Raw genomic sequence first — 230,686 nt, forward strand, 5'->3', positions numbered from 1 at the left:
GCGAAGTGCACACACTAAAAATCAACACAAAGTTGCGCGCAAAAAGGGGAGGAGTCAACTCCAAGTTCAAGCATGGTCCGGGCTTCAGCGGCTTAACGCGAGCTCGAAGTATCGGCTCGCTTGCCGCAAGGACGCTTGACAAGCAAGCGTAAAGCGACGCCATGGTTATCCGCATGTCACGAGTTGGCGACCCGCATTAGGTAGCCAAATGATGCCGAGATGGTAGCGTAAGATGCGACACACGACAGCAGAATCATGGCAACCGATGATTTCCATTTCCCTCTCTTTGCCCTGAATCCGAGCCAGCATGAAAGGGTGGCGCAAACTAACAGGACCAAGCCGATAATTGAGTATGCAGCAACCACAATGCGGAATGCACGTTCGCCTTCAAACGCCCACGGCATCTGGATCGAAGCCCAGGCATGCACACAAAAGAGCGTTAAATACGCCAGTGAGGCAAGCCAGCAGAAACCCGCAGGTAGGTAAAGGGCTCCGGAGAATCTGCCGCTACCGGAATGGCGTGTAGTGCTTGGGGCGTAAGGATTCACCCGTTGAGCGTTCGGTTGTGTACGGCGGTGAGTGATGCGAGAAATGTTTTCAGTCGGATAACGATACGGATCACGTGGTCGCCGCGAACGACTCACCACTTCAAAAAACTTAACTCGGCGACTCACGTGCATCCGCTGGTTCGCCGGATTCTTACAGGTCCAAATCATCCAGCAATTTTAGCATTGCGTCGGTGTGTCGATTGACTGCAATCTCGGGTACGACGCCGTCCATCAACACCGGAATACGAAGGTCACGCGGAATCAAGTATGGATTTGATCCGGAGCTCAGCCGCCCGCGACCATCTGGTGGATCAGGGACAAATTTGCTGCGGAACGTTGTAATGTAGAACCAGCCGGTATTGCCCTTGCGTTTAAGAGTGACGCGATGCAACACCCATTGTACCGGTTCAGAATTGGCTGGCAAAGTTTTGAGTTTTGCAGTCGCAGCGCGTACGGCAGCAACCATTGAAAGTGGCGGCTCACGAGTTTGGTCATGCCATTGCGGCGCGTCGACAATCGCATCATCGCTAACGTCGGCGATGTAGACGCCGCGAGCTAGATCAGACCGCACTTCATCGGCAAGCAAATGCGGCGATAAAAGTAGCAGGAGTACAAGCGTTGGGAATGTCTTGCGATTCATGATTTCAGTCGGCGAACGATTGCGATGACCGCGGTCGCCGCGAGCGATCATCCATTGATAAAACGGCCGGTCGGCGACTCCGGTCCATCGCTTGGTTCTGCACTTTCTACTCTTTTGATCACGACTCGCCAATGACACGATCCCGATACGCATGCCACCCTTCAAGTCCTGCCGTCGGATCGTCTGCAGCCTCGAGCAGGTCACCGGTGCTGCAGTCGAGCGCATTCCATCCCTCTTCGAGACATAAGTTGATAATCGGGGCAACGATTTCGTTTGACGCACGGACGTGAAGCATCATGCTGGTTGCCGGATCATCTTTGCCTAGATTGAATTCAATCGACCCAAATGGAGAATCGAATATTCCCCACGCAGCATCACTCCAGTTGGTGCCCGGAAAGTGTTTGGTGACTGCACTATGGACGTGCTGTTGTGAGCCAAGCGGGAGCGGAGCTTCATCATCGGGAATATCCTCAACCGCTGCGTACGGCTGAGAGAACTTCAAGATGGAAACATCCCAGCTCATGGCTGATTCCTGTAGTGCAGAACGCCGACGATAACCGCGTCGGCCAGACTAACGCTGACCACAGAGTAAACGCTCGTGGCCGACTGCGGTTCATCGGATGGTTCCGCATCCGTCCGTTCGGAAGCGGCGATCAATAGCGTAGAGCCATCGAGGTTCCGACCAACATTGTATCGGTATACAGGCGACCAAGCAATATTGCCATACGATCAGTCGGGTGTGCCTTCAGCGTTTGACCAACGGAACCAAGCGGAACATCACCGGCGTGAGAACCAGACAAAGCGACAACGTCACCACGAGATGGATCCAAAGTGGATATTGGAGCACCGCATGAGTAACGAACACGAAGCTTAAGATAGGCAACGCGACCAAGAACGTTCGGCCGTAGGGAACGCCGATGAGCTTTCCGCAGTTCTTGCACTTCGCAGGTAGGGCGGGGCCCAAAAACGCCCTTCGAATACTTGAAATCCCCGGCTTCCCACAGTGTGGGCAAGCGTTCCTCCCAGACTCGTGACGATCATGGCCCAGCTTCGCAGATGGCGGTTCGTACGGATTCATATATTGCGGAACGGTACGGTTCAGCGGGGCCGCGCGAACGACTTACCGCTTCGAAAACGTTAATTCGCGGCCTTATGGTCACCCGCATTCATTCTAATGGTTTGACCACGCCGGAGCCAGTCGCGCAGCTCAAGGCAATGGGAAAGCCAAGCAAAACAGATGCGGACGCAAAATTTTTTGCTTTGATTAACCTGAAACCACTCGTCAATGTGAATGACGAGTGAATACCGCTTGGCTGATCGTGGACGAATACTCGCGGCCTGCCGTTCCGCTAATCAATTATGCGGAGACGACTAAACGGAGACCTTCGCCACGATCAGTTGCGGGAGATGCCTAACGACTACTCAGATGACGCCTTCAACCAAAAGACCATCCATAAGGACGCCGCCGTGCAACTCTCAGCATCAAGCGAAATTCGTTTCCACACACCTGTTGCAACCAAATCAATTTAGCTCATGAATCAAAAAAACAGCATCATCATCGGCATCGACTGGGCCGATGCTAAACACGACTTCCATCTCATTGAGCCCAGTGGAGAAATCCAGGCCGATGACTTCGAGCAGTCTCCAAATGCAATTGCAGAGCAACTCCAACTATGGCGAAAGGATTTTCCTGGAGCCACGTTCTTGATCGCCATTGAGGCCTCCAAGGGTGCTTTGATCAACGCACTGATTGACCACGAGGACATCGTTATTTATCCCGTCAATCCAGCTGCCTTGTCATTCCATCGAAAGTCGTACGCCCACGGAGGAGGCAAGAACGATCCGCTCGATGCTAAACGGCTCGCTGGCTTTCTCAAGCAACGTCTTCCCGAACTCAGGCCGCTCAGGCGAGACCAGCCGATCACCCGCGAACTGGGAACGCTCAGCGAAGATCGCCGGCGTACGGTCGATGCGCGAGCCGACTTGGCAAACGAACTGACAGCACTACTCAAACAGTATTTTCCGGCTGTTTTAAGCTTCAAAGCGGCTAAACCCTATGCAACGTTCTTACTGTCTTTCTTGATCGAGTACCCCACGCTACAAGCTGCACAGGCCGCTGGCGAGACGAAGCTTCGCAGCTACTTCCACGGGCTTGGGATGAAACGTAAGGCGGCCGAGTTCGCCAAAATGATTGTTGACGCGATGCCACTGACCGTCGATGAAGTCACGCTTCGTAGTAGCCAACGAAGAGCGGTCATGCTCGCCGAGCAGCTCAAAATTCTTAACAAGCACATTCGAAAGTATGAAGCGTCAATCAAAGAACTGCTTCCAAAGCATCCGGCCTATGCGATCGCCAAGTCGCTACCTGGACCAGCCGACAACACTCAAGCTCGACTGATCGCGGCGATGGGCGATGACCACAATCGATATAGTTCCGCCCAGAGTCTACAGTGTGCCAGTGGAATCGCTCCGCTCACCGAGCAAAGCGGTAAACGGAAATTCGCCGTGGCACGCTGGGCATACACGAAGTTCCTTAGGCAAACATTTCACGAGATGGCAGGACTCTCGATTAACAAAAGCAAATGGGCGAAGGCGTATTACAATCAACAAATTGCGAAAGGCAAATCGGCCAATACGGCCAAACGAGCTCTTGCCTACAAGTGGCAACGGATCATTTATCGCTGCTGGCAATCGGGACAGCCTTACGACGAAGAGCGATACATCGCCCGCCTGAAAGCGACCAATGCGCCACTCTACCAACTCTTGTGAGACACCATCAAACGCTGTTGAAAACCTGTTAGAAACCACCACTTTATCGGTGCATAAAATGTCAAAAAAAATCCATCACGCGCTAGAACCGCCCTAGACAACGTGCCTCAGATGTCTCCGTTGCAACCCATGGTTCCCCGCTCTTCTGGGCATGCTCCATCGCGTCACTGCGAGACCTAGGCAAAATTATACAAGAATATTGCCGTCGTCAAATGTAGAAATCGGCTCAAGCCCAGCGCTGTCGCCAGCTAGGTGATTCCATCCGCCAAGGCTCACCTGCCTTGTACAGCTCGTCGCAAAACCGAATGTCATTTTTTTCATCGTCAGTAGTGGCTAATGGAAGCGCCTTTTGTAGAATCGCGATGGCAGAAGGGAAGTCGCCTCGTTCAGCGTACGCGGCAGCAAGATAGATGAGATGTTCCGCGTTTTTGTAGTCCGTGATTTCACACGCTTCAGTCATGAGCTGCACCGCTCGAGTCCCGTCGCGGCAGCGACGCTGCGGGCAGACCGCGAGATAGGCGGCGAGAACGCGACGCCGGTCCGCCGAGTGAGGTTCAAGCTCAAGTGCTTGCTCGAGGTCGGCGAGAGCTTTGCCCCATCTTCCCTTGCGACGCCATGCGCTTCCGCGACTGTTGTAGGAGGTTGCGCTTTTGGGATCGAGCCGGATCGCCTGAGTGAAATCAGCGATCGCTTTGCGAAGCTTGCCGCGATATACCCAGGCGTTGCCACGGTTGTGATAGGCGTCCGCTGACTCGGGGTCGTTACGAATCGCGAGATTGTAGTCGGCGATTGCTTTGCAATAGTCACCAATGTTTTGCCAAGCGAGGCCGCGCATCCCATAGGCGTCAGCGTGCTGAGGGTCGAGACGAATCGCTTCGGTAAAGTCTTGGATCGCGCTGTCGTGCGCTCCCTTAAAGTTAAGGCTGCGACCGCGGTTGTAGTACAACTTGGGCAGACCTTCCTCCGAGGGTCCGCAGAGGATCGCTTGGGTGAAATCCGTGATGGCGAGGTCCTGTTCACCCTTGTCGCTGAATGCCAGCCCGCGGGCGTTGAGGATCCTTGGGACTTCGACGCGGTCGGCGTTCACACCTAGTGCGTCGTCGAAGTCGGCGATCGCATTGCCGTAGCCTCTCTTCTCATGCCAAGCCCGACCACGTTTGAGCAAGGCCATGACATCGTCAGGAGCAGCCTCGAGTGTCTCAGTGCATTCCGCGATGATGCGATCATGTTCTTGTTCGCCATTAGTCATCAGGTAGCACTCCGAGGCTATCGAGCATTTCACGCGCGGCGCCGTGGGCAGATTGGTTGGATTGCACGCTAGTGCCTCGAGAAGACGATCGTCGGGGAACGTTTGGGTTAACGTGGTCGGCCCAAAAAACCGTTTAGATTGCCGAAAGTCGTCGTGGCCGACTCCCGTTCAACCCATGGTTATTGGCCGATCATTGGGTAACCGCAGCGTGCCAAATCGCTCCTGAAGTGCGTACGACGGATTCGAGCACGGTCATTGCGGTCTTCGACCCCGTCGGTGACATGATTGTCCCGATTGGTCGTGTCGTTCATTGTCAGGTCTAGCGGAGCCAATGTCAATCAATCCATTGAATCGCGATCGATTTACCAGTGAGTTTCGAGTATCCGTATCGACCGAGCAACATTCGTCCGAGCAATGACAGCGCCGCGTCCAATAACGTTACCGATCACGGGGCGGCGACGAGAGGTTTTCAATTGCCAAAACGCTTGACTTCGCCGCTCCCGTGCATCGGATTGTTCTGCTCTTTTCCACGCCACTAAGTGCGAGGTGGCGTGTAGGGATTTGGGCTCCTAGTCTCCAGCACAATCGAGCCTGACGGATCGGCACTATCAGTGATTGTAACAGGCGGTCGCATCGCGGCAAGCAATCGTTTGCGATCAAGAAACAGGCACAGATATATCAGCAATCCCGGCAGCACAAACATGATGGCGTTGATCGCGACGATGAAGATTGTCGCTGGTGAATCCTGGTATAGCTCGTGTCCCGTAAAGAACATCCAAAAGTTTATTACGACCATCGGTGTCCAACGAAGCAGAGGCAAGATCGGAACGGCGAGTGCGACGATCCAGCCGAGTCTTGAGTTGGCCAAACAGGCCAGCGTCGCGACAAGATAAACGACCGAGACTACACCGAACGAGACACCGAGCAGACTGCCAGAAGCAATAGCTCGAAGCCCAATCGTCAGCACGAAAAATGCGGCCCAAAGTAGTTGTACGAATTTGGCTACGGCCAATGGCTTTGATCCTCAGTAGCAGAACGCCGCCCGTCACCGGGACGGCGGGAAAAGTTATTCATTGTCAAAAACGCTAGTTTGCCGTCTCCGGTGCACGGGATGGTTCTGCAATTTGCTCAGTCTACTTTTTGGTTTGTTGCTCGTAAGCTATTTCGCGAACCAACCTGATGATTTCAGTGGCTCCTGCGAAGACGTCTGACTCGTTTTTGGCGTAGAAGTAGTGTATCCCGTCGACGGATACAACAGCAGGGTTCTTTCCGCCCTCTCTGACCAGTATCCGTGTTCGCGTTTCGTCTGGATGGGTAACAATCGCTTCGGCGACAATCGGCGGGCTTCGATCGTTAGCGTCTCCGTAGTACGTCTCGGGAACAAGTCGTCGGAAGACATCGTCTTGACTTTTAGCGGGAATAGTCACTGCTTTTGTCGTTTCCGCCATGTATCCGCTCCACGGAGGATGGAGGATCACAGTAATCGTGGCGGGCGGTTTGAGGTGCGGTGTTGGCGGTGTGTATAGAGAAGCCAATATCGTGAGGAGTAGTAGCAATGCAGCAGCACCAAATACGAATCCGCATATGAAGATACCTGCATTTTTCATGTCGCGAGTTTGACGCTCATAAACGCGTTTGGCTCATTCGCAGAACGTCGGTGGTAACGGGGCCGCCTCCAAAAGACTCTCATTTCAAAACCCGCATGATCGGCGGCTCCCGTTCACCGCTTTGTTCTGCCACGTTGGGCGTAAATTGTATCGCATCTGAAAACGTCCGACGATCATTCTTTGGGTGTGCCATCTGGATTTCGCATCGGGTAAAGCGTTACCGCGATTGAGCAGTTGGCGTCGGCAATCGCACGAACAATCGCGTTTGGCAATGTGTGGATGTACGCCCAAGTATCCCAGCAATGAAAGCCAATATTGAATTCGCGTAGGTAGCACGCGTGGAGTTCAGCCTTTGCAACCGGAGACAAACGATTGACCGCTTCGAGGATTGCAGCGATGTCGAGCTCCGCATTGCGATTGTCGCTTTCATCTTCGTGTGAGGATTCGACGATCGAGTGCCAGTGGCCGTCACCGCCGTGTGTGTAATGCAGAACACAGCATGACTCGTCGAGCTCGCGTTGGAGAGTGTCGAAGGGCGTAGCTGATTTGAGGTCGAAGTCAGTGTTGGCGTACTCGGTTTCGGATGGCATCGATTGTGCGCAGCGGATTTTGTGGCAGAACGGTACGATTCACCGGGTCGGCCCGATTGATTTTGGTATTCCGTTTGGCGTCGTAGCCGACTCCGGTGCAATCGATGGTTCTGCCATTGCGTTCCTCGTCAAAATCGCTGAGGCAAGACTTGTCGCTTGCGCTTCAGGATGCCCCTTGGACATTTGTTTGATGATTCTCATCGCATCGGGCGTCCCGAAATGCTCAAGAAGGCAAATCGCCCGAACGATCCGAGTCCATTCGGCTTTCGGTTCTCCTTTACCGCCGAGAAGGCCAATCTCGCGCTCGCCCCAATAGTTTGCACCGCAGGTGTCAGGATTGTTGCTGCAACAGATATTGAAGTTTCCATCACCAATGGGGTTTAATCGAATGTACTTCCAGTCGGCGGTATTGTTAATTCCGCAACCTATCAAAATCGCAGCCAGCCGATTGCGGCCAGGCGAATGTTTCATTGTGTCAAGTTCGAATAGTTCGTCGATTCTCAGAGCGAGCCTTGGGTCGAAGTATTGGAGTTCTTGATAAGCGGACCGCCAAACGACGTCTTGGGATGACTGCAGGTCTTCAAGTAGCTTGTGCAGCCGATCACCGGTCAGAGTAAGCGGCTTCAGTCGTTCCGCGAGAAACGCGATTGTATCGGCTGGCGTTTCGGCAAGCTTTAGTATTGCGCGCGTCGATTCGGGCTCACGCCCGAGAAGTGAATTCCAAGCGGCTTCAGTCGACCTTTTCGTGTTCTCTGGTGTACTCGACTCGTCCGCAGAAACCCGCAATCCGCCCAAGGAAAGAACGGCAACAAGTGCGGTGAGCACTAACGTAACTGTAACATTGGCTGGCTTCATTGATGTTTCGAACCTAACCTAAAGGAGTAAAGATTGGCAGAACGGCCGGGATCACCGGGGACGAGCGGAAAGGCAACCACTGCCAAAACGCGTTTTCGAGTCCTCCGTGTGCATCCCATGGTTCTGGCTTTTATGGTAGCGTCAACGTTGTGCTTCGTGGTCCACGACCGGCTGGAATCGCAAGTGTCTTGCGTGCGAACTCGTCCTCCTCTGAATCCACGTAGCGGTATTGCACGACGAGGAAGTTGGGTTGGTGGTATGTGTCGTAGAGTCCGTATCCGCCAGAATCACCGGAACACGTGATGATCACGGAATGCTTGTCCGGGGTCGATGTAGTCGGAGGTTTAAATCCGGCGAGATATCCAGATCGATCGTTAGATAGCCAATCTGCCTCCTCGCCGTTGCGACATTCGACGTAGGTGATTGTAGACATGTCGATCTCGGACGCGATGTTGAGGTCGACAGTCAACGTAAAATGTCCGATCCATTTCGCGACAGAAAGAAATGGCGCACCGGCAATAGCAATCACCAAGAGTGCGGCGGCGATGCAGATGTTGCGAAACACAGGAGTCTGTACTCAGCAGCCAGAACGCCGACGATAACCGCGTCGGCCAGATTAACGCTGACCACAGAGTAAACGCTCGTGGCCGACTGCGGTTCATCGGGTGGTTCGCCAATCGTCTAAATTGGCAGGTCCGCTCGCTCGTTCCGGTCGGAAGTTGATGGCGGCTGGGACACGCCGATTCGTGAATTGTACCAAGCAACCGAAATGACGATGACCAGTCCGATTGCGAGTCCTCCTGCTAGACCTTGGGTTACGCCAAGTCCTAAACCGGCTTGGGCTGGGTCAATCGACACAGCAGGTGGTATTCGAAAAACGGTTCGGTAATAGTCTGGAGCGACGGAACCAAGGAAGTATCCAGCTCCAGCTCCGAACATAGCGAAGGCAATGCCGCTAGCGATCGTAATTGCAAATCCGCGTAGAACGGTCATCTTTCGATTTTCTTTCGGCGAACGGCAGTCGTAACCGGGCGATCGCTAAGGACTTTCCATTTGTAAACGCGCTACCGGTCGCTCCGGTTCACGACTTGGTTACCCGCCACGATGCCGTTCAGTTGGATTGGCTCTCGTCTTGTTCGCATGCCCTCAATCGCGATTCAAGTACCTCAATACGTTTTTTGAGTTTTTGGTTTTGGCGGGAGAGCTCATTGAAAGCGTTTACGATTTTTTTGATCTGTAGCTGTGGGTCACGTTTCGTCGGTGTTGAGCGAAATCTAGAAAGGTCCCGCGACGTGCCTTCGAGCAAGATGCGAGAGTCGGCAGGGATCACGTTTGGAGAAGACTCCCCAAGTGCATCGGACATCTGGTCGCGCTGCATCTGCAATAGGCGATTGCCCATTTGCGGAGGCGTCGCACCCACAGAGCAACAACAGCCAAGCACAACAAAGAATCCGAATAGCAGAATGTGTTTGTGCATGCTCGAAGCCTTGAATATTCAGTATAGAATGAGGGTAAGAGTCGGTTCAGTCGGGTAACGTTACCCGTCACCGCGGACGGACGGTTGAGTTTCTATCTACGTAAACGCGCTAGCCGTCCTGCAGTGCACGGGATGGTTCGTCGGCTGTCTGAAGTGTCTCCCGATGAACGCGATATGCGGAAGGAACAGAAGATACGAAGTATAAAACGATTGGAACCGATGCAGCGAGCCAGAGCAAATGATCGATAGCAATCCATCCAGCGAGTGCAGATCCGCCGGATCTCCCTAGGGTGAGGAACCAGACAAACATCGACAATAAGACAAGTGGCAACAGAGCAACTGGCAGTAAAATGCGTCCGACACGTGCTTTGTGTCGTTCAACGCGGATCGCAAACAACCAAGCAACTGTCAGATAAAGAGGTGGTGCGACCGCGAGAATCCAATAAGTAAGATGCCATCCTCTGACAGAACTCGTGAACCCCTCCATGACACGGGTGAAAATGATCGCAGCAGGAAGGAGACCGAAGCATATCAGAGCTTTAAATCTCGCAGTTGTAGCTGGCGACCCGTTTGCGAGCGTTTCATCGAGCCTAGGAGAACGGTATGGATTGTTCACAACATCTTTATCCGACGAACGTTACGGTTCACGTCGCACGGGGGAACGATGTTGTGATGGCCTATTCTCTATCCACCCGTGCTGTCGTGCAACCGATGGTTCCCCGCAGTGCTGTACGGGTCATTGATTGTAATACGCGGAGATCGCGACAAGTAGCGGAAGCACGCCACCACACATCACAGCACCAAGTTGCATGCCACGGCGTCCGCCAAAGAGTGCAGCCCAAGCAAACGCAAGCAAGCCAAACCCAGCGGTCCAGAATGCGACAAATGCAGCAGCCTGAGAGAATTGTTGTGCTCGTGTAGCCGGCCAGTTCTCAGAACTAAGGGTGGCGAAAGAATAGGTAACGGCGAGCCCGCATCCGATTGGAATGATGGCAAGCACGATCAACGCAATGGCAAGCAGTCGAGCACGGTATGCGCGTTGGTCTTGTGAGGGGACGACCGTCCCGTCAGTTGGTCGGTAGGGGTTCAAATTGTCGATCGACACGAACTCAGTCGGGGAACGCCAGCGATAACCGCGTCGGCCAGAGCAAACGCTTAGATGACCGCAAACCGTCGTGGCCGACTGCGGTTCATCGGATTGTTATCGCGTTCTTTACGCGCGCCGCGATCCGCGGAACAGCGTTCGTTAGGGAAACCGTGACCATGCCGTCCATTGTACGATAGAGAGCACGATCACGATTGGAATGTTAAGCAATAGCCAGCCGCGCCGACGTGGCCAGAAAAGCAATAGCCCAGCCGCGACGAGGGAAAGCGTGGTAGTGACCAATTTCATGGGAAGAAACGCGCCGGCGGGAGGCGGCCGCAATCGCACTCCCGGAATTGCCGGTAGAAGCAAGATGAGAAACAACACCCAGCCTGCGGCGACCCACATCGGCCACGACGAACGACGAGTATGTTCTTCCTGCGTTGGACTGCTCGGAGTTCGTGTCGGTTCGTATGGATTTACGGCAATTGGTGCAAGTAATTCGAATGCGATAACGCCGACGATCACGTGGCGGCGACGAGAAATGTTCTAATCTCAAAAAACGTGACCTCGCCGCTCACGTGCATCGGGTTGGTTCTGGCTCGTCTGCGTCGTCGTGCTCGTGCTCGTGCTCGTGCTCAGCGAAGCGGTGCTCGTAATCGTAATCGATGTCAGCATGGTACTCCACGCCGGACTCCGCGACACCATCGAATTTCATCGCCATTCGGGTCAGCATCGCGACGATCCGATAGAGCATCCCTTTCATCGCGACATCGTCTTGAACTTTGATTCCGTTGGTCCTCAGCAGCACGTCTTGGATGGCGGCACACTCCAAGGCGGACCCGCGTGCGATGTCGAGAAACCGGGCACGATCCTTCAGGCTTCGTTTGCCGTTGCCCTCAGCGATGTTTAGCGGAATCGATTGGGCGGCACGCAGCCATTGGTCGCGAGCGTGACGATACAAACCGCTCAGCGATTGTGATGTCTCGAAAGACCGAGCAACGTAGTCGATCGAGAGTCGGTAAACGTCGAGTCGTTCGTGGTCAAATGTTTGCGAGGACATAAGGGCTGGTTTCGATCACGAGTACGAGCACCGTCGCTGGCGCGACTGAGCACGAGCACGAGTTTTTGGATGCCAGAACGACCAAGTTCACGCGGCGGGCGCGTTAGACGTTGACTTCAAAACCGACGTTGCCGCCCGCTCGCGTGCAACGTTTTGTTCGCCATCATTTCGCGGCACGCTTGCGAGCGTAGGCAAGACGTGCCGTCTGCAATAGTGTTCGATTGTCACCCAGACCATCGAGGAGTTCAACGGCGTGTTGCCAATCATTCCGCTTGAAAGCCAATTCAGCCGATCGGGATTTTTCCTCATATTCGTGTTGTTGGATTCTGGATTTCCTGAGTTGCTGAACGGAATCCCAGAGTGATTCATCATTTGCAAAGAACCGCCCACCATGGTTCCGCAGGACGCTGGCGAGCGACTCGTATTGTTCCGACATCTTCTGAACGTCACCAAACGCGTTGTAGACACCAGACGTGAATTCCAGTCGTTGTTCGGGTGCTTCGATCGCAAGGAGTTCGAATGCGTTTATCGTATTGTGGTATTCCGGAGGCCAACCGCGTCCGAATTCAAGGTCTTGTTCTAATCGGACTGGCGCTGTCGCAAGACAGACGAATAGCTCTGGAGAACGCGACGACTTCTTGCGGTACGTCACCTTGTAGAACGAGAGATTGCTGCTCAGTTGGGGCGGCGCTATGGTCTCTGTGAGTGTGAAGCCGCGATCGTCTTCGAGGAACGACAGGGCGTTGCGGGCAGCAAGCATGAATGCGTCGGCAGTGTTGGTCATCTTTTCACGTAACGACTGCCTTGATGGCGAACGCCAGCGATAACCGCGTCGGCCAGAGCAAACGCTTAGATGACCGCAAACCGTCGTGGCCGACTGCGGTTCATCGGATTGTTATCGCGTTCTTTACGCGCGCCGCGATCCGCGGAACAGCGTTCGTTAGGGAAACCGTGACCATGCCGTCCATTGTACGATAGAGAGCACGATCACGATTGGAATGTTAAGCAATAGCCAGCCGCGCCGACGTGGCCAGAAAAGCAATAGCCCAGCCGCGACGAGGGAAAGCGTGGTAGTGACCAATTTCATGGGAAGAAACGCGCCGGCGGGAGGCGGCCGCAATCGCACTCCCGGAATTGCCGGTAGAAGCAAGATGAGAAACAACACCCAGCCTGCGGCGACCCACATCGGCCACGACGAACGACGAGTATGTTCTTCCTGCGTTGGACTGCTCGGAGTTCGTGTCGGTTCGTATGGATTTACGGCAATTGGTGCAAGTAATTCGAATGCGATAACGCCGACGATAACCGCGTCGGCCCGTTTGAGCTTACCACAGAGCAAACGCTCGTGGCCGACTGCGGTTCATCGGATGGTTATCCGCCGTCTTGGGTATTCGTAAAACGGTCAAGAGCGACCTCAGAGACAAGCCAAACTAGAGTAGCGTAAATCGCGACGTAGACCGCACCGACAAGGAGCCATATCTGCGCGGAAAGTAGCCCGTAGCGTAGCGGTCGTTCAACGCCAAGAGTATTCCGCTCGAAGAAGTCGTGGGGAGTGCGAATCCAGTGCAGTGAATAGGTCACGCCGCCGACAAAACCCCATGCAATCGTAATCGCGTAAAGAATCGCACATGCAGCAAGTAGTGAAAGTTGAAACCGCCTATGCAGCAAGGCGACGATGATAGCTGGCATGAGTATTGCGACCCAGCCTAACCAGGTTGGCGAACCGTCGACCTGTGCTTTCCACATTGCTAAGCATACCGAGGCCAGAAGCACGCCGAACATTGCGTCGCGTATCCCAATCGGTTGTACTTCGCGATTTTGCAAGCGACACAATCTCAGTCGGATAACTACTAAGTTATCCCTTGATAGTTAAGGGATATTGGGGAAATCGTACTCTTATCCCCCTGCTAGACAAGTTGTTTTACCAATATCCCCCTGTCAGTCAAGCTGTTTGAGTATTATCCCCCTGTCAGTCACGTCGTTTGGCTAATATCCCGTGACTGGATAAAAAGGGGGGAATCAGGTGTTCAGCCGGTGACTGTTTTCGCTTTTGAAGGAGTGTGTCGTCATGAGTATCGCTCCGTTTGAACGCGAGGTTTTGGGGGACCGACTGGGGGAGAACGATCAGGTTTGGTTCCCACGCTGGCTGAGGCGGTATGCGATGGGCGTTCGCAACGGCATGGTGGACGACTTGCCTGTGAACAAGGATTTGGTTCTAAAGTTCTCGAGATCTTTGCTAGCCAACGGTGCTCCTGCCTGGCAGCGTTATCAGGCGGTGCGTGCTGTAGAATGCTATCGTAATTTGGTTTTGCATCGCAGCGAGCCGGATTTGTCGTCCATCGTGACTCTGGAGGATCGAACGTTAGAAAACTGAAACGGAGTCCAGCGGTCCAAGTCTCGTTCACGCCTGCGCCCGGCACCGTCCAGAATTGACCGTGACCAGCCCTGTCCATTACTTAGCTTTCCAAGCTGAATCAGCAGCGATCAAAAGTCGATTACCACGGGTAAAAATGGCAACGTCCGCCTGCACTTCGTGCTCTTGGGTGACAACAGCAGCCTGTCAGCTCCGGCGAGTTAAGTGGAATCGTGTTCCCGATAAGTTCATGTTATGACGCGGGCGGTAGGAATGCAACTAAGAACAACCGCATAGGGTTGCGAAAGGGGAAAAAACGGATTCAATGTTTTTGCTCGAGGAAACCGTGGAGCTCACCGAACCGCAGCAACCGCTGCTAGTCGATCTTGTACATTCGTCTGCACTTACGACAGATCCTCGACTTAGGACCGCGACCGCCAATTGTTTCCTCCGTCGAGACAAGTTCGAATGGAAGCCAATCGATACCGGCGGCTAGCCCGGATGATTCATTAGCCGTTTTGCCGATAGCGGCCTGCTGATTAAATCGTTTAACGCTTAGCCGAAGGCGTCAGCTTTTCTATAAGCGGTCGCCTATGGCTTGGCGTTAAACAATCAGTCGAGTCAAACCGATTAAATCGACAGGCCGCTAACGCCAAAACGGCTAATACGCAGACTGTTTTTCGAGCAATGAACGTAAACGCTTGAAGGCGTAGACGTTAGCAAAACAATTTGCAAGCCCATGAATCATCCGGGCTAAAGCGATGGGGGAGCCTGTCGCGGTTCCAGCGTTGGCCGTGCGCTATACTCTCACATTCAATGTTGGGCGAAAAATGCAGATCTGCTGTCGGTCGCAGCCGCAGTGGACGTCGACCCGCCAAATAGCGTCTCATTGAGCTTTCATCAGAAGGCAGGATTCGTACAAATCGGGACGCGGACGCTAGACAGCGGTAAACTTGTTTCTGCGAATCCTCCTATGAAGTCTTATCATCCTTGTGAAACTTCAATCGTTCCGAGCCGATGACATGGTCGAAAATCTGGCTCGAAATGTCAGGCGTTTCTCGGTCGCTGTGGATGACGGACACATCGCCAGTGGTTTCCAAGATGACCGCGATGACTTGATCGAAATGAAATGCATTCGCTTCACGAAGTTTGCCAAACAGATCACCTTCGGTCATGTTGGCTCGCTTCAAATTTCCATGCAGAATCTGGGATCGCGTCATCAGCAGTAAAGGTTGATTGTCGACCAGCTTGCTGAGCACTGTCGATTTGCGGCGCAATTTGGCCAGCAGCCATTGACCGCCGAACACGCACAGCATAGCGAACAAGCCCATCAGTAGCGTGGGGTTCGGACTCGAAATGGTCGCACCGAATAGCGATCCAACCGCGATGGTCATCGCAAAGTCACCAGCGGACATTTTTGAAAAGCTGCGGAGGCCAACGATTCGAGTGTAGAGCAGTATGGCGGCATAAACAACGAAGCTGGAAATCAGAATCATTCCCAGTTGGTCGAGCGATATGGCGATCCATTTATCGAACATGTGACTTCCGCTATGAGGTCGTCTCAGGCGTTTTGCACGGGTGGTGCGGTGACTTTCTCAAGCGGCTCACCACAGCATTTCAACACGGTCGTGCATTCTTTGCAGTCGCAACCTTTGGTCACATGAATTTCAAACTCACATTTCTTGCAGCGGTACATGTCGCCAATTTTCGGAGCGTCCATTGGTTCTTCCTTGGTTTGGGGAGAGGATTCGAGCCCGTACTAAAAACGGTGAACAGTCGGGCGAATGAAACTCATGAATCTCACCCGCAAATTGCGTTCCAACCCTTCGCGTTGTCACTCCATGTTTTTGCGACGAATTGCGAAGGTACGCGAACAACCGGACGACCATTGTATTGTTAGCTTTTTCGGCATGGTGAAGGACGATCGGCCCGAGTGCTTCAACAAACTTTCTTCAACAAACTTTATCGGGCCTTGCCAGAGCTTCGCAGTCGAACAGACCGTACGCACTGGATCATGGTTGACGAAACTCATCGATTCTTTGGCACGCGGATTGCTTCGTCCATCGCATTGCTTCGTCCATCGCGTTGCCCCGAAAAAACAAAAGGGCACTCCACTAACTTGAACAGGTAGGAACACTTTGATGAAAACTCTAGCCGCTTGTACTTTCGCTCTTAGCACGTTCGCCATGATTGGCTGCAATGATTCTCCGACTGACCGCGAAGCGGATGCCGTCCGCGACCGAACGCAGCAGCAAGCCGAAAACATCCGCGATTCGTCGCAGAATGCAGCAGAGAATCTTCGTGACCGCACCGACAACGCGAGTGACGCGGTGGAAGAGGCCGCGGAAGCAAAAGCGGATGCGATTGAAGAACGTGGCGAAATGGAGGCGGATCGCAAAGAAGCATTAGGCGAACGCAAAGCCGATGCCTTGGAAGAAGTCGATAACTAAGCAATCCGTAGCGGCTCTTCGAGAAGTCGTATTTCTTACGGACGGGTTTGAACCTGAATTGTAAGACAGTTATCCCAAAGGGATTTCAGCGATTAGCCGGCGGTCGAACGCAGCGAACATTGCCGGATCACGAACTGCCGGATCACGAACCGCCGGATCACGAACCGCCGGATCACGAACCGCCGGATCACGAACCGCCGGATCACGAACCACAGAGACCATCGAACCACGGAGACCATCGACCCCGAAGCACGTCGCAGAGAGCATAGGAAGATCTACGACACCCTTCGGGGGCGAAAAGGTGATTTCCATCGCCAACCCCGGATGCGCTCGCGCGATCCGGGGCTAATTGCTAAAACGCCTTCGGCATGATCATTGGCCGCGATCTTGCCGGAATACAATCGATGTTTCGGAGAGATGCGGCTACGGATTTGTCGCTGATAGGTATTGGGATGATATGAAAAACAAGATCGTTATTGCAGCGGTTGCTGCGGGCGTTTTCGGTTGCGTCGCTGTCGCGGCGTGGGTGTTCTCGCGCGTTGATCACCTAGCGTCGGGCTACCAGACTCGCCAATTCACGATCGCTTGCGATTTTGATAAGTTTCGCCAAATTTTGGTTCGAAAAAATGCGACCGATGCGATCGTGGCTCGCTCGGGAATGACTCTACTCAATGAGAAAGTCGTCGATGTGTCGATCGATACGAGCGAAGATGATCGCCCGCTACTCAATGCGATTCGGGGGCGGTCGAAAAGCAGCTTGGCCGCCGTCAAGGAGATCACGGTGAGTTTAGCAGACCCAGCGTTGGATACCAACGAGCTTGTGCTTTGGCAATATGCGGACGTCGAATCGGACAAGATGAACATTGTCACGGAGTCCAAACAACCCGCTGGCAACTTGCAACACTACGAAACGACGCTGGAAGCACGCGGAGAGGATGGGAAAACCTCGGTAAATTTGAGCGTGGGATTGCAGGTGCAAGTTCGAGTGCCGAGGTTGTTCACGAGCCGAGCCGATGCAAAGGTGCAGCGTGCGGCGGACGATGCGATCGAGGAACAGGCGTCATCGATCGAATCGTTTGTTCTTGAACATGCTGGCGAACGATTGATCCTGCCGAAACTTTGACATAACAAGTGTTGGCTGTGGGATGTGGCATCCCGATCGATCAGCGACGATCTGAGATCAATATGCAAGCTTTCTTTGAAAAGTTGACTGAGCCGTTGCGGTACGCGGACGTGCTGGACGTTGCGATTGTCTCAGTGCTTTTGTATGTCACGTTTGTATGGTTGCGCGATCGGGCCTCACGGTCGCTTCGGATCGTCACGGTGGGTTTGACTGCGACGTTCCTCACAGCTCGCTGGCTTGAACTTTATCTTACGACCATGCTGTTTCATTACGGCATGTTGGCGATTGTTATCGCCCTGGTGATTGTTTTTCAAAACGACATTCGGTACGGCTTCGAGCGATTGACGACGTTTAGGTGGTTCCATTATTCGTCGAATCCCGAAGTGAATTCGCTTCACATCGACATGATAAGCGAGGCGGTGACCGTGATGGCTAGGGATCGGATCGGAGCACTGATTGTCTTTCCTGGTCGTGAACCGCTTGATCGCCATTTGCGCGGCGGTGTGACGGTGGATGCCGAGGTTAGCCTTCCGCTTCTGCTGAGCATTTTTCATCCGAAATCACCGGGGCATGACGGTGCCGTCGTGATCGCGAGCGGTCGGATCGCAACCCTCGGCTTGCATCTGCCATTGAGCCAACGAGTCGACCAAATTCATGGCAGCGGCACACGCCACGCTGCTGCGTTGGGGTTATCCGAATGTAGTGACGCATTGGTCTTAGTCGTTTCCGAGGAGCGAGGTACCGTCACGCTTTGCCGAAACGGCGAACTGCAAGTCGTCGACCAAGCAAGCGTAGCCGAGCAGTTGCATAATCATTTTCTTGAGCAATCGTCCAGTGCAGATGGCCGACCACAAATACAAGTTGCAAATTGGCTTACAAAGCTGGTCGCTGTCGCTGTGGCAATCTTGCTCTGGTTTCAACTGGCATATCATACCGACACGATCCAACGAACATACATCATCCCGATCGAATATCGCAATTTGCCGGCCGACTTGGAAATCGTTGAACCGAAACCGACTCACGTTCAAGTCACGTTATCCGGTGTCCAGCCAGCCTTCGGCATGCTCGACCCTGCCGCATCGACTGTTTCACTCGATGCGAACCAGATTAGCGGTCAGCAAACCCTTCGCTGGACGACGGGCGACCACCTAAAAAACGTTCCGTCGGAATTAGCGGTGGAGAGTGTTGAACCGCAGTCGATTGTCGTTTCAGTACGCAAGAAACGTTTGCAGTCCGTCGACTCGAATCGCGATCAGAAATGAAGGTGCTTTGAATCGTTGTTTGGCTCGTTGTCGTTGTTGTATCGGCTGCGCTAATTGTCGGTGCTCTTTGCTGGCTAGCCCGAAGCTTGCCTGAATCGTTGAAGGGTTTACCGTCGATGTGGACGAGTAACGTACAACCGGCTGACGAGCGATCAACGAATTAGGTAGCGCAAGGGCTAAGACTTTCGGCTCCGTGACGCACGGGCCAAAACTCTCGAAGTGTTCCGCACGTTTTGGCCCGCGAATTGCGTTAGCTTCCGATGGGTTCTCCAACGGGAGAGCATTCTTTTTGAAGTACAAGTCTGAAACATAAGGAACAATGCAATGAACTGGGACCAAATCCAGGGCAAGTGGAAACAAGCCAAAGGCCAAGCCCAACAAAAATGGGGCGACTTGACCGAAGACGACCTCGATGTCGTTGACGGAAAACGTCAAGAACTCGTCGGCAAAGTGCAGGAGCGATATGGCATCGCCAAAGAAGAAGCCGAGAAGCAGGTCAAGGAGTTCGAAAGCTCTTGCAACTGCTGAAACGAAACCGAGCTTCAGCGAATTTTCCATTACCACCAACAATTAACCTTTCTGTCCCTCTAACAAAAGAGTAACACTCATGAATCGCGCATTCCAAATCGCCATCGCTACCATAGCGATCGGCGGACTAACCTTTTCCACCGCCAATGCTCAAACTACCGCGACAAATCCCCGAACAGGTGCGGATGCAGGTAAGCTTGACAGCGTAACTCGCGGTGCAAATATCCGTGTTAGCCAATTGATGGGCTACAACATTCAAAACGCTCAAGGCGAAAGCGTTGGCGAGATCAAAGATATCGTGATGGATTCGCGTACTGGCAAAGTCAGCTATGTCGCGGTCACGTACGGCGGCTTCCTAGGTATGGGTAACAAGTTGTTCGCCGTTCCTTTTGAAGCATTCAAAGTGCAAGTGGATCCAGATGAAGTGGCCGACGATGATATCGACGAAGACGACTATGTGTTGGTCTTGAATGTCACCCAGCAACAGCTCGAAGGCCAAACAGGGTTCGACGAAGATCATTGGCCCAATATGGCAGACCAGCAATGGCGCGCCGATTTAGACAAACGATATGGTGTTCAGCGAAACATGAACGCCAAAGATCGCCTGATGCGAGAGAATCGCAATCAGTAGACGCTATGACAATGTAACTCTCGAAGTTACGTTCGTTTCAGGGCAGGACCGCACCGAGCATAGGGTGCGGACTGCCTTTTTTAGGCCTCTTCAGAAGAATCCGTGGGTTGATTCATTCATCCCAAGTACCGAAGGGTAGGGTTTTCAGGCACCGCAGGGCAAAAAGAATGTTTTCGGTGCATCAGCAATCTGACGTTCAAAAAGAAACCTCGGCAAAACAAGCCGTTATATCAAGGCCTAGATCAATATTTTTTATATCGGTGACAATTAAAGTAAATTTGAAAACCGCGAAGGAACGCGGTTTTCAACGCTGCGCTGGCTGCTGTTTCCGATCTCGGAAAATCCTCAAAAACACTGTGACAACGCCATTCGTACCGGACACTTTTTCTTCCGATGGTTGCTGTGTCTCCCTTCGGTCGGCTACAATCGTGTTTTAACGTTCGCCGATTTAGAATACCTTTTCGGCGTTTCCCATACTGATCCGATTACCAATCGATCAACCGCAGTCGGCCACGACCGTTTACTCTGTGGTCAGCGTTACTTTGGGCGACGCGGTTATCGTTGGCGTTGATCCGTGCGAGTAACATTTCTTCTACCGATGGAACATTTTGCATGTTGTTTCCAGATAGTTTCCTTCAGCAATCGTTTGGGTTGATTTTGGCCACCGCGTTGGTGATTTCGGGTTCGACTGTGCTTGCGTGTACACGTATTCTATGGAACACGAACGGATTGGTGACGGTCGCCGGACGCACGATGGATTGGGCTGAATCCACCGAACCAAGACTCTACGTCTTTCCAAGGGGACTCACTCGAGATGGCGGACGTGTTGGAGCAAATGATATCGGGGACGAGAATCCGCTCACATGGACGTCACGTTATGGTTCGGTCATCGTCTCTGCTTATGGGCTCGCTTCTGTCGACGGCCTGAATGAGAAGGGATTCGCAATGCACTTACTGTTCTTAACTGCCACCGACTATGGACCGCGCGATCCTGAGAAGACTGGGGTCCATGCGGGCGTTTGGGGACAGTACTTACTCGATAACGCTGCAACGGTAGAAGAGGCGTTGAAACTTATGGAAGACATTCAGCCTATTATGGTTGAGCACGCCGGTTTCAAATCGTCTCTGCACTTGGCAGTCGAAGATGTGACGGGAGATTCGGCCATCATTGAATATGTCGATGGGCGGCCTGAGATCTATCACGGGCCCGAACACCGAGTGGTGACCAATGACCCGCCGTACAATGAACAGTTGGTCGAGTTGGAAAAGTGGGATTTTACGGATGCGACGCGCCAAACGCCGCTTCCGGGAAACGTAAATCCGACAGATCGCTTTGTGCGAGCCAACTATTTCTTGAAGACATTGCGCAATCCCAGGAATGAACGAGAAGCGATCGCAACGAGCTTTTCGCTCGCACGCAATGCCTCTGTGCCGTCCAACGCTCCCTACAAGACAGTGGGAACGATCTACGACACAGAGTACCGGACAGTCTGCAACCTTGATGCGAAACGGTATTTCTTCGAACTGACGACCAGCCCTAATGTTATTTGGGTGAACCTTGTTGAATTAAGTTTATCGCCTGATTCTCCCGTGCTTGTTCTCAATCCAGACAACATTCACTTGTCGGGAAGCGTAAATCAGCAATTCGAGATAGCAGCGGAACGTCCATTTTAGTCCGTGCAAAAGCGAACAATCGCGTGCACCCGATTAGGCGAGTCGGGCTTTTTTGAAGTGGTGAGTCGTTCGCGGCGACGTCGTGATCCGTATCGTTCGTCGGAGGAACCAAGTATCGCTGACCCCATTTGGAGAAAGTTGAGCTCATTTGGCGAAATGCGAATGCATCGAAACATCCTACCCACCATGATCTTGCTTCTGTTGAATCTAGGCAATGCAAATATCTCGAATTCCCAGGAGGAGGAAATCGGGAAGAAGGGCATTGTTGACTCGAAAGACTCCGTTCTACTCGCCTGCAGTCGGCCAATAGCGTTTACTCTGTGGTCAACGTTAATCGGGGCGACGCGGTTAGCCCCAATTTTTCGCCCAATAACAAGAGAGAATCACATGCGTTTCACCGTTTTGTTTTGTGTGTCATGGCTGATGGTAACGTTCTGCGGGGCATCGTTGAGGGCGGCGGAGCCCAAGGCCGTCGCATTGAGTGCCATCGCAAGCCTGTTCATTGAGCATGACATCGCCGCGTTCAAGTCCTTTGTGAATGATGACGCAATTCAAGGTGATTTTGATCCTGGGTCGGCAATCGCTAAGATCGACAAACAACGCCCCGAAAAAATGAAGGTGATCGACCTATCCCAGGTAATTTTCTTTCGCGCACTTGACATCGATCGCTTGGCCAAGCTCTATCCAGATGACCTTTGGGCACGCGTTGAGAAGCACATCGGCGAGAAACAAGGTGTGCTCGTAAAACTCTCGCTCACTGGTGAAATGGCGAATCGCGCTAGGGCAGCCGGGAAGGATCCCAACGACATTGCCATGATGACGTTCGTCTTAAACTCTCAGCCGGAACCGAAAATTGTCCACATTGACGACAACTAGAGCATTTTGATTTTTGACGTGGCTGGGGCTTCCAGCCCCAGTTGAGAAGAACGCTGCGGCTGGAAGCCACAGCCACTAAACACGCAGCCTACGGCTTTTTGCAAAATGCTCTAGCTTGGGTTTAATGTGGTCCTAGGCTTTGCGGACAAGTTGCAGCACGGTTGAATGGCGTTCAGAAATCGCGGACGTCCTTTCGTATCGCACATTCATCGCCTGGGTTGGCGGACACCCGACTTGCACTTTCAAGTCTATCACGGCGCCATAGACTTGTCAGTCTGACGATTCGGTTGGCCAATCCGGTAGCAGAAACTTTTTCTTGACGTTAGCGGTGTGCTCGTCGTAATGCTTCTCCATTTGCCGCAGCAAGGATCCAAGCGAACTCCAAGAAGTTGCGGGAGGCTTCTGGTCCAGCTGAATGTCTGCTAGCAAGTAGGCGTAGCGACGACAGAAGTCATCCACTCGCTGCATGGCCCGTGCTTCGTCCTTTCCGCTCCAACGAGGATTGCGAGCTTCGTAGTTCGCGGGCATTTGCTGCGGATTCCAATCCACGACTGGAATACTCGAATCAAGTGCGTGGTAGATCTGTGAGAAGAATCGCAGCTGCCTTCCGGCCATGTGTTCGGCGTTCCATCGCGGAGTGTGAGTGCCATCGGACGGCTTGAAGTTCATTTGCTCGACCGACAACTGCCGAAAGACATCTTGTGAACGACGATTGGCTGCCTCCATTCGATCGAACGCCTGTCGCAGATGCTCCGGCACAGGAGGCGGCGCGTTGAGCAGCGGGGATACGTTGGCGGTTGAATGACCGTTGCCGCCGTCGCTCGACTGGCCGAGGGCGTGCCCAGACAGAAAGGTCAGTAACGATACGAACAGGATTGAGAACGGATTTGACATGGGTGTCTCTCTCGTGTGTCAAGTTGGGAAGTGGTGTGATATGACGCTCGCGGCGTGTACAGCATCATGTGATTCCGACCGGGAAAATCGCATGTTGCGTTTGGCTTACCAGCGTACCAAGCTAGATCGAATGACAAATGATAACAGCTTTCCGAATCAACGTTCCAAAGTTTGACGCGATTTTGCCCTTAGCGTCGTTGGGATCCAGGTTCCGAAACGATGTCTTAGCCAGTAGGATGTGCTTGATCCTCTGGCACTCACCGAGCGACCACGCTTGAAGGGTGCATCTCGGATGCATCCATTTCGCGATCATCGCCATCCAGCCTGTCTGCTGCAAAGGAGGTAGCCTAGGGTTTTGTCACCGCTTGATTTTGGGCTTGCCAGAATCGTGACTCATTCTTCGTTGTGACAAAGCACTGGGCTACGGCCAAATCAGCGCAGAACAACATTCATCGCTAAGATAACTGAGATAGCAGTCACTTACTTCAGCGGTCTCCGTATGAACTCTCCTTTTGAAACTTTTCAACAATCATTCATTCAAATTTGAAAGCGGTATGTCGATGGCATCCGAACTTGTGCAGCTTCAACCAGACGACGAACACAATCAGCGGCTCGAAGCGAACGTGCATCCTCCCCAGTGGACCAATCCAACACCGAGTCGCCCCTACCATTTGGTTGTGATTGGCGGCGGAACCGCTGGTCTTGTGACGGCTGCCGGGGCGGCGGGGCTGGGCGCACGCGTCGCGCTGGTCGAACGGGAGTTGATGGGCGGCGATTGCCTGAACGTGGGCTGCGTCCCATCGAAAGGAATCATTAGTGCCGCTCGTGTTGCGGCGATCGCAAGAGACTGCAGCGAATTCGGCATTGGCGTGCCAGAGGTCAACGTCGATTTCGCCGCGGTAATGCAGCGGATGAGAAAGCTGCGTGCTGGGATCAGTCACAACGACTCCGCTAGTCGGTTCCGCGATCTCGGCGTCGATGTATTCTTTGGCCATGCCGGTTTTCTCGATTCCAACACGATCGACGTGGGTGGCACCGAACTCCGTTTCAAACGAGCGGTCATCGCCAGCGGTGCTCGCGCGGCCGCGCCGCCCATTGCTGGCCTGAATGACGTTGAATACCTGACCAACGAGTCGGTCTTCTCGCTAACCGAATTGCCACGCCGGTTTGGCATCATCGGAGCGGGGCCAATCGGCTGTGAAATGGCGCAATCGTTCGCCCAACTCGGCTCGGAAGTTTTTCTGGTGGAATCGGAGCATGGCATCATGCCACGCGAGGATCGAGAAGCCGCCGCAATTGTCCAAAAGCAGATGGAACGAAACGGAGTGAAATTTCTCTGCTGCGGACGTAACCTCGTTATCAAGAACGAAGCTGGAATTCGACTGACCGTCGAATCCCATGGACAACGCTACGACGAACCCGTAGACCAACTACTGGTTGCCGTCGGACGAGCACCCAACGTTGAAAATTTGAATTTGGAGGCAGTGGGTGTGGATTTCGACAAGCAGGGCATCAAGGTCAACGACAACTTGCAGACCACGAATCCACGCATCTATGCTGCCGGCGACGTTTGCTCGAAATACCAATTCACGCATGCGGCTGACTTCATGGCCCGCATCGTGATCCAGAACGCTCTATTTGCGGTCGGACCGTTTGGCAAGAAGAAGGCCAGCGATTTGGTGATCCCATGGGCAACCTATACGTCACCCGAGATCGCCCATGTTGGCGTGTACGAAAACGAAGCGAAGGAAGCAGGCGTGGAAATTGACACCTACGTCCAGCCCTTCCGCGACATCGACCGGGCGATTCTAGAAGGCCAAGACGACGGGTTTGTGAAAGTTCACACGAAAAAAGGGACGGATCAGATCGTCGGCGCGACGATCGTTGCAGAGAACGCTGGTGACATGATTTCTGAAATCACGGTTGCCATGACGTGTAGGCTTGGACTGGGCAAGATCGGCAGTGCCATTCACCCCTATCCAACCCAAGCCGAAGCGATCCGCAAACTGGGCGATCAGTTCAGCCGCACGAAGCTAACGCCGCTGAGCAAGAAAGTTCTCGGACTGCTTCAACGGCTCAATGTCGGAAAGTAATGCGTCGCCTCAATCGCCTGTCGGCCGACTCGGGCGTCCAAGTTGGTTGAACGAGGGCGTCGTGCCAGTCTCGTCACGGCGTAGGTGAAGGTTCGCGGGCGGCGTGTTTATTGGCACTGAAATGGCTCGCTCGATCTCGACTGGAGCCGACTTGGTTCCGCTTTGAATACTAGGCATGGATGATTCATGGGCTTGCAAATTGTTTTGCTAACGTCTACGCCTTCAAGCGTTTACGTTCATTGCTCGAAAAACAGTCTGCGTATTAGCCGTTTTGGCGTTAGCGGGCTGTCGATTTAATCGGTTTGACTCGACTTATCGTTTAACGCCAAGCCGTAGGCGACCGCTTATGGAAAAGCTGACGCCTTCGGCTAAGCGTTAAACGATTAAATCAGCAGGGCGTTAGTGGGCTGTCGATTTAATCGGTTTGACTCGACTTATCGTTTAACGTCAAGCCGTAGGCGACCGCTTATGGAAAAGCTGACGCCTTCGGCTAAGCGTTAAACGATTAAATCGACATGCGCTATCGCCAAAACGGCTAATGAATCATCCGGGCTAGGCATGGAATTCATGACCATTACGTGCAACGCCTAGGTCGTTGGCCGGCCTATTGGCTCAATGGTCCGACGGAGATCACGGTGGACCCATCGGGCAACACCATTCCTGGCCTCAGGTCCGCCGTCGCCGGATCCACTGGTTCTGTGGAAACAGCAGGGCCGTTGGTAGCGTCGTACGGGTAAGTCGATGGGTAAGTCGATGGGTAAGTCAACGGGTAGGGGATGCGATAACGGTCGTAGCTTCGATAGCCACGGTCGTAGCCTCGATAGCCAGACGAGTACGCGGAGGAATACGGATAGCCGTAGCCCAAACCGCCGTAGCTATAACTCATTCCGTATCCGATTCCGAATCCACCGAGCCCATAGCTACGGTAGCCATACGGATAGCTTCCGATCGACAGGCGAAGACTTGGGCTAGAACGATAAAAACTCGATCCACGATTGGAATCGTTATGCCCGCTACCGCCATGGAAGCTACCGCCACCAGCCGTCGGTCTACCGCTGCCACCCGTCGGTCTACCGCTGCCACCCGTCGGTCTACCGCCGCCAGCCGTCGGTCTACCGCCACCACCAATGTTCCCAGCGCCGCCGCCAATGTGTCCGCCGCCGCCTCCCCCGGGACCGCCGCGATGCTGGGCCATTGCTTCGGATGTCGCGAGACTCACCGACACTGCAATCAATGTGAACAAGCCATAGCGAATCGATTTTAACAACATTGAAAACTCCTTTGAAGTTTTACCAGCATTAATGGAAGGGGTGGGCGTAGCCGAAGTCACCTGCATTGGTACGCACGTTTGAACTCGCATTGCGTGCCCTAGATATATCGTAGCACGAAATCGTGAGGGCGACCGAGATTGCGACGTGAAATCAATGAATCGCGATGGAAACTTAGCGACGTGGGACACCAGGCAGCGGCAGGTTTCATGCACGGCGACAAGAAACGGCCTACGATGGTTCAGGTAGGTGGTGACGGTACGATGATATGTCGGGCTCTGGCCTGAAAACCATGCGACGTCGGTCGAGAAGTGATGGATGATGTTCACGAATCAGCCCGTCGTCGGCACCGAGCAAAGAGAAAGAAGGAGGAGTCCAGTATCGCGTACAGTCGCTGCCGTCATTTCGGCGAAACACCGATTGCGGTCATCAAGGTGATGTTCGATCTGCCTCGCTTCTTGCTCCGAGGCATCGAGGGAGTCGAGCAAGAGTGGCAATGGGTATCGCGACGGCCATGCCCCCAAAAAAACTTTCGCAACTTCCTTTTCACCCACTAAATATTCTGAAGAGCCATATTTTAAGTGGTGGACCGTTTCCCATCGGACGGCATTCCCATCGGACGGCATTCTCGTCGGACGGCACAGAAACTGTCCGTATTTGCACACATGCTTCTTCTGATTGCGTATCTCTTCTGGTTGGCACTGAATGTGCTCTGCAGATTTTGCACCCGTACCGTTCCCGACTTGATACAGACAACACAATGACTACCAAGATCCAGTCCTTATACAACCTTTCACCGACGGACGTCAAAGGATTCGATTCCCTAGCGGATTTAGCACTTGACCTTCGTTCGTCTTGGAATCATGCAACGGATGAAGTGTGGCGTCAACTCGATCCTGAGCTTTGGGAGATCACGCAAAACCCGTGGGTGGTTCTGCAGACGGTGTCTCGCCAGCGGATCGAACAGGTTCTTAACGATGCCGACTTCCGAAAAAAGATTGATCAATTGGCTCAGTTAAGACACGAAACAGCCGAACAACCCGCTTGGTTTCAACAGAATTACGGGGTGGCCGACCGTGGCCGAAGTCGCCAAGAGATGGGCGGCGAAAAGGGGGAGCTCCAAACTCAAGTGAGTACAGGAGCTTGTCCGTTGACCTGTGCGGCCTACTTTAGCATGGAGTTCATGCTTAGCGAAGCGTTGCCGATCTACTCGGGAGGACTTGGCAACGTAGCAGGTGACCAACTCAAAGCGGCCAGTGATTTAGGGGTTCCGGTCGTCGCCGTGGGATTGCTTTATCAACAAGGCTACTTTCGACAGACCATCGACAAAGACGGTCGGCAGCAAGCGCTGTATCCATACAATGACCCTGGCCAATTGCCAATCACACCGCTGCGAGATGCCAATGGGCAATGGTTGCGATTGAATATCGATCTGCCCGGTTATTCGGTTTGGTTGCGAGCGTGGCAGGTTCAGGTTGGTCGCGTGAAGTTGTACCTGTTGGACAGTAACGACGCGGCCAACTTTCCTGAACACCGTGGAATCACGAGCGAATTGTATGGAGGTGGTCCGGAACTGCGACTGAAGCAAGAATTGATTCTCGGCATTGGCGGCTGGCGATTGCTCACTGCGCTAGGCATTGAACCGGAGGTTTGTCACTTGAACGAGGGTCATGCGGCGTTTGCAGTGCTGGAACGCGCTCGCGGATTTATGGAGAAATCGGGGCAACCGTTCGAGATTGCACTGGAGGTCACGCGAGCAGGAAACCTGTTCACGACTCATACCGCTGTCGCAGCAGGTTTTGATCGCTTCTCCCCAAATCTGATTGAGCAGTACCTTGCTCGTTACGCCCAGAAAAATCTAGGGCTCTCCGTTCATGATTTGATGGCTCTGGGCAGGTTGAATCCAAATGATGCATCAGAGAGTTTCAACATGGCCTACTTGGCGATACGTGGCAGTAGCAGTGTCAACGGCGTCAGTCGCTTGCACGGTAAGGTGAGTCGCCGGATCTTCGAGCCACTGTTTCCTCGTTGGCCCGAGGAGGAGGTGCCGGTTGGCTATGTTACCAATGGAGTTCATATGCCGAGTTGGGATTCGCAGCCAGCGGATGAGCTTTGGACACATCGTTGCGGAAAGAGTCGCTGGCTGGGCGTCAATGAAACGCTAGCCTGTGATATTCGCAGTGTTTCGGATGAGCAGCTTTGGCAATTTCGCATCGATGCCACTCATTCATTGGTCGATTACGCACGCCAACGTCTATCGCGACAATTGGCCGCTTCCGGTTCACCGCCGGAGGAAGTCGAAGCGGCGAATCATTTGTTCGACCCAAACACATTGACCCTTGGGTTTGCCCGCCGTTTTGCAACGTACAAACGACCGAACTTGTTGCTTCATGATCCCGAACGGTTACTGCGCCTGTTGAGCGACGCCGAACGTCCCGTGCAACTGATTATCGCTGGCAAGGCACATCCAGCAGACTTAGCGGGGCAAGAGCTGATTCGCCAGTGGATCGAGTTCATCCGCAGGCCGGTGGCACGGAAGCACGTGATTTTCTTGAGCGATTATGACATGCTACTCACCGAGCATTTGGTGCAAGGCACGGACGTGTGGGTGAACACGCCGCGTCGACCTTGGGAGGCGAGTGGAACCAGTGGTATGAAGGTGTTGGTCAATGGCGGGATCAATCTTTCGGAGCTTGACGGGTGGTGGGCCGAAGCCTACACGCCCGAGGTTGGTTGGGCGATCGGCGACGGGCAGGAGCATGGTGACGATCCAGCCTGGGATGCTGTTGAGGCAGAGCAACTTTATGACTTGTTAGAGCATGAAGTCATTCCTGAATTCTACAATCGCAACGAGCATGGCATTCCGACCGCATGGCTGGCGAGAATGAGGGCAAGTATGTCACAGCTGACGCCGCAGTTCTCAGCCGTTCGTACCGTGCGAGAGTACACCGAGCAGCATTACCTTCCCGCCGCAGCCGCTTACCAAGACCGAATCGCTTACAATGGGGCGATGGCGACGAGCATCGTCAACTGGAAACGGTCACTGCGTGAAAAGTGGGGCTCGTTGAGGTTTGGCAATCAGCGAGTGCAATCGACGGACACGGACTCGATGGTTGAAGTCGAAGTCTACCTCGATGGTCTCGATCCAAATTTTGTACGAGTGGAGTTGTATGCGGATGGATTGGAAAGTGACGCTCCGACGATTCTCCAAATGAAACGTGTCGAATCACAAGACAGTGAACAATCACATTGGATGAACTACCAAGTTGTGGTGCCTGCCGGTCGACCTGTCACGGATTATACTCCTCGCATCGTGCCGCATCACGCAGGTGTCTCGGTGCCACTGGAACTCGACTTAATCCGATGGCGAGATCGATGAGTCCCCAATCCGCCAAAGCGGAGCTCGCCAGGAATGGCGTGGACACAAGGAATTCTGAAACGTGGAGCATCCTTCCGTCGAGCTTGTCTCGGCGGAGCAACAAGGTAGCTGCCACTTGTTGCTCCGTCCGGACAAGCCGGACGGAAGCAGGAAAAGCACCCACATGAAACTCACTTCGTTTTTTAAGTCCACGCCATTCGAGTTCGCCCGTGTTTGGAGCTATCCGTTAAATTGCCCCCAATGTCTGCCGATTTGGGCGATCGGATAGGAAATTTACAAGCAATTAGCGATGGGATCGTCGATAAAGGTCTTGATGCTCGCCAGGGTGACACGCGATCGAATTGACTGCTAGCCCGTCTAATCACAGGAATCATCCGGGCTAGACTGGATCGACGCGGGTAGCAGTTGTATGATTTTGTGCGTCTACCGCCGGGACAAACCGACGACGGAATGATCGATGGTGTGCATGTTCTTGGGCGTTCAATTAGACTGATACGTTCAAGTCGCCCATAAACAGATGCCAAATCTATCCATGATCGTGGATGACGGTTACGAATATTTGAGGTTGCGCGCAACGTTGTGTGCGAAGCACGAACTTCGATTCGAGAACTTCTCAGGCGGTTTTCGAACGATGGGCGAGTTATTCGAGGCCTGACGCTGAATCAAACCCACAATCTTAGCCTCCTATCAAACTTGGCAATCGAGCAATGATTGAAGACGAGTTCTTGAAATGAAAGTTGCGATACGAATTGTCATCTTGTTTGTGTTGATTGGTGGCGTGATTGCGGGCTATTGGTGCTGGCAATCAAGCAGAGCGGTATCCGACGCCAACGAATTAACTTTGTATGGCAACATCGATATCCGCCAGGTTGAATTGGCAATCAACGGGAGCGAGCGGATTGCGGAGCTATTGGTCGAAGAAGGCGATGTCGTGAAGAAAGGTCAATTGCTGGCCAAACTGGAAACATCGCGGCTGAAGTTTTCTGTCGATCGTGCGGAAGCGCAAGTTGAAATGCAACAACAAGTCGTCGCACGTCTTGAAGCGGGTTCGCGTCCTGAGGAGATCGCCAAAGCACGCGCGGATGTCCAGGCGGCGAAGGCGACTGAAAACGATGCGCGGCGAACTCATCAGCGAATCGCCAAGCTTGCCCGTTCCAACGCTAGTTCGCAACGAGAAGCCGATGACGCGCTTGCCGCTTATGAGTCGGCTGTCGCTCGGAGGCAAGCGCTGCAAGCCACACTCGACTTGGCGATGCTTGGTCCGCGAAAAGAAGAGATCGCGGAAGCGAGAGCAGCGCTTAAGGGATATAAGGCAGAGTTGGATCAGAAGCTGCACGATTTGCAGGACGCTTCCTTGTACGCACCAAGCGATGGCGTTATTCAGAATCGCATATTGGAAGTCGGCGACATGGCGTCACCTCAGAAAACGGTCTACACCATGGCGCTGACCGACCCCGTCTGGGTACGTGCTTATGTCGCTGAGCCCGACTTGGGCAAGGTCTTTGAAGGTATGAAGGCGGACGTCATGACCGATAGCTTTCCAGGCAAAGTTTACAAAGGCTGGGTTGGCTTCATCTCACCCACTGCCGAATTCACACCCAAACCGGTGGAGACTCGCGAGCTTCGCACGAAACTGGTCTATCCGATTCGAGTTTTCGTTAAAAACCCAAGCAACGAACTTCGTTTGGGCATGCCGGCGACCGTTAAAATCCGACTCGACCAAGTTCGCAGCGACAAGCCAAACGCAATCGCGGAGCCCTTGCAACGCACTGAAGTCGGTATGTCCAAACCAGCGACATTGAACGGGTCAAAATGAACTTGTCCGATACTTCCAATGACGTGGCCTTGCATTTGGATCGCGTTATCAAACGCTTTCATGCGGGCAAACGGACAGTCCTTGCGCTCGATGATGTCAGTCTTCACATTGCGACGGGAAAAATCACCGGGCTGATTGGACCCGATGGAGCTGGTAAGACGACGCTGATGCGGTTGGCTGCGGGATTGTTGAAGGCGGATAGCGGGACCGTGGACGTGTTGGGGCTAGACGCGACTCGACAAGCTCTTCAGGTCCAAGCGACGGTGGGCTACATGCCGCAACGATTTGGTTTGTATGAGGATTTGACGGTTCAAGAGAATCTCGACTTGTACTCCGATCTTCAAGGGGTCCCCGTTCGTGCTCGGGCTGCGCGTTATGATGAGTTGATGCGCATGACGGGGTTGGAACCGTTTACGAAACGTCTCGCTGGGAAACTCTCTGGCGGCATGAAGCAAAAATTAGGATTGGCTTGTACTCTGATCCATCCGCCTCGTTTGTTGTTGCTTGACGAACCGACGGTTGGGGTCGACCCTGTCTCTCGCCGAGAGCTGTGGTCGATCGTCAACCGGTTTGTGCAGGAAGAGGGAACCACTGTGTTGATGAGCACAGCGTACCTGGACGAGGCCGAACGATGTCACGAAGTGATCATACTTAATGAGGGGAAACTGATTGGACACGGACCGCCGAATCAGTTTAGTGTTCCCATGGCCGGTCGCGTCTTCAAGGTCCGGGTTGCTGGCCGTAAAAACCGAGATATTCAAGAGCTGCTGTCGCCGCAAACCGATGTGACCGATGCGGTGATCCAAGGTGATGCCGTCAGGCTCGTTCTGGCCCCTGGAATAGAGCCAACGGCGGCGTCGCTGTTGCCTGGCGAGAACGAGGTTTCCATTGACGCTGTGCCAAGCAGGTTTGAAGATGGCTTCATTTCCATGCTCCGCCAACAGCGCAGCGAAAACCGTCAGTCGCGAACGCGAACGATCGACGAAGTTGGTTTGGTCACAGCGTTTCATCCGCAAGAACGGGTCATCGAAGTTCACGATGTCGAGCGTCGATTTGGTAACTTTTTTGCGGTCAAGAACGTGTCGTTCGACGTCAAGCGTGGTGAGGTGTTTGGCTTGCTGGGCGCCAATGGTGCGGGCAAGACAACGATGTTCCGCATGCTCTGCGGATTGCTTCCCGCCAGTGGCGGAAGCATGCGAGTTGCTGGTGTGGATGTGCGGAAAACGGCTGCGGCGGCGCGAGCACGGATCGGCTACATGTCGCAGAAATTCTCGCTCTATGGCAAACTCAGTGTTAACGACAACTTGCAATTCTTCAGCAGCGCTTATGGTCTGAGCGGCCGTCGTCGTCGCGACCGAATTGATTGGGCGACTGCAGAATTTGATCTCGGGGAAGTTGCCGACGACAACAGTGGTGAGTTGCCGCTCGGGTTCAAGCAGCGGCTAGCACTTGCTTGTGCGCTGATGCACGGACCGGAAATCGTGTTTCTCGACGAGCCGACATCAGGCGTTGATCCGTTGGCGCGTCGCGAATTCTGGCACCGCATCAACACACTGGCTGCCCGAGGCATCACGATCATGGTAACCACGCACTTCATGGAAGAAGCGGAATACTGTGACCGCATAGCCATTTTGTTGGCGGGCGAAGTTCTTTCCCTTGATACTCCCAACGAAATCAAGCGACAAGCTCGTTCGAAAGAGCATCCGGAACCGACGATGGAAGACGCCTTCGTCAAATTGATTGACCTTCGTTCGCCTTCACCGGAGTAGCGGTCATGCATGTGCCCACCCGTTCGAACATTCCCAGTCGCGGCGGTTCGCTGATGCGTTTGCGAGGATTGGTTCGGAAGGAGTTTTTGCAGGTCATCCGTGACCCGAGTTCGTTGGCGATCGCGTTTGTGTTGCCCGTCATCCTGCTATTAATGTTTGGATACGGTGTCTCCCTGGACTCCGAGCATGTGCCTATCGCGATTGTGGTTGAGAAGCCCACCGCCGATACAGCCAGCCTATGTGCTGAACTAGAGCATTCGTTGTACTTCGATTCGATTTACAGCTCTGGAATGCCGGCAGCGAAGCAAGCCATGATGGAACGCCGCGTTGACGCCATCTTGCATTTGCGTGAGAACTTCTCCGAGCAACTCAGACGTCCGGAAGGAGCGTCGGTGCAATTGATCGTCAACGGGGTCGATGCCAACACCGCTCGGATCGTCCAAGGATACGTCGCTGGAGCTTTCGGGAAATGGCTTGTGCATTATTCCACCGACAAAGGCCAAACTTCAGTCACCCCCGTCAATCTGGAGCAGCGAATCTGGTTCAATGCCAATGTGCAGAGTCGAAACTATCTTGTCCCCGGTGTGGTAGCGGTGGTCATGACTTTGATCGGTGCCCTGTTGACCGCATTGTTGATGGCTCGCGAATGGGAACGCGGAACGATGGAAGCATTGATGGTCACGCCCGTATCGATGCAGGAAATACTGGTCGGAAAAATCCTTCCCTACTTCATTCTGGGAATGGGTGGATTGGCGCTTTCGGTCTTGATGGGGGTGTGGTTGTTTGGTGTTCCGCTACGCGGTTCGATCGCGGTGTTGATCGCGGGGTCATCGTTGTTTTTGTTAACCGCACTGGGGATGGGGTTGCTGATTTCCACGGTAACGCGCGTGCAGTTCGTTGCCGCACAGGTTGCCATCATTACCACCTATCTACCCGCATTCATACTGTCAGGCTTCATCTTTGATATTGGCAGCATGCCCTGGCCGATTCAATGGCTCACGCACTTGATTCCCGCGCGATATTACGTTGCCATTCTGAAGACTTCTTTTTTGGCAGGAGACGTATGGTCCGTTCTCTTGCCTAATTCAGCAGCGTTGGCGGTCATGGCGACCGTTTTTCTCGGACTGACTCGGCTGCTTTCACGCAAATGTTTGGATTAGGGGCAAATTGTGTTTCGACTCATCGCACTCATTCGAAAAGAGTTTCTTGCCTTGCTCAAGGATCCAAAGAGTCGGTTTGTCGTCATTGGTCCGCCGATTATTCAATTGCTGGTCTTCGGCTACGCGGCGACGTTTGATGTGACGGATGTTCCCTTGGCTGTCTACAACGAGAGCTCCGGTGAAGCGTCGCGAGATTTAGTGGCACGATTTGAGGGCTCACCCAACTTCCGCAAGGTGGCAACGATCACTAGCGACAATCAAATCGCGCCGTTGGTCGACAGTCGCCAAGCGTTGATTGTCCTGCATATCGGCAGAACCTTTGCGCGTGATTTGCATCGGAGCGGGAAGGCGACGGTTCAGGTGATCCTGGATGGCCGGGATTCCAACACCGCCCTGATTACGCTGGGTTACTCCCGTGAAATCATCAACGACTTCAATGTCCAGTGGATGAAGGACCGGGGCTTGCAGGGGGCTCCGGCGCAACTGGAAGTACGCTCCTGGTTCAATCCCAATCAGGAAAGTCGGTGGTTTATTGTGCCCGGCATCGTTGGGCTACTGACGTTGGTAGTGGCAATGCTCGTGACAGCGTTGTCGGTGGCGCGCGAGCGAGAAGAGGGCACGTTCGATCAATTGCTCGTGACGCCGTATCAGCCTTGGGAGATTCTGGTCGGCAAAGCGATGCCTGGGTTGGTCATCGGTGTGACCGAGGCTACATTCATTGTAGGAGCCGCCGTCTTATGGTTTCAGGTACCATTGGTCGGCAGTCTGGTCACGCTTTATGTCGGGATCGTGCTGTTCGTGTTGGCTGCGATCGGTGTTGGACTTATGATTTCAGCGATTTCGGTCACGCAACAGCAGGCGTTGCTTGGCGCATTCTTGTTTTTGGTACCGGCCATCATTCTTTCTGGTTTCTCGACTCCGATCGCCAACATGCCCGCCTTTATCCAAGTAATCACCCTGTTCAACCCACTGCGATATTTTCTAGTCGTGCTCCGCTCTACCTTTTTGGAAGGAACACCGATCCACTTGCTGTTAGACCAGTTTTGGCCGATGGCGGCGATCGCCGCGTTTACCTTGACCTCAGCCGCGTGGTTGTTTCGACGCCGGATGTACTGATGCACCACGATCGTCGCGATTCTTATTCGCAACCCATCGTCTCTTTGCTCGCATCGGAAAATAGGGTTGCTCCCCGTGTGGGCGACGTGGTGTCAAAACGCTTGATTCAAGTTATATTCTCGACCAGGCTTCTCATGTTGTGATTGGCTCAAACGATTCGTACCGATCAGGAATGCCGTGACGACACACCATCCTCGTAGGCGAAAGAAACCCAGGTTTCACCGACACAGCAAACCGGGCGCTTCGCCCGGAACGCTGCACGCCGCCCCCGAAACGTTGCAGCCTGACATTCAAGTGATTGCCTTCAATGTAGATCGCATGGTCGAGGCGCCGATGGAGAATCTCGATCGGTTGAACGACGTCCTGGATGAATCGATGGTGACCTGGATCAACGTGGATGGCCTCGGCGATGCGAATACGATCAAGAAAATCGGTGACCGTTTTGGACTGCACGCTTTGGCGCTTGAAGATGTGATCAACGTTCACCAGCGCGCCAAAGTCGAACCGTATAGCGACCATCTTTTCGTCGTGACCCGGCAGATTGTGATAACGTCCGACGAACATCTGGAGTCGGAACAGATTAGTCTGTTTCTGGGAAAGAATTTTGTACTCACGTTCCAGCAGCATCCGGGTGACTGTTTCGACCCGGTGCGCGATCGAATCCGAACAAGCCGAGGCCGGATTCGCGGCGCTGGGTCGGATTATTTGGCTTACGCATTGATCGACGCGGTCATTGACTCTTATTTTCCGATCGTTGAAAAGTTTGCCGACCACCTAGAGGATTTGGAAGACCAGATCGTAACTCGCCAGAGTCCCGATGTCATTGACCGCATCCACGAGGTGCGAAACGATTTATTGTTGCTGCGACGAAGTGTTCGGCCGCATCGGGACGCGCTGAACGAACTGGTGCGAGATGAGCATCCGCTGATCTGCAGCGAAACCCACGTCTTTCTCCGGGATTGCTACGACCATACGATTCAGTTGATTGACTTGCTCGACGTGTATCGGGAAATGTGCTCGGACCTTCGCGATTATTACTTATCCATCGTCAGCAACCACATGAATGAAGTCATGAAAGTGTTGACGATCATTGCCACAATCTTTATCCCGCTCGGTTTTATCGCTGGATTGTACGGCATGAATTTTAATACGAACTTGCCCGGCAACATGCCTGAACTGAACATCCCGTACGGGTACGTGGGAGCGGTCACGTTGATGTCGCTGGTGGCCGTCGGGATGCTCGCATTCTTTTGGCGGAGCGGTTGGCTTGGATCATCAAGGCGGCGGTAGCAGTCCGGTAGGCAAGCCGAGGGAGCGATCGTGAAAGGCGTATGCGTCGCGGTTGTAGGTTTCCGGGTAGCCGATCTCGCCAGAGATTGGATCGGTAATCATTTCAGGTCCAAAGTCTGGCGACGACAGCTTCCTTTTGTCGGCTACGAGGCGACTGGCATATCGGCTTGAATCCACTCACGTGCCTTCGTGACCTCACCAATGTCAAAGTATTGGATCGAGGCGGAGGTGAACGGCTTGCAGAAGATAGACATTCCCTTTTCCCATTTTTTTTCGCCAACGATCGCCAGTCGTTCGATGTGTGCGTGATGCTTTAAATCGAACTTGATATCCTCCCACAGAGCTCCGGCGTCCCAACCGTGGAAATCTTTCAGGATGACCAGCATTCGGACTTTGCCAAACTCCTTGATTTTGGCTTCGGTTGCGGGCAGAAACGCCTCATAAGCTTCCTTGGACAGTTTTCCGCTGACTTGAATCTCGATGATCTTGCCGTCGGCGTGTTCCGTGATATTGAACGACATTTGCAGGTTCCTTCTGTTGGGGTGGTTTGTAGGCGAATACGCTAGAGTTTGGACGATTCATCCAAACTTTGGCGGCTTCGACTACGACTAGATTGCACGTGAAATAACACAGCACATTCGATGCCAAACGACGGTTGCTATTCGATTTCGCTTATGCCCAAACAAAATCGAAAACGGATAGCCGACACGATCGATCTCTGCCGAATGAACGGAGCAGCGAGCGGGGAAAATCAAATGTTTTTCGATTAAATTTGCTTTGGTCCGATAGTGCGTTAAACGCTAGTATAGCACTTTTGGTACAATCCGTTTAACGATATCGTTTACATGAGATCGATCCAAATTCGGGTGCCTTTGGCAACAAGTAAAGAGAGACAATGACTCCAACTGAAACTGCAATTAAAGAATTAGCCTCAAAAGATGGTGTCGTCCGTGAACGTGCACGGAAGGCCTTGGTGGCCACCAAAGGACATGAAGTGGTCCACGCGTTGATTGGTGAATTGGTTGATCCCCAACGGCAAGTGCGTTGGGAAGCGGCCAAGACATTATCGGAAATCGCAGACCCTGTTGCAGCGATCCCGCTGGTTCACGCGATGCACGACGGAGAAAGCGACGTGGCCTGGGTTGCTGCTGAGGGCGTCGCCCGCATGGGGATGCCCGGACTGATGGCGGTTTTGAGTGGATTGACCCGCGCCAGTTTTTCGTTGGAGTACTGCAAGGCTGCTCATCATTCACTCAAACGAATGAAGAAAAGCGGAAAGCAGGTTGAGGAAATCGACAAGGTGTTGGCTGCGTTGGAGGGAGCAGAACCAAAACTGACGGCACCGATTGCCGCACACCACGCCCTTCAAGCAATCCGTGCAAGGTAGCGGAAGGGGGCTTTAATGTCGGGGCTTTAACGTTCTCGCCTCGCCGATCGAAGGCGTGCAGACCACCGTGCTATGCGGCGACATTCCGAAACGGCAGGACGTGTCCGGCCAGCAAACGCTCCACCGTTTGTGATCCCAGTCCCGACTTGACGGCGCGGCGCAGGTCGCATTTGCGAACGATCGCGACCGTCATTCCGTGACTCGAAACAAAGAACTCGTCCACCGAGTCACTTGACAGCCACCCCAGCACATTGCTGGCGTTCCACTGAGCACTCACGACCGGCATCGGCCGGGATGGGATTTCGGCAATCTCGTTTCCTTGCGAGTCCAGTAGCATCGCCTTCGGGTTGACCGCCGTTGTGGAGTCTGCAAGCTGTTGATCAGCTAGCATCACTTCACTCTGGGCAGCTAGGAAGACGAATCCTGCTAAGAGCATCAGCAACAAGTTGCCGGTCATTAGGCCGACGATTGCCAAGCCGATTGCAACGACTTGCCCCACACCGACTGCCACGCGAGTTGCCGTGCGGTACGGCAACGTCAGTGCAAGAGTGGCCCGCAGCACTCGTCCACCGTCCATCGGAAACGCGGGCAACATGTTGAAGACGACGAGGGCTACATTCACCCAAGCCAACTTGCTTAGCAACGCGATGGCAAAGACAGGTAGCGCCGATGAAGCGGCCAGGATCGGCAGCCCGACCAAGAAGCTTGCTGCAATGGCGACATTCACTGCCGGCCCCGCAATCGCAATCGCCAGTTCTTGCCAAGGACTGCGAGGCATCCGTTCCAGACTGGCGACACCTCCAATCGGTAGTAACGTGATGTCGCTTGTTTGGATGCCGAATTGGCGAGCCGTCAGCGCGTGGCCAAGTTCGTGTAAGACGATACAGCCAAAGACGGACAATACAAAAGCGACGGAAACGGAGGCGGCGACCGCACCGCTGCCCGCAGCCAAGCTTGAAAAATAGACCCAGACCGGCAGTAGTAAAAACGTCCAGTGAATCCGTACGTCAATGCCAGCGAGTCGCCCTAAAGGCCACGAATGGTTCATGATGAAAAGTCCTCGAAAAGTGGTTGCATGGATTGCAAAAGCACTTGCTGTGCCAATCGGCTGTGAAGGCAATATCACGGTATTTCGCTGCTGTTTCGCGTCAAGCTGACCGAACCAGGCTGGGGCAAATCTGGGCGCTGGGGCAGAATGCCCCGGTGGAATGTCGCGGGTGGATTCCGCCGAGAACGCATCCCTCACGGTGGTCCTTAGGAAGTTCAATAGCTTGGCGGTGGTTAAGCGGTGGTTAAGCGGTGGTTAAGCGGTGGTTAAGTCGTCGACTTTACCCGGAATCGGTAAAATCTTTGGATGGATACCAAGAAACGGAGTCAACCTCCGAAGACCGTTTATAGAGCAAAATCTATAGAGCAAAATTGCCAAGCAAAACCGATGCTGGTATTTGATTGACGTGATTCACTGAAACCATTGAGGAGAAATAGAGTGGGCCGAAAGACAAAGACATTGTTTCTGGCGTCGTTATCCGTTGTCGCCGTACTGCTGAGCTTGGCAAAGCCCGTGTTCGCATTAGAGACGGAAGCCGTCAAGCATCTCGACTTGGAACCTCAGGACACAAATCGCGATCGTACGGTCCCTGTGCGGGTATACCTTAGCGAACAAGCATCGGCGGGTCCCATTGTCCTGTTTTCACATGGTCTTGGTGGCTCGCGAACAAACAATGCTTATCTGGGTGAGTATTGGGCCGCCGCCGGATATGTTTGCGTCTTCATGCAACACGCCGGAAGCGATCAGGAAGTCTGGCAGACTGCGCGCCTACGCGACCGCATGACGGCCCTCAAGCAGGCCGCTAGTGCAAAGAACGCGGCCGATCGAGTCAAAGACGTATCATTCGTTATTGATCAGTTGGAAAAGTGGAATCAAGAAGTGGGTCACCCGCTGTGCGGCAAATTAGATCTCGAGCACATTGGAATGAGCGGTCACAGTTTTGGTGCGGTGACGACGCTTGCCGTCGCTGGCCGCAAGTCTCTATTGGGCAGAAGTTTTGCGGAGGAGCGGATTGACGCGTTCTTTGCCATGAGTCCCCAGCCCGGCGAAGGGTTGTCTGCCGAACGCGCCCTGGGTCACATCCGTGCCCCGATGTTGTGTATGACCGGAACCGAGGACGACAACCCGCTCAACAATCGTGTGACGCCCCAGTTTCGGCGCGAAGTCTACGAGGCTCTCCCTGAAGGTGATAAGTACGAGTTGGTTTTTGACGGCGGTCATCATTTCGCCTTTGGTGACTCAGAGGGTTTTCGCACTCGCGGTCGCGATCCCAACCATCACCCCGCAATTCAGAAGATCAGCCTCGAATTCTGGGACGCCTATTTACGAGCTAACTCATCGAGCCGTCAATGGTTACAATCCAAACAACCGACGATCGATTGCAAGCTGAAGACTACCGACATTTGGCAATGGAAGTAGCAACGGTCTCTTCCCTTTGCAGCGAGGTGCAATACACCGGGGACCAACGTCCAAGCGGTCGCTTCACCATAGTCATTGCGAATCGTCAACGTTTCCAAAGGATCCGTTCGCTACACACTCGGTAGTGATCTTGCCGCCATCAAGCACGAAGAGACGATCCGCCAACGACGCAGCCTCATCGCTGCTGTGGGTAACATGTAGAGTCGTTACCCCTGCGGCGTCTTTGACCCGCCGCAGTAATTTGCGCATTTCAAGTCGCGTCGACTCGTCCAGAGCACTCAGCGGTTCATCGAGCAGCAGGACATTGGGGTGAAACGACAACGCTCTGCCGAGCGCCACTCGCTGAGCTTCGCCACCACTGAGCCCATCTATTTTGCGATTCAACAACGACGCGATGCCCAGCATCTCGCTCAATTCTTCACAGCGGCGATTCATCGCCTCGCGCGTATGTCCACGCAGTTTCAGGGCGAACGTCAGATGTTCGGCGACGCTCAAGGTAGGAAACAACGCAAGGTCTTGCGGTACATATCCGATTTGCCGGTCGCCGGGCATCCAATCGGTGACGTCCGTCTCGTCGATAAAGATTTTGCCATGCTCGATTCGGCGGAGCCCGCAGAGTGCTTCGAGGATGGTTGTTTTGCCACGACCGGTGCGTCCCATTAGCACCGCGTATTCGCCCTTTTGCACTTGAAGCGATAGATCGGTCAGACGGAATTCGCCCGCGCCGGTGGTGACATCACGTAGTTCAATCATGCCGTTAGTCCTGTTCCCAAAACTCGCAAGACCAACAGCACGAAAACCGCCATCGCAACCATCAGCAGCGAGACTGCGACCGCGGCATCAAGCTGTCCGATACTGAGTTCTAAAAACACGGTCGTTGAAAGCACCTCGGTACGCATTCGCGTTGCGCCAGCGAAGACCAAGATCGGTCCGAATTCTCCCAACGCCCGCGCCCAAGCAATCGTGGTCGCCGCGATCATGCCTCGCCATGCCTGGGGGATCGCGATTTGCAAGAACGCTTGGGCACGGGTACACCCGAGTGTGCGTGCGACGTCTTCCGCGCGTGGGTCGATTTGGTCGAACGTCACTCGCATCGTCCGCACAGCGAACGCGCAGGCCACCGAAAACTGAGCCAGCACGACGGCAGGCCAGCGATAGGTAACGGGGAAACCGACACGATCACGGAGCCAAGCTTCGAGTTCCCAGCCTCCGATCGAAAGGTGAAACAGGATCAGCAAGCTAAGGCCTAGCACCAACGGTGGCAGCACAATTGGGATGTCCACCAGGGTGTCGATGAACCATCGTCCAGGGAAACGATAACGAGATAGTAGGTAGCCTAGCGGCGTGGCAACCCAAATCGAAAGGATCGCGGCAGCGGTACAGGTCAGCAGGGTCAGACGAAACGCCACTTGGATTTCCGGCTTGGCCAACGCCTCGGCAAAGTCAGAGAATGAAGTGAACAGGATATCGGCAACCAACAGTAGAACGATCAGCAGCACGAACAGAGCCGAGATGGCGCTCATGACGAAAAAGAATGGTCTATCGCTTCGTCGGCGACGGTCGGCAAAACGTTTCGTTGGAGTTGCCGTTAGGACGGGTTCGGCTTCGTTCATCGTTGAGTGGGAGCTGACGTTTCAATTTGCCACTGGAAACCTTCGGCAGCGAATGTGTCCTGCGAGGACTGCGAACAAATTTGCTGGAACAAACGGCCTGCCAGTTCCGGGTACTTAGACTCTTCCGCCACCGCCCAAGGTTGTATCGCGATACTGCAGGGGATGCCTTGGATTCGGATCGCATCCAAGGACTCCGCAGCACCCGCTGCGTTACTCAAATAGGCAACGGCAGTGTCAAGCGAACCGGCTAGCAATTGATTCACCAGCATGTCCCCCGTTGGTGATTGGACCGTCACGTTTGACATGACTTCTTTTTGGATACCACCTTCACGAAACGTGTTTTGGGTGATCCAGCCCATGGCGCATTGTTTCTCGTGTCCAATCCCAACTCGCAAGTCGCTACGAGCTAAGTCTTTCAGTGTTTTGATCTTTTTGGGATTGCCCTTTTGCACAAGAATCACCAGTTCATTTTGTGAGACCGGAACCGGTTCGAGAAACAAATCTTGAACCTGGTTCATGAACTCCGAATCGCACGCGAAATAGGCATCGGGGTGTTGACCCGCCTTCATTTGAGCAACCAAGATTCCGCATCCGTTGTAAACTCGGTTGACTTTGACGCCTTCGCGTTGTTCAAACGTCTCGATCGTTTCCTCGATCGCGGGGCGTAACATCGAGCCCGCAAAAATGACCAACTCCGGCACGTCGCTCCAAACGTCTCCGCGTTGGGTGCGGAAACCAAATTCAGCGTATCGTTTCAGTCCACGATCTTGTGCCGAAACGTAGCGAGCGAAATGAAGTGCAGCTTGGGGTTGGTCTGTCGTTGCGATGACGCCGATGGAGATTTGAGAAGCGGCATCAGCCAGTTCAGGCAGTTCAACGTACTGTAGGTCGTCGTAGGTATGCAGTACCGCGTCGTAAACGATTCCGGCATCTGCCGCGCCGATCGTAACATCGTTGGCAACCTCGTTGACCGTTGTTCGCAGCGCGGTCGCCGTGGACGTGATCGATTCCCACTGGTCATCACCGCTCATTGTCTGTTGGACGACTTTGCCAATCGCGGCCGTATCGGGACTCGCTAGTACCACTCGGACATCATCGCGGAGCAGGTCCTTCAGCTGTTCGATCGACTTCGGATTGTTTCGTTTGACAGCGACAACAGCCTGCATCTGGGCAATCGGCAGCTCCTCAGCGATCAATCGCTTCTGGCTCGCCATCTCGAGATAGCTGTCGTCGGCTGGCAAGAATAAATCGCCCGATCCTGTAACCTCCATCGACGACAAAAGGGTTTGTGATGGTCCGTACTGAATATCAATCTTGCGACCAAACTCGTTTTCGTAATCCGCGGCAATCGACTCCATCACCGCACGATTACTCGCGGCGCAGTAGAGCATCAATGACCGTTGCCCATCGTCCGGCGTCGATGGACTGTCTATGTCGAGATTTAGGATGGCAAAGATCCCCGCCAGTGAAGCGGCCGACCCAATGATGAGAAGGAAGATGCGATTTTTTGGTAACATTCTTTTAAAATCCACGTTGTCTAACTAATTGGGAACCAGGCGAGTATAGCATGATCGATTTCCTGAACAGGCACCCTTAGATGAATTGCTGGGTTTTGCGGCAGTTTCGTTCGCTCGAATGGGGCAACGGGCACGGAAATCTTACCGCCTAGCGAAACGGAATCGATAAACATCCACTGCCAATATTCCACTGCCGAGTTGTCGAACGCTTTGTCACCGCTTGATTTTAGGCTTGGCAAAAGAGTGGTTGGGGCATCTTGCCCTCGGAAGTTGCGTCTGGAAGCGACTGCCAAAAAAGATCTTTACCCTCATTCCTAGGTGTGACGAAGCACGCATGGTGGGTCAAGGTTTCGTTTTCGGGTAGTGGACGAGGTAACGAGTCCTTTTGGACCGCTGTGCCGTATGGGATCTGTGCCGTATGGGACTCGTAACCTCGTCCACGACGGCACTCTGATTATTGATGTTGATGCAGGGCTAGCCCTGTATTTTCGTGTTTTTTACGGAACCACTTCAAGTCGCTGAAGTGTCACAGGTATTCAGTCAGCGGCCCGGTGTGCTAAAGTATTCTTTCTCTTGTGTTTCCTGCGTCATGATTCAGCTATACTGGAAGCGAATGTCGCGACAATCGTAGAGAAGCATACCTGGGAGGAGAAAAATACCTGGAACAAAGCGGAGTGTCCCTTTTCAGGACAGGTCAAGTTTTGAGCACCTCTGCGAGGGACGTTGATTTAATATCTGAGACGATCGAATGACGGTACACGATCAAACAGCCCAAAGAGGCTGCGAGTTTTTGTAGCGAAACCAGGCAATCGTTTCGGCAACGGTCAAGGATATGTCTGCAAGCCGAACGGTTTGGCGACTTTCGCGACGGTTGAAGCCACGATATCGCCCCGCTTCTAAAATTCACGTTTGAATCGGGAAGCAATGCTTGAGTCAATGAACGAAGGAATGATGCCTAGCCTATGTACCTAAACTCTCTCTCCGTTCGTAGCTGCATCCAATTGCTGCTGACGATCGCGATGGTTCCCGCTTCCTTTGTCGCTTCCGCCTCGGATGACTGGCCCATGTGGCGCAGCGATGCGCAGCGATCGGCGGCAAGTACCAACCGAGTGTCCGATGCATTCCGTCTGCTGTGGCAGCGAGAATTCACCCAACGCGTGCCTGCGTGGGATGATCCGCTCAACCTGGACTTAATGACTTACGATCGCATTTTTGAGCCCATCGTTATGGATGGGCGAATGTTCGTCGGATTCAATGACCAAGACAAATTGCTGGCGCTCGATGCTAGCACCGGGCGCGAACTGTGGTCGTTCGTAACGGAAGCTCCGGTGCGATTGCCTCCGGTGGGATGGCAGGGCAAGGTCTACTTTTGCAGCGATGATGGTTTTCTGTACTGTGTTGACGCTGCCGCTGGAACGCTTGAGTGGAAGTTCAGCGGTGCCCCCAATACTCAGCATGTTATCGGCAATCAACGGCTATCGTCCGCTTGGCCTGCTCGCGGCGGTCCGGTGGTGCGCGATGGTCGAGTCTACTTCGCAGCCAGTATTTGGCCCTTCATGGGCACGTTCATATATGCACTCGATGCGGAGTCCGGCGAGATCCAGTGGCTCAATGATCGCACGGGAGCTCAGTATATTAAGCAACCGCACAACGCGCCTTCCTTCGCAGGGGTGGCGCCGCAAGGTGCCCTGGTGGCAACCGAGAGCGAATTGATTGTGCCCGGAGGTCGTTCGGTTCCCGCCGTCTTTGACCGGGCCACAGGCGAATTGCGTTATTTTGAGTTAAACGCAGGCGGCAAGGGAACGGGCGGATCGTTCGTCGCTGCGACTGGCGATCGTTTCTATGTGCATACCCGTGAAAAAGGAACACGGGCCTTTCAAATATCGACCGGCAAGAAAACGGCCTTCATGCCGAACGAGCCGGTGTTGAACGCCGGCATCGTTTATTCGGCAGAGTTGGCGGACGACCAACCGATGGTCCGCGCCTTTGGATCAGACGACAAGTTGATCTGGGAAATCGCTGCTGATGGAAGCGGCGATTTGATTCTGGCCGGGGATAAGCTGATCGCTGCGGGGAACAACCAGATCACCGCGATTCGCTTGCCCGCACAAGGCGAACCTGCGAAAATCGTCTTTCAATTGCCTTGTGAAGAGCCGATTGAGCGATTATTGGTCGCGTCCGAGAAACTCTTCGCAGTCACACTCGACGGCAAATTGCTCGCCTTTGGTGAGAACGCTCGTTCTTCGCTGCCACCGGTTGTGCTACCAGCCGAGTTGCCTGCCGAGTTGCCTGCCAACAAGAATGCGGTAGCGATAGCGGACGAAACGGACCGTCAAGTGGTTCAGCAAATGCTTGGTAGCTCGGCGGCCGAAGGTTATGCTTTTTGGTACGGCTCAACCGATTCGCGTATCGCTCGCAGTTTGGCTAGCGAATCACCGTTCAAACAATTGGCGATGGTCGATTCTGATTTGCGCCGCGTTCACCAGATGCGAGAACAGCTTGAATCGCAAGGGATTCAAGGCGTCACCGTCCATCATGCCAATGCGGCCGACTTTCGTGCCCCGCAGTACGTGGGACACATGGTGTTCATCGCGCCCGATTGTGTGGCGGAGATCTTGCATGAGATGACTGCCGGGGCCGCGTCTGCAAAAATGCGGGCAGTGGACAATGCTCCCCAGACTATCCGTCAATCTGAAACACTGGCTGGTTTGTATCAAACGGTGCGTCCCTATGGCGGCACGATGCATCTATTGTTCTCTGATCGAAATGGAGAAGAAGGTGTCGCTGAGATTAAGGTCGAAGACCTCGTAGAGCTTGTCGATGCGCAGGGGCTCGAAAAGGCGAAGGTGGAAATTCACGATTATGGGGTCTGTATCCGCCGCGTCGGCGCGCTGCCAGGTTCCTCCAATTGGACGCATCAATATGGTGACGTGGCCAATACGCTCAAATCCAACGATAGCCGAGTCAAGCTTCCATTGGGCGTGTTGTGGTTTGGCGGCAACAGCAATATGGACGTTCTGCCGCGGCATGGTCACGGGCCACCAGAACAAGTGGTTGATGGGCGGCTGTATATTCAAGGTATGAATAGCCTTAGCTGCCGTGATGTCTACACGGGCCGTGTCGTCTGGAAGCGAGACTTTGGCGATCTAGGAACCTTCGATGTCTATTTTGATACGACTTACGAAGATAGTCCGCTAGATCCCAAATACAATCAGGTTCACATCCCCGGTGCGAATGCTCGAGGTACGAACTATGTCGTGACTGAAGATCGAGTTTACATGCTGGTCGGCAACGCCTGTTTGGCCCTCGACCCGCTGACCGGACAAACGCTCCATCAAATCGAACTGCCCCGCGATGACAACGGGGATCAACCCGAGTGGGGCTATATTGGTGTGTACGAGGACGTACTGATTGGCGGTTTGGGGTTTGCCAAGTATCGCGAGCGTCATGAATTGGAGTTCGAGTCGGACAAGAGTCTAAAACTCAATAAGGCGGGCTTCGGTTCGAAGAGCTTCGACCGTGCGGCGAGTATTGGACTGATCGGTTTTGATCGGCATACGGGCGAACAAAAATGGCAAGTCATGGCCAGGCATAGCTTCTGGCACAACGGCATCGTCGCGGGGGCCGGCAAACTCTATTGCCTCGACAAAAACCCAAGTCAAGTCGAACAAGCTTTGTTACGCCGCGGCCAACCGGAGCCTGACGACTACCGCATCCTTGCCCTCGATTATCGAACCGGTCAGACCGTATGGGAAATTGAGGAGGGCGTTTTTGGAACATGGCTGGGCTATTCGCCCCAGTTCGATATGCTCCTTCATGCGGGCGCTGAAGCTAGAGATCGCTTGGTTGCGGAGACCGGCCATGGTATGACCGTCTACCACGCGACCGATGGCACGATCCAGTGGCAGAACCCGGACCTAGAATACTCGGGGCCCTGCATCCTGCACAATGATTGGATTATCACCAACGCAAACTCTTACACGGAATCGGCAGGAGCCTTTCACCTGCTGAGCGGCAAGCAGAAGATGGTTAAGAACCCGCTGACGGGAGAGCTACAGCCATGGAGAATCACACGTGCTTACGGTTGTAACAGCATCATTGCCAGTGAGAACATGCTGACGTTCCGTTCGGGCGCTGCCGGATTTTACGATTTGTTGACCGAGGGTGGGACGGGCAATTTGGGTGGCTTTAAATCGGGATGCACCTCCAATCTTGTTGTGGCCAATGGTGTGCTCAACGCGCCTGACTACACACGAACGTGCAGTTGCGCGTACCAGAATCAAACCTCGTTGGCTCTGGTTCACATGCCTGACATCGATGTATGGACGATTGATCTGATTGCAAACAGCGCAACACCTAATCAATTACTCGAGCGATTGTCACTCAACTTCGGTGCTCCTGGCCATCGCCGCCAACCCGACGGTCAATTGTGGATGGAGTACCCGGTTATGGCTGGCGATTCCATTCCTATCGACATCGAAACCAATGCCGAGGCCAAGCCATTCCAGCATCACTCGTCGCTGGTCAAAGGGGTGGATCGGCCATGGGTGCTAGCGTCGGGGTTGGAGGATCTGACCGAATTGCGGATTGGCATGCGAATCAAATCACCGCCTGTAGAGGCGGGCGCGAACAAGTCGAAATCAAAAAAGACCGACACGACATCGAAAGCCAAAGCTGCGGTGAGCCAACGCGATGAGCCACGGGCAGAAACTACGGCGGCCGAGGTCGACGCCCCCGTTCACTCCTACGATGTGCGTTTGCATTTCTCTTGCTCACCAATTGCCAGCCAGGGGCGACGAGTCTTTGACGTTTATGCACAAGACCAGTTAGTGCTTAGCGACGTGGCGATCGATCCAGCCGGCGACGTGGGGCAGCAGACGGCGGAGCATTTGCTAGAAAAAATCCCCATCGCGGGCGATCTACGATTGCGTTTCGTTCCCAAGCAGGGAACCGCCGTCCTATCAGGCATCGAGATCGAAAAGAGATAGTTCCATCTTTTTGTGAGCCGACGCCGCGAGCCGCGGGTACCGCAACAACGATCGGATCGGCGACCGCGGATAACGCCGTCGGTTCCGTTTCCGGTCACATGCGACCGGACGGAACTTGCGGTTTCTAACGCAAACGCCAAAACGGTAGACCAAATTATGTCAATCAATACGCGAACGAGTGGCCCGTTGATATGAAAAAGCCTTTACTCATTTTTCTAATGGCCGCCGCAGCGGTTGCTGCTTCGACCGCCGCTTTGATGGCCTGCCAAGTCCCCGTGTTTCGGTATGCACTTGAACGTTGGTTGGCCGACAAGTACCAAGTGATCGTACTATCGGCTGGCCCACTCGACGCGACTTCACAGTCGAGCCTACAGCGTTTGCAAACGGCAGAGGCGGAACGGGGTGCCAATTTTGATGTGATAACGGCCGACGTGGCAGCGATTCACGATGAACGTCTGCTCGAAATGTGGAAGCAGCATCAGCCTAACGGCTCGCCGCTCATGATCGTGCTCTATCCCCGTTCGGCGGAGCAGGTACCCGATCGCGTGATCGAAGTCGTCGAGTTCAACAGCGACGCCATCGATCGGCTGTTGCATTCGCCCGTGCGCAAGGAAGTTGCCCAGCGGCTCGGCAGTGGGCAAACAGCCGTCTGGGTTTTTGTTCCTTGTGGTGATGCAGATAAAGACAGCTTGGCTATCCGCACACTTGAACAACGTTTAGCCGCGGGACAACAAAAATTGACAGTACCCACCGCAGAAGATTTAGACATTGACCCGCTGCGATTGGAAAGGAACCAGATTCCTCTTCGAATCGAATTCTCAGTCGTGACGCTTGACCGTCAAGATCCGCAGGAAGGATTTTTGTTGGCCGCATTGACGCAGAGCGAGCCTGACTTGTCGCAGACCGAGCCGCAGGCATTTCCTGTTTTTGGGCGTGGCCGAGTGTTGTATGGGTTGGTTGGTCGAGGGATTCAGCAAGCTACGATCGATACAGCTTGCACCTTCGTGGCTGGCCCCTGCTCATGTCAAGTCAAGAATATGAATCCGGGTTTTGATTTGCTTTTGTTCTATAATTGGGATGACGCGGTAGCGGGATCAATGATTTCGGATGCCTTGCCCGATGAATCCTCGGAACCGATCATGCTCACCATTCCTCCCGGTCGGTAAGAACAGCGCTGTGGTGCGTTTTTTCTATTCAGAAATGGAATGGATCAGTGGTCCGTTTTCTGGGAGGGCGGTTGTTTGGCGAGATAGGTTTCTTTGGTTGGCTTGCAGCACGACGGTGTGTAGGGAGATTTTTAAAATCGTTCAGCTGTCTGCTCAGGCGGTAGTGAGATGGATTCGCTGCTTTGCCGTTTTGCTGCTTTTCTCGGTGTTTTCGTCGATTTCTGTGTGATGTATCTCATCCTCTTGCCCTGGTGTTGGCGAGAACGCTTTACCAAACCGGTGACAACAATCGCTGTGCCACCGAGCATAATGCAGATGCAATCGGAAAACCATCGGGCGTGCTCGAGTCGCCGAGGTTCGCTTTTAGACAATGGAGCATTTCTCGCATCTTGACATTATTTTGTTTCCTCGCTCCTGCCTGCTTGGTACGATGGAGGGTGCCGAGCGGCGTAATCCCACCTTTTTATTTGGATACGGAACATGCCCATCATTTTGTTAGTCGAGGATTCCGATGTCGATCGCGCTATGATAACCGGGCTCTTAAACGCTGATGTCGATTGGTTGATGTCGTATGCCAAAAACGGTGCGGAGGCAATGCGGATGCTAGCCGACGCAACGCCCGATGTTGTCGTGACCGATTTGGTGATGCCTGAAATGGATGGCATGGAACTTGTGTCTCAAATGGCGGTTTCGTATCCCGAAGTACCCGTTGTTTTGGTAACAAGTCATGACGATGTCAAAATGGCGTTCAAGGCGCTGAGGGCTGGAGCATCTAGTTACGTGCCCAAGGCCCAATTGAATGACCGGTTGCTTGATACGGTCGAACAGGTGTTGTCCGTTCGCAACATGGACCACCATGACAAACGAATCGCTCAGATCACGACCAACACTCGCTATCGATTTATCTTGGAGAACGATCCACTGCTAATCGCACCGCTGGTGGATCGCATTCAACAAGGAATGATTGGCATGCAACTCTGTTCGCCAACACAACGTATGCATGTTGGTATCGCGCTGGAAGAAGCGTTGACCAATGCCATCTTCCATGGCAATCTTGAGTTGCCCGCATACCGGTTGCCTGAAATTCGTCATCTCATTCATGAAGGAAGGCCGTCTCCGTTGGTTCAGGAGCGTCGCGAGGAATCTCCCTACAAAGAACGCCGCGTTCATGTGGCGGTCGACTTTACACGTGACCGAGTTCAATTGGTGGTCTCGGATGAAGGCAATGGATTCGACGTGGATGTGATTCATCCTAAATCGATCAATGACATCATCGATGGTCAGTGTGGCCGCGGCTTGTTGTTGATTCGAACCTTTATGAGTGACGTGTTGTTCAACAAAACCGGTAGCGAGGTAAGAATGATTCTTAACAATCCTCTCGCCGCAATGCGGCCCAAAATGAAAGTAGCCGATATTCGAGATTGATCGCTGCGTTACCAAGCGATGAAACGAAGCGACGATTCACTTGATCGGCCCCCCCCAACGTCGGTTTTGATCGAGACAAGGCAAATCAATTCGTGAGACTTCACGAATGCGTCCGTGCTGCCGTTCAGGCGATCGAAGGCCATCGATTCGTCCAATTTTGGTGTGACGGCATCGTCCCTCGGTCGAACCGATGCGGAAACGAAAGTCCATCTGGTGGCGATCGGCGGCGACGACAAACACACCATCAAGCTGCGCTGAGTGTTTGGGGGGTGTGTCCCAGATACAGTCCTGTCCATTGAGGATGTGATTGCCACCTACAACAGAAACGAGAAAAATTGTAAAACCAAGGACCCGTCCGAGCAAGAACGCAAGGATCTCGTGTTGTGTATCCTGTCGCTCTGGATTGATATTGGAGAACAAGACGATGCGCATTAAGTATTTTTCATTGACACTTCTGATCATGTCTGCGAATGTATTCGTCTTCGCAGCCCCCCCCCCTACGGTTGCACATAATTCAGATCGTGGCCCCTGCCCCGTGACGCACCGCTTTATAAAAGGCGGGTGGGCCTCTAAGGGGGTGGGGATTATTGGTGAAGACTTGAAAGTTGAATGGGCTGAGCCGAGCGAAGACGAGATCAGTGATGTATGGTCTCTAGACGATGGCGGTGTGGTACACAGCTTTTCGATACGCAAGCAAAAGAGTGCAGGCATCAAACGATATGATGCTGACAGGACCCTAAAGTGGGTTTATACGGTGGCAACAGGTCGCGACAACCATTCTTGCCAACCGCTCCCCAGCGGCCACTTCCTGGCGGGCGAATCCACTGCGGGTGCCGCCTTTATGGTTGAAATTGACGATACCGGCAAAAAGATCAAAGAGGTCCAACTGGTCCTCCCCGAGGCGATAAAAGAACGATCACTTAAGGATATTCACCATGTTTTCCGGAATGTGCGCAAAACCCAGGGTGGAACCTATTTGGCCGCCTGCATGCATTACGAACACGCTGTTGAGTGGGACAAAGATGGGAACCTGTTACGAGAGTTTCCGGACTGCCACTATGCAGCCATTCGTCTAGCCAACGGTGACACGCTCGTGTCCGGGAAAAAGGGAGTCCTCCAATACGATGCAAACCAAAATCTAGTGTGGGCGGTGACGGCCGAGGACTTTGCCCGTTTGAATCTGAAGATCGGCATGATCTGCGGTCTGCAACGTCTGCCCAACGGAAACACAATCATCAGCAATGTGAAGCACGGAAATTTGACGACAACCGGTGACACGTACAAAGTGATTGAGCTCACCCCTGCCAAGGAACTCGTATGGTGGGTCGATGATCCCCTCTTTGCCGATATGAACCTGGGAAGTGTCCAGGTACTGGATGTTAATGGAAATGCAACACAGTTTGAGGTGTGGAAGTAGGTTGCAAGATAAATTGCGAAGGAACTCCAGCGAGATAATAATCGTGATGATCGGGAAATATGCGATCTCTAAGCCGAATGGTGAAGCCGTTCACATGGGCTTGGGAATGTAACGCCGTTGGCGTAGTGAAAAAATACCGCAACGCGGTTACATTCCGTAGCCCAGGGTCGCGTAAGCGCACCCTGGGTTGCCGATGCCGCGGCAAGCATGAACCCCAACGGGGTTCGACAATTCGTGTGTTGGTGACGGTCGTCAAACCCCGTTGGGGTTTTTGATGTTCGTTGGGGACGGCTTTGGAATGTAGCGCCGTTGGCGTAGATGTGTGCGATACCACAACGTTCAATGGTTTTACCGTGTTCAAAACCGGATGCGGTTGGCGTAATGGTGTGAAAAAAATACCGCAACGCGGTTACATTCCGTAGCCCAGGGTCGCGCAAGCGCACCCTGGGTTGCCGATGCCGCGGCAAGCATGAACCCCAACGGGGTTCGACAATTCGTGTGCTGGTGACGGTCGTCAAACCCCGTTGGGGTTTTTCGTGTTCTTTGGGGACGGCGACCCAGGGTGCGCCGGGGCGGCGACCCTGGGCTTTGGAATGTAACGCCGTTGGCGTAGATGTGTGCGATACCGCAACGTTCAATGGTTTTACCGTGTTCAAAACCGGATGCGGTTGGCGTAATGGTGTGAAAAAATACCGCAACGCGGTTACATTCCGTAGCCCAGGGTCGCGTAATCGCACCCTGGGTTGCCGATGCCGCGGCAAGCATGAACCCCAACGGGGTTCGACAATTCGTGTGCCGGTGACGGTTGTCAAACCCCGTTGGGGTTTTTCGTGTTCGTTGGGGGCGGCGACCCTGGGCTTTGGAATGTAACGCCGTTGGCGTAGATGTGTGCGATACCACAACGTTCAATGGTTTTACCGTGTTCAAAACCGGATGCCGTTGGCGTAGTGAAAAAATACCGCAACGCGGTTACATTCCGTAGCCCAGGGTCGCGTAAGCGCACCCTGGGTTGCCGATGCCGCGGCAAGCATGAACCCCAACGGGGTTCGACAATTCGTGTGTTGGTGACGGTTGTCAAACCCCGTTGGGGTTTTTGATGTTCGTTGGGGACGGCTTTGGAATGTAGCGCCGTTGGCGTAGATGTGTGCGATACCACAACGTTCAATGGTTTTATCATGTTCAAAACCGGATGCGGTTGGCGTAACGGTGTGAAAAAATACCGCAACGCGGTTACATTCCGTAGCCCAGGGTCGCGTAAACGCACCCTGGGTTGCCGATGCCGCGGCAAGCATGAACCCCAACGGGGTTCGACAATTCGTGTGTTGGTGACGGTTGTCAAACCCCGTTGGGGTTTTTCGTGTTCTTTGGGGACGGTGACCCAGGGTGCGCCGGGGCGGCGACCCTGGGCTTTGGAATGTAACGCCGTTGGCGTAGATATGTGCGATACCATAACTTTCAATGGTTTTATCGTGTTCAAAACCGGATGCGGTTGGCGTAACGGTGTGAAAAAATACCGCAACGCGGTTACATTCCGTAGCCCAGGGTCGCGCAAGCGCACCCTGGGTTGCCGATGCCGCGGCAAGCATGAACCCCAACGGGGTTCGACAATTCGTGTGCCGGTGACGGTTGTCAAACCCCGTTGGGGTTTTTCGTGTTCGTTGGGGACGGCGACCCAGGGTGCGCCGGGGCGGCGACCCTGGGCTTTGGAATGTAACGCCGTTGGCGTAGTGAAAAAATACCGCAACGCGGTTACATTCCGTAGCCCAGGGTCGCGTAAGCGCACCCTGGGTTGCCGATGCCGCGGCAAGCATGAACCCCAACGGGGTTCGACAATTCGTGTGTTGGTGACGGTTGTCAAACCCCGTTGGGGTTTTTCGTGTTCTTTGGGGACGGTGACCCAGGGTGCGCCGGGGCGGCGACCCTGGGCTTTGGAATGTAACGCCGTTGGCGTAGTGAAAAAATACCGCAACGCGGTTACATTCCGTAGCCCAGGGTCGCGCAAGCGCACCCTGGGTTGCCGATGCCGCGGCAAGCATGAACCCCAACGGGGTTCGACAATTCGTGTGTTGGTGACGGTTGTCAAACCCCGTTGGGTTTTTTCGTGTTCTTTGGGGACGGCGACCCAGGGTGCGCCGGTGCGGCGACCCTGGGCTTTGGAATGTAACGCCGTTGGCGTAGATGTGTGCGATACCACAACGTTCAATGGTTTTACCGTGTTCAAAACCGGATGCGGTTGGCGTAACGGTGTGAAAAAATACCGCAACGCGGTTGCATTCCGTAGCCCAGGGTCGCGCAATCGCACCCTGGGTCGCCTAGCGTTTTGTAAACGGCAGTCTCGAAAAAAGGGACGCTTTCTCGACTTCGATACTAGCGGCGGCGGTACTGCGTATCGGCAGCGATCGCGTTTGCGTGCCGATTTTTACTCGCACTTGATAATAGGTCTCACTTGACCGGTTCGGCGATGCAATCTTTGAATCGATGATCCCTCGGGTGACGAGCTCGTCAGGTAGTTTCTCGATCGGGGAAGATGCAATTTCGATGACCGATCCCTGGACGGAATGCAGGGGACGATCATGAAACCGTGCGATAACATTTTGTCCAATGGCGATCTTCTCAATTTGGTGCTGCGGAATAAGAACGCTTGCCTCGTAGTGCTGTGGATCACCGATGATGCAAAGCGTTGTTCCCGTTTCAAGCCAAGCGTTTCGGTTCTTGGCTGCCAACGGCGTGCCGCTCCAAAAACCAATCTCGCGGACCGCTGTGGTCGCTTGATTTCGGGTTGGCGCTGCAAACACTTTCCCTGATCGAGGCGAACGGATCGTCAACCGCTGATGTTCAAATTCCAGCAGTTCCTGTTGCCTCTCATAGCCTTCGATCAATTCCGTCAACACCATTTTGATTGTGGAGTCTTCGGACGACGTATGACTGGCTAAGCGACGACGACTTTCCAATCCAGCCAGCTCAGCGCGCTTAGCCTCTAGCATCGTCGCGACGGTTAGCCGTTCGTATTCCAGTTCGGGATTCGATAGTTTTGCCAGCACATCGCCAGCTTTCGTCGTCGCCCCTTCCGAAACCGCAGAGACGACTTGACCTGGAACCGTCACGAACACCTCTTGTGAGTGCAGTGGCATGACAATCAAGTAACCGCTTACGGTTTGTTTCCTAGGGATTAGCATGAAAGCTCCCATGGCGAACAGAGCGATCATTGTCATGATTACGGGACGCTGGTAGATCGTCCTACGACGACTACGAATCGCAGTAGGTTTCGCATAGATGCGTGCAAGCCAGCGGAACGCAACCAGAATCACTATTGCTCCGATGCAAACGGCAGCTATTGGTCCAAGATCTTTTGATTCCGCGGCACGGTAAGCCAGCCAACCGAGGAAAAGATAGATAGAAGCTCGGTACAATGCGGAAGCGATCGAGTAGACAATCAGAAGAAAATCCGAATAGAACCAATCGTGGGTCCGATTGGAAAGGGGCGAGTGCCTGCTATCGATGTCACCCCATAGAATTCGGCGAATCCATTTTGTGGTAACGGCGTTTGCTTGGGTGGATAGGTTTGGAATACCGATCAGGTCGGAAAGTATGTAGTAGCCATCGTATCGGAGCAGAGGATTGCCGTTGACCAAAATCGTACTGATTGAGCATACGACCATCACCGTAACCAAGATATCTCGGAGCATCGAAGCGTCCGTCCAAAGCCAAAGAAACGTCGCCACGGCAGCGAGCAATAATTCAGCCGCCATCCCAGCGGCTGAAACGGTTATCCGTTGCCAACGCTTTTTCAACAGCCAGGCGTCGGAAACATCGCAATACAAGACGGGAAAGCCAAATAACAACAGGATACCGATCTGCCGACAATCAGCACCAAAGTATCGGCACGCAATGGCATGAGCCAATTCATGCGTCAGTTTTGTAAACGACAAAACCAATAACAATCCAACGGTCGTACCGACCAACGGCTGTGACGAGACCAGCGTAACGTGATCGTGGATCGCCGAGCGTTGAAAGAAGGCGAGCAAAGCCGCAGAGAGTAGAAGCAAAGCCGCGAGCGTCAAGAAAACAGGCTCAGCCCCTCTTTTGATAAAAGAAGCAAAGAAAGCGAAAAGCCGATCAAGCGTCTCACCGACGGGGACCCCGGGTAGCCGAACCGCCATCGGATTTTGCCACCATCGCGGTCGATTGCGAAGTCGTTGGTCGCTACCGGTAGGCCTATTTGATGACTGGACCAACATTCCGGCTCGATTGGCGTCCGCCAAAAAGTGGACGACATGCGGAGCGGACACGACGTCTGGCGCAAAGACTTGGTTACAATGATCCACAATTTGGTCAATGGATCGAGTTCCGTCAGCTAGAGCAAGAATCGTTCGGTCGCGTTGGTTTAAGTAAAAGTAGTCGCACGAAAGTGGATCGCGGAGCACCCACAAGCATTGGTTCCGGGTCTCGATATTTTTCCAAGTCAAATCGCTGCGCAACTTCAATGGTTTCATTGATCGCCCGCGAGAATCATTTGCATTTCCATTCGCATTCCGGGTAGGACATCATGCTTCGGGTTCGCGAACTCGACCCAAAAGCGAACCTGATGATTGACCGGATCAATTTCGGGACTGACGAATACCTTCAATCCATCGCGTTGAATTTCTCGCTCCGATTCGCCGACAAGTCTGAGTCTTGTCTTCGCGTTGCTTAGCAGTGCATCACGAAAGTCAGCATCGACGTATCCTTCCGCTCGAAGTTCGCTGAGTCGGATGAGTCTCATCAGTGGTTCACCCGCTCGCACCCATTCTCCTTTTTGCCGCAGAAGTTCAACGACGGTCGCGTCAAAGGGGGCAACCACTTGGTATTGATCGACCGTCAAGCGGGCAAGATCACTTTGAAATGCGGCAAGTTCGGCCTCGAGCGACTGTACCTCTTTGTCGTGTTTGGCACGCTCGATTCCGATGCGTGCTTCTTCGACTGCAATTTTCTGTGCCGAAGCGGAAATGGTTTCGGCTTGCGCTGACAACTCGTCAACCTTTGATTGAAAAACCGCTTGTTGAGTTTCAAGTTTTGAGCGTTCGAACGCTAAACGCAGTGCATCTATCTCGCTTTGCGAGACACTGTCGACGTAGCGTTTGCGGGCATCGACGGCTCGATTGAGTTCGTTTTCGGCGGCAGCTTCCGACTTTTCAGACGCCAGCACTTGCAGCTGATTGTTTGCTTGGATCGATGCGATCTGCACATCAATTTCGCCTTGCTTAGCGTGATGCTCCTGACGAGCGAGTTTTTTTTTCGCTAGCGAACTCTCGGTTGCATCCATTTGTTTTCGTTCGGCGATCGCCGAGTTCACCGATGCAATTTGTTGTTCTAGCCGAGCATGTCGATCATCGAGTTGAGCCAAAATGGTTCCTGCCGCGACCGATGCTCCTTCATGAACTCTTATGTCGAGAATCGCTCCCGTCTGCATCGCAGGGACGTCTGCTTGGTCGATCGCTCGGACGATTAAGTCCTCAATAACGATCACAGCATCGTCAGCACATACCGATTTTGTCAGCGACATGATGGAGATCAGAACGAAGCAGGAATGCGTAAATCGTATCATTCTATTGATTAAACCTTTGTGCGAAACCATTCGATCAGACCTCGAAACCAGACGAATCCGATTGAGCGAGTTCCGGCGAGGATTTTGACATCGGCGGTTGCTCCACTGCGGACACTCGATTGATGGCTAAACGCATCCATTGGTAGATCCGCTCGTGCCCTAACCACCCATTTCCCTGATTCATTTTGCTGTACGGTATCATCGATTTGGTCCAAGATTGCGTCAAAGTTCTTGCCGGGCTGCGATCGCAGTGCGAAATTGACTTTGAAGGGAGTTTCCGGCATCATCGGTGTCATGTAGCCACTATGACGATCATCCAATTCGATTTGCAAAACCCAGCCGCCCTCTTCGTTAACCACATCCGCTAAGAATTGTCCGCGTGCCACTGGACGGCTCGACAAGTTTTGCTCCATGTTCCAATGATCGATCTGCCCACGGATCGGACTCCTCACGGTGAGTTCCTGTTGTTGACGATTCAAGAATTCGGCTTGCTGGGCCAATCCTTCGAGTCGAGCTTTTAGCACCTGTTCGGTAGAGGACGCGGAGGAGTCGAGTCGATCCGAGCTACTGCCACGCGATCGGACGAGCGAATCAAGGTTGGCACGAACGGCGGCAATCTCATTTTCTATTTGTTGTGTTTTCAAATCCAAGTCACGACTGCGGATAATCGCGATCGTGTCGCCTTGATCAACAGAGGACCCGTTACCGACAGGCAATTCCAACACTGTCCCGTCAGCTGGAGCGAAGATCGAACGTCGAATCGAGGGGACGAGTTGCCCCTCCGCCGGCACCCAAAACTCGATGGGAACCAATAGGAGCAGAGCGAAGAGCATAACCAGCGTTGCCGCTGCAAACGCAATCCGCTTCCTAAAGCTTGCACGACGAATCCGGTCGAAGAACGGTTCCGTCCAAGCCACTTTTCGGTTGACAGCGTTGACGAGTGACGCCTCAACCAGTGACTGAATCTCATTGATTTCCGAACAGACGCCAACTCGATCCGCTTTGGCCTGATCCGCTTTGGCCTGATCCATTTTGGCCTGATCTATTTTGGCCTGATCTATTTTGGCCTGATCTATTTTGGCCTGATCCCTGGCATCGAAACGCTCCAACAAGATCACGATTGAATGTGGCAGGCTTGCATTCGAATCCTGTTCAATGGATTCGGCCGGGTCAAAGCGTATGATCGCAACCTGGCGTGATCCCGATTCGATCAAAAAGCGATGAAAGGATTCGGAAATCGGGGCGGGAATTGGTTCCCCCGAGCCGACTGTATAGCAAAACGGTGTGTCGCTCGTCAGAGTTTCAACGTCGACGGCGTTCGTGACAAATGCTTGCATCGAACGGGAGAGTCGGGTTCTTCGGTCGATCGATTTCCCGTTGCTGGTGGCCGCCAGATAAAACCATTTTCCATTCTTTTCCAAAAGGCAAACGCGGTCAACGTTTGCATATTCGGCAAGAGTTTGACAGATCGATTGAAAGGATTCCGATTTCGAGCTGCCACGATTCAGCTTGATGACAAGTTGGTCTCGGACGCATGCCATTGACTAGTTTCCAAACGGGTCGGCACCGAAGGGATCGGCACCACCGCCACCGAAGGGATCAGCACCGCCGCCACCGAATGGATCGGCCGCAGCCCCGCCATCGTCGGGATTGCCGAATGGGTCGGCTCCGCCACCGCCGAACGGGTCCGCTGGCGTACCAAAACCGGGAGCGTCCAAGCCGGGCGTATTCTGTTCTGGCTTCTTCTCGTCCTCCTTTTGCGCTTCTTCTTGTTCTTCGGATTTTGTTTGGTAAGCCTCTTGGAATGTGGGCATGACAGCACCTTCGGCGTGCAAACATTGGACATAGCCACTCCTACCGATCAAGTACAACCGGTTGGTCATCGTGTTTATCAAAATGCGACTGGGTTGCAACCCGGCCATGGTGGCGATTCGCTGGCCCGTTTCAAGATCGATAACAACCAAAGATCCGGTTAACGAAGATGCAAACACTTTGCCATTGATCATGCCGATCAATTTATCGACACTGGTTGCCGGATGTTCCCATTTGGAATCTCCCGTTTCCATATCGAGGGACAAAAGGTTCCCAAACGCAGAGTGAATCAAAACTTGTTTGCCCGCGATGATTGGTGTCTCGTAGAATGGTTCTCCGTAGGGTTTGCTCCACATGACCTCGCCGCTACGAGTGCCGCGTACCCCATAGATTTGGCCAGCTTCCGATCCGAAATAGAATCGATCACCGCTTGCGGCCGCGACTCGTCCGCTTACGATGCCATCGGTTTTTAGGCGAAATAGAAGGGATGGGTTTCCCGACGCTTCCATACAATAGAAATACTCGCGATCGGTCGTCCATGCTAACTTGTTGGATTGAGGAGCCCGTGTAGGGATGGCCAAAGCTTGGCCAATGACGGTTTCGCGGAATGGAACTCGATCGGGTTCCGACAACGAATAAGCTTCGATCCCATTTTGGATCGTGGCAAAGATCGAATAATCTCCCACTTGAAGAGCGCCGTAAATCGGCATATTGGCGACGGGAACCGATGCGATCGTTTCGCCATTGGCGGCGTCCAATTCGATGACGTTGCCACCATTGATGACCGTTGCATACTTGTCTCCCACGCCCATTCCGAGGTACTTGTAACGGCGTTCGCCAACGCGAACCATCCAAACGACTTCGCCCGTTTCTGCGTCTCGAGATTCAACCGTTCCATCGTCGGCAAGCGTATAAAGCCGAATGATGGGAACTTGGCTTGAAGCGATCTTCGCTTCGATACCACGTCGTTTGAATCGCCGAACCTCGTTTCTTGCCAGTCGCTCGGCTTCCTCTTTACCAATCTCGTTTCCGCTTGAATCCACGCGGTCGGTCGGAATTCGCAACAAGACGTTTTCTTCATCGTCGGCACGAACGACTTCAATGTACTCGCGGACCAAGTTATTGTGAACGTACAGCTTTTGATCCACGATCGATGACGCGCCGGCAGGCAAAGTGATTTGTCGCTGCCAAGCTTCGACCAATCCTAGTCGCGACGCTTGGTGGACCGTCAAGAAGTCGATCGCTCCGACCGTATTCAAAGAAAAAACGGAGCAAAAAACTGCCATCCCTAGAAGGAGCGACAAACGATAGGATGAAAACGCAAGGTGACGATCGGGAAATGGTCGCACAACAAACACCCAAAGATGAAAAAACGAGAAAAGGGGAACATTGGAGCCGGAAAACGCTCGACGGCTATTCTAATCAACAATCGGAGCAAACGCGAATCCCGAAAAACAGCTTCTTTGAAAACTCAATTGGATGATTCCGGTTGCAACGGTAACACGCGGTTTTTGATCGTTTCGAGTGCCCTGTAAGAGCTCATTTGGGGTATTGGACGATGAACTTGTGCTTCCACCACATCAAAACGTGGGGGTAGGCATCCTGCCTGCCAATCCGTAATTGTCGCAAATCGCAGGCTGGAAACCTAATGCCACGAATAGAACGAACCCCAACTTAAATGTGTTTGAAGCACTAGCCCGGATGCGGCGGGAGTAACGCGGTTGCGACGAGGAATCGGTCGCATCCGCAACATCGCAGCGTTTCGACATCCTCGGTATTGCGAATCCCGCCGCCAGCGGTGATGCAAAAATCGGGAAAAGCTTCCGAAATACGCCTGCAAATCTCACCCAGTGTCGGTCCGCCCGACGTGCCCACGCGATAGGTGTCGATGATCACGATTTGCCGGATGCCGATTCGCTGGGCCGCCGCGAGCCAATCGCTCTCTCGGGTGTCCGTGTCAACGGTTCTAAACCGCTCCGCATGATAGTCGAGACCCAGTGCGACTCGCTCTGGCCCGATGCGTTCGGCGAGTACTTCGAACGCCCGCAAATCTCGGACGCTCTCGCTGGCCAGAACGATCGTGCTCTTTGAGAACCGGTTGGCCAGTTGGATCGCATCACAAACTCGCGACACATCAAGTTGGTCCATCAAATCGATCCCCCTCAAGCCAGGATCCATTAGAATACTCTCCAAGTCTTCGAAAGGCGAAAGTGCTTCTTCCATCGCTTGAAACTGGACCGGTTTGCCGCCGAGCGAATCGAGATCGGCAATGTAAATCGAACGCAGGCCTAGTTGATGATAGTGTTCGACAAGGCGTTGGGGGGTACCTATTTCACGATCACCATCACGACTCGGCCAGCGGAGTGGTTGATAGTTAGCCCGGTCTCCTTTGATCGCATGGACACATTGGCTCGCCTTCAGATCCACGACGCCGGTCAAACGGGGCAGAGTCGACTCGGAAAAGGGGTTCATCATGACGGCATCACGGGTAGCGAAATTCTTCAATCGTTTCGTTGACCTAAGATGCGAAGCGAAACTCTTGGCGAGTTTCGCGACGATGGGAGATGGCAAAGAAACTAACGATGAGCGCTTTTGGCTGACAATCCAACTTGCTCAACGCCACTGCTGCGAACCGCGTGCAATACCTCGGCGACCTTTTGGAACGAGCTTGCTCCATCGCCTCGTACCGCCACTCGCAAACTTGGATAGTTTGCATGTTGTTCGCTCAACGTTTGCGTCAACTGATCGATCGTGACAACGGAATTGTCCAATGTAACCTCACCTTTGTTATCAACGACCACGATACGTTCATCGGGTGCACGAGTAATCGAACGCAGTTCTCCGACGGACGGAACGTTAACATTGATCCGACTTTCGGCTTCGCTGAACTTGCTGCCGACCATAAAGAAGATCACAAGCAGAAACACGACGTCAATCATCGGCGTCAAATTGATCGTTGCGTCCTCGGTTTTTTCACGACGGATCGACATTAGGCTGCTCGCTTCCTCTTGGCGTTCGTTTTCGGCGAGTTGTTGTTTTCAAGACCTTCAGCCGAAATGCAATCGATAACACGTTGGCACAGTTTGTCAATTTCGCCCAGGTAGCGATCCGATTTGCTGCTGAAGTACATGTAGGCCAAGTAAGCAGGAATGGCGACACTTAGCCCACCCGCCGTTGTCATCAAGGCAACGCTGATCCCCGACGCAAGCATTTCAGGGCGTCCGATGGAGGCTTGCGAACTGATCGTCTCGAATGCTTCGATCATCCCCAGGACGGTTCCCAGTAGCCCCATCAGAGGAGCGACATTGCTGATTGCATGGAACACTCGCACAAACCGTCTCAAGCCATCGGCAACTCGATCGCCCGCATCCATCACCGCTTGCTCGATTTCGAACATAGGGCGCCCCCAACGGCGGACGGCAGCTTGAAAGACCTCGGCAACGGGGCAATCAAATTCTTCGCATAACTCGGTTGCCTCTTCATAGCTCAATTGACCATCCTCGACACATTCGGTGAACCGGCGAACGAAAGGACGCGGGATCACTCGGCTGCGACGCAGGGCAATCATTCGCTCTAGCGACAAAGAGAAAACGATGAGCGAGCAAACCGCTAGCGGCAACATCAACCATCCCCCCTCGGCCGCTTTGGACACGACCGTTGGCCATTGCCAAGACGATTCCGATTCGGCGTCCTCGGTGGCCGCTTCGGCATTCGATTCTTGAGGTCCTTTTGCCGACGCTGTCATCGCTTCAACGGGAATCGTCGGAATACCGCTGTCGTAAGACGGCCGATTCTGCGGGTAACCGTCTGTCTGAGCGGAAATATTCTGATTGCGGCTGGGGAATTGAGCGGACGCGTTTTCCAGATGCATCATCAGCCAGATCGCTCCGATTGCCAGCACCACGGCGGGCATGACGCGAGACATCAAACCAGCGGTTTGTGGAGACAGCGACCCGTATCGTCGCGAGTTCGGTTGTTTTTTGGAAAATTTCGGTATTAAATCGCTCATCGTCGTAACGTTTTGTTTGAATCCGATGAAGTAGCATTCGATAAAGCGGCCAAGCGGCGGCTCGCCAATTCGGCATATTGGCTATCACGATGCCGAGCCATAAGTGTCGAATAGCAAACGGCGGCGTCCCGTGTCCTCCCCAATTGTTCAAAACATTTTCCTGCCTGAACCAAAGCGGCGGCGACCCAGACACCGTCGGGGTCCATTCCTGCAACCGATCGGTACGCTTCGATCGCATCGGTAAAGCGTTCTTGTAGATAAAACGTCTCGCCAATCATCCACTGAGCACGCCCCCGTAAGCTGGCGTCGACCGTGCTGCTACGGACAACCGCCTCGAGTTCCCCGCGGGCCTCATCGAACCGCAGTCGACGGACAGCCAGCTCGGCGGCCAACATCGAAACCAGACATCCGCGAAGTTGATCGTCACCCGCTGCCTGTTTGGCCGCATCGACGCGCCGCGATGCCACACCAACCTCGCCCAGCGAACTCTCCGTTTCAGCACACCGCAGCAACGTCGCAAAATCATCGACTTTTCGCATATCCACCAAGTGGACCCACCAAGCATGTGCGGCGGCTTTGTGTCCCGTTTGCATCAACGATTCGGCAAAAAGACGCTCCATCGCTACGGTGCGAGTCGGATCGTTTGTTTCAGGAGACGTTGAAGACGCTGCCATTGCTAGCATCGACCAATTCTGATTTCGTCCGGCCCAACGACAGGCCGCCTCGCGTGCCATCGGGCAAATGGCCCTCTTCGGACCGGAAACGGAATCGGCGGCGCTAGCTGGCTCGAATCGATCCTTCGTGTTACCCATTTCGGACGAAGACGTTAGCAAATAGATCACGAATTGCTCGGCATCGGATTTCGAAGCCAAGCGATCGAGCAGATCGGACGTCCATTGTCCCGTTTGGTCGATTTCCCCCAGCTTGGCTTTGCAGCGATCCCAACAGGTCGAATCGGAATGGGTCGCTGCGATTTGCAGAGCGAGGACAATCATTGGAGGGTCAAGGGCGTCGATTTGATCCGTTTTCGCTTGGCTAACAATCCAATTCTGCACCGACATCGGAATCTGGTCCGCTCTCCTTCCGACGTAGTTCGCTGTGATCTCTTTCGCCTCAATCAAGTCAGGCCACCGAGTTAGCAAGTCCGTAAGGATGCGGTTTTCTTGTTCGCTTTTATCTAAAGGAGCCGCCGCGAAATCGCCCTTTTCTGCATTTCCCTTATCTGTGTTCGCCTTATCTGTGTTTGCAGAGTACTGCTTCAAACAAGCTACCGCTGCGCGTAGAGCGCGCGGTGCATCGGGATGTTTCGGAAAAGCGTTCACGAAATCGGTCATTCGGTTTGCCGCTTCGATGGGTTGCTTGCCCAACATTGCCATCGCCCAAGCGTCGCCCAGCATTGCCAGTGACCGCTGTTGATCCGAAGCATGTTTGACCGCGAGCGGGTAGACAACGCTGGCGATCTCGGGCAAACCGCTTTGCAGAGAATCAGCACCAAGGGTCAAGCAGAGATCGACGGCGATTTTGCGTTGCAGTTCCGAGAATGCGTCGGCGCGCTCAAAGGCGCGCTCAAGTGAGACAGCGGCTATTGAACGTTCTTCGGTTTGAACGAACCATGTCGCTGCCATGAGCCGCATACTGATGACAGTCTCGGCAGCCAAATTCGCGGACGCAGGACGCGTCAGTGCATCGCAAGTTCGAGTGTAAAACTCACTCGCGCCAGCGGTTTCTCCGGACGCTTGCAGCGATCGAGCGAGTTGGACGAGCGACAGGGACAAATCGATCTCGGTCGGCTTTTGATCGTCCAGTCGCCGGGCTAACGCTATCGCTTTCTCGTGTTGCCCCGCCGCAATCGCTTGATTCAGCTGTTCAAAAGCGGTGGAAAACTCAGCGGATATTGGTGATTGCTCAGGATTTTGGGCGGATTGTGCAGAGGCGAAGGAACTGATCGAAGCGGCAATCAGCAGACAGAGTGTGGCGAGACAAGATCGCAGCCACCACCCGGTCGCATGCATGGGTCTTGCGTGCAATCGTTGGGCAAAACCGGTCAAATTCCGCCTCCTGCGTTGCATAGCCTGTTCCGTTTGGGGGTCTTCTTGTACGTCGCGGATAAACAGCCAACCAGATGGGTCAGCTCCACTGCAATCAATAAATAGCCCATTTTGTTGATTCGTTGCAATCCCGTCTCGAAATGCCCTACCTTGCCCAAATAACCTGAAAAAACGGCAAAAACAGAAACAGAGCTAGGCTTAGAGCAAGCTTTCATTTACTCTGTAGGAAGACATTTCCCGCACCCCACTTGTTCCCGAGCAAATAAACTCTTCGCATGCTAAAAGCACTCGAACTGGCCGGGTTCAAAAGTTTCGCTGACCGAACCCGCTTCGACTTCCCGGACGGCATTACAGTCGTTGTCGGCCCAAACGGCTCCGGCAAATCGAACATTGTCGACGCTATCAAATGGGTTCTCGGCTCGCAAAGTGCGAAAAGTTTGCGAGGCAAGGACATGTCGGATGTCATCTTCAAAGGCTCACAAACTCGCGGTCCCGCTTCGTCCGCCGAGGCGACGATCATTTTCGATAATGAAAACGGCTCGCTTCCGGTTGACGCTCCCGAGGTTCACGTCACCCGCCGAGTGTTTCGTAGTGGTGAGACCGAGTATCTGATCAATAACCAAGCGGTCCGGTTAAAGGACGTCAAAAGTCTGATCCAAGGGACGGGCATCGGTATCGATGCATACAGCTTGATTGAGCAGGGCAAAGTAGATCGGATGCTGCAGGCGAACGCCAAGGACCGTCGGGCGATTTTTGAAGAGGCTGCGGGGATTAGCCGCTTCAAGACGAAGAAGGTCGAAGCGGAGCGGCGACTCGCCCGTGTCCAAACCAACCTGACTCGCCTCGGCGATATCGTCGACGAGGTGGCGGGTCGACTAAGGAGTCTTCGCAGCCAGGCGAGCAAGGCGGAACGCTATCGGATCGCAACGGAGCGGTTAAAAGAACTTCGCACACAAATCGCTTGGACCGATTGGAGACTTCTTAGTGATGAACTCGATGCATCGGAGCTCGATCTAACCTCGGCGATTGCAAAACAACAGGAATTGGAATCACTTCGCGAGCAGATGACCGAGCAGCGGCAAGCGGCTGATATGAAGCTGCAGCAGATTGCGGACGAAGCTCGCATGATCGAAGAGCAGCGATCGCAAAGTCTGCAACGGATTGCCGAACTGAGTGGCCGCCGTGACGCCGACGAGTCGACGATCGCTGACCTGCGTTTGTCGGTCTCCAAATCACTCCGACGCGTCCGTTTGCTACAAACACAGGCAGGCTCGGCAGCCGCCGAACTTCGCAGTTCCAATGAGCGGCTGGCTCAATACGAGGCGGAACTAGCGCAGGTTCAACGTCGCAGTCGTGAATCGGAGGCCGAACGTGACAAGATTCAAGCCGAAGTCGACGAGGTTCGTCAGCGTCGCGACCAGGTCCAACAGAAGCATTTAGCCGCCGTCCGCCGCGTTGCCGATTTGGAGGCGAAACGTCAACGCTCCGAGCAGCAAATCGCCGAAGTCCTGCGTTTGCTAGCCGGTTTAGAGAGACGCCTCGATTCATCAAAATCGCTGCGACTCGAGGCCGAAAAGGAAGCGAAAATTGCGGAAGAGCGTGTTGCATCGTTAGAGGAGAAAATCGAACAAGCAGCCAAGGAGGCCGAATTAGCGGAAGCTAAACTTAGCGATAGCCGCCGCACGCTCGAACGCCGACGCGAAGAGGTCTCGGCATTGAAGGTGAGGCTGCAAGGGGTCAGCGAACGGTTGAGCATGCTACAGGATTTGCATCGCCGCCAAGAGGGTGTTTCAGGCGGGGTGCGAAGCATTCTCGAATCACTCCGCAATGAGAATCATCCCTTGGCCAAGTCGATGTTCGGTATCGTTGCCGAATGTTTCGAAGTCGATATGCATGTCGCTCCGCTGATTGATGCAGCCCTTGGATCGCGATCCCAATACTTGATCGTGGAAGGCGGCCAACTGCAAGAAGCGATTTTAAGCGGCAGCTTGTCGATCGAAAGCCGCGTCGGATTGATTCGCATCGACGAACTGCCTCGACGCCGACCGGGGGACCGCATACGGCTCGACGGCTTGAAGGGTGTCATCGGACGCGGCGACAGGATGATCAAATGCGAGGCTCGGTTCGAAGCGCTAACCCGACATCTGCTCAGCAGCACTTGGCTGGTCGATTCACTCGCTACCGCTCTCGGGCTGCGAAAACTGAGCGGCGCGGGATTGCGATTTGTGACCGCATCAGGCGAGTTGCTCGAAACCGACGGTACGATGGTTGTCGGACCGGCGAGTACTTCAACGGGATTGGTCAGTCGCCGTAGTCAAATCACGGCCGCTGAGCAAGAGATCAAGCACTATCAATTTCAATTGAATGAAACGGAGAAAGAGTCTCAACGGTTGGCATCCTTGGTCGATGACCAAGCAGCGGAACTAGGGCGAATCGAACAGCGTCATCGCGGGATGATCACCGATCGGGCTGCCGCGAAGGCAGAACTTCGGCATGCTCAGGAACGCCGAAAAACGATTCAAGAATCGTATGAAGAAATCGATGCTGAAATCGTAGAGACCCGCCGCGCACGTTCGACGTCCGAATCCGATTTCACAGCGTTAGGAACTCGAATCGCCGAAGGCCGTCACGATATCGAAACACTCGAACTCGAAGCGGCTGAGGTCGACGAGATGCTATCGGGCGCTCAGTCGGCACTCCAATCGGCGACCAGTGGCGTGATGGCGATTAGCGTCGATGTGGCACGTGCCGAACAGAAATTCGAAGCACTTTCCGCAGCCCTGCTTCAACAACGACGCGACCAAGGACAACGCGAAGCCGCCGTAGCCGAGGTTCGCACGCAGGCGGAACAAGGACGCACGCGGATCAATGAATTGACCCTGCGGACACTCGAAGCGACGAGTCGTTTGGCGTCCCTCCAATGGGAATCGGATCGAGGAGCTCGAGAACTTACGCGACTAGCCACCGCAGCAGCAAAGGTTCGTAGCGAAAATCGAGAAATCGTGAAGGCGAGCGAAGCAGCTATCAAGCAAACCAGTCGAGCGAGTGAAGCGGTTCATGCAATCACGGCCAAACGAGACAATGCCAAACTGAGACGCGAAACGTTGGCGGATCGGTTACTGGAGGATTACCAAATCGATCTTCGCGGTAGTGAACCGCCCGAGGATTTGGAGGAACCGGAGGATCGCCAAGCCATTGAGAAGGAAATCACGGATCTGCGCAGCCAATTGCAGAAAACAACATCCGTCAATATGGAGGCTCTCGACGAACTCGAAGGTCTGCAAACTCGCTATGACGAATTGCATGGGCAGTACCAAGATTTGACGGCGGCCAAAGATTCGCTGCAGCGCATCATTGGTCGCATCAATGCGGATAGCCGTCGCTTGTTCCTCGATACACTCGAGGCGATCCGCCAGAACTTCCAAAAGTTGTACCGAAAATCATTCGGCGGCGGGACGGCTGACTTGGTCCTAGAAGAGAACGAAGATCCGCTCGAAGCAGGCGTGGAGATCGTTGCCACGCCGCCTGGAAAACCAAGCTTTAACAATTCACTACTGTCAGGCGGCGAGAAAGCATTGACAGCCGTCGCACTACTGATGTCGATCTTCCAGTATCGGCCTAGCCCGTTCTGTGTGCTCGATGAAGTGGATGCCCCTTTCGACGAAGCCAACATCGGACGGTTTGTTACCGTACTGAGTGAATTCTTGGATCATTCCAAATTCGTTGTCGTTACTCATAGCAAGAAAACAATGACGGCAGCGACAACCTTGTATGGGGTGACGATGCAAGAATCGGGCGTCAGTAAACAGGTATCGATTCGCTTCGAAGACGTCAGCGAGGATGGGGAAATTTCGGAAGGCGAAGCGGCTTAGGGGAACGAAACATGTCATCGGTCAAACAAAACAAACCGGCAAAGATTGTTGTGTTGTCCGGTGGAACGGGGCGGACAGCCGACAGTTTGATCCGCGCTGCACTCGAACAGTTTCCCGATTGTGAAGTCGACATCTCTATCATTGCCGGGATTCGCAAAGCAGACAAAGCGATCGAGATCATTCAAAATGCGGCCAAAGAAGGTGCTGCGGTTTGCTATTCAATCGTCGAAAAAGAGGTTCGCAAAGCGGTCCACACGGAAGCACGCCGCTTAGCGGTCCCTTGTATCGATGTCCTCGGTCCTGCCGTTTCCGTTCTAAGCGATCATCTGCGCTTGGCACCAAAGGCCCGGGCGGGATTGCTGTACGACGTTCATCAAGCTCAGTTCGACCGCATCGATGCGATGGATTTCATGCTCGCACATGATGATGGCCAAAAAATCGATGACCTAAAACAAGCGGATGTCGTTTTGGTGGGGGCTTCACGAACGAGTAAGAGTGTCACCTGTTGCTACTTGGCATTTCGTGGCATCCGGGCAGCCAATGTTCCATTGATTCCCAACATGCCATTGCCAAAACCTCTTTTAAAGCTGAATGCGAAGCGAGTGATCGGATTGACCATGAGTGCGGCACATTTGGAATCGGTGCGGCAAACGCGAATTGAGCAAATGAGTCATTTAGCCGTGCCGAAATACGCGAACTTGCCCGACATCCGATCGGAACTCAAGCAGATTCGTCGACTCATCAACGAACAAGATTGGGAATGTCTAGATGTGTCCTACAAAGCAACCGAAGAGGTCGCGGCGCAAATCATCGAAATGTTGCCACGCCGCCGCGTCCGTCGTAAAGGCGATGGAAGGCTCTCACCCTAGGCTGCGTTGTGTGACGCCGTTGGCGTAGAGAACAAAACGAAGCACGGTAGAATGGCGTGGACGGAAGGAATTCTGAAACGTGAAATATCCTTCCGGCGAGCTTGTCTCGGCGGAGGAAACAAGTGGCGGCTACCTTGTCCTGGCTTTTGCCGCCCAGTCTCTGCAGGTCCAAGGCAGAAAATTGGCATCAAATCGATGCTCCCCATGGAGGCGACTATTCGTTTTCTAGCTCATCGGCCCATTGCCCGTCCACCCACCGACTTCGTCCAGGCACTCTCCAGTTCGCCACGATCGCGGGAGTCAATCGACGGTCGACTTCCGCCATCGCCGCCGTTGCAGCGGCATGGGGGATTTGAGTGACGATGATTTCACCGGTCGGACGTCGCGTCAAAAATCCGATCGTTTGCTTTCCGACGGGCCCGACTTCGGTACCCACCAATTCGTATCGCCAAACGGGCACGCCTCGAAAGAGGCTCAGTAGAACCCCACTCGACGACAAGACCAAATCGTTATCAATCCAAACCGGTTTAGATTTTCCCAAACTCCGCCGTGACGCCACCTCTCCGCGGATCGAGGCCGTCGACAATTCCCAAACGCGAAGTCGATTCGTTGTCGTAATCGCCAGCGAATCGCCATGCGGTGAAAAGGCAACTTGAGCGTAACGATTCGATTCAATCGGCAGCCGACCCAAGAATTTTCCGTCTTGAGTTCGATACAAGCAAACGCCTCCGGCATCGGGGACGGCCACATAGTGGCGGCCAGCAGAGATCGCGGGTACCGACTGGGAATCGATCGAACAAATCAAGTGGCGTAGCTCACCTGAAACGATATTCCAAACCGCCAACTTTGAGTTGATTGCTGCGATAATATGTTCGTCATCAAGCCATTTAGCCCAGTACACCTGAGTGGGGCGAAACGAATTGCGAGCGTCATCATCGTCCTTTGGGGGAAGTGACCGCTGTAATTGAATGGAAATCGATTCCTCGTCCCAGCCGCGAACGACCGCCAATTGGCCACCCGATCCTCGGTTGCTATGGCCCGTGAGAACCAGCGTCTGTTTTGACGGTCGATGGTGGTCCAACAACGTCAGGGTCCGTTTTGATTTCCAGACGATTCTCGATTCACCTGATTTGGGGTCAAAGCGAATGACGCGATTCGCCTCGTCGGGACTTACCGTCACACCCGTGCTAACCGAAACGGCAACAAAGGCGTTGGCGTCGGTGATGATCGGCATTGGTGGTGAACAATGATCATAAGCATGCAAGGGCCCGATCGTCACATTTCCGAATCCGACCGAGATCGGGTCTGCTTGGGGATCCGCTGGAATGGAGCCTGGAATTGCCCCCTGCCTCGATTGGTTGCCTGCTCTGTCAACATGGCTTGAGGCTTCCGCCTTTGCCGCAAGAGGTTGTCCGTCCTCAAGTTGAGTGGTGGCTTTTGGATAGGTCCATTTTGGAAGCAGCGGCATTTCCGGCAACTCGGGAGCCGCAAAACGAAGCGTATTTTCAGAAACCGGAGGACGACTTCGCCATTGCTCCAAATAATCGTGGTCGGAAAATCCAAGCTGATCTTCAGCAATCCGCACACGCGAACCATTGGGACGAACCAGGATGACCGTGCCATTTTCGATCGCTTCCAAACGGGCCTCAATCGTAAATTGGCCTGAGGCATCCACCCAAACGCGAACCGGTTCGCTAGCAATGCAAAGGTTTGAAATCAGCAAGCAACAAGCAAGGGTCGTCGCGCCAAAGCTCCGCTTGGGGATTGCTGAAGGAATTCCCAATCGGAGTGGTTTGGGCAATAGATTATCGGGTCGGTATTTGAACATGTTTTTTACGAGTGCTATATCACCGCGCAACGATGGGAATTGCCGTTTGGAAGTTAGCGGCATCTTGATTCAATCCGTTTCCGCAAAGTCGAGCCGCCTTATCGCATCAAAGTTGTCGAGGCATTGGGCTCTGTATCGACGTCCTTGTTAAGTTCCGCAATCCAAACATCGGGATCATCGCCAAGTTGTTTACCGGTAACGCTCCGGAGCGACTGCATCGTCAAATCTCGGGTTGCCGGGTTGTGATCGGAAAGCGCCAATCGCAGCGAGTTGGTAGAAACGGGGTTCTTGTGACCGGCCAGCGATGCGATTGCAGCATGGCGAACGTCTTGGTTGGTTTCGCTGCCCACCATCGTTGCAAGCATTCGCGAGGAGGCTTCGTCATCGATCCGTCCGAGTGCGCGGCAAGCCTCCATCCGTACTTTCATGCTATCATCGTCAAGTCCTTTTTCAATCAGCGGGATTGCATCTTCGGAAGATGCGATTTTTCCACTCGCCAAGACCGCCAATCGCCTCATTTCCGCGCTGGGGTCATTTTCGACAATCTGTTTTAGATGATTCGCCCAATACAGTTGCCGCTCCGCGGGTAAATCCTCTATGGAATTGGCCAGCGATGTCAGTTGTTTTCGCCGCTCGTGATCGGTGACGCCGAACGCTTCATCGTTACGCCATTCACGCATGGTGAACCACGGATTTACCGTTTTAAGTGCATAAAGCGGTCCGTCTTGGCATCCACCAACGTAAAAACACGAGGAAGCGAACAGAAACGCCAATCCAAGCGACAGCGCTTTGCGGGGGTGGCAAGGCGACATACAGGTTCCTTCGAACGGATTTGAACAGATGATTGTTTGCGAATCTAACCGGTGTAACAAACAACAACGCCTCAAACCAACCCCAATTGTTCGCCGGTTCGATTGCCTCATTGCCCCCGAATCGAATGGCGAGTCCTGAAAAAGGATCGATCGCATGAACCGTCCTTCTGTCGTGCTTGTCTCGGCGGCGGAAGCGATCGGCAGCAACCAAGGCATCCCCATGAACTTCGTCCCGCCCCCCCGTCCCGCCCCCCCACCAGCGCCGGAGAAGATTTGTGGGAGGCGATTTGTGGGAGGGGGGCTGAGCAAGAGTTTTCCGATTCCTGCAGCTGACAATTCCGATTGCGAGTCCGAACCGGCCCGGTGGATGCAAATTCCGCCATCCGTGAAACGACCACATTCCGCTTACCATTTGACGCCATTCGGCACGGGGTTGGTGGAGCGTCGCATTACGGGGATTGACTAGATTTTCAAACCGGCCCGAGTCCCATCGCACGTCGCCATGCACTTGTTTGTCCCATGTGCATCATAAAGTGACCACCGACGTAGAACCCGAGCATGGCACCGTTGGTTGGGAAGCGTTCTCGCATCGCCTCGTTCACGTTGGGGCTACGAAAAAGATCATCTTCCGCTTCCGCGAGTGCTTGAGCAACCGCTTTGTAGCCCGTTACCAGTGCTTCGACGATTGCGTCCATCGGTGGATAAATCGTCCCATCGGCGTCGTCCACACAGTTTGTATCTCTGGAAAACACCTTGGTAAACTCGGCGGAAGGTAGGTAGGGGGTCGGATCTCCACCGACCGTCTCGATGATCCGGCAAGCATACAAACTGAGGTGCCCATAATTGAATGCGGCGTGATTCGATTCGATCACCGTATCGCCGATCCTAGCAAAGCGAGCGAATTGTTCGGGAGAAACATCCGTTGTCAAACGCTCGGCGTAAGACAGTCCGGCGTGAACGGATGCGGTAAGCATCTGTCCTATCGAGTGGGTTGATTGGTTCGTTGGCATTTATCGTAACCTTTAAGAGTGGCCTAAAAAGTTGAAAGTAATCGCTGGCAGCGACTCCGCTGTATGGTTGATCCGCTCTGCGATTGGGTAGCGTCTACCGAATGACTCGCCCCAACGATCATGTTTCAGACCGAAAACGCAATTCGCTCGCAGAGCATCGCGACGATCGCTGCGAATGGACAACCGATGAAACAGGCTATCCTAGTGCCATGCCGCGCCGATCGTCTAGTCGTTAGTAGTCACAAACAAAAAAGGCGAAAAATAATTTTCCAATTTTGTGCATCTGCCACTCTGCAGAAATGGAAAATCTAACTAACATTCGCTCTAGCTTTGATTCACGTGTGTCGATGAAAAGCTAGCTCTGTTTCTACTAGCTCTGTTTCTATGCTAGCTCTGTTTCTATGCTAGCTCTGTTTCTATGCTAGCTCTGTTTCTGTACGGGCCGATCGAACCGACCTTCCGGCGATCGGCACCATTCTTTAGTGAAGGCCGATTCACAATCGATTGTGAGGTGTAATCCAACTATATGCGAACCGATATCCTGATACCGCAGCGGATGCGGAATGCTCAAAGTGTGCTCTCGTTTGAAACAGCACATGAACTGGGCGAACGACTTTCTACCCCTTTATTGGTGGTCTCAAAGTCAAAACTGGTGGAAACGTATTGCACGATGCACGAACATTTACCAGGAGTCGAGTTGTATTATGCAGCAAAAGCGAATCCAAACCCGTATGTACTCGAGACGCTCAACGAGCTGGGTTGTTCCGTCGACGTCTGCTCACACGGAGAGCTTCTCGCCGCGAAGGGAGCTGGATTCAGCCCAAGTCAAATGTTGCACACGCATCCTTGCAAGACGCGTCAAAATTTGTTGGATTGCTACAACGAGGGTGTACGATGGTTTGTCTACGACAACGAATCGGAGTTAGACAAGATTGCTGGCCACACGCCTGACATCAAGCTGTTGCTTCGTTTGGCGACGAGTGGCGGTAGCAGTTTGATCAATCTGTCCGCCAAGTTTGGTGCCGATCCGTCGGAAGTCATCGAAATGCTCATCGCGGCGAGAGAGCGAGGACTTGACGTTCGCGGGTTCTCGTTCCATGTCGGATCGCAGTGCGTCAACCCATCGGACTACCGCACCGTTTTGCATTCAATCCGCAAGTGTTGGGACGAAGCTGCGGCAAACGGCTTCCTCTTAGAAGTCCTCGATATTGGCGGTGGCTTCCCGGCGCCTTATCGGGATAACGAAATGATTCCGTTGGCCGATTACTGTGACTCGGTCTCGGTGAGTCTGCAGGACGTCTTTGGCGATATTTCAGTTCGCTTTATCGCCGAGCCAGGGCGTGGAATGGTCGCAGAATGCATGACGTTGGTCACCCGAGTGTTAGGGAAAAGCATGCGTGGTGGCAAACGATGGTACATCATTGACGATGGTTTGTACGGATCGTTTTCAGGCAAGGTTTTCGACCACGTTGATTACAACGTGATCGCCGACAACCCGCTCGGCTTCCCAACCTATCCATGCGTGCTGGCAGGCCCGACTTGTGACAGTAGTGATGTGGTCGCCCATGACCAATGGTTGCCAGATTTGGAGATTGGCGACTTGCTATTGGTTCCGACAATGGGAGCCTATGCCGGAGCGAGTGCTTGCCCGTTCAACGGGTTACCTGTGGCTGGATCGACAATGATCGACTAGCCACCGTGTTGCATATAAACTTCCTCGAACGGCTGAACGACAACAAAGCCGTTGCCTTGGAAGCGTAATTGCACCGATTCGCCCGACCCGCGGCCGAGGAATGTTTTGAACTGTAAATCCGTTTTCAGTTCGGGCTCGATGTTGCCCGACCAAAGCACGGTCGCGTTCGGGTCGGTGATGACCGGTTGCGACGGAGTGACTGGCAACGTCAATGGGTCATAGTGAGTCGTGACGGCGACCATCCCAGAGCCTTCGAGCCGGATGTTGAACAAACCGCCTGCGATCATGGCGGTCATTTTCTTCATCATTTTAATGTTGTAGGTCAGCGAAGTCTCGAAAGCGAGCAAATCATTCCCGTTCACACAAATCGCCTCGTTTTGCAGATTCAAAATCGTAATCTTCTTTCCTGAATCAGCACAGAAAACCGAACCATTGCCGGTAATCTTCGTTAGCTTGGTACCTTCGCCGGAGATCGATTTTTTGAGCAGGTTCGAGAAGCCCTGCGACATAATCCCTTCTCGCTCAAACTTGACTTGCCCGGTGTAAGCGATCATCGCTCCCATCTTAATCCATGCTTCACCATTGAGGTTAATGTCAAGCATCCGCTCCGACTCGAGTTCGAACAACCCTTGGTCTAAGTCGCGGTCCTTGGTTTTTTCTAGAAACGCTTGTAGCGAATACCGGTTGTCATTCATGGTCATTCTTTCGAGTTAGGGAGAAAACGCGTTTACGTAGCCCAGGCTTCTAGCCTGGGTTTTTGTTGTTGTGGCCCCAGGCTTCTAGCCTGGGTTTTGTTGTGCCCCCAGGCTTCCAGCCTAGGTTTTTTGTTGTGGCCCAGGCTTCTAGCCTGGGTTTTGTTGTGCCCCCAGGCTTCCAGCCTGGGTTTCTTGTTGTGGCCCAGGCTTCTAGCCTGGGTTTTGTTGTGCCCCCCAGGCTTCCAGTCCTAGGTTTTTTGTTGTGGCCCAGGCTTCTAGCCTGGGTTTTGTTGTGCCCTCAGGCTTCCAGCCTAGGTTTTCTGTTGTGCCCTCAGGCTTCCAGTCCTGGGTTTCTTGTTGTGGCCTCAGGCTTCCAGCCTAGGTTTTTTGTTGTGGCCCCAGGCTTCTAGCCTGGGTTTCTTGTTGTGGCCTCAGGCTTCCAGCCTAGGTTTTCTGTTGTGCCCTCAGGCTTCTAGCCTAGGTTTTGTTGTGGTCCCAGGCTGGAAGCCTGGGCTACGTATCATACGAAATTCCAGCCGTGCCGATACTACCAGAGGGGAAGGATGATTGGTAAACTGCACAACGACGCTTTCGCGGATGATCGAAGGGTCCGCCAAGCTGAATCATTTAATATAAACTCTTCGCATACGCTATTGCCCAATTGATCCTATGACAAACGGCGAAACTCCCCAAACCGACTCCACCACGGCTGGTCCTCATCCTTCATCGGAACCACAAAACTCGGTGGAAAAACCTCTGCAAGAGCCTGTGCAAAGCGAGGGTTCTCCGGCATCCCAACCGGCAGCGGACGTTCCCGTTTCCCCACCGCCGGAAAGTGCCGCTGGCGAAACGCCTTCGCACCCAAGTGGACCTTTGGCGGCAGTCGCTCGAAGTGGCGCGGGGCCGTTGGCTGCGCGTGGTTTGGGAGTCGCCAAGCCAGCTTCACCGAGTGTTTCGACGGCGAAATTGTCGGATCCCACAAAGTCGGATTCCAAGGACAAAAAAACAGCGAAGAAGAAGAAAGGACCGCCACGGCCTCGCTTGAAAGGTGAAGCCGACTCGACGGGTCAGCCGAAGCCGAAGCCAGCCCAACCTTCCAAAGTCGCGGTACCGAATTTACGCGATTCGCTCTCCGATGATCTGCAAGCCGAACTCGATGCCGAGTTGGCTGCAGCGGATGTCGATGCCATGCTTGGCGGGATGGCCGGTATGTCGGCTCGGAAAGAACCGCTCGCTGAAGGCGCTCGTGTCCAAGCCAAAGTGCTCAAAATTAACGAGGATTCCGTTTTCGTCGCTCTCGGAGGACCCGATGAAGGCGTCATTCCTTTTGAACAGTTTACCGAGGCCGAGCCAAAGCCAGGTGACGATGTCGAGGTTCTCGTTCGCGGGCTCAACAAAGCAGACGGGTTGTACGTCCTAACGCTTCCTGGTTCGGCAATCGAAGTCAGCGATTGGGATGATATCGAAGAAGGCTCTATCGTCGAAGCAACCGTTACAGGCCATAACACGGGAGGGTTGGAGTGTACCGTTGGAAGCGTCCGTGCATTTATGCCAATCAGCCAAGTGACTGAGTACCGGGTCGAAGACCTTTCCGAATTTGTTGACCAGAAAATGGTCTGCTTGGTGACCGAAGCAAACGAGCGACGAGGCAACTTGGTGCTCAGTCGTCGTGCGATTTTGGAACGCGAGCGGGAAACTCGGCGCAAAGAACAGATGGAGCAGATCGAGGTTGGAGACACGCTTGAAGGGGTCGTTCGTACCGTGAAAGATTTCGGCGCATTCGTCGATCTCGGTGGTGTCGAAGGCCTGATTCACATCAGCAAGTTGAGCTGGGATCGAGTCAAACATCCGAGCGAGGTGATGGAAGAGGGGCAGCGCGTCCGAGTCAAAATCGATAAGATTGACAAAGACAGCGGCAAGATCAGTTTGTCGTACCGTGATCTTCTAGAAAATCCCTGGGATGCTGCCGAATCGAGCTTTGCAGTTGGTACCGTCCAAAAAGGGACAATCACTCGAATTGCGCCATTTGGTTGCTTCGTCCGCCTCGGTGCGGGCATCGAAGGCCTCGTTCATATCAGTGAATTGGCTAACCATCGAGTCTCGAAAGTCGATGCGTTTGTAAGCGAAGGCGAAGAGGTCGAAGTGAAAGTTCTGTCGTTTGACCGCGACACCCAAAAGATCGGTCTCTCGATCAAGGCGGCACAGACGTTGGCCGCCGCGGCATCCGCAGGCGAGGCATCAAAAGAAGCCGACGAGGCAGACGAACCACCTCGTGAGTTGGCGGTCAAGGCATCGCATCAAGGTCCGCTCAAAGGTGGCAACAACACCGACACCGGCGGCGAACGCTTTGGTCTGCGTTGGTAGTTCTGTTTTCGTGGCGATGCCACGGTAGGCTTTTCCCCCAGACGCAAGTCCGGGGTCGCGAAATCCGTTGCGATCGAAGTCCCGAAGGGACGGCAGGAGAATCGGTTTTGCTGGGTATTTTCGGGGGGCCTTGGGGATAGCGATGTTTTTCTGGCGTTGCTTCGTGACGTGTCGGACGCTCAGGGTGGCATGAACCCCGGACTCGCGTCCGGGGCGATCACAATGCGTCCCAATCGGGACGCAATCCACCCGCTCGTAAATCCGTGAAGATCAATTATTCCTTATGCTCGAACGAATCGAAATCCCCGACCTTCGTTGGCCGCTCGAACAACACGTTGAATTGATCGAAGAGGGGAACCGCCGAGCCGACCTGTTTACCGAAAAACGCAAATCGACAAAGCGAGATACGATCCACAACTTTGTCGTTTGCGATTTTGGTATGGTCGGCGCAACCATTGATTTCATCGCCCGCAATCATTTAGCAAGTGGCGATACGTTCTGCGAATGGGGCAGCGGGATGGGGGTGGTGACGATGATGGCCCAAATGGCAGGGTTTCGTGCCAGCGGAATCGAAGTCGAAGGAGAGTTGGTTCAACAATCACTCGGACTCGCGGCAGACTTCGGTATCGATGCGACCTTCTTTGAAGGCAGCTTTCTGCCCGACGAGATCGACGAAGCGAGATCGAATGGCTTGTCCGAAGATCCCTATTGGGAGAGCATCACAGACGTCGACAATGTCGATCTCGATGCACCGAGTGCCTATCCCGATTTGGGCCAATCGATGGACGACTTTGACTTGGTTTTCGCTTTCCCATGGCCTGGCGAGCACTTCTTTTTTGAAGAGATCTTCGATCGCTATGCGGCTCATGGCGCTCTCCTGTTGACCTACGATGGTCGCAACGGATTGAATCTCCAGAGGCGATTGTAAAAATGATTTATCTCGACAACCATGCGACAACGCCGTGTGACCCGCGAGTCGTTGAAGCGATGATTCCTTGGTTAACCGATTATTTTGCTAATCCGCACAGTGAGTCACACGAAGCGGGCCGCACGGCAGCCGATGCAATAGAACGTTCCATTGCCGATATGGCTGATTCGATCGGTGCTCCAGCGAACTCTTTGATCGTCACCAGTGGCGCGACCGAAAGCAACAATTTGGCCATCCGTGGTATCTGTATGCACCCGAGGCAAAAGAAACGGCATTTGGTCACCGTTGCGACCGAACATCCAGCGGTGTTGGATGTCGTCGCCGATTTGGAGCGAGAGGGCTTTCGGATCAGCCGTGTTGATGTGCACCCGAGCGGTCACCCGATGGCAGGAGCCGTCGATCTGCAAAAACTAGCCGACGCAATCGACGATGACACCGCATTGGTTTCCGTGATGTGGGCGAACAATGAAATTGGAACGATCACACCCATGCGGGAAGTGACCCAGCTATGCCATCGTCGAGGTGTGCTGGTGCACTGTGATGCATCGCAGGCAGTCGGACGAACGCCGATCGACGTAAAACAAGTGGATGTCGATTTGCTGAGCGGATCGGCCCACAAATTCTACGGACCGAAAGGGATCGGCTTTCTTGTTGCCGGAAACGGCCAACGCCGGGTGCGGCTAAAACCACAAATCGTCGGTGGCGGTCAACAGCGAGGCATCCGCAGCGGAACAATGAATCCCGCAGCGATCGTGGCGATGAGCAAAGCAATGTCGTTGGCGATGGAAGAAATGGAGCAGTCCAATCAACGAATTCGCACTTTTCGCGATGAACTGTATCGCCAATTGAGCGATCGGATCGGAGGTATCGAACTGAACGGGCCTCCACTCGACAGCATGTATCGGTTGCCAGGAAACTTGAATATCCTTTTGGATCGCATCGAAGGGGAAGCATGGATGTCGGCAACCCCCGATGTGGCCTTCAGTAGTGGTTCGGCCTGTTCAAGCGTCGATCCACAAGCGAGCCATGTCATCCGCGCGATTGGCCGCAGTGAATCGGAAGCGCGGCGCAGCGTCCGCTTTGGCATCGGGCGATTGAACACCAAGCAAGAGATGACCGCCGCGGCGGACCAATTGGCCGAAGCCTATGAAAAGCTGGTCTAGCACCGCAGCGTTTCTTTCGGCGGAGTTTGCCCAGCCGTCGTAGCTCCGTCTTGAAGCGTGGGTAGCAAGATTACGATCCAGCTCAGGACCGTTTCTGGAGTCATCGGTTCGAGATGGGGTGAGATGGAAGGTGAGTTCGAGGAACCGTGGCGACGGTATCTGAGCAAAACGACTCGCAAATTCTCGGCCCGTCTAGCTCCGCTCCTAGCCGGTCTCTTCGAAACCGTTTGCAACCAAATGAGCAGAAAATGAAAGATATTGAGCAGCACCGCTTAGCAGGCGGCTTCTCAATCGGTTATACTCGCTAGTGCTTTGTCGCCGTTTGATTTTTCGGCTTGGCAAAAGAGTGGCTGGGGCCATCTTGCTCCAGGAAGCTGCGACTGGAAGCCGCAGCCACGAAAGATTCTTACCCTAATTCTTCGTTGTGACAAAGCACTAGCATTCTTCTGCTCATAACGATTGGCGATCCCTATGGCTGTTGCACTATTCATCCCCTGTTATCTTGACCAATTCTATCCCAATGTTGCGATTGCGACGTTGGAGTTGTTGGAGAGTTTAGGACTAGATGTCGTTTTCCCGACTGACCAAACCTGTTGCGGCCAACCGATGGCGAATACTGGTTGCAACAATGATTGTGCTCCGGTCGCTCGTCGTTTTGTCGAGATATTTTCACCCTATGAAACGATCGTATGTCCCTCGGGTTCTTGCACTTCGATGGTCCGAAACCACTACGACGACTATTTTGAAAAGGGTGACGAAAAGTTCCAGCACGTCAAGAATCGGACTTTCGATTTGTGTGAGTTTCTTTACGACGAGCTAAAGATCAAAGAGTTGAAGAGCGACGGAAAGCCCGTTCGCTTTCCGCACAAAGTATCGCTACATCAAAGTTGCCATGGGCTTCGTGAATTGCGACTCAGTTCATGCAGCGAGAACATGACCAAACGAGAAAACAAGGTTCGAGGTCTGTTGGATTTGGTCGAAGGTATCGAGTGGTGCACGCTCAGCCGGGTTGACGAATGCTGTGGTTTTGGTGGAACCTTTGCGGTGAACGAACCGGACGTATCGGCGTCGATGGGGCGTGACCGCATTGCCGATCATGTGGCATCGGGCAGCGAGGTGATGGTATCGGCCGATATGAGCTGTCTGATGCACCTTCAAGGCCTGATTCGCCGCGAAAAAACGCCAATCCAAGTGATGCATGTTGCCGAGATTTTGGCCGGCCGCCCCCTTCCAAGCTAGGCGCTACCGAGCCTGACGGTGAGTTCTCTTTTTCGATTCCTTTGGGAAGCAAGTTAATGACTCAAGTAGCATTGCCGATTGTTGATCGACCGGCTGAAAAAAAGATTAAACTCGATCATACCAACGCCGCGCGAGCGTTTGTAACCAATCCCGATCGTGCTCCTTGGCACGACGAGTCGCTGTGGTTTGTTCGCAGTAAACGAGATAAGCAAGCTTCGATTATTCCCGAATGGGAGTACCTTCGCTCGTTAGCATCACAGGTTAAAACGGCAACCATCGCCAATCTAGGCGATTACCTGGTCGAGTTCGAACGCAATGCCACCGACGCGGGGGCGGTCGTCCACTGGGCCGCGGATGCGAAAGAGCATAACCGTATCGTGCTGGGTATCCTGCGAGACCACGAAACCACGAAAATTGTCAAAAGCAAGTCGATGCTGACGGAGGAGTGCGGATTAAATCACTTCTTGGAAGACAACGGGATCGATGTCGTCGATACCGACTTGGGTGAACGAATTGTTCAACTACGTCACGAAACGCCGAGTCATATCGTGTTGCCGGCGATCCATCTTAAAAAGGAAGAGGTCGGGGAAACGTTTCACGAGCATTTGGGTACCGAAAAAGGCGCAAAGGATCCAAAATACTTAGCCGAAGCCGCTCGCGGTCACCTGCGTGACAAATTCCTGGCTGGCGAAGTCGGAATCACGGGAGTCAACTTTGGAATTGCCGAAACAGGCGGAGTGGTCGTTTGCACGAACGAAGGAAACGCAGATTTAGGAGCATCCTTGCCACGAGTCCACATTGCCTGCATGGGGATTGAAAAACTAGTGCCTCGGTTGCATGATTTGGGGATTTTTACTCGCCTATTGGGCCGATCGGCCACCGGGCAACCGATCACAGCATACACCTCGCACTTTCATGGCCCGCGTGACGAGAACAGTGAGCTACACATTGTCTTGGTCGACAATGGGCGTAGCAAATTGCGGCAAAGCGATGAATTCCGGGCCGCAATGCACTGCATCCGCTGCGGTGCCTGCATGAATACTTGCCCGGTATATCGTCGCAGTGGTGGACATAGCTATCAGGCGACCGTTCCAGGCCCGATCGGATCGGTGTTGTCGCCGACGCGTGACCTGAAGGAGCATAAAAGTTTACCTTATGCGTGTAGCCTCTGCGGTTCCTGTACGGACGTATGCCCGGTAAAAATCCCGCTGCATCACCAACTATTGGCGTGGCGAAAAGAGATTGGCTTCATGAATTTGCTTTCTTATGACAAGCGAATAAGCATGAAGGCAGCGTCGATTTTGTTTCGTAGTGCCAAGTTGTTTTCATTTGCAGGCTGGGTCGGGCGGAAGGCGTTAAAGGTGTTGCCGCATTGGGTCACCCATCAGCGATTCAACACGTGGACGATCGCTCGAGAGTTACCGAAGCCACCCAAGGAAAGCTTCCGCAGTTGGTACGCAAAAAACCGAAATTCTGAAACACCCAAAGGCTAATCCCCATGATCCAACCGATTGAGCCCATCCAAACGGCGACGACGAAGAGTCGTCAAACGATCCTCGACCGCTTGATGGCCAAAGAGGTCGAGTCGCCCGGTTTGCCGACCCCCGATCCATCCAAACTAACTCGCTTTGATGACCCACTAGCGAAGTTCTCGGAGATCTTAGAAGGGGTGGGTGGTCAAGTGCACTTGATCGATGATCCGCGGCAGGTTGCCGAGATCCTTGGCAAAACCGAGGTCTTTTCAAATGCGGAACGGATTGTTTCCCTTGTTCCCGAAGCGGTGGACAATTCGTTCGACATTTCATCGATCGATGATCCGCACGACCTGGCGGCTGTCGATTGGACGATCGCCCGAGGGGAGTTCTTTGTCGCGGAAAACGGTTCGATTTGGATCGAAGGCCAATCGCTGCCGCATCGCGTGCTGCTTTTCATCGCTCAGTATCTAGCGATCGTCGTATCTCGTCGTGAGTTCGTGCACCATATGCACGATGCCTACGCTCGTATTGAGGCTCCCAAATCACCTTTTGGCGTGTTCGTTTCTGGACCGAGCAAGACGGCTGATATCGAGCAGTCGCTGGTACTCGGGGCTCACGGATGCCGTGCATTGCAGGTGTTTTTGACACCCTAGTGCTTCAACAGTGCTTCAACCAGATTGAAAATTAGGGTTGGTCGTAGTGGACGAGGTTGCGAGTCCCTGACTGCTCCCTTACTGCACAGCGGTCCAAAAGGACTCGTTAGGGCATCTTACCCCCGTAAGCTGTGGCTGGAAGTCACCGCCAGGAAAGATGATTCCCCTCATTCTTTATCCCTAAAGTGTTGACGAAGGCGATCGCGGCGGTTCATCAAGAAGAACGACACTTCTCGCTAATTGCTACCATGATTAGCAAAAGAATCGCACTCGCACTCCAGCTCAATGAAATGTTACTCCTACTCGGACGCCCACGACACTTCGAGTACGAGTGCCGCCGAGGGATAGACGAGTGTTCGTAAGTGCAGTTTTCGGTTTTTTGGCGTCACGGGCTGTCGATTTAATCGGTTTGACTCGACTTATTGTTTAACGACAAGCCATAGGCGACCGCTTATGGAAAAGCTGGCGCCTTCGGCTAAGCGTTAAACGATTAAATCGACAGCCCCGTCAAGCGGCGGTGGCGATCAGCGAGAAGTATCCTAAATTCCTGCAAAAAAAGCGTTCCAGCGGTATCGTTTGGCCTAAATTCAGGAACTTTCGGAATTATCCGCAAGATCCTCCTAAATTGACACGATACTACAAGCAAGCAGAATGCGGTTTCCCGGTTTCAATAACCTCGCGTGCTGCGAGTGGAACCCGGAAGAACCGCGAACGATAACGAAACCACGGAAGGTTGCTCGGATGAAGACTCCTGTTTTAACTAGAACACACAGCACGCTTGTCGGTCAATTGGCATTGTGTACTCTCGCGATCATGGCGATTGGATCGAGCGGTTGCTATGGCATTGGAGCCGCAAATTCCTTTAACCTTGGTTTTTTAGGTTGGCCGATTCCAGTTAGTCCTTATTACCAACACAAGCAAGAAGAGAAGTTCTGGATGCAGGAACGCTATGATCGTGTTCCAATTCTCGGTCCAACCACTTCAGGTGGTCCTGTGGTCGCACTCGATCCACCGAGCGATGATGAAGTCATTCATGCTCTCGAATCGGCTCGTCCGGTTGAAGGCGGAATTCCACTGCTTTGGGAGACTCAACGCAATGACGTTCGAATCATTAAGGAAAAGATCGCCGATTACGTCGATCCACCACGCTTCTATCCACTGATTGGGCCTGCTCAGTTGCACCACGCACATTACAAGTGCACGATCTACTTCGACGAACGGACAACGGTTGGGTATCCGGTTCCGTATACACTGCATGACCGCGAAGCGATCGAGGTGGTGTACATCGACCACAACCACTTCCACATGGTTGGCGACGTTGATCCGTACACGACGCCAAACCTGTAAAAAACAGAACTGCCGATTGGTTAAAAGGCTCGTGCTTAGGCACCGCTTGATACTCGGCTAGGCAAAAGAGTGGCTGGGGCATCTTGCCCCAGTAAGCTGCGGCTAGAAGCCGCAGTCACGAAAAATTCTAACCCTCACTCTTGTATCTTGCCCCAGTAAGCTGCGGCTAGAAGCCGCAGCCACGAAAAATTCTTATGCTCTCTCTTGCATCTTGCCGCAGTAAGCTGCGGCTAGAAGCCGCAGTCACGAAAAATTCTTATGCTCTCTCTTGCATCTTGCCCCAGTAAGCTGCGGCTAGAAGCCGCAGCCACGAAAAATTCTTATGCTCTCTCTTGCATCTTGCCCCAGTAAGCTGCGGCTAGAAGCCGCAGCCACGAAAAATTCTTATGCTCTCTCTTGCATCTTGCCCCAGTAAGCTGCGGCTAGAAGCCGCAGTCACGAAAAATTCTTATGCTCTCTCTTGCATCTTGCCCCAGTAAGCTGCGGCTAGAAGCCGCAGTCACGAAAAATTCTTATCCTCTCTCTTGTATCTTGCCCCAGTAAGCTGCGGCTAGAAGCCGCAGTCACTCCGAAACGTGTAGGGTGGGTCGACCCAGGAGAGGCCCGGCATCGCGCTGCTCGCCTACATGCACAAGCGACTTGACCTTGTCGAAGCGTCGGTGAAAACTAGCCCAATCGGTCGGTCGCGACGTGGTAATGGGGGTCTTCCGACACGTTGACTTCGACCAAGTCTCCTGCTCGATCGAGAAGCAGTTTGCACTCTTCGCTGAGATGGGTCAAATGCAGTCGTTTCCCAAGCGTTTGGTACTTTTCGGCAAGCACGTTGATCGCCTCGAGAGCGGATTGGTCGTAGACCCGTGTGTAATAAAAATCAATGACCACGTCGTTTGGATCTTTGGACGGATCGAACAATTCTTTGAACGAGGACACAGAAGCAAAAAACAACGGTCCATGTAACTGGTAAATTTTGCTACCGAATTCGTTGATTTGGATATCGGCTCCCAGATGCAAAGCATGTTTCCATGAAAAGACAAGCGCTGAGACGATCACGCCGAGTATCACAGCGGCGGCTAAGTTGTGCATAACGATCGTATACCCAGCCACCAACACCATAACCGCCATGTCGCTAAACGGCATGCGATGGAACATTTTGAGCGATGCCCACTCGAATGTCCCGATCACGACCATGAACATCACCCCGACCAGTGCGGCCATCGGTATTCGTTCAATGACAGGTGCGAGAAACAAGATAAAGAGCAGCAAACAGACGGCGGCCGTGATTCCTGACAAACGCCCGCGGCCACCTGAGTTGACGTTGATCAGTGATTGGCCAATCATCGCACACCCACCCATACCGCCGAACAAACCACAAACGATATTTGCCGTCCCTTGGCCAATACATTCTTGGTTTCCGCGACCACGTGTCTCCGTAATTTCGTCTACCAACGTCAACGTCATCAGTGATTCGATCAAACCGACGCCTGCAAGCATCAGGGCGATGGGAAAAATGATCTCGAGTGTTTCCATGTTGAGTGGCGGCATGGTGTACTCGAGAAAAAACAACGTTGGCAAATCGCCTTTGATCGAAACGGCTTCAACCGTAGACGGATCGACTGCAGCAGCCTTCGAGTTGCTCGTCAACATGTCGCCAACGGTTGCGACCCTATTGGTTGAAGAGGTCGAATTGATCGCCAAAGAGATCAGGGTAATCGATAAGATGGCGGCCAAGGATGCAGGAATCGCTTTGGTAAATCGCGGCAACAACCAAATGATCGCCATCGTCGCCAAGGCGAGCAAAAGCATGATCACCAAAGGCAAACCGCTAAGGTAACTGAGTTCGCCGGTCGACGCATTAAAGGTCTTGAAGGAATCGAGTTGAGCCATTCCGATGACGATCGCCAAGCCATTCACAAATCCCAACATGACGGGATGGGGGACCAAACGGATCAATTTCCCTAATTTGGCAGTGCCAATGACGATTTGGATCACACCACATAGCACAATCGTGGGAAACAAGTATTCGATACCATGATCCTTCACCAAAATGGTCACTAAAACGGCCATCGCTGCGGTTGCGCCCGAAATCATTCCAGGCCGCCCACCGAAGATCGCGGTAATGAGTCCGATGAAAAACGCGGAATAAAGGCCGATGATCGGTGATACGTGAGCAACAAATGCGAACGCAATCGCCTCGGGAACCAATGCGAGCGAGACAGTTAAACCGGATAGGATGTCGTTCTTAGCCGTCGCGGACTGCGACCGGAAAAAGTTGAGCATGAACGTCTTTGGTAGATGGCTGACAAACGGAATAGGTCTACGACGGACCCTCAAAACAAGTCCCGGACTATAGTTTCACTCTCGGGTGTGTCAATAATGCACATGGGTTAAAGTAGTACGTGAGGCAAAGGGTCTGTTTGCTTCGGACGCCACGAAAGTAAAGATACGCCCCGTTAATCACAGGCCGAGTGGAAATTCACGACGAGACCGACAAAAGACGTTGCACCCGAGTCGAAAAAGGTTTTGGAAAAAGTTATTGAATTGCTCATGGTCGTGGCTGAGACGGAAACAAACTCCGCAACGGTTCTTCTAAAACAACACTTTGATCGCGAACGATATGCCGCTACAAATTCACGCTTACAGCACGTTACGGATGCCCATCGCCCCGGACTTCCCCTGCCGATCGCTTCACCAGGAACATCGTTTGGATGCGCATCTGCCCCCCTCTCTTCAAGAATTGATGAATCGGGTGATGGAGGGTGGCAACCGAGAAATGACGCAGTCGCTGTATGCTGTGATGAGACATATTGAACGAGTCCATCATCATTACAGGTTCGAGATTGCCGAAGCGGAATTGCAGCAAATATCCAAGTGGGCATGGGAAAGCAATTCGATTCTGGTTTACCCTGATCGGTCGGTACGTGATCCCGCGGGGCACCGATTGGTGGATACGGAAACAGGTTTGCCCGACGAACATGCCAAGATCCCTTTTCCGGTCGATGCTCGCGAGCGGAAATTGGTCAGCGAGCAAACGCTACGCAATCGCTTAATCGATACCCCTGAATCGTTGCCTCCGGTGATCAGTGAGCTGGAGGTTGAGTTTCGTGATGCGGATGAAGTGGCGTGGCGTTGCTTAGCACTTTTCATGGTTGCGGTGCGAGCAGAATCGTTGTCCGCCGGAAAGCCGATTCCGATTGGCAAACTACGTGAAAAATCGCCGATGGCCTTTGAAGCCCTCACCCCCAACGAAATCGAATTTTTAAACACGGACCATCCCGACCAGCAAAGCGTCGTCAACTTTCTATGGCGTTATGAAGCGTTGTTTACTCTTCAATGGGCACTTGGAATGCACGCACACATGCCGTTCCCCGACGAGATTTGTGATGTACCCAAAGTTGCCGAGTTACAAATCGCCCAGCCAAACCGATTGCAGGTCGCCGAGGCGGAGCTGCGTCAAGGATCAAGCCATGCAAGCCGAGAGCTTTTAGATGCCGTGGACATGAACTATCGGATGCTATGGGCGGCTCGCAATGCGAAAGTTCACGATCAAACGCCGCCATCCGGGATCGATGGGGGCGTGATTAGCGAACGGCAACATGCTCTTAATTGGATCATCCAATTCGAGAATGCCGATTGGGATGATGTCGATATCCCGTCCTAAGAGCTTCAAAATTCAAGGCGGCTTCGTCGCAATGTCGCTGCGAAAAACATCAAACGCAGCGATGATGGATGAAGAACGGAATTCATTTCGTTCTACTCGGCTAAATACTTTCACCCAAATAGACGTTCACAGGTAAGCGTTCGTATTGGCAAAACCCGAAACGAGGGTTGAGGACAGGGTTCAATTCATCGGTTTGAAACATCTCGACAATCTCGTCGATCGATTTCGGTTTGCTGTACAAATATCCTTGGCCGTGATCGCAATCCAAGTCTCGTAGTTGTTTTAATTGGCGAGTTGTTTCAATGCCTTCCGCGATCACTCGGGTACCCAGATTATGTGCCAATGTGATGATGGCATGGATAATCGACTCGTAGTCGTCGCCTGGTTCCATCGTGGAAACAAACGAACGATCAATTTTCAGAACGTCAATGGGAAAACGATGCAAACAACTTAGCGACGAGTGCCCTGTGCCGAAATCGTCCATATGAATCTGCACGCCCAGTTGGCTGATTTTGTATAGTTTGTCTGCGATTTCTTCAGGGCTTTCCATGATCAACGACTCGGTGATTTCCAGGTTCAGTTGACTTGCTGGAATTCGTTCGGTTTCGAGCACATCGACGAGAATGTCTACGAAATCAGAATCCGCGATCTGCCGTTTCGAAACATTGACACTGATTGGAATGGGTAGGCCAAAGCATTTCGATCCATTCATTTGGCGGATCGTACGGCAGGCTTCTTCGAGGATCCAACGTCCGATTGGAACAATCAAACCGGTTTCTTCCGCAACGGGAATGAAGTCGACTGGACTAATGAGTCCTTTGACGGGATGTTCCCACCGCACCAGTGATTCGAGTGCACGCAGGTTTCCGGTGCGAAGATCGAAGATCGGTTGATAGACGAGCCGAAGTCCTCCTTCGGCGAGAACGCTCCGCAATGACTCTTCCAATTCCAATCGTTTGGACATCGACGCGTGCATGGCATGGTCAAAGACGGCAATGCAGTGCTTGCCGCTAGCCTTCGCTCGGTACATCGCCAAATCGGCATTCCGCATCAACTCTTCAGGGGTCGATGCGACCTCGCTACAATAGGCGATCCCGATACTCGCCCCGAGCGACAATTCATGTTCGAGAACGTGATAGACTTGGCAAAGTGCGAATCTTATCTCTTCCGCAAAAAGCAGGATGTCGTTTTCGCTGTTTTGGTTGACCAGGTAGACAACAAACTCATCCCCCCCAAGACGGGCAACGACGCTTTCAAGCGAGGCGATTGTGCTTGGATTGTTTGATGACAAAGAATCCAAGCAGCTTTGGACCGAAGCGTCCTGGTTGATCCGATCGACCGCTGCCTGCAATCGCTGTGCAACTTGAACTAACAATGCATCTCCAACCGCGTGCCCCAAGCTATCGTTGATGACTTTGAAATTATCAAGATCCAAGAACACGAGTGCGGCTACCGAATCCGCTTTACTGTGTTCTAAATGGAAGCACTCGGTAAGCTTCTGTTTCAAGAAGTCCCGGTTGGGAAGTTTGGTCAATTGGTCGTGAGTCGCGGCATGCTGCAGTTCCGTTTCTATCGACACACGGTTGCCGATTTCAATTTGCAATTGGTCGTTGGCGTCGCGAAGCCGTTCGATTTGAATGCGACTTTCCATGAGGGCGCGACGTTTCTGAGTCATCGCCACCGTGAGTTGTAAAACATCCTCGTCAACAAACGGTTTCTTCAAGAGGAGTAGGTTATCGACAAATCCAAAACGTTCAATCACGTCGGACCAGGAATACTCGCCATCTACAGGACACAAGATCACCTGCAACGTCGGATCGATTTCCCAAAGTCGTTCGACCGTTTCGATACCGCTGATCCCAGGTGGCATTTCCGAATCAACAAAAGCCACTTCAAAGGGGTCGCCTGCTAAGAGAGCTTGCTTGGCGAGAGCGATAGCTTGCTCACCTTGTAGTGCGTGGCAAAGTTCAAAGCGTTGTTGTGGTGAGGCAGTGATATAATCCACTTCTGAATCATGGACAATGTCATCGGTCAACGAATTTGCCGCCTTTAACACGGTCAAGATGTTTTGATACGAATCGAGAACGATCTGTTGGTCATCGACCAACAGAACTCGGCACGGTTCGAACGAATCAAGACAACGCATCTAAATCACCCTTTTTTTCGGTTTGACCTAAACGACAGGCAACACAACCCGCTAATACGCAGGCGGATGTTGGCTGTGACAAATCGATCAAACACACTATATTTACCCCGTTTCAGTCAACTGCCCCATGACACATTGGTCGAATGAATTGAAAAAACGATGTGGTTGACTCAAGAAGACTAGGTTGTGCAAAAGCATCGGCGCACTGATTTGCACACCCGGACGCTCACAATTTGTTATTTCCAGCCGGTGCAATTGGTACATTCATTCGGACGGCCCCGATAGATAGCTATCCGGGGGGGAATTCGACGTTTCTCGGAAACGATGCCCAGCCTTTCACCTATTCTTCTATCCTCGTTCTTCTACTCTCGCAGAGACAAAAGCCCAGCGGATGAGTCATTTCCAGTACAACATTCATCATCAAGACCCGGCGACCGCGGCTCGCCGAGGCGTTTTTACAACCCCCCACGGCCGCGTCCAAACGCCAGGGTTTATGCCGGTCGGCACACAAGCCACGGTGAAGGGATTGACGATTGATCAGGTTGCTGCGACCGGAGCGGAGATGATCTTGGGCAACACCTATCACTTAGCACTCCGTCCGGGGCATGAAACCGTGCGACGGCTTGGCGGGCTACATGGGATGACCCTTTGGCAAGGCCCGATTTTGACCGACAGTGGTGGGTTTCAGATTTTCAGTTTAGAAGGGATCCGAGAAGTTAGTGAACAACAGGCAACGTTTCGCAGCCATATCGATGGGGCTATCATTCAACTAACGCCTGAACATAGCATTGAAATTCAAGAGTCACTCGGTAGCGATGTCGCAATGGTTTTGGATCATGTGGTCGCCTTGCCTGCCGAACCGGATGCGGTCGTTGATGCCATGGAACGCTCGATTCGCTGGGCCAAGCGATGTTTGAATGCGGCGACACGCGACGACCAAGCTCGCTTTGCGATCGTGCAAGGCGGTTTGGACGCCAAACTTCGTGCCGAGTGTGCAACCGAACTTTCAAGCCTGGCTTTTGAAGGCTTTGCAATTGGTGGATTGAGTGTCGGTGAGCCGCCCGAGGAAATGTACCGGATCACTGCTGCAACCTGCCCTCATTTGCCAACCGACAAGCCCCGCTACCTTATGGGCGTTGGCACCCCGATCGATTTGCTCGAAAATATTGCCCGCGGTATCGATTTGTTTGATTGCGTGATGCCGACGAGGAATGGACGAAATGCGATGGCCTTTACCGATCGTGGGCAGATAAAGATCCGAAATGCGGTTCATCGCGAGGACACGCGTCCGCTCGACCCCGATTGCCACTGTGTGGCCTGCCGACATAGCCGAGGCTATCTACGTCATTTGTTTATCGCCAAGGAAATGCTCGGGCCGATTTTGTTGTCAATCCACAACTTGACCTATTATCAACGGATCATGGCCGAAGCGCGGGCCGCGATCGAGCTGGGGCGTTTTTCGGAGTATGTTGCAAAGAAGAAAAAAGGTTGGCTGTCTCAACCCACCACAAACGCGGAAACTCGCGGATAACTTGGATCACATTCCTCCATAATCTTTCCGTGATACGTTGCCCCGGTTTCATCGCAAGGCTTCCCGACCCGACGCTGTAGGCAACTTGATGTTCCAATCGACCGATTCGATCCACTCGCTTAGCTATTGAGAACAATCGACTTCCAACACTTTCGTATCGGTGGGTCGAATGCAAGTCCGCATTCTCGTTCTTGAATCTCTAATGCTTTTAGACACGTCATGGGTTGGCGATCGGGACGATGGCTAGTGAGTGCTTCAAGGACATCGGCAACCGTAATCACGGTCATTCACCAAGCAGAGAGCGAATCCTATCGGCCTACCAAATCGGTTTGAATCGTCCATTCGCCGAGCTCCGCCATGATCGAGTCAACATGCTCCCATTCCGATGGCTGGTTCGTATCGTGTTGTCCTTGATATATCGCATCCAAAGAAGCCTGCTCGATTTCGTCGATGTTCGCCTGCGATCGAAGGTTGGATTCAACCGTATTTTCTCCTTCTCCGGTTCCTTCTCTGGTTCCTTCTCTGGCACGATCGTACAAAGTTGAGCTTAATTGCAATCCAGGTGATTCTGTGGAGAGGTCGTCGCTCTGAACCGCTTCGTTTTGCCCCCAATCGTTTGACGCCGCGGCAACCTCGCTCAATTGATTGATAACCAACAATGCATCGAACGGCGTAATCGATCCGTCACCGTTGACGTCGTAAGCACGGGTTGAATCCGCAGCCAATTCTCCGTCTGCGACGCTCGCGTCTCGGTCACGGTTTAAATGGTTCACGATAAGTAGCGCATCAAGCGGTGTCGTTTCTCCATTGCCATCAACATCGGTTGGGAACGCAACGGTGCGAAGTCCCGTATCAGGTTCGACTTGTGCTTGCGAAACACCTTCTTCGATCGGCAGGGTGTCGGTAATCGTGATCGTGGTTGACGGTGTCTCGCCAGCGGTCGCGTCGATCGATTCTGCGATCGAGATAACAACGGATTCGCTTGACTCGGTCATCGAGTCGTCGTTTGCCAGCAGCACGATTTGGCCCGTGGTTTCGCCTGGCATAAAGACGATTTCCGAGGGCATGGTGAAATAATCACGTCCGTTGATCGCGCCGCCACTTTCGGGAACTCCGTTTACCCCTGGGATGCTTAGCGAGTACGGAACGCGAACCACATAGTCTCTTGGGTAAGCTAGCGTCGCTGCAATGACAATTTCATTTGCCCGCTGAGTAAACTGGTTGCCAAGCTCGGGCATGAGAATTACCTCTTCGGAAATCGAATCGGTTGGATGATGGAAGGTGATCACCGGTGGTGGATCATCGTTGTCTTCGATCGTAACGGTTTGCGACGTCACATCTCCCAAATCGGCACCGTTTGGAATCCCCAAGGAAACGGTCAACTGTTCGTCCATTTCATGCTCTCGATCATCCGCGATATACACTCGAAAATACCGCTCGGTTTCACCATATTCAAAGCGAACTTGGTTCATCAAGCTGGCATAATCCAAGTCGTAGGTCATCGTTCCTGAGATTGAAAACGGGACCGTAATGATCTCGCTACGCGGTTCAGACAATTCGGCCTTAAACACAACGAACCGAGCATCTTCGCCAACTCGGTCGGTGACCGTTGACAACGTCATCTTAGGAGGTGGAAGAACGTCATTGTTTCGAATGGTAATCGTTTCCGTTGAAATGGCTCCCAGTGTCGCTCCTGACGGAAGCCCCAGTGCGATCGATACCGTCTCGTCATTCTCAACGAACTCATCATCGACAACATTGATCACAATGTTTGCCGACGTCGTGCCAGGTTCAAAGGTCAATGGCGATGCAGAAATCGTGTAGTCGGATCCACTCGAAGCCGTTCCACCGATCGTATACGGAACGGTAATCGTTTTGTCGCTCTGAGATGACAGGACGACTCGAATCGAGAGAGACCCGGCGGACTCGTCAATGGTCCATTCGGGGACCGTAAAGCCAACCTCCGGTGCCGGTGTTTGATCATCGTCAATGATCGCCACCACTTCTCGAATCGCTGTGCCTAATTCAGCACCCGTCGGTGCATCGAGACGCACGATGATCGTTTCGTTTGTTTCAAGAATCAAATCATCGACACTCGCTAGGGAAATCTCTGCGGTTGTCGCACCCGCAGGAATGACGACAAGCGAAAGGGGATCTATCGAATAATCCACGCCGTCACCCGTTGCCGAACCCGCAATGGAGTAGGGAACGGAAACATCGACTTCGGCAACTCTTGACAAGGACACGATGAGAGTTGTCGCACCACCATCTTCCGCAATACTCTCATCAAGCGTGCTGAGCGAAACAAGTGGCAAATCGCTATCGTCGTCAACGATCGTGGTCGTACTAACACTTTCGGCACCGACGGAGGCGTTCGCTGGATTGCCAAGCGCAACAACGACGGTTTCATCTTCCTCTACGACAAAATCGTTCGTGATGGTAATCACAATCTCGGCTGACGTTTCGCCCGCTGGAATGACCAAAGGGCTTGCTGGGACGACAAAGTCACTGGTTAAAGTTGCCGTACCGCCGATCGAGTAGGGGACGACGATCGCTTCATCCGAAGACTTCGACAAAGAGACATTGACGATAAACGACCCGTCCGCTTCGGTAACACTTTGCTCAACGGGCGATGCGGTCACGATCGCTTGATCAGGATCGACCACCCTCAAAACGATGGTTCCGTAGTCAGTGATCGGCAAACGAGCACCGTTAGAATCGACCAACTGGGTTGCTCGAGGATCCAAGGCATTGAAGTCAAGTGTTAAACGATAATCGCCTGCGACCGCAGGCACGGTCACGTCAAACGTGCCAACGGAGGTCGCAGAGCCGATTGCAACGCCACTATCGGACTCGCTGTCGGGGACAGACTCGACACCCCCGCCAACCACATAATCGCCTTGAGTCGATTCGAGGACCCCATCAAAAACATCCGTAAAAACTTCAGACCCGGAGTAGTTGGCCAAAATCAGGTCATTGGAACTATTGCCAAAATTCAAAACAAATGCGCGAATAGGATTCTCGGCGTTCTCGATCGAGGCGACAAAGCGGACGGTCGATTCCGCCGCAACCGAGACGACGTTCAGGCCATTTTCTTGGAACGATGCCCCCGTCGATGGCAATAGGCTCATCGCGGCCAAGAGTCTGCGATCTTCGAGTTGCTCGAATCGAGGCCGAGTCACTTGGGGTTGGGTGCGACGGCGACTGGAACGACGGGGGCGTTGGAAACGTTTCGTCAGGCGGGGCATAAAGAAGATCCTCGGCAAACAAGCAAAACAAGGCAAATAGGAGAAACAGACAAAAGGGAGAGAATGTGCTGATTCTAACTCGCTGAAGGGGCAGAATCTAGGCTCTGTGTGAAAACGCGACGATGTTCGTTGCTGTCGTCGCGGAACTTATCAAGAAAAGAAGTTATCAAGAAAGAAGTTATCAAGAAATTCGGTTCTCGCCAGCAAAGGCTCTCAGCGGGCGAAAGTCTTGGCGACTTTCGCTACGTTTTGGGCGAAAGCGTTGAACCGAATCAGTGTCATCGAATGTTCTGTCTGATTACAGTAGACTTCGGCCATGAATTTTTTATGCCATGCAATACCGTATTTGGACTTGGAAGACCCTTTTGTCATTGCGGGCACAGCAGTCCCCGATTGGCTAAGCGTGGTGGACCGCAAAATTCGTGCTCGCCGCCGGCGTGCCGAGCTGTTTCTGCGCGACGACGACCCGAAAGTAGGCGGGGTCGCGAGAGGGATTGTGGCACACGTTCACGATGATCAATGGTTTCATTCGACCAGGGCGTTCGCGGAAACCAATATGATGTTTGCAGTCCAATTGCGTGATTTGCTGCCAGGTGACGCCGGTTTTCGGCCGACGTTTGTTGGCCATATTGTGACCGAAATGCTGCTCGATGGACTATGGATCGAAGATGATCCCGCGATTGCCGACCGCTACTATCAAATGCTTGGCGACGTTCCCTCGGAACAGATCCAACACGCTTTGAACCTGATTACAGGCAAACCGACTGAGAATTTAGCGAAGGTGGTCGATCGGTTCATTGAAATTCGGTTTCTCGATGACTATCTCGACAATACAAAATTACTTCATCGATTGAATCAGGTCATGAACCGGGTCAAGTTAGCACCGCTTCCCGACTCGCTCCTTGAATGGCTGGTGGACGCCAGAGCTTTCGTACGGCAGCGGCGACCAGAGCTGCTAACCCCAACCGATGGGGTATCCCCGTTTCGATTTTAGGCATGTTCGTTTTGAATGTGTTCTCAGCGACGATTTACAATGGAAAGACATGACCGAAGCCAATTCACCTAGCGTTGTTTTTTTGTCAGGCGACTTAATGTTTGCGTCGCGGGTTCGCGGCGCGGCCGAACAGTCCGGTTACCAATTCCGGTTTGGGGCTTCTTTACCCGAGGGAGATCTTTCTTCGGTAAAATTCGTGATTGTCGACCTGGCAACCCGTAGCAAATTGATTCCTACAATCGTCTCGGAGGTTGTCAACCGGTGCGGAGGAGCAAGACTGATCGCCTACGCGCCTCACGTCCAAATGGACCGAATAAAAGCAGCTCGCGAAGCTGGCGTCCCGGTCGTGTTAACGCGTGGCCAATTGGATGGATCGCTTGGAACACTTTTTAGCGATTTGCCCAAATAGATTTGCCCAAATAACCGAGTGGTGCGTCAAGATCTCGTTTTAGGTTCGTGGATCTTGTTTAAGATCCTGACGCGGAGGCGGTTTCGCAAGAACCACAACCGAACGACTTGGCATGCCATGGAAACATTGACTACAATTTTGATTGTTAATCCTCGCCGTTTCTCGATCCCCCTCCCTCCCCTCCATGCAAGACTAGGATTCCAAAAACCGTGAACCGTCTAATTCTTTGCGTCGCCAATAGTTTATTTTCGCTCATCCTGCTGACGCCATCACTCCATGCCGAAAACTGGAGTCAATGGCGTGGGGAAGATCGAGCAAATCGATCGAGTGAAACCGGTTTGTTTGAAAATTGGGATGCCGACGGTCCGCCGTTGGAGTGGATGGCTGAGGGGCTCGGCAGTGGCTATGCAAATGTTTCTGTGGTTGGCGATCGGATTTACACGTCGGGTGATTTTGAGGATAGCCAAGCGATCATTGCCATCGATGTTGCCGACGGTAGCCTGGTTTGGAAGACACCGATCACCGACAAAAAGCCCAAGCATGGCTATGACGGCAGCCGAACGACTCCGACGGTCGACGGAAATCGCCTCTACGCGGTCTCCAGTGATGGTCGAATCGCTTGCCTAAACGCAAGTGACGGAAATCTAGTATGGGCTCGCGATTTCAGTGACTGGAATGGAAAAATGATGAGCAGCTGGGGGTTTAGCGAATCGCCGCTTGTTGATGGGGACAAAGTGATTTGCACTCCTGGCGGCGTCGACGGCATGGTTGTCGCGCTCGACAAGATGTCGGGGAAACAGATTTGGGCTTGCATCGTCCCTGAACCGACACCGGAAAACGATAGGGAGGCATTGAAGGAAGGGGCAGGTTACTCGTCGCCGATATTGTCGAATGGTGGGGGCGTGAAGCAGTATGTCCAATTGGTCGGAAGAGGGCTGATCGGCATCCGTGCCGAGGACGGAAAAATGCTTTGGCAATACAACCGTGTCGCCAATACGGTCGCAAACATTCCAACCGCAATCATTGATGGCGATTTCGTATTCACCAGTACGGGATACAACACCGGATCGGCACTTTTGAAGCTTTCAGCGGACGGAAATGGTGGCGTGAACGCCGAAGAAATCTATTGGCTCAAGGGACGTACGCTGCAAAACAAACATGGCGGCATTACGTTAGTCGATGGATACCTTTACTGCGGCCACGGAAATGGAAACGGGTTGCCAATCTGTGTCGAGATGGCGACGGGTGAAATCAAGTGGGGGCCAGAACGGACGGAGGGGAAGGGGGAAACCAGCCTTATCTATGCTGACGGACATATCATCTATCGCCGAGAAGATGGCACCATTATGCTGACGAAGGCAGACCCGAGCACTTTCAAAGTGCTCAGTTTTTTCAAGCCACCGTTCCAAGAGGGCAAAAGTTGGGCCCACCCGGTTATTGCCAACGGAAAGCTGTACTTGAGAGAACAAGATAAATTGATCTGTTACCGTCTCAAGGATGGTTAAATACCTTTGTGCCGAGCGGGCGAATGTGCCGAGCGGGCGAAATCGATGGCGATCGGCGAGAAGTGCCTGATTTTTTTAAGAAAATCATTTAGTTTGGCTTTTTTCATTTGCCAAACTCGCGTAGTCTTAAAGCACCTATCTTGTTGCCGTCCGTCTCCCATTCTCTAAAACCGTCGACCGATTTTGACCAACCGAATCGCTCCTATCGCCCTGATCGCCTACATTTTGGGGGGGTGGTTATTACCAGCCGCTCATTATCATGGGCATCCTGCGAACGTTGCTGGGATTGGCGCTGTTCCAGTGCTGCATCAGCATGGCGGTCATTGTGGTCATTCGCCGCGTACGGCAACCGAGGCATCCGAGGCGCCCGAGACATGCGAGACACCCGAGGCATGCGAGACACATCGTGCAGACCGTTGCTCGTCCGGCTTGGCAGGTTGTGGTGGCGACTTAGGTTGTGGTGAATCCACCGATTCCCTTACGCCTGCCCCGGTCGACACCGAGCAGCCCCCACCGACTCAATTGGAAGCGGCGACATACAATGATTGTTGCATAGGGCTTTGCGCTCTTTGCTCAGCAAGAACTCTCTCGAGTGAGCCTGCCGCATTTGGAGCCAATACGGCTCGATGCTCGTTATCGGGCGAACGCATCTCAATAGCAAGTCAGAACGTTCACGTTGGGCGATTGCTCGGCAGCATTTCTTCACGAGGACCACCGATCATTCTTTGAGTTGAATTGTCGGAATGATTTAGTCTTATTGTCCTTTCTATGAAGAGAATTATGATGCAAAAGAGTACGAATGTGCGCGTGCGCGCTACGAAATTGGGTTTTACCTTGGTCGAGTTGTTGGTCGTGATTGCGATCATTGGTGTACTGGTCGGCCTCCTCTTACCGGCCGTGCAAGCCGCCCGAGAAGCGGCCCGACGAATGAGTTGTAGCAACAACCTGAAACAACTTGGTCTATCGGTTCACAACTACCATTCCGCTTACAATCAATTGCCAATGCATGGCGGGGGAACTTGGGTAGATGGAACGCCGATCGGCAGCAACTTGACCAACCGCATGGACCTTTCGATCTGGGTTGGCCTGACACCGTTTTTCGAACAACAGGCGTTGTGGGAACAGATCAGCAACCCGATGAACAATGCCACAGGAACTCCCAACCCATGGCCTACGATGGGTCCTGAAACGGATGAAACCGGTTATGGTCCCTGGGTGACTGATTTGCCGACGTTGCGTTGCCCTAGTGATCCGGGGAGTGGTTTACCAGCGATGGGACGAACGAACTATGCAGCTTGTTTAGGCGATTCGATTCACTACATGGACCAAGGGCCGTTGGGGATCGTTCAGGATACAACCCTGACGCTCGCCAATTTAGCCACGCATGCTCAGCAAGCACGAGCGGCATGTCGCGGTGCGTTTATCTCACATGATCGAACGCGTTTTCGTGACATACTCGATGGGCTTTCCAGTACAATCATCCTGGGCGAGATTGCGACCGACTTGGGGGATCGAGACATTCGCACGATGCCAGCGTTGAACAATGCGGCGGGTGGTGAGTCGGTCATGGAGGAGCCTGATTTGTGTCAGCATGAAGGTTTCGTCGATCCAACACGTCCTCAATTTTGGATCACCGGGACGCCGCCTAACTTGGCCGCCAGCGATGAAGGCCGTGGTTTCCGCTGGGCAGCAAGTGGAACTGCGTTCAACGCCATCACCACAATACTCCCACCCAATCGAGAATTGTGTTTTGATGGTGCATCGCCTAGCAGCACCGGATCCGTAACGGTCAGCAGTCGCCACCAAGGGGGGGCTCATGTCGTGATGGGCGACGGTGCTGTCAAGTTTCTTACCGACTCGATCGAGGCCGGGGACGTCCATCATGGCAACGTCTGGTTGTCGGGCACTGGCGAGAGTGCTCCAGGATCGATAAGTCCCTACGGTTTGTGGGGAGCTCTTGGGACGCGTGCGTCGAAGGAAGTCATCGACTCCGACTTCTAGCCTCCCCCATCGCGGGGAGTCTCAATGGCGATTGTTTTTTGTTTAACCACGTGGGTATCGTCCCGCTCGGTTGGAGGGGGCTCAGTGCGCAGCCAAATGGGCACGCGGTTTGGCCAGGAAAAAGCTTCGCGGTGTTGGCGAACGGGACAAAAACTTCTGTGTCTTGTGCGGAGTCGATTTCTTCGCAAGAATCATACTTTGAGTTTGCTGCCCCCAACAAACCTCCCTCCCCCCTCTCTCGCCAAAAAGTCAATCACCAGAAGTAGATTAACTCATGAACGCTTCAAAGAAGGTCTTTCTCTCCGACGCTGAAATGCCCCGCCAATGGTACAACTTGGCCGCGGATGTTCCGATGCAGCCTCATCTGGGGCCGGATTCTCAACCGATTACACCCGAGATGCTTGCTCCGGTCTTTCCGATGAATATCATCGACCAGGAAATGAGCACCGAACGCTGGATCGATATCCCTGACGAGATTATGGGAATGCTGGCCCGATGGCGGCCAACGCCGCTCGTCCGGGCAACGGCACTTGAAGCTGCAATCGATACACCAGCAAAGATCTACTACAAGAACGAAAGTGTTTCGCCTGCCGGCAGTCATAAGCCGAATACCGCCGTCGCTCAAGCTTGGTACAACAAGCAATTCGGTATCAAGCGGATCACCACGGAAACGGGAGCTGGGCAATGGGGGAGTGCTTTGTCGTTTGCCTGTTCCCTTTTGGGTTTGGAATGCAAAGTGTTCATGGTCCGAGTCAGTTTCGACCAGAAACCATTTCGCAAGATGATGATGCAAACATGGGGAGGAACCTGTGTTCCAAGTCCGAGTCCCGAGACAAACGCGGGGCGTCAAATCTTACAAGAGTTCCCCGACACACCTGGATCTCTCGGCATCGCCATCTCCGAAGCGATCGAACAAGCGGTCACGGACCCGAAAGGCGAAACCCGATACGCTCTCGGCAGCGTGCTAAACCACGTCATGTTGCACCAATCCATAATCGGTTTGGAAACCAAGGAACAACTAAAGAAGTTTGGCGAGCGGCAACCGGATGTGGTTATCGGTTGTGCCGGCGGTGGCAGCAATTTTGCTGGGTTGGCTTTCCCTTTTATTCACGATGTCATCAACGGCGACAAAATCAAAGTCGTTGCGGCCGAGCCAACGTCATGCCCGACCCTTACCAAAGCTCCGTTCACATACGATCATGGTGACGTGGCGAAAATGACACCGCTAATGCCGATGCACAGCCTCGGCCATACGTTCATTCCCGCGCCAATTCACTCGGGGGGTTTGCGTTATCACGGCATGGCGCCCCTTGTGAGTGCCGCCGTGCAGGCTGGTTTTATCGATGCGGTCGCTTTGCACCAAAAAGAATGCTTCGAATCAGGCATCTTGTTTGCTAGAACCGAAGGGATCATTCCAGCACCTGAAACCAACCATGCAATCGCTGCGACGATTCGCGAAGCAAAGCTGGCGAAGGAAGAGGGCAAAGAAAAGGTGATCGTCTTCAATTTAAGTGGGCACGGGATGATGGACCTACTCGGCTACGAAAAGTATCTCTCGGGAAACCTAGAAGACTACGAACTACCCATGGAAGTGATCGAGCGATACCAAAACGTCATCAAAAATCATCCACAACCAACCCAGTAGCAGCGTCTCTCCGAGACGCTAACCCCAGTAGCAGCGTCTCTCCGAGGCGCTAACCCAGTAGCAGCGTCTCTCCGAGACGCTAAACCCAGTAGCAGCGTCTCTCCGAGACGCTAACCCAGTAGCAGCGTCTCTCCGAGGCGCTGACCCTAGTAGCAGCGTCTCTCCGAGACGCTGAGTGTCCAAAAACCACAACCGCCAATACGAAGAACTCCAAAGGTATCCCCATCGTGCTTCGTCCAGATTTAGCTTTAGGGTGCGGTGTAACGTGGCTGGGGCTTCCAGCCGCAGTTCTGCGGAATGTGTCAATGACTGTGAGACAGCTTAAAATCACGATTAGGGTAAAAGTATAGGCTGGTCAGAGGCCAGCCCCCGAACCCTCGAGATTTTATTTGGCATGTCTCGGGTGTTCAAAGTGTTGTGTTCGTTTCTCTTTCGGCCGTGCGGTTTGTAGCCGCCACTTGTTTCCTCCGCCGAGACAAGCTCGACGGAAGGATGTTACACGTTTCAGAATTCCTTCAGTCCACGCCATTCCGGCATGTCCGGGCGGGAAGCACGTCTCGCTTGGCCTCGATAAAACGGCTTATTTTGCCGAGGTTTGTATTGGAACTTCAGATTGCCGATGCACCTAAAACATTCTTTTTGCCCTGCGATGCCTGAAAAATCTATCATTCTGTACTTGGGATTGATGAATCACCCCACAGATTCTTCGGTGGAGCTTTTTTTTCACGCTCTCGTTGGGTGCGTTGATTCAAGCTGATATTGGAATATTTTTGGGCTTCGGTATGCCGTCCACGAAACGCTCGGGGTTGTTTTTCGATGCGTCATGAAGCGTTAATTTTCTTGCAGCAATGATTTCGTCGGCTTAGCCGTCTTGCAAGGGTGTCGCTATTTCATTGTTTTGAAATGGCTAGCCGAGAACGGATTATCGTTGGAAACATGCGGTCGACTGTGTGACGTTGTACCCGCCAACAAGCCGAGTAGCTGGGCTACCGAATGGGATGCCTTGCCGGGCATCCCAACCGATCCACCCAAACGATTCATGTTGACAAAGCACGAGATACAAAGCACGAGATTACGAGTCTCGGAGAGACTCGCCTACGATTAGTACGATTAGTACGATTAGCGTTCTCGAAACAGTTCGCTAATCGATTGGTCGTGGTGAATTCGCTTAATCGCCTCAGCCAACAGCGGAGCGACGCTGAGTTGCACCATATTGGGCAATTGTTTTTCAGGTGGGACCGGGATTGAATCGGTGAAAACAATGGAGTCGATCGGAGCTTCGCGAATTCGTTCAATCGCCGGGCCGCACAAAATTCCATGTGTGCAAGCGATGTGGATTTCTCGTGCTCCCGCTTGGTGGACCAAGCGAGCTGCACCGCAAATCGATCCAGCGGTACTGATCATATCGTCAAACATGAGAGCCACTTTTCCATCGACGGGACCGCCGATGATCGTGCTTTGCCGCACTTCGGTAGCGCTGGTTCGGCGTTTGTCGACAATTGCCAAAGAACCACCAAGTCGTTTTCCATGGCCAACGGCTCGTTTGATACTTCCCTCATCCGGACTGACGACGACGATTTCGTCATCCGCATACCCTTTCGCTAGAAAATGGTCGTTGAGGACGGGAGCGGCATAGAGGTGGTCGACCGGAACGTCAAAGAAGCCTTGGATTTGGGCAGCATGCAGATCCATTGTCAGAACGCGATCGGCGCCAGCTCGGGTGATAATATTTGCCGCCAATTTAGCGGTAATCGGCACACGCCCTTCATCCTTGCGATCTTGCCTAGCGTAGCCAAAGTAGGGAATGACCGCCGTGATTCGTTCTGCACTGGCACGCTTGCAGCAGTCAATCATGATTAACAACTCTAATAGGTTGTCGTTCACAGGCGGACAGGTTGGTTGGACCAAAAAGACATCGCGTCCGCGAACGTCCTCATCCAACTTGCAGAAATTTTCGCCATCGGGAAACTTGCCGAGCGTAATTTTTGCTCGTTCCAAATGCAGATGCTGACACATTTTATCGGTCAGATCTTGATTGGCTCGCCCGCTAAAGATTTTTAGTTCACGCATATCGGTTTAGGTGTACCCCATCGATCGCATCTTTTGGTCGACTAATTGTAGTTCTTCGGGATTGTTGATCGAAAGCGATTCACAGGGTTGCAAAGCAACAATCGCCTCCACCGCTCGTCCCGCTTCCCGCAGCCAGCGTGGGCAATCGGTCAGATAGTATTCTTTTTGACTGTTCTGGTTACGCAAGTTGGACAACGCATCGAGTAGGTCGGGCGTATTGAACAGATAGGTGCTCATGTTCACTTCGCGGATCTTGCGTTGGTCCTCTGTGGCGTCCTTCTCTTCGACGATCTCCAGAAACTGGCCCGATTCGTCTCGAACGATTCGCCCCAACCCGGTCGGGTCCTCTTTTTCAAGTGTTGCCAGTAACAGAGCGGGCTTGGTGTCGTTGAAGCGATCGACCACCTTTTTAACGCTGGTGGGTTGAATCAGTGGCGAATCTCCGGCAACCACCATCGTCGGGCCTGTTTGCAGCTGCAGGGCATCTCGGCACATTTGGACGGCGTGTCCGGTGCCGAGTTGTTCATTTTGCATGACAAATTCGATCTGGCCCTCGCGATTGGCTAACTCCTGCTTGACCGCTTCCGCCTCGTAGCCAACAACGACGATTTGGCGTTTGATTCCCGCTTTTTCAAGTGAATCGAGAACAAAGTGGATCATCGCTCGGCCGACGACGGGGCATAAAACCTTCGGCAAATCGCTCTTCATCCGCGTGCCTTTACCGGCCGCCAGAATAACGGCACACGGTTCGTCGTAGGATTGCATTGATTTGTCAGACATAAGCACAGAAGGGAGATCGAATGAGAATGCAGAACCGAAAACACCGATTGGTTTCCGACGTTAAGCCCTATCGTCGCAATTGGACGGCCAGCCGACAAGCCCGCACCCGCGGCAACAGCCCACGAAAACATCGGACTTCTATTGGGAGGGGTCGTTTTGGTAGGATTAGGTGAATGACACCCTCGATTAGCCGCGTTCCTAACCGCGTCCGTTGGTTAAACGAAAAATGCCTTGTGCTTCGTCACCGCTTGATTTTAGGCTTGGCAGAATCGTGGCTGGGCATCTTGCCCGAGTAAACTGCGGCTGGAAGCCACCGCCACGAAAGATTCTTCGGCGTGACAAAGCACTCGCCTCTGCGGCCTAGTGAAAACTGGATTTTGGAACATGGATGCAATAAAAAACACCAGCAAACGCTATTTTGCTCTAGGTATCGATTTTTTTGCCTACGTGATCGTACGTCTGCTCGTTTCCGTCATCCAAACGTTGCCGCTCGACATGGGCAAATCGATGGCAGATGGTATCGCTTGGGCTGCTGCGGGACCACTGAAAATCCGCCGTTCGGCAACGGACAAGAATCTGGGGCGGGTTTTTCCAAACGCGACGGAAACGTCACGAGAAAATTTGTCGCTCGAAATGTGGCGGCATCTGCTTTTGATGGTCTGTGAAATCGCTTGGGCCCAGCGGCGGTTGCATCTCACCAATTGGAGCGACTACATGTCGTTCCGTGACAATCGACAAATCCTCGGCTATCTACTAAGCGATCGCCCCACGGTTCATGTTACCGGCCACTTCGGAAACTTTGAACTTGGTGGATACGTGCTTGGACTAATGGGCTTCAGCACAACGACCATCGCTCGAAAACTAGACAATGTCTTTTTGCATCGTTGGGTGGAGAGGTTTCGAGAAGCAAAAGGACAAAAGATGGTCGATAAGGAGGGCTGTGCACCCCTGATCGATCGCCATCTTCAAAACGGAGGAGCGCTCTCACTGTTGGCCGACCAACACGCTGGACCCAAAGGATGTTGGGTCCATTTTCTTGGCGTCCCCGCATCGAGCCATAAAGCACTCGCGCTGTTTACCCTCACCTCAGGTGCTCCGATGATGGTCAGCTATACGATTCGCGTCGCTGGAAAACCGATGAAGTTCGAAGCGGGCTGTGTTGCGGTCGCCGATCCACTCGATGATGAGCTTGGCGTCTGTGCATCGGTGACGACACTGACCCAGTGGTACAATGACAACCTAGCGATCGCAATCGATAAAGCAATCGAACAATATTGGTGGCTGCATCGTCGTTGGCGCGAACCCCCACCGCGAGTCCTCAAGCAACTCGCACGACGTGCCGCCTGAATATCGAGATACGATGAAACCGACACAGCAAACGATTGCTGAACTAATCGAATCGATGCCGCCAAGCCCAAAATTGGTAGAACGAATACGAAAGCAATTCGGAACCCAGTTGGCTGATGAGTGTTTGGCGGCCGCTAACCTGCAAATCAAAGCGAGACGCAAATTCGGCGACGGCATTTGGTGGGTCACCGAAAAATCGCTTCAGCAAGCGACTCCATGGCAGGTGGCCAAACTAAAGGCGACTTGGCTCGGCAACGGAACGATTTACGACCTTTGCTGTGGGGTCGGTGGCGACTCAATCGGCTTCGCTCGACAGACGCTCGATCGACCAGAAAATGCTCAAACCAATATCGTCGCTGTCGACGTCGATCCTGTCCTGATCCGATTTGCACAAGCCAATCTCGATTGGACTTTTTCTCAGATGCAAGCAACGGCAACCGCAAGTGTCGTTGGTGCGGATGTGACGCAGATGACATTACCGAATCGAGTCTCGGTTCACATCGACCCCGATCGAAGAGCGATGGACAGGTCAAAGAATCGATCGGTGAACGGCCGCAGCATTCGTCCGGAGGATTACAAGCCGACGCTCGATCAGACGATGCGATTATTGGAAAACACCGATGCCGCTCTCATCAAAATGGCCCCAGCGGCGGCGTTACCCGAATCGATAGTCAACGTCAGCCACCGGTCCTGGATTTCCCTTAGCGGAAGCGTTCGCGAACAAACGGTTTTGCTCGGCAATGCCATGGAACGTGCAGGACAGCTTGCCAATCGTGTTTCCGCTGTTGCGGTCGACTTCGAAGGAAATGCTCAATCGTTCTCAATCGGTTCGGATCAACCGCCGAGTGGACCGTCGTTGAAAACCGAACCCGCATCGGCACCGGGGCAAATCATGGTCGATCCCGATGCCGCGATTCGCGCGGCCGGTTTAACGGAGGCCTTCGCTCAGCAGTATCAACTTCAAACACTTGGAGGGCCAGCTGGATTCTTGACGGGCGATGGCTTGGGTGCATCCGCAAAAGACATCCCGATGGCAATCGTAGGGCAAGTTGCCTACAGCGGCAGTTGCGACAATCGGAAACTGCGTCGCGAGCTACGGAGTCGCAATTATTCAGTGCAACGGGTGAAGGTTCGCGGTACCGATCATGATCCCGCCACATGGTCTCGTCAGCTCCGCGATTGTGGTGAAATTCCGGTGACTCTATGGATCGGACGAACTCGCAAAAGGGTCTATGCTGCGATCACGGAGATCTAGTCGGCTAGGCTTGTTGCTTGGCGGATTGTTGATGGAGGGGCTTGAGCAAACGCATGCGTCCCGTGTCTACACCCCACTCTTTCGCCGGTTCACGCATTGCCAACCGCAACCGGAGAGCCAGGCCAAAGTGACCCAAACGGTACCGAACAATATCGCGGCTCCGTAGAGTGCCAAAAGAGCGATTTGAATAACATTATTCCTAATGCTATCCCATCCAAATTCCGCAACCGCAAAAAATCCGTTGAACGCAAATGCCAGAAAATAGGCCACAAGCATTGCCAATACGATTGCCCGTCGATCGCACTTTTCTTTGCTAAGAAAAACAATCATCGCTCGCGTACAAGCGGATGTCCCCAAAACACCGACGACTGCAAAAAAAATCAGTCCTTCATACAAATCGATCACATCAATCAACTTGAATAGAGTGAAACTTACTGCAGCGATTGCCGTCAGCTCAATCATCGATTGAATTCCCGTTGACGGCAAAGGTGAATCGGCATCACGAAGATGGGTTAAGGTCCACGGAGTCCAAAACTGGATCAAAATGGCGACAGTGGCTCCGGCGAGCAGTTGTGCAAGCAGCACCGAAGACATCGTAGATGGTATGTCGGACACATTTTGAAACAATGACATGGAGAATAAGAACGTCAAAAAACCAGGCACAACCATCAGCAAAGCCATACCGAATCGCATTGTCAACGAACCATACCAAAACATCGCGGCTGTTGTCGCTAAACAAAGCAAGATGAACACTGGCAAACCAAGACTCTGAGCGACGAGCATTTGCACGACGTAAGTCAGACGAGTGCCATATATGCTTTCGACAATTTCCATCAAAATCGGCAGCATGCCACCGACGAAAAACAGAGCGAACGCGATCCCCAAAAGCCCCGACATAAAACTGGTTCTTGAAACCAACGCGTGCTTCGGCAAATCGAAGAGGTGCAGCACCCATGCCGAAATGGGGGTTTCAAGATTTGCAGGAAACGATTTCGAGTCCCGCAATGGGCTCGAATCCGCCAAATAGTGACTCGCTTCTCTCTTGCGCCGTTCCTCAGGTGTTAGACAATAGGCACCGACCGGATACTCGTCGATCGCTAATTCTCTACGGCAAATGAATTGCCATCCGCATGCCTTCAGCCATTTCGTACCAAACCATAAAGTGAAGAGCAGCAAAACGCAACCAAGCACTGCGTAGGAAAACGCGGCCATCGATTTTTCTTCAAACGAGGGGCGGGTGAACCGGTTTGAATTGGAATCCGAAAACGCCATCAACGCATTGCCTAGAAATGTGACAATAAAAGATAGCGTGACCAAGGCAGCGATGTACGATCTTTTGACGCGGCGACGCTGGAGCAAAACATGCGACGTCATAATCGCAATGGCACCGAGCATCACCCCAGCGACGGAGCTGATCAAGAAAATCGTTGCGATCTCTTCAGACCTATTCGTTCCGACGATCACACACCCGATGGCAACGACAAACGTCAGTTCGATTATCGCGCGAATCCCCATCGGTCGAATCGGATCCAGATGGCTGCAAAAAGGAGATAGCGACCATGGTGTCCACCATTGATAGAAAATCGCCACGGCAGCGCATGCAAAGAAAAAGATCCCGGCACCGGCCAGCAACGCATCGGATAACACCTGGTAACTGGTTTGATCGTAGAATTCAATCAGGATCAGGCAAGGGATCGCGATGGCGGCGATGGCAGCCGCAAAACGAATCATCACGGAACCATGCCACAAAACCGGCGCTACCGTACAAAGAGCAAACATTGCCAATAGCGGCCCCGCGACGAATTGATTGACCAGCAGACGACTACCCAGTTGGTCATCAAAGTCCCAGTCAGAAAGCAAAAATGAACCAACCAACGGTAGGATGAAGGCCATCAAAAACAGCCCACTCGCCAAACCGCCAACGCCAAAAATAAAGCTCTTTACGGAAATACGATCGTTTGCCGGCGGGTCCGTGATGCGCAGCATCCATGCTTCACGTGGTACATGGTTTTCCGGGAGCAAGAAGTTTTCGGGGGGCATGTTCGAATTCGCCGTCCTTTGAGTTTTTCACATCTTATCATGTTTTCACTCAAGACGCCGTCGCTAGGTCGCTCTGCTCGCTGAGCGGAAAGTGTCGATCATTCGTGTCCCATTCGTGTACCCGCGTGCCCAACGACCCACACTTCGTATAGGATCAATTGCCTTAGCAAGTGTTTCCATCTTCGTTGTGACAAAGCACTCGCTTAACGTGATCCTCCTGAACGAAAACGATTTTACGACCAACCAACACATGACAAAAACCCCGCCCACAAATCCCAGGTTCCTATCGCGTTGGGCCATTGATATCTCGGCGAATGAGCGAGCGTCGGTGGCGTGGGCGTTCGCATGGTTCTTCTGTATTCTCTTGAGCTACTTTATGCTTCGTCCGATTCGCGATGCGATGGGAATTGAAGGTGGCACGAAGCAACTTCCGCATCTATTCTTGATGACGTTCTTGGCGATGTTAGTCGCTGTACCAATCTATTCGGCATTGGTTAGTCGTTTGCCGCGCCGGTGGCTTGTGCGCACCGTCTATCACTTCTTTGCCATCTGTCTGCTGATGTTTTGGGGGATGATGCAATTTGAATCCGATTGGCTGATCATTTGGACGGCTCGAGTCGTCTTTATTTGGATCAACGTTTTTGCGTTGTTCGCCACCAGTGTCTTTTGGAGTGTCCTAGCCGATCTGTTCGCGAGCCAACAAGGCAAACGCTTGTTCGGATTGATTGCCGCTGGAGGGACCAGTGGAGCGATTACCGGATCGCTACTGACAACGTTTGCAGCGCCCTATCTAGAGACCCGTTCGCTTCTACTCGTTTCTGCTGTTCTAATAGAGATTGGACTCGCCTGCGCGTGGAGATTGGAAAAAAATGCGCCAAGGTTAGCCGCTGCGAACCCGATTCAATGGGAAGATCCGTTGCCCGGTAAACCGAGTGGAACAAGAGGTGGCATACTGAGCGGCATTGCGGAAGTCGGTAAATCATCCTACCTAGCCATGATCTGCTTGTTCTTGCTTTTCGTTCAGCTATTGGGAACGCAACTCTATTTCCAACAAGCTCACATCGTGGAAGGCTCGATCGATTCGACCGCAGATCGAATCCAGCTATTTGCCTCACTCGATTTAGGATCGCAACTCTTCACGTTGGTAATGCAGACCGTGGTAGCGGGCATCGTCCTACGCAAACTTGGGACCCAGTTTGCCTTGGTTTTGCTACCGATTGTCTACATCGTCGGATTCCTACTGCTTGCACGCGATCCATCACTGGGCGTTTTGGTGGTGCTCGTGGTCGTCTCGCGAGGTTGTGGTTATGGAATTACCGTGCCAGCGCGTGAGGTCCTGTTTACGGTCGTTAGCAAGGAACAGAAATACAAATCAAAGAACTTTATCGACACGGTCGTCCTGCGCGGTGGCGATGCGATTGCAGGCCAAGTTTTCCGCGGTCTGCAAGGGATAGGCGTAAGCTTGTCGGCTCTCAACTACTATGCAATTCCCGTTGCCGCCATTTGGGGATTGGTAGCATGGCGTCTTGGCAAACGTCAGGAGAAACTTGCTAGGAGACGACGTACGTCAAGCTGAGCTGGTGCGCAGCAACTCGTTACAAGGTTCCCACCTTGTCTCGGGATGTTTGAGGGATCCTGCCCCCGCACGCTGTACTCAGGAGGCGGGGAGCCTCCCACCATCGTGTCCCAGTCGGGAACCAGGAACCAGGAGCCAGGAACCAGGAGCCAGGAACCAGGAACCAGGAACCAGGAACCAGGAGCCAGGAGCCAGGAGCCAGGAGCCAGGAGCCAGGAGCCAGGGGCCAGGAGCCAGGAGCCAGGAGCCAGGAGCCAGGAGCCAGGAGCCAGGAGCCAGGAGCCAGGAGCCAGGAGCCAGGAGCCAGGGTAAGCTGTCTGAAGCGGCAAAAGCCTGGGCTCCAACCTTACTGTATGTTTCGCGAGACTTCCGAGACGATTAGATGCGGCGTGTTGAGGCCTCGTAGATAGGTTTGCACACCGCGAACTTGGATCTCGCTATTTAGATGCATCCTCAGATTGACGCCTGGCGAGGGACTGGCATAAGCGATGGTCCGTCCTTGGTTGTCTGTCAATGCGAAAGGAGGGCTGTCTTTGCGTGCCGAGTACACTTGAACCAAGAATCCTGTTTGGACCGCCAAGTTTGGTGGCGTTGGAATCTCACGGGGTTGAGCGGGTGACGGTATTGTGGGCGGTTGATACTCCGTCGCAGCGGCTTGCACCACTCCAGACCCCTCTCGGCGATCGGCGATGCTGCGATACTGTTCGATGCGATCGGCCAGCAATCGTGCGCGGCCAGCGACAACTTGATCCCCTTGGGAAGAAACGAGTTGGCGAGCACGATTGGCAAGCGGAGCCAATTCCGCCGACGAGGCACTGGCGGCCATCATTCGAGAAAATGTCAGATTTAGTTGCTCCACTGTCTGGTTCTGTACTTCCGATTCGATCCTCGCAACCGCCAGTGTCGGATGAGCAACCGGCGCGATTCCACTGACTTGTGCGACGGGATACTGGCCGCGATCTCGTTTTGAACCAATCACCCAATTGCTGTCGTTGGCTTGTGCCAAATCACTCGGTGCTGCCGAGGCATTGCCAACAGTGGAATCGAGCAGTGAATCACTCATTTGCCGAACGTCCTCATCAATATCCTTGATCCGTGGGCGACCAATGAATTCTGCCGACGCGAGGGACGGTTGAGCAAGAGTCGTTTCCTGGGCACTGGATGAGTGAGTTACCGGAGCCGAGGGGCGTAGGCCGCTACCGATCGGTTGGTTCAAATTCGGGTGCGTTTGACCGGCAGGCAGCGGTGCACTTTTTAGTCTCGGAATATCATCGTATGCGATTGGTTCCAGTTCGGTATTGCGTTCACGCCGCCGGGACGACTCTTTTGTTTGGTTGTTGGAAGCCGTGCGGATCTTATCGAAGTCGTCGATGGGTTCGGTATCGGCCACGCGATCGGCCATGCGGGGGCGGTTCGGTTTTGCGATCGTTTTCTCGCCAGGCAAAAACTCGATTTCATTGGTTGTCTGTTCTCGAACGGCGGCAACCAGGGCCTCGGCATTCGGGACAACTTGGTTGCTGTGGACCCAGCGAAATTCGCCTGACGGTGGGACCGTTCGGAACCACAAACGTGGGCCATCAGGGCCTTCACGCTCGCTGCGTCCAATGATCGTGATCGGTTCGCCCTTGGCCAATTGGACTTGCCAGCGGTATTGGCGGGCGCGTCCCAGATGCGTGCCGATCCAGGAAACGGTTCCGTCCTCGATAACGACCGCCGTCTCGCCATCGGACGACAATTCAACATCATCGGCGGGAATCCAACAAAAACTGTTCTCAGGTGGCCGAACGCCGAGCCAGCCGTCAACCGTTTCGACATAAACTTCTAATTCTTGGCCGTAGCGCAGTGGGTCCGTTCGGTAAAACTCGTTCGACGGTCCACAGCGTGTGTACGCTTCCTCTTGAGCTACAAAAACCACAAACGGCTCACTCGCAACACTGCCGTCATCGGTTTGGGGAGAATCGGCAAGAATCACAGTTTCACTAGGGGATAAAACCAGTAAAAACGCGGTAAACAGGAGAAATCGACGAGTTCTCGGTTGCGATCTCATGGTGCCAACTCTTTGTTCAAAAAAGACGTTCAAAAAAGACGTTCGGTAGCGAAAGACTAGGTCATAATGTTTTTCGCGACTTCGTCACAAGGTCGAAAAGTTTCGCTGTCATTTCGTATTTCCGGGGGGTAGGCCCCGGTCGGGCGATTGCAAAATCGATTTGCCTCTCGAACAGAATGAGCGGGTATCACACTTAGATCGCCGCGATCGGACAGAATCAATTTGCAATGGATTTAGCTTCCCGATAATGTTGACGAGTGCTATTGTCCTCGCAGCGATTCTAATAGCGGCATGCGAACGACCTGGCGTACGGCAATCAATCCCGATAGCATTCCGAAAAACATGATGCCGAGGACAATGATGAGTGGCCCAGCCCATGGCGGGTTCATGCCGCTGACGATCCCGTATGGCAATACCGCCAAGATTGCACAGAGAGAACCACAGCCAATCCCGATCATCAGTAGGACCGCTGTTTCTCGCATCACCATGTTGGCAAGCCGCCTGCGTGTAAACCCGACCGCTCGCATCACAGCCAACTCGCCACGGCGGTCGAGGACGCTCCGCAATTGGGCGATTGCCAAACCGATTGTTCCGAGCAACAACCCCAGAGCACCGAGACTTTGAAACGTCCTCAAATACGTATTTTGAACGGCCAGCAATCCAGCCAACACGTCGCGGGTCTGTGATGCATCCATGCCAACATCCCCTAGTTTTCGCTCGAGTAGCGAAGCGATCGGATCAGCATTCGTTTCTCCCGAATCGATCAGAAACAATCGGTAACCACTAATCTCGGGAAAAACGGTTTCAAAGTTCTGTTCGCCAATCATCAAACGGCCTTGCAGTAGCGAATTGGAGAGCAAACCTACCACTTGAAAATAGATCGGTTTGCCTGGCTCGAACTCGAACGATGTGACTTCGCCGACACCACCTCGTAACTGCAAACTCCACATCGCGGTACCCAGATCGATCACCACGGGAAGCGGATCGTCGGCTGTGCCAGTTGCAGTCGTTTGCAGCAATTGCCAGTGACATTCCGATTGGTCATTGGCGTCCGATTGATAGCTGGCCCACTCAAAATCAGGCAATCGGTCCGGATGCTCGATCATGGTTTGCGAGAAGGATTCAGGAATCCCGACCACCGTCGGGGCCGTCGCTTGATACAAGTTATTGCAGCTAGCGTCTTGCCCAAGACGCAGCCGAAGTGGGCAAACGATTGCCGAAGAAAGCAACTCCCCATCGGTTCCGAGTAACTCGGTTTGAATTTGCCGGTTTGCCAAATCACGATAGATTGGCTGAGCCGTCTGGGCGATTAAATCAAATCCCCCCGTCCCCTTTTCCGTCGGCTGTAGTTGAAATGCATTCATAGCGATAATCAAAAACGCCGCCGTCGCCATCAAGCCAATCGTCAGCGTGCTGCGCAGTGGATGCCGCGACGCGTTACGGGCAGCCAATGAAGAGAGCGAAAACGATTGTTTGCTCGGGCTTTTCTTGTTTGCAGCCCCGATTCGGCGCGGTCGACTGAGCCAGCCGTAGACGACAGTCATTGCGGCAATCAGAAGCATCATCCCGCCTCCGACAAACCCGCCTGCTGCTGCCTGGCCTCCCTTGACCGCACCCATCGCCGCAGCGGCGCATGCGGTGATGGACAAACCGATCGCGATAAGATTGAACTTGGAAAGTTGGCCCGATTGACCCCCCTTGCGATTTTTCTTGTCTGATCCAGACTCGTCGTCTCGTCCTGCTAACAATCGCTGGGCATCAACTCGGACGATGGATCGCACGGTAAACCAAATCGTTACGAACGAAACGCCCCAACTCACGAGTCCTCCCACCAGAATACTGGTGGCTGTCCAATGAAACGTCAAAAACGGTACGGTGACCGCACCGACCCACCATGAACGCAGGCTCCACAAAACAAACATTGCATAGCCAATCCCTCCAAAAATACCGACGATGACACCAAACGCGGCGACGATACCGCCCTCGCCAAGCACGAGCCGCCCGACTCGCGACGGATTCCAACCAATCGCCAACAACGTTCCCAGCTCGCGAAGTCTGGAGGTCAATCCGAGACGAAACAGCATGGCAATCAACATGATCGCCGATAAGATGACAAAGAAACTGAGTGACAAGAACAATGCGTCGAAGGGAGTCGTTCCTTTTGACGCAGCGAGTTGTTCGCTGCGGATCGGACGCACGATCCATCCCAATTCCGCAAGCGATGGTCGTACAGCCTCGAGAATCAATTTGCTGAGCTCTGCTTCGCTTTCCCCCTCGAGCCTCTCAATGCGAAGCCCCGTCGCCTTGCCAAACCGGCTGCCGAACAAACGTTGCCCATCGGCAAGGGGCAAGAACGCCTTGGGCGTCAAGCGGTAATGGTTCCAATATGCGTCGTCATCCGGTGTGATCTTGCGCACAAGCTGGAACGGCAGGTCCCAATCGTTGATCGAATCTTGGTCCGTGACACCAGGAACCGTGGGTGTCAATCCAGGATCGTTGTAGACGGTGGGTGATTTATCGAAAACCGCTTCACGGTTCCGCCGGTAGGGGCGCGCCGGTTCGGTGATCGGTACGATATCGGTAACGACCGCCGAGAAGGTGCGTTCAACCTCCACACCCTTTTCAACTTCAGGTTCGTAATAGGAGAAACGTAGCCGTGTGCCGACTTTTGCTTCCAGTCGTCTTGCCGTCCAGTCGTTCAGCACGACAGGAACGAGCGACTCCGACGGGGGCGACTCCGACGGGGGCTGGTAGTCGAGCGGCAGCGTGGACGAGGAATCGATCGCTGTAATGATGCTATACGGCACCGTTTGAAGGACGCGTCCCGACTCATCAAGCCGCTCGATCGCGTTGGCCAAATACGTGTTTGAAACGGTCACCCGGCCATTATCGAGTCCGCTGGTGACCTTTTCGACGACCGCTTCAGGGAGCAGCAATTGTTCGGAAGTCAGTGAGTAGTAGTCAAACACAAACTCCGTATTCGGGTCGGCGTCGTCCGCTGTTGCTTCGGTTATCGCCGCTTGGCGATTCCGTTTTAGCTTCAGCCCCAGCGTGCTCAGCTTTAGATTCAAGTCGGACAACTCGACGGGAGTGGGAAACAGCACCATGTTGGCTTGCCCGCTGCGATCGAGGACGTCGCATACGGTACTCCGGCTAAGATAGACGTTCATCGGTGCCACTTGACTGGGGGTGACCGAAAACCGACCGAGTCCTCGATCGGGAATGATGTCGAGCACGCTCATCCGGGGCAAGCCTTCGCTTTCGAGTTCGCGCCGTCCCAGCGGACTGTCGGCTGGCACCGCCCCCTCGACTGGCAATCGGATCGTCACCAAATCGCCTTGGCGAACCCCTAGTTCCGAAGCCGCCGACTGGTTTAGTACCACGCCCTCCTCATCAGGAAACGCCGCTGGCAGATTCGAACCGTTTCCAAGCTCCCAAAACCGTTCGTCACAGCCGATAAGTTGGACGTTGCCAGCCCGATGGACCGTATCGGGGTCGGGAGAATACTCGGCCACGCCGGTAGGAAAGAACGCCAATGCGGCCGCGTCGGGTCGACGGCTTAGCAGGTCATCAAGTTCAAAAAACGACCCCGGCGCGAGCATGAAATCGGTTTTTCCAAGTCGCTCGAGCGTCAACTCCCGCAAACTGCCGCGCATCGAATCGCCTACCAGAAGCGCACCGACGATCACCGCCGTCGCCGTAGCAACGCCCAAACCGACCGCCAGTGAGATGGGGAGGCGAAAACGCAGCCCCGACCGGATCATCGACCCGAGGCTAAATGTTGAAACCGATTGCGGCATGGCTGATTTGTTCCTGGCGGGATGTGGCCCAGGCTTCTAGCCTGGGAGTCGTCACAACGAAGAATGAGGTTGAAGAACCTTTCGTGGCTGTGGCTTCCAGCCGCAGGTTACGGGGGCCAGATGCCCCAGCCACCCTTTTGCCAAGCCAAAAATCAAGCGGTGACAAAGCGTTAGGCCACGTTCAAGTAACTCGTCAACGAGATGGAAACCAACGGCGTGATACTCGCCCTTACTCTGCTGTGGTTTGGGTCGTGACGACCTGCTTGCGAGGGCCTTGTGGACCAGGTCGACGACCGCGCCGGCGGCCTTGTTGCAGCGGCACGAAACGACTCGCAATCGGTTGAATCAGCTTGCTGATACAAAGCTTGTTGATGCTCAAATCGGTCTCGTCCGACTCTGCTTTCAAAACCTCATGCAAACTCATCGGCAGCCGGATCGTAATCATTCGCTCTGGTTCTGCCGAATCGCTCTTCGAGGGATCTTGACCACGGACTGCCGCCACCATCTCTTGTAGCTCCATGAACTCTTCGCTCATCTCGAATTCGCGAAGCGAATCGGTATCAGGAAATAGTCGGCGGACGACGCCATCCACACCTAACATCTCGCGATAGAAAACCACCCAACTGCCGGTCTTGGCGAACGCCTCTTCGGCCAACCGCAATACCTCACGACCTCGACGCTCGACAGGGATCGCACGATCCTCCGCAGGAGCGATTCCTAAGCGGGGGGCAATGCTGCCAACTTCATCGGGGGCGGGGTCGCTAGCATAGCGGAGGTTTTCTACGGATGCAGATTGCTTGCTCGACGGATTCGAGACGTCGTGGGAGTTTGCAGCAGCATGGGTAGAAGGGGTCGAATTCATCATCAAAAGAGATTCCTTTTCTCGGTGGAAAGGTGCCATCGAAAGCACCGTGGGCGGTTGTTTGCGGCCATCCTCACCCGCCGTCAAACCGAAAATCGGAAACGTTGCTTGCAAAACAACTTAGAGCAATTGCTAGCGGGCTGCGCAGTCTTTAAGCAGGGCTGACAGAGAGCGGGCAGTCGGCGTGTGCGTAAAAATTGCGCACCCGATCAGTGTGCATTCACCAAGTGTCCACCTCGGGCTTGTTCTGGCAGGCATTCGGCTATCCCTTCAAAAGACAAGCAAAACGCAGTGCAAAACGAAAAGGAAAAGATTTGCGAAAAATGAAAGCAATCTATTTGGCATCAAGGCTTGATTGCGAGCCAGGGCTTTCGGTGAACCGCGAAAAGCAAGGCAGAGGGGCGATGGTCAGGAAATTGCCACTAGAGGGGGTGTCGCGACGGAGTCGCTCGAACCAGAGTTTCGGGGCGGAGGTCAAGGGTTCGTCAAGCTAGAAAATGCGGGAGTCCAGACTTTAGGCGTAGCATCTTGGTAGTGGATCTTGTCAAAGATCCCTGATGTAGTGGATCTTGTCAAAGATCCCTGATGTAGTGGATCTTGTCAAAGTTCCCTGACGTAGTGGATCTTGTCAAAGTTCCCTGATGTAGTGGATCTTGTCAAAGTTCCCTGATGTAGTGGATCTTGTCAAAGATCCCTGACGTGATGGATCTTTAACAAGATCCACTACGCCAGCAATGCAGTCGGGCGGCCCAATGGATCAACGAGATTGCTAGCGCACCCATGTAGAGGACTCGTGCCTGGGAGCGAAATGTCCTTCCCGAAAGCTAGGCCAAGCCAATCGAATCGGCGGACGCTTTCCGGTCGGAGCGCAGAGCGACAGTCAGGGCAAGATGCCGTCGCAAGCTTCGGCTAACAAGCTGGCTGCCCGCTGGACCTCGTCTCGACTGGTGGTCCAGCCGAGTGAGATACGGATGGTTCGGCGGATCTGCGCCTCGCTACATCCGATCGCTTGTAACGACCGAGTCATCTCGTCAGCCGGCTCGATCGATTGAGCGGTGGCGAAGACAAGTTGGCGAGCCGCTTTTTGGATTCGCGATGCTTCACACGGCATCTCAATCGCGAGTGTGTTGGCGATCCTCACCGAGTCTTCGGCAAGCAAAACGCACTCTTTCCTTAGGGACGAATTTAGCCCATTGAGAAAGAGAGCGGTCTGCTCATAAAAGTTGTCGGCGACCTCGCTCGAACAGCGACTTGCCAAGTTGGCGGCAGCTCCCAAACCGATGCACCCGGGAACGTTCTCGGCTCCCGCACGCAGTCCCATTTCACGCGGTTCCCCGAAGCGTATCGGGGACAGTCGCAGGCCGCGGCGGACGTAGATCGCTCCACTGCCTTTGGGGCCATAGAACTTGTGCCCGCTCACCGACATCGTATCGACCCGCAGACGCGTCACCTCGACGGGAAGTTTCCCAAACACCTGGCTCGCGTCGCAGTGAACACGCACCCCACGATTGTGGCAGATGTCCGCGACCTCCCGTACCGGTTGGAGCGTCCCCAGAACAGGATTGGCCAATTGCAGGCATACCAAGCGGGTGTTGTCACGCAACATCGACTTGACACGCTCCGGATCGACGACACCATCGACCTCACAGGGAAACGTTTCGATCTCGTAACCCATCGATTCGGCTTGGCGAGCCGCGGCGATGACCGAATCGTGCTCGAGGCTACTGATCAGAACATGCCCTAGCCCAACCCCTTTTTGCTGGGGGGATGCCAGTTGGCCGAAGACCGCCAGGTTATTCGCCTCGGTCCCCCCATCCGTAAATACGATTTCGAACGATTCACAACCAACCATGGTTGCAACCGACTCGCGAGCCTGCTCGAGCGACTCACCCACCGCTTGTGCTTGAGCATGCTCTTGGCCTGGCAGCATGAAATGGGTCATCCAAAAAGGCTGCATCGCTTCAAGGACCGAAGGAGCAAGCGGCGTCGTGCGGTTATAGTCGAGGTAGATCAACGGGAGTTGGGAGTTGGGAGTTGGGAGTTGGGAGTTGGGAGTTGGGAGTTGGGAGTTGGGAGTTGGGAGTTGGGAGTTGGGGGTTGGGAGTTGGAGGCGCGGTAGCCTATAGGCACCCATTCGCAAAACAAGCCCCGGTAGAGACTGCTGAAATAGCAGCATTGTTTCAGGCCGGAGGCCGACATATCCTTGCCGGTGGCGTGAGCCACCGGATCAAAGGCGATTAAGCCGATTAAGCCGCCGCAGGCCGGAGGCCGACACTTGATCACAATGTGTCGCCCTCGGGGCTAGCGGTTCGGTTGCCATCCGGTCTTTAGCCCAGGATTGCTTGTAGCCCGAATGAATCAAAACCCGATGCTTAAGCGAGGCAACTCTCCCCCCCCGCTTACGCTTTGGGTTGCGAAAAACAGGCGGATCGTTTCTCTGCAAACCAATAGGATAGTTGCGCGGCGATAGAAAACCAGATCCTTACTTAAGGTGGCTTCGCTGCAATGCTAATCGAGGTAATAGGAAATAAACGGCTGCAAAAGGTCCCGCTCGGTCCGAAAAGAAAAACGCCTGGCGGGAAAGTTGGATGGATCACGCGTAATAAAGAGGCGGAAACACTCAAAAAAACGAGTGTTTCCTATGGTTTTGTAATGAACGGGTTTGCAAGACATCGCTATCATGGTGATAATGATCTAGTCGAGCACCTTACAAACATCTTTTCTCTCGGAGTGTGTCATGAAGCGTCAAAATATCGGTTTTACTCTCGTCGAGCTATTGGTGGTCATTACCATCATTGGCATCTTGATGGGGCTATTGCTGCCTGCGATTAATGCGGCGCGAGAAACCGCGCGTCGAAACCAATGCAATACCCAGCTAAAAAACTTGGCTGTGGCAGCCATCCAGTACGAAAACACGAAAAAGGAATTGCCTGGGTACATCCAAAGTTTTGGGAACTACGCAGGCGGAACTGGGGCGTTGGACCCTGCGGATCCAGACAATTCGCTCGTGCCAGCTCACACAAAGCTAGGCACTTGGGTCGTTGCACTGTTGCCATGGCTTGATGCCCAGCCGACCTACGAACGCTGGACCGAAGATCGGTATCCACTCCTTGAAAACGGCACAACCCCAAATGGCGGAGACAATGGATATCATCAACTGTCCACGCCGAACTTGGCAATTATGCAATGTGGTAGTAACCCCGTTTCGGTAGGTGCGTTCGCTAAGAACAGCTATATCGCAAACAATGGTATGGTCGGTGCGTTGGCCGCCCCGGTTTCCGGTCCCGGTACCGGCGTTTCGTTTTTGGATTCTCAAAAACGGGCGAATGGAGCTTTCAATAATAAGTTCCCCCGGACCGATCGTCCGGCGGGACCTGCGGTTCGTCTTGACGACTTCAAGGATGGATTTGGCAATACCTTGTTGTTCTCAGAAAACGTTCAAGCGCTTCCCTGGAATCGCGTCGGATTCAGTGAGTCGGCAACGCTTCAAGATCCGACTGCAACAGCTGCCTTGAACACCCTTGCTAATGCTCCATACGGTCAAGGTATGGTTTGGCACTACGAAGACATTGACCCTGCCGCCAGTATCTCCTGGAATCACGAGGGCTATGTGCCAGGCGATATCAATGATTTTCCCCTGCACCGGATCAATGGTGGAGACGGCACGAATGATCGGTTCACTCTTACGATGAGTGCAGCAAACGCTGCCGACTTGGCTCGTCCGTCCTCGGCACACGTTGATGGCGTGAACGTTTCGATGGCGGATGGAGGATCGCGGTTTATCGCGGATTCGATCGATTACCGAGTTTACCAAGCGCTTTTGACACCTCGCGGTAAGAGCAGCGATGTGCCTTGGCCAGAGTATGTTTTGCAAGGCGAAGAGCTCTAAGCGATTCAAACCTGCAAACAAGTTTGCTTGACAATGCTTCATGACCCAGAGGGCGTTCTTCGATTTCGGAGAACGCCTTTTTTTTGTTGGCTGGGTCTCGGGATCTGCAAATTCTAAAGCAGGATTATGTTTTCCGACGCATTTCTCCCAATCGCATGAGCCACCGGACTCAAGCCCCCAATACCCCCCCCAAGGCCAGAGGCCGACACATCCTTGCCGGTGGTGTAAACCACCGGACTCAAGCTCCCATACCCCCAAGGCCAGAGGCCGACACATCGTTGCCGGTGGTGTAAACCACCGGACTCAAACTCCCGTACCCCCAAGGCCGGAGGCCGACACATCCTTGCCGGTGGTGTAAACCACCGGACTCAAGCTCCCATACCCCCCAAGGCCAGAGGCCGACACATCCTTGCCGGTGGTGTAAACCACCGGACTCAAGCTCCCATACCCCCAAGGCCGGAGGCCGACACATCCTTGCCGGTGGTGTAAACCACCGGACTCAAGCTCCCATACCCCCAAGGCCAGAGGCCGACACATCCTTGCCGGTGGTGTAAACCACCGGACTCAAGGTCCCAATACCCCCCAAGGCCGGAGGCCGACACATATTTCCCAATGAACTCCGTTATGGCTTCGCATCAACAGCTTCGTCGCGATCAAGATGTCAGTGGGTTCCGCACGATCTCTTGTAGAATTGAAGATGGAAATGTGTCGCCCTCTGGGCTAGGGAAAAAAACTAGCAAGTTTCCGGGGCCTGACGACCCCGGCAGTTTATGTGTCGCCCTCTGGGCTGAAACAACAACGACTCTCGAACAAATCGATAAGAACTTGGCCATGGAGCTGACATATCGCTTCCGCCCGCATAGAGGGCAGGCCACCAAGTAGAACACCCAGGTCACCAAGGCCAGAGGCCGACACATCCTTGCCGGTGGTGTAAACCACCGGACTCAAACTCCCGTACCCCCAAGGCCGGAGGCCGACACATCGTTGCCGGTGGTGTAAACCACCGACTCAAACTCCCATGCCCTAAGGCCGGAGGCCGACACATCCTTGCCGGTGGTGTAAACCACCGGACTCAAGCTCCCAATACCCCCCAAGGCCGGAGGCCGACACATCCTTGTCGGTGGTGTAAACCACCGGACTCAAACTCCCGTACCCCCAAGGCCAGAGGCCGACACATCCTTGCCGGTGGTGTAAACCACCGGACTCAAGCTCCCATACCCCCAAGGCCGGAGGCCGACACATCCTTGCCGGTGGTGTAAACCACCGGACTCAAGCTCCCAATACCCCCTAAGGCCAGAGGCCGACACATTTTTGCCGGTGGTGTAAACCACCGGACTCAAGCTCCCATACCCCTAAGGCCAGAGGCCGACACATCCTTGCCGGTGGTGTAAACCACCGGACTCAAGGTCCCAATACCCCTAAGGCCAGAGGCCGACACATTTTTGCCGGTGGTGTAAACCACCGGACTCAAGCTCCCATACCTCCAAGGCCAGAGGCCGACACATATTACCCAATGAACTCCGTTATGGCTTCGCCTCAACAGCTTCTCCGCGATCAAGATGTCAGTGGGTTCCGCACGATCTCTGGTAGAATTGAAGATGGAAATGTGTCGCCCTCTGGGCTAGGGAAAAAAACTAGCAAGTTTCCGGGGCCTGACGACCCCGGCAGTTTATGTGTCGCCCTCTGGGCTGAAACAACAACGACTCTCGAACAAATCGATAAGAACTTGGCCATGGAGCTGACATATCGCTTCCGCCCGCATAGAGGGCAGGCCACCAAGTAGAACACCCAGGTCACCAAGGCCAGAGGCCGACACATCGTTGCCGGTGGTGTAAACCACCGGACTCAAACTCCCGTATCCCCAAGGCCGGAGGCCGACACATCCTTGCCGGTGGTGTAAACCACCGGACTCAAGCTCCCATACCCCCAAGGCCGGAGGCCGACACATCGTTGCCAGTGGTGTAAACCACCGACTCAAACTCCCATACCCCCCCAAGGCCGGAGGCCGACACATCCTTGCCGGTGGTGTAAACCACCGGACTCAAGCTCCCATACCCCTAAGGCCAGAGGCCGACACATCCTTGCCGGTGGTGTAAACCACCGGACTCAAGCTCGCGTACGCGTACCCCCAAGGCCGGAGGCCGACACATCATTCCCCAAGGGACTCCGTTATGGCTTCACATCAACAGCTTCTCTATCACATCGTCTTCAGCACGAAAGAACGCCGGCTGCTGTTGCAAGACAATCTTTTTCGTGATCATGTATGGACCTACATGGCAGGCGTCTGTACGAACTTGGAGGGACACGCTTTGCGGATCGGTGGTTACTTCGATCATGCACATTTATTGGTACGTATCCCAGCCAAAATTGCCGTTGCCGATTTTGTCGGTAGGCTGAAAGCCAACACCAGTAAACATATCAACGAAAGTCGCGATGCGATTTTGAAGTTTCGTTGGCAGGACGGGTATGGTGCGTTCACGGTAAGTCCCTCAAAGGCCGCTGATGTCATCGGTTACATTGATCGCCAATTGGAGCATCATCGAAAGCGGACCTACAAAGAGGAGTTTCTCAAGATGTTGCAGGATCATGAAGTCGAGTTTGATCCGCAGTATCTTTGGGAGTAGGGAAGATTGAATGTGTCGCCCTCTGGGCTTGAAGATCGCTAATGCAAGCTTCCGGGGCCCTGACGGCCCCGGTCGTTCATGTATCGGCCTCTGGCCTAGTCGATCCGTGTTCTTGTGGACGAGCGACTTCTTGAAGACCGTCTACAAGACTACCCTTTTTTGACTGTCCCTTTTTTTACAACGCCTTTCTTTTTGGTGGTTTTTTTCTTGGCCGCTTTCTTTTTCGTCGCTTTCTTTGCCGTCTTCTTTTTCGCTGCCTTCTTTTTCTTCTTTTTCTTGGTTGGCCCCTTCGCAGCTCGTTCGGCTAGCAGGTCGAGTGCCGCTTCGAACGTCATCTCTTTCGGTTCCATTCCTTTGCGCAACGACGCATTTGTTTCGCCATCGGTGACATACGGCCCGAAGCGTCCGTCCAAGATTTTGACCTCTTGTTCGGTGATTGGAGACGGCTTTTCGAACATCCGCAGCGGCTCTTTCGGTGCTCCGCGGCGACCTCTTGTTTTCGGTTGCTTCAGCAGTGCGATCGCTTCGTCAAAGGTGACTTCGAGTGGCGATACTCCGGCGGGTAAGGAGCGCGTTTCCTTTTCGCATTTCACGTAGGGTCCATAGCGGCCATCGAACGCTTGTACGGGCTCGTTGTTCTCCGGATTCACACCCAACGTGCGTGGTAGCTCCAACAACTTACAGGCCATTTCCAGCGTCAAATCGGCGACTTCCATGCCTTGCAACAGCGATTGATTTCGTTTTTCCTCGTCGTCATTTTCGCCGAGTTGGATATAGGGTCCGAAGCGTCCGACTTTGACGTAGATCGGCTTTTGTGTTTCGGGGTGGATGCCGATTGGTTCGTCTTCGACTTGGCTTTGCTCGATCAATTCGAGTGCCTTTTCCATGTTCATTTCGTCGGGGGCTAAGCCATCGGGGATCGAACCGCGTCGCTCGCCTTGTTCGATAAATGGGCCATACTTTCCGACGCGTACAAACACCTCTTCGCGATGCTCGCCTTCGGTGGGTGTGCCGAGCGAAAACTTCGCCGTCGTCCGTGGATCAATCTCTTCGACCTTGCTTTCGAGGCGTGGTTTCAAGCCGATCGGGCTGCCGGCCACATGTTCGAGCTTAGCGTCGCTACCGTCACCGAAATAGAAGCGTTGCAGGTATTCGAGTCGCTCCGCTTCTTTGCGGCTAATCGTATCGAGGAAGTCTTCCATTTGGGCAGTGAACTCGTAATCGACGAGCGGTCCAAAGTGCGTTTCCAGTAGACGAATAACGCTAAAAGCGGTCCAGCTCGGGACCAGCGCCGTTCCTTTTTTGTAGACGTAGTCCCGCTTTTGGATCGTGTCAATAATCGAGGCAAATGTACTGGGGCGTCCGATCCCTTTTTCTTCAAGAGTCCGGGTGAGCGCCGCCTCGCTATAGCGTGCGGGTGGCTGTGTCGTATGACTCTTGGGATCAAGCTGGTCGACCTTTAGCGAATCGTTCTCGTTCATCGCCGGAAGCAATCGTTCTTTGTTCGCCAATTCGGCTTCGGGATCATCGCTGCCCTCGACATAGGCACGCAAGAAGCCTTCGAACAGAATACTGGTTCCCGATGCTGTAAACACCGCTCCGCCACCTTCGATGGTAACCGCAATTCGTTGTTTCTTGGCGTCTGCCATTTGGCAAGCGACGGTTCGTTTCCAGATCAGTTCGAACAAGCGGTATTGGTCGCTATCGAGTTCCCCGCGAACCGCTTGCGGGACTTTGAAAGGGGTTCCAGCCGGCCGGATCGCCTCGTGAGCCTCCTGAGCGTTTTTGACTTTTCCAGCGTACACGCGGACGGTCGGGTGCAAGAACGAGTCACCATACTCGCTCTTGACCAATTCACGTGCCGCACCGATCGCCTCGTTACTGAGCGTGGTCGAGTCGGTACGCATGTAAGTGATGTAACCGTTCTCGTAGAGTCGCTGGGCTGCCTGCATCGCACGGCGCGCGGTGAAGCCGAGTTTTCGGTTCGCTTCTTGCTGCAGCGTACTGGTCGTAAACGGTGCTTTGGGTCGTTCGGTAAACGGTTTGACTTCGACGTTTGTGACTTTGAAATCGGCTCCACGAAGGCGTTCGGCCAGCTCGCTCGCGGCCGTCTGATCCATTTGCAGCAAATCTGGATTTTTTAATTTCCCATTGGTCGAATCGAAATCTTTGCCCGAGGGGATTTTTCGGCCTTCGACCGAGGTCAGAGTGGCGGTGAACGATTCGCCACGGACGGTTGCGAACGCGGCTTCCAAGTCCCAGTATGTGGCATCGTGGAACGCGATCCGCTCGCGTTCACGTTCAACGATCAAGCGAACCGCAACGCTTTGAACTCGTCCGGCACTTAGCCCACGACCGACTTTTTTCCAAAGCAATTGGGAGACGTCGTATCCGTAGAGCCGGTCCAAAATCCGCCGTGTTTCTTGGGCGTCGACGAGCCCCGCGTCGATTTGGCGAGGGGTTTGGATCGCGTGCTCGATCGCTTCCTTGGTGATTTCGTGAAAAACGAGCCGATGGACTGGCACTTTGGGCTTAAGAATCTCCTGCAAATGCCAACTGATCGCTTCTCCTTCGCGGTCTTCATCGGTCGCCAGATAGAGTTGGTCGGCACCCTTGAGGGCTTCTTTTAATTTGTTGACCTGTTTTTTCTTATCGGCTGGCACGATATAAATAGGCTCGAAGTCGTTATCCGTGTTGACGCCCAGGTAGGCCCACGGTTCTTTTTTGTATTTTTCGGGGACCTCTTTGGCGCCTCCCGGCAAATCACGGATGTGGCCGATACTCGCTTCGACTTGGTAGTCTTTGCCCAGATACTTCGAGATAGTGCGTGCTTTTGCGGGTGATTCGACAATCACCAAGCTCTTGCTCGTGCTTTTAGCCATTCAGAATTGATGCGGGTTGATGGGTGACTTATTGACAGAGTGAACATTTTTTAAGGGAATCTAGCCTTGACCCTGGAATTTAGCGGGCGATACGCTCTCTATCTTCTTGGAAACGAATCGCAAACGAATTACAAAATCCTGGATCTTCACTGGTTCTGAACCAGAGAGTTGGTCGAGTTGGGCAAGTTGTCAAGATCACTGATGTGACAACAGCGCCTATTTGAGTCACGAAAACACGTCATTTTGAAGAAAAAATCAAAAAAAACATTTTGCTAGACATTCACGCGGAATGCACGAAAAACGGCTTCTCCGCACCGACACGAGAAAGAATTGGTCATGAATAACAGTCCGTTTGAAATTTTTCGCCGAAATCTGAAGCCGCTGATGGTGGTCTTGATCGGTCTGGCGATGTTCTCCTTTGTGGTTCTGCCCGCGCTGCAGACCTATTTGCAGCGAAATCAAGGTGCCGGTGACCAAGTCATGGTGGCAACGTTTGACGGAAAGTCGTTCTCCGAATCGCGAGTCGCGTACCTGACCCGCAATCATGGATCGACCGTTCGCTTTCTACGTGAATTGGCCGAAGAGACGATTCGCCGCGGCGGGATGCCGAAGACCCCCGGATTTCGCTACGACGCCGAAAACAAACAAGTCACTTCGCTTGGCATTAGTGAAACGCCCGACGACCGCTTGTCCGTTCGCACGCTGCAGTTTGCAGCCGAAGCTAAAAAGGCAGGACTCGAACTCGACGATGCGGCAATCGGATCTTGGTTGGCCTCCTTCACCGACGGCATGTTGAGCGACGGTGAAATCGATGCCTACTTGATGGAAAGCACGCAAAACCGCATGGGGCGAATCCATTTGTACGAGCAATTGCGAACCCATTTGTTGGCCGATTTGTACCAACGAGCCGGCTTTGCCACCGTTGCGATGGGACAAATGCCGATCATGACGCCTGCCGAACAATGGCAGAGTTTTCTGAAACTCAACCAAGAAGCGACCGTCAACGTCTACCCAATCTTGGTACGTGACTACTTGGATGAAACCGACGACTCTCCAACGGAGTCCGAGATCAAAAAGGTTTACGACGAGGGCAAAGATCGCGATTCGAGCGAACAATCGCCTGAACCAGGCTTCCATCGTCGGTATTCTGCTGAGTTCGAATATCTCGCTGCTGATATCCAAGAATTCATTGATGAGGAAGCAGCAAAGTTTTCCGAAGAGGAATTGCGTGCTGAATACGAGCGGCGTCTGAAGGGCGGCGATTTCCAATTGCCTGAAGCGGAGGCTGCAGCCGATGCTGCCATGTCCGATGACTTGGAAACGGAAGAACCCGCAACGGAAGAACCCGCAACGGAAGACCCATCTGTTGAAGAATCAGCTGTGGAAGAATCATCTGTTGAAGAATCCGTTGTGGAAGAATCCGTTGTGGAAGAACCAGTAATGGAAGAATCATCTGTTGAAGAATCCGTTGTTGAAGAACCCGCTGTGGAAGAACCCGCAATGGAAGAATCATCTGTGGAAGAACCCGCTGTGGAAGAACCCGTTGTGGAAGAACCCGCTGTTGAAGAATCAGCTGTGGAAGAACCAGCTGTGGAAGAATCAGCTGTGGAAGAACCGGCTGTTGAAGAACCAGCCGAGGAAGACCAATCGAGAATGGATCGGTTTAGCTCCTCCAATGGCGTTCGTTTGGTTGCAATGCAGGACGAAGAAGCGACGGATAATCCAGCGGAGGAAGCCGAAGCGGAACAGCCCAATACAGACCAACCTGAAGCCGGGGCTGACGAATTAGAAGCTGAAACGGACACAGAAGCTGAAATGGACACAGCCGAAACGGAAGTTGTAGCCGAAACAGACGACACAGCCGAAACGGAAGACGTAACGGAAACGGAAGATGCAGCTGAAACGGAAACGGAACAGCCAAAAACCGAATCCTTTGAAGACGTCCGAGATCAGATCGCGAACTCATTAGCGGTCCCGAAGGCATTGAAGCGAATGGAAACGTCTGTCATGGAACTGGATTCAAAGATGCGTCGTTATTTCAACGAAAAAGCGATCTACGACAGCAACGCATCGATCGGTCAAGCTGGCGACGCGCCTGAGCCGCTCGACCTGAAAGCGATCGGCGAAGAACTTGGCTTTCGCTACGAAAAGATTGGCCCTTACAACACGATCTCGATTGCGGAACATCCGATCTCGAACTCGCTCGACGTTGGTTCTCAGGAAATGGAAATGCAACGAGGGCCCTCTTTCGCAACGATCATGTTCGGTGGCGTCACACGAACGGGACAGCAAATTCCGATGCAAGAGCTCTACTCGCCACTTCGCACCGTAGACGATCAAGGCGGAAAGATCTTTGTTTCTTGGAAGATCAACGAGACGGAAGCCTACACGCCCAAGTTGGAAGAGGTTCGTGAAGAGGTGATTGCATTCATTCGATTGCGAGAAGCACGCAAGTTGGCCGTAGCGGCCGCTGAGAAGATCTCAAACGATGCAAATGCCGAAGGCAAGAGTTTGATTGATGTGCTGCCGGAAGACAAACAGGACCAGGTTTTAACGGATCTAGGACCCTTTAGTTGGATGGATTCATTTGGTTTTCAAGGAGCATCGATCGGCAACGTGCCTGAACTCGATTCGGTGGGGGAAGCCTTCATGAAGACGGTCTTCAATACCGAGATTGGCAAGACCGGGGTCGCGCTCAATCAACCCGAGCGAGTCGTCTTCGTGGTCGAACCAACCGCCTTCCAGCCTGACATCGAAGCACTCAAGGCGCAATTCAAGAACCCTCGTGACCGAATCATGGCGATGTTCTCTGGTGGTGGTTCGGCCAATCAAATCATAACTGGCTTCTTCGAGTCTATCGATGAGCGAACCGGTTTCACGTTCACGCAAACCGACGAAGAGTAACCTAGCGGTGTCTCGCCAAGACACCGAATGGTGTTCTTGTCATTCATCGCGGGTTTGATTTCCGCCGGGCTCGTCCCGGCGAAATCAAATCGCTCTTCTAAGATTTTGTAAGAGCACCCCTACCGAAGTATTGAGCGCCTAGCCCGGATGATACGCAGACTGTTTTTCGAGCAATGAACGTAAACGCTTGAAGGCGTAGACGTTAGCAAAACAATTTGCAAGCCCATGAATCATCCGGGCTAATTCCACCTTGGCTCATGGCGAATCGATTGGTCCGAACGAAAACTTGGTGTCTGTGTCGTGGGCGTCAACAGTCGTGGAGCCGAACACATTCGTGGATTTCTCCATGATCCACGAACCGAGATTCGTGCGATCGTTGATCCGGATGAGGAGGTAGGCCAAAAAAGGGTTACTGAAATCGCCGACAAACAAGGCGTTCGGCCGGAGTTTTTCAAAGACATCCGTGATGCGTTAGAGATGAAGGGCATCGATATCGTCAGCTCGGCTACGCCCAACCATTGGCACGCCTTGATGGGAATTTGGGCGATGCAGGCTGGGAAAGACGTATACATCGAAAAGCCGATTTGCCACAACATACACGAGGGACAGGCCTTGGTTGCAACGGCAGCCAAATATGGTCGCCAATGCCAAACCGAAGCCGATGGGATGTTGAGTCGTGAATATCGAAAAGGTTTCGAAGTTCCCGCAGCGAATAAGGTTTCGTTTGACCTACTTCATGTGAACGTCACGCTGTGGGAACGGAATCGAGATGCCTGCCGCTCTGAACTCGTTAAGAATCATATTGTTGATTTCATGGGTGACCATCACGCGACGATCCAGGTTTGCTAGGTAGAACCGAACGACAAAGTTTAACGAACTGTCGCCAAAGGAATCAAAATTGATAACGGGGGCAGGGTCGTCCATGACATCGGGGTGCTCGTCGGTAATCCGAATCAGGATTGCTTGCACTTGTCTCGTATCGCTTTCATAGTCGACACCAATATTGATTGTCACGCGGTTGACGACGTTGGTTAGCGACCAATTGAGTAGTTTGTCGGTGATGAGCGTTTTATTGGGAACGATAAACTCTTTGCGGTCCCAATTCGTGACCGTCGTAGCCCGCATTTGAATTCGCGAGACAACGCCAGTGGTGTCATCGATCGTAACGATGTCGCCAACTCGTACAGGGCGTTCGACCAATAGAATCAAGCCGCACACGAAGTTGGCGACGATCTCTTGCATTCCAAAGCCCAAGCCGACCGATGCCGCAGCGAGCAGCCAACCAAGCTGGGTCCAGGGAATCCAAAGCAGATTGAGCACCGCAATGGTCGCGATTGTGATAACGATGTATCGAAAAATCGTTGTCATTGCATAACGAGCCCCGCTATCGAGCGAGGTACGCGAAAGGATCAACAGTTCCAAAAAACTCGGCAAATTCTTGGCGGCAAACATGGCACCGACGATCGTGACAATCACATACACAAGCGTTCGCAGCGAAATCTCTTCAACTCGTTCCCCTGTACTGACTTCAAAAAAGACCGCCCGGTCTAAAATATTGATTGCCGGTAGGACATCGCTCCAAACGTAGGCCAGGGAGAACAAAGTGATGGCCGCAGAGGTAACGTAGATCAATTGCCGCGTATTTCGATCAAGAGTCGGCAAATCAGCGGCCTCTTCTTCCTCGAGCTCAATCCCGATGTCACTGGCCAATCCTTCGCCAGCGGCATTCGGTGTCGCTGCTAACCTCTTTTCCCGTCGCTCAATGGCTTGGCTGCGGGCCACATCGCGGTAATGCAAACTCAAGGCACGAAACGTTAAGGCGGTCAGCAGAAGTAGTAGCACCAACATCAACACCGATGTCTGCAATAGCCGACCGAGCGAGAATGCGGTTTCTAAGTATCCCGATAACGCAAAGAGGGCAAACACGATTGGCAAGCCGGTCGCAACAAGCCATATCACTCGACGCCATCGATAAGAGACCGAATCAGGATGTTCGCGGCGAGCCTGCACATAGATCGGACTCTTCGGCGAAAGGATACAATGATGGAACAGCGCAGTCACCCCAAACAAAAAAACCGAAGTGATACGAGTCACGCTAATTCGCCATTGGACATCAGGACATTCGTGGTAGACGATCATAAGAAAAATCAAAATACCACCGACTGCCGTATACCATCGCAAGTGCAATCTTAGCAAGGAGCGGATCGCTTTGTCCCAACCAAAATGGCTGTCCGCTAATCCATTGTCGCGGCAAACATCCTTGATCAATTCACGCGATGCCACATAGATTGCCGTGACGACAAAACCCATTCCGAGGCCGCGAATCAGCGGATCCGTGCCGTTTGAGATCAGCAACAACCATCCAATGAATGCGAATACAATGGGCCATTGAAAGGCCAAAGCGATACTGTACCCTAACGATTTAGCGGTTGCCAAGAACGTCGCATGGAAGGTCGACGCCTCCGCCCCGGTCTCCAAAATCCCCTGCTTTAGTCTTGAACGATAGCCGATCAAACCGAGGGTCATCAGCAGCGCAAGGATCGATGAAATCGGTTGGTGTTTCGCACCAGCGATCAGATGTCGCCATACCGAAGACCAATGCGAGGGGTTCAGCAGCCAAGCGGACGCAGGAACAAGTCGTCCGATCTCCATGACAGAGAACGCCGGTGCGCTACGAATCCAGAACAAGTTTTGATCGACAAACTCGATGTAATCGTCGATGACCATTCGCAACTGCCGCCGCTGGGTATCCGCGTTTAGCATGATCTGCAATAGCGTATTCTGAGTATCGAGCGTGTCGATAAGCAGTTCTCGACGCTGGTCCCATAATTCGATTTCTTCCTGATTCGGGTTGGAGCCTTCGCCATCGTCGACTTGTAAAGATTCGATCTGCTCTCGAACATGGGCTAGGTCGTCTTCCAGTTCGAACGCATTGATCTGGTACTGCTGAGTTTTTTCTCGCAAGTCGGGCAAGGGGCGAAATTTCGTTCGCAACTCTTCGAATTCAGCCCGTTTCTCTCTTAAGATGATTCCGAGCGCATCGGTTAAGCCAACCGTCCCGAGGCGTTCCTGCGACGTTGTCTTTGCAGCTTTGACTTCCACAAAGCTTTCTTGAGCGTCCGCAAGCAGCTTCGTAGCTTCGGATAGCTTGCTGACCAAAATTTGATTTTGGCGGGCGATTTCAATATTCCGTTCTGCTAGCGGCAATAGCGGCCCGGGGGTATTGGAAAGTTTGGCGGTTAAATCATCGATCGTATTCGCAGCTTTGCTTTCCTGACGCTCCACTAATATCGCTTCGAGCTTCTTGGTCGTTTCCTTCAGCTGATTGGTTTTCTGATTTGCCAATTGAATTTGGAGTGGCAAAAGATCGGTGGTCGCGGCGTAGGCCCCTTGCTCGGCCACCAACTCTTGTTTTCTTGCTTCCAGCGATTGAAGTTGTGAACGAAGTAGGCTGATTCGCGTTTCCGTTTGAAGTGGCGTTTCGTTGGCTGGTGCAGATCGCGAGAGTTGCTCCTTGACCTGTTCCAATTTTTGATCGACCGCCAATTGCTCAACGGGGATTTCAGCGATTCGTTTTTGTCGGCGTGTCCGTTCGGCTGACCATTCGCCATCCGCTTGTACAGCCGACGCTAATTCCACTTTCTTGGCAGCTAACTGCTGTTTGATCACCTCAATCGACGTTTCTCCGTCAACCTCGAGAGTGGATGATTTTTGAGGCTTGTTGAGTTTGTCTTTGACCGCTTGGGTTTGTCCGCTAACGTCGTCCGCCATCGCAACAAACTTAGCTTGGTTCTGTTTGCTGGTCTCCGCCGCCTGGATATTCTGTTCGGCTTGGCGATAGATTTCTTGAAGTGAGGCCTTCAATGCATCATCCAAATCCGAGTTGCCTTCGACTTGGGCGGAGCCTTTCTTGATATCTTCGAGCGTGATCGCAGCGTCGGCAGAACGATCAGCACCAATCGTTTCGGGGCCATTTGTTTCGGGTGCTGGCGATTCGGAGGCAGGCGATTCGGAGGCACTGCGATTTTCCGTAGGCAGCGTCGCTTCCGGCGGGGGTTGCAATTCTGATCGCTGCGCCTCAGCGATCGTCCATGGCGGACCGCCTACGGCCATCACGCCGATGATCCAAACAAGAAGCGACGATTTCGAAAACCACGTAAGCTGACGCAAGCGAACGAACATATTGAATTACATTTCCATAACGTAAGCAAAGATCAACGGAGCGACGATCGAGGCATCACTTTGGATCATAAATTTGGGAGCTTCTGGTTCAAGTTTGCACCATGTGATTTTCTCGTTCGGCACCGCACCACTATAGCCACCGAAGCTAGTGACCGCGTCACTAATTTGACAGAAGTATGCCCACAGCGGGATGTCGAGTTTTAGGTCTTGCATCATCAAGGGGACGACACAAATCGGGAAATCGCCAGCAATCCCACCGCCTACTTGAAAGAACCCGATCGGATTATTTGGCGAGGTATCCTTGTACCAGTGGATGAGCCGTTCCATCTGCATCGTGCCCGAACAGATTGCTTGGTGGTTGGCCACTTTTCCTTCGTACACGCGAGCGGCAAAGATGTTGCCAAGTGTCGAGTCTTCGAAGCCAGGGACAATGACGGGAATGCCCGCATCTTTGGCGGCAGCGAGCCAACTGTTTTCTCGAGGAATTTGGTAGTGCTGGACCAAGTCGTCATCATCGAGCAGGTCAAACATGAAATCGGCAGGCATTCGCATCGCCTGTTCTTCCGCCGCCTTTTGCCATAGCACCAGCAGTTTACTCTCGATATGCCGCATCACGGTTTCAGGGATACACGTGTCGGTCACGCGGTTGAAGCCTTGATCGCGGAGTGCCACCTCGTCTGCGACCGAGAGCGCCCGCCAATCTTCGATGATCCGATACTCGTCATGAGCGACGAGGTTAAAGACGTCTTCTTCTAAATTTGCCGCCGTACAGGTGATGGCGTGAACCTTATCCCGACGGATCATTTCCGCTAGCGAAATCCCCAATTCCCCGGTACTCATCGCACCAGCGAGCGTGACCATCATTTTCCCATTGCCCTCGGCAGAAACGAATTGCCGATAACTCTTGGCCGCACTCAGCACTTCGCGAGCATTGAAATGTTTGAAATTTCTCTCTAAAAACTCAGATACGTTCACGGGATCAATCACTCGCGTTATTTGGGTCGGAATCCGAAGGGAGGATTCTAACGACTCTAGCAGTGATTCGCCAAGTGACCCGTGGCGTAGGCTTCCTGCGTGGGTGCGTGGCGTAAACTTCCAGCTTTGATGTAGAAAATCGCAAACGGGAAGCACACGCCAGATTTTGTTCCCTATTTCGTTATCCGGTTGCCGGACGGCAACTCGGCGATCTGAGTGGCGGGGGTGGAAGGCAGTGGTGCAGTTGCCTGATCAATCATTTTGACTGGTGCAGCCTTGGCAACGTTTGTCCCCGTCGACATAAAGCTACCGCCAACTCCGTTGAAACCGACCGCCCGTGATCGCTGATCCAAAACCGAACCGGACCGGAAAGGGCCGACGCCGAAGACGTAAGTATCGTTGTTATGCGTCAATGCGGTCGCTTCGCCACCGCCGCCGAGTGACATTCCAGTTTTCGCGTCGTAGCACGTCAGCCCAATTTTGGCGGTCCCCATTTGAGTTGCCCGCGATGCAACCTTGATTTCAGGCAGTTCGATGGGAAGTCCTGGAATACCAATCGCTGGAATACCCACGAAGCTTTCTTGTGAGTCCGTTCCAACACCGCCACTACGTGGTTCCAAAACGACATCGGCCTGATCGAGGGCGGGAACCAATTTCCCGCCTGAGCCGAGTACTTTCTGTCGTAGTGAGCTTACCAGGTAGCCTTTATCGACCGAGTCAAGGTATTTTTCATCAATGAATACGCTGTAGCCAGCCAAGTCTTCGAACTGGACATTCGAGAAAGCTCGATCGATGGCCGCCGAAATCAGAAGCTGTTCCGTCCCGGTTCGCGATGTATTGGAGGTGGTTGTCGAAGCACAGCCAACGCTGATCAGGACAGCTGCCCCGGCAAGCGAGTGAACTGCGCTGGAAAGCCAAGCGGAACGAGAATTTTCTGATTTTGCAGATGTTTTCGACATAAAAAGACCTGTTCGAAGGAGAGAAGCGTTTGATTGATCGGATTGTTAGGGTTATTTCGTCAAACTCGATGGGATGCATTGAGCAGAATGAACAAATCGGTGTACAAAATTCGGTTTGCTCGCACTGTTCATAAATTTGGAATCACCCGTAGTGGATCTTGTTAAAGATCCCCCCCGTATGCCAGCCGTCAGGATGCTGGGATCTTTGACAAGATCCACTACGTGACGATGCTGGGATCTTTAACAAGATCCACTACGTGACGATGCTGGGATCTTTAACAAGATCCACTACGTGACGATGCTGGGATCTTTAACAAGATCCACTACGTGACGATGCTGGGATCTTTAACAAGATCCACTACGTGACGATGCTGGGATCTTTAACAAGATCCACTACGTGACGATGCTGGGATCTTTAACAAGATCCACTACGTGACGATGCTGGGATCTTTAACAAGATCCACTACGTGACGATGATTCATACGGACAAGCCGCGGGTAGCGGTTGTAGGAATCAAGCCCGCTCTTTGTGGACGAAGCTTCGATCGGCGGTCGATACGAAAGACAATGGTTTCGTGCATCACTTCCATTCATCCCGTCCGATTCTCGAAAACGCTTCTTTCCCATGTCGAATCCCGATGATAACGCTCGCCAGATGAACTTGGTTCGGGATGTGATTGCGATCGCGTTGGTTGCCATCACATTGATCGCGGTCGTTTCGATTGTGACTCGCAATCCTGCTGATCCGATCGAGCCGCCGATTTGGCCGATCAGTGCTCTGTATTCGCCCGATAGCACGGTCTACCCGACCAATCCGAGTGTCACCAACGCTTGCGGTTACTGGGGTGCGCTGATCTCGTCGGCAATGTTCGATGCACTCGGCTTAGCGTCTGCGGTGGTGATTGCAGCCAGCGGTGGGGTGGCAACCGCGCTTCTTGGACGCGGGAAAGTGAACGCGCCGGTGCTAAGATCACTCGGTGGAACGATCATCCTGCTGGGGGCGGCGACGGCGTGTGGGCTATTGAGTTTCAAGATTGACGGGATGCCCGTCGTCGGCAATGGCGGCTATCTCGGTGCGATGGGGTCAACGCTCCTGCTCGATCATTTTGCACCCGCAGGCGCTTGGATTTTGTCGCTCACGATTTTGGCGGTTGGTCTTCTACTGACCACCGACTATGCGCTCGTGTATGCCGGGCGGGCAATTGTAGCTGGGGGGGCGAAGGTGTCCAAATCGGGGATCCGTCGGGCGGCCCAGGTTGTGCCCGTCTCGGTACGCCGTCGCCGAAAACCGTTTACGGATCTGCAAGAACCGATCCGAGTGGATGGTGACACCTGCGAGGTTGCTAGCACGGGTGCGATCGCCAATGCAAATGTTGCTGAGACCGCTGCGACTGCGAAAAATGACGAAGCAGACGAAAGTGGCGTTGTGGGCGATCACCTTGAAGAGGGGCCTCGAATTCGCTTTAAAGCTCCACGTCGCAAACACAAACTTCAGGGTGACGAAACAAGCGGCGAGTCAACGTCGGATCCTACGGCGACTGCGCCGGGATCCGTGATGGAAACGACCACTTCCAATCATCGCTCGGACGCTGACGCGACCGATCAAATCAGCGAGGATGTCGCCGAGCAAGAGGAGGACGAATCGGTCTATCGAGAGCTGGAAATCGACGATGAAACCGTCGCCCTCCGGGGCGATGAAGCGCATGAATTGCCTAGCCCGAAGATCAACATGCCCCGGCGAAAACGCAATGGGGATGCGAAAGCGGAATTGGATGCTGCGGTCCAGGAAACCAATCCGTATGATTCGGACGATTATCAATTGCCCAGCATTGAGTTACTCGAGCAAAGCGATGACATTTGTTACGACGAACAAATCCTAGATGCAAAACGAAAATCGCGGGTTTTGGAAGAAACGTTTAAGAGTTTCGGCTTCAAAGTGGATGTTGTTGCGGTCGAAACGGGGCCAGTCATCGCCCAATACGAAGTGGAACTGGAAGCAGGACTTCGGCTTAGCAAGATCACTGGGTTGGCCGAAGACTTGGCGATCGCTCTTCGCGTTCCAAGCGTTCGCATCGTAGCCCCAATCCCCGGAAAGAACACCGTGGGAATCGAAGTCCCCAACGAGACTCGCCAAGTCGTTCGACTACGTGACGTTATCGAAGAGTCGGACATACGCCGTTCGAAGATGAACATTCCCGTCTTCTTAGGGCAAGACGTCTCGGGGGCACCGATGGTCGTGGGGCTAGAGAAAATGCCTCACCTATTGATCGCAGGCCGGACCGGTACGGGCAAGAGTGTGTGTCTCAATGCGATCATCACTTCGATCCTGATGATGTGCCGACCCGATGAAGTTCGGATGCTGATGATCGACCCCAAGATGGTTGAACTCAGTGGCTATGGACGCTTACCCCATCTGATGCACCCCGTCATTACCGACATGCGCAAAGCGGAAGCGATCTTGGGTTGGGCGGTTGATAAGATGGAAGAACGCTATTCGTTATTGGCGAAAGCGGGCGTGCGTCATATCAACAGCTACAACGACTTGGGTCGCGAGGAAATTTTGAAGCGGCTCGAAGTGGATGAGAGCGATGGATCGAGCGATGTGCCAGACAAGCTGCCGTTCATTGTGATCGTTGCTGACGAGATGGCCGACTTGATGATGACGGCCGGCAAAGAGGTCGAAACGCATATCATTCGTTTGGCTCAGAAGAGTCGGGCCGTTGGAATTCACTTGATCTTGGCAACCCAGAAACCGACGGTCGATGTCATTACAGGCTTGATCAAAAGTAATCTGCCCGCGCGACTTAGTTTTCAAGTTGCCAGTAAGACCGATAGCCGCGTCGTGCTCGATGAAAACGGTGCCGACAAACTGCTCGGTAACGGCGACATGCTGTTTCTGTGGCCAGGCACCAGCACGCTGATTCGCGGTCAAGGGACCTACTTGTCCGATGATGAGATCGATAAGGTCGTAGAACACTGCAGTAGGGGCGAGCAAACCTTCGTCAATGAGTTGATGAGTTTGAAGGTCGAAGCGGATGGAGAAGGTGGGGATGGCTCCAAAATTGGAGATATCAAGAATCGCGACGAGCTTTACGAGAGTGCGATTGAAGTGGTGATCCGCGAAGGACGCGGCTCGCTTTCGATGCTGCAACGCTGCTTGGGAATCGGTTACGGCCGAGCCGCCCGGCTGATCGACTTTATGGCCGAAGACAAAATCGTTGGCGACTACAATGGCTCGAAGTCGCGTGAAGTTCTGATGACAATGGAACAGTGGCAGAAGATGCAAGGACTTGAATCGGAGGACGATTCCTCTGGGGAAAACGACGTCGACGATGAAGAGGATTCAGAGGAATACGAGGACTATGAAGAAGAGACTGCATGATGCAACGTCGTACGCGATTCGTTGCGTTGACTAATGTCACTCCGCTGGTTGATGTTTTGCGAGTGTGAATCTGGAAACAAGAGTGTGTGGTTGGGCGTAAAGCGAGCGAAGCATTCCGAGAGCAGATGAGCATTCAGTTTGATGCAGTCCTGCCTCGATGGAATTACCGTGCTGTACCGATCGAGCGAATCCTAAGCCCGATTGATTGTTAGAAACTTGTTTTTCCAAGTTCTACAACGTGAAGAAAATCAGCTTTTTACCGACCATCCCGCAATCGGTAACCCAGGAAATTATCCAGTTCTGGCTCGGCTTCGATCTCTTTGACCGTTTCTTCGATATCATATTCGACGCGGCGATATTCAATGGTTTCTTCATCATAGATGACGTAACAGCTTCGTGGATCACCATCGCGTGGTTGTCCGACGCTGCCGACGTTAACCATCAGGCGCAGTTCTGGATTGGATACCGAGTAGCCACCGACGATATCGAGTGGACGAATGAAGCGAAGTTCAGGAGTAAAAACTCCTGGGACATGCGTGTGTCCTTGGAAGCAGAGATGAGGGACCATGGAGAATAATTTCTCCATCTTCTTGCCGTTTTGGGTGTCTTCGGGGAAGACGTATTCGTTGGTTGGGCTGCGTGGTGAGCCGTGGACGAACAACACGCCGCCTTCGCGTACCGTGCGTGGCAAGTTGCACAAGAACTCCATCCGTCGCCGACTGGCGTCGGGGCCGTCCGAGCTGCTTTCAAGTTGCGTACGCGTCCAGAAAATCGCTTGTTCGGCGGCAATGTTGAAGCCTTCTGGATCGAACAAAGCACTGCTGTCGTGATTGCCGAGAACGCAAAACTCGAACTCCATCACTTGATCCAAACAGGCACAGGGTTGAGGTCCATAACCGACAACATCGCCTAGACAAACAATTCGGTCGACCTTCTGACTTTCCACGTCGGCAAGCACCGATTTAAGAGCGGCCAAGTTGCCATGAATATCACTTAAGATGGCGGTTCGTGTCACGATGAGTGCTCAGATTGGCGATTGGGAATACGAACAGAAGAAAAGGAATGGTCTGAGCGCGATCGATACAACTATCGTCCGTGCTTCAGCCGGTCCCCCAAGGCGTTTGCCAATTCGGCAACCGCGTAGATTTTTTCGGCTACCGAATCAATATCGTACTCGACACGCCGGAACGTAACGGTTTTTGCATCGGTATCCAAAATCACATAGCAAGCACGATTGTCTTCGTCACGCGGTTGGCCAACACTGCCGACGTTAATCATCGCTTTGGCTTTATCTAACTGATAAACGTGGTCACATTCCGAAGGCATGACAAATTCGCATTCGGTCGTAAAGACCCCAGGCAAATGCGTATGTCCCATGAAACAGTACTGCTCTATCTTTCCAAACAGAATTTCCATTTTGCGAGTGTCAAACACGTATTCGGGAAACACGTACTCGTTTGTCGGATCTCGCGGCGAACCGTGAACGAACCGGAATTCACCTTCATCAATCTGTCTTGGCAATTCGCCAAGGAAGTCCCAGCGGGCGTTGATCTGCTCGGCCGATCCGGGACCGTTATCCAATTGATCGCGAGTCCAATAGATCGCTTGCAAGGCCATCGGATTGAATCCCTCGGGATCGAACAGAGCGGCTTGATCATGGTTGCCCAGAATCGTCATTTTGGCTTGGCTCATGACGGCATCAAGACATTCGCAAGGACTGGGGCCATAGCCGATGATGTCACCGAGGCAATAGATTTCGTCGCATTGCATGCTTTGGATATCCGCCAACACTGCCGTGAGTGCGCCGTAGTTGCCATGAATGTCGCTTATCAACGCACGTTTCACGAAAACGTCCCTCGAAGTTGGGAGAGGTAATGGATGGTTGGAAGGATTGAACTGACATTGTAAGGGGAAGCGTTTTTTAACGGCAATCCCACTCACCCTAAGATTGTTGCGTTTCTTCTCGCTCGGTAGCGAGACCAATCGAGTGAGTTGGCCGAAAAACCTTGCTAAATTGGACTGGTGGCTTTGCGGCTGCCCTTAATTCCGTTAAAAAAACAGGCTTTCTATCGATCCTTACGTCCCCTGATTACATTGCCGCACCCCATAAGCCCTTCTGAAGCGAATCCTTTTGGCACCCAATTGGCCATCGAAACGACGGGGCGAGTCGGTTCGGTCGCGGTTTTGAGTGGTGGGATGGTCGTTTTTGAACAGCAAATCGGAGAGCCATCGGACAAACAAACCCGTACCGCATCTGAGATCGGACCGGTCTTGCAAGCGGCGTTAGCGTGTTGCCACGAGCAAGCTGAACCGCTGGCGTTTGTTAGCGTTGCGGATGGCCCAGGGTCGTTTACAGGTCTTCGTATCGGCGTCACGTCTGCGAAAATGCTCAGCTACGCTTTGCAGGTCCCACTGGTTGCCGTCAATTCACTTGCCGCGATCGCGGCGAACGTGTTCGATCAACAGCAAAAACGGATGGAAGATGGGGGCACGCTGGCAACCACGTTGCTAGTTGCCTGCGACGCCTATCGGGGGCAAGTGTTTTGTGCCACGTTCGAGAAGTCTCTACTGATGCCTGCCGTCGAGTGGGTTCATCCGTCTTGGTCGCCGCTTTGCGAACAAGTGGAAATTTTAGAGTCGGAGGCATGGGACAGTCAGCTTGCTAGGGTTGGTGCAACGGTTGACGGAGTTGCGGGCGACGAAAAGCCCTTTCGAAAATATCCCATCCGCCCGATCGAGCGAGTGCAAGCCGATGCGGTCGGTGTCGGCATTCTAGGCGTTCGTGCTGCTATGATCAGCAGATGGACCGACCCCTTTGCGTTGGTTCCGCGATATTTGAAACCGAGTGCGGCGGAAGAAAAAGCCGCCGCTTCCTTGAAACCTGAGTAAACAGCATTGAACGACTTTCACTCTGACGAACCGCAACGTCACCCAGACGCACGGGATTGGGCAAGCAATCAAATCAATCGCCTCAATGCACTCCTGCAAACCATTCAGCAACGCCCTTTCTACAAAGATCGACTTTCGCATGTCAAACTTCCGCTCGAGTCGATCTCCCAGATCGGAGATATTCCATTCCTAACAAAGGCGGACTTGATTCCCGCTTCGCCAAGTGAGCCCGCGAAGATTTTTGATTTGCCAATTCATTGTTACACCCGGCTGCATCAAACCAGTGGCACAAGCGGCCATCCCTTGTCCATTCTTGATGCACCTGACGATTGGCAATGGTGGTTGAAATGTTGGCAATACGTGTTGGACGCAGCCGACGTGACGAGTCGAGATGTTGCCATGATGGCGTTTTCATTCGGTCCCTTTATCGGGTTTTGGACGGCAAGCGATGCAATGATCCAGCGAGGTGTGTTGGTCGTCCCCGGCGGTGGGCTATCAAGCCAAGCAAGGCTAAAGATGATCGCAACCCACCGCTGCACGGTGTTGTGCTGCACGCCGACCTACGCATTGCACCTGATCAGAACCGCCGAAGAAATGGGGGTTGATCTGAAACAAAATCAGGTCCGACGAGTCATCGTCGCAGGGGAGCCGGGCGGATCGATGCCAGCGGTGCGAGATCAAATCGAACAGGCCTGGGACGCCAGAGTAATCGATCATAGCGGTGCGAGTGAATTGGGAGCCTGGGGCTTCGGCAGCGAAGATGGACGAGGGTTGCATGTGATTGAACCAGAGTTCATCGCCGAGGTTTTGGATTTCAGCGCAGACCCATGGAAAGGAAGGCCGGTTCCTGATGGTGAAATGGGCGAGTTGGTATTGACGAACTTGGGCCGAATCGGCGGTGCGGCGATCCGTTATCGAACGGGCGATATCGTTCGCGGTTACCGCAAACACGATTACCCATGCCCCTACTTATGGCTTGAAGGAGGCGTTATCGGTCGAAGCGATGATATGATCGTGATTCGCGGCGTCAATATTTTCCCCAGCAGCATTGAGGCGATCGTTCGAGAAGTGGAGCCGGCGGCCGAGTATCGCATGATCGCTAGCCGTTTCGAAGAAATGGATCAACTGAAAATCGAAGTGGAAGGAACCGAGCGATTAGCCAAAATGATTGCTGGTGTGCTTCGGGAACGCTTGGCACTGCGGATTGAGGTTATTGCGGTCAAGCAGGGCTCGTTGCCTCGCTTCGAAGCGAAATCACGTCGCTTGGTCGATCGGCGATAAGGGGCAATACTGTATCGCTTTCTAGCTCGTTAGGGTGTAAAAAAAATAGATTCCGCAATGGTGGAAGTGATGTTTTGTTTCCCTTCAACCTGATTGTCCACGTCATGGGACGCAGAGTCTGTAGCTCGTTTGGATTGAAACGTTTGTGTGATTCGTTGGGAAAACACTCTGCAAATTAGCTGTTCTGACGTTTGCACGATTCGTAGGATTCGTACGATAATTCACCTCACCGTGGCTAACGGCCTGCTGATTTAATCGGTTTGACTCGACTTATTGTTTAACGCCAAGCCATAGGCGACCGCTTACGGAAAAGCTGACGCCTTCGGCTAAGCGTTAAACGATTAAATCGACAGCCCGCTAACGGCAAAACGGCTAATGAATCCACCTGGTCAAACGGGACCGTGAATAGGACCGTGAATAGGACAGGTCGACCACCTGGCCTACAGGTACTTACTGATTGGCTCATTTCGGCTGGCTCGAGCGTCTACTTTCGCCATCGTTTGGGGATCTTCGATCAAGGGCGGCGCGTGCCAAGGCTTGGCTCGCGCGTCGATCAACAACGGGCCTCGACACCCCCAATGCTTGTCAACCGTTGAGGCTCCGATGCCCCCGATATCCACCGCTGGATCGCTTCGCGTGAACGTTGTCCAAAGCCAATTGTTGAGCGTCCGTGCCGCAAACTCACTGTCGTCGACCATTGTCATGATCGGAAAATCAACAAGCCGATTGTCCTGTTCAAGCCAATCGGCCAGTTTCTGCAAATCCTCGCGACGCTCTGGCGAGGCAAAATGCGGTGACGAAATTGCCAAGACACCTGGAAACACAATTCGCGGATTCGAAAACCCAGCGGGAAGAGAAAACTCACTCGGCAATTCTGTCGGCAATGATCGCACCGGGCGTCCTGTCGCCGCAACCACCACTTTCGATCCACGGTTCATTCCTGCTCCGCTATAGTCGAGTGTATCGATCGTTGTATTCGTATGGAAATGCAAATCACGTCTCCAATCGACTCGCTCGAGCACGTAGCGGATGAACCCTTCGATGTTATGAATGTCGAGTTGGTCGTTGGGGTCATCGGTAATCCAAAGATACTTGGTAAGCGATAGTTGGCCGTTGCCAAGGATCGCGTTGGCTTGAGTCAATAGCTCTTGCGGTTCGGTGTCTTCGTCTTTCAAGAACGGCATGTACCGTTCGCTTCCGATCGCCAACAACAATGGATGCACCCCCGCTGCATCAACGGCATGAACCGCTTTGACGCCGGGGATCACTTCCGGAATGATGGGGTCGGTCAACTCGTGAATCAATTGTCCAAACGTCGTATCTTCTTGGGGCGGACGCCCGACGACGGTAAAAGGCCAAATCGCACCTTCTCGGTGCCAAACCTTTTCAACGTTCAATAGTGGGAAATCATGTTGCAAACTGTAGTAGCCGAGATGGTCGCCGAAGGGACCTTCGGGTTTCCGCCGGGTAGGATCAATGGTTCCGGTAATGGCAAAATCGGCATCTGCATAGACGGGAGCATGATTCCCACGGACCATGCCGATCCGCCGGCCCGCCAAAGCACCAGCGAAGGTGAGTTCAGTCAACCCTTCGGGCAGCGGCATAACCGAAGCAACCGACATCGCCGGAGCACCGCCCACCGTGATCGCAACCTTTAATGGTTCGCCTCGGCTGAGAGCCGTTTGATGATGGACGCCGATGCCACGATGGATTTGATAATGCAATCCAGCCTCTTGGTCGGAAACGTAGTCGTTCCCTGATAGCTGTATGCGATACATCCCCAAATTGACTCGCATCAAGTTGTTAGGGTCCCTGGGGTCTGCACTGAGAACTTGTGGCAACGTCACGAAGGGGCCCCCGTCATCAGGCCAACTGTGAAGCATCGGCAAGTCAGATAAACGGCATTGATGTTTGCACACAAGTCCGCGTGAAACGAACTTGGGAAGCGTTCGCAGGGCCGTGATCGGGATGCCCGCATAACGAAAGGGCCGTTTGGCCAAAGCCGACGGATCGACCTTCACTTCGACGAGTCGCCGTACCGCTTCAAGTGTATGGCGAAAGAGGAACCTCGCTTGGTCGAGCGAGGCAAACAGGTTCGACACCATTGGAAAACGGGTACCCAAAACATTCGTGAACAGGATTGCGGGCCCACCCGATTGATAAACGCGGCGTTGGATTTCTCCCATCTCTAGATACGGATCGACTTCATCGGCGATTTCAATCAACCGCCCGTTGGACCGCAAATCGTTGACAACGTCTTTTGTGCTTCGGTGTTTCACAAGATTCTTCTAAGAGGGGGGGGAGGGTAAAAGCTCGAGTCAGCCGCTGACTATCGTTTTTGACACTTTTCGCTGTTCGCCATCAAGCCTAGCAAAAAAAATCGTACTCAATGAAATGAAACTCGGACGCCCGCGAATCTTCGAGTAGGAGTAGGAGTAGGAGTAGGAGTAGGAGTAGGAGTAGGAGTAGGAGTAGGAGTAGTAGTATCGCTGAAGGCTGAGCACGAGTACGAAAGTACCGTTTTTTCAGATCTTTGGCAGCAATCGGTGATGGCGTTTTAGCGAGAAACGTCAACGATTTTGCATCGTATTCCTGCGCAAACGTTCGCGTAACTCTCTAGCGTTTTGTCCAGATTTAACTTTGGGGGGTGCGGGATAACGTGACGGTGGCTTCCAGCCGCAGCATGCTGGGGCAAGATGCCGCAGCCACTCTTTTGCCAAGCCTAAAATCAAGTTATGACGCAGCACTAGGCCTATTACCGATCAAATGGCAACGAGGCAACTGGAATCAAGCCAACCATCATTGCTTGGCGTCTCGACATTGGCACAACAAGTGCAATGATTTCGAGTGCAGCGCTTTCAGTGCAATCAATGACCATTACAAACCATCTACCACCTCCCAAGTTTCTGCTATTCTGAGTGAATCAAGCAGAGCGACAATCCGAAGGATAGCCCTCATGAGCATCACCAGCATCAATCCGGCCAACAACGAAACGCTTAAAACATTCGATTCATTGACGAAAGAACAGGCCGTGGCTGCCATTGAGCGAGCCGACACGGCTTACCAAAGTTGGCGAGGCACATCGTTTGGTGAACGAAAAAAGATCATTATGACGTTCGCCAAACAGCTACGGAGCCGCGTCAGTGAGTTCGCTCGATTGATCACCTTGGAGATGGGTAAGCGGATTTCGGAGAGCGAATATGAGGTCAACTACTGTGCCGACATCAGCGAGTTTTACGCAAATGGTGCTGAAAAATTCTTAGCCGATCAACCGATGGATCTTGCGAATGTGGATGCGTACATCCACTACGAGCCACTCGGCGTGTTGTTGGGGGTAATGCCATGGAACTTTCCGTTTTATCAGGTGGTACGATTTGCAACACCGAATATCATGGCGGGAAACACGGTGATGGTGAAGCACGCCAGCAATGTGCCGCAGTGTGCCAAGGCGATCGCCGATTTGTTCGCCGAATGTGGACTACCCGAAGGCGTTTACACCCACTTGTTCATTCCGACTGAGTTTGTCGAAACAATCGTTTCGGATTCACGCGTTCAAGGGGTCTCGCTAACCGGTAGTGAACGGGCGGGCGCGTCGGTCGCTGCATTGGCTGGCAAGAATCTCAAACGGAGCGTCATGGAACTCGGAGGTAATGATCCATTTATCGTTTTGGAGGATGCCGACATCGAGGCAGCCATTGAATTAGCCGTCAAAGGAAGAATGGTAAACGCTGGGCAATCTTGCGTGGCATCGAAACGGTTTATCATCGTCGAACCGTTAGCCGAGCAATTCATAGCCGGTTTCAAAGAGCAACTGGCAAAGCTAAAGATCGGTGATCCGATGGACGAACAGACGACGCTTGCGCCCTTATCGACCGAACAAGCCGCCCAAAAACTGCTCGAACAGGTACAGGCTTCGATCGATGCTGGCGCGACAGTCCTTTTAGGGGGCGATCGACCGGACCGGCCGGGCGCCTACTTTCATCCCACCCTACTGACGGATGTCACACCCGGCATGCCAACGTTTGACCAGGAATTATTTGGTCCTGTCGCAACCGTCTACGTTGTAAAAGATGAGCAGGAGGCGATCGAATTGGCGAACCAATCGTCGTATGGGCTCGGTGGCTGCGTTTTTACCAAGGACGTCGAGAGAGGTCGCCGGGTTGCGGAACAGATTGAAACGGGGATGGTGTTCTTAAACCAACCAACCAAGTCACAAGCCGAGTTGCCGTTTGGCGGCATTAAGAATTCTGGCTATGGGCGTGAGTTGTCACACCTTGGCATTTTGGAATTCGTGAACAAAAAGCTCATTCATCTCGGCAAGAGGTAGGCTCGGTCGAGTCGTTTTCTTTCAAGCGACGTAGACCCGGCATCCACATCGTCGTTCGTCAAGCCACGTGGTCTTCACCCCGCGCAGTTGTGGTTGGCAAGGCAGTCGCATCGCGATCGCCATTTTCGGGCAGCCCCAATAAGGAAAGAGCTTCTCTTGGTCTCCAGCGAGTGCGCCCGGTTCGGGCCTCAAGATTTCAGTAATGCCATCGACTTGCTCGGTATGATTGCCGACCGAAATGTAGTAGAACACACCAACGTTTTTTTCTGGTTACCAGGCTTCAGCCTGCCGAGCCAATCGCTCGCGAGTCGGGAGTCTCGACTGCAGTGAGTTCCCAGGCTCCAGTCTGGGAACGAGCGTAAAGTCGGCCAAAGCTAGACTCCAACATTCCCTGAAATATGAAGCCACTTGCAAATTCGACCTTTGCCTATTTAGCCGAACGTCTCGACCGCTTAGCGGATGGGCATCGCTTGCGCCGTCTGGTACCCCGACAATCGATTGGAGCTTTTCTAATCGATGGTTCTGGAAAACGTCTGGTCAATTTTGGTGGGAATGACTATTTGGGGTTGGCTGCCGACCGTACGACGGCGAGCCAACCGACTGGCAGCATGGCCAGTGCCCTGGTTTGTGGATGGACTCCATTGCATCAGCGGCTTGCAAAGCAAGTTACGGAGCTAGAAGGTACCGAGGCGTCGGTTTTGTTCCCGAGTGGTTATGCGGCCTGCAGCGGCACTGCTGCGACGCTAGCGGAAAAGGGAGATTTGATTCTGAGTGATCAGCTCAACCACGCATCGCTGATCGACGGATGCCGATTGTCTGCTGCCGAGTGTATTGTCTTTCCACACCGAGATGTCAAGTTTGTAGCCGAGACTTTGCACCAGAGGGCCGGCGAGTTCGAACGGATATGGATTCTAACCGATGGCGTCTTCAGTATGGATGGGCACGTCGCCCCTTTAAAAGAATTGTGCGATGTCGCGGATACTTACTCGGCGATCATGGTCGTCGATGAGGCGCACGGGACGGGTGTACTGGGCAAAACGGGCAGCGGTATTTGTGAAGCGGCGGGAGTAAAAGACCGTGTTGCTATTCGCATCGGAACGCTTAGCAAAGCGATCGGCTGCCAAGGAGGGTTCGTTGCTGGCCCGAAAGTAGTGGTTGACTATTTGATCAATCGATGTCGATCGTTAATCTTCAGTACCTCGCTCGCACCGGCATCCGTTGCGTCGTCGATTGCGGCGATTGATTCGTTCCGTAGCGAACCCGAGCGTCGGCATCGTGTTGGTCGCTACGCCCAGTTGATTCGAGATCGGTTATCGATCGATGCCGTCGACGAAAATGAAGCCTCCGTGCCAATCATCCCCGTGGTGATGGGCGATGATGAACGGGCCGTTGATGCGGCCGAGCGGTTGGCGGGGGCGGGGTTTTACGTTCCTGCCATCCGTCCCCCCACGGTACCGATAGGCAGTTCAAGGCTGCGGATTTCGGTTTCTGCGATTCACGACCAATCAATGATTGACGAACTTTTGAGGCAACTGAGTAAACTAACCTGAACATTGAGGTGGACCCCATCCGAGGGTCTGTTTAATCTGTATAATGGGCGGACCCGATTATTGACTGAGGGACCTCCTCCTGTGCGCATCGGATTATGATGGACAACGGACACAAATTGAGATCGAATGAGGAACCAAAAAATGCGACGAACAAAAGCGATTCTAGTAAAGACTCTGCCATCAAGGCAAGCGATTGCGATGATAGTCTTGTTTTACTTTTTGATCGTCTCGGTTGCCTCGGTCGCGGTGGGTCAAGAAAAGGCGAAGGGTGAAGACGAAGGACCCCAACCAACCACCGAAACGCTGAAAACGAAAGATGGCATTTCGTTAAGAGCGTTCTACTTTCCTACCGACAAGGCATTCGATCCGAACAAGGACGAAATGGTTCCCATCAAGGGCACCGAAGTGATTCCGGTCATCTTGGTCCATGAGTGGCAAGGCCAAGGGAGTCCCTATCTGAAATTGGTATTGGCTCTTAATGAAGTAGGCTGTAGCGTTTTGGTTCCTGAATACCGAGGTCATGGCGGTAGCAAAGAGTACACCGACGTGCGTGGTCGCTCACAAACGTTTGATCCGACTGCCATGGGACGAGCCGATGTCGCGAAGATCGTCTCGCTTGATATAGAAGCGGCAAAGCAATTTTTGAAAAAGAAAAACGACGATGGCGATCTAAACTTGAACGCTTTGGTGATGATCGGGGTTCGTGAAGGAGCCGTCTTCGCCTCTCATTTTGCGGTTGCCGATTGGCGTTGGCCATCGGTTGGCCGGTTGAAGCAAGGTCAAGATGTCAAGGCATTGGTTTTGATCTCGCCTGAAAAGCATATGAAAGGGCTGGCGATCGATTCGACGATAAGTGATCCGAATCTAATTCGATTGCCAATCATGGTCGCGGTCGGTAAAACGAGCAGCGAAGCCACGGAAGCGACTCGGATCGCGAAGCGAATTGAAGGCCTCAAACGTCGTCTAGGACAAGGCGAGGCGCGAGGATTCAAAGAGGAAGTGATCGACACCAATCTCAGCGGGCCGGCATTGGTGAACGAGACGGACGAGTTGATTCCTGCGGTGGTTTCTTTCATTAAGGAGAATGTGAAGATCAGTGATAGTGAAAACCCTTGGATCCGACGAAACTAAATTGGATCAAACCGAGCTTAGCGAGTTTTTGCATCTTTTAGGCGGTTTGGTCCGGGAACCGTCGGTCGTCGGTGTCGAGGCAGCATTCTTTCGAGCCCTGCTGCGCGAACTCGAAGAGTTGCCGCTTAGCATATCGCTCTACCACGGCGTTTTGGTTGCCCATGGGACGCGGCCCCATTCACTCTTGCTCTCGGCCCACGTGGACCGCCACGGTTTGCTATGCACGGGGCCGAACGAGTTTCAATACGCCGCGTTTATCGCAGGGAACCGCGGCGAGTTGAATGGTGACTCGGTTTCCGAGCAGATGATGGAATTGATACAAGATCGGTTTATCGGACAACGCGTTCAATCGCATGTCCCCCATTCAGGAACCTATTTGGGGCAAGGCATTATTACTCGCTCGTTCGTATGTCCCTACCGCCGCAACTTGATCTTTGAGATTGATGGGTTGAGCCATCTGCAGCCTGGAACACCGGTATCCTTTGTTGATCGGCTCGGCATTTCGGACGGGTTCATTTCGGCACAGCTCGACAATGTGCTCTCGGTCGCATTGTTGATCCATTTGTTTCGCAGCGGATTTCAAGGAACCGTGCTATTCACCGCTGGCGAGGAAGCGGGGCGGTCTTGGCGGTATGCACTGGAGTGGTTTCTACGGCAACAACTTTGGACCCGGCGATTGATCGTCTTGGATACCAGCCCTTATCCAACTCCGTTAGCTGCGGCAAACCAAGAGGTTGTTCTCCGCCGACGTGATGCGTCGGCGGCCTTTGATCCCGCGATGACGGAAGAACTAAAACGGCGATGCGAAACCCTTCGAATCTCGTATAATTTCAAGGACGACTATGTCGAATCGGTGAATCGGCAGCGAGAAAAGCCACTGTCGTATGGGAGGACGGAATTGGGGCGTTTGGTGGCCGCGACCGAGGGAAAAATCAACGGCACGACGTTGCAAATTCCTACGACAAGCTACCACACCGCCTCGGAGACCGCTTCGCTGCAGAGTATCATCGCGATGCTCAAGCTACTGATGAGCTATATTTGAATGCACCCCGTCGTGGATCTTGTTAAAGATCCTACCCTGCATGGATCTTTAACTAGATCCACTACCTAAACGGGGGCCGGCAGCTTAGGCTATACTTTTATCCAACAACCATTCGTGGAGACTGCGTGTTCGAACGCCGAATCAAATTAGGGAAGTTCTTAGGAATTGGGGTCTACGTCCACTGGACGTTTGCACTTCTGGTCGCCTATGTCGCGTTTAGTGCGAAAGAGGATGGATTAGGCGGGATTCTGTTTGGCATCTCCCTTTTGTTCGGGGTGTTTTTGTGCGTCACGCTACACGAATACGGTCACGCATTGGCCGCGCGGCGTTTTGGCATTCCTACGCTTGATATCACCCTGCTACCGATCGGTGGCGTTGCTCGGCTCGAACGAATGCCGAGGATTGCTTGGCAAGAATTGGTCGTCGCGGTCGCTGGACCCGCTGTCAACGTTGTGATCGGGTCGCTGCTGCTGGTCGGTATCTATTTGTTTGGTGCAGGCGGCTATCTGGTTTCGCTGCTCGGATTGCCGACCGATGAGGCGACTTTCAACGAAGCGAATCGTCTCTTCGGAGCACCATCCATCTTCGGGTTTACGTTGCAAATGCTAGGCGTCAATATCATGTTGGTGCTCTTCAATTTGGTGCCCGCATTCCCGATGGATGGTGGGCGAGTCCTGCGTAGTTTACTAGCGATGGTCACCACCTACCGGACCGCCACCTTTGTTGCTTCGCGAATTGGGCTTGGATGCGCCGTGTTGATGGCAACCTTTGCGATCTTTAGCGGAGCCTATATGTTATTGTTCATCGCCATGTTCATCGCCTATGCAGGTCTTGCCGAAGCGAGGCAAGTGGATTTGATGGAATCGGTAGAAGGACTGTTGGTCGAGGATTGCATGATCCAATACCCCACGTCGATCCCGATGGACATGACGCTAAGTGAATTGGCCGGCCGCTGGCAAACGGCGATGTGCAGCAGTTTACCGGTGGTCGCTCCGAGCGGGGTTGTGGTGGGTGTGGTCAAGCTAAAAGAGATCATTTCCGCAATCGATTCCGGTGTTGCTCCTTCCACGACGGCTGGCCAATTGGCAAATCACGACGTTCCGGTCGCGCGAATCGATAGTGAGTTAAAGCAAGTTATCACCGGGCAAACGGGGCGTGATCGGCAAATTCCGGTCGTCGACCAAGGGGGGCGATTGATCGGGATGCTCGATCTCGATTCGGTGTTGTTGAGAGCAACGATCGCAAAACATTTAGCCCAATCGACGTACAGCCCCGATCGATTTGATGCAATAACGTGATGGTCTGACATGGTTGGAGCCGCCAATCCCTCGCAAAACGCGTCGCAGCGACGCCTAAACGCCGCTTGACCTGCAGGCCGAGAAACTCCTATAAGCCGAGGAAGATTTTCCGAGTTTTTCGGTTCTTATCACGTGGTAGCGGCTTGTTCCTGAAACTGCATTTTGCAACACCTCTTGCGATTCAAACGGCTTTTTGGGCCGATTCGCGAATGGTTTATGCCGTCGCGACGGTTGCCGCTGCGCTGCTTCTCGCAACGATCTGGCTGTTTCGTCGGCGGAAAAAACAAGGTCGCCAAGCCGGTTTGATCTGCCTGCTAATCGCTATTGTCCTGCACGTCGCACTCGTGTTTTGTATCCCCCTTCTGCCTAAACCGCGTGGTGGTTCGCACACCGCTGACCCCGAAGCGACAGAGATGGTCGGAATTGACGAGGTCGCTTTTTCGACGTTTGACCCTGAGATGGATGACCAAGCGAATTCTGCCGCTAACGATCAAGCGGACATCGCACCGCTGCCGCTCTCCGAAATTTCCGATTCACTCGTTAGTGAAATCGAAGAAATGGCGGAGCCAGTCGCCGAACCGATTGCGGAGCCGGTTGATGGCAGTGTTGCCGAAAACGAAAGCGAGCTTTTGATACCGAGCGTCATTCCGGGCCAGCTTGACACGCCGATTGAGCCGCTTGCAGCGGAAGAGATTGAGGACATGTTCAAGTCGCTCGATGCCGATTTCGCGAAGTTGGCTCAGCTTGGCACGCCAACACCCGCAATCAAAAGTCAAACCGTATCGGCTCGTTCAGAGCAAGCTACCCCCAGCCCGAATCCGCCCGAATCGGTTCCACCGTCGCCCCAGTCGCCTGTGCCCCCATCAACCGTGCCCCCATCAACCGTGCCCCCATCAACCGTGACGGCCTCATCCATACCGGCACCGGCAACGATCGCAGGCGAAGTCGAAAACGATTTTGCCAACCGTGTGGGTGACGCAAAAACGAGAGCCCTCATGCAAACAGGGGGATCGGTCCAGACCGAAGCGGCTGTGGCCGCCGCGTTAAAATATCTTGCATCAACACAACGCCGAGATGGCGCCTGGGATCCTGTTTCGACTGGAGCAGGTGAAGAACGGCAAACGCTGGGAATGAATCGGTTTGGTGCCGGCTCAAAAGCGGATACGGCGATTACGGGTTTAGCGTTGTTGTCATTTATGGGGTCCGGGCAAACTCATCAAAACGGTGAGTATGCAAACAATATCTACAAGGGGCTGGTCTTTCTGATTAACCAACAAAAGGCAGATGGATCCTTGGCGGGCGATGCGGCCATCTACGCTTCTACCTATTCACACGGGATGGCTTCACTAGCCATGGCGGAGGCGGCTGCGATCACGCAAGATCCATCGGCAATCGAATCGGCTCGCCGAGCGATCCACTACTCGCGTCGGATGCAGCATCCCACGACCGGCGGTTGGCGCTACACACCCCATGATAAAGGCGACCTGAGCCAATTGGGGTGGCAAGCGATGGTGCTCGTTGCAGGCGATCGGGCGGGCATTCCGGCTTCGCGAGAATCGATGCGAGGCGTTGAACGTTTTTTACGATCTGTCCGCAAGGGACGATATGGCGGTTTGGCATCCTACCGGCCGGGCGAAGCGACCAGTGTAACCATGACGGCCGAGGCACTGGCAACACGTCTTCTGATGGGCGAAAAAGTTCGACCCGAAGAGATTGCCGAAGCCGAGCAATCCTTACTGCGGCAAAAACCGGGCAGCGGACAAGACAACTATTACTACTGGTACTACGCGACGGTGGCACTGCACCAACTGCAAAGCGATGCATGGACCGAATGGAATGAGGCGATGCAGAAACGTTTGCTCGAAACACAATTGCCCAACGGACAATGGCCCACCACAAGCGTCTGGGGCGGGTACGGCGGATCCATTTACACGACATCGATGGCCACGCTGTGCTTAGAAAGCTATTACCGCCATTCGGTGAAGAAGGAAGAGTGAGGGAGTTGGGAGTTGGGAGTGAAGGAGTGAAGGAGTGAAGGAGTGAAGGAGTGAAGGAGTGAAGGAGTGAGGGAGTGAAGGAGTGAAGGAGTGAAGGAGTGAAGGAGTGAAGGAGTGAGGGAGACTAACAATCTATGCGTTCCTATCTTCCCAACTCCCAGCTCCCAACTCCCAACTCCCAACTCCCAACTCCCAACTCCCAACTCCCAACTCCCAACTCCCAACTTTTCTCTGTGTCCTCTCAGGAACTGCTCTGCTGACATCTCTCGTTTTCCTGCGGGCTGAACCGTCAGAATATCGAGCATGTAGTCGTTCGCCGCCACTTGAAGGCCTTCCCGGACGACATAGGTCCCAGGTGATTTCGTGCCTGCTGGCTCTTCGGTGACACGAACTTGCTTGATTGCCAAACGAATCACTTCGCCTTTTGGCTTGGTGGGAATCAACGCAAATGCGGTCGGCCATGGTTGCATGCCTCGCACATGGCAATCAACCATGCGAGCGGATTGATTCCAATTGATTTCCCCTTCGGGTTTACTCAACCTTGCCGCTCGGGTTGCTTTGGATGGATCTTGCCGAACACCGATCTCGGATTTCCCATCCCAATGCATCAGTTGGTCGACCGCATCGATGGTTGCCGCGATCCCAATCTCGGAGAGACGTTGTTCCAATTCACCAGCTGTTTCGGTATCCGAGATCGATGTTTTTCGAGTAGCAATGATCGGTCCACCATCGAGTTTCGGCGTCATGTGAATGACCGAAACGCCGGTAACGGTATCGCCGCTTAAAAGTGCCCTCTGCACTGGAGCGGCGCCACGGTAGGCAGGCAACAGTGATCCGTGCAAGTTGATACCGCCGAGCCGAGCGGTTGACAGTGCGTCAGGTTTCAATATTTGGCCGAAATCACAAACGACAAGCAGATCGGCCGAGCAAGATCGGACGCACTCAATCGCCTCGGGGTCATTGATCGATTCAGGAGCCGCGACGTGGAAACCATGCTCTTGAGCCCATTGGCGAACCGGGGACAGAGGCACTTTTTTTCGGCTTTTCATGATCGGCGTTGGTCGCGTCACGACTAATTCAATCACATGACCTGCGGCACGTAACGCTTCGAACGACGGCACCGCAAACGGACCGGTACCCATCATCACCATCTTCAATATCGAGTCAGGCATATCGGGTCGTCCATTCTGCTAGCCGGGCAACCAACGTTTCGTCGTCCAAGATCGACCCCGTCGCCTGTTGTGACCGATAGGTCGTCTCGAACTCGGCGAGAGGCTCTGCCAATTCCCGACTAGCTTCTTCGCTCATGCGGTCAAAAAACATGACTCCATCGAGATGGTCGTTCTCGTGCATCAGGATCCGAGCCAAAAAGCCATCCACTTCCCGTTCGATCGGATTGCCCTTCAAATCGTAGGCACTGATTCGAATCGATTTCGGCCTTTTTACTTGTCCGTAGAGTCCAGGGACACTTAAGCACCCTTCTTGATCCGACTCGTTTCCCTTGGGCAACTGTAGTTCGGGATTAACCACGATCAATTCCTCACCTTCGCCTTTGACGCCAGCTGGATTCGCTACGAACAGCCGAATCGGCAAATCAACCTGATTCGCTGCCAATCCTACGCCATTGAATTCGTACATCAAATCGAGCATCTCGTCGGCGATGTTTTTCAGCGTTTGATCGACGCGACGGATCGGTTTGCTGCGATAACGCAGAGTTGGATGCGGGTAATGGACAATGCTTAGGGTCATGAGCTTTTTAATCAATACAGTTCAATGGCGGATGGGATTGCTAGAGTCTATCATGAACCAAACGGGGCCAATTGTGCAGGGGTGCAGGGGTAGGGTAAAGTTGTTGTCGGCTGGGGGAAGTCGCGGTAACCGCGCTGTCCCGGCAAAAAAACGGGGCGCTGTGCCGGCAAAAAAACGGAAAACCCGGTCGTGCATTCGCTTCGTGGTGGATGCCGGGTCTCCCGGTAGGTCGCCCGAGTCTACAAAACGAGGCAGCCACCGACGTCAGTGTCGCTGGCGATGATTCCAACTCGATTGATGGCGTTCTCCTGCACGGCGGGCGTGCGAAGCGAGCGCACTTCCTGCGGCGTGGGCCATCGCGTTGAGGAGCACTTGAGTCATGGGATGGGTCGCGACGTTTGTGAGTGTATCTGTCGTCGTCGGCCCCCAGCGTTGGGCACTTCGGATGGCTTCCCAAATCGCTTCGACATCCTCCTCATTTTCCGCTTGATAAAGCAATTCGGTCACGTTCAAGGTACCCACAAATTGGCTACGCGATGAATCGAACTGCAGTGCTCGAAACCGCCCGATCAATGAGCCGAGTGCCTCCATCATCTGCTGGGTATGGAGAATCGTTTTTTGACGTTGCGTGGCTGCCCTTTTGAGCTTGTCGAATTCGGAATCGACGCCTGCCAAGCGGGCGACGATTTGGTCGTCGGTCAGATCGGGAGTCTGTTGTGCCCGACGATCGAGTTCGCCTGTATCCATTTGTTCGAGCATTTTTCGGAATACCTGAATTGCTTCCGTGTAATAGGGCCCTTTGAGCGATTCGATTTCGATCAATTCCGATTCGATGACTTGCGTTGTCTTGCCAGACCGTTCAAGCTGTTTCAAGTTAGCATCACGGTGTCGCTCAATCTCCTTGATCGCCAGGACCATGTCAGGCAACCCCAAGCGTCTAGCGACTCGGTCGCGATGCTTTTCCAGTTCCTCCATCACGACATCAAACGCTTCACGGTCTTGGGCAATGATCTCTCGCATTTGCTCGGGCGTTTTCTTTAGAAAATCGTAGCTCTGTTTCGCTTCACGGAATCCGATATAACGAGCCAACCAGCGATCGATACGACGCGTGACGCCCCGCCGCGCATATTGCGGTGTTCCAAATTGACATTTCCGTAAATATTGAAACAAATCGCTCCTTTCAAATGCCGGTAGTTTGCGGGCAGCGTCTTGGTCGACTTCCTGCAAATTTCCTTCGGCCCGTTCGAGTGCCGCTTCGGCAAGGGCGGCACGATCCGCTAATTTCACAAAGTCAGGGTCCTTTTGCAATTCCGTCTCCACCTCATCCGCAATCTCCTGCATCCTTTCAAGAGCTCGATCACGATCGGTGTTGAGTGAAATCAGCTCCGATTCAAACTGATGCCGCCGCCGGTTCGCCTCATCGAGTTGGTTGTGAAGATCAAGACTTTTACTCTCTTTGCGTCGGAGGACGTGTGCCAATTGCGAACGGACGTCGGGCCAAGTCGACAAAATCGCTTCGCGGCTAAGCTGAGGCAGGTAGTACTCGGCCAATGTCACCAACGCTTCGCCACGACGATCCTGCAAATTCTCACGATCATCGTTTGAAAACATGGGTGCACGAGCTTGTTCAAGACGCGCTTGAGCGTTGTTGTAGGCATCGATCAATTGACGATGAACGACGGGACCTGAGATGGGCATCAAGCAATCCTAAGCAAAGAAGTACCACAAACCGCCAGCAACGACCGTCAAAGCACCTGCCGCCAATAGCACTCGATCTCGCCAAACCCACAGATGAGCAAGCACATTTTTGAAACCTGGTTTGGGGTCGTGGTACTGGTGGACAGCCGCCAAATATTGGCTGATGGCCATATCGATTTCGGCCTCCGTAACCTTGTCGCCTGTAATCTCGGTGGCCTTCAACAACTTTTTACGCAAATTTGTGCGTATGTCATCACGGCGAAACATCTCTTCCGCCGTTTCGCGGCGACTACGAAGCTCGCGGGCAACGTCGAGCACCCGCAAGGTCTCCTCGATCGTCAGATTCTCACCAGGCAATTCGATGCCCGACATCGATCGGGTACGACGACGCGATGGCATCGACGGAGAAGGCGGTGCGGACGCTTGCTGATTTGCGGACGGATTTGACATGATCGACAATCGCGGAGAAAACCCAGGTGTTCTGCTGCAAAACCAGTGACGAAAGCATTGTACAAAAGCATTGTACATGAGTTGGCGAAAAGAATGCAGCCCCATCAGGCATTGCCACGAAACGATAAGAATCGAGGCGATGGCTAACCCAGGGCAGCCCGGTTGCGAGCCCCTCGGATGACCTGATGCCCTAATACTTCTGGCGGCAGTCATTCTGTCGTAATCGCTGCAATCGTAATATTATAAATCCTTGACACTCCCTACCATCCCTATCAGAATGCCAGATTGTCACACCTGCGTTCAACCAACCTGCCTTACCAACTTTGGAGTTTCCATGCCAACGCAAACCATGCGTTTCTTGATAGGATTACTGTTTGTTGCCTTGCTCAATACCAGTAGCCAAGCGGCGATATTGACGACCGGCTATTTCTCAGGGACCGTTGAGAAATTCGACGAAGTTACTGGGGCGCAGACAACGTTTGCAACGTTTCAGCCTTTTACAGATGGATTGTCTGGTATTGCTTACAACCCGCTCAATAATCGAGTTTACGTAAGTGCATCCAACTCAGGACGGATTTATATGCTCAATGCCCAAACTGGCCAGGACTTGGGAACGTTTGAAGTGGGCGTCAACGGAACAAGTCCACTAGGAGGTCCAGCAGGTCCAGGAGGAGTGGCCGTTGGTCCTACAGGAAACGTTTATGTTACCGATCTGGGGGCGAATCAAGTTCGGGTCTACGATTCAAATTTCACGAACCTAAGTAATCCAGGAATTATTACGATCCCTGACCCTGATGAACTCAATATCGTGACTTCGGGGGTTGGTGTTGACGCTGGCGGCAACGTGTATATCTCGACCTTAGAGAATGGTATTTTCAGGTACGATGGTGTCAGTGTAAATTCCTTTAATTCAAATACACTAGCGAGTGCTCAGATAGCTATTGACGCTAGCGATAATGTTTACGTCGGTCACGGACTGGCCCAGGCTAGTAGTGTTTTAGAAATTGATTCACTCGGCAACGATAGCCCTTTCTTAACAGTTGCGGCGGCGGATATCGGAGGCGCGGAGAATGGTCTTGGAATGAGTCCATCGGGTGTTGCGATTGACGAAAATGGCGATTTCATTGTGGCAGTACTTGGTAATGTCAACCCGTTCAGGGATGCTGAGGAAATCGGCGGTCTACTTCGATATGATTCTAGCGGCAACCTAAAAGACGCCATCGCGACCAACACAGCAGCATTTTCAAGTGTCACTATCGTTCCATCGGCAGTCCCCGAACCGAGTTCCTTTGCCTTATTGCTTACCGCCGTAGGCGTAACATCCCTGTTCCGTCGGCGTAGGCGTTAGGCTGGTATTTCGTAGGCAATCTTCAAACCGCAGTAGCGGTGCCGCCCCGGCAAGAATCCGGGGAAACCGTTCGGCATTCGGCAAGTGGTGGATGCGAGGCGGCCTACGTAGGCTGGGTCGAGTCGACGTAGACCCAGCAAGAAAACAGGAAAACGGACAGCGATTGGCAAGTGGTGGATGCCGGGTCTCCCGTTGGTCGACCCAGCCTACCAACGACGCTACAATACAGCAGCTATTTCAAATCCCACCGAATTCTTGTTGCAAAATAGCCATGATCGTCCGCATCAAACCATTCACTCGATCCTCTGGTTTTACGCTGGTCGAATTATTGGTGGTGATTGCTATTATCGGCGTGTTGATCGCACTTTTGCTGCCAGCGGTCCAAGCGGCTCGCGAAGCGGCTCGCCGCATGTCGTGCTCCAACAACATGCGGCAAATTGGGATTGCAATGCACAATCATCATGCTGCCTACAACAAACTGCCACCCGGTTCCGTGGCGAAAGCCTACCCCGAAGTTCCTTACACCCCTTGGACCTTCTACCGTTGGTCCAGTTTGGCGATGTTGTCGCCGTTTTTGGAAAATAGTGCTGCCTACGAGATTTTGGATCTGAGCAAACCACTCTACAGCGTTTCACTCGGTGTCACTCCTGAAAACATTGAGGGTGCGAAAACACTCGTTCCGACATTCCTTTGTCCGAGCGATCAGCCGAGACGGCTGCACCCCAGTTTCGGGCCAACGAACTACGCAGTGTGTACCGGCACAGGTATCGGTGGTGGAACGCCGATCGACACGGACGGTGCTTTCTACGTGAATTCCGAAACCCAACTAAGCGACATCACCGACGGCACTTCCAATACATTGGCCCTTTCCGAGAGTTTGCTGGGCGAAGCAGGGAATCAAAATCAGCGATCCGAAACCGCTTACCGATTCTCTTTCTCTGCTCCGCTGACCGACGGTGCGTGCCGCACGGCATCCACTTGGAACTACACCGACCCGCGAGGATTTTCGTGGGCCAATGGAGAGTACCGAAACGCTCTTTACAACCATTACTACACGCCCAACTCGCCAACGGCTGATTGCATGGGGGTTAGGATTTTTGGAAGTCCCGACATTGTCTACACGCCGTTTGGTTGGAAAACGGCTCGCAGTCACCACACCGGCGGCGTCAACGCAATGCGAGCCGACGGATCATGCATGTTCATCAGCGACCAGATCGATGTCTCGGTATGGCGAGCATTGTCGACGCGCCGCGAAAGCGACTCGATTGGCGATTTTTAGTCGATAGTTGGAGTCCACGCTTTAGCCGCTCCGGAACGCTTCTTAAATCACCTAAACGCTGCACTCCAACGATTGCCTGAAGAAGTACACGCCGGAGGCGAGTTCGGCTATTCCGCCTGGGCTCGGTAATAATGAGTCGGGATGTAGCAACCGGGGCCATCGGGTGAATAGTGTTTCTCTAGAACCGCTTCGAATTGGTCTCGCGTTCTCAGCTTTCCAAACTCCAGCCGGACCGTTTCGTGCTGCGGATGATTTTGCGAATACTTGATATAAAACTTACGCATTAACATCGGCGCTCGCTCGAGCGAATAGGTTTGTTCACAAAGCGTGAAATGCTCCCGCATCACTTCGGCTTGCTGAGCCAATGTTGGCGGAGGTGGCAGAGGGCGACCTTCTGACAATGCGATCGCTTGGCTGAAAATCCAAGGGTTCCCAATCGCTCCGCGGGCGACCGTCACTCCATCGACCCCCGTTTCATCGATCATTCGCAAACAGTCAGCGGCCGAAAACAAATCGCCACTGCCCAGAATCTTGATTCGCTCTCCCACATGATTTTTCACGTCGGTCAAAAAAGACCACCGACTTGGGCCGTTGTAACGTTGTTTGACCGTGCGCCCGTGTACGGTGGCCGCAGCTACCCCCGCGTCAATGGCTCCATCGAGAATCTCGAAAAAAGCGTCTCGTGATTCCGCTGTATCGTCCATGCCACGTCGCATCTTCACCGTGACCGGGATCGAGTCCGGGACGATGTCACGTGTTCGCCGCAAAATCTCAATCGCGACTGATGGTTGTGACAAATGGAAACCGCCTCGGCATCGCCCCAGTACTTTCTTGACCGGGCAACCAAAATTCACGTCGATAATGTTGAAGCCAGCTTCCACCAACTTCATCGCGCCCGCAGAAAACTGCTCCGGTTCGGCACCCATCAATTGCCCGCCGACGGGCGGTTCGTCAGGATGGATATCTAAAAAGTGCTTCGTCTTTTGTCGCTTGCTAAGAGCGAGCAAGAATTGATCGAGCATCACTTCGCAAACCGTGTAGCTAGCACCATGCCGACGAGCGATCAATCGCATCGGCAAATCGCTGTAGCCCGACAATGCAGCTTGGACAATGGGAAACCCAATCGAAACGTTTCCAATTTGCAGAGGTTTTAGAGAAACAGAGGTGAGCATAGCGGAATGAGCGAGGGATGATGATCGATGATGCGATGGCGATGATGGGATAGCGATTATTCGATAGCGATATTGTGGAGATAGGACGAGTACTCGTAGCCGCTTTTGACGGTCGGGTCGAGTAGGCTATTACGCTGCGGAACCACGAAGACATCATAAGCGTCCACGTCGATGCGAGTCAATTTGGCAGGTATCTTTTCGGCTACGTAGTCGGCTGAAACGGTCAATAGCACATCGAGTGGCCCGCCATTGTCAGAGAGCCTCGCGTCCCATACTTCAATACTCACGTATTGATCCGAATCGTCATCTTCAGAAGGAAGCTCCGTCAAGTTGACGCTCTGCATTCCTGCAGCCACGGGTACTCGATCCTTCCATTGCAACTTGCTTTTTAGATCAGGTCCGACCCAATTTTTCGGTTCGTAGATGAGCGAAAAATGTATCGCATTATCATCGGCTACCCCGTGGACGATACGAAAAAGTCGTTCTTTCGCGTTGGGCAATGTGTCAATGATCGCGATCGACAAACGGTCAACGTTTTGACTCCATTTCTCCGTAAGTGATTCGGGTATATTCGCAGGATCATAATTCGGTTGAGACCATTTGAGAATGATACGTTGGCCGCTATCGGAAACCGCTAAGAATGACTGCCCCGCTTCCTGTTCGATTGCCGCAACCGGCATGACTTGAAATGGCTCAGCGAAGAGGTCGTGAAGAAGCTGCCCCAGCTTATCTGAACTCCAACGATCATCGTCTCCCGATGCGACAAGCAGCTGTCCGGATACGGCCGATTCAACAAACGTCACGGACGCTGGATACTTGGAAAGCAATCGACTAAGAAACTTGGTGTCCGATTTCTGCTGTAGAAGTTGACGCACGGTAGAGCGGGTCATCCATTCGTTTGCATCCGAGGCACTGGCTGAATCCAAGACCGCAAGGAGCGTTTGCTCATTTTCCATTGCCAAATCGATCAGGGCGGACGGCGGGATGGTGTCGTCCATTTCGGGAATCGAACGGAGCCAATCTCTCGCTTGCTCAGCTTGGTCGCTACGCAGCATTGCCAACATGGCATTTTCAGCTCGTTCGCGTAGTATCCATTGCTCCGATACATCGGTTGCGGCGACGGCTTGCCGATACGCATTACTGGCTCTCGCATCGCTACCGACGCTAGCGTAATAGCCCCCCAATTGATCGTAGATACTTGCTGCCGATTCGCCCGACATGAGCCCAAGACTTAGAGCGTCCTCGGACCACCTCGCAATTTGCTCACGATCTTGAAGCGAAGCGGCCTCCGCAATCGCCGCCGAAAAGAGTGTCTGCAGGTCGTCTTGGCTCAATACCTCCTCTACCGCAGAACTCTCAAAACGCATGCGGACCAAGTCTTCGCCCCACTTTCTTATCAATCCCGCCTGCAAGTATTGATGTTCATCGTCATAGAGTGCATCTCCGATCTCGATCGCTTCACGATGGAACTTGTCCGCAGACTCTGCATTTCCATCTCGCATCGCTTGCTCAGCCTTCAAGCGTAGACGCTGAAGCTTGATCGATGGTTGGAGCGAATCGGCTGTTGAAGCCAAGAACGAGGCAATCGATTCGTCCTGGCCGTCCGACAGCAAGTAAGTCGCCACTCGATCGTGGAAAACAAGGTCATTGGGATAACGCTCAATTGCCTTGACCGGTTGGTTGTTTTCATTTAGCGAGGCGACCAAATAGTAGTCAATCGACTCAACAATCCATTGATCCTCACTGTCCAGAGCGTCGGGATTCGATTTGATCCAATCGGCGAATGCATCAAAATTCTCAATCGCTGCCTCATACTGATTATCCATGTACAATGCGTACCCTTTGAGTCCGGGAAGCCATGGATTGGGCGGATCATCGTTGAGCGCCGAGAGCGATTCGACCAATGTTTCGTAATCGCAGTACAGATCGTCATCGTAGGCTCTTTTGGTAAGGGATCGGATCAGTTCGACTCGATCGGGCGTTTCGCGAAACAGAGCCTCAAAGTTGTCCGTTTCCAAACGTAACTGTTCGTGGTTTTCGGAAGCGAGAGACTTGAATGCAGGAAGCTCGGCGATCGATTGAGCGGCCAAGAAGTGCTTAGCCGCCTTGTCGTTTTCTTCACGGGCCCAGGCAAGTTTGCCCTCGATCAAATCAGGCAATCCGCCGGGCACCATTTCCATCTGTGCCGTTTCTTTGAGCATCGCTTGACCGAACACGTTGTCGGTATAGCACTTGTCGATCATTCGGTTCCAACCGTAGTCGACGACCGACCTTTGCTGCGCCGCAATCAAATCCGCAACGTCACTTGGCCGGCCGTGATCGAGAACCATGCTGAGAAGCGTCGCGTCGTTCGTGCAAACTCTCAATGCACAGATGGCGTAATCGGCTGCTCTTTCATCCGCACCAAGGCGGTCATAGATTTCGGATAGCAGAAAATGGACATTCGGATGATTGGGCATCAACTGCTCCGCCTTCAAAGCGACCGAAAGAGCTTCCTCGTCATTGTCAAGATTCCAATAGCAGATAGCCATCGATGGCCAAACCCCCCATACGGAATCGGGCTTTTCAATCGCTTGCAGGATCGCCAACGCTTCTTGCCATTGCTCTAACCGCATCCACGTATAGGCGACTCGTAGTTGGAACTCGGGGCGGTCGGCATCGAGCATTGGTTTACGTAGGGCTGCCTGAATCTGATGCCGTGCTTCTTCTTTTCGATCGTCGTACCACGCCGACTCGGCTTCGGATAAATCGACAATCGCTTCGTCAAAACCAGAATCTTGGGGCGGTTCACCTCGAATGTAGGACGCATACTCATCCGACATGCGACGGCCGAACTCCAGTTTTTGCCAATCATAGATTTTCCATTTCCCATCCTCTTTGCCGAAGTACCATGTGATCGATTCGCATTGATTCCATGAGTCATAGCTCAGCAAATCAACCTCGGCACGATTTCCTTTGGAGTCAAATCGGACACCCGCGATGCGGTGATGCCCCACGATCAAACTGGGACCAGGAGGAACTTGGGAAAGCCAAGAACGCAGCATCAAACGATCGAGAAGACCGATCTGGCCTTGGCTAAGTGGACTAGCGGTAACCGCAGCGATGAATAGGGTTTCGCTAAAAGGCACCAAATCATCGTTCTCGGCTAATTCGATCGCTTGCTTCAGGCACGCTTCGAATGAAGCATCGGGAATGAGCGGTTCAAAAGACGGATCCTCGGCAAGTGTTGCGAGCGTCTGAATGAATTGTTCCGCATCGGCTTGGAAACCGCCACTTCGCTCGGGCAGCGTCACGTCGGATGTGCCACCCGCTATGCGCGAGATTGCGAAATAGCCCAAAATTCCGATCCCACCACAAAACAGAATGGCAACGGCCCCAACGATGCCAAGCACGGCCAAGAGTCGATGATTTGAACGCTGAATGGGCTTGGGTTGAAATCGTGGGTCCAGCTCAGACCGAGAAAACGGATTCTCGTGTTCAGATTCGGTACGAAAAGATGGATCGTTTGACACAGAAAAATGGAGGGTTATTGGGTTTTGTAAAAGGTGGACCAGCTGACGTGTTTGCTCGTAGCGGAAAAATGTCAAGACTTTCGTCATCCCAGTCCAGACGAAATCGCCAGCGCAGACGAAATCCCAGCGCAGACGAAATCCCAGTGCAGACGAAATCCCAGTGCAGACGAAAGTCTTGATGCTTTCTTACCACATCCGTAATCGATGGGACGTCCTGTGATCGCTAGCTTACCGAAGTTTTACAGATTCGGTAAGCTTTCGGGGCCGTGCAAGTCCGCAGACTCAATCAATTTTTCACTCACTTTGCCAACATTTTTTTAAAATCCATATGCTATTGATTCCAGAATCCCTCTTCGAACCCGCCGATCAATTGGCAATGGATGAGGCTTTACTCGTATGGGCCGAAGAGCAAACGGATCGGTCGTATGAATTTTTGCGACTGTGGGAGTTTGCAGGGCCAACGGTCGTTTTGGGGCGTTCATCGCGAGTCGACGAGGAGATCGACGTTCCCTACTGTGAGTCACATTCAATCCCCATTTTCCGTCGTTGTAGCGGTGGAGCCTCGATTGTCGGCGGTCCGGGGTGCTTAATGTACAGTGTGGTCCTGGACCTGAATCTTCGTCCTGAGCTAAGCCAAATTAACGCCTGCCACGATTTTGTGATGCAGCGGTTAACGATGGCGATGCAAAAGCATGCACCAGAGATTGCTTTTCAAGGAATATGTGATTTGACGATTGGGAACAGGAAATTCTCAGGAAACAGTATGCGGATGATTCGCCGGCACGTTCTTTATCACGGAACCATTCTCTACTCTGCCGATTTAGAACTGATTGCCAAATGTCTGCGGACCGCACCGCGGCAACCGGAATATCGAAGCGGCCGCGATCATGACTCCTTCATCACCAACATAAACGTTGATGCGAAGCGAATCGAATCAGAAATACAGCGATCGTTTGCTGTGAATGCAAAGAGGGATTCGGCAAAGGAAACGATTCTTCTGCAGATTTCCGAACGGAGCCAACTGCTGAAACAAGAGCGATACGAAAAACGAGAATGGAATTTTTTGCGGTAGCCCAATGGCGGCGCGTGTTTCTCTCGCTCAAATTCCTCGATTTCCGTCCTCTCTTGAGACTTGCTGCCTAGCCCGGATGATTCATGGGCTTGCAAATTGTTTTGCTAACGTCTACGCCTTCAAGCGTTTACGTTCATTGCTCGAAAAACAGTCTGCGTATTAGCCGTTTTGGCGTTAGCGGGCTGTCGATTTAATCGTTTAACGCTTAGCCGAAGGCGTCAGCTTTTCCAAAAGCGGTCGCCTACGGCTTGGCGTTAAACAATAAGTCGAGTCAAACCGACTAAATCAGCAGGCCGCTATCGGCAAAACGGCTAATGAATCATCCGGGCTAGTGGGGGAGGGATCGCGATCGGACAGATTGCGTCGACACCAGCGATGGATTGAGCCGAAAAGTCGGAGAATAGCTCTTGAATCGAAGTTCCGCCGATCGCTCTGAATTGCTAAGATGGAGCACTTGGTGAACTCAAGCCACTTTTTTTGTACGTTCTCATTCGCGTTGAATTGCTTCTATGAGCCGAAAACCGACCTCGAAAACCGCCTCGACCGAATCGCCATCGGAGGCGGAAGCCCGCATCGCGGCGGAAAAGGCTAGCAAAGTTGAAGAGACTCGCAGCGATGCGGAGATCCGGGCGGAATCGTTCCGGACGGGAGCTCAGCGAGAGACCGTCGAAGCGTTTGTGGTCGCGTTTATTTTGGCGTTACTTTTCCGAGCCTTTTTGGCGGAAGCGTTTGTTATTCCAACTGGATCGATGGCCCCAACATTGATGGGGGCTCATAAGGACGTCCGTTGCGATCGATGTGGGATGCCATTCCAAGTGGGGGCCAGCTTAGAACGACGCGGCCCAACCATGGAAAAAACGGTGGTCGCAGGAATCTGCCCTAATTGCCGTCACGTCAATCCGATGGATTTGGTCAACGAGCCAAACGATTCGACCTTCAATGGAGACCGGATTTTGGTCAGCAAGTTCGCTTACACGATTTGCGAACCGGAGCGATGGGATGTCATCGTTTTCAAATTTCCTGGCAACCCCAAACAAAACTATATCAAACGACTTGTCGGTTTGCCCAAAGAGACGTTGACGCTGCGACACGGTGATGTATACGCACATCCAACCGGCTCGACGCAGAGACCTGAGATACTGCGAAAGCCGGCAAAGAAAATTTTATCGATGCGGCACATCGTTCACGATACCGATTATCAATCGGGCGAACTGATCCAAGCAAACTACCCAAGCCGGTGGCAACCTTGGCAAGAAAATGCGGCAACGCCGCCTACCGATTCTTGGCAGATTGAGCGGACGAGCGACTCGTTTGTGGCGATGCTAAAAGATGCATCGGACACCGAACCGCACTGGCTTCGGTACTTCCATCGATGGCCCACCGAGCAGCAATGGGCCGAAGCGTCGAACAACCAAAAACTTGCTAATGTCGATCCCTACTCGAGTCGTTTGATTACCGATTTTTATGCTTACGACTCCTACATCCAAGTCAACGCGGATCAGGTCTATAGCGAACCGCCTTCTTTAATTCGAAACCGTAGCGGAGGTCGTAGCTTTGTTCCTCGGTTCGGCTATAGCAAAGGCGTGTTCGATCCTGACTATCAGCCGGGCGTCGGCCCAGATCAATTTCGAGGACGGGCTGCCTATGGGGCCCAGGGATTTTCCAAGGAAGGAGTACACTGGGTCGGTGACCTGATGCTCGAAGCGAATATCGAAACCTCGCCAAGCAGCAAGGAATTGATCGTCGAATTGGTCGAAGCGGGGATCCGCTATCAATGCCAATTTGATCTCACAAGCGGTCGTGCATCATTGTCGATCTTCGACCAGGAAGAGACGGTTGGTTTCGACGCCGACGGCGAATCGAATCTTCATCCCACCGCGGAAACCTCCGTTTTAGCAGGCTCAAAACACTCGGTTCGGATGAGCAATTTTGACGATCAAATCGTCTTGTGGGTCGATGACAACTTGGTGTCGTTTGATACGGCCACGACATTTGATTCACGCTCCTTTCGCACCGATGCCGAGGATCATCCTCGTTACGGCGGTTTGTCACATCCACTTGATGCCGCTCCTGTTGCCGTCGCGGTTCGCGGCGGAGATGCAACGATTGACCATCTAAAAGTTGATCGTGATAAATACTATATTGCGACCAAGGATGCCCAAGAGTCGGTCATTGATTACGACATGCGAAAGGTTTGGCAAGTGTTTAGCCGGTCGATGTCGCAGCTTGACATTCAAGAACTGATGACGCACCCAGCGGACTGGAATGATTCGCCACTTTGGCAAACTCGCCGTAGTGTCAGTTTCGTACTTGAAGACGATCAATTCTTTCCAATGGGTGACAATAGCCCGGAGAGCTTGGATGCTCGATGCTGGGCCGGAACAAAAGTACGTTTCGGGATGCCGGAAGGGGCGGATCGCTGGAGCGATGCCTCCTACGTTCCTCGCGACTTGCTTGTCGGAAAGGCCCTTGTCGTCTTTTGGCCGCACTCGTGGAATTCGCCAGTCCCCTTTACTCCCAATTTTCGCCGAATGAAGTTGATTCGGTAGTTTTAGATAAGGCTTTGTCCGAATAGGGCATGGATGCGATGAACGAACGACAACCCATTTTACAAGCGATCGATCTGCAAAAAACCTATGGTCGGCGGCGAGTGGTTGATGGTGTCAACTTGCACGTGGACGAGGGCGAGATTGTAGGATTACTCGGTCCCAATGGCGCTGGCAAATCCACTAGCTTTCGAATGATCTGCGGCATGGTTCCCCCCGATCGTGGCCGAGTTTATTTAGAAGGTCAAGACGTGACCGATTGGCCAATGTTCCGCCGCGCCCGGGATGGCCACATGGGTTACTTGCCGCAAGAACCTAGTGTTTTCAAGAAGCTGACGGTCGAGCAAAATATTTCGGCACTGCTTGAACTTCTAGGGATGGATCGGAAAGCGCGTAAAGCGAGAACCCAAGAACTACTCGAAGAGTTCAATATCACTCATATTCGAAAAAGCCGTGCGGCCGGACTTAGTGGCGGTGAGCGGCGGCGATTGGAGATCGCTCGATGCTTGGTGTCGGATCCGAGAATTGTCATGCTTGACGAACCTTTCGCTGGCATTGACCCGATCACGGTCCAGTCGATCCAAGGTGTTATCAAACAACTTCGTGATAGCGGGATCAGCGTGTTGATTACCGATCATGCGGCGAGGGAAATTCTCGGCACCGTCGATCGATGTTATGTGATCTATCAAGGCGCCGTCTTGATCGACGGTACGCCAGAAGAAGTGAAGGAGCATCCCAAGGTGAGAGAAGAGTACCTCGGTGACTTAGACGGCGCGGCGCAAACGCTCAAAGAAAGAGCCCATGTCGGAACCGCAGCTAGCACCAATGAGATCGTTCCCCGCCCCCATTTTCGTGACAAAGCGGCTGGCAAACGCATGCCAGCGAGACGCGTCACGGACGTTTAAGCCATCGAACGGCGGAGACTACTCAGCGAGCAATTGGTCGATTTGGTGAAGGAGTTCATTAATCGCCGGCTTAAGTTCTCGATAGCATCCGCTAGCCGTTTTCAGGTCACCTTCCTTCGCCGCGTCCATGATCGCCTGCAATTGCTCGACCGGCGTGCCCGTCTCAAATGTACTCAAGAGTCCCTTGAACGCATGCGTTGTCTTGGCGACGCCGGAAAGCTCTTGATTGGCGAGTTGTGCCTCAAGCTTTTCCATCAATGGTGGGGCATCTTCGACCGCCATTCTAGCAAGCACGATCAGCATCTCTTCGTCGCCGCCAACGCGTGTCAGCGCCTGATCGAACCGAGTGCGTTGTTGTTGGGTAAGTAAGCTCATAATTCAAATTGCTTCGCATTAGAAAACCATGGCAAGCATAACGTCCGTTCGTACCCTCACGCATGGAGACTCTCAAGAGGGCATGGCAACATCGCTGCTAAGTACGATGTCGAACGACTTGATCCGATCACGCAGCTTGCCACGCGTAATCCCTAAAATCTCCGCCGCTTGACTTTGGTTCCCGTTGGTTTCCTTCAAAACCACGCTGATGACGTACTTCTCCATATACTCCAGCGATTCGGAATAAACATTTGTTGATTTATTCCTGAGTAAACTCTGAACCAAAGCAGGTAAACCGGCTCCCGAACGAGCGTTATCGGGTTCGGCAGTAGAACCACTGGCATCATTCGATTCGATCACGCCAAGTACCTCTCGTGGCAATCCATCGGGCGTGATGACTGGCATGACGGAATCGAGAACGCAGCGGCGAATCACGGCCCGCAGTTGACGCACGTTGCCTGGCCAATCGTATGCCGTCAATTTCCCAACGGCTTCGGGTGACAAGCCTTCCAAGTCGAGCTTGTTAAATTCACGCTTGGCCTGTCCAAGAAAGAATCGCACCAATGCCGGAACATCGCTAAGTCGGTCCCGAAGCGGCGGCAGTTCGATTGTCACCCCGTTCAATCGGTACAACAAATCCTCTCGATAGTCACCCTCTTCGACCATTTGTTCGAGTGGACGATTGGTCGCCGCGATAATACGAACGTCGGTTTTGAGTTCCTTGTTTCCACCAACCCGTTCGAATCGCTGTTCCTGAAGCACACGCAGAACCTTTGCTTGTACCGAAGGAGCCATGTCACCAATTTCGTCTAAAAACAACGTACCACCGTTACATTGTTCAAACTTTCCGATCCTCCGTGATTCGGCCCCGGTAAAGGAGCCCTTCTCGTGCCCAAACAATTCGCTTTCAAGCAAATTATCAGGCAATGCGGCACAGTTCACGGCCAAGAACGTTTCACTTTCGCGATGGCTGTATTGATAAAGGGCTCGGGCAACCAATTCCTTACCCGTTCCACTTTCGCCGCGGACTAAGATTGGAACGTCCTGCTTGGCGACCTTGCCAATCGCTTTGAAAACATCCAACATCGACGGAGCTGCCCCGATGAACAATTCGCCTGATGCGGATTCGGTTTCATCGTCTGCAGCAATTGCGACCGGAACACTGCTTATTTTTCGCTGCTCGATTGCCTTGTCAAGAAGGTCGCGGAGCGGATCGACCGCCAACGGCTTGGCGATGTAATCGAAAGCGCCTAACTGCATCGCTTCAATCGCAGTATTGCTTGCCGCATCGATCGTCATGAAGATAACAGGGATTCGACGATCATGCTCGCGAATTTCGCAGTAAACAGCCAGCCCATTCTGATCAGGCAGCTGAATGTCCAGCAATACGGCATCAAATTTACCGCTTCGAAGCTTGACCAATCCTTCCTCGGCCGTTGCCGCAATTTCAACGTCTGCAATGGGAGCTAACGCTTGCTCGGTCAATGTCAGCACGAGACGATCGTCATCAATGACTAACACACTTGGCATTGTCTTGTATCCAGTATTTTGGGAAGTCTGGTCTCTAGAAAAGAGCTTTGGCTCAGCGAGTCCCGCCGTTGCGGTTGTCATGATTGGCACCTCGATAGTTTACTGGATTATTTAAAAATGAAAATATGCGGGAGCGGCTGACGCGAGGAGCTAAGAGGAGGGGGGCAAGGCAGAGTGCCAATTACATCGTCAGCTTTCGCTAATCCGATGTCAGCTTTCGCTAATTCGATAGCCAGCGTCCTACGGTTTCAGCTTCCAACCGACGACGACTCCGATCGCAAAAGCCCAGCATGCGGCGACATCGGGATTGTCTTTTGCATAAGTCTTTGCCAAAGAAAAGAGCTCATTTGCTGGCTCTCGAACATAATGATTTGTGGCGCCCTGTACCCCATCGCCCGCTTGGGAAGCAACGCAATCGGCGGCAGGACGGGCTTTATCGGATATGTCGGAATTGAACATTTGAATACCTGTTGTCGGTTGGCTGAGTTAGCGAGCAGGTCTAGCGGAACCATTCCGCCAATGGCTCCGGTAGGCAGATTCTGAAGCAGACTCTGAATAGGATCGTTGATCGGAACCGGAAAACGATTCACGGCGAATTTGGTTTCTTGGTGACCTCGAGGGGCGCAGTAAGGTTGCTTTTAGCCAGCGAAGGTTCTCGGCAAACTCCGACTTCGTTTCGCTCATCGCACTGCCGGCCGCCGTGACAGCTTTTAGAGCCATAAACAGCAGCACGCCAACGACGGCAATGAAGACAGCTCCCGTCAACAGTATGGCAGTGCCAACCGAAAGCGAAGTCATTTCACTGAGGAGTAAACCGCAGCCGGCCAACGCGATCGTTAGCGCAGCCCCTCCCAACGGTATTGCAACGCCCGCAAGAACGGCGGCTTTTGTAAGTTTGCGTGTTGCTTCTTGGCTATCAACCGACATCAATTCCAGCTGCAATTCAAACAGATCAATTATGTCGGCAATTACCTTTTGAACGCTGGATGGTCGCGTCTTTGCTTGTTCTCCCATTGCGCTTACCACTCTTTGCGTTTGAAGAGCCAGCCGATGACCATACCCATGCCGACGGCCGTGGCAAGGGATAGCATCGGTTTCGCCGTCAGCATCTGATTTAGCTTATCCGTTAGGACCTGCTGGTCCTGCTCGATCGCTTCAGCATGAGCCTGGTTCGATTGTGCATACTGGCGAAACGTTTCGTCTTGATGGTGTGCAATCACAGTCGACTACCTTGTTTTAATTTATGAGTGAAGTGGTCTGCGGCTAACGACACGGCTTGGCGCAGTATCATCGTGCCAGCCGCTGCAACGATACCGCTCATGACTCCTCTCTTCGCCAGCGCTCTGACTTGCTCCGAACCGGTATGATGGAGGACAATTGTCGATTGTTCGCGTTTTCTCGAAGGCACAATCAAATAGCCTGCTATCGCGACCGCAGCCAGAATGGGCAGTGGGCGTCGTGCGAAGTGATACTTCCAATCCGTCAATTGTTTGACACGTTCTCTGGCGTCGTCGACGTCGTATGGTAGATCGCATCGAATCTCGCTCATTCGATCCCGAATCGCCGCGCTCTGTTTTCGCGTTGCTAGAGTTGATGCCATGTTACCGCCTGCGCCCTGCGAAGAATAACGCACCGGCGGCGATTCCAATTCCAAACGCGATCGCTAGCGACTCGGTCGGCCGCGTTCGTATCGTATCAACGATCTTCGCAGAGTAGTCACTCGACTGAGCGGCCAATCGCCGCGCCTGCTCTTTCGCATAAGCGCCGGCCTCGTCGGCAAACCCTTGGGCTGCTTCGCTGTATTGACGAACGGTTTCCGAGGCTTGGTCACCCAAGCTGCCTCCAAGTATATTGTTCAAGAACTTTTCAACCTCCTTCCGCGTTGCCCCCGTTTTTTGCTGGACCACGCCGACAAGTTGCTCAGCAGAACCTTCTGCTCTTTGCAGATCATCCTCCGTCAGTTGCCCCCAGTGCTCCTTTAAACGGCCCTTTACTTCGTTCCAATGACCGCGAAATTGTTCTCGATTTGCCATCGTTGTTGTCCCTTGCGTAAATTGATTTGGTGGTTTGAGGTGGGGTTTGCGTTATTCGCGAGTTTCCCACTGTGATTGTCCCCAGAATGAGGTCGCACATACTGTGCCAACTGATTTTTGCGAACCGAGGATGAATCCAAGTGAGGGATTCAAACGCATTTTTGAGCCAAATCATTGCTCATGGGAGCCTATGCCGCGATGAAAGCTCCGACTAGCATTTACCAACGGTCGGCAATCGACCAGTCTGCGCCACAATTGTGCAATCGACTTAACGTAGAGCGGAACAAATTCATGAATAAGACTGACTGTATCGTATGTGGCTCATGCGTCGTTGACATCTTCATCCGGCCTGTGCCCCTCGAGACATCGATCGGCAGCGGGCAATTGCTGCGAGTCAATCCGATTGAGTTGACGACGGGGGGAATGGTCTCGAATGCCTCCATTGCCTTTTCGAAACTGGGAATGCGTGCTGCCGCCTTCTCTTTGGTCGGCGATGACCATTGGAGTGACGTGATTCGCTCGCAATATTGTAAACATGAAATCGCAAGCGAGGGCTTGCTTACTCGCTCGGGAGCAACCACTAGCGTCACAGCCGTCATGGTAGACCATGAGGGTCAGCGAAGCTTCGCTCACTGTGTCGGTGCTGCGAAACAAATGGACAAGGCTTTGTACATGAAGCATTTGGATTTGTTCGCAAACAGCCGCTATGCTCTCATCGGCTACTATCCATTGATGCCCCATTTGCTAGATGACTTGGCGGACGTGTTGGCTGCGATCCGGTCGACGGGGTGTCGGACAGCAATGGATGCAGCGGGCGATGGCGGCGGCATGCAACCTCTTGATCGAATATTGCCGCATTTGGATGTCTATGTGCCAAGTTACGCCGAAGCGAGTCATCAGACGGGCAAAACCGATCCGAAAGCGATCATCGATTGTTTGCGTGATGCAGGTGCGACGGGATTGATTGGAGTTAAACTAGGCGAGCAAGGGGCGATGCTAAGCCGATCCGATGGTGAGTACCAAAGGATTGAAGCAGTTAAACCTCCAGGCGAAGTGATGGATACAACCGGAGCTGGGGATTGTTTTTATGCAGGCTTGTTGACGGGGTTGATACGAGGAAACTCGGATCGGGAAGCGGGTCGCTTAGCAGCGGCGACCGGTGCTTGTTGTGTGACCGCCGTTGGAGCCACGACGGGGCTGCGAGATTATTCCCAAACCGCCGCGTTGGCAGGAATTTAGCGGTTGTTCGCCGGTTGACACCCTGAACGGTTTAACACGAGGTATGAAAAATTTCGCACCGCTCGATAATCGTCACCAAGAGATAGGGGTAGGAGATACGGGTAGGAGATACGGGTAGGAGATACGGGGTAGGAGATACGGGTACGGGTAGGAGTAGGGGCGACCGCTGAGTAGGAGCACGAATTTTGCCCCAGGCTGAGCACAAGTACGGAAATGCAGCCTTTTCAGATCTTTGGCAGCAATCGGTGCTGGCGTTTGCCGAGAAGCTTTAAAATTTTTCTTGAAAACCTTCCACCCGACGCTTCGCCTAGCGAGTATCATAACGACTTCTTAGTTTGCCGTTTTTCAATTCCTGCCAACTGCTGCTATTTCATCGTGGTTGTTTAGGAGTATCCAATGAGGGAGCGAGACGCCTATGTGGCACACTAGCCGGGGAGACAGGACATTACGTGGCAGCGAAGCAGCATTGGTCAGTTTGGCGATCGATACGATGATTGACGCATTACTCGTCCATCTCGATGAAGAAGAGGAAGCGGTTATTGCACCTGAATGCCAGTCCGGGATTTCGGTCTATGATTCGTTGACCGCATCACAACGCATCGGCCTTTTGCACGATGTGGCCCGACATTTATTGACCGACACCAAAACGATCTTGCCGTTGTCGGCGACGACCGAAGCAGCGGTCGCGGCAATCTATACCGAAGTGCGCGACCAGGTTGCAATCGAAATTGATTTGTATAGCGAAAAGCCTCAACAGGGTTTACCAAGCGAAGCATTGTTTTGGCGTCGAGCGGTTTCCGCGGCTTACCAATCACTGTCCCAAATCACTCATTCCAATGACCCTACTTGGAATCCACTGGTTCGCATTGACCATTTTCTTGCCGATGGGGCCGCCACTTTACCGACAACGGATTCCAGTGACCTTGAGGTTTGGGAGACGCTTATTGATGATTTGACCGATGCCATTCTTTGGGATCGCGACTTCGAATTGGCGGATAGCTTCTTAGATATTGATCCCACTTTATCGCTCGAACGACGCCGGTTAATGGGGATCGACCGTGATTACTTTACTTATGTGGCACCCGATCCACGTCCCGATCAAGTCATGCGATTGATTTGGAACACACGGGACATCTTGCGATCAAAACCGCGGTAGTCGTCATCTGTTATCTCATGCTGAGCCTGACAGTTGGTTCCGGCGTTGTGGCGTTTTTCTCGATTTGTATCGCCATCGCATTTTTGCGAGTCTTGATGGTCACTCGCTGGCTCACCGCCAAAAATCCTATCGATGATTCGCCTCGCTGCGTCGATGTCATTATTCCAGCTCGTAACGAAGAACAAGATCTACGGCATGCGGTCGAGAGCATTCAGAAGCAGCGATCGGTCTCTATTCGCGTCGTCATCATCAATGACCATTCGACCGATGAAACCGCTTCGATTGCAAAATCGTTGGCTGAATCGGATGATCGCATAGGTGTCATCAATGACCCAACCCTTCGAGATGGATGGTTCGGAAAAGCGAATGCAATGCAACATGGGCTCGCAGCAACGAGTCAATCGCTCCTCATTTTTACAGATGCCGATGTCCTTCATCACCGAGATAGCTTCGCCGAGGCGATTCTTGAAATGGAGCGTCGGGAAGATCACTTCTTAAGCCTGTTCCCAACCGTTGAGTTAGAATCTTTTTGGGAAAACGTTTTGGTTCCTCACTTGATGATCGCAGGTATGGTCGCATTCCTCCATCGCCGACTGGAAGATCCGCGTTCACCCCATGCCGTTGCCGCGGGCGCATTCATCTTGGTGCAACGTGATGCCCTCGAAGCTATTGGAGGGCTCGAATCCGTAAAGAACGAAGCACTTGATGATGTGAAACTAGCCCAGCGCATTAAGCAGAACGGCTACCAAACCGGATTTTGTTTTGCGCCCGATTTAATTCGTGTTCGATTGTTCAAAAGTAACCGAGATGCATTTTGGGGATTTACGAAAAACATCTTGTCACCGTTTAACCCAGTTTGGTTGGCGATACCCTTTATGTTTCTTCCAATCTTTGTGTATGCATCTCCGCTGCTGGCGATCGCCGCCGGGCTTTACCAGCACGAAACGCTGATGGTGGCAATCGGGATATTTGCTTACGTGACGCAGGCAATCGTCCTCGTGCCTGCGACGCGGCTATGTCGGTTGAAGTGGTACAAAGCACTCTGTTTTCCAATAGCCGCCCTACCGATTACCTGCTGCATCATCAAAGCGTACTACCACCACTACATCGACCGAGGCGTAAAATGGCGAGGCCGAGTGATGCAGAAATAGAGTTTGCCGGTAGTGGATCTTGTTAAAGATCCCTGTGCGTCAGGATCTTTAACAAGATCCACTACCTAAGGTCGGATTTGGAAGATTTACTGTATCGAAATCAGGATGGGCGTTTTGTCTTTTACACGACCGTCTTTGCAGCATACTCGTTCGGAGGCAAACCAGCCGAGCCAGCCCGTTATCAGACCGGCAGTGCTCCGATTCGGATTGAAGCTGAGGGAAGCCAACCGTTGACCGTTCAATTCTTCGACGAGATGCCAGACGTACTGATCACGCTCAATCCAGCAAACTCTGAGCCGTCCGACGAACACCGCAATGTCCCGAGAGACAGTGCAGAGTTTTCTCGTTAGAATTATGTTTTCTGTGGCGGGTTTTGATTTTCGTCGCAACTGAATCAATAGCGTCCGATGAGTCGTTTAACCGCGTGCTCATCGGTTCGCGAGCAATCACGGAGCGGGGCGAGATGCCGCCGCGATGAAACGCATGATGGAACCTACACGAACCGATGCATCCAGCAACCGCACGTCGCAACTGATCGCTGCTGCGCAAAGTGGTGACCCCGACGCTCTAGGCGAACTACTGAACCACTACCGAAAGTACGTCGTCTTTTTAGCTCGAACGGGGCTACACCATCACATGCAGGGCAAGGCTGATCCGTCGGATTTGGCACAGGAGGTTTGCTTGGCCGCGCATGGGAACATTGCCGACTTTCGAGGCAACTCGGCCGAAGAGTTCGCTGGATGGTTGCGGGGCATTTTATCAAATGTCTTGGCGATGCACGTCCGCAAATACTTGGGCACTCAAAAACGGGACCCGCGTTTGGAACAAAATCTCAACGCTAGTCTTGCCAGCGCGTCGGGTTTTTTGCAGTCCCACATCGCTGCGGACATGACTTCGCCAAGTCAGCACTTCGCTCGCAACGAAGCGTTCCTGGAATTGGCAGCCGCACTTGAGGCGCTGCCGGAGGATTATCGCCAAGTGATCGTGCTGAGGAATATCGAAGGAATGGCGTTTGCCGATGTCGCACAAGCGATGGGGAAAACAGTAAACAGCGTCGAAAAGCTATGGGTTCGTGGCTTGGCAAAATTGAAAACGGCAATGGGAGAGCGAGGGTGAGTGGCAACGATGTGACCGAAGACCTACCGCCTCGATCCACCGATGACAGTCATGACGAGGATCGCGTCGTCGATGCGGTCAAGCGATACATGCGTCTGCTCGATGAAAAAAGAGCACCATCGATGGACGAGTTCCTTTCGCAGCACGCTGATATCGCCGACGAACTGCGGCCATCTTTGGAAGGGTTGGCGATCGTCCATCGGGCTGGCCCGGCGAAGCCGACAACGATGGTCGCACCCGACGCCGAGTTCACGGCTCAACCAATCGGTGACTTCCAGATCGTTGGAGAGATCGGGCGAGGCGGGATGGGCGTCGTTTACGAAGCGGTTCAGTTATCGCTCGGTCGCAAGGTCGCGTTGAAAGTATTGCCGTTTGCAAGTAGTTTGGACGACGTGCGACTAAAGCGTTTTCACAATGAAGCTCATGCGGCAGCGGCGCTACACCATACGAATATCGTGCCCGTCTACGCGGTCGGCAGCGATCGAGGGGTACATTACTACGCGATGCAACTGATCGACGGGCAAACACTCGGCGATTTGATCTTAACGGTCAAGATGGACCGCGGTTTTACCCTCCAGCCTGGGGAGAAAACGCAGCCATCCCAGGTTGGAAGCCCAGGCCACGATGAAAAGACATGGTCAACGCGATTGAATGAATCGACCCAGTTCAATACAAGCGGCGATCGATTGCGTTTTTTCCAGTCGATGGTCCGCATGATCGTGCAAGCGGCGCAGGCTCTCGAATACGCCCATGGTTACGGAATTGTGCATCGCGATATCAAACCCGGAAATCTGCTGCTCGATACCACCGGCAAACTATGGGTCACCGATTTCGGTCTCGCGCAGGTCCAAGACGCAGCATCGCCGTTGACTCGCACCGGCGATCCGATGGGAACACTCAAGTACATGAGTCCCGAGCAGGCGGCTGGCAATCGCACCATGCTCGATCATCGTACGGACATCTACTCGCTGGGCATCACGCTCTATGAACTGCTGACACTCCAACCAGCGATTCGTGGCGAAGGCTACCGCGAAATGCTCAACGAAGTCGTCGAGCACGAACCGGCGTCGCCCAAATCGGTTGAACCGAATTTACCGACCGAACTCGACACCATCATCCGCAAATCGATCGCCAAATTACCGACCGAGCGATACGCCACCGCAGCGGCGATGGCAGATGATTTGCAAAGTTGGCTCGATGATAAACCGATCAAAGCCAAACCGCCGACGGCCTGGGAACGATTGGCAAAGTGGCGTAGGCGAAACAGTGGCTTAGTACTCGTGGCGGGTGGCTTACTGTTCGTGTCGACGCTTGCACTTTCCGCGACGACGGTGTTGGTTTGGCGCGAACAACGTGCGACTCGCGAAGCCCTTCAACGAGAAACACAACAGCGGGAAGTGGCCGAACAGAATTTTAGCCAAGCTCGATCGGCGGTGGATTCCTTCAGTAACTTGGCCGAAAGCGAATTGGCGTACCGCGGCGATCTGCAAGACCTTCGACGCAGCTTTCTAGAAACGTCATTGGAGTTTTATCGAGACTTCCTCGTCGTTCAGTCCGACGATCCGGCCGTTCTACGAGAACTCGCAATCACTTCCGCTCGCGTGGAAAAGATGATCGAGGAACTGCGGGTGCTCGACAATGTTTCGCCATTGATGCATTTGGCCGATCCGCTGGTGCAGACCGAGCTCTCCATTGATAACGAAACGGCTCAATTGATCAAAGCCGCGATCGACAGTTTTCAATCACAGCGTCGTTCGATGGCAAATCAAAATCCAGGCGGGCTGAGCAGCGAAAATCCCGAGATGACGTTGATGTTGCAGGAGTTTGATTCTTTCATTTCCCACCATTTGAACAATCAACAACTGACACGGTTGAGGCAAATTGCTCGACAAAGACGCTTGCCACTGACATTCAAATCGTCCGAGGTTGTCGCTGCCTTAGCTTTCAGTCGCGAACAACGACTCGAAATCAATCGGATCATCGAGCAATCACGACCAGGCCGAATCGATGATCGACGTAATCAAGTTGGAAGAAGCAACGACGGCCCGCGAGGTCCCGAACGCTTCGATTTTGGCACGGGTTTACGTCCTGATCGTTTTAGCGGCGGCGATGGTCCACCCCCAGACTATTTTGGACGCGGCGATGGTCCACCGCGAACTGGATTGGATGTTAGTACTCTCCGTGATTTGAGGCGATCGACCATGACACAGAACACGGTTAACAACATCCTGGAAATCCTAACACCCGACCAACGCGCCAAGTGGGACGAATTGGTTGGAGAACCATTCGATCCACCGTACTAGGATCGGTAAACTCTGACCCCACGTCTTTACCCCCTCTAAACTTGAAATTCCTAAAATCGTGCTGCCGGTCTAGCCCGGAAAGGCTGCGAGTTTTTGTAGCGAACCTCGCCAAGAGTTTCGGCAGCGGTTAAGAAAGCTCTCGAGCGTCGAACGTCGCGGCAGCATTCGTTACGGGTTTGGGCAGAGCCTCGTGATCTTGCCCACGCCGCTATACGGTCTCGCTATTTCCATCGACTTCAGGTGGATCGGGGCTTCCGTTTCTACTTGGCTTGGCGATTTTTGGCGGTTTACGAACGACTCGCTCCATCAGGATGCTGCCGATCAAGATCACAAAGTTGACGAGAATGAGTTCCGCGTAACTGGTCTTCTTGTTTGACAACGAGTTGATAACCGCGATGCCGATTAAGATGAATAGATACGTCATCTCTTTGGTGCGGATCGCATCGGTACGGAACCGCAGCACCCCAAAGATGGCAAACAAGCCGATTGCCATGCCAAGTTCGATTTCCAATTTTTTCAGTGTGAAGCAGATGAAAAACACCATGATGTTCATCATCACGGCCGAGAATGCGAACTCACTTTTGCTCTTCAGCCCCGGCATGATCGCAAGCCACATGAGCAGGAACAAGAATGTGAGATTAAACAAGAAACGTACCCCCAGCTTGAACAGATCATCGTCAAACAAGGGAACTTCCAAATACTCCATACTGCTGCTTCATCGTAAAGGTAGAAATAGATAACGACTCGATCGACGTTGCCCTTGGCTTCGGTATGTCACCCGTTGAAAATACCGAAGCCAAATGGCAAATGCCAAATACCTACTTCAACAAGTACGCTCGACGTCCGTTGGCGAATTCTTTCAGGTTCATGCTACCGTGACCGCCGCGAGACTCGGTCGCTGCATCCGCGTTGGATATCGAATCCGAAGAGACGGCAGATCGGAAGGCCTCGTAGCTGCCGAGTTTGCGTGTCTCCGATTTTACGGCATCATCGATCAAGTTTACTTGCGACTGAATGAAGGGACCGATGTTTTTCCAATCGAGCGAGACATCCGCAATCTGGCGAACTTTGGCGAGGTACTTTTGACGATACTCCGGAACCGCCAAGACTTTACTTCGCAGTGGCTTGTCCGCGGCATTCAATCCGATCAGCGGATCGAGTTCTAGCGGCGAAGTTTGCGTCCGGGCCTCCTGTGCTCGGCCCCCCATTTCTCGGGCCCCCATTTCTCGGGCCCCCATTTCTCGGGCCCCCATTTCTCGGGCGCCCATCTCTCGGGCCCCCATTTCTCGGGCGCCCGATCCGGCACGGCCACCGGGCCCACCTCGGCCGCCGCCAGGACCACCGGCACCGCCCGCGCCACGAAAAGCCTCGTTCATGTCATGCGGAATGAAATGAAATTGGTCCTCTTTATCCATGAAGATGCTGTAGTCACTTGCGCGGATCCAGTAACCATCGGAGTTAATGAGTGATACATCCAACGCCAGGAACCACAACAATTCGTCAACATCCACGATTGGCTCGAGTGCCGCTGGTAACGATTCGGGCGGCGTTTGGTCCAATACGCGGCATAACTCGATCAGCTTCGCTTGCGCATTTTTATCGTTCGATTTCTGTTCGTAGGGGGAATCATACGCCGACGGATCTTCACCACGATAATCCAAACCGCCTCCACCCCGAGGCGATCCGGCGACTTTCCAACGGCTGCCTTTGCTGGAGCCATAGTTCTCCTTCAAAAAATCCTTGTTGAACTGCTGGACATTGGTGTAGACGCCCCAGTTCTCGCCGTTGATCACGACACGGACAAAGTTGGCTTTTGGCGCTGGCATATATTGTCGAGCAATGTGCGAGTACAGAACCGTACTCATCATCGAATCATCGCTTGCACCGTTGAGCAGGTTTAACGTCTTGTAGCCTAGCAACCGTTGGTCGCTATCGGCCATGTCGAGTGACACGTTCAGCGACCGTTTGTAGCCAGCTTGAACCATGCCATAAGACGATGCGCCACGAAAGTGGATACCGACATTTGGGTACGTCTTGCCGTCGACGGTCAGCGTTGCGGCGACATCAACGTCTGTGCCATAAAAGTCTTCGAGTTCGCTTTCCCAATCTTCGTTTTCAAAGTCGATGAAGATCGTCCGCAGCACGCTCGTGTCATAGAGGTCGGCTTGTATTGGATCGACCGAAGACTTCTCAATGTGGTCTCCTTCGCTTGCCTCGGGCCGGTTTCCCCCCATGCCGGGAGGCCCGCCGCCGCCGCGTGGTCCACCACCACCGCCGCGGGCACCGCCGCCGCCGCCGCCGCCGCGACCGCCGAAGCTTTCGCGGCCGCCAAGGCCACCGCGTCCACCGAAATCAGGTCCACCGAAATCAGGTCCACCGAATCCGAGAGGCGGGCCAAAGCCTGGACCGCCAAAGTCGGGGGCGCCACCCGGTCCACCGAGACCGGCTCCACCCCGACCTTGGCCAGGGGTTTCCTGCAAAAACGCTCTCGCTTCCTTTCGCTCTTCGCGATCGAGCCAACCGTTTTGGTCTGTATCAAACTGGTCAAGCAGTTCACGGTCACTGCCGCCGAAACCGGGCGGCTGCGCATTGACCGAGGCACTACAGCACAAACATAAGGAAGCGAAGCTCATCGAGAGCATCGACCGAGCGAACGAGGACTGTCGAATCATAGGAAAAACACCTTGCAGGTTGTTATAGGAACAGAGCACAATCGGCTCCCGCTAAACAACCCGTTGCCTCGCGTCCTTCCAATCCGCCGCAAAAACTTCAACTTTTTGCAGTCTCCCGCTGTTTTCGCTCCCTAAGTCACTACAAGATATCCGCGAAAACATCGGAATCGACCGTTGAACCGGCTCTTGTAGAACGCTCATTGATGCAGCCTTCAACGCACTCGAAGGTCCTGGGACGCAACAGAACCCAAATTCCCAAGATTGGGGTCCCCTCTTACTTGCAATATCGTTGCATTTCACTCAACTTGCAATTTGATCTTCTGGGCATTTTGCCCCAGGAAACTGCGGCTGGAAGCCACAGCCACGAAAGATTCTTACCCTCGTTCTTCGTGTCGACAAAGCACTTGCCTTGTTGAGCCTTCACGCTCAATGCAAATTTTGCTGGCCCCCCACTATTCGGTTGCTAGGCCTGAAAAGAAATCCATTTTTGTGTGACATTTCCGTCCTGAATGTTCCCTCTCAGGACAAGGGAAGTACTCGATCATTCTTTTCATCTCCTCAGGACAAGCGAAATGCGATTTTTCCGTTCCACTCGATCACGCCGACGTCCGATCGTGAAGCGTCGCCGACTGGCTGCCGAGCCGCTCGAAGCTCGACGCGTATTGGCAGCCAGTCTTGGCTGGGATGGACCGGGCTTGGGAAGTGCGGAACTGAGCTACTATATTGGCAATTCACCCGATTCACTGTCGCAAGCGGAAACCAATGCTGCGATCGAAATGGCCCTCAATGCGTGGTCTAGCGTGGTGGATATCACGTTTACACCGACCGACGAAGCGGGATTGCGTGATTCGATCGACATCCGCTTTACCAATATTGACGGCGTCGGCGGTACACTGGCCCAAGCCTACTTTCCCGACGACGTGAATCCCGCCCGCGTCGCTGGCGATATCCAATTTGACGTTGCCGACGCATGGGAAGTCGGCAATTCACTCGGCAACCAAGCCTTCGATCTCGTCTATGTTGCCGTTCACGAAATTGGCCACTCGCTTGGTCTCGACCACACCAGCCAAGCGGGTAGCGTGTTGACTCCGTTTGTGTCGCCGAGCCAGTTGTTTACCGGCCTTGACGACGTGGATGTCACGGCAATTCAGGCTCTGTACACAACCGCCGACGTTGCAACGACGTCCGATACCCCGACGGATGAAATACCAATTGATGAGACACCCGTCAATGAGATACCAACTGGCGAGACGGAGAGTGGTGACACGCCCACAAACGATACAGATACGGACACAGATACGGACACGGACACGGACACGGACACGGATGACACCAGCGACAGTGACGACGATCCGTTTCCCCGTCGTCGCTGGCATCGCGGTGGCAATTGGCATCACTGGGGTGACCGGTTAGATGCCTCGGTCCCTGAATACAACTACCTCGATCCAACCGACGTGAATGGTGACGGCAGCACGTCCGCGCTCGATGCGCTGACGATCATCAATCAGCTCAACCAAACATCGCTGAACATCACCGGAGAAGATGTCGACATCGTCGGTCTTTGCGATGCCAATGGCGATGGCGAAATCACTGCTCTCGATGCCCTGACAGTGATCAACGCATTGAATCAAAGTTCCGCCGCCACGATTGCAACCGTCGACGATACCGACACAACCGAAGTCACCGATAGGGATGATGATCTGGCCGGGGATGATGATCTCGATGAGACGGACGAAGCCGACGAGCTGGATGATACCAACGACGAGCATTGTTCGCACGATAGCGATCACCGACATTTAGGTGCCTTTGGCGTTGGGCTGTTGGGCGGAGATGCTGAAGAATGGATCAGCCGATTCGATACCGACGATGACGGCTTGCTCGTCGAAACGGAAGTCCGCGAGCGGTTCTGGAACACGATCGTCGATGCGGACACCGATGCGGACGGCGGCGTTTCCTTTGTCGAACTCGACACGTTCATCGCTGATCAAGGGGCCGATGTTTTTGAAACAGGCAACCATTCGCACCGTCACCACCGCTCGCATGATGCAATTTTTGCGTCGATTGGACGTGGTCCTAAGTGAAAGTCCTAAGTGAGAAAAGCTTGAAGGCTTGCCTACGTTCTGGCTGATCGCCAATTTTCTTCACTCCTCCTCAAGCACCGTTTTGGGAGGGGGGGACTAGCGAAGCGATATTCGGGGAGGGGGCGTCGGCATGGGCAGCAATACGATTGGGGCGCGTGGATGGTCCCCCCCCGAGAAAATCGCATTCCGCCCGTTTTTCCGACCTCCCTGGCTTCGCCGGGAGGCTGAATCCGTCATGAAAATGCACGGATTCCTAATCCGATAACCGCGTGGGCAGTGCCCCGCATGACCCACCGCATCCTAGCGCCCCGCCGGATGCGAGGTATTTCGAAAAACGAATTTTTGGAATACCGGCGGTTTTTTATTTCGTTGGCTACCTATGATATATCATACAGCGGTTACAAAAAGGGAAAACATGATCGCCACCGACTCCTCTGACTCCAGCGACATCAAAGACACGGACGCGGAATTCCCGGCGCTTCTGGCCAGTGCGCGTGGCGGCAATCGCGAAGCCCTCGGGACTCTGCTGCAGTGGTACGGCAATTACCTCACGATCTTGGCCAGCACGCAACTTGACCGTCGTTTGCGGCGGCGGCTCAGCCCATCGGATATTGTTCAGGAGGCGATGTTGGCCGCCCATAAAGACTTTGCCGCTTTCCGTGGCCAAAGCCAAGGCGAGCTGCTGTGCTGGTTGCGAACGATCTTGATTCACACGCTGCACCGCAGTTTCGACAAACACGTCAAAGTTGGAAAGCGGGATGTACGCCGTGAAGTCTCGCTCGAAGCGGTCAGCGATCGGCTCGAGCAGTCCGCCGTCAACTTGGCGTCCACCCTGGCGGCGGGCGGCCCGTCGCCCAGCGCACCGATGCGAGCACGCGAACGGAGTGTGGAATTGGCAAATCAACTCGCCAAACTGAAGCCAGCCTATCGCGAAGTCATCACCCTGCGAGTTTTGAAAGGCCTCTCCTTCGACGAGATCGCCGACCAGATGGGGCGAGGTAGTGGTGCGGTGCGGATGTTATGGCTGCGTGCCTTGGAATCCTATAAGACGACGGGAGATTCGATTTGATGGTTCGTTTAACCGAGTGCCCAACAGGCCGTGTATCTACCGAGGATTTTTCCGAGGTCACACGGAGTGTCACGCACATGGTTCAAAGAGTTGAAGACCTTAGCGACGACCAGCAAGCAAGATTGACACAGCAGCTTGACGACTACCTGGTCAGTTTGGAAAATGGGCAACCGCTCGATGCTAACGAACTGGCACGAAATAATCCCGATATCGCCGATGTCTTTGCATCGTATCTAGAAAAACTCGATGCACTTTACGGCGTCGCAGTGGGATTCAGCGATCCAAGCGATCACGAGACGCTCGACAAAATCACCTCTGGCAAGATGAAGCTGGGTGACTTTACGATTCAACAAGAAATCGGACGCGGCGGTATGGGAGTCGTTTACGAAGCGACTCAGGAATCGTTGTCACGCAGGGTCGCAATCAAGTTGCTACCGATCACTTCGCTATTGGATTCACAGCAGATTGCACGCTTCAAGAATGAAGCCCACGCAGCCGGCTTGTTGAATCATCCTAACATCGTTCCGGTTTACAGTGTCGGCACCGAACGTGGGCTGCACTACTATGCGATGCAATTCATTGACGGAATCTCGTTAGATGCTTGGGCACAAAACCGTAGCCTAGGCTTCCATCCGGTGAACACCCCACCCCAGGCTGGAAGCCTGGGTTACGGCGATTGGAAGGTTACGCTTGGTTGGATCATCGACGTCGCTCGCGCGTTACACGCTGCTCACGAAACCGGCGTCGTTCATCGTGATGTGAAGCCTTCCAATTTGATGCTCGACCAACAAGGAAAGGTTTGGATCACCGACTTTGGTCTCGCTCGTTGCCAAACCGATGTGTCACTAACGAACTCCGGGGATCTCGTCGGCACGATGCGATACATGAGTCCCGAGCAAGCTCGAGGCCAACACGCTCTGGTCGACGGACGCACCGACGTTTATTCGCTCGCGGCAACCGCCTACGAATTACTAACGTTTCGTCCTGCTCACGACGGCGAAGACGCACCGGCGATTATGAAAATGATTTCCGAACAGGAGATCACACCGCTACGCCAACTGCGAAATGACTTGCCTCGCGACCTGGAAACGGTACTTGCCAAAGCAATGTCAAAGAGTCGCGACGGTCGCTATGAAACGGCCGAAGCATTTGCCGATGACCTCGCTCGCGTACTGGCCGATGAACCCACCGTCGCCCGACCGCCAACATTGGTAGATCGTGTGGGGCGGTTCGCATCGAAACATCGGATCGGTGTCTTGAGTGCGGTCATGGTTGGGTTGATGGGTTTGGTTGGTTTTGCCACCAGCACCGCAATCATCGCGACGTGGAAACAAGCGTCCGACGACAACGCCGCCCGGGCAACTCGTAACGAGCATCTGGCACGCGGGGCGGTCGATCGACTCGGTTCCCAAATGGCGGAATTGCTTGCCGGTATTCCTTCCGCCGATCCGGTTCGACGGGCGCTGTTGACCGAAACACTGCACTACTATGAAACCTTTGCTGCCAGCGCCGACAACGATCCGGCCCTCAAGGAAGATCTGGCAATCACGTTCGGAAAAATCGGTACATTGCAAAGCGAGCTTGGCGAAACCGAACAAGCGATTGAAGCTCTGCGTCGTAGCGAGACGCTTTACGGCGAACTTGCCGAGCGGGATGAACGTGACAACCTCGACTGGCCGACCAGCCAAAACAATCTCGCCCAAGCACTCGCGAACGCCGGTAGGCTGGAGGACGCGGCGAAGTATTTTTCACGAGCAATCACGACTCAGCGTAAAATACTCGCCTCGGTTGATCGTTTGGATACCGCGTCATATTCAAGCGGCCAGGTGCGGCCTGATGAACAGGTCGTGAAGCGAGCACTCGCCACGTCGCTAAACAATCTCGGGCTTCTACTCGCCGATTCACTCGCCAATGGAGAAGCGGAAGAGGCGTACTTGGAAGCCATCTCGCTTCTTCAACCCGACGCTCAGGCACCGCTCGACATCGCCGGCAAACAGCAACTCGCTACTGTGCTTTCGAACCTCAGCGGCCTGCTCACCAAGCAATCGCCCGACCGAGCCAGCGACTATGCCCGTCAAGCTCTCGCACAACAGACCGATGCATTGGAGTCGGACCCGAGCAATGCTAAATTGGCAACGCAGGTCATCGTCACCCTCAATACACTCGGTGCATCTCAATCAGCGGGTGGGTATCCAGAGGATGCAATCGAAACCCTTTCGCGAGCGGTCGATGTTGGCAACCAATTGTTAGCCCGTTGGCCGGACCAGCCAACCTATCGCCGTGACTTGGTTGTCAGCTTGAACCATCTCGGATTGGCGTATTGTAAGGTCGGCAATGTTGCAGACGCCAAGCTTGCCTTTCAAACGGCGCTTGAACAGGGACGCCCACTCGCGGCCACGTTTTCCAATGACGCCGAAACCCAGTCGATGCTTGGCGGCGTCCTGAATAATCTCGGATTCCTCCAACTACAGCTAGGCGACATTGCCGCTGCCGCTTCGACCTACGATGAAGCGATCGCCGCCCAATCCTCGGCGGTACAGCTGGCGCCCGAAGTCAAACGCTATCGACAATACCTCCGCAAGCACAAAGAGAACCGCCGAACCGTGACGGGGCAGGAGACCGCATCATGAACAAGTCACCGTCCTACCGTACATGCTTGTTGGAGCAACTTGAATCCCGCTGTATGCTCGCTGGCGGCATCCTTTCACAATCGTTTGACAATCACGCCCAGCACGATTATCAACCCAACGACGCCGTGGACCAATCACAAGTTGTCGATAGGCAGGGCCCTTCTGAACCTGTCTGCTTAACGATCGGTTTGGACGATAGCCGCCTTCCTAGCTCGCTTAGCGACAAACCGACATCCGACCGCTCCATTGGCCGGTCAAGCGATAACAACGGTTTCAACCTTTTCCATCTAGCAGTCGAGGCTAACAGCCAATCGGCTAACGATGGTAATGCGGTCCGGACGAATCCAATGATCGTCGTTATCGACGTCCGTGTATCGTCTGCATTACCGAAGACGCCCAATACGGCGAGTCAGGTGCAGAATTCCAGCATTCTTGACTCGAGTGATCACGCCTCCAACTCGGACTCCTCCCGATCAGCGAAACTGCAGACGGGTTCCTCAACACAAACCGCCAGTGACGCGGACGTGGATGACGAGGAATCCGCCAATGCTGTCCTGATCCGCAACCAAGTCGCAACCGGGGAACAGGCAAAGATTTCCGTACCAGCAATTTCGATCAGCGAGAACAACATCGTCCAATCGCCACCGATGGAAACGACCAATGCCACCACGGGCGAGATGATTGAAACGCTGCCGCTATTGCGTCGCAATCTTAACCCAACGGCCGAACCCGATACGGAGGAACGATGGCAACTCGATACCCAATCGATCGAGCGGATCCGTGAGGTGGCAGAACTACCCGATTCACCATCGCCAGACGATTCTGATCGAATCACCGATGCTGCGATCGCGTCTTGGTTTAACGGACAAACTGGCCTGATGGAAATTGAAGCGACCGGCGATTTGCACGCCCCCATCGATTTAACGGAATCCATTGTCGATGTCGTCTTGGACGCGACGGTCGGACTTCACCGCAGCGTTGACTTGATTGCCTTAGCCGCGCCTGAATCGGATGCGATCCCAGATGACGTTCGCTCCGCAATTCTGGCGGCCATCGCTGCGGAGCAATCATCCCCGATCGCTGACGTCGTGAGGGAGCCGACACAAGCAAGACTCGGAAGTGTCGCCTACTGCGCGACAGCGGTTGTCGCTGGCACCGTCGCCGCGGTCGCCCGCCGACGCAAAAAAGCCAAAATGGAATACACTCGCCGCTAGACTCCGTTTTTTGGCGACCCAAAGATGCGAGCTTCCATCGGCTTGGCTCCAACGGATGATGCCGAAGGAAATTCAGCCATTTGCCCGGATCGCGGGGACGCATTCGGGGGGGATTGGGGACGTTGATTCGCCCTTCGCCCCCGAAGGATCGCAGTTGGACGCCAGCGGTGTCGTTACGCTCAACTTCCAGCGTCTCAACTTAAGGGCAGCCTGTCCGGTTCGACCCTCGCCAAACGGCGTTGCAGAGGGTAAAGTCGACGGAAATCATTCCCCATCCTTTCGCGAACCCAATCAATGATCGGACGAGACAGTGAGATCCACCGCATTTCGTTATCAACGCGTTCTCGTAATCTTTTTGACTCTTGCGGCGTCCACACCGTTTCTTTATGCGGCCGACGAGTCCGTTGACTGGCCTGGCTTTCGTGGGCGTGGAGCAGCGGGTGTTGCGAATGGTTTCCAGACGGCGGCTACCTGGGATGCGACAAACCCAGACGACAAATCCGTCCTTTGGAAGTCGCCTATTCCAGGACTGGGACATTCCTGTCCGACCATTGTTGGCGACCGCATTTTCGTAGCAACAGCCGTCGCATCGAGCGACGACGTTCCAATACAAATCGGTCGCAGCGGCAACATCGATGCAGCAGCTGACAACGGTGAACAAGCTTGGATGGTACTCTGTTTCGACAAGACCAGTGGAGCGGAACGATGGCGTCAAACGGCTTACAAGGGCACTCCCAAAGCAACTCGACACGCCAAGGCGACTCATGCCAATACGACCATTGCCGTCGAGGGTGACAACGTCGTCGCGTTCTTCGGTTCCGAGGGCTTGTACTGCTATGACTTAAGTGGCAACCTCAAATGGAAGAAAGACCTCGGCATCGTCAATGTCAGCAAGTACGGAATCGGCTGGGGCTACGGAAGTTCGCCAGCGATTTACGACGGACGGATCGTGCTGGTCTGCGATGACCCCGAACACCCTTACATTGTCACGTTGAATTTGGATGACGGCGAAGAGATTTGGCGCAAATCACGCAGGGAGGATTGTGAACGAAGCTGGGGAACGCCCCTGATTCACACCGCCAACGGTAATGCTCAAGTGGTCGTCAATGGTTGGCCTTGGATCGTCGCCTACGACCTCGACACGGGCGAGGTTTCTTGGCGCGTCGAAGGTGGCGGCGACAATCCAATCCCGTCTCCTTTCATTGCCGACGATCGGATCTATCTGACCAACTCGCATGGCGGCAAGTCACCGATCATCGCCATGCGCCCTGATTCCAAAGGCAACGTGACCGAAGCGGACTCACCGCAAGACGCCGGCCTGATCTGGCGAGACGAGCGGGGGGGGACCTACATGTCGACTCCCGTCGTCTTGGGGGACTACCTCTACGTCGCTGGCACCAATGGTGTGTTCCGATGCTACCAGGCAGAGAGCGGCGAGAAAATGTACGAACAACGATTGGCTGGTGGAACCTATGTCGTGGCTTCGCTCGTTGCGGCTGACGACAAAATTTATTGCACAGCCGAAGACGGCCGAGTCTTTGTGATCGCTCCAGGCCCTGAATTCGAGATTCTGTCAACAAACCAACTGGGCGAGAGTTGCTTGGCCACCCCTGCTATTTCGGAGGGGGTAATCTATTTCCGCACCACTCATTCGCTGATCGCGATCGGACCCGACACCGATTCTGGCGAGCCATTGAGCAGCAACGACCGAAAGCGGCCAAACATTCTTTTCATCGCGGTTGATGACCTGCGTCCGTCGCTTGGTTGTTACGGTGATTCGCTCGCCATCTCGCCTCACATTGACAAACTTGCCTCCGAAGGAATGCGGTTCGATCGTGCCTATTGCCAGGTCGCCGTTTGTAATCCGTCACGTGCAAGCCTGATGACCGGTCTGCGTCCCGACACTCTCGGTGTCTGGACCCTGCCGATCCACTTCCGTGAAGCGATGCCCGATGCTGTTACCTTACCGCAGTGGCTGCGACAATTCGGCTACACCGCCGTCAGCCACGGAAAGATCTATCACAACCCGACTCCAGATCCTCAATCGTGGAGCGAGCCGATTCGGGATCTTCCGAACTTGCCATTCGCCTATCCCGAAGGGACTCAGAAGCTTGTCGCCGGCGCACGAGAGAAACTTCCGCAGCGAGACTGGCGAAAAACCAGCCTGCGAAATCCAAGTACGGCTGCTCCTGATTTGCCCGACAACCAACTGCTCGACGGGGCTCGAGCGGACATTTGCATTGAAGACCTGAGGCGTCATGGGAAATCGTCTCAGCCATTCTTTTTGGCGATGGGCTTTATCCGTCCGCACTTGGCGTTTGTCGCTCCCAAGAAATACTGGGACCTGTACGAACCCGACAAGCTACCGGTTCTAACGGGCCAGCAAGTTCCCGCTGGATCGCCTCCGTATGCGATGCACAACAACAGTGAGCTGTCGCATTACGTGGATCTGATCGATATGCCTGCACCCTGGGACGAGGAAACGCTGCCTGTGGAAAAGATGCGAGAGCTCGTTCATGGTTACTACGCATGCGTCAGCTACATTGATGCCCAGATCGGACGAATCATGCAAGCTTTGGACGAAGAGGGGCTGCGAGAAAACACAATCGTTGTTCTCTGGAGCGATCATGGTTGGAAACTTGGCGAATATCGTGGTTGGGGGAAAATGACCAACTACGAGATCGACGCGCGCGTGCCGCTAATCGTTTCAGCACCCGGTATGAAAACCGCTGGCCAGGCTTCGGATTCGTTGGTCGAACTGCTCGACCTGTTCCCGACGCTATGCGAACTCACCGGCGTCGACATCCCCGATTTCGTTGAAGGCAAGAGTTTCGTGCCTGTCCTTCAAGATTCGCAGGCATCCATACACGAAGCTGCTGTCAGCCAATATTACCGGCCCTACAAGGGTAACGAGTTCATGGGGTATTCGTTGCGGACGGATCGGTATCGATACATTGAATGGCGAGATTTTTCGACCGGAGAAATGGTCGAACAAGAGCTCTACGACCATGACGCAAACGAAATGGAAACGAAGAACCTCATTGACACGGTTTCACCCGACGTCATCGAAGGGTTGAGCAACCTGCTGAAGTCCACGCACCCACCCGAACAACTCGTGATGACACCCGCGGTCCACTCGAGTCCGTCCGATCCAAATCCGTTGTCCGCGGACATTTCGTTTGGCAATCAAAGCGGCACACCGATCACCGTTTACCCGATCACACCGAGGGGCCGCCGAAGTCGTGGACAACAGATCGCCCCGAGCAAAACGGGGACCTTCAACGCCTACCTTGGTACCGTGTTTGTGGTTGAGAGTCGCGATGGAACCATCCACCAAATTCACTCGCCAAATTGGCCTCCACAAACGATCGTCATTAAGAAATGACCATTCCAAAGGATGGCCGAACGGCGTCTACATAGGTGGCGGAGCCTAGGCTTTAGGCGGTTCCTGCGACCCACCGAATCGCCTACAAGATACGCCTCCGCCTTTCCGCATCGCGACAAACCTGAACTTCAACCCTCGGTTTAAGCCTGCCAATCCCATCCAATCGATCATTGCTCTACCGCCGGTGCGCGTTGGGGGCGACTGAGGAACACGCGATTCGTCCGGGCTGAGTTCGCGACCACGATATCAGCAAACCCATCTCCGTCGAGATCGCCGACGGTGACCGCGTAGGTTGCCGCCACTGGATCACCAAAGGCTAACTCGCGAAAGTTCCGTCCGTCTCCGTTGTTAAAAAAGACACCATTTGGTTGATTGGCGTTGCCAATCACAACGTCCATCACGCCATCGTTGTCCATGTCCGCGACGGACACGGAATAGGTTTGGCTGTCAGGATTGGCAAAGCTTACGGAGTCTGGAAAGCCTCCTTTTCCATCGCCAAAAAGAATGCGATTGGGTTGCCCGATGTTACCGAAAACACAATCGAGGTTGCCATCGCCGTCCATGTCTGCGGTGGCGATCGCCCGGGTTTGGTCTTTGTTATTTCCCAATGCGTTCGCCGCCGCAAACTTCAAATTGCCAACGCCCAAAAGAAGTTCATTTTGTTGTCCGTCGCGATTGGCAAGCAACAGATCTTGATGGCCATCGTTGTTGACGTCGGCGACCGCAACGTCAATCGTTGAGTCATTCATCTTTCCAAAAATCGGCCCGTCACTCAACTTTGCAAAACCATCGTTGATGTAGATTCGATTCGGCTGCGAGCGACTTGTCGCCAAAATATCGATGTCGCCATCCCCGTCAACGTCTGCGAGCGTCACGCTGCGCACGCTAGAGACAGCACCAAATTCGCTGTCGACCAAGAAATTCCCATCGCCGTCGTTGATAAACAATTGCCCCCGTGACATATCGTTACCAGTCACGATATCCAAATCTCCATCGCCATCCAAATCGGCAAGCTCGCAAGCGTAGGTCGTCCGCCGATCTTGTCCCAACGGTCGCATGACGGAAAACTTCGCTTTGCCTTGATTCAGGAACAGGAAATTCTGCTGTGGCCAATGACGACCATTGGCGACCACGACATCCAAATCACCGTCTCCATCGACATCCCCCGTACGAACGGACGCTGATCGATTCGATTCCGTCCCCAGAATCAATCGTTCGCTCGAAACCAACGATCTACCCTGCGCAACCACCGTTGATGCAAAATACATACTGGCCCCCAAGACCAGAACCAGGTTCACGATTGGGCGGAAACGTCTCATGGAAAGACTCTTTGTGGGCGGTAGCTTGCTATCGGTCGATTTCACTCCATCTGAATCATCAAAGTCTACTCTGCATCGGCATCAGAGCAAACGGCCGTTGTCGCAGCGACCAACGATCCTGGAGAGCCGTACCTGCTCGAACCGCTCGAACTGCTCGAACCGCTTGGTCCATGTTATCGATGAAGAACACAAACTTGCTATCAAGCTTGGCCTCCAATGTCGCCGCATGTCAAAGCCTACAGTTGTTGCGGCACTTCGTATGTAGCCGTTCAACGCGTCGTCACGAGCGCTCCGCCCCAACCCTTCGAAACGGAATCAATTGAATTTACTTGGAACAACGAGCCAAGCATCGACTTGATCTTGAGTTCCTGCACTTCCTTTGAAGTTGATGGGATCCCTGTTCGGCTTCGCGTTGCTTGTCGGAAAATCAATCGAGATCTTGATGGGGTGTCCGAATTCACCTCCGCAAGCATTGTCTACCATTTGTTTCGGTGCAGCCGTTTTTCGTCGTAGCGGTATTCCGGTTCCAGCACTTCGTTCGGTACCCCCATCGCCAGTAGGGCAAAGGGAGTGATCGACGGAGGAATACCGAGAATCGTCCGGCAGGTTTCAACGCGCTGCTGTAACGGATAGATGGCAATCCAGACGCAGCCAATGCCGATTGCGTGGGCAGCCAGTTGCATGTTCTGTGCGGCGCAGGAACAATCCTGCGGCCAGAATCCAGGGTAGATTTCCTTCGACTCGTCGCCACAGACCATCACCATGAAGGTGGATTCCTTCAGCATTTCGGTTCCGCCCATTTGGGTGAACGGCTCAATCACCTCGGGGTTGTCGATGGTGACAAAGTGCCATGGACGGGCATCGGCCGCCGAGGGGGCGTTCATGGCCGCCTCCAAGATGCTCTTTCGGTCCTGCTCCGTGACTGGATCGTTGGTCCAACTACGAATACTGCGTCGTGTCATGATGGCTTTGATCGCTTCCATCTCAAATTCCTTTTCTTTCGTAATCTGACTGACAACTGATCGCGACCGTCTGAAAGAAACGGCCGCTGCGATTTTACGTTGATTCGACGAGGGAATAGAGACCGCCTGATTCGCGTTTGATCTTTCCTTGGTTCGCCAATTCTCTCCATACCGCTTTGGGGAACTGGTCCGGTGGTGTGATCGCGGCGATTCTGGAGCGGTGACCGGAGGACATCGGTCCATAACCCAAACCAGATTCATCGTCCAAGCGGGTGAGTTTTAGTCGCTTGCGAAACGCCTTCATCGCAAGTCGGAGCTCCTCTTTGGAAGGCAGCTCCGGTGTCGAATCGGTTTCCAACTCGGTCATCGTTTGATCCATTTACTATGTTGGGGGCATGTTTGAGAAAGGTTGTTTTCTTGACACACCCATTCTATAGCAAATCGAGTGTCCGTGCATTGGACGCGACGATCCCTGTCCCACCCTTACACGTGTCCGCAAGCTTGGCAACAATGTCAATTCCACAGCCAGCCACCTCTTGATGACTTTTGTAACGATGGATGAAATTGTTTACTACGACCGATACCACGAAAAAACGTGTGTTGAAAAAATTTACGGCGACAAAGCCCTGCGTTGGACGTACGGTACGCTGGGCGGGCGAATCTCTCTAAACCTCTTGGTGAAGCGAGCTTTGTTTTCGCATTGGTATGGATGGAAAATGGATCGTCCCAGCACGCGAAGGAAAATCGCGGCTTTCATTCAGGACTATGGGCTCGATGCGAATGAGTTTGAGCGTCAAGTCGATGATTTCGCAAACTTCAATGAGTTCTTTTATCGTAAACTCAAGCCAGAAGCGAGGCCGATTGATCCAGACCCTTCATCGATCGCGTTTCCCGCAGACGGTCGCCATTTGTGCGTGCCAGACCTGTCGCAGTGCGATGGACTATTCGTCAAAGGCGAAATGTTCGACTTGGCCACGTTACTCAATGACAAACATCTGTCCGAACAATACGCTCAGGGAAGTCTCCTGCTTTCGCGATTGTGTCCTGTTGACTACCATCGTTTTCATTTTCCGGTTGCCGGTGTCCCCGGCTCGACAAGACAGATCAACGGCCCACTCTATTCGGTGAACCCGATCGCGCTCTGCCAGAATATTCATATCCTGACGACAAACAAACGATGCCTGACCGAGCTTGAGACGGAATCATTCGGAAAAGTCCTGCTCATCGAAATCGGAGCAACTTGCGTGGGGAGCGTATGTCAAACGTACGCCGAAGGAGTGAGGGTCGCGAAGGGAGACGAGAAAGGCTACTTTCGTTTTGGTGGTTCCTCCACGATCACGATTTTTGAACCCGGCCGTATTCAGTTTGATCACGACCTTGTCGAAAACTCACGAAGGAATCGTGAGCTGTACGCCAGATTCGGTGATCATATGGGGGTGTCGATCTAGGTGAAGGAAGTGACACCGAGGATTCTTTCACGGAATGAGTCACTCAACGAAACCCGATTGGCGAATCGGTTGCAAAATGCAACCGGTGGCTTCTTTTCGCTTGCGACGTTAAACCTGTATAATGTTGAAATGATTCAACCAACGTGCACCACGATAATGACAATGATCGACCCAGTGACCTGTAGAGGAGAAGACGGAAGATGTGAGGTGACCGCAAGATGAGCCGATTTGTAGCAGTGGGGGACATTCATGGATGCAGCCAAACGCTGGCTAAGATGCTCGAAATCCTGGACCTAGCCCCCGGCGACACTTTTCTATCGGTCGGCGATCTGTCCTCCAAGGGCGAAGACTCTCAGGGTGTTCATTCCCAGTTATTGGATTTGGAGGAGCGCGGGATCAATCTAATCGTATTGCTGGGCAATCACGAGGTGATGCTGCTTGCGATGCAGCGACTGGCTGGGGCAAACGTTGACCTGAGTGGATTCCCCGAGTCGGTCTTTCGTGGAGCCGACATCAGTTGTTTGATGCGAAGCAACGAAACATGGGCGACACTGAAATCCTATGGTCGCAAGGTTGCCGAGACCCGCGAATTTTGGGCGTTTCGGCACGACCATCCTGTGGAACACTTTGACGCGGTGTCGCAAAAACTCGATAGCGAGGATTGGCGACTTCCACAGCAACACCTTGATCTGTTAAGTCGGTGCAAAACTCACCACATCGCTCGTAATTGTCTCTTCGTGCATTCGGGAATCCAGCCAGAGAACATTCGGTTGGACAGTGCTCAACAGGCCATTGATGCACAGATCCAAGAGGACGCAAGAGACCTGTGCTGGAGCCGAGACGGGTTGGGACAGACGCCAGGTTTCCCGGAACTCATCGTGCATGGGCATACGCCGCTGCCCTATTTGTATTCGTTCGTTCCCGATACAACGCCTTGGCGAGACAGTGACCTTGTCTTCAAATCCGTTATCCACCATGGCTCGCTCAATTTGGATAGCGGTGTTTTTCTTGAAGCGGGTCATCTGACAGCTGTGGAGATCCCCGAAAGTGGTTGTCCGTCAGAGTTTCGCTTTCTACGAGTCCCTAGATTGGATCCGGTTTGCAAGGACCGTCTGAGCCATTTCAACTACATGTAGACGATCGGCCTCTGGTTCGGCTCCTATCGTGACGATCCGGCCAGGGGCGAGGCAATTGGCGAGATTGCTTTGATTGCTGGCACGTTCACGCCTACCGGCACGTTCACGCCGAGAATTGGAGTTTGGTGAGCGGCGGGTTGCTGCGAATGATCTTGCCTGATTCCGATACCTTCAAATAATAGGATGACCCAATATGGACCGATGTTGCAAACGCGGAGTCCCCTGTGGGCTCCAACTTTTCCCAAAGATTGACCCGATAGTTGCCGTTGTGATGCTGACACACCTCCACATGATGCAGACGGGGTGGCTTACCGGTTTTCTCCAGAATCTGCGATTTGATCGTTTCCGTGTGATCGGATTCCGTCATGGGTTCATCTTTCTGTTGGGTGGTTTGATCGAATTTTGCGACAATTCCCTTGCCCTCTAAAATACGATGAGAAATCTAACTGTACCGTAAAGGAGTTCCGTTTGATATGAGTACCGAATGGGGAATGTGGAGACGGCTTGACGACGGAAGCGATCGCAGGGAAAATATATCTTGGCACTCTGCGCCATCGCCCCCACCGTAAAGACCTCAAACGGAAGTAAAATGTCGGTACCTCAGCCGAGTTGAGGCAAATGGCGTCTGACGCGATGATCGATGATGATCGGTAACGCTTGAAACCTTGGGAACCGTCGATGAGCAAAAGAATCTCTTCTCCAACCCGACCTCTTAGCCAGGAATGACTTATCCGATGAATCGAAAACAAGCTAGCGACTTCAATCAAGAAGTTCTTGATCTATACGATGACTTTGCGCACGGCCGGCTCGATCGACGTGATTATGTCAAGCGTTTGGCCGCATTCGCTGTCGGCGGACTGACGGTGGAAACCCTCCTTCAAAATCTCAGCCCCAACTATTCCTGGGCGCAACAGGTCGCACCGACCGACGATCGTATCAAGGCCGAAATGATCACCTACGCCTCACCGGAAGGTGCTGGCGAAATGAAGGGGCTTCTTGCGCGACCTGCCAAGGGGACCAAGTTTCCGGCCGTCTTGGTCATCCACGAGAACCGCGGATTGAACCCATACATTGAAGACGTCGCCCGCCGGTTAGCCGTCGAAGGTTTTCTCGCACTCGCCCCCGACGCACTCACGCCGCTAGGCGGATACCCAGGCAGCGATGACGAGGGCCGGTCGATGCAATCCAAACGCGATCGCGAGGAAATGACACAAGACTTTATCGCCGCCGCCAAACTGCTTGACACGCACGAGTTATCCACCGGCAAAGTCGGCGTGGTCGGTTTCTGTTTTGGGGGAGGCTTGGTCAACCAACTCGCCGTCCGCATCCCCGAGGTCATCGACGCTGGCGTGCCGTTTTATGGTAGCCAACCGGACGCTGCCGACGTCGCCAAAATCAAAGCCCCGCTGCTCATTCAAAACGCCGAACTCGACCGCCGCATCCTCGCTGGAGCTCCCGCCTTCGAGAAAAGTCTCAGCGACAATAAAGTCCCCTTCGAGTCGTATGTCTATCCCGGTGTGAACCACGGTTTCCACAACGATACCACGCCACGCTACGACGAGGCCGCCGCAAAGCTGGCGTGGCAAAGAACCATTGCTTGGTTCAAAAAATACCTGGTTTGAAGGATCTAAAAAACAAGACCCTGCGACGCTCGAGAGGACGAATTGTCGTCGATGTCGTTGCAGGCCCGAAGGGCGTGGACTTAAGAAAAACGGAGTGAGTATCACAGGGGTGTTTTTCCTGCTTCCGTTCGGCTTGTTCAGGCGGCTTGTTCGGGCAGCTTGTTCGGGCAGCTTGTTCGGGCGGAGCAACAGGTGGCAGCTACCATGAACGCAAAATCCCACGCTCGCCCCACCCCCACAAATCGCCGGAGACGATTCGTGGGGGTGGGGCGAATCTCTTTCGGTCGTACGGTTTGTAGTCGCCACTTGTTTCCTCCGCCGAGACAGGCTCGACGGAAGGATGTCTCACGTTTCAGAATTCCTTCCGTCCACGCCATTCGTCGCAGGCCCCTTGGCATTCGGACGCCATAGACGGACGCCATAGGACATCTAGCCCGGATGATTTATGGGCATGCAAATTGTTTTGCTAACGTCTACGCCTTCAAGCGTTTACGTTCATTGCTCGAAAAACAGTCTGCGTATAAGCCGTTTTGGCGTTAGCGGCCTGTCGATTTAATCATTTTGACTCGACTTATCGTTTAACGCCAAGCCGTAGGCGACCGCTTATGAACAAGCTGACGCCTTCGGCTAAGCGTTAAACGATTAAATCGACAGCCCGTTAGCCACGGTTCACACGACAAATCACGCAGCCGTGGCTATCGCCAAAACGGCTAATGAATCATCCGGGCTAGGTGCCTAGTTTGTGTCTGTGCCCGTTTTCGATAACCGTGCTGCCTTTGCGTTGCGGAAGTGATTCTACGAATGCCTCAAAATCGCTTCAGCGTTGCAATCGGATGTGCCCAAGAAGATGTGCCCAAGAAGATGTGCTCGAGTGATGAAAACGCTCGTCGTTCAATCTGCTTCCTAATTAGGGTTGCAACATGAGCCGTTTTGCACGCTAGCCCCGTTGTTTATTAACGCAGCTGTAACCAACAGCAAAACAGCTAATTCAAAAACTGAGATGCGAGTGAAAGCACTCGCATGGACCGTTGAGAGTCTGCGACTTTTGTGTGTGCGGCGGGGGGATATGTGTTGTCAATCGTTTGAAGCATCTTGCAATAATCCTTCGTGATGCCGAAACCTTTGTACCTTTGGAGGGTTCGATCATGGATGACAGAGGCGCCGCAGGAGGCGGCTCCTACAAATAGACACTCATGGAAAGCGGCGCAACCAATATGCCCGATCTACAACAATGCCGTGCGCTTCCCCAAAGTCAACAACCGCAAGATCGCACGGAAACCCGTGTGCCGCTGTTGAATTACGAATTCAAACAAGGGGCGTTCTGGCATCGCATTCCGGCTTGGAGACACATCACCGAAACGGAGTTTGGTGATCACCAATGGCAACAACGAAATTGCATCACCTCCGTAGAGAACATCGAGTCGGTTTTGGGTGGTGAGTTGCCCGCTGGGTTTGCGAATGACTTGCGTGCTGGGCTTCAACGCACTCCGATGCGAATTCGAATCACCCCCTATATCTTTTCGCTGATTGATTGGTCTAGTCCTCAGGAGGATCCGTTGCGACGACAATTCCTGCCGATGGGGTCTCAATTCACTGCGGATCATCCCTGTTGCATGGACGATTCGTTGAACGAAGATGGAGACCGCAGCGCTCCGTTCCTGACTCATCGATATCCAGACAAGGTACTTTTCCTGCCTGTCAGTGTATGTCCTGTTTATTGTTCTTACTGCACGCGTAGCCGCCTCGTCGGTGGAAGCACGGAAGCGAAGAGCAAGACCCCGTACGGTGCTTCGAAAGACAGTTGGGAAGAAACATTCGCCTACATTCGGCGGAACACAGAAATCGAGGATGTTGTGATCTCTGGAGGTGATGCATTCATGCTCCGTGCCGAGATCATTGAACATATCGGTAACCGCTTGCTTGAGATTCCGCATGTTCGCCGCTTCCGCTATGCCACCAAGGGATTGGCCGTTTTGCCGATGAAGATCACCAGCGATGACGCCTGGGTACATGCACTGAAGAGGATTTCCGATCGTGGCAAGAGCATGATGAAAGAGGTTTGTATTCATACGCATATCGGTTCGGAGCAGGAAATGTCCGAGTGGACTTTCAACGCGATGCAACGATTGACGGAAATGGGGATCAAGGTAAGGAACCAAGCGGTGCTGCTGCGAGGCGTGAACGATTCCTTCGATTCGATGTATCGAACGATTAAGAAGTTGTCCTACCTGAACATTCAGCCGTACCTCGTCTTTCTTCACGACATGGTCCCAGGATGTGAGCACTTGCGAACCACGTTGTCGCACGCGGAGCAGTTGTTCAAGCAGTTGTTGGGAACGACAGCCGGATTTAATGTTCCGCGATTTGTTTGCGATGCACCGGGCGGTGGGGGCAAAAGGCAAATCTCCAGTTACGAACGTTACGATCGCGAAATCGGCGTATCGGCTTGGGTTGCCCCGAGGGTGAAGCCAGGACGCATCTTCTACTACTACGACCCGATCGATCAGTTGCCCGAGTCGGGGCAGGCGATCTGGGCGAATGACGATGAACGAAAACGACGCTTGGCTGCATTTGAACACGAAGTGCAAGAGAGCCTTGCTTTGGAAAGATGCGGGATTGCATCAAGTAGTGAGATTGGTTGCGGAGATCCCCATGTCATCCGATAGACAAGTGCTTGTCCCAGGGGAGTCAACGGAAGACTTAATGGCAGATTCTCATCTCGATGAGTGCTTGCATGAACGATTCGAGCATCAAGTTGATTTGACTCCAGGAGCCTGTGCCGTCGTTAGTGTGGATGAGGAGTTGACGTACGCAGAACTGGACGAACGCGCCAATCAGTTCGCCCGCCTACTGCAAAGCAAGGGCGTTGTCCCCGGCGACTTGGTTGGGTTGTTCTGTAAACGCTCCGTCAACGCCATCGTGTCGATTCTGGGAATTCTGAAATCCGGTGCGGCCTATGTGCCGCTCGACGAACGCTGGCCAGATGATCGCATTGCCGGAATCTTGGAGGAAGCGAATGTCCAAACCCTCGTATTGGACGAGCAACTCTCAAACCGGGCCAAATCGACATCGGTGGCTCGGTTCTTGGTTCATGATTCCGAAGAGACGTGGGACTCCCTCAGCGAACAGCCGGTCGATCGCTTGCCGCTTGCCGACAATGGATCGTGCGCGTCCGACCTCTGTTATATCATTTATACATCTGGAACGACCGGCCGCCCCAAGGGGATCATGACCGAGCATCGCAACGTTGCCGCGTTTGCAAGAGCATTTCGGGAAACGTGTGAGATGACGGCGAGGGACCGTGTGTATCAGGGATTCTCGTTGACGTTTGACGGTTCGGTCGAAGAAATGTGGCTGGCCCTTTCCAGTGGCGCGTCCCTGATCATTGGGCCGCCCGAATTCGCTCAACTGGGTGAGGAAACCGCACAATACATGCGAGAGAAAGGAGTCACGCTGTTTTCAACCGTGCCGACGTTCTTGGCCATGATCCAGGACGACGTGCCGTCATTGCGGCTGGTCGTCGTCAGCGGAGAGGCATGTCCGCCAAATTTGATCAAACGTTGGGTCCGGAACGAATTGCGAATGCTCAACGTGTACGGCCCCACGGAAACCACGGTCAACACAACCGTGTGGGAATGTGTACCGGACGTGCCGGTCACGATCGGTAGACCGTTGCCCGGATACACGATACGGATTCTCGACGAAAAGATGCAACCCGTGCCAATCGGATCGGACGGCGAACTCTACATCGGCGGCGTCGGTGTGGCGCGAGGGTATTTCAACCAGCCTGAACTGACCCAAAAGCACTTCATTTCGTATTCGGAACAGGCGAACGGCCATTCCGAGACGCTCTATCGAACGGGAGATCTTGTCCGCGAGCTGGACAATGGCGAACTGCTATTTCTCGGACGGATCGACGGTCAGGTCAAAGTGCGGGGCTATCGAATCGAACTGAGTGAGATCGAATCCGTCTTGCGGGATCATCCAGACGTTGAGGGTGCGGCCGTGTCCGTCGTGCAACGCAACGGCTCGCAAGAACTCGCGGCCTTTGTCGTGCCCGCGGGTGGAGTCGAGTGTGGTTTGCAGCGGAACGTCATTCTCGATCATCTTCGCCGCCGCTTGCCTGCTTATATGGTCCCCTCTTACCTTGACCCGATTGAACAATTGCCACGATTGGCGAGTGGCAAAGTCGATCGCAAGTCGTTGCCGCAGCCCACCGCTCGGCTGGTCGCAGAAGGTCGTTCAATCGTACCACCGCGAACCGAGACTGAGAAAGTGCTCACGGATCTATGGGAACAGGTCTTTGAGACGTCTCCGATTTCCATCGACGATGACTTCTTTATGGATCTAGGTGGCGATTCGTTGTTGGCGGCTTCGTTCGTTTCCAAGTATCGAAACGCATGTGGCGAAGGGATTGCCATGCGCGAGGTTTACCAATCCGCGACGGTGCGCAAACTTGCCGAATGGGTCGATCGTCAATCGTCCAAAGAGTTGGATGTGGCGGATCCAGAATCCAACACGACGCCATTGGAAACGGCGGAAGCCGTTTTCGGTAAGCAGCCGCGATGGCACCGCGGGCTCTGCTACACCTTTCAATCGCTGGCATTGTTGGTCTTCTACGGAATTCCCACAGCCACCATCCTCCTCTTAGCAAAGATGTACGTGGGGGCTATTGCCGGGGAATTGCCGTTCATTTTATATGGCTCGGTCGTGTTGGCACTGTTCATTCTTGCGTACCCCTCGATCGTAGGCGTGAGTATCCTGGCAAAGTGGGTCATTATCGGCAGGTACCGAGCTGGCTCCTATCCTCTTTGGGGTCTGTATTACTTTCGCTGGTGGCTGGCAGCTCGGATACAGCGTGCCAGTGGCATCGGGTTGGTTGCTGGGACGCCGCTAATCAACCTCTACTATCGGCTCATGGGTGCCAAGATTGGCCGGGGATGCGTTGTCAATACTGGCCACTGTACGGCATTTGATCTTGTAAGCATTGGTGACGGAAGTTGCATTGGTAGCGAGGCTCAGTTGCTCGGCTATACCGTCTCCGACGGAATGCTTCATATTGGAACGATCGAGGTCGGTCGCGACTGTTTCGTTGGCATACAATCGGCGTTGGCTATCAATTCGGAGATGGGCGATGGAGCTCGACTAGACGATCTGTCGTTACTGGGCATTGGTGAAAAGATCCCGGCGGGCGAATCACGACAAGGTTCGCCATCTCGCCCCTGCTCTGTTTTGGTGCCAGACATCCGTGGCGACCAGAGCGTCATGCGTCGGTCCGTTCGATTTGGCGTTCTCTCGTACTTGTCGATCTACGCGGTGCAACTGTTCATGCTGGCCGCCATGCTGCCTAACCTTATACTGTTGAATTTCGCCTACGCGGTCAACAATACGTTGCTTTGGGCGGCTGTGCTGGCGATCTCCATTCCCCTCTTCGAAATCACGTTTTGGATATTGCATATCGTTGTCAAAGCTTGCGTATTGCGCCGGTCACAACCGGGCGTCTACCGTATTGACAGCTTCTACTTCCTTCGGAAATGGTACGTCGATACGCTGATGGGGCTTAGTCGTCTCTTCACACTGCCGCTCTACACGACACTCTACATGCCGCCTCTGTTGAGGATGTTGGGGGCAAAGATCGGACCCAGGGCCGAACTGTCTGTGATCGCTCAACTCGCGCCCGACCTGGTCGAAATGGAAGAGGAGAGCTTTTTTGCAGACGGTTCGATCATCGGAGGGATGCGTGTCTATCGGGGACACTTTGAACTTGCCTTTAACCGCATCGGCCGGCGTAGCTTTCTTGGCAACAGTGCCGTGCTACCTGTGGGAGCGTCGATCGGATCCCAGTGCCTATTGGGCGTTCTATCCTCGCCTCCAAGCGGAACCGTCGAAATACCAGACCAAACCGAATGGCTTGGAGCTCCTTCTTTTGCATTACCACACCGGAAGAAGGTGGAAGGATTCGAAGACAGCCAGATCTACAAGCCCTCCAAGCAAATGTACGCTTTGCGTTTATGCGTCGACGCCCTGAGAATCATCACGGCAAGTTCCATCGAAATCCTAGGCGTCGTCGGCTTGATTGCTTGGCTCAGCTGGGCCTTAGCGGATCTCTCGCTGGGAATGGCTCTCGCGACAGCTCCCTTCGTTGGAATCGCGTTGGCTGGCTTGATGGTGTTTGGTGTCGTTGGAGCCAAACAATTGATGATGGGAACCTACGAACCGGTGATCAAACCGCTATGGTCCCCTTATGTTTGGTTGAACGAGGTGATCAATGGCGCCCATGAATCCGTGGCAGCTCCACTGGTAACTCCGTTACTTGGCACGCCGTTCTTTGCGGCTTATCTACAGTTGATGGGCTGTAAGGTGGGGAAACATGCATTCATCGAAACGACCCTGTTCGGAGAATTCGACCTCGTTCAAATAGGCGACCATGTGGCGTTGAATCCCGACGTGGTGATACAAAACCATCTGTTCGAGGATCGGATTTTCAAGTCCGCTAGGCTGATCATTGGAGACAACTGTTCGATTGGCAATATGTCTGTCGTTCTTTATGACTCCGAAATGGGCGAAGGCTCATCGATCGGCTCTCTCTCTCTTCTGATGAAAGGAGAGTCGATTCCGCCGCATACGCAGTGGGTCGGCGTTCCTATTAGCAGGGTCCCCTCATCAAACGCTATCGTCAAATGAATCTGATCGTGGGCATTACATTATTGCGACCATGATGAATACGAGCTCCTGGAATCCCATAGCATGAATGAAACTAGTAACACATCCACTCGCATTCAAATCCTGGATATCATGCGTGGCATTGCCGTGCTCGGTATCCTCGGCGTGAACATCTTCTGTTATGGACTCCCCGAGATTCTCTCCGATGCACTGCCTGTCACTGATCCCGATCATGGGCTCGGTTACATGCTGGGAATGGCTGGCGAGATACTCCTCTCTGGGAAAATGCGTAGCCTATTTGCAATGCTATTCGGGATCAGCTCCGTTATCATCCTCGACCGACTGGTGAAGAAACATGATGGCTTAGAATCGACCCAGATCTTCTTTCGTCGGATGGTTTGGCTGTTGATTTTTGGGCAAATCCATGGATTTCTTTTCCTGTTCTACGGCGATATCCTCTTTCACTATGGCATCATGGGAATGATCGCATTCCCCCTTTACTACGCATCGCCAAGAGTGCGTAAACTGATCATGCTGATCTGCCTAGCCGTGCTAACCTACAAGCCATACAGTGACTACCAGTACACGGTTGAACTGCGAGACGAATACGTCGAGATTATGCAGCGAAAGAACTCTGGCGAGAGACTCTCCGATTACGACTATCTGGTCATCGATGAGTGGAATTATGACACGGCATACATTTCTCCTAAGCTGGAGGACTATGAAGATGAATTGGAAGCGAAGCAGGGTGGTTTGCTGACGACTTTCGAGTTCAATAAGGATGGCGTTGTGCAGATGGCTACGTACGATCTCTACAACTGGTACTCGTGGGAGATCTTGCTCTACATGCTCTTGGGAGTGTCGCTTTATCGATCAGGCTTCTTCAGCAAAGATTACCCTTCCAGGAAACTACTACCCATTGCACTGCTGGGATTGGCGATCGGCGGCGCGATACACGCGTGGGTACATCTAGGTTTTTACGCCGCCTACACCGATCATGTTAAATCGATTTTCTACTTGATCTTCTTCGATCTGGGACGGTTGCCGATGATGTTCGGCTATGTTGCGACGATCTGTCTCGTTTTTCGCTCGAGATGGTTCGCCAAACCAGGTCGGTGGTTGGCGGCTACCGGCAAGATGACACTGACGAACTATTTGATGCAGTCGATCATCGCCGCGTGTTTCTTCTTTGGTCTTCGCCAATTCAACCAACTCGACCGGGTTCAGCTTAGCTTGGTTGTCCTGACAATCTGGATATTTGAAATTGTGTTCAGCAATATCTGGTTAAAGTCGTTCAATTATGGACCGATGGAATGGGTGTGGCGATCACTCACCTATTGCAGTCCTCAGCCGTGGAGACGAATACCCAACTCGCAGTGATTCTCATTTGATGGCTACTCCAAAAAATGCCTGGGCTAACGATCCGCACGTTGGACGCTCGATGTGGACACTCGACGTGGACACTCGACGTTGCCTGGTTCGTTCGCCGGACGATGAATGGGGCCGCGTGCTTTCTCTCAGCCATTTTGAAAGCTCCCTGCGCAACACGATTTCAATTCGCAGCACCCGCGGCTAGCCCGGATGATTCATGGGCTTGCAAATTGTCTTGCTAACGTCTACGCCTTCAAGCGTTTACGTTCATTGCTCGAAAAACAGTCTGCGTATTAGCCGTTTTGGCGTTAGCGGGCTGTCGATTTAATCGGTTTGACTCGACTGATTGTTTAACGACAAGCCATAGGCGACCGCTTACGGAAAAGCTGACGCCTTCGGCTAAGCGTTAAACGATTAAATCGACAGCCCGTTAGCCACGGTTCACACGACAGATCACGCAGCCGTGGCTATTGGGCTGTCGATTTAATCGGTTTGACTCGACTTATCGTTTAACGCCAAGCCGTAGGCGACCGCTTACGGAAAAGCTGACGCCTTCGGCTAAGCGTTAAACGATTAAATCGACAGCCCGCTATCGCCAAAACGGCTAATGAATCATCCGGGTTAGGGCGAAGATGATCGCTTTCTTGTACCAGTCGTCAACCTGATCCATTCTGGATTTTGTCCCAAGAGTGAACCCGAAGTGCTATGGTCGTTCGATTTGAGAGACGTTGTTGTTACTTCCTAGGTCCGTGACGGGTCCGAAACTGACGACGGTATTCCCACTCGCGGACGATTGAAGGATGATGGGATACTCGGTTTCGTTTCGGATCGTTGAACCGTCGCCCTGGATCACAATCGGACGAAGGTTGGTGTCCAAGGGGCCGTCGGTTCGGTGGAATACGATTTTATGATTGCTTCCCAAAACGTCCGCAAGGTTGTGTGGCCCCACGATATGTGGAGACGGAAGAATCGTCAGTTCGATATCCTGATCCGACCTGGACAATCGAAAATCGCTCAATGGAGCGTAGGCAAAATTCCCCGTCGAGCCTGTGATTTTCCCTCCCTTCGGTAAATTAAAATTCGTATTGCCACAATCAATTGCCGTGGAGTTTGTCACGGTGGCGCGACTGGCCAAATACAGCCGGATACCACCCCTCATTTTCTTGACAGTGCAGTTGTCAACGGTCACACTTCCGCCGCCGGTGTAGACGCGAATTCCATCCTCCGCAAGAGGCAGCATGATGTCCTTTGGAATAGGCTTCCCTTCAACGACGTTCGTGTTCGTGGTTGGATCTGGTCCGCTGCCATTGCCCTCGTCTCCGCCTCGACGTCCGCCTCGATTCCTCTCCCTGCTTCTACCGCTCTGCCTCTCCCCAGGAAGTTGGTAGCCCGACCTGGCTGGAAGATCTCTTGGGTTTGTTTCGAGATACAAGTCTTTGCTTTGACGCATGACCCCCTCGACGAGACAATTCTTGACGGTCGTCTCGTCGGCGGGTGGTTGTATGTAGATGCCATGGCCAAATGCTTTTTGCTGGACTTCACAACCATCCACGGTGTTGCGTCGGCCATTGACCAGGATGCCGCATCGCTTATCAAGGCCGAAGGTGTTGTTGGCACCGATTCCATAGATGCTGCCGTAGCCGTACGGAAAAGATCCTCGGACGGTCAACTTTGTGCCTACTACCGTGTTATTGTCACCCGTGATCGCTAGAACGGAGCTGCCACGCAGCCCTTTGGCCAGTTTCGACCTATCTTGATTGTATGCACTGAAATCGGTTACTTCTTGGAGACCGCTTTCGTACGTGTCTTCAAATGTACCACCTCGAAAAACGTTATCGTCGCCTGAAATCGTGATGTAACTACGTGGCGTCGTGCCGACCGGGACAGTGACTTCCACTCCCGTCAAATCGATCGTGTTGCTGGACCCCGAGCACGCAAGAACTCTGGAGCCTTCGGGAAGATCCGTTAGCATATAGTGACCCGGCTTCATCACAATCGTTTGGTCGTTTTGTTGTACCGCTGAACGCAATTCCGACAAAGTCGACACTTGAATTTTTGTTTGGGCCTGTAACGTCTGGCAGCAGGCAACTGCCAACCAGGCGATGCTAAGTCGCAGAAACCTACTTGGCTCTAATGGGGAACGCATTGCAGTCATCTTCCGACGGTCGTGAGTTGATTTGATTTTCATAGGAGGGGCTTTGTTTTGCGAACGGAGATCTTTTCGACCAACAACAAGTTGATCATGGGGGTTGGTGGGGGCCTTTGAAGGGGCCACCTATCCTCTTCTTTCCTGTGCGGCGTGATACCGCCTGTGTTTACTGCTTTGTCAAGACAAGCTTGCGGAGCCCGATGGGACTCCAACTGCCCTTCTCAGGCTTGATCTGAAGGATGCAATCACCGGCCTCATCGATGTTGAGGGTCGCCAGCGATTTCGTTGTAAAGTCTCGAGCGGTTCCGGTCGATGTGACTTCGACGGTTTGCAGTTGACCTGGCTGTCCTAGGCGGAAACGACTCTTTTCGTCTTGCAGTGAAAACTCGGCCGAAACCTCGTAACGCCCTGGGCTATCAATTCGAAAGGACCATTCGACCCAGGCATTCTCGTCAGACCAGTTGCCGATTGAAGAAGCCTCGCGGCGTCGTCCTTCTCGTACGCTCGCTTGCTCGCCGCCCTCGTTATTATGGATGTACGCCATGTCGGCCGACAGCGTCAATGTGCCGTCCTCATTGGGTGTTGGTAGAACCGGTTTAATCTCCAAGGCTCCGCTGACATTCACGACCACGACGCTATTGATTTCATCCGGTGCCTGCTCGGGTAGCGACACCTCCACGCCTAAATCACTCGACTGGGTATTGAGGGCCTGCCAATCTGCCATCAGGTAGGCTTGTTCGACCTTGTTTTGAAGCCCTGGCAGGAATAGTTTTCCGTCCTTAGGCCAATCAAACACGTGCAAATAGAGGGTGGTTCCGCGAGCGAACTCTTTCTTCGTGCAACGCCCCCATTCCAGTTCTTCAAAAGGGCTAGCCGTGGTGCCGTAGATGGATTCACCGTTAACCTTCATCCATTTTCCAATCGTCTTGAGACGTTCGGTCGCTTCGGGAAGCAGTGTACCCGCGCCGGTTGGACTGACATTCAGAAGGTAATTTCCTCCCTTACTGGCAATGTCTGCCAAGTTACGAATCAATGTCTCGCTCGACTTGAAGTCCCTGTCGCTTTTCTTATAGCCCCAACTGCCACTGATGGGCATACAGACTTCCCAATCGACTCCGACCGGGGCCTCGCTTGGAATTTTCCGTTCGAAGGTCTTGTGATCACCCGCGTATTCCTCTCCAAGACGGTCATTGGTGATGATACCGGGTTGCAGATCGGTTCCAGAATGGAGGCTGTCAAAGGCTTCCTTACTCATATCGCGTGGGGTATCCCACCAAAAAATTGAGATCGGACCATACTCGGTCAGTAGTTGCCTAATCTCAGGAGCCGCTTTTTCACGGACGTATTCATCAAAGCTAACGCGTTGGATCGTCTTGTCCCAGTTGTTTCCGATGCCCCCGGGATGATGCCAATCCTGGCATTGCGAATAATAGAATCCGAAGCGGATCCCCTGAGCTTTACAGGCCTCGGCCAGTTCTCTCATGATGTCACGTTTGAAGGGTGTGGCGTCGACGACGTTGTAGGGACTGGCCTTGGAACCAAACATCGAGAACCCATCGTGATGTTTGGCGGTGATTACCAGATACTTCATACCCGCTTCTTTCGCGAGTCCCACGAAGGCATCTGCATCGAATTCGGTTGGATTGAACTTGTCCACGTTTTCCGTCCTGTAGTCGGCAATCGGAATGCGGGCCTTGTTCATCATCCATTCCGCACTGTTTGTTGGCATCTTGCCTCTGTATTCTCCACCTGTTACCGAGTAGACGCCCCAATGGACAAACATTCCAAAGCGCGCCGTGTTCCACCACTCCATTTTGGCAGCATGCTCTTCGGGCGTCTCCTTGATAAAGGTCCAACCGGGTTGCGGATCTTCCGCGATCACGTTGCCACAAGAGAAACTGCCTAAGAGGAGCCCCATTGCCAAGGCAACTCGAGCCGCAGCGCCAGAGCCGTGTATAGGATTTAGAATTAGCTTTCTCATTGACCTTCTTCTTTCATGGATTGGAGGGATAGAGATCATCATGCAACGAAGTCTCTTTCGGTCTGTCGGAACGGCTTTTACCCGTTTCGCTTGAACGCAAAGATAACCGGAGACTTTGTCCTTTTTTATCATAATTGGATTCGACAGGTTTGCCGTTCAAGTGGACGTTTGCTGGTCTTGTCACGGATCGAATCAAAGCATGGATGACAGGCTGACCTTTCAGGAGTACGTTCAGCGAGTCGCCTCGTCATCGTCAGGTAGACCTTCGACAATGGATCGAGCACGACCTTGCCATCACGACGCAGATAGTTGCTGTCGATCACCATCGTGCGAATGATGGCATCGGGGTCGTTAGGATCCGCGCCCTCTGGGTAGGAGAACCCAAGCAGATAGGCGTCGGTTTCCCAGCCGTTAGGCATTTCCAGATTGGCGTTGCGGTGGCGAATACTGCCGTCAGCCTCCAAATTATGTGATCGTGTTCTGCGCTCTTCGGCTGTCAAGTTGTCGTAGATCGTGTCGTAGGCAATGCCAATTTCCTGGGGTGGATCGCCAGACCCGGGGCCTGTCGTTTCCCCGTCGTGGATCTTGTTAAAGATCCCTCGACAACGAATCTTTCTCACGATTCACTTCCCCTACTCCTGTTCTTGGCGGGTTGGTTCATTTATTTCGGCGGGCTCCAAAGCGTAAACTCGGAAGTCCGTGTAGATGTGATGGGTGCCGACCAAGCGAAAGCCAAAAAAGCCGTCTTGGTAAACGGGAAAACGATCGAGATCATAGGCGACTTGCTGAAAGACGGTCCTGCCTTGACTGTCGCGTCCTTCGATCTGAATCGGGTCGCCTTTCGCGATTTGGTAAATCAGTTTGCCATCGACGATGTATTGAATCACATCATCATAGGCGACCAATTGTACCGTCATTACCTTGTCCGGAGTGATCAGGTATCCCGGTTTTTCGTCCTTGTCATTGAGCGCCAAATGTTCGACTGGCTCGCCATCGACTTCGCGCGGATAGCGTCGCATCCGGGTCGTAAGGTTAGCGATTGCTCCCCCGCCACCGGTGCTCGCGTAATAGCCGTGAATCTTATCGTAGGATGAGAACTTTCCCGTGTATCGTTTTGAATCAAACAGTCCTTGGTCGGGATCGAGCGGATCGGACGCCATCCAAAAGTTGTTGATGTCACGCGGTTGAAGTCCCTTCGTCGGTGTTTTCGGCGTTGGACAGAGCACGTCATAGGTGATTGCTACGCGAGTGGGGAGTTTTTGTTTGAACCACACCGTGCATCCACGTCCCGGCAACATGCAGTCGAGCGATCGATTCTTTGCCACGACTTCGGCCGCGGCGAATCCAGCTCGCTCTTGCACCTGGACGACCCAGTTATCCAAGTTTTCAAAATCATCCTGAACCAGTTTCGCTCCAACCTTGAACAGCCCCACACCATGCCCTAGCACCAGGGGTTTATCACGACGGATACTAGGCTCGGAGAGCACAGGCAATCCGTAGCAAAGCAGCGTGCCCCACGACATGTGTTGTCGATGGGTGCCTTCCGGTCGTTCTTGGTCTGCCACTCTCCGACTATACGGCATCTCCAGCCCTTTGCGGTCATGGTAGTGGTGAACAACCCGTTCGTAGATAGGACGAAAGCTTCCACGGCCCCGTCGAGCGATGGTTCGATTATCGTATCTACCATCGACGCTGCGAAAGCGTACGTACGGAACGTCTTCACCAAGGTTGTATTTGGCGGTGTACTCGAATCCAAGTGCAAGCCGATTGTCGGCGGCGGCATACAAGTCCACGCCTTGCTTCCACGCCATTTCGCAAGCGCAGGCAAGGAAGCCAAGCCCCATTTGCACATGCAATTGATCTCGCCCACTTTCTTGGCATTCACCGAACTCGTTGAGATAGTTCTCGATCGCGCCATTGCCTTCGCCATGCAAGAAGTATTCCGTTGCACGATCAAACATTGCGCGATCCTCAAGAAACACTCCCATCGCGATCATGGTCTGGATCATGGCGGCATCCCAGTTACCATTGGCTGTGGGATGAAAATTCTCAATCACCGGATAAAACACGTTCCGAAGCATGAGTTCAAACTGCTTTTGCTCTTCGACCTTCCACAGCGTGCTGGTGTGTCGAATGAGCTCGGCCGCATTGCAAAACGCCACACCATCCATCCCGACCAATAATCGAGCGTCATGTCCAGAGACGGACTCCAGCGTGGTGGCCCAAGCGTTCAAAATCTCGATCGCCTTTTTCGCATGAGCCTCCTCTTGGGTTAGGCTCCACTGTAGGGCATGGGCATATGCCGCCTCCGCGTCTCGAGACATATCTGAGCTGCCGATATCCGGATTGTTCACGACCCCCCGGACGACTCCAGCGATTGGCTTGGGGGTGTAATCCAAAGAAGCACTTTTGTCAGATCGCAATTGCTGCCAAGCCGATTTCCATGGCTGCTGGCCGGCTTCGAGCTGCCGTTGAATGAATTGCAGTTCGGCATGACTATGCAGCAACCCAGGGTGGACGAACGGCTTGGCTGCATGGTCCGAATTCGTTGTATCCGCTGCGATGGCAGAAGCGACACCGCCACAGGTTAGAAGGAGCAGAAGAAAGTATTTCATAGGATGCTGTCGTGATATTTAGTAGTTAGACGTCTGCGATTGCATCGCGACTAAAAAGTTCGGCGCGGATCTCGCCCAATCATCGTTATGCACAGAGTCGTTGTAACCCGTTTCTTATTTCCCAATACAATACAAAGTTGTCTCTGACCGGATGAACATATTACCATCGCTGACCGCGGGCGTCGAGTCGAAGCCGCTTGTGTCAGCCGTCATGTCCGCGATGCTGATCGCTTCGAATTCTGGTTTGGCCGCAATGACATGAATCGCTCCGGTTTTCTTAAGAATATAAATCTTTCCATCGATCAGAACGGGTGATGGATAGTCTCCACCACGACCGCCGCCTCCACGGCCGCCGCGACCACCACGCCCGCCTCGCTGCGTCGGGGCACCCTCGGCAACGTTCGCTTGAGCAGGAGGTTCCGGACTTCCGGGCAATCGTTTTTGAAAGACACGTTCTCCCGTTTTCGCATTGAGACAACTGAAGACATCGCCATTGACCGAGTAAATATAGCCGTCATGGGCAATCGGGCTGGCGTAGCGGCTTTGGAGCGGCGCTTCCCAGACGGCATCGGAACGGGAACCGTCCGCATGCACGGCAACCGAATTTCCGCCGCGAGACGATTGCAAGAAAAGAACATCTTCACTGACGATCGGCCCAACGTTTGTCTGGTCACTGTTGGCCCCCTGCGCCGACCAGAGTTTTTCTCCGGTTACTGGGTCAATCGCCCAGACGGAGCCAGCAACCGTCATTATGATTTTGTCGTCATGTAGAATGGGTGTTGCCCAAACGCTTTGGAGGGCTTGGTCGGTAATCCGCCATCGTTCCTCGCCCGTCATTTTGTCGAGCCCAATCAATGACTCCGCTTCGTCAGAAGCATTGATGACGACGACATCTCCAGCAAGTACCGGACTAGCCGACGAACCCCATCGCTGTTTACCGGAGCCCCTACCGACACTTGTTTGCCAGAGCTTATTTCCCTCCAGATCAAACGCAAGGACACCTGTTTTGCCAAAGAATACATAAACACGCTCGCCGTCGGACGCCGGTGTGTGACTTGCGTATCCATGAGAAGGTACTCCGGATCCAGAATACGGGTCTTCAGGCTGGACCGCTGCAACGTCGATCTTCCATTCAACTTCCCCCGTGTTGCGGTTCACGCAAATCAGATGCCGCATTAAATCGGTGATCTCACCGACCGAATCACGCCCCATCCCGTAACCACTATATGCCGTCGCAAAAACTCGGTCGCCGACAACGATAGGACACGAGACGCCGCGTCCAGGTAGCTCCCGCTTCCATTTCACATTTTCGGATGTCGTCCAGGTCTCAGGCAAATTAACGAGCCCCTCCGCTGTCCCTGAGCCATTGGGTCCGCGAAATCGATCCCAATCGGCGTGAACACTAGAGTGCACCGACAGCAGTAAGGCCACGGCGGGTAACAGGCATTGAATTTTTCGGGTCAGAATCACAACCAGCTCTCCTTGAGGATTTCGATAAGATAGACACAGTAGAAACTGGGGAACTGCCCACAAAAGAAACCGCATTCACCATGCAGTCATAGGCCTTCCGAATTGAAAGTCAGAACTCTCAAAATACACAGCGATGGGTTATTGCAATTTCGCGAGTTCTTCGAGCACGTTGGCAGCGGATTCGCGTCCACGGTGAGAGGTGCTCGTCAAACCAAACTTGACTTTGTTGTCAGCGCCGACAATGAAAGTCGATGGATAGGCTGTCTCGCGAGGAGCTTCCCAACGCAAACCCCATGCATTGGTAAACGTGTAGTCAGGATCGATCAGAAAATGGAAATGGTCAGGCAACTCGATCTCGCCCTGAAATTCTTTTGCGTGCTCAGCAAGCAGGGCCGCCGGACCTGGGTAAATCATGACTACCTGAGCGCCAGCCTTCTTTAATTCCGCTTTCTTGGACAAGAACTCAGCCACCTGACGACTGCAGACCGGACACTGATATTCCGGCCAGCCACGGAGGACGAGAAGAACAACGGGCCCGTTCTTTGACAGTTTCCGCAGTGAAATCGGCTCATTTTTTAGGTTCATCAACTCAAACTCAGGCGCTTCCGCATCGACTTTGGGAGGATGCGGAGCCTCCTTCCCCGGCACCGCCTGCCCCCGGCCTCCGCGCGCCCGCTCCTGAGTATTGCCGGTCGTTGCAATAGCCAGTGCCGCTATCGCAAGAAGTGTGCCTACTGAAGTCCTGAATCGTAGCATCAATGCCGTCTTTGTGTTGGTGGTCGAATCGGTTTTTTTATTCTCTTGTTAGTTACAACCCTGAGCACGCCGTTTAGTTTCTCTGAAAATCGTCGATGCAGCAATAAACCGCGGATCAACGAGAGTCGAGTTTCGAACGTATTGACTTTGCGTGACGTTGATACGCACTCTCCCCCGTCGCGATACTCGCCATGCGTTTCGTCCCACCATTCTCGTTTCGGACCGTCCCAAAGCTCCCGTCGCGGAGGATCTTTAACGGGGTGTCGATCTATTCCCTATTCCCTAGTTCCCCATTCCCCATTCCCCATTCCCCATTCCCCATTTCTCATTTCTCATTTCTCAATTCTCAATTCTCAATTCTCAATTCTCAATTCTCAATTCTCAATTCTCAATTCTCAATTCTCAATAATGCCCGTGTCGACTGGTTCCCCCCCTTTTTTCCTTGCCTCCGATGATTACCCTGCGGATTGCCCTGCGGTAGCTGCAAAATCGTCGGAGTCATTTTTAAGGGAAACGGAAGGTGAATCTTGGTGTGATACGCAACCGAGGCCACTCTGCTCGTACCTGCAGTTAACCTCGAACCAACAACTCGCGAACGCCGAAAGTTTCCAAGCCGAGCGATCCAAGGGGTTCAACCTGTGGTCGAGCGTGGGAGCCGAATGGGTCGCAGGGACGGCACCGGCGAGTTTTTCGGCAAAGGGAACGGTTGGATCTCGACACCCGCTAGGCGTTGCCCACGCCATCTGGTACCCCCCCCCCACTATGATGGTTTTTGTCGTTGTTTCCTGCCGTTTAGCGAGAGATGCTTCCTGCGGAGTGAGTTTTTGAAAGGAGCTCGGTTCGCTTTCAGCCTTACGATGATTGTGCGGCATAATTGATCTTGGTAGCATACAGACGGCATGAAACCGCACATGGGAATGGTGGCGGATTTCGATGCATTTTCCTCAGAGATGCACATTCCTCAGCGTTGCAGCCGTTGGTTCGTTCGCTGTGAGGCTCCCATTTTCCCGCCCTCCTTCAAGGTTTAAGCAATCATGATTAGCAAGACCTGGTCGAAGCGATCTGCTTTTCTGTCCTTCGCTGCCGTCATTTCTCTTGCCTGCGTTGACTCTGCGTTGGCTAAGGATCCTCCTGCAAAGCCCGACTTTACTCAAGGAGGCCAGACGGACGGAAGTCACGATTGGACGCTCGGGCCCACCGGCGCGCGGGGCTGGATCTATGCGTGGAAACATACGGGCGATGCTCGTCAAATCCTGGTCACGAAGGTTGCCAAAGGTTCGCCTGCTGACGGTGTCTTGATGGTCGATGATGTCATCCTCGGCGTCGAGGGCAAATCCTTTGATGATGATGCGCGGATACAATTCGCACGCGCCGTGACGCGAGCCGAGCAGGAAGAGTCGCGCGGTGTTCTCAAGTTGATCCGCTGGCGCGATGGTGAAACGGAGGATGTCGAAATCCGGATTCCAGTGATGGGTACGTACAGCGATACAGCGCCTTATGATTGTCCCAAGTCGGCAAAAATCTTTGCGTTCGGCTGCGAGGCGATCGCGAAAAGAGGCCTAAGAAACGTCTCAATCCCGAATAGTATCAACGCGCTCGCACTGCTGGCCAGCGGCAGGCCTGAATATCAGTCGATACTTTCTAGCTATGCCAAGAAGGTGTCCGACTACCATGAGGAGTCCTTTGCGACTTGGCACTATGGCTATGCGGTGATGTTTCTGGCCGAGTATGTCATGGCGACCGGCGATGACTCGGTGATGCCTGGGCTAAGGCGTTTGGCTCTAGAGGCTGCAAATGGGCAAAGCAAGGTGGGGACATGGGGACATCGGTTCGCGCTGCCGGACGGCAGAGTCGGTGGCTATGGTTGCATGAACTCGCCAGGAATCTCTTTGACAATCTCCATGGTGCTCGCTCGTGAGGCTGGCGTGAACGATCCCGTCCTCGATGGTGCGATCACTCGGGCAACCCGTTTCCTGCGTTGGTATGTCGATAAAGGGGCCATTCCCTACGGCGATCACGAGCCCTGGCCAGGACATGAAGACAACGGCAAGTGTTCGATGGCGGCGGTACTCTTTGATCTGCTGGGCGATCGCGAAGCGGCGACCTTCTTTGCAAAAATGGGCACCGCGGGCTACGACGAACGAGAACGCGGCCACACTGGCAATTTCTTCAACATCCTGTGGGCCATGCCTGCGGTGGCCCGCTGTGGTCCGTTAGCTTCGGCCGCGTATTGGCATGAGCAGTCTTGGTATTACGACCTCGCTCGCGGATTGGACGGTCGTTTCCGATATCAAGGTTCGCCGGTCGGCGAGGAGGAGCACGGGAAGTATGCCAATTTTGAAAGCACCGGTTCCTATTTGCTGGCCTATGCGTTACCGCTCAAAAGCCTTTACCTGACCGGCAAGAAACCGAGTTCGGTGGAGCCACTTGAGCCGACGGACGTGGATGATGTCATTGCTGCGGGACGTGGCTTTTTTTCGACGAAGGAAAAGGATCGCTTCCGCTACCAAGATCGGAGCGAAGAGGACTTGCTTGCCGGTTTATCGAGCTGGTCACCCGCGGTCCGCAAACGATCGATTGAGGAACTGCGTAAGCGTGACGGAGACTTCATGCCCGTTATGTTGGAGTTGCTCGCTTCCGAAGATCGCTATTCTCGATATGGTGCGGCCGAGGCGCTCGGGCAACTCGGTCGGAACGCCGATGCGCCAGCCCGTGTGTCAGCCCTAATCGAGGCGTTTGACGCCGATGACGTGTGGTTGCGAATCCTGGCCGCAGAGGCTCTGGCCAGAATCGGTGAACCTGCAAAGCAAGCTGTTCCTCGGATGCTTGAACGGCTTGCAAAGCCCGATCCCGAAAACGATCCTCGTGGCATGGAACAGCGATATCTTTGCTTCAATCTCTTTAACCGTCGCGGTGGCCTGATCGGCCAGTCGCTCGAAGGCGTCGATCGTGAACTGCTGTTGAATGCCGTTCGCGTGGGCCTGCAGAATGAAGATGGACGAGCTCGCGGTAGTCTTGGTTCGGTCTACGAGAATCTTACTTACGACGAAATCAAACCATTGCTGCCCGCAATCCACCAAGCGATTGTCGAGCCCGCTCCGAGCGGAATCATGTTTGCCAGCGGAATTCGGCTAAGCGGCGTCGCACTACTTGCCAAGCACCGGATCCGAGAGGGCATGCCGCTCTGCATTCAGATCATGGAGATCGACAAGTGGGGTAAGAAAAATCGCATCACCCAATGCCTCGCCACTCTCGAGACCTACGGGGCAGCGGCCAAAGCGGTCCTGCCTGAACTCCGGCAACTTGAAAAAGATCTGCTTGCCCACAGCGAGGCGCGGATGCTGGCGCCCGTCATCAAGCAGGTGCAGACGATGTTAGACGAAATGGAACAGGCTAACGATACCGTTGAATTACGTGGTATCGATGGGCTTTGAGCATGCCGTAAAGCGGCTTCGCTACGACCAAGCGTGATTGGGACTTCCAGTCCCAGTTTTATGCAGACTGCGGCTGGAAGCCACAGCCACGAAAAAAAGATTAGATGCGGTGATAACGGATGGAAGTGCGGTCGATTTTGATTCCCAACGAGACTAAATAATGCGAACCATGCGAACGAAAAAAAGCGAATTCCTAACTTCTTGCTGTTGCCTGTTGGTCGCCTTGGGTGTCAGTTCAATCGTAACCACCAAGGCTGGCTTTGCCCAAGAGAGTGTTGACGCCAAGTCAATTGATTGGCAGGCGTATCTTGAGCCGTTCGATATGCGTTGGGATCGATTGCCGAAAAAGTGGTCGGAAGCTCCCTTTTTGGGCAATGGCGAACAGGGCACGTTGATGTACCAGTTGGGGCCGCGAGAGATTCGCTTTGACGTAGGCTGTTCGGCCGCACACGATCACAGGCCGTTTGAGCAAGACGACTTGACTGAAAAACATGTTGAGGTACTCAATCGTGGCAGGTTAACCATCGGTTCCCTGCGTCTACAATTGCCCGCCGATGTTGTTGGTGGCTCGGCTCGAGTCAATCTATGGGATGCGGAAGCAACCGGGGTGTTGGAATCAGCCGACGGCAAGGTACAGTGGAAGTCGGTGGTTCATGCAACAGAGCCGGTGATTTTTGTGCAGTGGGAATCAGCGGGCAATTTGAAGGATACACGCATTGACTTTCGCACCGAACGTGCCAAAAACCCACGTGCCTTCCGCGGTAAGAACGAACGTCAACCGCCCCATCCTGAGCCCAAATCCTATGTCTCCGAAGATGGCATTCAGGCGAGCATTCAAGACTTGGTTGCCGGTGGCCAGACCGCGGTGGCCTGGAAGATCGATGACGCAGGTCCGAAGCATCGAATCTGGCTGAGTGTTCAGCACAGCTATCCCGATGCCAATGCGATCGATAAAGCGATTGCTGCGGTTCGAATCGCCAGTTCCGCGGACAACGATTCCTGGTTGGCGTCCCATCGAGTTTGGTGGCACGAATATTATCCACAGAGTTTTCTGTCGACAGGAGACGGCTATTGGGATTCGTTCTATTGGGTCCAGCAGTACAAGTTGGCTTGCGCCACGCGGAAGAACGGGTGGATCATCGACAACCAAGGGCCGTGGTTACAGCCAACCGCTTGGAATGCAATTTGGTGGAATCTGAACGCGCAGTTATCGCACCAAGGTGGATACCAGGCGAACCGACGCGGTGCCGTTTCGGCGCTTAGTCACCGAATTGATGTCAATCAAGAATCGTTGAAGTTGAATGTTGCAGCACCCTATCGCCATGACTCCTCGGCGCTGGGGCGGAGCGTTTCGAACTGGGATCTACTTGGGCATGCAGGTGAACCGGGTGGACGCGATTCGATGGACCGCAATATTGGACGCGAAACAGCCAACTTGCTTTGGGCGTTACACAATGTTGATCTGGAGTATCGCTATTGGCAGGATGCCGATCTTCGTGACCGTGTCTTGTTGCCGGTATTGATTCGTGCGGTGAATTACTACCGCCACTTTTTGAAAGAAGGTGACGATGGTTGGTTGCATTTGCCTCAAACGCACAGCCCCGAGTATCGTAATGCTGCGGATTGCTCGTACGATCTCGATCTCTTGCGTTGGGCCGTTGGCCGATTGATCGAATTGTCCGCCGAACGAGCGTGGGATGAACAGCAACAACCGCTGCTGCCCGAATGGAAACGAATTCAAGCGAAGTTGGTGCCGACATGGGTTGATGAAACCGGTCGAATGATTGGCAAAGGCGTTCCACTCACAGGCGGTCATCGGCATTGGTCGCATCTGTTGGCTGTCTATCCGCTCCGCACCTTGACGCCTGAGAATCCCGACGATCGTCAACTGATTGAAAAAAGTGTGAAGCATTGGCGCAGTTTCGGCCGAGGGATTGCAGGCTACTCACACTCGGGCAGCGCATGCATCGCTGCGATGCTGGGAGACGGTGATTTGGCGTTGGAGTACCTAAGCAATTTAAAACCCTACGTTCATCCCAATACATTTTATTCCGAAATTGGACTTCCCGTGATGGAAACACCCTTGCACGGAGCGACAGCGGTGCAAGAAATGTTGTTTCAGAGTTGGGGGGGACGCTTACGGTGTTTTCCCGCGGTTCCATCCACTTGGCCCGATGCACAGTTTGTGGATTTTCGTGGCGAAGGAGCATTCTTGGTGAGCGCGTTACGCCGCAACGGTAAAACGGAGTGGGTCGAAGTCGTGTCGACCAAAGGTGGCAAGATTGAATTGGAAACTGGCATTCATGGCGGTCAATTTCAGATCCAAGGAAACGCGGAAGTCGAAGAATTACAAGATGGCGTGTTCCTATTGAAGACGTCTCCTGGAAGTGTGATCCGCGTTGCATCAGAAACGGCCAGCAAAGAGTCCTTGTTTGTGCCTCAAGTGATCCCGTCGCGAACCGACCTGTTTCGGTTCGGACTCAACTAGAGCATTTTGTTTTTTGATGTGGCTGGGGCTTCCAGCCCCAGTTGAGAAGAATGCTCGGGCTTCCAACCCCAGTTGAGAAGAGTGCTGCGACTTCCAGTCCCAGTTGAGAAGAACGCTGCGGCTTCCAGTCCCAGTTGAGAAGAACGCTGCGACTTCCAGTCCCAGTTGAGAAGAACGCTGCGACTTCCAGTCCCAGTTGAGAAGAACGCTGGGGCTTCCAGTCCCAGTTGAGAAGAACGCTGCGGCTTCCAGTCCCAGTTGAGAAGAACGCTGCGGCTTCCAGTCCCAGTTGAGAAGAACGCTGCGGCTTCCAGTCCCAGTTGAGAAGAGTGCTGCGACTTCCAGTCCCAGTTGAGAAGAATGCTGCGGCTTCCAGCCCCAGTTGAGAAGAATGCTGGGGCTTCCAGTCCCAGTTGAGAAGAACGCTGGGGCTTCCAGCCCCAGTGGAGAGGAATGCTGCGGCTTCCAGTCCCAGTTGAGAAGAATGCTGCGGCTTCCAGCCCCAGTTGAGAAGAATGCTGGGGCTTCCAGTCCCAGTTGAGAAGAATGCTGGGGCTTCCAGTCCCAGTTGAGAAGAATGCTGCGGCTTCCAGTCCCAGTTGAGAAGAATGCTGGGGCTTCCAGTCCCAGTTGAGAAGAATGCTGGGGCTTCCAGTCCCAGTTGAGAGGAATGCTGGGGCTTCCAGCCCCAGTTGAGAAGAATGCTGCGGCTGGAAGCCACAGCCACTTGAGATTCTTAGTGGTGACAAAGCGCGAGGGTGTAAAAAACAGCAACGTTTGCAATTCGATTGCCTATGAAAATAGGTCATGCAGTTATTAAGTTCAGCTGAGTCGAAGGCTGAATAACCTCTCCTGAGCGAAGGGGACTGCTGAAGGAGTGGCATTGTTTTCAGGCCGGAGGCCGGCATATCCTTGGCGGTGGCGTGAGCCACCGAATCCAAGGCGTTTCAGTCGCCGCAAGGCCGGAGGCCGACACATCATCGCTGGTGTGTCGTCCTCCGGGCTAGTGGTTCCGTTTCCATCCATTCCACGCCACCGGAATGGAGATGTCGGCCTCCGGCCTAGGTTGGTTGCTACTATCTCACCACTTTCCGAAGCTTGGGGGGAGCATAAACGCTTGTGAAAAAACACTGAAAAGCCACCCAAGAATTTTTTAAACGACCTTAATGAAAGAGACAACATGACACGGTTGAGATTCGCGATAGCAAGCATGACGGTCCTCGCCTTGGTTCCTTGGTCGAGCGCGTTTGCGCAGCGAGAGCAAGGGGATGAAGGCCATCGAGGACCCAACTTCGTTTTCTTCTTGGTCGATGATCTGGGGTGGATGGATATCGGGGCCAATGGCAGTCCATTCTACGAAACGCCCAACGTTGACAAGCTAGCAGAGGAAGGTGTTCGGTTTACTCAGGCTTATGCCGGTTCCCCGGTTTGCTCGCCAACGCGGGCCGCGATATTGACGGGCAAAAATCCTGCACGCATCCACCTGACTCAGTGGATCGGCGGTCCAGGCAATCCGGACTACGAGCGCAACTTGCCGTTAGAAGAAGTGCTGTTTCCAGAGTTGCTGCAGCAGGCTGGATACAAGAACATCTTTCTCGGAAAATGGCACCTGAACAACCGGATTGGCGAAGGTACACACTGGCCAGACAAGCAGGGTTTCGACATCAACGTTGCTGGCCATTTTCGCGGTGGGCTCTACATCAAGAACAAATACTTCTCACCTTGGGATATACCGAACATCCAAAACGGTCCCGAGGGCGAATACATGACCGATCGTTTGGCGGAAGAAGCCGTAAGCTTTATCAACCAGAATCACGACTCGCCGTTCCTGGTGTATTTCTCTTTTTACTCGGTACATGCTCCGTTCAGTGCACCCGATAGGCGTGTCAAGAAGTACGAGGAAAAGCAAGAGACCGTCGGCTGGACCGAAGAGGAGCGATTCCAAGAAGGCATGCTTGCTGGGAAGCAATTGACCTACCGAGACAAACAAGATCATCCTACCTACGCAGCCATGGTTGCATCGATGGATCAGGCAGTGGGAAGAGTGCTCGAAGCCGTCAAAGCCAAAGGCATCGAAGACAATACAGTCGTTGTCTTTTTCTCCGATAACGGGGGACTGTCCACTTCCGAAGGCACGCCAACTGCAAACACCCCACTGAAGGCCGGAAAGGGTTTCTTGTACGAAGGCGGGATCAGGGAGCCGGCGATCATCAAGTGGCCTGGTGTTACCGAGCCAGCAACCGTGTCGGATGCCGTCATTACCAGCATGGATTTTTATCCAACGATTCTTGAAATGGCAGGACTTCCACTTCGCCCTGAACTGCACCAGGACGGCAAGAGTCTTGTGCCTCTGCTGAAGAATACGACGCAGAGGATTCATGATGCAACTTACTTCCATTACCCTCATCGTTCCAACCAGAAGGGCAGTCCGAGCGGAGCGATTCGCAAGGGAGATTACAAGCTAATCGTCTTCTTCAACGACAATCGGCGAGAGCTCTACAACCTGAAGCAAGACATTGGAGAGACACGGAATCTGGCAAGTGAGATGCCAGACGTGGCAGACGAACTGTATCGTGAACTCAAGGCGTGGTGGGAAGAGGTTGACGCACGATTCCCCGACGGCTACGTCGCCGATTAACGGCACATCCGTCCCGGATCCTATCAAAGATCCCACGTCACATATCCATTCCCGTAGTGGATCTTGTTAAAGATCCTATGTCTCGGATGGACGGTGGCGGTCTTTTAACGGCGTGTCGGTTCATTCAACGTTCTTATCGATAAAAGAGGTTGTAGCGATTAACCCGGTTAGTCGATGCAGTGGGGCGCATCTTAGTACTCGTTTGAAAAACACTCCGCGAATTATCCGCATTGCCGTTGGCGACCATTCGTATGCTAATTCACAGAGCCTTAGCCATCGCCAAACCGTCCAGCGATCGGTAATCGAGGTTAGCCCGCTGGTGGTATCGAGCGATAGTCAAAACGACGGCGCGTCGCATGACAATGGCTCTCCGATTGTGCGGGTTGTCCCATTGAGCGATAGTCAAAACGATGGCGCATCGCATGATGTGGACGAGGTAAAATCGATTGGTTGGATTGGGAAGCCTCTTCAAGAAAGGTAGGAGACGCATGAAAATCCAACGCGGACTGATGAGAATCTATGCAAGCTCAATTTTAGTCTTCGCATTTTAACGCGAGTATTTCGTGATTCGCATGTGTGCGAATACGCATCACCGAAGCTCGTAAGCAGGCGGCTTGGGAACGGTCGACGATAGACTTGAAAACATCGAAGCCGGAGTCGTGGATTTTTCGTAGCTCACAAACGGCCCTCCGTCAAATTATTTCTCGAAATTTGTCTGTACGTTGTTGCACCCCCTCTGCTGTGTATCTAAGATCAGTATCGTTACATTCACGAAACATCCCCGCCGCTGCGCTCCCATGCGCAGTCGACAAAACTCTCCTGTTAGGATGAACTCCGAAAAGCGAAACAGATCAACTTCTTGGCCACGTTAGTCAGGAAGTTGCCTGTGTTTAGGATTCAAGAGTCGCTTCCATGCAAAACGGTTTCCAAGATCGACGTTTCGACACGCCCGCGCTTCGTGCGGTGACGGGATCGGTTCGGACCATCGCCGGGGACTCGGCCCAATTGGGCGAGGACCAGGAAGCCGTTCCTCAAGCCAGCGACCTCGTAGTGGATCTTGTTAAAGATCCCAATGCCGCAAGCGACCTCGTAGTGGATCTTGTTAAAGATCCAAATGCTACAGGCGACCTCGTCGTGGATCTTGTTAAAGATCCCAATGCCGCCAGCGACCTCGTCGTGGATCTTGTTAAAGATCCCAATGCTGCAGGCGACCTCGTAGTGGATCTTGTTAAAGATCCCAATGCGACCAGCGATCGAGTTAAAAATCCCAATGCATTGGGAGGTTTAACAACCTCCACTACATTCATTCCGCGGCATTCGGATTCGTCAGAGTCCATGCAGGTGATGATTTTCGCGTATGTCACCAATCAACTTGTTTTATTTCCAATGTTGCGACACAGCGGCCACGCGTTGTGCTCACTCGGATCCCCGAGTCGCGTTAGCAATCCGTGGCATTGTCAATTTCCGCTTAGTTTAGGTAACTGAAAATGTCGATTCGATCCAACTTCCGTCTCTCCGCCAACCAGAGCACCTTGAAAAACCCATCGCGGATGGAACGACTTCGCCAACGAGCCACTCGCTGGACCGCCCGCATCGAAGCGCGTCGTCAAGCGTGGATTGAAAAGCGAGCCGCTCGTCTCGAGCGTTATCGCACCGCCTTCCGCGGATCTTGGTTGACCCGCATCGGCCTTGGCCTCGCGATGATCGTACGAGCGATCCTCTCCGTTCCTTTCGTGCGCAACATGGCCGGTGCTCAACCGAACATGGCAGTCATCTCGG

Annotated in this window: 172 protein-coding genes and 1 pseudogene (1 of these 173 cut by a window edge); 88 read left to right on the forward strand and 85 right to left on the reverse strand. The window is 53.3% G+C overall.

Translation table 11 applies throughout. From position 1 onward, the window contains the following. Positions 1 to 699 precede the first annotated feature (699 nt). Both Q31b_RS24875 and Q31b_RS24880 read right to left on the reverse strand, forming a co-directional pair. Positions 700 to 1,341, reverse strand: a complete 642-nt coding sequence (locus Q31b_RS24875) for a hypothetical protein (protein ID WP_146602382.1) — start codon at positions 1,339 to 1,341, stop codon at positions 700 to 702. Next, a complete protein-coding gene (locus Q31b_RS24880; RefSeq protein ID WP_146602383.1) occupies positions 1,307 to 1,711 on the reverse strand; it encodes a hypothetical protein in 405 nt (134 codons plus the stop codon). The genes Q31b_RS24875 and Q31b_RS24880 overlap by 35 nt, the downstream gene beginning before the upstream one ends. Positions 1,712 to 1,786: 75 nt before the next feature. Between Q31b_RS24880 and Q31b_RS24885 the strand changes: the two genes are divergently transcribed. Together Q31b_RS24885 and Q31b_RS24890 are read left to right on the forward strand one after the other, a co-directional pair. Continuing rightward, entirely contained in the window at positions 1,787 to 2,062 is a 276-nt protein-coding gene (locus tag Q31b_RS24885; RefSeq protein WP_146602384.1) for a hypothetical protein, read from the forward strand. A gap of 659 nt (positions 2,063 to 2,721) precedes the next feature. Then, positions 2,722 to 3,957, forward strand: a complete 1,236-nt coding sequence (locus tag Q31b_RS24890; RefSeq protein WP_146602385.1) for an IS110 family transposase — start codon at positions 2,722 to 2,724, stop codon at positions 3,955 to 3,957. Between the two features lie 226 nt (positions 3,958 to 4,183). Here the strand turns inward: Q31b_RS24890 and Q31b_RS24895 are convergent, their stop codons facing one another. The 9 genes from Q31b_RS24895 to Q31b_RS24930 form a co-directional block, all read right to left on the reverse strand. Continuing rightward, entirely contained in the window at positions 4,184 to 5,206 is a 1,023-nt protein-coding gene (locus Q31b_RS24895) for a tetratricopeptide repeat protein (protein WP_146602386.1), read from the reverse strand. Between the two features lie 535 nt (positions 5,207 to 5,741). After that, positions 5,742 to 6,218, reverse strand: a complete 477-nt coding sequence (locus Q31b_RS24900) for a hypothetical protein (RefSeq protein ID WP_146602387.1) — start codon at positions 6,216 to 6,218, stop codon at positions 5,742 to 5,744. A gap of 121 nt (positions 6,219 to 6,339) precedes the next feature. After that, on the reverse strand, positions 6,340 to 6,813 hold the full coding sequence (locus Q31b_RS24905; RefSeq protein ID WP_146602388.1) for a hypothetical protein: 474 nt from the start codon (positions 6,811 to 6,813) through the stop codon (positions 6,340 to 6,342). 173 nt (positions 6,814 to 6,986) lie between these two features. Then, positions 6,987 to 7,403, reverse strand: a complete 417-nt coding sequence (locus Q31b_RS24910) for a hypothetical protein (RefSeq protein ID WP_146602389.1) — start codon at positions 7,401 to 7,403, stop codon at positions 6,987 to 6,989. A gap of 39 nt (positions 7,404 to 7,442) precedes the next feature. Further along, positions 7,443 to 8,258, reverse strand: a complete 816-nt coding sequence (locus tag Q31b_RS24915) for a hypothetical protein (protein ID WP_146602390.1) — start codon at positions 8,256 to 8,258, stop codon at positions 7,443 to 7,445. A 130-nt stretch (positions 8,259 to 8,388) separates the two neighbouring features. Continuing rightward, positions 8,389 to 8,823: a hypothetical protein gene (locus tag Q31b_RS24920; RefSeq protein ID WP_146602391.1), complete on the reverse strand. Its 435-nt coding sequence runs from the start codon at positions 8,821 to 8,823 to the stop codon at positions 8,389 to 8,391. A gap of 116 nt (positions 8,824 to 8,939) precedes the next feature. Further along, the gene (locus Q31b_RS24925; RefSeq protein ID WP_146602392.1) at positions 8,940 to 9,251 is read right to left on the reverse strand and encodes a hypothetical protein; all 312 of its coding nucleotides are present in this window, start codon (positions 9,249 to 9,251) and stop codon (positions 8,940 to 8,942) included. Positions 9,252 to 9,369: 118 nt separating this feature from the next. Next, positions 9,370 to 9,735, reverse strand: coding sequence for a hypothetical protein (locus Q31b_RS29190; protein ID WP_231617836.1), 366 nt, complete (start codon positions 9,733 to 9,735; stop codon positions 9,370 to 9,372). A 736-nt stretch (positions 9,736 to 10,471) separates the two neighbouring features. Then, positions 10,472 to 10,840, reverse strand: a complete 369-nt coding sequence (locus Q31b_RS24930; RefSeq protein ID WP_146602393.1) for a hypothetical protein — start codon at positions 10,838 to 10,840, stop codon at positions 10,472 to 10,474. A 352-nt stretch (positions 10,841 to 11,192) separates the two neighbouring features. Here Q31b_RS24930 and Q31b_RS24935 point away from each other — a divergent pair, with 352 nt between their 5' ends. Continuing rightward, the gene (locus tag Q31b_RS24935; protein ID WP_146602394.1) at positions 11,193 to 11,372 is read left to right on the forward strand and encodes a hypothetical protein; all 180 of its coding nucleotides are present in this window, start codon (positions 11,193 to 11,195) and stop codon (positions 11,370 to 11,372) included. 24 nt (positions 11,373 to 11,396) lie between these two features. Here the strand turns inward: Q31b_RS24935 and Q31b_RS24940 are convergent, their stop codons facing one another. The 3 genes from Q31b_RS24940 to Q31b_RS24950 form a co-directional block, all read right to left on the reverse strand. Then, complete coding sequence (locus Q31b_RS24940) at positions 11,397 to 11,882, reverse strand: four helix bundle protein (RefSeq protein ID WP_146602395.1); 486 nt, start codon at positions 11,880 to 11,882, stop codon at positions 11,397 to 11,399. A gap of 163 nt (positions 11,883 to 12,045) precedes the next feature. Beyond that, positions 12,046 to 12,666, reverse strand: coding sequence for a hypothetical protein (locus Q31b_RS24945; protein ID WP_146602396.1), 621 nt, complete (start codon positions 12,664 to 12,666; stop codon positions 12,046 to 12,048). A gap of 587 nt (positions 12,667 to 13,253) precedes the next feature. Then, positions 13,254 to 13,664 carry a hypothetical protein gene (locus Q31b_RS24950; RefSeq protein WP_231617837.1) on the reverse strand — a complete coding sequence of 137 codons (411 nt, stop codon included), beginning with the start codon at positions 13,662 to 13,664 and terminating at the stop codon, positions 13,254 to 13,256. 286 nt (positions 13,665 to 13,950) lie between these two features. Between Q31b_RS24950 and Q31b_RS24955 the strand changes: the two genes are divergently transcribed. Further along, a complete protein-coding gene (locus tag Q31b_RS24955) occupies positions 13,951 to 14,256 on the forward strand; it encodes a hypothetical protein (protein WP_146602398.1) in 306 nt (101 codons plus the stop codon). 950 nt (positions 14,257 to 15,206) lie between these two features. Here Q31b_RS24955 and Q31b_RS24960 read toward each other — a convergent pair. Together Q31b_RS24960 and Q31b_RS28675 are read right to left on the reverse strand one after the other, a co-directional pair. After that, positions 15,207 to 15,773: a DUF421 domain-containing protein gene (locus Q31b_RS24960; RefSeq protein ID WP_146602399.1), complete on the reverse strand. Its 567-nt coding sequence runs from the start codon at positions 15,771 to 15,773 to the stop codon at positions 15,207 to 15,209. Positions 15,774 to 15,796: 23 nt separating this feature from the next. Continuing rightward, the gene (locus Q31b_RS28675; protein WP_197172376.1) at positions 15,797 to 15,955 is read right to left on the reverse strand and encodes a hypothetical protein; all 159 of its coding nucleotides are present in this window, start codon (positions 15,953 to 15,955) and stop codon (positions 15,797 to 15,799) included. 421 nt (positions 15,956 to 16,376) lie between these two features. On the opposite strand from Q31b_RS28675, the gene Q31b_RS24965 reads away from it, so the two are divergent. Next, positions 16,377 to 16,685, forward strand: coding sequence for a hypothetical protein (locus tag Q31b_RS24965; RefSeq protein ID WP_146602400.1), 309 nt, complete (start codon positions 16,377 to 16,379; stop codon positions 16,683 to 16,685). A 69-nt stretch (positions 16,686 to 16,754) separates the two neighbouring features. Here Q31b_RS24965 and Q31b_RS24970 read toward each other — a convergent pair whose 3' ends face one another. Next, positions 16,755 to 16,952 (reverse strand): hypothetical protein, encoded by a 198-nt coding sequence (locus Q31b_RS24970; protein ID WP_146602401.1) that lies wholly within the window; start codon positions 16,950 to 16,952, stop codon positions 16,755 to 16,757. A gap of 190 nt (positions 16,953 to 17,142) precedes the next feature. Here Q31b_RS24970 and Q31b_RS24975 point away from each other — a divergent pair, with 190 nt between their 5' ends. The 4 genes from Q31b_RS24975 to Q31b_RS24990 all read left to right on the forward strand — a co-directional run bounded on the left by Q31b_RS24975 (position 17,143) and on the right by Q31b_RS24990 (position 20,229). Continuing rightward, positions 17,143 to 17,808 carry a hypothetical protein gene (locus tag Q31b_RS24975; protein WP_146602402.1) on the forward strand — a complete coding sequence of 222 codons (666 nt, stop codon included), beginning with the start codon at positions 17,143 to 17,145 and terminating at the stop codon, positions 17,806 to 17,808. Between the two features lie 62 nt (positions 17,809 to 17,870). Further along, positions 17,871 to 19,070, forward strand: a complete 1,200-nt coding sequence (locus Q31b_RS24980; protein ID WP_146602403.1) for a diadenylate cyclase — start codon at positions 17,871 to 17,873, stop codon at positions 19,068 to 19,070. Positions 19,071 to 19,394: 324 nt separating this feature from the next. Continuing rightward, a complete protein-coding gene (locus Q31b_RS24985; RefSeq protein WP_146602404.1) occupies positions 19,395 to 19,598 on the forward strand; it encodes a CsbD family protein in 204 nt (67 codons plus the stop codon). Positions 19,599 to 19,677: 79 nt separating this feature from the next. Further along, positions 19,678 to 20,229: a PRC-barrel domain-containing protein gene (locus tag Q31b_RS24990; protein ID WP_146602405.1), complete on the forward strand. Its 552-nt coding sequence runs from the start codon at positions 19,678 to 19,680 to the stop codon at positions 20,227 to 20,229. 485 nt (positions 20,230 to 20,714) lie between these two features. Here the strand turns inward: Q31b_RS24990 and Q31b_RS29445 are convergent, their stop codons facing one another. Beyond that, positions 20,715 to 20,843, reverse strand: coding sequence for a hypothetical protein (locus Q31b_RS29445; RefSeq protein ID WP_261343885.1), 129 nt, complete (start codon positions 20,841 to 20,843; stop codon positions 20,715 to 20,717). On the opposite strand from Q31b_RS29445, the gene Q31b_RS24995 reads away from it, so the two are divergent. Together Q31b_RS24995 and Q31b_RS25000 are read left to right on the forward strand one after the other, a co-directional pair. Then, a complete protein-coding gene (locus Q31b_RS24995) occupies positions 20,842 to 21,903 on the forward strand; it encodes a linear amide C-N hydrolase (RefSeq protein ID WP_146602406.1) in 1,062 nt (353 codons plus the stop codon). The two genes, Q31b_RS29445 and Q31b_RS24995, sit on opposite strands and share 2 nt — an antisense overlap. A 387-nt stretch (positions 21,904 to 22,290) precedes the next feature. Continuing rightward, positions 22,291 to 22,779: a hypothetical protein gene (locus Q31b_RS25000; RefSeq protein ID WP_146602407.1), complete on the forward strand. Its 489-nt coding sequence runs from the start codon at positions 22,291 to 22,293 to the stop codon at positions 22,777 to 22,779. 270 nt (positions 22,780 to 23,049) lie between these two features. Here the strand turns inward: Q31b_RS25000 and Q31b_RS25005 are convergent, their stop codons facing one another. Continuing rightward, the gene (locus Q31b_RS25005; RefSeq protein ID WP_146602408.1) at positions 23,050 to 23,673 is read right to left on the reverse strand and encodes a DinB family protein; all 624 of its coding nucleotides are present in this window, start codon (positions 23,671 to 23,673) and stop codon (positions 23,050 to 23,052) included. 560 nt (positions 23,674 to 24,233) lie between these two features. Here Q31b_RS25005 and Q31b_RS25010 point away from each other — a divergent pair. Then, positions 24,234 to 25,766, forward strand: a complete 1,533-nt coding sequence (locus Q31b_RS25010; protein WP_146602409.1) for a mercuric reductase — start codon at positions 24,234 to 24,236, stop codon at positions 25,764 to 25,766. A 9-nt stretch (positions 25,767 to 25,775) separates the two neighbouring features. Here the strand turns inward: Q31b_RS25010 and Q31b_RS28680 are convergent, their stop codons facing one another. Together Q31b_RS28680 and Q31b_RS28685 are read right to left on the reverse strand one after the other, a co-directional pair. Further along, positions 25,776 to 25,943, reverse strand: coding sequence for a hypothetical protein (locus Q31b_RS28680; protein WP_197172309.1), 168 nt, complete (start codon positions 25,941 to 25,943; stop codon positions 25,776 to 25,778). 427 nt (positions 25,944 to 26,370) lie between these two features. Beyond that, positions 26,371 to 27,036 carry a hypothetical protein gene (locus Q31b_RS28685; protein ID WP_197172312.1) on the reverse strand — a complete coding sequence of 222 codons (666 nt, stop codon included), beginning with the start codon at positions 27,034 to 27,036 and terminating at the stop codon, positions 26,371 to 26,373. Between the two features lie 312 nt (positions 27,037 to 27,348). Here Q31b_RS28685 and Q31b_RS25025 point away from each other — a divergent pair, with 312 nt between their 5' ends. From Q31b_RS25025 to corA, 7 genes are all read left to right on the forward strand, one after another. Next, on the forward strand, positions 27,349 to 27,591 hold the full coding sequence (locus Q31b_RS25025; RefSeq protein WP_146602411.1) for a hypothetical protein: 243 nt from the start codon (positions 27,349 to 27,351) through the stop codon (positions 27,589 to 27,591). 203 nt (positions 27,592 to 27,794) lie between these two features. After that, positions 27,795 to 30,413 (forward strand): alpha-glucan family phosphorylase, encoded by a 2,619-nt coding sequence (gene glgP, locus Q31b_RS25030; RefSeq protein ID WP_146602412.1) that lies wholly within the window; start codon positions 27,795 to 27,797, stop codon positions 30,411 to 30,413. Between the two features lie 730 nt (positions 30,414 to 31,143). Beyond that, positions 31,144 to 32,229 (forward strand): efflux RND transporter periplasmic adaptor subunit, encoded by a 1,086-nt coding sequence (locus Q31b_RS25035; protein WP_146602413.1) that lies wholly within the window; start codon positions 31,144 to 31,146, stop codon positions 32,227 to 32,229. Beyond that, positions 32,226 to 33,998: an ATP-binding cassette domain-containing protein gene (locus Q31b_RS25040; RefSeq protein ID WP_146602414.1), complete on the forward strand. Its 1,773-nt coding sequence runs from the start codon at positions 32,226 to 32,228 to the stop codon at positions 33,996 to 33,998. Before Q31b_RS25035 ends, Q31b_RS25040 begins: the two co-directional genes overlap by 4 nt. A gap of 5 nt (positions 33,999 to 34,003) precedes the next feature. Continuing rightward, complete coding sequence (locus Q31b_RS25045; protein WP_146602415.1) at positions 34,004 to 35,158, forward strand: ABC transporter permease; 1,155 nt, start codon at positions 34,004 to 34,006, stop codon at positions 35,156 to 35,158. Positions 35,159 to 35,167: 9 nt separating this feature from the next. Further along, entirely contained in the window at positions 35,168 to 36,274 is a 1,107-nt protein-coding gene (locus Q31b_RS25050; RefSeq protein WP_197172315.1) for an ABC transporter permease, read from the forward strand. A 177-nt stretch (positions 36,275 to 36,451) separates the two neighbouring features. Beyond that, entirely contained in the window at positions 36,452 to 37,564 is a 1,113-nt protein-coding gene (gene corA, locus Q31b_RS25055; RefSeq protein ID WP_146602417.1) for a magnesium/cobalt transporter CorA, read from the forward strand. A 143-nt stretch (positions 37,565 to 37,707) separates the two neighbouring features. On the opposite strand, the gene Q31b_RS25060 is transcribed toward corA, so the two are convergent. Continuing rightward, on the reverse strand, positions 37,708 to 38,085 hold the full coding sequence (locus Q31b_RS25060) for a SpoIIAA family protein (protein WP_146602418.1): 378 nt from the start codon (positions 38,083 to 38,085) through the stop codon (positions 37,708 to 37,710). A 374-nt stretch (positions 38,086 to 38,459) separates the two neighbouring features. Between Q31b_RS25060 and Q31b_RS25065 the strand changes: the two genes are divergently transcribed. Next, positions 38,460 to 38,951, forward strand: coding sequence for a HEAT repeat domain-containing protein (locus Q31b_RS25065; RefSeq protein ID WP_146602419.1), 492 nt, complete (start codon positions 38,460 to 38,462; stop codon positions 38,949 to 38,951). 70 nt (positions 38,952 to 39,021) lie between these two features. Here Q31b_RS25065 and Q31b_RS25070 read toward each other — a convergent pair whose 3' ends face one another. Next, positions 39,022 to 39,999, reverse strand: a complete 978-nt coding sequence (locus tag Q31b_RS25070; RefSeq protein WP_146602420.1) for a site-2 protease family protein — start codon at positions 39,997 to 39,999, stop codon at positions 39,022 to 39,024. A 438-nt stretch (positions 40,000 to 40,437) separates the two neighbouring features. On the opposite strand from Q31b_RS25070, the gene Q31b_RS25075 reads away from it, so the two are divergent. Continuing rightward, positions 40,438 to 41,418: an alpha/beta hydrolase family protein gene (locus Q31b_RS25075; RefSeq protein WP_390622352.1), complete on the forward strand. Its 981-nt coding sequence runs from the start codon at positions 40,438 to 40,440 to the stop codon at positions 41,416 to 41,418. Between the two features lie 72 nt (positions 41,419 to 41,490). Here the strand turns inward: Q31b_RS25075 and Q31b_RS25080 are convergent, their stop codons facing one another. The 3 genes from Q31b_RS25080 to modA form a co-directional block, all read right to left on the reverse strand. Then, on the reverse strand, positions 41,491 to 42,171 hold the full coding sequence (locus tag Q31b_RS25080; RefSeq protein WP_146602421.1) for an ABC transporter ATP-binding protein: 681 nt from the start codon (positions 42,169 to 42,171) through the stop codon (positions 41,491 to 41,493). Continuing rightward, positions 42,168 to 42,941: an ABC transporter permease gene (locus Q31b_RS25085; RefSeq protein ID WP_146602547.1), complete on the reverse strand. Its 774-nt coding sequence runs from the start codon at positions 42,939 to 42,941 to the stop codon at positions 42,168 to 42,170. Before Q31b_RS25085 ends, Q31b_RS25080 begins: the two co-directional genes overlap by 4 nt. Positions 42,942 to 43,027: 86 nt before the next feature. Next, positions 43,028 to 44,548, reverse strand: a complete 1,521-nt coding sequence (modA, locus tag Q31b_RS25090) for a molybdate ABC transporter substrate-binding protein (RefSeq protein ID WP_146602422.1) — start codon at positions 44,546 to 44,548, stop codon at positions 43,028 to 43,030. Between the two features lie 962 nt (positions 44,549 to 45,510). Here modA and Q31b_RS25095 point away from each other — a divergent pair. The 3 genes from Q31b_RS25095 (at position 45,511) to Q31b_RS25105 (ending at position 52,127) form a co-directional block, all read left to right on the forward strand. Continuing rightward, positions 45,511 to 49,536, forward strand: a complete 4,026-nt coding sequence (locus Q31b_RS25095) for an outer membrane protein assembly factor BamB family protein (protein WP_146602423.1) — start codon at positions 45,511 to 45,513, stop codon at positions 49,534 to 49,536. Positions 49,537 to 49,727: 191 nt separating this feature from the next. Continuing rightward, a complete protein-coding gene (locus Q31b_RS25100; protein WP_146602424.1) occupies positions 49,728 to 50,702 on the forward strand; it encodes a hypothetical protein in 975 nt (324 codons plus the stop codon). A gap of 480 nt (positions 50,703 to 51,182) precedes the next feature. Next, the gene (locus Q31b_RS25105) at positions 51,183 to 52,127 is read left to right on the forward strand and encodes an ATP-binding response regulator (RefSeq protein ID WP_146602425.1); all 945 of its coding nucleotides are present in this window, start codon (positions 51,183 to 51,185) and stop codon (positions 52,125 to 52,127) included. 36 nt (positions 52,128 to 52,163) lie between these two features. On the opposite strand, the gene Q31b_RS25110 is transcribed toward Q31b_RS25105, so the two are convergent. Next, the gene (locus tag Q31b_RS25110; RefSeq protein WP_146602426.1) at positions 52,164 to 52,589 is read right to left on the reverse strand and encodes a hypothetical protein; all 426 of its coding nucleotides are present in this window, start codon (positions 52,587 to 52,589) and stop codon (positions 52,164 to 52,166) included. On the opposite strand from Q31b_RS25110, the gene Q31b_RS25115 reads away from it, so the two are divergent. Next, positions 52,588 to 53,544: a hypothetical protein gene (locus Q31b_RS25115; RefSeq protein WP_146602427.1), complete on the forward strand. Its 957-nt coding sequence runs from the start codon at positions 52,588 to 52,590 to the stop codon at positions 53,542 to 53,544. The two genes, Q31b_RS25110 and Q31b_RS25115, sit on opposite strands and share 2 nt — an antisense overlap. Before the next feature lie 2,312 nt (positions 53,545 to 55,856). On the opposite strand, the gene Q31b_RS25120 is transcribed toward Q31b_RS25115, so the two are convergent. The 8 genes from Q31b_RS25120 to Q31b_RS25155 form a co-directional block, all read right to left on the reverse strand. Continuing rightward, complete coding sequence (locus Q31b_RS25120; protein ID WP_146602428.1) at positions 55,857 to 58,037, reverse strand: site-2 protease family protein; 2,181 nt, start codon at positions 58,035 to 58,037, stop codon at positions 55,857 to 55,859. Next, positions 58,034 to 59,128, reverse strand: a complete 1,095-nt coding sequence (locus Q31b_RS25125; RefSeq protein WP_197172321.1) for an efflux RND transporter periplasmic adaptor subunit — start codon at positions 59,126 to 59,128, stop codon at positions 58,034 to 58,036. Before Q31b_RS25125 ends, Q31b_RS25120 begins: the two co-directional genes overlap by 4 nt. An 8-nt stretch (positions 59,129 to 59,136) precedes the next feature. Continuing rightward, positions 59,137 to 60,669, reverse strand: coding sequence for an efflux RND transporter periplasmic adaptor subunit (locus tag Q31b_RS25130; RefSeq protein WP_146602430.1), 1,533 nt, complete (start codon positions 60,667 to 60,669; stop codon positions 59,137 to 59,139). 3 nt (positions 60,670 to 60,672) lie between these two features. Continuing rightward, the gene (locus Q31b_RS25135; RefSeq protein WP_197172324.1) at positions 60,673 to 62,199 is read right to left on the reverse strand and encodes an outer membrane protein assembly factor BamB family protein; all 1,527 of its coding nucleotides are present in this window, start codon (positions 62,197 to 62,199) and stop codon (positions 60,673 to 60,675) included. Positions 62,200 to 62,632: 433 nt separating this feature from the next. Continuing rightward, positions 62,633 to 63,445 carry a HisA/HisF-related TIM barrel protein gene (locus Q31b_RS25140; protein WP_146602432.1) on the reverse strand — a complete coding sequence of 271 codons (813 nt, stop codon included), beginning with the start codon at positions 63,443 to 63,445 and terminating at the stop codon, positions 62,633 to 62,635. Between the two features lie 71 nt (positions 63,446 to 63,516). Beyond that, positions 63,517 to 63,930, reverse strand: a complete 414-nt coding sequence (locus Q31b_RS25145; protein ID WP_146602433.1) for an ExbD/TolR family protein — start codon at positions 63,928 to 63,930, stop codon at positions 63,517 to 63,519. Further along, the gene (locus Q31b_RS25150; protein ID WP_146602434.1) at positions 63,930 to 64,949 is read right to left on the reverse strand and encodes a MotA/TolQ/ExbB proton channel family protein; all 1,020 of its coding nucleotides are present in this window, start codon (positions 64,947 to 64,949) and stop codon (positions 63,930 to 63,932) included. Before Q31b_RS25150 ends, Q31b_RS25145 begins: the two co-directional genes overlap by 1 nt. Further along, positions 64,946 to 66,976, reverse strand: a complete 2,031-nt coding sequence (locus Q31b_RS25155) for a tetratricopeptide repeat protein (protein ID WP_231617838.1) — start codon at positions 66,974 to 66,976, stop codon at positions 64,946 to 64,948. Before Q31b_RS25155 ends, Q31b_RS25150 begins: the two co-directional genes overlap by 4 nt. A gap of 296 nt (positions 66,977 to 67,272) precedes the next feature. On the opposite strand from Q31b_RS25155, the gene smc reads away from it, so the two are divergent. Then, positions 67,273 to 70,869, forward strand: a complete 3,597-nt coding sequence (gene smc, locus Q31b_RS25160) for a chromosome segregation protein SMC (protein ID WP_146602436.1) — start codon at positions 67,273 to 67,275, stop codon at positions 70,867 to 70,869. Between the two features lie 11 nt (positions 70,870 to 70,880). After that, entirely contained in the window at positions 70,881 to 71,738 is an 858-nt protein-coding gene (locus Q31b_RS25165) for a pyruvate, water dikinase regulatory protein (protein WP_146602437.1), read from the forward strand. Between the two features lie 214 nt (positions 71,739 to 71,952). Here the strand turns inward: Q31b_RS25165 and Q31b_RS25170 are convergent, their stop codons facing one another. Then, complete coding sequence (locus Q31b_RS25170; protein WP_197172327.1) at positions 71,953 to 73,566, reverse strand: SHD1 domain-containing protein; 1,614 nt, start codon at positions 73,564 to 73,566, stop codon at positions 71,953 to 71,955. 98 nt (positions 73,567 to 73,664) lie between these two features. Continuing rightward, on the reverse strand, positions 73,665 to 74,378 hold the full coding sequence (locus Q31b_RS25175; protein WP_146602439.1) for a HEAT repeat domain-containing protein: 714 nt from the start codon (positions 74,376 to 74,378) through the stop codon (positions 73,665 to 73,667). 154 nt (positions 74,379 to 74,532) lie between these two features. On the opposite strand from Q31b_RS25175, the gene Q31b_RS25180 reads away from it, so the two are divergent. Further along, the gene (locus Q31b_RS25180) at positions 74,533 to 74,844 is read left to right on the forward strand and encodes a hypothetical protein (RefSeq protein ID WP_146602440.1); all 312 of its coding nucleotides are present in this window, start codon (positions 74,533 to 74,535) and stop codon (positions 74,842 to 74,844) included. A 4-nt stretch (positions 74,845 to 74,848) separates the two neighbouring features. Here the strand turns inward: Q31b_RS25180 and Q31b_RS25185 are convergent, their stop codons facing one another. Next, positions 74,849 to 75,388, reverse strand: a complete 540-nt coding sequence (locus Q31b_RS25185) for a DinB family protein (RefSeq protein ID WP_231617839.1) — start codon at positions 75,386 to 75,388, stop codon at positions 74,849 to 74,851. A 526-nt stretch (positions 75,389 to 75,914) separates the two neighbouring features. Between Q31b_RS25185 and Q31b_RS25190 the strand changes: the two genes are divergently transcribed. Continuing rightward, positions 75,915 to 77,081, forward strand: a complete 1,167-nt coding sequence (locus tag Q31b_RS25190; protein WP_146602441.1) for a type III PLP-dependent enzyme — start codon at positions 75,915 to 75,917, stop codon at positions 77,079 to 77,081. On the opposite strand, the gene Q31b_RS25195 is transcribed toward Q31b_RS25190, so the two are convergent. Next, positions 77,078 to 77,776, reverse strand: coding sequence for an AIM24 family protein (locus Q31b_RS25195; RefSeq protein WP_146602442.1), 699 nt, complete (start codon positions 77,774 to 77,776; stop codon positions 77,078 to 77,080). The two genes, Q31b_RS25190 and Q31b_RS25195, sit on opposite strands and share 4 nt — an antisense overlap. Before the next feature lie 669 nt (positions 77,777 to 78,445). On the opposite strand from Q31b_RS25195, the gene Q31b_RS25200 reads away from it, so the two are divergent. The 7 genes from Q31b_RS25200 (at position 78,446) to Q31b_RS25230 (ending at position 86,945) form a co-directional block, all read left to right on the forward strand. Further along, a complete protein-coding gene (locus Q31b_RS25200; protein ID WP_146602443.1) occupies positions 78,446 to 80,140 on the forward strand; it encodes a 30S ribosomal protein S1 in 1,695 nt (564 codons plus the stop codon). Between the two features lie 283 nt (positions 80,141 to 80,423). Beyond that, a complete protein-coding gene (locus Q31b_RS25205) occupies positions 80,424 to 81,068 on the forward strand; it encodes a hypothetical protein (protein ID WP_146602444.1) in 645 nt (214 codons plus the stop codon). 2 nt (positions 81,069 to 81,070) lie between these two features. Beyond that, positions 81,071 to 82,231: a cysteine desulfurase family protein gene (locus tag Q31b_RS25210; protein WP_146602445.1), complete on the forward strand. Its 1,161-nt coding sequence runs from the start codon at positions 81,071 to 81,073 to the stop codon at positions 82,229 to 82,231. Between the two features lie 471 nt (positions 82,232 to 82,702). Further along, positions 82,703 to 83,470, forward strand: coding sequence for a (Fe-S)-binding protein (locus Q31b_RS25215; protein WP_146602446.1), 768 nt, complete (start codon positions 82,703 to 82,705; stop codon positions 83,468 to 83,470). Positions 83,471 to 83,526: 56 nt separating this feature from the next. Next, a complete protein-coding gene (locus Q31b_RS25220) occupies positions 83,527 to 84,963 on the forward strand; it encodes a lactate utilization protein B (protein WP_146602447.1) in 1,437 nt (478 codons plus the stop codon). 5 nt (positions 84,964 to 84,968) lie between these two features. Beyond that, a complete protein-coding gene (locus Q31b_RS25225; protein WP_146602448.1) occupies positions 84,969 to 85,598 on the forward strand; it encodes a LutC/YkgG family protein in 630 nt (209 codons plus the stop codon). A gap of 741 nt (positions 85,599 to 86,339) precedes the next feature. Next, on the forward strand, positions 86,340 to 86,945 hold the full coding sequence (locus Q31b_RS25230; protein WP_146602449.1) for a hypothetical protein: 606 nt from the start codon (positions 86,340 to 86,342) through the stop codon (positions 86,943 to 86,945). Positions 86,946 to 87,611: 666 nt separating this feature from the next. Here the strand turns inward: Q31b_RS25230 and Q31b_RS25235 are convergent. Then, on the reverse strand, positions 87,612 to 89,222 hold the full coding sequence (locus Q31b_RS25235) for a SulP family inorganic anion transporter (RefSeq protein ID WP_146602450.1): 1,611 nt from the start codon (positions 89,220 to 89,222) through the stop codon (positions 87,612 to 87,614). Between the two features lie 322 nt (positions 89,223 to 89,544). Here Q31b_RS25235 and Q31b_RS25240 point away from each other — a divergent pair, with 322 nt between their 5' ends. Beyond that, positions 89,545 to 90,603, forward strand: coding sequence for a DUF4272 domain-containing protein (locus Q31b_RS25240; protein ID WP_146602451.1), 1,059 nt, complete (start codon positions 89,545 to 89,547; stop codon positions 90,601 to 90,603). Positions 90,604 to 90,703: 100 nt separating this feature from the next. On the opposite strand, the gene Q31b_RS25245 is transcribed toward Q31b_RS25240, so the two are convergent. Continuing rightward, complete coding sequence (locus Q31b_RS25245) at positions 90,704 to 92,749, reverse strand: putative bifunctional diguanylate cyclase/phosphodiesterase (RefSeq protein WP_146602452.1); 2,046 nt, start codon at positions 92,747 to 92,749, stop codon at positions 90,704 to 90,706. 391 nt (positions 92,750 to 93,140) lie between these two features. Between Q31b_RS25245 and tgt the strand changes: the two genes are divergently transcribed. Beyond that, complete coding sequence (gene tgt / locus Q31b_RS25250) at positions 93,141 to 94,280, forward strand: tRNA guanosine(34) transglycosylase Tgt (RefSeq protein WP_146602453.1); 1,140 nt, start codon at positions 93,141 to 93,143, stop codon at positions 94,278 to 94,280. Positions 94,281 to 94,588: 308 nt separating this feature from the next. Here the strand turns inward: tgt and Q31b_RS25255 are convergent, their stop codons facing one another. After that, complete coding sequence (locus Q31b_RS25255) at positions 94,589 to 97,528, reverse strand: Calx-beta domain-containing protein (protein WP_146602454.1); 2,940 nt, start codon at positions 97,526 to 97,528, stop codon at positions 94,589 to 94,591. A 316-nt stretch (positions 97,529 to 97,844) separates the two neighbouring features. Between Q31b_RS25255 and Q31b_RS25260 the strand changes: the two genes are divergently transcribed. The 6 genes from Q31b_RS25260 (at position 97,845) to Q31b_RS25285 (ending at position 104,082) form a co-directional block, all read left to right on the forward strand. After that, positions 97,845 to 98,522: a hypothetical protein gene (locus tag Q31b_RS25260; RefSeq protein WP_146602455.1), complete on the forward strand. Its 678-nt coding sequence runs from the start codon at positions 97,845 to 97,847 to the stop codon at positions 98,520 to 98,522. A 49-nt stretch (positions 98,523 to 98,571) separates the two neighbouring features. Next, positions 98,572 to 98,931: a histidine kinase gene (locus Q31b_RS25265; protein WP_146602456.1), complete on the forward strand. Its 360-nt coding sequence runs from the start codon at positions 98,572 to 98,574 to the stop codon at positions 98,929 to 98,931. A 209-nt stretch (positions 98,932 to 99,140) separates the two neighbouring features. Further along, positions 99,141 to 100,436 carry a PQQ-binding-like beta-propeller repeat protein gene (locus Q31b_RS25270; protein ID WP_146602457.1) on the forward strand — a complete coding sequence of 432 codons (1,296 nt, stop codon included), beginning with the start codon at positions 99,141 to 99,143 and terminating at the stop codon, positions 100,434 to 100,436. Positions 100,437 to 100,619: 183 nt separating this feature from the next. After that, positions 100,620 to 101,165 carry a hypothetical protein gene (locus tag Q31b_RS25275; protein WP_146602458.1) on the forward strand — a complete coding sequence of 182 codons (546 nt, stop codon included), beginning with the start codon at positions 100,620 to 100,622 and terminating at the stop codon, positions 101,163 to 101,165. 54 nt (positions 101,166 to 101,219) lie between these two features. Beyond that, positions 101,220 to 102,437: a DUF1559 domain-containing protein gene (locus Q31b_RS25280; RefSeq protein ID WP_146602549.1), complete on the forward strand. Its 1,218-nt coding sequence runs from the start codon at positions 101,220 to 101,222 to the stop codon at positions 102,435 to 102,437. Positions 102,438 to 102,711: 274 nt separating this feature from the next. After that, positions 102,712 to 104,082 carry a TrpB-like pyridoxal phosphate-dependent enzyme gene (locus Q31b_RS25285; RefSeq protein WP_146602459.1) on the forward strand — a complete coding sequence of 457 codons (1,371 nt, stop codon included), beginning with the start codon at positions 102,712 to 102,714 and terminating at the stop codon, positions 104,080 to 104,082. An 888-nt stretch (positions 104,083 to 104,970) separates the two neighbouring features. Here Q31b_RS25285 and Q31b_RS25290 read toward each other — a convergent pair. The 3 genes and pseudogenes from Q31b_RS25290 to Q31b_RS25300 all read right to left on the reverse strand — a co-directional run. After that, positions 104,971 to 105,081: pseudogene (locus tag Q31b_RS25290) on the reverse strand (IS3-like element IS1141 family transposase); the annotation flags it as partial. Between the two features lie 120 nt (positions 105,082 to 105,201). Next, positions 105,202 to 106,152: a ribose-phosphate diphosphokinase gene (locus Q31b_RS25295; protein ID WP_146602460.1), complete on the reverse strand. Its 951-nt coding sequence runs from the start codon at positions 106,150 to 106,152 to the stop codon at positions 105,202 to 105,204. Positions 106,153 to 106,158: 6 nt separating this feature from the next. After that, positions 106,159 to 106,932: a sugar phosphate nucleotidyltransferase gene (locus Q31b_RS25300; RefSeq protein ID WP_231617840.1), complete on the reverse strand. Its 774-nt coding sequence runs from the start codon at positions 106,930 to 106,932 to the stop codon at positions 106,159 to 106,161. A gap of 384 nt (positions 106,933 to 107,316) precedes the next feature. Between Q31b_RS25300 and Q31b_RS25305 the strand changes: the two genes are divergently transcribed. Together Q31b_RS25305 and Q31b_RS25310 are read left to right on the forward strand one after the other, a co-directional pair. Continuing rightward, the gene (locus Q31b_RS25305; RefSeq protein WP_146602461.1) at positions 107,317 to 108,279 is read left to right on the forward strand and encodes a lysophospholipid acyltransferase family protein; all 963 of its coding nucleotides are present in this window, start codon (positions 107,317 to 107,319) and stop codon (positions 108,277 to 108,279) included. A gap of 13 nt (positions 108,280 to 108,292) precedes the next feature. Beyond that, complete coding sequence (locus tag Q31b_RS25310) at positions 108,293 to 109,534, forward strand: class I SAM-dependent methyltransferase (protein WP_146602462.1); 1,242 nt, start codon at positions 108,293 to 108,295, stop codon at positions 109,532 to 109,534. Between the two features lie 66 nt (positions 109,535 to 109,600). Here the strand turns inward: Q31b_RS25310 and Q31b_RS25315 are convergent, their stop codons facing one another. Further along, positions 109,601 to 111,574, reverse strand: a complete 1,974-nt coding sequence (locus Q31b_RS25315) for a hypothetical protein (RefSeq protein WP_146602463.1) — start codon at positions 111,572 to 111,574, stop codon at positions 109,601 to 109,603. Between the two features lie 250 nt (positions 111,575 to 111,824). On the opposite strand from Q31b_RS25315, the gene Q31b_RS25320 reads away from it, so the two are divergent. Then, the gene (locus Q31b_RS25320) at positions 111,825 to 113,150 is read left to right on the forward strand and encodes an NTP/NDP exchange transporter (RefSeq protein WP_146602464.1); all 1,326 of its coding nucleotides are present in this window, start codon (positions 111,825 to 111,827) and stop codon (positions 113,148 to 113,150) included. Positions 113,151 to 113,496: 346 nt separating this feature from the next. Here Q31b_RS25320 and Q31b_RS25330 read toward each other — a convergent pair whose 3' ends face one another. From Q31b_RS25330 to Q31b_RS25345, 4 genes are all read right to left on the reverse strand, one after another. After that, a complete protein-coding gene (locus tag Q31b_RS25330; protein WP_146602465.1) occupies positions 113,497 to 115,197 on the reverse strand; it encodes a hypothetical protein in 1,701 nt (566 codons plus the stop codon). Positions 115,198 to 115,457: 260 nt separating this feature from the next. Beyond that, the gene (locus Q31b_RS25335; RefSeq protein ID WP_146602466.1) at positions 115,458 to 118,997 is read right to left on the reverse strand and encodes an ABC transporter permease; all 3,540 of its coding nucleotides are present in this window, start codon (positions 118,995 to 118,997) and stop codon (positions 115,458 to 115,460) included. Between the two features lie 229 nt (positions 118,998 to 119,226). After that, a complete protein-coding gene (locus Q31b_RS25340; protein ID WP_146602467.1) occupies positions 119,227 to 119,862 on the reverse strand; it encodes a hypothetical protein in 636 nt (211 codons plus the stop codon). Between the two features lie 877 nt (positions 119,863 to 120,739). Next, entirely contained in the window at positions 120,740 to 121,873 is a 1,134-nt protein-coding gene (locus tag Q31b_RS25345) for a cysteine desulfurase family protein (RefSeq protein ID WP_146602551.1), read from the reverse strand. Positions 121,874 to 122,596: 723 nt separating this feature from the next. Between Q31b_RS25345 and Q31b_RS25350 the strand changes: the two genes are divergently transcribed. Both Q31b_RS25350 and tnpA read left to right on the forward strand, forming a co-directional pair. After that, complete coding sequence (locus Q31b_RS25350) at positions 122,597 to 123,748, forward strand: DUF1559 family PulG-like putative transporter (protein ID WP_146602468.1); 1,152 nt, start codon at positions 122,597 to 122,599, stop codon at positions 123,746 to 123,748. Between the two features lie 2,171 nt (positions 123,749 to 125,919). Continuing rightward, complete coding sequence (gene tnpA, locus Q31b_RS25355) at positions 125,920 to 126,372, forward strand: IS200/IS605 family transposase (RefSeq protein ID WP_146602469.1); 453 nt, start codon at positions 125,920 to 125,922, stop codon at positions 126,370 to 126,372. 149 nt (positions 126,373 to 126,521) lie between these two features. Here tnpA and topA read toward each other — a convergent pair whose 3' ends face one another. Next, complete coding sequence (gene topA, locus Q31b_RS25360) at positions 126,522 to 129,254, reverse strand: type I DNA topoisomerase (protein WP_146602470.1); 2,733 nt, start codon at positions 129,252 to 129,254, stop codon at positions 126,522 to 126,524. A 336-nt stretch (positions 129,255 to 129,590) separates the two neighbouring features. Between topA and Q31b_RS28690 the strand changes: the two genes are divergently transcribed. After that, complete coding sequence (locus Q31b_RS28690; protein ID WP_197172330.1) at positions 129,591 to 132,158, forward strand: hypothetical protein; 2,568 nt, start codon at positions 129,591 to 129,593, stop codon at positions 132,156 to 132,158. Between the two features lie 300 nt (positions 132,159 to 132,458). Further along, positions 132,459 to 133,007 carry a Gfo/Idh/MocA family protein gene (locus Q31b_RS25370; protein WP_231617841.1) on the forward strand — a complete coding sequence of 183 codons (549 nt, stop codon included), beginning with the start codon at positions 132,459 to 132,461 and terminating at the stop codon, positions 133,005 to 133,007. Here the strand turns inward: Q31b_RS25370 and Q31b_RS25375 are convergent. From Q31b_RS25375 to Q31b_RS25385, 3 genes are all read right to left on the reverse strand, one after another. Further along, a complete protein-coding gene (locus Q31b_RS25375; protein ID WP_146602472.1) occupies positions 132,888 to 136,340 on the reverse strand; it encodes a mechanosensitive ion channel domain-containing protein in 3,453 nt (1,150 codons plus the stop codon). The two genes, Q31b_RS25370 and Q31b_RS25375, sit on opposite strands and share 120 nt — an antisense overlap. A 6-nt stretch (positions 136,341 to 136,346) precedes the next feature. Beyond that, the gene (locus Q31b_RS25380) at positions 136,347 to 137,315 is read right to left on the reverse strand and encodes a deoxyhypusine synthase family protein (RefSeq protein WP_146602473.1); all 969 of its coding nucleotides are present in this window, start codon (positions 137,313 to 137,315) and stop codon (positions 136,347 to 136,349) included. Positions 137,316 to 137,488: 173 nt separating this feature from the next. After that, positions 137,489 to 138,274: a DUF6655 family protein gene (locus tag Q31b_RS25385; RefSeq protein ID WP_146602474.1), complete on the reverse strand. Its 786-nt coding sequence runs from the start codon at positions 138,272 to 138,274 to the stop codon at positions 137,489 to 137,491. Between the two features lie 624 nt (positions 138,275 to 138,898). Between Q31b_RS25385 and Q31b_RS25390 the strand changes: the two genes are divergently transcribed. After that, the gene (locus Q31b_RS25390; protein WP_146602475.1) at positions 138,899 to 141,655 is read left to right on the forward strand and encodes a DNA translocase FtsK; all 2,757 of its coding nucleotides are present in this window, start codon (positions 138,899 to 138,901) and stop codon (positions 141,653 to 141,655) included. 256 nt (positions 141,656 to 141,911) lie between these two features. On the opposite strand, the gene Q31b_RS25395 is transcribed toward Q31b_RS25390, so the two are convergent. After that, on the reverse strand, positions 141,912 to 142,670 hold the full coding sequence (locus tag Q31b_RS25395) for a metallophosphoesterase family protein (protein WP_146602476.1): 759 nt from the start codon (positions 142,668 to 142,670) through the stop codon (positions 141,912 to 141,914). Positions 142,671 to 142,741: 71 nt separating this feature from the next. Further along, positions 142,742 to 143,500, reverse strand: coding sequence for a metallophosphoesterase family protein (locus Q31b_RS25400; protein ID WP_146602477.1), 759 nt, complete (start codon positions 143,498 to 143,500; stop codon positions 142,742 to 142,744). A 249-nt stretch (positions 143,501 to 143,749) separates the two neighbouring features. Here Q31b_RS25400 and tsaB point away from each other — a divergent pair, with 249 nt between their 5' ends. Then, positions 143,750 to 144,544, forward strand: coding sequence for a tRNA (adenosine(37)-N6)-threonylcarbamoyltransferase complex dimerization subunit type 1 TsaB (gene tsaB, locus Q31b_RS25405; protein ID WP_197172333.1), 795 nt, complete (start codon positions 143,750 to 143,752; stop codon positions 144,542 to 144,544). A 6-nt stretch (positions 144,545 to 144,550) separates the two neighbouring features. After that, a complete protein-coding gene (locus Q31b_RS25410) occupies positions 144,551 to 145,825 on the forward strand; it encodes a phenylacetate--CoA ligase family protein (RefSeq protein WP_146602479.1) in 1,275 nt (424 codons plus the stop codon). Between the two features lie 440 nt (positions 145,826 to 146,265). Here Q31b_RS25410 and Q31b_RS25415 read toward each other — a convergent pair whose 3' ends face one another. Beyond that, positions 146,266 to 148,104 carry a UbiD family decarboxylase gene (locus Q31b_RS25415; protein WP_146602480.1) on the reverse strand — a complete coding sequence of 613 codons (1,839 nt, stop codon included), beginning with the start codon at positions 148,102 to 148,104 and terminating at the stop codon, positions 146,266 to 146,268. Positions 148,105 to 148,781: 677 nt separating this feature from the next. On the opposite strand from Q31b_RS25415, the gene Q31b_RS25420 reads away from it, so the two are divergent. Continuing rightward, positions 148,782 to 150,152 carry an NAD-dependent succinate-semialdehyde dehydrogenase gene (locus Q31b_RS25420; protein ID WP_146602481.1) on the forward strand — a complete coding sequence of 457 codons (1,371 nt, stop codon included), beginning with the start codon at positions 148,782 to 148,784 and terminating at the stop codon, positions 150,150 to 150,152. A 21-nt stretch (positions 150,153 to 150,173) separates the two neighbouring features. On the opposite strand, the gene Q31b_RS25425 is transcribed toward Q31b_RS25420, so the two are convergent. Then, positions 150,174 to 150,404 (reverse strand): hypothetical protein, encoded by a 231-nt coding sequence (locus Q31b_RS25425; protein ID WP_146602482.1) that lies wholly within the window; start codon positions 150,402 to 150,404, stop codon positions 150,174 to 150,176. Between the two features lie 146 nt (positions 150,405 to 150,550). Between Q31b_RS25425 and Q31b_RS25430 the strand changes: the two genes are divergently transcribed. From Q31b_RS25430 to Q31b_RS28695, 5 genes are all read left to right on the forward strand, one after another. Next, positions 150,551 to 151,702, forward strand: coding sequence for an aminotransferase class I/II-fold pyridoxal phosphate-dependent enzyme (locus tag Q31b_RS25430; protein WP_146602483.1), 1,152 nt, complete (start codon positions 150,551 to 150,553; stop codon positions 151,700 to 151,702). Positions 151,703 to 151,843: 141 nt separating this feature from the next. Further along, positions 151,844 to 152,833: an alpha/beta hydrolase gene (locus Q31b_RS25435; protein ID WP_231617842.1), complete on the forward strand. Its 990-nt coding sequence runs from the start codon at positions 151,844 to 151,846 to the stop codon at positions 152,831 to 152,833. Continuing rightward, positions 152,799 to 153,875 carry a peptidase M42 gene (locus tag Q31b_RS25440; RefSeq protein WP_231617843.1) on the forward strand — a complete coding sequence of 359 codons (1,077 nt, stop codon included), beginning with the start codon at positions 152,799 to 152,801 and terminating at the stop codon, positions 153,873 to 153,875. Before Q31b_RS25435 ends, Q31b_RS25440 begins: the two co-directional genes overlap by 35 nt. A 125-nt stretch (positions 153,876 to 154,000) precedes the next feature. Further along, positions 154,001 to 155,173: a site-2 protease family protein gene (locus tag Q31b_RS25445; RefSeq protein WP_146602484.1), complete on the forward strand. Its 1,173-nt coding sequence runs from the start codon at positions 154,001 to 154,003 to the stop codon at positions 155,171 to 155,173. A gap of 143 nt (positions 155,174 to 155,316) precedes the next feature. Further along, entirely contained in the window at positions 155,317 to 157,170 is a 1,854-nt protein-coding gene (locus tag Q31b_RS28695; RefSeq protein ID WP_231617844.1) for a prenyltransferase/squalene oxidase repeat-containing protein, read from the forward strand. On the opposite strand, the gene fmt is transcribed toward Q31b_RS28695, so the two are convergent. The 4 genes from fmt to Q31b_RS25485 all read right to left on the reverse strand — a co-directional run bounded on the left by fmt (position 157,140) and on the right by Q31b_RS25485 (position 161,067). Continuing rightward, positions 157,140 to 158,342: a methionyl-tRNA formyltransferase gene (gene fmt, locus Q31b_RS25470; protein ID WP_197172336.1), complete on the reverse strand. Its 1,203-nt coding sequence runs from the start codon at positions 158,340 to 158,342 to the stop codon at positions 157,140 to 157,142. The genes Q31b_RS28695 and fmt overlap by 31 nt on opposite strands. Beyond that, positions 158,335 to 158,919: a peptide deformylase gene (gene def, locus Q31b_RS25475; RefSeq protein ID WP_146602488.1), complete on the reverse strand. Its 585-nt coding sequence runs from the start codon at positions 158,917 to 158,919 to the stop codon at positions 158,335 to 158,337. The genes fmt and def overlap by 8 nt, the downstream gene beginning before the upstream one ends. Positions 158,920 to 159,183: 264 nt before the next feature. Then, a complete protein-coding gene (locus Q31b_RS25480) occupies positions 159,184 to 160,617 on the reverse strand; it encodes a hypothetical protein (RefSeq protein WP_146602489.1) in 1,434 nt (477 codons plus the stop codon). 9 nt (positions 160,618 to 160,626) lie between these two features. Then, complete coding sequence (locus Q31b_RS25485; protein WP_315860401.1) at positions 160,627 to 161,067, reverse strand: DUF6384 family protein; 441 nt, start codon at positions 161,065 to 161,067, stop codon at positions 160,627 to 160,629. A gap of 334 nt (positions 161,068 to 161,401) precedes the next feature. Here Q31b_RS25485 and Q31b_RS25490 point away from each other — a divergent pair, with 334 nt between their 5' ends. Continuing rightward, complete coding sequence (locus Q31b_RS25490; RefSeq protein ID WP_197172339.1) at positions 161,402 to 162,415, forward strand: PEP-CTERM sorting domain-containing protein; 1,014 nt, start codon at positions 161,402 to 161,404, stop codon at positions 162,413 to 162,415. Positions 162,416 to 162,686: 271 nt separating this feature from the next. After that, complete coding sequence (locus tag Q31b_RS25495) at positions 162,687 to 163,694, forward strand: DUF1559 domain-containing protein (RefSeq protein ID WP_146602491.1); 1,008 nt, start codon at positions 162,687 to 162,689, stop codon at positions 163,692 to 163,694. A gap of 107 nt (positions 163,695 to 163,801) precedes the next feature. On the opposite strand, the gene Q31b_RS25500 is transcribed toward Q31b_RS25495, so the two are convergent. Continuing rightward, positions 163,802 to 164,866 (reverse strand): tRNA dihydrouridine synthase, encoded by a 1,065-nt coding sequence (locus Q31b_RS25500; RefSeq protein WP_146602492.1) that lies wholly within the window; start codon positions 164,864 to 164,866, stop codon positions 163,802 to 163,804. A gap of 56 nt (positions 164,867 to 164,922) precedes the next feature. Then, on the reverse strand, positions 164,923 to 168,378 hold the full coding sequence (locus Q31b_RS25505; protein ID WP_146602493.1) for a tetratricopeptide repeat protein: 3,456 nt from the start codon (positions 168,376 to 168,378) through the stop codon (positions 164,923 to 164,925). A 328-nt stretch (positions 168,379 to 168,706) separates the two neighbouring features. On the opposite strand from Q31b_RS25505, the gene Q31b_RS25510 reads away from it, so the two are divergent. The 3 genes from Q31b_RS25510 to lptB all read left to right on the forward strand — a co-directional run bounded on the left by Q31b_RS25510 (position 168,707) and on the right by lptB (position 172,901). Then, entirely contained in the window at positions 168,707 to 169,450 is a 744-nt protein-coding gene (locus Q31b_RS25510) for a lipoate--protein ligase family protein (RefSeq protein ID WP_146602494.1), read from the forward strand. Positions 169,451 to 169,959: 509 nt separating this feature from the next. Further along, positions 169,960 to 171,999, forward strand: a complete 2,040-nt coding sequence (gene lepB, locus Q31b_RS25515) for a signal peptidase I (RefSeq protein WP_146602495.1) — start codon at positions 169,960 to 169,962, stop codon at positions 171,997 to 171,999. Between the two features lie 29 nt (positions 172,000 to 172,028). Further along, positions 172,029 to 172,901 (forward strand): LPS export ABC transporter ATP-binding protein, encoded by an 873-nt coding sequence (gene lptB, locus Q31b_RS25520; RefSeq protein WP_231617845.1) that lies wholly within the window; start codon positions 172,029 to 172,031, stop codon positions 172,899 to 172,901. Between the two features lie 18 nt (positions 172,902 to 172,919). On the opposite strand, the gene Q31b_RS25525 is transcribed toward lptB, so the two are convergent. The 7 genes from Q31b_RS25525 to Q31b_RS25555 form a co-directional block, all read right to left on the reverse strand. Then, positions 172,920 to 173,276: an Hpt domain-containing protein gene (locus Q31b_RS25525; protein WP_146602496.1), complete on the reverse strand. Its 357-nt coding sequence runs from the start codon at positions 173,274 to 173,276 to the stop codon at positions 172,920 to 172,922. Positions 173,277 to 173,348: 72 nt separating this feature from the next. Then, positions 173,349 to 174,806, reverse strand: a complete 1,458-nt coding sequence (locus tag Q31b_RS25530; RefSeq protein WP_146602556.1) for a sigma-54-dependent transcriptional regulator — start codon at positions 174,804 to 174,806, stop codon at positions 173,349 to 173,351. Between the two features lie 240 nt (positions 174,807 to 175,046). Continuing rightward, positions 175,047 to 175,265: a hypothetical protein gene (locus Q31b_RS25535; RefSeq protein WP_146602497.1), complete on the reverse strand. Its 219-nt coding sequence runs from the start codon at positions 175,263 to 175,265 to the stop codon at positions 175,047 to 175,049. A 27-nt stretch (positions 175,266 to 175,292) separates the two neighbouring features. Continuing rightward, positions 175,293 to 175,820, reverse strand: a complete 528-nt coding sequence (locus tag Q31b_RS25540) for a phage holin family protein (protein WP_146602498.1) — start codon at positions 175,818 to 175,820, stop codon at positions 175,293 to 175,295. 5 nt (positions 175,821 to 175,825) lie between these two features. Next, positions 175,826 to 176,026, reverse strand: coding sequence for a hypothetical protein (locus Q31b_RS25545; RefSeq protein WP_146602499.1), 201 nt, complete (start codon positions 176,024 to 176,026; stop codon positions 175,826 to 175,828). Continuing rightward, a complete protein-coding gene (locus tag Q31b_RS25550) occupies positions 176,023 to 176,406 on the reverse strand; it encodes a hypothetical protein (protein ID WP_146602500.1) in 384 nt (127 codons plus the stop codon). The genes Q31b_RS25545 and Q31b_RS25550 overlap by 4 nt, the downstream gene beginning before the upstream one ends. A 1-nt stretch (position 176,407) precedes the next feature. Then, a complete protein-coding gene (locus tag Q31b_RS25555) occupies positions 176,408 to 176,839 on the reverse strand; it encodes a CsbD family protein (protein WP_146602501.1) in 432 nt (143 codons plus the stop codon). Between the two features lie 291 nt (positions 176,840 to 177,130). Here Q31b_RS25555 and Q31b_RS25560 point away from each other — a divergent pair, with 291 nt between their 5' ends. From Q31b_RS25560 to Q31b_RS25585, 6 genes are all read left to right on the forward strand, one after another. Next, a complete protein-coding gene (locus Q31b_RS25560; RefSeq protein ID WP_197172342.1) occupies positions 177,131 to 178,078 on the forward strand; it encodes a carbohydrate kinase family protein in 948 nt (315 codons plus the stop codon). A gap of 415 nt (positions 178,079 to 178,493) precedes the next feature. Next, complete coding sequence (locus Q31b_RS25565; RefSeq protein WP_146602503.1) at positions 178,494 to 179,234, forward strand: hypothetical protein; 741 nt, start codon at positions 178,494 to 178,496, stop codon at positions 179,232 to 179,234. A gap of 17 nt (positions 179,235 to 179,251) precedes the next feature. Continuing rightward, entirely contained in the window at positions 179,252 to 180,385 is a 1,134-nt protein-coding gene (locus tag Q31b_RS25570) for a glycosyltransferase (protein ID WP_146602504.1), read from the forward strand. 77 nt (positions 180,386 to 180,462) lie between these two features. Further along, entirely contained in the window at positions 180,463 to 180,735 is a 273-nt protein-coding gene (locus Q31b_RS25575; RefSeq protein WP_146602505.1) for a hypothetical protein, read from the forward strand. Positions 180,736 to 180,868: 133 nt separating this feature from the next. Next, positions 180,869 to 181,501: a sigma-70 family RNA polymerase sigma factor gene (locus Q31b_RS25580; RefSeq protein ID WP_231617846.1), complete on the forward strand. Its 633-nt coding sequence runs from the start codon at positions 180,869 to 180,871 to the stop codon at positions 181,499 to 181,501. An 89-nt stretch (positions 181,502 to 181,590) separates the two neighbouring features. After that, positions 181,591 to 183,804 carry a serine/threonine protein kinase gene (locus Q31b_RS25585; protein ID WP_449289935.1) on the forward strand — a complete coding sequence of 738 codons (2,214 nt, stop codon included), beginning with the start codon at positions 181,591 to 181,593 and terminating at the stop codon, positions 183,802 to 183,804. 208 nt (positions 183,805 to 184,012) lie between these two features. On the opposite strand, the gene Q31b_RS25590 is transcribed toward Q31b_RS25585, so the two are convergent. Next, the gene (locus Q31b_RS25590; protein ID WP_146602507.1) at positions 184,013 to 184,510 is read right to left on the reverse strand and encodes a DUF4956 domain-containing protein; all 498 of its coding nucleotides are present in this window, start codon (positions 184,508 to 184,510) and stop codon (positions 184,013 to 184,015) included. A 112-nt stretch (positions 184,511 to 184,622) separates the two neighbouring features. Beyond that, positions 184,623 to 186,476 carry a CotH kinase family protein gene (locus Q31b_RS25595; protein ID WP_231617848.1) on the reverse strand — a complete coding sequence of 618 codons (1,854 nt, stop codon included), beginning with the start codon at positions 186,474 to 186,476 and terminating at the stop codon, positions 184,623 to 184,625. A 572-nt stretch (positions 186,477 to 187,048) separates the two neighbouring features. On the opposite strand from Q31b_RS25595, the gene Q31b_RS25600 reads away from it, so the two are divergent. The 6 genes from Q31b_RS25600 (at position 187,049) to Q31b_RS25625 (ending at position 196,855) form a co-directional block, all read left to right on the forward strand. Continuing rightward, complete coding sequence (locus tag Q31b_RS25600) at positions 187,049 to 188,557, forward strand: matrixin family metalloprotease (RefSeq protein ID WP_146602508.1); 1,509 nt, start codon at positions 187,049 to 187,051, stop codon at positions 188,555 to 188,557. A gap of 415 nt (positions 188,558 to 188,972) precedes the next feature. Then, positions 188,973 to 189,626, forward strand: coding sequence for a sigma-70 family RNA polymerase sigma factor (locus tag Q31b_RS25605; RefSeq protein WP_146602509.1), 654 nt, complete (start codon positions 188,973 to 188,975; stop codon positions 189,624 to 189,626). Positions 189,627 to 189,703: 77 nt separating this feature from the next. Beyond that, positions 189,704 to 192,256, forward strand: a complete 2,553-nt coding sequence (locus Q31b_RS25610) for a serine/threonine-protein kinase (protein WP_231617849.1) — start codon at positions 189,704 to 189,706, stop codon at positions 192,254 to 192,256. Then, positions 192,253 to 193,470 carry a hypothetical protein gene (locus tag Q31b_RS25615; protein WP_146602510.1) on the forward strand — a complete coding sequence of 406 codons (1,218 nt, stop codon included), beginning with the start codon at positions 192,253 to 192,255 and terminating at the stop codon, positions 193,468 to 193,470. Before Q31b_RS25610 ends, Q31b_RS25615 begins: the two co-directional genes overlap by 4 nt. 55 nt (positions 193,471 to 193,525) lie before the next feature. Continuing rightward, positions 193,526 to 193,768 carry a hypothetical protein gene (locus Q31b_RS25620; protein WP_146602511.1) on the forward strand — a complete coding sequence of 81 codons (243 nt, stop codon included), beginning with the start codon at positions 193,526 to 193,528 and terminating at the stop codon, positions 193,766 to 193,768. A 12-nt stretch (positions 193,769 to 193,780) separates the two neighbouring features. Further along, on the forward strand, positions 193,781 to 196,855 hold the full coding sequence (locus Q31b_RS25625) for a sulfatase-like hydrolase/transferase (RefSeq protein WP_146602512.1): 3,075 nt from the start codon (positions 193,781 to 193,783) through the stop codon (positions 196,853 to 196,855). A gap of 167 nt (positions 196,856 to 197,022) precedes the next feature. Here the strand turns inward: Q31b_RS25625 and Q31b_RS25630 are convergent, their stop codons facing one another. The 3 genes from Q31b_RS25630 to Q31b_RS25640 form a co-directional block, all read right to left on the reverse strand. Continuing rightward, the gene (locus Q31b_RS25630) at positions 197,023 to 198,174 is read right to left on the reverse strand and encodes an FG-GAP repeat domain-containing protein (RefSeq protein ID WP_146602513.1); all 1,152 of its coding nucleotides are present in this window, start codon (positions 198,172 to 198,174) and stop codon (positions 197,023 to 197,025) included. 476 nt (positions 198,175 to 198,650) lie between these two features. Beyond that, positions 198,651 to 199,157: a nitroreductase family protein gene (locus Q31b_RS25635; RefSeq protein WP_146602514.1), complete on the reverse strand. Its 507-nt coding sequence runs from the start codon at positions 199,155 to 199,157 to the stop codon at positions 198,651 to 198,653. A gap of 73 nt (positions 199,158 to 199,230) precedes the next feature. Continuing rightward, the gene (locus Q31b_RS25640) at positions 199,231 to 199,503 is read right to left on the reverse strand and encodes a hypothetical protein (protein ID WP_146602515.1); all 273 of its coding nucleotides are present in this window, start codon (positions 199,501 to 199,503) and stop codon (positions 199,231 to 199,233) included. Between the two features lie 187 nt (positions 199,504 to 199,690). Here Q31b_RS25640 and asd point away from each other — a divergent pair, with 187 nt between their 5' ends. Further along, entirely contained in the window at positions 199,691 to 200,584 is an 894-nt protein-coding gene (asd, locus tag Q31b_RS25645; protein WP_146602560.1) for an archaetidylserine decarboxylase, read from the forward strand. A 218-nt stretch (positions 200,585 to 200,802) separates the two neighbouring features. Then, a complete protein-coding gene (locus tag Q31b_RS25650; protein ID WP_146602516.1) occupies positions 200,803 to 201,720 on the forward strand; it encodes a metallophosphoesterase in 918 nt (305 codons plus the stop codon). Positions 201,721 to 201,823: 103 nt separating this feature from the next. Here Q31b_RS25650 and Q31b_RS25655 read toward each other — a convergent pair whose 3' ends face one another. Continuing rightward, positions 201,824 to 202,087 (reverse strand): hypothetical protein, encoded by a 264-nt coding sequence (locus tag Q31b_RS25655; protein ID WP_146602517.1) that lies wholly within the window; start codon positions 202,085 to 202,087, stop codon positions 201,824 to 201,826. Positions 202,088 to 202,454: 367 nt separating this feature from the next. Here Q31b_RS25655 and Q31b_RS25660 point away from each other — a divergent pair, with 367 nt between their 5' ends. Next, a complete protein-coding gene (locus Q31b_RS25660) occupies positions 202,455 to 203,342 on the forward strand; it encodes a dienelactone hydrolase family protein (RefSeq protein ID WP_146602518.1) in 888 nt (295 codons plus the stop codon). 199 nt (positions 203,343 to 203,541) lie between these two features. Here the strand turns inward: Q31b_RS25660 and Q31b_RS28700 are convergent, their stop codons facing one another. Continuing rightward, positions 203,542 to 203,691, reverse strand: a complete 150-nt coding sequence (locus Q31b_RS28700) for a hypothetical protein (protein ID WP_197172347.1) — start codon at positions 203,689 to 203,691, stop codon at positions 203,542 to 203,544. Between the two features lie 844 nt (positions 203,692 to 204,535). Here Q31b_RS28700 and Q31b_RS25665 point away from each other — a divergent pair. The 3 genes from Q31b_RS25665 to Q31b_RS25675 all read left to right on the forward strand — a co-directional run bounded on the left by Q31b_RS25665 (position 204,536) and on the right by Q31b_RS25675 (position 211,385). After that, on the forward strand, positions 204,536 to 206,008 hold the full coding sequence (locus Q31b_RS25665) for a KamA family radical SAM protein (protein ID WP_146602519.1): 1,473 nt from the start codon (positions 204,536 to 204,538) through the stop codon (positions 206,006 to 206,008). 37 nt (positions 206,009 to 206,045) lie between these two features. Continuing rightward, entirely contained in the window at positions 206,046 to 210,026 is a 3,981-nt protein-coding gene (locus Q31b_RS25670; protein WP_197172349.1) for a Pls/PosA family non-ribosomal peptide synthetase, read from the forward strand. A 63-nt stretch (positions 210,027 to 210,089) separates the two neighbouring features. Further along, entirely contained in the window at positions 210,090 to 211,385 is a 1,296-nt protein-coding gene (locus tag Q31b_RS25675; RefSeq protein WP_146602521.1) for a DUF418 domain-containing protein, read from the forward strand. A 694-nt stretch (positions 211,386 to 212,079) separates the two neighbouring features. Here the strand turns inward: Q31b_RS25675 and Q31b_RS25680 are convergent. The 6 genes from Q31b_RS25680 to Q31b_RS25705 all read right to left on the reverse strand — a co-directional run bounded on the left by Q31b_RS25680 (position 212,080) and on the right by Q31b_RS25705 (position 220,347). Beyond that, positions 212,080 to 213,522: a protein-transmembrane prediction gene (locus Q31b_RS25680; RefSeq protein WP_146602522.1), complete on the reverse strand. Its 1,443-nt coding sequence runs from the start codon at positions 213,520 to 213,522 to the stop codon at positions 212,080 to 212,082. A gap of 169 nt (positions 213,523 to 213,691) precedes the next feature. Then, a complete protein-coding gene (locus tag Q31b_RS25685; protein WP_231617850.1) occupies positions 213,692 to 215,506 on the reverse strand; it encodes an alpha-L-fucosidase in 1,815 nt (604 codons plus the stop codon). Positions 215,507 to 215,634: 128 nt separating this feature from the next. Further along, positions 215,635 to 216,126, reverse strand: a complete 492-nt coding sequence (locus tag Q31b_RS25690) for a hypothetical protein (RefSeq protein ID WP_146602523.1) — start codon at positions 216,124 to 216,126, stop codon at positions 215,635 to 215,637. A gap of 12 nt (positions 216,127 to 216,138) precedes the next feature. Next, positions 216,139 to 218,121, reverse strand: a complete 1,983-nt coding sequence (locus tag Q31b_RS29195) for a DUF6250 domain-containing protein (RefSeq protein ID WP_231617851.1) — start codon at positions 218,119 to 218,121, stop codon at positions 216,139 to 216,141. A gap of 114 nt (positions 218,122 to 218,235) precedes the next feature. Then, positions 218,236 to 219,591: an outer membrane protein assembly factor BamB family protein gene (locus Q31b_RS25700; RefSeq protein ID WP_231617852.1), complete on the reverse strand. Its 1,356-nt coding sequence runs from the start codon at positions 219,589 to 219,591 to the stop codon at positions 218,236 to 218,238. A gap of 138 nt (positions 219,592 to 219,729) precedes the next feature. Next, positions 219,730 to 220,347, reverse strand: a complete 618-nt coding sequence (locus Q31b_RS25705; protein WP_146602525.1) for a peroxiredoxin-like family protein — start codon at positions 220,345 to 220,347, stop codon at positions 219,730 to 219,732. A 1,034-nt stretch (positions 220,348 to 221,381) separates the two neighbouring features. On the opposite strand from Q31b_RS25705, the gene Q31b_RS25710 reads away from it, so the two are divergent. After that, positions 221,382 to 223,781: a DUF6288 domain-containing protein gene (locus tag Q31b_RS25710; protein WP_146602526.1), complete on the forward strand. Its 2,400-nt coding sequence runs from the start codon at positions 221,382 to 221,384 to the stop codon at positions 223,779 to 223,781. 169 nt (positions 223,782 to 223,950) lie between these two features. Continuing rightward, on the forward strand, positions 223,951 to 226,269 hold the full coding sequence (locus Q31b_RS25715) for a glycosyl hydrolase family 95 catalytic domain-containing protein (protein ID WP_146602527.1): 2,319 nt from the start codon (positions 223,951 to 223,953) through the stop codon (positions 226,267 to 226,269). Here Q31b_RS25715 and Q31b_RS25720 read toward each other — a convergent pair. Further along, a complete protein-coding gene (locus Q31b_RS25720) occupies positions 226,262 to 226,996 on the reverse strand; it encodes a hypothetical protein (RefSeq protein WP_146602528.1) in 735 nt (244 codons plus the stop codon). The genes Q31b_RS25715 and Q31b_RS25720 overlap by 8 nt on opposite strands. A gap of 453 nt (positions 226,997 to 227,449) precedes the next feature. Here Q31b_RS25720 and Q31b_RS25725 point away from each other — a divergent pair, with 453 nt between their 5' ends. The 3 genes from Q31b_RS25725 to Q31b_RS25740 all read left to right on the forward strand — a co-directional run. Then, positions 227,450 to 228,907, forward strand: a complete 1,458-nt coding sequence (locus tag Q31b_RS25725; protein WP_231617853.1) for a sulfatase — start codon at positions 227,450 to 227,452, stop codon at positions 228,905 to 228,907. 1,050 nt (positions 228,908 to 229,957) lie between these two features. Then, on the forward strand, positions 229,958 to 230,392 hold the full coding sequence (locus Q31b_RS25735) for a hypothetical protein (RefSeq protein ID WP_146602530.1): 435 nt from the start codon (positions 229,958 to 229,960) through the stop codon (positions 230,390 to 230,392). Between the two features lie 2 nt (positions 230,393 to 230,394). Beyond that, positions 230,395 to 230,686, forward strand: the start of a protein-coding gene (locus Q31b_RS25740; RefSeq protein WP_146602531.1) for a tandem-95 repeat protein. Its footprint extends 12,977 nt past the window's final position; 292 of the gene's 13,269 nt are visible here — the first part of the coding sequence; it begins with the start codon at positions 230,395 to 230,397; its stop codon lies beyond the right edge, outside the window.

The sequence above is a fragment of the Novipirellula aureliae genome, assembly GCF_007860185.1.
GTDB classification, from domain to species: domain Bacteria; phylum Planctomycetota; class Planctomycetia; order Pirellulales; family Pirellulaceae; genus Novipirellula_A; species Novipirellula_A aureliae.

What these genes read in the sequence shown, in the direction of transcription:
- Q31b_RS25510 (WP_146602494.1), top strand. Translation starts at nt 168,707, where the DNA reads ATGCTATTGATTCCAGAATCCCTCTTCGAACCCGCCGATCAATTGGCA.
- Q31b_RS25495 (WP_146602491.1), top strand. Translation starts at nt 162,687, where the DNA reads ATGATCGTCCGCATCAAACCATTCACTCGATCCTCTGGTTTTACGCTG.
- Q31b_RS24880 (WP_146602383.1), bottom strand. Translation starts at nt 1,711, where the DNA reads ATGAGCTGGGATGTTTCCATCTTGAAGTTCTCTCAGCCGTACGCAGCG.
- Q31b_RS25215 (WP_146602446.1), top strand. Translation starts at nt 82,703, where the DNA reads ATGGCTGTTGCACTATTCATCCCCTGTTATCTTGACCAATTCTATCCC.
- Q31b_RS24910 (WP_146602389.1), bottom strand. Translation starts at nt 7,403, where the DNA reads ATGCCATCCGAAACCGAGTACGCCAACACTGACTTCGACCTCAAATCA.
- Q31b_RS25430 (WP_146602483.1), top strand. Translation starts at nt 150,551, where the DNA reads ATGAAGCCACTTGCAAATTCGACCTTTGCCTATTTAGCCGAACGTCTC.
- Q31b_RS25350 (WP_146602468.1), top strand. Translation starts at nt 122,597, where the DNA reads ATGAAGCGTCAAAATATCGGTTTTACTCTCGTCGAGCTATTGGTGGTC.
- Q31b_RS25435 (WP_231617842.1), top strand. Translation starts at nt 151,844, where the DNA reads ATGCGACGAACAAAAGCGATTCTAGTAAAGACTCTGCCATCAAGGCAA.
- Q31b_RS25580 (WP_231617846.1), top strand. Translation starts at nt 180,869, where the DNA reads ATGATGGAACCTACACGAACCGATGCATCCAGCAACCGCACGTCGCAA.
- Q31b_RS24970 (WP_146602401.1), bottom strand. Translation starts at nt 16,952, where the DNA reads ATGCTCTCTGCGACGTGCTTCGGGGTCGATGGTCTCCGTGGTTCGATG.
- Q31b_RS28690 (WP_197172330.1), top strand. Translation starts at nt 129,591, where the DNA reads ATGAATAACAGTCCGTTTGAAATTTTTCGCCGAAATCTGAAGCCGCTG.
- Q31b_RS25260 (WP_146602455.1), top strand. Translation starts at nt 97,845, where the DNA reads ATGAATTTTTTATGCCATGCAATACCGTATTTGGACTTGGAAGACCCT.
- Q31b_RS25525 (WP_146602496.1), bottom strand. Translation starts at nt 173,276, where the DNA reads ATGAGCTTACTTACCCAACAACAACGCACTCGGTTCGATCAGGCGCTG.
- Q31b_RS25610 (WP_231617849.1), top strand. Translation starts at nt 189,704, where the DNA reads ATGGTTCAAAGAGTTGAAGACCTTAGCGACGACCAGCAAGCAAGATTG.
- Q31b_RS25585 (WP_449289935.1), top strand. Translation starts at nt 181,591, where the DNA reads ATGCGTCTGCTCGATGAAAAAAGAGCACCATCGATGGACGAGTTCCTT.
- Q31b_RS25600 (WP_146602508.1), top strand. Translation starts at nt 187,049, where the DNA reads ATGCGATTTTTCCGTTCCACTCGATCACGCCGACGTCCGATCGTGAAG.
- tgt (WP_146602453.1), top strand. Translation starts at nt 93,141, where the DNA reads ATGAGTCATTTCCAGTACAACATTCATCATCAAGACCCGGCGACCGCG.
- Q31b_RS25555 (WP_146602501.1), bottom strand. Translation starts at nt 176,839, where the DNA reads ATGGCAAATCGAGAACAATTTCGCGGTCATTGGAACGAAGTAAAGGGC.
- Q31b_RS25100 (WP_146602424.1), top strand. Translation starts at nt 49,728, where the DNA reads ATGAAAAAGCCTTTACTCATTTTTCTAATGGCCGCCGCAGCGGTTGCT.
- Q31b_RS25200 (WP_146602443.1), top strand. Translation starts at nt 78,446, where the DNA reads ATGACAAACGGCGAAACTCCCCAAACCGACTCCACCACGGCTGGTCCT.
- Q31b_RS25565 (WP_146602503.1), top strand. Translation starts at nt 178,494, where the DNA reads ATGTGGCACACTAGCCGGGGAGACAGGACATTACGTGGCAGCGAAGCA.
- Q31b_RS29195 (WP_231617851.1), bottom strand. Translation starts at nt 218,121, where the DNA reads ATGAAATACTTTCTTCTGCTCCTTCTAACCTGTGGCGGTGTCGCTTCT.
- Q31b_RS25420 (WP_146602481.1), top strand. Translation starts at nt 148,782, where the DNA reads ATGAGCATCACCAGCATCAATCCGGCCAACAACGAAACGCTTAAAACA.
- Q31b_RS25570 (WP_146602504.1), top strand. Translation starts at nt 179,252, where the DNA reads ATGCTGAGCCTGACAGTTGGTTCCGGCGTTGTGGCGTTTTTCTCGATT.
- Q31b_RS25230 (WP_146602449.1), top strand. Translation starts at nt 86,340, where the DNA reads ATGAAGACTCCTGTTTTAACTAGAACACACAGCACGCTTGTCGGTCAA.
- Q31b_RS25150 (WP_146602434.1), bottom strand. Translation starts at nt 64,949, where the DNA reads ATGAGCGATTTAATACCGAAATTTTCCAAAAAACAACCGAACTCGCGA.
- Q31b_RS25710 (WP_146602526.1), top strand. Translation starts at nt 221,382, where the DNA reads ATGATTAGCAAGACCTGGTCGAAGCGATCTGCTTTTCTGTCCTTCGCT.
- Q31b_RS25145 (WP_146602433.1), bottom strand. Translation starts at nt 63,930, where the DNA reads ATGTCGATCCGTCGTGAAAAAACCGAGGACGCAACGATCAATTTGACG.
- Q31b_RS25620 (WP_146602511.1), top strand. Translation starts at nt 193,526, where the DNA reads ATGATGCCGAAGGAAATTCAGCCATTTGCCCGGATCGCGGGGACGCAT.
- Q31b_RS25640 (WP_146602515.1), bottom strand. Translation starts at nt 199,503, where the DNA reads ATGACCGAGTTGGAAACCGATTCGACACCGGAGCTGCCTTCCAAAGAG.
- Q31b_RS25205 (WP_146602444.1), top strand. Translation starts at nt 80,424, where the DNA reads ATGCTCGAACGAATCGAAATCCCCGACCTTCGTTGGCCGCTCGAACAA.
- Q31b_RS25590 (WP_146602507.1), bottom strand. Translation starts at nt 184,510, where the DNA reads ATGGAGTATTTGGAAGTTCCCTTGTTTGACGATGATCTGTTCAAGCTG.
- Q31b_RS25725 (WP_231617853.1), top strand. Translation starts at nt 227,450, where the DNA reads ATGACACGGTTGAGATTCGCGATAGCAAGCATGACGGTCCTCGCCTTG.
- Q31b_RS25220 (WP_146602447.1), top strand. Translation starts at nt 83,527, where the DNA reads ATGACTCAAGTAGCATTGCCGATTGTTGATCGACCGGCTGAAAAAAAG.
- Q31b_RS25560 (WP_197172342.1), top strand. Translation starts at nt 177,131, where the DNA reads ATGAATAAGACTGACTGTATCGTATGTGGCTCATGCGTCGTTGACATC.
- Q31b_RS25025 (WP_146602411.1), top strand. Translation starts at nt 27,349, where the DNA reads ATGGATGATGTTCACGAATCAGCCCGTCGTCGGCACCGAGCAAAGAGA.
- Q31b_RS25480 (WP_146602489.1), bottom strand. Translation starts at nt 160,617, where the DNA reads ATGCCCATCTCAGGTCCCGTCGTTCATCGTCAATTGATCGATGCCTAC.
- Q31b_RS25085 (WP_146602547.1), bottom strand. Translation starts at nt 42,941, where the DNA reads ATGAGCGCCATCTCGGCTCTGTTCGTGCTGCTGATCGTTCTACTGTTG.
- Q31b_RS28685 (WP_197172312.1), bottom strand. Translation starts at nt 27,036, where the DNA reads ATGTTGTTAAAATCGATTCGCTATGGCTTGTTCACATTGATTGCAGTG.
- Q31b_RS24990 (WP_146602405.1), top strand. Translation starts at nt 19,678, where the DNA reads ATGAATCGCGCATTCCAAATCGCCATCGCTACCATAGCGATCGGCGGA.
- Q31b_RS25705 (WP_146602525.1), bottom strand. Translation starts at nt 220,347, where the DNA reads ATGCTACGATTCAGGACTTCAGTAGGCACACTTCTTGCGATAGCGGCA.
- fmt (WP_197172336.1), bottom strand. Translation starts at nt 158,342, where the DNA reads ATGCCTGACTCGATATTGAAGATGGTGATGATGGGTACCGGTCCGTTT.
- Q31b_RS24945 (WP_146602396.1), bottom strand. Translation starts at nt 12,666, where the DNA reads ATGACCAACACTGCCGACGCATTCATGCTTGCTGCCCGCAACGCCCTG.
- Q31b_RS25660 (WP_146602518.1), top strand. Translation starts at nt 202,455, where the DNA reads ATGAATCGAAAACAAGCTAGCGACTTCAATCAAGAAGTTCTTGATCTA.
- Q31b_RS25675 (WP_146602521.1), top strand. Translation starts at nt 210,090, where the DNA reads ATGAATGAAACTAGTAACACATCCACTCGCATTCAAATCCTGGATATC.
- Q31b_RS24985 (WP_146602404.1), top strand. Translation starts at nt 19,395, where the DNA reads ATGAACTGGGACCAAATCCAGGGCAAGTGGAAACAAGCCAAAGGCCAA.
- Q31b_RS25500 (WP_146602492.1), bottom strand. Translation starts at nt 164,866, where the DNA reads ATGCTCACCTCTGTTTCTCTAAAACCTCTGCAAATTGGAAACGTTTCG.
- Q31b_RS24875 (WP_146602382.1), bottom strand. Translation starts at nt 1,341, where the DNA reads ATGCGTATCGGGATCGTGTCATTGGCGAGTCGTGATCAAAAGAGTAGA.
- Q31b_RS25130 (WP_146602430.1), bottom strand. Translation starts at nt 60,669, where the DNA reads ATGGCATGCGTCCGAGACCAACTTGTCATCAAGCTGAATCGTGGCAGC.
- Q31b_RS24980 (WP_146602403.1), top strand. Translation starts at nt 17,871, where the DNA reads ATGCAAGCTTTCTTTGAAAAGTTGACTGAGCCGTTGCGGTACGCGGAC.
- Q31b_RS25115 (WP_146602427.1), top strand. Translation starts at nt 52,588, where the DNA reads ATGTCTGCGAATGTATTCGTCTTCGCAGCCCCCCCCCCTACGGTTGCA.
- Q31b_RS25255 (WP_146602454.1), bottom strand. Translation starts at nt 97,528, where the DNA reads ATGCCCCGCCTGACGAAACGTTTCCAACGCCCCCGTCGTTCCAGTCGC.
- Q31b_RS25315 (WP_146602463.1), bottom strand. Translation starts at nt 111,574, where the DNA reads ATGCCCCCCGAAAACTTCTTGCTCCCGGAAAACCATGTACCACGTGAA.
- Q31b_RS25005 (WP_146602408.1), bottom strand. Translation starts at nt 23,673, where the DNA reads ATGTCAAATCCGTTCTCAATCCTGTTCGTATCGTTACTGACCTTTCTG.
- Q31b_RS25125 (WP_197172321.1), bottom strand. Translation starts at nt 59,128, where the DNA reads ATGATACGATTTACGCATTCCTGCTTCGTTCTGATCTCCATCATGTCG.
- Q31b_RS25550 (WP_146602500.1), bottom strand. Translation starts at nt 176,406, where the DNA reads ATGGCATCAACTCTAGCAACGCGAAAACAGAGCGCGGCGATTCGGGAT.
- smc (WP_146602436.1), top strand. Translation starts at nt 67,273, where the DNA reads ATGCTAAAAGCACTCGAACTGGCCGGGTTCAAAAGTTTCGCTGACCGA.
- Q31b_RS24890 (WP_146602385.1), top strand. Translation starts at nt 2,722, where the DNA reads ATGAATCAAAAAAACAGCATCATCATCGGCATCGACTGGGCCGATGCT.
- modA (WP_146602422.1), bottom strand. Translation starts at nt 44,548, where the DNA reads ATGTTACCAAAAAATCGCATCTTCCTTCTCATCATTGGGTCGGCCGCT.
- Q31b_RS25635 (WP_146602514.1), bottom strand. Translation starts at nt 199,157, where the DNA reads ATGGAAGCGATCAAAGCCATCATGACACGACGCAGTATTCGTAGTTGG.
- Q31b_RS25650 (WP_146602516.1), top strand. Translation starts at nt 200,803, where the DNA reads ATGAGCCGATTTGTAGCAGTGGGGGACATTCATGGATGCAGCCAAACG.
- Q31b_RS25195 (WP_146602442.1), bottom strand. Translation starts at nt 77,776, where the DNA reads ATGAATGACAACCGGTATTCGCTACAAGCGTTTCTAGAAAAAACCAAG.
- Q31b_RS25540 (WP_146602498.1), bottom strand. Translation starts at nt 175,820, where the DNA reads ATGGGAGAACAAGCAAAGACGCGACCATCCAGCGTTCAAAAGGTAATT.
- Q31b_RS29445 (WP_261343885.1), bottom strand. Translation starts at nt 20,843, where the DNA reads ATGCAAAATGTTCCATCGGTAGAAGAAATGTTACTCGCACGGATCAAC.
- Q31b_RS25000 (WP_146602407.1), top strand. Translation starts at nt 22,291, where the DNA reads ATGCGTTTCACCGTTTTGTTTTGTGTGTCATGGCTGATGGTAACGTTC.
- Q31b_RS25665 (WP_146602519.1), top strand. Translation starts at nt 204,536, where the DNA reads ATGGAAAGCGGCGCAACCAATATGCCCGATCTACAACAATGCCGTGCG.
- Q31b_RS24960 (WP_146602399.1), bottom strand. Translation starts at nt 15,773, where the DNA reads ATGTTCGATAAATGGATCGCCATATCGCTCGACCAACTGGGAATGATT.
- Q31b_RS25065 (WP_146602419.1), top strand. Translation starts at nt 38,460, where the DNA reads ATGACTCCAACTGAAACTGCAATTAAAGAATTAGCCTCAAAAGATGGT.
- Q31b_RS28675 (WP_197172376.1), bottom strand. Translation starts at nt 15,955, where the DNA reads ATGGACGCTCCGAAAATTGGCGACATGTACCGCTGCAAGAAATGTGAG.
- Q31b_RS25110 (WP_146602426.1), bottom strand. Translation starts at nt 52,589, where the DNA reads ATGATCAGAAGTGTCAATGAAAAATACTTAATGCGCATCGTCTTGTTC.
- Q31b_RS24935 (WP_146602394.1), top strand. Translation starts at nt 11,193, where the DNA reads ATGAGAAACAACACCCAGCCTGCGGCGACCCACATCGGCCACGACGAA.
- Q31b_RS25670 (WP_197172349.1), top strand. Translation starts at nt 206,046, where the DNA reads ATGGCAGATTCTCATCTCGATGAGTGCTTGCATGAACGATTCGAGCAT.
- Q31b_RS24895 (WP_146602386.1), bottom strand. Translation starts at nt 5,206, where the DNA reads ATGACTAATGGCGAACAAGAACATGATCGCATCATCGCGGAATGCACT.
- Q31b_RS25335 (WP_146602466.1), bottom strand. Translation starts at nt 118,997, where the DNA reads ATGCCGCAATCGGTTTCAACATTTAGCCTCGGGTCGATGATCCGGTCG.
- Q31b_RS25340 (WP_146602467.1), bottom strand. Translation starts at nt 119,862, where the DNA reads ATGATGAATTCGACCCCTTCTACCCATGCTGCTGCAAACTCCCACGAC.
- Q31b_RS25105 (WP_146602425.1), top strand. Translation starts at nt 51,183, where the DNA reads ATGCCCATCATTTTGTTAGTCGAGGATTCCGATGTCGATCGCGCTATG.
- topA (WP_146602470.1), bottom strand. Translation starts at nt 129,254, where the DNA reads ATGGCTAAAAGCACGAGCAAGAGCTTGGTGATTGTCGAATCACCCGCA.
- Q31b_RS25035 (WP_146602413.1), top strand. Translation starts at nt 31,144, where the DNA reads ATGAAAGTTGCGATACGAATTGTCATCTTGTTTGTGTTGATTGGTGGC.
- Q31b_RS25180 (WP_146602440.1), top strand. Translation starts at nt 74,533, where the DNA reads ATGAACCGTCCTTCTGTCGTGCTTGTCTCGGCGGCGGAAGCGATCGGC.
- Q31b_RS25210 (WP_146602445.1), top strand. Translation starts at nt 81,071, where the DNA reads ATGATTTATCTCGACAACCATGCGACAACGCCGTGTGACCCGCGAGTC.
- Q31b_RS25040 (WP_146602414.1), top strand. Translation starts at nt 32,226, where the DNA reads ATGAACTTGTCCGATACTTCCAATGACGTGGCCTTGCATTTGGATCGC.
- Q31b_RS25010 (WP_146602409.1), top strand. Translation starts at nt 24,234, where the DNA reads ATGGCATCCGAACTTGTGCAGCTTCAACCAGACGACGAACACAATCAG.
- Q31b_RS25385 (WP_146602474.1), bottom strand. Translation starts at nt 138,274, where the DNA reads ATGTCGAAAACATCTGCAAAATCAGAAAATTCTCGTTCCGCTTGGCTT.
- Q31b_RS24940 (WP_146602395.1), bottom strand. Translation starts at nt 11,882, where the DNA reads ATGTCCTCGCAAACATTTGACCACGAACGACTCGACGTTTACCGACTC.
- Q31b_RS25485 (WP_315860401.1), bottom strand. Translation starts at nt 161,067, where the DNA reads ATGTCAAATCCGTCCGCAAATCAGCAAGCGTCCGCACCGCCTTCTCCG.
- Q31b_RS25310 (WP_146602462.1), top strand. Translation starts at nt 108,293, where the DNA reads ATGAAACCGACACAGCAAACGATTGCTGAACTAATCGAATCGATGCCG.
- Q31b_RS25595 (WP_231617848.1), bottom strand. Translation starts at nt 186,476, where the DNA reads ATGATTCGACAGTCCTCGTTCGCTCGGTCGATGCTCTCGATGAGCTTC.
- glgP (WP_146602412.1), top strand. Translation starts at nt 27,795, where the DNA reads ATGACTACCAAGATCCAGTCCTTATACAACCTTTCACCGACGGACGTC.
- Q31b_RS25305 (WP_146602461.1), top strand. Translation starts at nt 107,317, where the DNA reads ATGGATGCAATAAAAAACACCAGCAAACGCTATTTTGCTCTAGGTATC.
- Q31b_RS25045 (WP_146602415.1), top strand. Translation starts at nt 34,004, where the DNA reads ATGCATGTGCCCACCCGTTCGAACATTCCCAGTCGCGGCGGTTCGCTG.
- Q31b_RS29190 (WP_231617836.1), bottom strand. Translation starts at nt 9,735, where the DNA reads ATGCACAAACACATTCTGCTATTCGGATTCTTTGTTGTGCTTGGCTGT.
- Q31b_RS28680 (WP_197172309.1), bottom strand. Translation starts at nt 25,943, where the DNA reads ATGCCTAGTATTCAAAGCGGAACCAAGTCGGCTCCAGTCGAGATCGAG.
- Q31b_RS24995 (WP_146602406.1), top strand. Translation starts at nt 20,842, where the DNA reads ATGTTGTTTCCAGATAGTTTCCTTCAGCAATCGTTTGGGTTGATTTTG.
- Q31b_RS24950 (WP_231617837.1), bottom strand. Translation starts at nt 13,664, where the DNA reads ATGTTCGGCGTGCTTCTGGCCTCGGTATGCTTAGCAATGTGGAAAGCA.
- asd (WP_146602560.1), top strand. Translation starts at nt 199,691, where the DNA reads ATGGATGAAATTGTTTACTACGACCGATACCACGAAAAAACGTGTGTT.
- Q31b_RS25175 (WP_146602439.1), bottom strand. Translation starts at nt 74,378, where the DNA reads ATGTCGCCTTGCCACCCCCGCAAAGCGCTGTCGCTTGGATTGGCGTTT.
- Q31b_RS25535 (WP_146602497.1), bottom strand. Translation starts at nt 175,265, where the DNA reads ATGTTCAATTCCGACATATCCGATAAAGCCCGTCCTGCCGCCGATTGC.
- Q31b_RS25300 (WP_231617840.1), bottom strand. Translation starts at nt 106,932, where the DNA reads ATGTCTGACAAATCAATGCAATCCTACGACGAACCGTGTGCCGTTATT.
- Q31b_RS25245 (WP_146602452.1), bottom strand. Translation starts at nt 92,749, where the DNA reads ATGCGTTGTCTTGATTCGTTCGAACCGTGCCGAGTTCTGTTGGTCGAT.
- Q31b_RS25715 (WP_146602527.1), top strand. Translation starts at nt 223,951, where the DNA reads ATGCGAACGAAAAAAAGCGAATTCCTAACTTCTTGCTGTTGCCTGTTG.
- def (WP_146602488.1), bottom strand. Translation starts at nt 158,919, where the DNA reads ATGACCCTAAGCATTGTCCATTACCCGCATCCAACTCTGCGTTATCGC.
- Q31b_RS25170 (WP_197172327.1), bottom strand. Translation starts at nt 73,566, where the DNA reads ATGTTCAAATACCGACCCGATAATCTATTGCCCAAACCACTCCGATTG.
- Q31b_RS25320 (WP_146602464.1), top strand. Translation starts at nt 111,825, where the DNA reads ATGACAAAAACCCCGCCCACAAATCCCAGGTTCCTATCGCGTTGGGCC.
- Q31b_RS25685 (WP_231617850.1), bottom strand. Translation starts at nt 215,506, where the DNA reads ATGAGAAAGCTAATTCTAAATCCTATACACGGCTCTGGCGCTGCGGCT.
- Q31b_RS25265 (WP_146602456.1), top strand. Translation starts at nt 98,572, where the DNA reads ATGACCGAAGCCAATTCACCTAGCGTTGTTTTTTTGTCAGGCGACTTA.
- Q31b_RS25060 (WP_146602418.1), bottom strand. Translation starts at nt 38,085, where the DNA reads ATGTCGTTCAATATCACGGAACACGCCGACGGCAAGATCATCGAGATT.
- Q31b_RS25165 (WP_146602437.1), top strand. Translation starts at nt 70,881, where the DNA reads ATGTCATCGGTCAAACAAAACAAACCGGCAAAGATTGTTGTGTTGTCC.
- Q31b_RS25530 (WP_146602556.1), bottom strand. Translation starts at nt 174,806, where the DNA reads ATGCCAAGTGTGTTAGTCATTGATGACGATCGTCTCGTGCTGACATTG.
- Q31b_RS24915 (WP_146602390.1), bottom strand. Translation starts at nt 8,258, where the DNA reads ATGAAGCCAGCCAATGTTACAGTTACGTTAGTGCTCACCGCACTTGTT.
- Q31b_RS25070 (WP_146602420.1), bottom strand. Translation starts at nt 39,999, where the DNA reads ATGAACCATTCGTGGCCTTTAGGGCGACTCGCTGGCATTGACGTACGG.
- Q31b_RS25225 (WP_146602448.1), top strand. Translation starts at nt 84,969, where the DNA reads ATGATCCAACCGATTGAGCCCATCCAAACGGCGACGACGAAGAGTCGT.
- Q31b_RS25615 (WP_146602510.1), top strand. Translation starts at nt 192,253, where the DNA reads ATGAACAAGTCACCGTCCTACCGTACATGCTTGTTGGAGCAACTTGAA.
- Q31b_RS25490 (WP_197172339.1), top strand. Translation starts at nt 161,402, where the DNA reads ATGCCAACGCAAACCATGCGTTTCTTGATAGGATTACTGTTTGTTGCC.
- Q31b_RS25235 (WP_146602450.1), bottom strand. Translation starts at nt 89,222, where the DNA reads ATGCTCAACTTTTTCCGGTCGCAGTCCGCGACGGCTAAGAACGACATC.
- Q31b_RS24905 (WP_146602388.1), bottom strand. Translation starts at nt 6,813, where the DNA reads ATGAAAAATGCAGGTATCTTCATATGCGGATTCGTATTTGGTGCTGCT.
- Q31b_RS24925 (WP_146602392.1), bottom strand. Translation starts at nt 9,251, where the DNA reads ATGACCGTTCTACGCGGATTTGCAATTACGATCGCTAGCGGCATTGCC.
- Q31b_RS25280 (WP_146602549.1), top strand. Translation starts at nt 101,220, where the DNA reads ATGCAAAAGAGTACGAATGTGCGCGTGCGCGCTACGAAATTGGGTTTT.
- Q31b_RS25605 (WP_146602509.1), top strand. Translation starts at nt 188,973, where the DNA reads ATGATCGCCACCGACTCCTCTGACTCCAGCGACATCAAAGACACGGAC.
- lepB (WP_146602495.1), top strand. Translation starts at nt 169,960, where the DNA reads ATGAGCCGAAAACCGACCTCGAAAACCGCCTCGACCGAATCGCCATCG.
- Q31b_RS25190 (WP_146602441.1), top strand. Translation starts at nt 75,915, where the DNA reads ATGCGAACCGATATCCTGATACCGCAGCGGATGCGGAATGCTCAAAGT.
- Q31b_RS24965 (WP_146602400.1), top strand. Translation starts at nt 16,377, where the DNA reads ATGAAAACTCTAGCCGCTTGTACTTTCGCTCTTAGCACGTTCGCCATG.
- Q31b_RS24955 (WP_146602398.1), top strand. Translation starts at nt 13,951, where the DNA reads ATGAGTATCGCTCCGTTTGAACGCGAGGTTTTGGGGGACCGACTGGGG.
- Q31b_RS25680 (WP_146602522.1), bottom strand. Translation starts at nt 213,522, where the DNA reads ATGCGTTCCCCATTAGAGCCAAGTAGGTTTCTGCGACTTAGCATCGCC.
- Q31b_RS25390 (WP_146602475.1), top strand. Translation starts at nt 138,899, where the DNA reads ATGTCGAATCCCGATGATAACGCTCGCCAGATGAACTTGGTTCGGGAT.
- tnpA (WP_146602469.1), top strand. Translation starts at nt 125,920, where the DNA reads ATGGCTTCACATCAACAGCTTCTCTATCACATCGTCTTCAGCACGAAA.
- Q31b_RS25120 (WP_146602428.1), bottom strand. Translation starts at nt 58,037, where the DNA reads ATGAAACCATTGAAGTTGCGCAGCGATTTGACTTGGAAAAATATCGAG.
- Q31b_RS25185 (WP_231617839.1), bottom strand. Translation starts at nt 75,388, where the DNA reads ATGCCAACGAACCAATCAACCCACTCGATAGGACAGATGCTTACCGCA.
- Q31b_RS25630 (WP_146602513.1), bottom strand. Translation starts at nt 198,174, where the DNA reads ATGAGACGTTTCCGCCCAATCGTGAACCTGGTTCTGGTCTTGGGGGCC.
- Q31b_RS25330 (WP_146602465.1), bottom strand. Translation starts at nt 115,197, where the DNA reads ATGAGATCGCAACCGAGAACTCGTCGATTTCTCCTGTTTACCGCGTTT.
- lptB (WP_231617845.1), top strand. Translation starts at nt 172,029, where the DNA reads ATGGATGCGATGAACGAACGACAACCCATTTTACAAGCGATCGATCTG.
- Q31b_RS25285 (WP_146602459.1), top strand. Translation starts at nt 102,712, where the DNA reads ATGAACGCTTCAAAGAAGGTCTTTCTCTCCGACGCTGAAATGCCCCGC.
- Q31b_RS25375 (WP_146602472.1), bottom strand. Translation starts at nt 136,340, where the DNA reads ATGTTCGTTCGCTTGCGTCAGCTTACGTGGTTTTCGAAATCGTCGCTT.
- Q31b_RS24975 (WP_146602402.1), top strand. Translation starts at nt 17,143, where the DNA reads ATGAAAAACAAGATCGTTATTGCAGCGGTTGCTGCGGGCGTTTTCGGT.
- Q31b_RS25080 (WP_146602421.1), bottom strand. Translation starts at nt 42,171, where the DNA reads ATGATTGAACTACGTGATGTCACCACCGGCGCGGGCGAATTCCGTCTG.
- Q31b_RS25655 (WP_146602517.1), bottom strand. Translation starts at nt 202,087, where the DNA reads ATGACGGAATCCGATCACACGGAAACGATCAAATCGCAGATTCTGGAG.
- Q31b_RS25295 (WP_146602460.1), bottom strand. Translation starts at nt 106,152, where the DNA reads ATGCGTGAACTAAAAATCTTTAGCGGGCGAGCCAATCAAGATCTGACC.
- Q31b_RS25095 (WP_146602423.1), top strand. Translation starts at nt 45,511, where the DNA reads ATGTACCTAAACTCTCTCTCCGTTCGTAGCTGCATCCAATTGCTGCTG.